This is a genomic window from Pelomonas sp. Root405, from assembly GCF_001425165.1.
Taxonomy (GTDB): domain Bacteria; phylum Pseudomonadota; class Gammaproteobacteria; order Burkholderiales; family Burkholderiaceae_C; genus Pelomonas.
The window spans coordinates 336029-562497 of the sequence record NZ_LMDU01000001.1; the positions used below are offsets into that span (position 1 = coordinate 336029).

Annotated in this window: 196 protein-coding genes (2 of these 196 running past the window's edge); 86 read left to right on the plus strand and 110 right to left on the minus strand. The window is 69.0% G+C overall.

Going from position 1 to position 226469, the window contains the following annotated elements:
• Together ASC81_RS01545 and ASC81_RS01550 are read left to right on the plus strand one after the other, a co-directional pair.
• Window positions 1-373, plus strand: the 3' portion of a protein-coding gene (locus ASC81_RS01545; RefSeq protein ID WP_056261816.1) for an RNA polymerase sigma factor. Its footprint begins 128 nt before the window's first position; the window shows 373 of its 501 coding nt (coding positions 129-501); its start codon lies off the left edge, out of view; its stop codon occupies window positions 371-373.
• A gap of 110 nt (window positions 374-483) precedes the next feature.
• The gene (locus tag ASC81_RS01550; protein WP_056261819.1) at window positions 484-1125 is read left to right on the plus strand and encodes a PEP-CTERM sorting domain-containing protein; all 642 of its coding nucleotides are present in this window, start codon (window positions 484-486) and stop codon (window positions 1123-1125) included.
• Here the strand turns inward: ASC81_RS01550 and ASC81_RS01555 are convergent.
• The 4 genes from ASC81_RS01555 to ASC81_RS01565 form a co-directional block, all read right to left on the minus strand.
• Complete coding sequence (locus ASC81_RS01555) at window positions 1110-1952, minus strand: HDOD domain-containing protein (protein WP_056261821.1); 843 nt, start codon at window positions 1950-1952, stop codon at window positions 1110-1112. The genes ASC81_RS01550 and ASC81_RS01555 overlap by 16 nt on opposite strands.
• A 66-nt stretch (window positions 1953-2018) precedes the next feature.
• Entirely contained in the window at window positions 2019-2255 is a 237-nt protein-coding gene (locus ASC81_RS01560; protein ID WP_156391650.1) for a hypothetical protein, read from the minus strand.
• A gap of 70 nt (window positions 2256-2325) precedes the next feature.
• A complete protein-coding gene (locus ASC81_RS26845) occupies window positions 2326-2517 on the minus strand; it encodes a hypothetical protein (protein WP_156391652.1) in 192 nt (63 codons plus the stop codon).
• Window positions 2518-2805: 288 nt separating this feature from the next.
• Window positions 2806-3384, minus strand: coding sequence for a hypothetical protein (locus ASC81_RS01565; protein ID WP_082536174.1), 579 nt, complete (start codon window positions 3382-3384; stop codon window positions 2806-2808).
• Window positions 3385-3520: 136 nt separating this feature from the next.
• On the opposite strand from ASC81_RS01565, the gene ASC81_RS01570 reads away from it, so the two are divergent.
• A complete protein-coding gene (locus ASC81_RS01570; RefSeq protein WP_056261826.1) occupies window positions 3521-3937 on the plus strand; it encodes a nuclear transport factor 2 family protein in 417 nt (138 codons plus the stop codon).
• A gap of 4 nt (window positions 3938-3941) precedes the next feature.
• Here the strand turns inward: ASC81_RS01570 and fusA are convergent, their stop codons facing one another.
• On the minus strand, window positions 3942-5990 hold the full coding sequence (fusA, locus tag ASC81_RS01575) for an elongation factor G (RefSeq protein ID WP_056261829.1): 2049 nt from the start codon (window positions 5988-5990) through the stop codon (window positions 3942-3944).
• A 69-nt stretch (window positions 5991-6059) separates the two neighbouring features.
• Between fusA and ASC81_RS01580 the strand changes: the two genes are divergently transcribed.
• Together ASC81_RS01580 and ASC81_RS01585 are read left to right on the plus strand one after the other, a co-directional pair.
• Window positions 6060-7463: a M28 family metallopeptidase gene (locus ASC81_RS01580; RefSeq protein WP_056261832.1), complete on the plus strand. Its 1404-nt coding sequence runs from the start codon at window positions 6060-6062 to the stop codon at window positions 7461-7463.
• A 55-nt stretch (window positions 7464-7518) separates the two neighbouring features.
• Window positions 7519-8709 (plus strand): PQQ-dependent sugar dehydrogenase, encoded by a 1191-nt coding sequence (locus tag ASC81_RS01585; RefSeq protein ID WP_056261835.1) that lies wholly within the window; start codon window positions 7519-7521, stop codon window positions 8707-8709.
• Window positions 8710-8714: 5 nt separating this feature from the next.
• Here ASC81_RS01585 and ASC81_RS01590 read toward each other — a convergent pair whose 3' ends face one another.
• The gene (locus tag ASC81_RS01590) at window positions 8715-10481 is read right to left on the minus strand and encodes a hypothetical protein (RefSeq protein ID WP_056261836.1); all 1767 of its coding nucleotides are present in this window, start codon (window positions 10479-10481) and stop codon (window positions 8715-8717) included.
• 593 nt (window positions 10482-11074) lie between these two features.
• Window positions 11075-11563 (minus strand): hypothetical protein, encoded by a 489-nt coding sequence (locus tag ASC81_RS26850; RefSeq protein WP_056261839.1) that lies wholly within the window; start codon window positions 11561-11563, stop codon window positions 11075-11077.
• Window positions 11564-11781: 218 nt separating this feature from the next.
• On the opposite strand from ASC81_RS26850, the gene ASC81_RS28135 reads away from it, so the two are divergent.
• Window positions 11782-14325 (plus strand): EAL domain-containing protein, encoded by a 2544-nt coding sequence (locus tag ASC81_RS28135; protein ID WP_056261842.1) that lies wholly within the window; start codon window positions 11782-11784, stop codon window positions 14323-14325.
• Window positions 14326-14333: 8 nt separating this feature from the next.
• On the opposite strand, the gene ASC81_RS01605 is transcribed toward ASC81_RS28135, so the two are convergent.
• The 4 genes from ASC81_RS01605 to ASC81_RS01620 all read right to left on the minus strand — a co-directional run bounded on the left by ASC81_RS01605 (window position 14334) and on the right by ASC81_RS01620 (window position 17113).
• Window positions 14334-14702 (minus strand): hypothetical protein, encoded by a 369-nt coding sequence (locus ASC81_RS01605; RefSeq protein ID WP_056261845.1) that lies wholly within the window; start codon window positions 14700-14702, stop codon window positions 14334-14336.
• 110 nt (window positions 14703-14812) lie between these two features.
• A complete protein-coding gene (locus ASC81_RS01610) occupies window positions 14813-16297 on the minus strand; it encodes a CHASE3 domain-containing protein (RefSeq protein ID WP_056261847.1) in 1485 nt (494 codons plus the stop codon).
• Window positions 16263-16673, minus strand: a complete 411-nt coding sequence (locus tag ASC81_RS01615) for a response regulator transcription factor (RefSeq protein WP_056261850.1) — start codon at window positions 16671-16673, stop codon at window positions 16263-16265. The genes ASC81_RS01610 and ASC81_RS01615 overlap by 35 nt, the downstream gene beginning before the upstream one ends.
• A gap of 110 nt (window positions 16674-16783) precedes the next feature.
• Window positions 16784-17113: a BON domain-containing protein gene (locus ASC81_RS01620; RefSeq protein ID WP_056261853.1), complete on the minus strand. Its 330-nt coding sequence runs from the start codon at window positions 17111-17113 to the stop codon at window positions 16784-16786.
• Between the two features lie 195 nt (window positions 17114-17308).
• Here ASC81_RS01620 and ASC81_RS01625 point away from each other — a divergent pair, with 195 nt between their 5' ends.
• The gene (locus ASC81_RS01625) at window positions 17309-17956 is read left to right on the plus strand and encodes a response regulator transcription factor (RefSeq protein WP_056261856.1); all 648 of its coding nucleotides are present in this window, start codon (window positions 17309-17311) and stop codon (window positions 17954-17956) included.
• On the opposite strand, the gene ASC81_RS01630 is transcribed toward ASC81_RS01625, so the two are convergent.
• Complete coding sequence (locus ASC81_RS01630; RefSeq protein ID WP_056261860.1) at window positions 17950-18141, minus strand: hypothetical protein; 192 nt, start codon at window positions 18139-18141, stop codon at window positions 17950-17952. The genes ASC81_RS01625 and ASC81_RS01630 overlap by 7 nt on opposite strands.
• A gap of 116 nt (window positions 18142-18257) precedes the next feature.
• Here ASC81_RS01630 and ASC81_RS01635 point away from each other — a divergent pair, with 116 nt between their 5' ends.
• The gene (locus ASC81_RS01635; protein ID WP_156391654.1) at window positions 18258-19031 is read left to right on the plus strand and encodes an ABC transporter substrate-binding protein; all 774 of its coding nucleotides are present in this window, start codon (window positions 18258-18260) and stop codon (window positions 19029-19031) included.
• Here the strand turns inward: ASC81_RS01635 and ASC81_RS01640 are convergent.
• From ASC81_RS01640 to ASC81_RS01670, 7 genes are all read right to left on the minus strand, one after another.
• Complete coding sequence (locus ASC81_RS01640) at window positions 19028-20620, minus strand: acyl-CoA dehydrogenase family protein (RefSeq protein WP_056261865.1); 1593 nt, start codon at window positions 20618-20620, stop codon at window positions 19028-19030. The genes ASC81_RS01635 and ASC81_RS01640 overlap by 4 nt on opposite strands.
• Complete coding sequence (locus ASC81_RS01645) at window positions 20617-21774, minus strand: GGDEF domain-containing protein (RefSeq protein WP_056261868.1); 1158 nt, start codon at window positions 21772-21774, stop codon at window positions 20617-20619. The genes ASC81_RS01640 and ASC81_RS01645 overlap by 4 nt, the downstream gene beginning before the upstream one ends.
• Window positions 21771-22247 carry a CreA family protein gene (locus ASC81_RS01650; protein ID WP_056261871.1) on the minus strand — a complete coding sequence of 159 codons (477 nt, stop codon included), beginning with the start codon at window positions 22245-22247 and terminating at the stop codon, window positions 21771-21773. The genes ASC81_RS01645 and ASC81_RS01650 overlap by 4 nt, the downstream gene beginning before the upstream one ends.
• A gap of 9 nt (window positions 22248-22256) precedes the next feature.
• Window positions 22257-23372 carry a beta-propeller fold lactonase family protein gene (locus ASC81_RS01655; protein ID WP_056261873.1) on the minus strand — a complete coding sequence of 372 codons (1116 nt, stop codon included), beginning with the start codon at window positions 23370-23372 and terminating at the stop codon, window positions 22257-22259.
• Window positions 23373-23382: 10 nt separating this feature from the next.
• A complete protein-coding gene (locus tag ASC81_RS01660) occupies window positions 23383-24513 on the minus strand; it encodes a DUF5009 domain-containing protein (RefSeq protein ID WP_056261876.1) in 1131 nt (376 codons plus the stop codon).
• Between the two features lie 121 nt (window positions 24514-24634).
• On the minus strand, window positions 24635-27433 hold the full coding sequence (locus tag ASC81_RS01665; RefSeq protein WP_056264143.1) for a TonB-dependent receptor: 2799 nt from the start codon (window positions 27431-27433) through the stop codon (window positions 24635-24637).
• Window positions 27434-27456: 23 nt separating this feature from the next.
• Entirely contained in the window at window positions 27457-28167 is a 711-nt protein-coding gene (locus ASC81_RS01670) for a chitinase (protein ID WP_162245844.1), read from the minus strand.
• A 111-nt stretch (window positions 28168-28278) separates the two neighbouring features.
• Here ASC81_RS01670 and ASC81_RS01675 point away from each other — a divergent pair, with 111 nt between their 5' ends.
• From ASC81_RS01675 to ASC81_RS01685, 3 genes are read left to right on the plus strand one after another with little or no spacing between them, the layout of a single operon-like run.
• Window positions 28279-28941 carry a response regulator transcription factor gene (locus ASC81_RS01675; protein ID WP_056261878.1) on the plus strand — a complete coding sequence of 221 codons (663 nt, stop codon included), beginning with the start codon at window positions 28279-28281 and terminating at the stop codon, window positions 28939-28941.
• Between the two features lie 10 nt (window positions 28942-28951).
• Window positions 28952-30328, plus strand: coding sequence for a HAMP domain-containing sensor histidine kinase (locus tag ASC81_RS01680; protein ID WP_056261881.1), 1377 nt, complete (start codon window positions 28952-28954; stop codon window positions 30326-30328).
• A 49-nt stretch (window positions 30329-30377) separates the two neighbouring features.
• Window positions 30378-34262, plus strand: a complete 3885-nt coding sequence (locus tag ASC81_RS01685; RefSeq protein WP_056261883.1) for a hypothetical protein — start codon at window positions 30378-30380, stop codon at window positions 34260-34262.
• 361 nt (window positions 34263-34623) lie between these two features.
• On the opposite strand, the gene ASC81_RS01695 is transcribed toward ASC81_RS01685, so the two are convergent.
• The 3 genes from ASC81_RS01695 to ASC81_RS01705 all read right to left on the minus strand — a co-directional run bounded on the left by ASC81_RS01695 (window position 34624) and on the right by ASC81_RS01705 (window position 37962).
• Window positions 34624-35133: a DUF1993 family protein gene (locus ASC81_RS01695; protein WP_056261889.1), complete on the minus strand. Its 510-nt coding sequence runs from the start codon at window positions 35131-35133 to the stop codon at window positions 34624-34626.
• Between the two features lie 130 nt (window positions 35134-35263).
• Complete coding sequence (locus tag ASC81_RS01700; protein WP_056261892.1) at window positions 35264-36688, minus strand: amidohydrolase family protein; 1425 nt, start codon at window positions 36686-36688, stop codon at window positions 35264-35266.
• Window positions 36688-37962 carry an alanine racemase gene (locus tag ASC81_RS01705; protein ID WP_056261895.1) on the minus strand — a complete coding sequence of 425 codons (1275 nt, stop codon included), beginning with the start codon at window positions 37960-37962 and terminating at the stop codon, window positions 36688-36690. The genes ASC81_RS01700 and ASC81_RS01705 overlap by 1 nt, the downstream gene beginning before the upstream one ends.
• 83 nt (window positions 37963-38045) lie before the next feature.
• On the opposite strand from ASC81_RS01705, the gene ASC81_RS01710 reads away from it, so the two are divergent.
• Complete coding sequence (locus tag ASC81_RS01710) at window positions 38046-38438, plus strand: RidA family protein (RefSeq protein WP_056261897.1); 393 nt, start codon at window positions 38046-38048, stop codon at window positions 38436-38438.
• On the opposite strand, the gene ASC81_RS01715 is transcribed toward ASC81_RS01710, so the two are convergent.
• Entirely contained in the window at window positions 38435-38947 is a 513-nt protein-coding gene (locus ASC81_RS01715) for a DUF1579 domain-containing protein (protein ID WP_056261899.1), read from the minus strand. The two genes, ASC81_RS01710 and ASC81_RS01715, sit on opposite strands and share 4 nt — an antisense overlap.
• Before the next feature lie 134 nt (window positions 38948-39081).
• Between ASC81_RS01715 and ASC81_RS01720 the strand changes: the two genes are divergently transcribed.
• Both ASC81_RS01720 and ASC81_RS01725 read left to right on the plus strand, forming a co-directional pair.
• Complete coding sequence (locus ASC81_RS01720) at window positions 39082-39459, plus strand: VOC family protein (RefSeq protein ID WP_056261901.1); 378 nt, start codon at window positions 39082-39084, stop codon at window positions 39457-39459.
• Between the two features lie 2 nt (window positions 39460-39461).
• On the plus strand, window positions 39462-39812 hold the full coding sequence (locus ASC81_RS01725; protein ID WP_056261904.1) for a DUF2200 domain-containing protein: 351 nt from the start codon (window positions 39462-39464) through the stop codon (window positions 39810-39812).
• Here the strand turns inward: ASC81_RS01725 and ASC81_RS01730 are convergent.
• On the minus strand, window positions 39809-40717 hold the full coding sequence (locus ASC81_RS01730; protein ID WP_056261907.1) for a LysR family transcriptional regulator: 909 nt from the start codon (window positions 40715-40717) through the stop codon (window positions 39809-39811). The two genes, ASC81_RS01725 and ASC81_RS01730, sit on opposite strands and share 4 nt — an antisense overlap.
• Window positions 40718-40835: 118 nt before the next feature.
• Here ASC81_RS01730 and ASC81_RS01735 point away from each other — a divergent pair, with 118 nt between their 5' ends.
• Entirely contained in the window at window positions 40836-41246 is a 411-nt protein-coding gene (locus ASC81_RS01735; RefSeq protein ID WP_056261910.1) for a RidA family protein, read from the plus strand.
• Between the two features lie 18 nt (window positions 41247-41264).
• Here ASC81_RS01735 and ASC81_RS01740 read toward each other — a convergent pair whose 3' ends face one another.
• A complete protein-coding gene (locus ASC81_RS01740; protein ID WP_056261913.1) occupies window positions 41265-41675 on the minus strand; it encodes a DUF1801 domain-containing protein in 411 nt (136 codons plus the stop codon).
• A gap of 77 nt (window positions 41676-41752) precedes the next feature.
• On the opposite strand from ASC81_RS01740, the gene ASC81_RS01745 reads away from it, so the two are divergent.
• The 8 genes from ASC81_RS01745 (at window position 41753) to ASC81_RS01780 (ending at window position 51699) form a co-directional block, all read left to right on the plus strand.
• Window positions 41753-43900: a family 20 glycosylhydrolase gene (locus tag ASC81_RS01745; protein WP_162245845.1), complete on the plus strand. Its 2148-nt coding sequence runs from the start codon at window positions 41753-41755 to the stop codon at window positions 43898-43900.
• Complete coding sequence (locus tag ASC81_RS01750) at window positions 43897-45108, plus strand: ABC transporter substrate-binding protein (protein WP_056261920.1); 1212 nt, start codon at window positions 43897-43899, stop codon at window positions 45106-45108. The genes ASC81_RS01745 and ASC81_RS01750 overlap by 4 nt, the downstream gene beginning before the upstream one ends.
• Window positions 45108-45971, plus strand: coding sequence for a carbohydrate ABC transporter permease (locus ASC81_RS01755; RefSeq protein WP_082536178.1), 864 nt, complete (start codon window positions 45108-45110; stop codon window positions 45969-45971). Before ASC81_RS01750 ends, ASC81_RS01755 begins: the two co-directional genes overlap by 1 nt.
• Window positions 45968-46777, plus strand: a complete 810-nt coding sequence (locus ASC81_RS01760) for a carbohydrate ABC transporter permease (protein WP_056261927.1) — start codon at window positions 45968-45970, stop codon at window positions 46775-46777. The genes ASC81_RS01755 and ASC81_RS01760 overlap by 4 nt, the downstream gene beginning before the upstream one ends.
• Before the next feature lie 80 nt (window positions 46778-46857).
• A complete protein-coding gene (locus tag ASC81_RS01765; protein ID WP_056261929.1) occupies window positions 46858-47955 on the plus strand; it encodes an ABC transporter ATP-binding protein in 1098 nt (365 codons plus the stop codon).
• Window positions 47956-48029: 74 nt separating this feature from the next.
• Window positions 48030-49028, plus strand: coding sequence for a lytic transglycosylase domain-containing protein (locus tag ASC81_RS01770; RefSeq protein WP_235533540.1), 999 nt, complete (start codon window positions 48030-48032; stop codon window positions 49026-49028).
• 16 nt (window positions 49029-49044) lie between these two features.
• Complete coding sequence (locus tag ASC81_RS01775; RefSeq protein WP_056261932.1) at window positions 49045-50448, plus strand: serine hydrolase; 1404 nt, start codon at window positions 49045-49047, stop codon at window positions 50446-50448.
• Between the two features lie 99 nt (window positions 50449-50547).
• Window positions 50548-51699, plus strand: coding sequence for a GGDEF domain-containing protein (locus ASC81_RS01780; protein ID WP_056261935.1), 1152 nt, complete (start codon window positions 50548-50550; stop codon window positions 51697-51699).
• 12 nt (window positions 51700-51711) lie between these two features.
• Here ASC81_RS01780 and ASC81_RS01785 read toward each other — a convergent pair whose 3' ends face one another.
• The 3 genes from ASC81_RS01785 to ASC81_RS01795 all read right to left on the minus strand — a co-directional run bounded on the left by ASC81_RS01785 (window position 51712) and on the right by ASC81_RS01795 (window position 57029).
• Complete coding sequence (locus tag ASC81_RS01785; protein WP_056261938.1) at window positions 51712-52872, minus strand: ATP-binding protein; 1161 nt, start codon at window positions 52870-52872, stop codon at window positions 51712-51714.
• 62 nt (window positions 52873-52934) lie between these two features.
• Window positions 52935-56225 carry a fused isobutyryl-CoA mutase/GTPase IcmF gene (gene icmF, locus ASC81_RS01790; RefSeq protein WP_056261941.1) on the minus strand — a complete coding sequence of 1097 codons (3291 nt, stop codon included), beginning with the start codon at window positions 56223-56225 and terminating at the stop codon, window positions 52935-52937.
• Window positions 56226-56345: 120 nt separating this feature from the next.
• On the minus strand, window positions 56346-57029 hold the full coding sequence (locus ASC81_RS01795) for a Bax inhibitor-1/YccA family protein (RefSeq protein ID WP_056264150.1): 684 nt from the start codon (window positions 57027-57029) through the stop codon (window positions 56346-56348).
• Window positions 57030-57135: 106 nt separating this feature from the next.
• Between ASC81_RS01795 and ASC81_RS01800 the strand changes: the two genes are divergently transcribed.
• The 6 genes from ASC81_RS01800 (at window position 57136) to ASC81_RS01825 (ending at window position 62790) form a co-directional block, all read left to right on the plus strand.
• Window positions 57136-58032 (plus strand): LysR family transcriptional regulator, encoded by an 897-nt coding sequence (locus ASC81_RS01800; RefSeq protein ID WP_056261943.1) that lies wholly within the window; start codon window positions 57136-57138, stop codon window positions 58030-58032.
• A gap of 98 nt (window positions 58033-58130) precedes the next feature.
• On the plus strand, window positions 58131-59309 hold the full coding sequence (locus tag ASC81_RS01805) for an isovaleryl-CoA dehydrogenase (protein WP_056261946.1): 1179 nt from the start codon (window positions 58131-58133) through the stop codon (window positions 59307-59309).
• 23 nt (window positions 59310-59332) lie between these two features.
• Window positions 59333-60007, plus strand: coding sequence for a carbonate dehydratase (gene can / locus ASC81_RS01810; protein ID WP_056261949.1), 675 nt, complete (start codon window positions 59333-59335; stop codon window positions 60005-60007).
• A gap of 24 nt (window positions 60008-60031) precedes the next feature.
• Window positions 60032-61783 (plus strand): bifunctional isocitrate dehydrogenase kinase/phosphatase, encoded by a 1752-nt coding sequence (gene aceK, locus ASC81_RS01815; protein ID WP_056261952.1) that lies wholly within the window; start codon window positions 60032-60034, stop codon window positions 61781-61783.
• 85 nt (window positions 61784-61868) lie between these two features.
• Window positions 61869-62453: a hemerythrin domain-containing protein gene (locus ASC81_RS01820; protein WP_082536179.1), complete on the plus strand. Its 585-nt coding sequence runs from the start codon at window positions 61869-61871 to the stop codon at window positions 62451-62453.
• Window positions 62454-62541: 88 nt separating this feature from the next.
• Window positions 62542-62790 carry a hypothetical protein gene (locus ASC81_RS01825; RefSeq protein WP_056914107.1) on the plus strand — a complete coding sequence of 83 codons (249 nt, stop codon included), beginning with the start codon at window positions 62542-62544 and terminating at the stop codon, window positions 62788-62790.
• Window positions 62791-62840: 50 nt separating this feature from the next.
• Here the strand turns inward: ASC81_RS01825 and ASC81_RS01830 are convergent, their stop codons facing one another.
• The 3 genes from ASC81_RS01830 to ASC81_RS01840 form a co-directional block, all read right to left on the minus strand.
• Window positions 62841-64265 carry a pitrilysin family protein gene (locus ASC81_RS01830; RefSeq protein WP_056261959.1) on the minus strand — a complete coding sequence of 475 codons (1425 nt, stop codon included), beginning with the start codon at window positions 64263-64265 and terminating at the stop codon, window positions 62841-62843.
• Between the two features lie 13 nt (window positions 64266-64278).
• The gene (locus ASC81_RS01835; protein WP_082536180.1) at window positions 64279-65730 is read right to left on the minus strand and encodes a pitrilysin family protein; all 1452 of its coding nucleotides are present in this window, start codon (window positions 65728-65730) and stop codon (window positions 64279-64281) included.
• Between the two features lie 82 nt (window positions 65731-65812).
• Complete coding sequence (locus tag ASC81_RS01840; RefSeq protein ID WP_056261961.1) at window positions 65813-66169, minus strand: hypothetical protein; 357 nt, start codon at window positions 66167-66169, stop codon at window positions 65813-65815.
• A 147-nt stretch (window positions 66170-66316) separates the two neighbouring features.
• On the opposite strand from ASC81_RS01840, the gene ASC81_RS01845 reads away from it, so the two are divergent.
• Together ASC81_RS01845 and ASC81_RS28075 are read left to right on the plus strand one after the other, a co-directional pair.
• Entirely contained in the window at window positions 66317-66940 is a 624-nt protein-coding gene (locus tag ASC81_RS01845) for a hypothetical protein (RefSeq protein WP_056261964.1), read from the plus strand.
• 94 nt (window positions 66941-67034) lie between these two features.
• The gene (locus ASC81_RS28075; protein ID WP_255354394.1) at window positions 67035-67166 is read left to right on the plus strand and encodes a hypothetical protein; all 132 of its coding nucleotides are present in this window, start codon (window positions 67035-67037) and stop codon (window positions 67164-67166) included.
• Here ASC81_RS28075 and ASC81_RS01850 read toward each other — a convergent pair whose 3' ends face one another.
• Genes ASC81_RS01850 through ASC81_RS01860 form a run of 3 tightly spaced genes read right to left on the minus strand, consistent with a single transcriptional unit; the run spans window position 67167 to window position 71619 of the window.
• On the minus strand, window positions 67167-69131 hold the full coding sequence (locus ASC81_RS01850; RefSeq protein ID WP_056264157.1) for an ATP-binding protein: 1965 nt from the start codon (window positions 69129-69131) through the stop codon (window positions 67167-67169).
• Window positions 69132-69136: 5 nt separating this feature from the next.
• A complete protein-coding gene (locus ASC81_RS01855; protein WP_056261967.1) occupies window positions 69137-69691 on the minus strand; it encodes a YfiR family protein in 555 nt (184 codons plus the stop codon).
• Window positions 69691-71619: a TonB-dependent siderophore receptor gene (locus ASC81_RS01860; protein ID WP_082536181.1), complete on the minus strand. Its 1929-nt coding sequence runs from the start codon at window positions 71617-71619 to the stop codon at window positions 69691-69693. The genes ASC81_RS01855 and ASC81_RS01860 overlap by 1 nt, the downstream gene beginning before the upstream one ends.
• Before the next feature lie 200 nt (window positions 71620-71819).
• On the opposite strand from ASC81_RS01860, the gene ASC81_RS01865 reads away from it, so the two are divergent.
• Window positions 71820-72278 carry a hypothetical protein gene (locus ASC81_RS01865; protein WP_156391656.1) on the plus strand — a complete coding sequence of 153 codons (459 nt, stop codon included), beginning with the start codon at window positions 71820-71822 and terminating at the stop codon, window positions 72276-72278.
• Window positions 72279-72347: 69 nt separating this feature from the next.
• Here ASC81_RS01865 and ASC81_RS26385 read toward each other — a convergent pair whose 3' ends face one another.
• Together ASC81_RS26385 and ASC81_RS01870 are read right to left on the minus strand one after the other, a co-directional pair.
• Complete coding sequence (locus tag ASC81_RS26385; protein WP_082536182.1) at window positions 72348-72509, minus strand: DUF1328 domain-containing protein; 162 nt, start codon at window positions 72507-72509, stop codon at window positions 72348-72350.
• Between the two features lie 37 nt (window positions 72510-72546).
• A complete protein-coding gene (locus tag ASC81_RS01870; protein ID WP_056261975.1) occupies window positions 72547-74514 on the minus strand; it encodes an AsmA family protein in 1968 nt (655 codons plus the stop codon).
• A gap of 222 nt (window positions 74515-74736) precedes the next feature.
• Between ASC81_RS01870 and ASC81_RS01875 the strand changes: the two genes are divergently transcribed.
• The 5 genes from ASC81_RS01875 to ASC81_RS01895 all read left to right on the plus strand — a co-directional run bounded on the left by ASC81_RS01875 (window position 74737) and on the right by ASC81_RS01895 (window position 80595).
• Entirely contained in the window at window positions 74737-75138 is a 402-nt protein-coding gene (locus tag ASC81_RS01875; RefSeq protein WP_056261978.1) for a BON domain-containing protein, read from the plus strand.
• Between the two features lie 131 nt (window positions 75139-75269).
• Complete coding sequence (locus ASC81_RS01880; protein WP_082536185.1) at window positions 75270-76964, plus strand: ABC transporter ATP-binding protein/permease; 1695 nt, start codon at window positions 75270-75272, stop codon at window positions 76962-76964.
• Between the two features lie 87 nt (window positions 76965-77051).
• On the plus strand, window positions 77052-78089 hold the full coding sequence (locus ASC81_RS01885) for a branched-chain amino acid ABC transporter permease (RefSeq protein ID WP_056261981.1): 1038 nt from the start codon (window positions 77052-77054) through the stop codon (window positions 78087-78089).
• A gap of 2 nt (window positions 78090-78091) precedes the next feature.
• Complete coding sequence (locus tag ASC81_RS01890; RefSeq protein ID WP_056261983.1) at window positions 78092-79867, plus strand: ATP-binding cassette domain-containing protein; 1776 nt, start codon at window positions 78092-78094, stop codon at window positions 79865-79867.
• Window positions 79864-80595 carry an ABC transporter ATP-binding protein gene (locus ASC81_RS01895; RefSeq protein WP_056261984.1) on the plus strand — a complete coding sequence of 244 codons (732 nt, stop codon included), beginning with the start codon at window positions 79864-79866 and terminating at the stop codon, window positions 80593-80595. Before ASC81_RS01890 ends, ASC81_RS01895 begins: the two co-directional genes overlap by 4 nt.
• 1089 nt (window positions 80596-81684) lie before the next feature.
• On the opposite strand, the gene ASC81_RS01900 is transcribed toward ASC81_RS01895, so the two are convergent.
• Window positions 81685-83058 carry a hypothetical protein gene (locus ASC81_RS01900; protein WP_056261987.1) on the minus strand — a complete coding sequence of 458 codons (1374 nt, stop codon included), beginning with the start codon at window positions 83056-83058 and terminating at the stop codon, window positions 81685-81687.
• Between the two features lie 132 nt (window positions 83059-83190).
• Window positions 83191-83943, minus strand: coding sequence for an SDR family NAD(P)-dependent oxidoreductase (locus ASC81_RS01905; RefSeq protein ID WP_056261990.1), 753 nt, complete (start codon window positions 83941-83943; stop codon window positions 83191-83193).
• Between the two features lie 115 nt (window positions 83944-84058).
• Between ASC81_RS01905 and ASC81_RS01910 the strand changes: the two genes are divergently transcribed.
• Complete coding sequence (locus ASC81_RS01910; RefSeq protein WP_056261992.1) at window positions 84059-84970, plus strand: LysR family transcriptional regulator; 912 nt, start codon at window positions 84059-84061, stop codon at window positions 84968-84970.
• Here the strand turns inward: ASC81_RS01910 and ASC81_RS01915 are convergent.
• The gene (locus tag ASC81_RS01915) at window positions 84959-85564 is read right to left on the minus strand and encodes a DUF938 domain-containing protein (protein WP_056261995.1); all 606 of its coding nucleotides are present in this window, start codon (window positions 85562-85564) and stop codon (window positions 84959-84961) included. The genes ASC81_RS01910 and ASC81_RS01915 overlap by 12 nt on opposite strands.
• Window positions 85565-85687: 123 nt before the next feature.
• Here ASC81_RS01915 and ASC81_RS01920 point away from each other — a divergent pair, with 123 nt between their 5' ends.
• Complete coding sequence (locus ASC81_RS01920; protein WP_056261999.1) at window positions 85688-86314, plus strand: glutathione S-transferase family protein; 627 nt, start codon at window positions 85688-85690, stop codon at window positions 86312-86314.
• Window positions 86315-86322: 8 nt separating this feature from the next.
• Window positions 86323-87240 carry a pyridoxamine 5'-phosphate oxidase family protein gene (locus ASC81_RS01925; RefSeq protein WP_056262001.1) on the plus strand — a complete coding sequence of 306 codons (918 nt, stop codon included), beginning with the start codon at window positions 86323-86325 and terminating at the stop codon, window positions 87238-87240.
• Here the strand turns inward: ASC81_RS01925 and ASC81_RS01930 are convergent.
• The 3 genes from ASC81_RS01930 to ASC81_RS01940 are packed head-to-tail and all read right to left on the minus strand — an operon-like array spanning window position 87237 to window position 89625.
• The gene (locus ASC81_RS01930) at window positions 87237-88136 is read right to left on the minus strand and encodes a LysR family transcriptional regulator (protein WP_056262003.1); all 900 of its coding nucleotides are present in this window, start codon (window positions 88134-88136) and stop codon (window positions 87237-87239) included. The two genes, ASC81_RS01925 and ASC81_RS01930, sit on opposite strands and share 4 nt — an antisense overlap.
• 4 nt (window positions 88137-88140) lie before the next feature.
• Window positions 88141-89010 (minus strand): pirin family protein, encoded by an 870-nt coding sequence (locus tag ASC81_RS01935; RefSeq protein ID WP_056262006.1) that lies wholly within the window; start codon window positions 89008-89010, stop codon window positions 88141-88143.
• Between the two features lie 9 nt (window positions 89011-89019).
• Entirely contained in the window at window positions 89020-89625 is a 606-nt protein-coding gene (locus tag ASC81_RS01940) for an FMN-dependent NADH-azoreductase (protein WP_056262011.1), read from the minus strand.
• Window positions 89626-89738: 113 nt separating this feature from the next.
• Between ASC81_RS01940 and ASC81_RS01945 the strand changes: the two genes are divergently transcribed.
• Window positions 89739-90653, plus strand: coding sequence for a LysR family transcriptional regulator (locus ASC81_RS01945; protein ID WP_056262014.1), 915 nt, complete (start codon window positions 89739-89741; stop codon window positions 90651-90653).
• On the opposite strand, the gene ASC81_RS01950 is transcribed toward ASC81_RS01945, so the two are convergent.
• From ASC81_RS01950 to ASC81_RS01960, 3 genes are all read right to left on the minus strand, one after another.
• The gene (locus ASC81_RS01950) at window positions 90615-91649 is read right to left on the minus strand and encodes an SGNH/GDSL hydrolase family protein (RefSeq protein ID WP_056262017.1); all 1035 of its coding nucleotides are present in this window, start codon (window positions 91647-91649) and stop codon (window positions 90615-90617) included. The two genes, ASC81_RS01945 and ASC81_RS01950, sit on opposite strands and share 39 nt — an antisense overlap.
• A gap of 125 nt (window positions 91650-91774) precedes the next feature.
• Window positions 91775-92530, minus strand: a complete 756-nt coding sequence (locus tag ASC81_RS01955) for an energy transducer TonB (RefSeq protein WP_156391658.1) — start codon at window positions 92528-92530, stop codon at window positions 91775-91777.
• A 134-nt stretch (window positions 92531-92664) separates the two neighbouring features.
• Window positions 92665-93081: a MerR family DNA-binding transcriptional regulator gene (locus ASC81_RS01960; RefSeq protein WP_056262023.1), complete on the minus strand. Its 417-nt coding sequence runs from the start codon at window positions 93079-93081 to the stop codon at window positions 92665-92667.
• 51 nt (window positions 93082-93132) lie between these two features.
• Between ASC81_RS01960 and ASC81_RS01965 the strand changes: the two genes are divergently transcribed.
• Window positions 93133-94191: an MBL fold metallo-hydrolase gene (locus ASC81_RS01965; protein ID WP_056262024.1), complete on the plus strand. Its 1059-nt coding sequence runs from the start codon at window positions 93133-93135 to the stop codon at window positions 94189-94191.
• 419 nt (window positions 94192-94610) lie between these two features.
• On the opposite strand, the gene ASC81_RS01970 is transcribed toward ASC81_RS01965, so the two are convergent.
• The 7 genes from ASC81_RS01970 to ASC81_RS02000 are packed head-to-tail and all read right to left on the minus strand — an operon-like array spanning window position 94611 to window position 102298.
• Window positions 94611-95420: a M48 family metallopeptidase gene (locus tag ASC81_RS01970; RefSeq protein WP_056262027.1), complete on the minus strand. Its 810-nt coding sequence runs from the start codon at window positions 95418-95420 to the stop codon at window positions 94611-94613.
• Between the two features lie 5 nt (window positions 95421-95425).
• On the minus strand, window positions 95426-96235 hold the full coding sequence (locus tag ASC81_RS01975) for a 1-acyl-sn-glycerol-3-phosphate acyltransferase (RefSeq protein WP_235533541.1): 810 nt from the start codon (window positions 96233-96235) through the stop codon (window positions 95426-95428).
• Complete coding sequence (gmhB, locus tag ASC81_RS01980) at window positions 96235-96879, minus strand: D-glycero-beta-D-manno-heptose 1,7-bisphosphate 7-phosphatase (protein WP_235533542.1); 645 nt, start codon at window positions 96877-96879, stop codon at window positions 96235-96237. Before gmhB ends, ASC81_RS01975 begins: the two co-directional genes overlap by 1 nt.
• A gap of 4 nt (window positions 96880-96883) precedes the next feature.
• Window positions 96884-99016, minus strand: a complete 2133-nt coding sequence (gene glyS, locus ASC81_RS01985) for a glycine--tRNA ligase subunit beta (protein WP_056262029.1) — start codon at window positions 99014-99016, stop codon at window positions 96884-96886.
• A complete protein-coding gene (gene glyQ, locus ASC81_RS01990) occupies window positions 99016-99948 on the minus strand; it encodes a glycine--tRNA ligase subunit alpha (protein ID WP_056262032.1) in 933 nt (310 codons plus the stop codon). The genes glyS and glyQ overlap by 1 nt, the downstream gene beginning before the upstream one ends.
• Window positions 99949-99977: 29 nt before the next feature.
• Window positions 99978-101408 (minus strand): apolipoprotein N-acyltransferase, encoded by a 1431-nt coding sequence (gene lnt, locus ASC81_RS01995; RefSeq protein ID WP_235533543.1) that lies wholly within the window; start codon window positions 101406-101408, stop codon window positions 99978-99980.
• Window positions 101409-101416: 8 nt separating this feature from the next.
• Complete coding sequence (locus tag ASC81_RS02000) at window positions 101417-102298, minus strand: HlyC/CorC family transporter (RefSeq protein ID WP_056262037.1); 882 nt, start codon at window positions 102296-102298, stop codon at window positions 101417-101419.
• Window positions 102299-102413: 115 nt separating this feature from the next.
• Between ASC81_RS02000 and ASC81_RS02005 the strand changes: the two genes are divergently transcribed.
• From ASC81_RS02005 to hslU, 5 genes are all read left to right on the plus strand, one after another.
• Window positions 102414-103469 carry a GTP-binding protein gene (locus tag ASC81_RS02005; protein ID WP_056262041.1) on the plus strand — a complete coding sequence of 352 codons (1056 nt, stop codon included), beginning with the start codon at window positions 102414-102416 and terminating at the stop codon, window positions 103467-103469.
• A 156-nt stretch (window positions 103470-103625) separates the two neighbouring features.
• Complete coding sequence (gene dksA, locus ASC81_RS02010) at window positions 103626-104264, plus strand: RNA polymerase-binding protein DksA (RefSeq protein WP_235533544.1); 639 nt, start codon at window positions 103626-103628, stop codon at window positions 104262-104264.
• Window positions 104265-104272: 8 nt separating this feature from the next.
• The gene (locus ASC81_RS02015; protein WP_056262045.1) at window positions 104273-106036 is read left to right on the plus strand and encodes a hypothetical protein; all 1764 of its coding nucleotides are present in this window, start codon (window positions 104273-104275) and stop codon (window positions 106034-106036) included.
• Window positions 106037-106076: 40 nt separating this feature from the next.
• Window positions 106077-106646: an ATP-dependent protease subunit HslV gene (gene hslV / locus ASC81_RS02020; protein ID WP_056262048.1), complete on the plus strand. Its 570-nt coding sequence runs from the start codon at window positions 106077-106079 to the stop codon at window positions 106644-106646.
• Window positions 106643-107956: an ATP-dependent protease ATPase subunit HslU gene (hslU, locus tag ASC81_RS02025; RefSeq protein WP_056262050.1), complete on the plus strand. Its 1314-nt coding sequence runs from the start codon at window positions 106643-106645 to the stop codon at window positions 107954-107956. Before hslV ends, hslU begins: the two co-directional genes overlap by 4 nt.
• Window positions 107957-107962: 6 nt before the next feature.
• Here the strand turns inward: hslU and ASC81_RS02030 are convergent, their stop codons facing one another.
• Entirely contained in the window at window positions 107963-108607 is a 645-nt protein-coding gene (locus tag ASC81_RS02030; RefSeq protein WP_056262053.1) for a helix-turn-helix transcriptional regulator, read from the minus strand.
• A 288-nt stretch (window positions 108608-108895) separates the two neighbouring features.
• On the opposite strand from ASC81_RS02030, the gene ASC81_RS02035 reads away from it, so the two are divergent.
• The gene (locus tag ASC81_RS02035) at window positions 108896-109675 is read left to right on the plus strand and encodes a response regulator transcription factor (protein ID WP_056262056.1); all 780 of its coding nucleotides are present in this window, start codon (window positions 108896-108898) and stop codon (window positions 109673-109675) included.
• On the opposite strand, the gene ASC81_RS02040 is transcribed toward ASC81_RS02035, so the two are convergent.
• Both ASC81_RS02040 and ASC81_RS02045 read right to left on the minus strand, forming a co-directional pair.
• Window positions 109627-111951: a hybrid sensor histidine kinase/response regulator gene (locus ASC81_RS02040; protein WP_082536188.1), complete on the minus strand. Its 2325-nt coding sequence runs from the start codon at window positions 111949-111951 to the stop codon at window positions 109627-109629. The genes ASC81_RS02035 and ASC81_RS02040 overlap by 49 nt on opposite strands.
• Complete coding sequence (locus tag ASC81_RS02045) at window positions 111929-112879, minus strand: ABC transporter substrate binding protein (RefSeq protein ID WP_162245847.1); 951 nt, start codon at window positions 112877-112879, stop codon at window positions 111929-111931. Before ASC81_RS02045 ends, ASC81_RS02040 begins: the two co-directional genes overlap by 23 nt.
• 72 nt (window positions 112880-112951) lie before the next feature.
• Here ASC81_RS02045 and ASC81_RS02050 point away from each other — a divergent pair, with 72 nt between their 5' ends.
• Entirely contained in the window at window positions 112952-113416 is a 465-nt protein-coding gene (locus ASC81_RS02050; RefSeq protein ID WP_056262064.1) for a hypothetical protein, read from the plus strand.
• Window positions 113417-113451: 35 nt separating this feature from the next.
• On the opposite strand, the gene ASC81_RS02055 is transcribed toward ASC81_RS02050, so the two are convergent.
• From ASC81_RS02055 to ASC81_RS02070, 3 genes are all read right to left on the minus strand, one after another.
• Window positions 113452-114489: a hypothetical protein gene (locus ASC81_RS02055; RefSeq protein WP_156391664.1), complete on the minus strand. Its 1038-nt coding sequence runs from the start codon at window positions 114487-114489 to the stop codon at window positions 113452-113454.
• Between the two features lie 321 nt (window positions 114490-114810).
• Window positions 114811-119415 (minus strand): PEP-CTERM sorting domain-containing protein, encoded by a 4605-nt coding sequence (locus ASC81_RS02060; protein ID WP_056262068.1) that lies wholly within the window; start codon window positions 119413-119415, stop codon window positions 114811-114813.
• 179 nt (window positions 119416-119594) lie between these two features.
• A complete protein-coding gene (locus tag ASC81_RS02070; protein ID WP_056262074.1) occupies window positions 119595-120359 on the minus strand; it encodes a type III pantothenate kinase in 765 nt (254 codons plus the stop codon).
• Window positions 120360-120494: 135 nt separating this feature from the next.
• On the opposite strand from ASC81_RS02070, the gene ASC81_RS02075 reads away from it, so the two are divergent.
• Window positions 120495-122045, plus strand: coding sequence for a methyl-accepting chemotaxis protein (locus ASC81_RS02075; protein WP_056262076.1), 1551 nt, complete (start codon window positions 120495-120497; stop codon window positions 122043-122045).
• A gap of 30 nt (window positions 122046-122075) precedes the next feature.
• On the opposite strand, the gene ASC81_RS02080 is transcribed toward ASC81_RS02075, so the two are convergent.
• From ASC81_RS02080 to nirB, 6 genes are all read right to left on the minus strand, one after another.
• The gene (locus tag ASC81_RS02080; RefSeq protein WP_156391666.1) at window positions 122076-123020 is read right to left on the minus strand and encodes a hypothetical protein; all 945 of its coding nucleotides are present in this window, start codon (window positions 123018-123020) and stop codon (window positions 122076-122078) included.
• 83 nt (window positions 123021-123103) lie between these two features.
• Window positions 123104-123955: a uroporphyrinogen-III C-methyltransferase gene (gene cobA / locus ASC81_RS02085; protein WP_082536190.1), complete on the minus strand. Its 852-nt coding sequence runs from the start codon at window positions 123953-123955 to the stop codon at window positions 123104-123106.
• A complete protein-coding gene (locus tag ASC81_RS02090) occupies window positions 123952-126693 on the minus strand; it encodes a nitrate reductase (protein ID WP_056262082.1) in 2742 nt (913 codons plus the stop codon). The genes cobA and ASC81_RS02090 overlap by 4 nt, the downstream gene beginning before the upstream one ends.
• A gap of 174 nt (window positions 126694-126867) precedes the next feature.
• Entirely contained in the window at window positions 126868-127251 is a 384-nt protein-coding gene (gene nirD / locus ASC81_RS02095) for a nitrite reductase small subunit NirD (RefSeq protein WP_056262086.1), read from the minus strand.
• 5 nt (window positions 127252-127256) lie between these two features.
• Window positions 127257-128039 (minus strand): type IV pili methyl-accepting chemotaxis transducer N-terminal domain-containing protein, encoded by a 783-nt coding sequence (locus tag ASC81_RS02100; protein ID WP_056262089.1) that lies wholly within the window; start codon window positions 128037-128039, stop codon window positions 127257-127259.
• Window positions 128039-130489, minus strand: coding sequence for a nitrite reductase large subunit NirB (nirB, locus tag ASC81_RS02105; RefSeq protein WP_056262091.1), 2451 nt, complete (start codon window positions 130487-130489; stop codon window positions 128039-128041). The genes ASC81_RS02100 and nirB overlap by 1 nt, the downstream gene beginning before the upstream one ends.
• 204 nt (window positions 130490-130693) lie before the next feature.
• On the opposite strand from nirB, the gene ASC81_RS02110 reads away from it, so the two are divergent.
• Entirely contained in the window at window positions 130694-132442 is a 1749-nt protein-coding gene (locus ASC81_RS02110) for a bifunctional protein-serine/threonine kinase/phosphatase (protein ID WP_056262095.1), read from the plus strand.
• On the opposite strand, the gene ASC81_RS02115 is transcribed toward ASC81_RS02110, so the two are convergent.
• On the minus strand, window positions 132443-132907 hold the full coding sequence (locus tag ASC81_RS02115; protein WP_056262096.1) for a hypothetical protein: 465 nt from the start codon (window positions 132905-132907) through the stop codon (window positions 132443-132445).
• A 61-nt stretch (window positions 132908-132968) separates the two neighbouring features.
• Entirely contained in the window at window positions 132969-134225 is a 1257-nt protein-coding gene (locus ASC81_RS02120; protein WP_056264168.1) for a nitrate/nitrite transporter, read from the minus strand.
• 296 nt (window positions 134226-134521) lie between these two features.
• On the opposite strand from ASC81_RS02120, the gene ASC81_RS02125 reads away from it, so the two are divergent.
• Entirely contained in the window at window positions 134522-135673 is a 1152-nt protein-coding gene (locus ASC81_RS02125) for an ANTAR domain-containing response regulator (protein WP_162245848.1), read from the plus strand.
• Between the two features lie 99 nt (window positions 135674-135772).
• Here the strand turns inward: ASC81_RS02125 and ASC81_RS26855 are convergent, their stop codons facing one another.
• On the minus strand, window positions 135773-136279 hold the full coding sequence (locus ASC81_RS26855; RefSeq protein ID WP_156391668.1) for a hypothetical protein: 507 nt from the start codon (window positions 136277-136279) through the stop codon (window positions 135773-135775).
• On the opposite strand from ASC81_RS26855, the gene ASC81_RS02130 reads away from it, so the two are divergent.
• The 5 genes from ASC81_RS02130 to ASC81_RS02150 all read left to right on the plus strand — a co-directional run bounded on the left by ASC81_RS02130 (window position 136278) and on the right by ASC81_RS02150 (window position 143990).
• Complete coding sequence (locus ASC81_RS02130) at window positions 136278-137360, plus strand: alpha/beta hydrolase (protein WP_235533545.1); 1083 nt, start codon at window positions 136278-136280, stop codon at window positions 137358-137360. The genes ASC81_RS26855 and ASC81_RS02130 overlap by 2 nt on opposite strands.
• Window positions 137351-138229 (plus strand): alpha/beta hydrolase, encoded by an 879-nt coding sequence (locus tag ASC81_RS02135; protein ID WP_200946669.1) that lies wholly within the window; start codon window positions 137351-137353, stop codon window positions 138227-138229. Before ASC81_RS02130 ends, ASC81_RS02135 begins: the two co-directional genes overlap by 10 nt.
• A 67-nt stretch (window positions 138230-138296) precedes the next feature.
• The gene (locus ASC81_RS02140) at window positions 138297-139358 is read left to right on the plus strand and encodes a cupin-like domain-containing protein (RefSeq protein ID WP_056914108.1); all 1062 of its coding nucleotides are present in this window, start codon (window positions 138297-138299) and stop codon (window positions 139356-139358) included.
• 209 nt (window positions 139359-139567) lie between these two features.
• Complete coding sequence (locus ASC81_RS02145) at window positions 139568-141655, plus strand: GGDEF domain-containing protein (protein ID WP_056262108.1); 2088 nt, start codon at window positions 139568-139570, stop codon at window positions 141653-141655.
• Window positions 141656-141785: 130 nt separating this feature from the next.
• Window positions 141786-143990: a molybdopterin-dependent oxidoreductase gene (locus ASC81_RS02150; RefSeq protein ID WP_056262111.1), complete on the plus strand. Its 2205-nt coding sequence runs from the start codon at window positions 141786-141788 to the stop codon at window positions 143988-143990.
• Between the two features lie 72 nt (window positions 143991-144062).
• Here the strand turns inward: ASC81_RS02150 and ASC81_RS02155 are convergent, their stop codons facing one another.
• Window positions 144063-144413: a hypothetical protein gene (locus ASC81_RS02155; protein ID WP_056262113.1), complete on the minus strand. Its 351-nt coding sequence runs from the start codon at window positions 144411-144413 to the stop codon at window positions 144063-144065.
• A 224-nt stretch (window positions 144414-144637) separates the two neighbouring features.
• On the opposite strand from ASC81_RS02155, the gene ASC81_RS02160 reads away from it, so the two are divergent.
• Window positions 144638-145420, plus strand: coding sequence for a hypothetical protein (locus ASC81_RS02160; protein ID WP_056262115.1), 783 nt, complete (start codon window positions 144638-144640; stop codon window positions 145418-145420).
• 12 nt (window positions 145421-145432) lie between these two features.
• On the opposite strand, the gene ASC81_RS02165 is transcribed toward ASC81_RS02160, so the two are convergent.
• From ASC81_RS02165 to ASC81_RS02180, 4 genes are all read right to left on the minus strand, one after another.
• Window positions 145433-145855 carry a GNAT family N-acetyltransferase gene (locus tag ASC81_RS02165; RefSeq protein WP_082536307.1) on the minus strand — a complete coding sequence of 141 codons (423 nt, stop codon included), beginning with the start codon at window positions 145853-145855 and terminating at the stop codon, window positions 145433-145435.
• A 19-nt stretch (window positions 145856-145874) separates the two neighbouring features.
• Entirely contained in the window at window positions 145875-146501 is a 627-nt protein-coding gene (locus ASC81_RS02170; protein WP_200946671.1) for a response regulator transcription factor, read from the minus strand.
• Window positions 146494-148419, minus strand: coding sequence for a sensor histidine kinase (locus tag ASC81_RS02175; protein WP_056262121.1), 1926 nt, complete (start codon window positions 148417-148419; stop codon window positions 146494-146496). The genes ASC81_RS02170 and ASC81_RS02175 overlap by 8 nt, the downstream gene beginning before the upstream one ends.
• A gap of 76 nt (window positions 148420-148495) precedes the next feature.
• Window positions 148496-149758 (minus strand): SMP-30/gluconolactonase/LRE family protein, encoded by a 1263-nt coding sequence (locus ASC81_RS02180; RefSeq protein ID WP_056262123.1) that lies wholly within the window; start codon window positions 149756-149758, stop codon window positions 148496-148498.
• A 71-nt stretch (window positions 149759-149829) separates the two neighbouring features.
• On the opposite strand from ASC81_RS02180, the gene ASC81_RS02185 reads away from it, so the two are divergent.
• Window positions 149830-150849, plus strand: coding sequence for a TRAP transporter substrate-binding protein (locus ASC81_RS02185; RefSeq protein ID WP_082536308.1), 1020 nt, complete (start codon window positions 149830-149832; stop codon window positions 150847-150849).
• A 40-nt stretch (window positions 150850-150889) separates the two neighbouring features.
• On the plus strand, window positions 150890-151510 hold the full coding sequence (locus ASC81_RS02190) for an ANTAR domain-containing response regulator (protein ID WP_056262127.1): 621 nt from the start codon (window positions 150890-150892) through the stop codon (window positions 151508-151510).
• Window positions 151511-151558: 48 nt separating this feature from the next.
• Here ASC81_RS02190 and ASC81_RS02195 read toward each other — a convergent pair whose 3' ends face one another.
• The 6 genes from ASC81_RS02195 to ASC81_RS02220 form a co-directional block, all read right to left on the minus strand.
• Entirely contained in the window at window positions 151559-152284 is a 726-nt protein-coding gene (locus ASC81_RS02195; RefSeq protein WP_056262130.1) for a hypothetical protein, read from the minus strand.
• Window positions 152285-152448: 164 nt separating this feature from the next.
• Window positions 152449-153333, minus strand: coding sequence for a PoNi-like cognate immunity protein (locus ASC81_RS02200; protein ID WP_200946673.1), 885 nt, complete (start codon window positions 153331-153333; stop codon window positions 152449-152451).
• A gap of 20 nt (window positions 153334-153353) precedes the next feature.
• The gene (locus ASC81_RS02205) at window positions 153354-153650 is read right to left on the minus strand and encodes a hypothetical protein (protein ID WP_056262135.1); all 297 of its coding nucleotides are present in this window, start codon (window positions 153648-153650) and stop codon (window positions 153354-153356) included.
• Entirely contained in the window at window positions 153637-153885 is a 249-nt protein-coding gene (locus ASC81_RS02210) for a hypothetical protein (RefSeq protein ID WP_056262138.1), read from the minus strand. The genes ASC81_RS02205 and ASC81_RS02210 overlap by 14 nt, the downstream gene beginning before the upstream one ends.
• Window positions 153886-154051: 166 nt before the next feature.
• Window positions 154052-154381 carry a hypothetical protein gene (locus ASC81_RS02215; protein WP_056262140.1) on the minus strand — a complete coding sequence of 110 codons (330 nt, stop codon included), beginning with the start codon at window positions 154379-154381 and terminating at the stop codon, window positions 154052-154054.
• Window positions 154381-157881: a hypothetical protein gene (locus tag ASC81_RS02220; RefSeq protein ID WP_056262142.1), complete on the minus strand. Its 3501-nt coding sequence runs from the start codon at window positions 157879-157881 to the stop codon at window positions 154381-154383. Before ASC81_RS02220 ends, ASC81_RS02215 begins: the two co-directional genes overlap by 1 nt.
• A gap of 436 nt (window positions 157882-158317) precedes the next feature.
• Between ASC81_RS02220 and ASC81_RS02225 the strand changes: the two genes are divergently transcribed.
• The 3 genes from ASC81_RS02225 to ASC81_RS02235 are packed head-to-tail and all read left to right on the plus strand — an operon-like array spanning window position 158318 to window position 161285.
• Window positions 158318-159565, plus strand: a complete 1248-nt coding sequence (locus ASC81_RS02225) for a CmpA/NrtA family ABC transporter substrate-binding protein (RefSeq protein ID WP_156391670.1) — start codon at window positions 158318-158320, stop codon at window positions 159563-159565.
• 3 nt (window positions 159566-159568) lie between these two features.
• Window positions 159569-160483 (plus strand): nitrate ABC transporter permease, encoded by a 915-nt coding sequence (gene ntrB / locus ASC81_RS02230; RefSeq protein WP_056262144.1) that lies wholly within the window; start codon window positions 159569-159571, stop codon window positions 160481-160483.
• A 4-nt stretch (window positions 160484-160487) separates the two neighbouring features.
• On the plus strand, window positions 160488-161285 hold the full coding sequence (locus ASC81_RS02235; RefSeq protein ID WP_056262149.1) for an ABC transporter ATP-binding protein: 798 nt from the start codon (window positions 160488-160490) through the stop codon (window positions 161283-161285).
• Window positions 161286-161358: 73 nt separating this feature from the next.
• Here the strand turns inward: ASC81_RS02235 and ASC81_RS02240 are convergent, their stop codons facing one another.
• Both ASC81_RS02240 and ASC81_RS02245 read right to left on the minus strand, forming a co-directional pair.
• Window positions 161359-162153 (minus strand): hypothetical protein, encoded by a 795-nt coding sequence (locus tag ASC81_RS02240; RefSeq protein ID WP_056262151.1) that lies wholly within the window; start codon window positions 162151-162153, stop codon window positions 161359-161361.
• 73 nt (window positions 162154-162226) lie between these two features.
• Complete coding sequence (locus ASC81_RS02245; protein ID WP_056262154.1) at window positions 162227-163675, minus strand: PLP-dependent aminotransferase family protein; 1449 nt, start codon at window positions 163673-163675, stop codon at window positions 162227-162229.
• Between the two features lie 82 nt (window positions 163676-163757).
• Here ASC81_RS02245 and ASC81_RS02250 point away from each other — a divergent pair, with 82 nt between their 5' ends.
• Window positions 163758-164249, plus strand: a complete 492-nt coding sequence (locus ASC81_RS02250; protein ID WP_056262157.1) for a cupin domain-containing protein — start codon at window positions 163758-163760, stop codon at window positions 164247-164249.
• Window positions 164250-164269: 20 nt separating this feature from the next.
• On the opposite strand, the gene ASC81_RS02255 is transcribed toward ASC81_RS02250, so the two are convergent.
• The 9 genes from ASC81_RS02255 to ASC81_RS02295 all read right to left on the minus strand — a co-directional run bounded on the left by ASC81_RS02255 (window position 164270) and on the right by ASC81_RS02295 (window position 171728).
• Complete coding sequence (locus tag ASC81_RS02255; RefSeq protein WP_056262160.1) at window positions 164270-165394, minus strand: ATP-binding protein; 1125 nt, start codon at window positions 165392-165394, stop codon at window positions 164270-164272.
• Window positions 165388-166104 carry a response regulator gene (locus tag ASC81_RS02260; protein ID WP_056262162.1) on the minus strand — a complete coding sequence of 239 codons (717 nt, stop codon included), beginning with the start codon at window positions 166102-166104 and terminating at the stop codon, window positions 165388-165390. Before ASC81_RS02260 ends, ASC81_RS02255 begins: the two co-directional genes overlap by 7 nt.
• Complete coding sequence (locus ASC81_RS02265) at window positions 166101-166967, minus strand: hypothetical protein (RefSeq protein WP_056262165.1); 867 nt, start codon at window positions 166965-166967, stop codon at window positions 166101-166103. The genes ASC81_RS02260 and ASC81_RS02265 overlap by 4 nt, the downstream gene beginning before the upstream one ends.
• 94 nt (window positions 166968-167061) lie before the next feature.
• Window positions 167062-167769, minus strand: coding sequence for an ankyrin repeat domain-containing protein (locus ASC81_RS02270; protein WP_056262168.1), 708 nt, complete (start codon window positions 167767-167769; stop codon window positions 167062-167064).
• A gap of 108 nt (window positions 167770-167877) precedes the next feature.
• The gene (locus ASC81_RS02275) at window positions 167878-168663 is read right to left on the minus strand and encodes a LytR/AlgR family response regulator transcription factor (RefSeq protein WP_369820835.1); all 786 of its coding nucleotides are present in this window, start codon (window positions 168661-168663) and stop codon (window positions 167878-167880) included.
• Window positions 168660-169706 (minus strand): sensor histidine kinase, encoded by a 1047-nt coding sequence (locus ASC81_RS02280; protein ID WP_056262173.1) that lies wholly within the window; start codon window positions 169704-169706, stop codon window positions 168660-168662. Before ASC81_RS02280 ends, ASC81_RS02275 begins: the two co-directional genes overlap by 4 nt.
• A complete protein-coding gene (locus ASC81_RS02285) occupies window positions 169703-170800 on the minus strand; it encodes a sensor histidine kinase (RefSeq protein ID WP_056262175.1) in 1098 nt (365 codons plus the stop codon). The genes ASC81_RS02280 and ASC81_RS02285 overlap by 4 nt, the downstream gene beginning before the upstream one ends.
• Before the next feature lie 55 nt (window positions 170801-170855).
• On the minus strand, window positions 170856-171248 hold the full coding sequence (locus tag ASC81_RS02290) for a PilZ domain-containing protein (protein WP_369820839.1): 393 nt from the start codon (window positions 171246-171248) through the stop codon (window positions 170856-170858).
• Between the two features lie 45 nt (window positions 171249-171293).
• Window positions 171294-171728: a hypothetical protein gene (locus ASC81_RS02295; protein ID WP_056262180.1), complete on the minus strand. Its 435-nt coding sequence runs from the start codon at window positions 171726-171728 to the stop codon at window positions 171294-171296.
• Between the two features lie 99 nt (window positions 171729-171827).
• On the opposite strand from ASC81_RS02295, the gene ASC81_RS02300 reads away from it, so the two are divergent.
• Together ASC81_RS02300 and ASC81_RS02305 are read left to right on the plus strand one after the other, a co-directional pair.
• Window positions 171828-172397, plus strand: a complete 570-nt coding sequence (locus tag ASC81_RS02300) for a DUF1134 domain-containing protein (RefSeq protein WP_235533546.1) — start codon at window positions 171828-171830, stop codon at window positions 172395-172397.
• Window positions 172398-172455: 58 nt separating this feature from the next.
• Complete coding sequence (locus ASC81_RS02305) at window positions 172456-176493, plus strand: LAGLIDADG family homing endonuclease (protein WP_200946675.1); 4038 nt, start codon at window positions 172456-172458, stop codon at window positions 176491-176493.
• Window positions 176494-176532: 39 nt separating this feature from the next.
• Here ASC81_RS02305 and ASC81_RS02310 read toward each other — a convergent pair whose 3' ends face one another.
• Genes ASC81_RS02310 through ASC81_RS02325 form a run of 4 tightly spaced genes read right to left on the minus strand, consistent with a single transcriptional unit; the run spans window position 176533 to window position 179884 of the window.
• Window positions 176533-177183: a response regulator gene (locus tag ASC81_RS02310; RefSeq protein WP_162253751.1), complete on the minus strand. Its 651-nt coding sequence runs from the start codon at window positions 177181-177183 to the stop codon at window positions 176533-176535.
• 21 nt (window positions 177184-177204) lie between these two features.
• Entirely contained in the window at window positions 177205-178449 is a 1245-nt protein-coding gene (locus ASC81_RS02315) for an EAL domain-containing protein (protein ID WP_056262185.1), read from the minus strand.
• The gene (locus tag ASC81_RS02320) at window positions 178449-179492 is read right to left on the minus strand and encodes a chemotaxis response regulator protein-glutamate methylesterase (RefSeq protein ID WP_056262188.1); all 1044 of its coding nucleotides are present in this window, start codon (window positions 179490-179492) and stop codon (window positions 178449-178451) included. Before ASC81_RS02320 ends, ASC81_RS02315 begins: the two co-directional genes overlap by 1 nt.
• A complete protein-coding gene (locus tag ASC81_RS02325) occupies window positions 179489-179884 on the minus strand; it encodes a hypothetical protein (protein WP_056262190.1) in 396 nt (131 codons plus the stop codon). The genes ASC81_RS02320 and ASC81_RS02325 overlap by 4 nt, the downstream gene beginning before the upstream one ends.
• A 39-nt stretch (window positions 179885-179923) precedes the next feature.
• Between ASC81_RS02325 and ASC81_RS02330 the strand changes: the two genes are divergently transcribed.
• Window positions 179924-180883, plus strand: coding sequence for a response regulator (locus tag ASC81_RS02330; protein ID WP_056262192.1), 960 nt, complete (start codon window positions 179924-179926; stop codon window positions 180881-180883).
• A 36-nt stretch (window positions 180884-180919) separates the two neighbouring features.
• On the opposite strand, the gene ASC81_RS02335 is transcribed toward ASC81_RS02330, so the two are convergent.
• Window positions 180920-182041 (minus strand): substrate-binding domain-containing protein, encoded by a 1122-nt coding sequence (locus ASC81_RS02335; protein WP_162245849.1) that lies wholly within the window; start codon window positions 182039-182041, stop codon window positions 180920-180922.
• Between the two features lie 103 nt (window positions 182042-182144).
• On the opposite strand from ASC81_RS02335, the gene ASC81_RS02340 reads away from it, so the two are divergent.
• Both ASC81_RS02340 and ASC81_RS02345 read left to right on the plus strand, forming a co-directional pair.
• Window positions 182145-185330 (plus strand): carboxyl transferase domain-containing protein, encoded by a 3186-nt coding sequence (locus tag ASC81_RS02340; protein ID WP_056262196.1) that lies wholly within the window; start codon window positions 182145-182147, stop codon window positions 185328-185330.
• A complete protein-coding gene (locus ASC81_RS02345; protein WP_056262200.1) occupies window positions 185330-185686 on the plus strand; it encodes a nuclear transport factor 2 family protein in 357 nt (118 codons plus the stop codon). Before ASC81_RS02340 ends, ASC81_RS02345 begins: the two co-directional genes overlap by 1 nt.
• Window positions 185687-185693: 7 nt before the next feature.
• On the opposite strand, the gene ASC81_RS02350 is transcribed toward ASC81_RS02345, so the two are convergent.
• The gene (locus ASC81_RS02350) at window positions 185694-185876 is read right to left on the minus strand and encodes a ribbon-helix-helix protein, CopG family (RefSeq protein WP_056262203.1); all 183 of its coding nucleotides are present in this window, start codon (window positions 185874-185876) and stop codon (window positions 185694-185696) included.
• 65 nt (window positions 185877-185941) lie between these two features.
• On the opposite strand from ASC81_RS02350, the gene ASC81_RS02355 reads away from it, so the two are divergent.
• Window positions 185942-186685: a YoaK family protein gene (locus ASC81_RS02355; protein ID WP_056262205.1), complete on the plus strand. Its 744-nt coding sequence runs from the start codon at window positions 185942-185944 to the stop codon at window positions 186683-186685.
• A 29-nt stretch (window positions 186686-186714) separates the two neighbouring features.
• Window positions 186715-187488: a hypothetical protein gene (locus ASC81_RS02360; protein WP_056262208.1), complete on the plus strand. Its 774-nt coding sequence runs from the start codon at window positions 186715-186717 to the stop codon at window positions 187486-187488.
• Here ASC81_RS02360 and ASC81_RS02365 read toward each other — a convergent pair.
• The 3 genes from ASC81_RS02365 to ASC81_RS28140 form a co-directional block, all read right to left on the minus strand.
• The gene (locus tag ASC81_RS02365; protein ID WP_056262210.1) at window positions 187485-188426 is read right to left on the minus strand and encodes a 4-hydroxyproline epimerase; all 942 of its coding nucleotides are present in this window, start codon (window positions 188424-188426) and stop codon (window positions 187485-187487) included. The two genes, ASC81_RS02360 and ASC81_RS02365, sit on opposite strands and share 4 nt — an antisense overlap.
• Window positions 188423-189346, minus strand: a complete 924-nt coding sequence (locus tag ASC81_RS02370; protein WP_056262214.1) for a dihydrodipicolinate synthase family protein — start codon at window positions 189344-189346, stop codon at window positions 188423-188425. The genes ASC81_RS02365 and ASC81_RS02370 overlap by 4 nt, the downstream gene beginning before the upstream one ends.
• Before the next feature lie 66 nt (window positions 189347-189412).
• Window positions 189413-191032 (minus strand): methyl-accepting chemotaxis protein, encoded by a 1620-nt coding sequence (locus ASC81_RS28140; protein WP_082536198.1) that lies wholly within the window; start codon window positions 191030-191032, stop codon window positions 189413-189415.
• Window positions 191033-191180: 148 nt separating this feature from the next.
• Between ASC81_RS28140 and ASC81_RS02380 the strand changes: the two genes are divergently transcribed.
• Window positions 191181-191759 carry a hypothetical protein gene (locus ASC81_RS02380; RefSeq protein ID WP_056262217.1) on the plus strand — a complete coding sequence of 193 codons (579 nt, stop codon included), beginning with the start codon at window positions 191181-191183 and terminating at the stop codon, window positions 191757-191759.
• Between the two features lie 55 nt (window positions 191760-191814).
• A complete protein-coding gene (locus ASC81_RS02385) occupies window positions 191815-192309 on the plus strand; it encodes a hypothetical protein (protein ID WP_056262220.1) in 495 nt (164 codons plus the stop codon).
• A 3-nt stretch (window positions 192310-192312) separates the two neighbouring features.
• Here ASC81_RS02385 and ASC81_RS02390 read toward each other — a convergent pair whose 3' ends face one another.
• The 6 genes from ASC81_RS02390 to ASC81_RS02415 all read right to left on the minus strand — a co-directional run bounded on the left by ASC81_RS02390 (window position 192313) and on the right by ASC81_RS02415 (window position 200322).
• Window positions 192313-194955: a diguanylate cyclase domain-containing protein gene (locus ASC81_RS02390; protein ID WP_056262223.1), complete on the minus strand. Its 2643-nt coding sequence runs from the start codon at window positions 194953-194955 to the stop codon at window positions 192313-192315.
• Between the two features lie 52 nt (window positions 194956-195007).
• The gene (locus ASC81_RS02395; protein WP_056262226.1) at window positions 195008-196519 is read right to left on the minus strand and encodes a malonyl-CoA synthase; all 1512 of its coding nucleotides are present in this window, start codon (window positions 196517-196519) and stop codon (window positions 195008-195010) included.
• A 114-nt stretch (window positions 196520-196633) separates the two neighbouring features.
• Window positions 196634-197602, minus strand: a complete 969-nt coding sequence (locus ASC81_RS02400; RefSeq protein WP_056262229.1) for a tripartite tricarboxylate transporter substrate binding protein — start codon at window positions 197600-197602, stop codon at window positions 196634-196636.
• Between the two features lie 44 nt (window positions 197603-197646).
• Window positions 197647-199647 (minus strand): PAS domain S-box protein, encoded by a 2001-nt coding sequence (locus ASC81_RS02405; protein ID WP_056262233.1) that lies wholly within the window; start codon window positions 199645-199647, stop codon window positions 197647-197649.
• Window positions 199648-199686: 39 nt separating this feature from the next.
• The gene (locus ASC81_RS02410) at window positions 199687-200112 is read right to left on the minus strand and encodes a globin family protein (protein ID WP_056262238.1); all 426 of its coding nucleotides are present in this window, start codon (window positions 200110-200112) and stop codon (window positions 199687-199689) included.
• Between the two features lie 9 nt (window positions 200113-200121).
• Window positions 200122-200322 (minus strand): hypothetical protein, encoded by a 201-nt coding sequence (locus tag ASC81_RS02415; protein ID WP_156391672.1) that lies wholly within the window; start codon window positions 200320-200322, stop codon window positions 200122-200124.
• A gap of 134 nt (window positions 200323-200456) precedes the next feature.
• Here ASC81_RS02415 and ASC81_RS02420 point away from each other — a divergent pair, with 134 nt between their 5' ends.
• The gene (locus ASC81_RS02420; protein ID WP_056262244.1) at window positions 200457-201182 is read left to right on the plus strand and encodes a response regulator; all 726 of its coding nucleotides are present in this window, start codon (window positions 200457-200459) and stop codon (window positions 201180-201182) included.
• Between the two features lie 169 nt (window positions 201183-201351).
• Here ASC81_RS02420 and ASC81_RS02425 read toward each other — a convergent pair whose 3' ends face one another.
• Entirely contained in the window at window positions 201352-201864 is a 513-nt protein-coding gene (locus ASC81_RS02425) for a response regulator (protein ID WP_056262245.1), read from the minus strand.
• A 226-nt stretch (window positions 201865-202090) separates the two neighbouring features.
• Between ASC81_RS02425 and uvrA the strand changes: the two genes are divergently transcribed.
• The 3 genes from uvrA to ASC81_RS02440 all read left to right on the plus strand — a co-directional run bounded on the left by uvrA (window position 202091) and on the right by ASC81_RS02440 (window position 210976).
• Window positions 202091-207718, plus strand: coding sequence for an excinuclease ABC subunit UvrA (gene uvrA, locus ASC81_RS02430; protein WP_056262248.1), 5628 nt, complete (start codon window positions 202091-202093; stop codon window positions 207716-207718).
• Between the two features lie 129 nt (window positions 207719-207847).
• A complete protein-coding gene (locus tag ASC81_RS02435) occupies window positions 207848-208243 on the plus strand; it encodes a hypothetical protein (protein WP_056262251.1) in 396 nt (131 codons plus the stop codon).
• 93 nt (window positions 208244-208336) lie between these two features.
• Window positions 208337-210976 (plus strand): prolyl oligopeptidase family serine peptidase, encoded by a 2640-nt coding sequence (locus ASC81_RS02440; RefSeq protein WP_235533581.1) that lies wholly within the window; start codon window positions 208337-208339, stop codon window positions 210974-210976.
• On the opposite strand, the gene ASC81_RS02445 is transcribed toward ASC81_RS02440, so the two are convergent.
• Window positions 210973-212184, minus strand: a complete 1212-nt coding sequence (locus ASC81_RS02445; RefSeq protein ID WP_056262258.1) for a vanadium-dependent haloperoxidase — start codon at window positions 212182-212184, stop codon at window positions 210973-210975. The genes ASC81_RS02440 and ASC81_RS02445 overlap by 4 nt on opposite strands.
• A gap of 99 nt (window positions 212185-212283) precedes the next feature.
• Complete coding sequence (locus ASC81_RS02450) at window positions 212284-213825, minus strand: choice-of-anchor I family protein (protein ID WP_056262260.1); 1542 nt, start codon at window positions 213823-213825, stop codon at window positions 212284-212286.
• A gap of 106 nt (window positions 213826-213931) precedes the next feature.
• On the opposite strand from ASC81_RS02450, the gene ASC81_RS02455 reads away from it, so the two are divergent.
• Together ASC81_RS02455 and ASC81_RS02460 are read left to right on the plus strand one after the other, a co-directional pair.
• On the plus strand, window positions 213932-216304 hold the full coding sequence (locus ASC81_RS02455) for a PAS domain S-box protein (RefSeq protein ID WP_056262263.1): 2373 nt from the start codon (window positions 213932-213934) through the stop codon (window positions 216302-216304).
• 61 nt (window positions 216305-216365) lie between these two features.
• Window positions 216366-218129 (plus strand): sensor domain-containing diguanylate cyclase, encoded by a 1764-nt coding sequence (locus tag ASC81_RS02460; protein ID WP_082536200.1) that lies wholly within the window; start codon window positions 216366-216368, stop codon window positions 218127-218129.
• Window positions 218130-218144: 15 nt separating this feature from the next.
• Here the strand turns inward: ASC81_RS02460 and ASC81_RS02465 are convergent, their stop codons facing one another.
• On the minus strand, window positions 218145-218837 hold the full coding sequence (locus ASC81_RS02465; protein WP_056262264.1) for a response regulator transcription factor: 693 nt from the start codon (window positions 218835-218837) through the stop codon (window positions 218145-218147).
• A 179-nt stretch (window positions 218838-219016) separates the two neighbouring features.
• Between ASC81_RS02465 and ASC81_RS02470 the strand changes: the two genes are divergently transcribed.
• Complete coding sequence (locus ASC81_RS02470) at window positions 219017-219382, plus strand: hypothetical protein (RefSeq protein WP_056262266.1); 366 nt, start codon at window positions 219017-219019, stop codon at window positions 219380-219382.
• 15 nt (window positions 219383-219397) lie between these two features.
• Here the strand turns inward: ASC81_RS02470 and ASC81_RS02475 are convergent, their stop codons facing one another.
• Window positions 219398-219940: a DUF1415 domain-containing protein gene (locus ASC81_RS02475; protein ID WP_056262268.1), complete on the minus strand. Its 543-nt coding sequence runs from the start codon at window positions 219938-219940 to the stop codon at window positions 219398-219400.
• Window positions 219941-220039: 99 nt separating this feature from the next.
• Window positions 220040-221230: a M20 aminoacylase family protein gene (locus tag ASC81_RS02480; protein WP_056262272.1), complete on the minus strand. Its 1191-nt coding sequence runs from the start codon at window positions 221228-221230 to the stop codon at window positions 220040-220042.
• Window positions 221231-221279: 49 nt separating this feature from the next.
• Here ASC81_RS02480 and ASC81_RS02485 point away from each other — a divergent pair, with 49 nt between their 5' ends.
• The 6 genes from ASC81_RS02485 to ASC81_RS02505 all read left to right on the plus strand — a co-directional run.
• Complete coding sequence (locus ASC81_RS02485; protein ID WP_056262275.1) at window positions 221280-221591, plus strand: hypothetical protein; 312 nt, start codon at window positions 221280-221282, stop codon at window positions 221589-221591.
• A gap of 74 nt (window positions 221592-221665) precedes the next feature.
• Window positions 221666-223663 (plus strand): TonB-dependent receptor, encoded by a 1998-nt coding sequence (locus ASC81_RS02490; protein ID WP_056262276.1) that lies wholly within the window; start codon window positions 221666-221668, stop codon window positions 223661-223663.
• Window positions 223664-223821: 158 nt separating this feature from the next.
• A complete protein-coding gene (locus ASC81_RS02495; protein ID WP_082536201.1) occupies window positions 223822-225318 on the plus strand; it encodes a circularly permuted type 2 ATP-grasp protein in 1497 nt (498 codons plus the stop codon).
• Window positions 225319-225331: 13 nt separating this feature from the next.
• The gene (locus ASC81_RS26390) at window positions 225332-225490 is read left to right on the plus strand and encodes an alpha-E domain-containing protein (RefSeq protein WP_082536202.1); all 159 of its coding nucleotides are present in this window, start codon (window positions 225332-225334) and stop codon (window positions 225488-225490) included.
• Window positions 225480-226424 carry an alpha-E domain-containing protein gene (locus ASC81_RS02500; protein WP_056262279.1) on the plus strand — a complete coding sequence of 315 codons (945 nt, stop codon included), beginning with the start codon at window positions 225480-225482 and terminating at the stop codon, window positions 226422-226424. Before ASC81_RS26390 ends, ASC81_RS02500 begins: the two co-directional genes overlap by 11 nt.
• A gap of 14 nt (window positions 226425-226438) precedes the next feature.
• Window positions 226439-226469, plus strand: the 5' end (the start) of a protein-coding gene (locus tag ASC81_RS02505; RefSeq protein ID WP_056262282.1) for a DUF2126 domain-containing protein. Its footprint extends 3413 nt past the window's final position; only the first 31 of its 3444 coding nucleotides appear in the window; it begins with the start codon at window positions 226439-226441; the stop codon falls past the right edge of the window.

Sequence of the window (226469 nt, forward strand, 5' to 3'; positions counted from 1 at the left end):
GGTGCAGGACACGCTGGAGCGCGCCTGGTCGCGCGCCGGCCAGTGGCGCGGTGTGGGCGACATGCGCACCTGGCTGTTCAGCATCATGCACAACCTGCACGTCGACGCGCTGCGCCGCGGCCGGCTGGACACGGTCGACCTCGATGACCGTACGCCCGAGGTGCCAGTCGCCGCCACCCAGGACCAGATCCTTGTCGTGCGCGATCTGGGCGTGGCGCTCGCCGTGCTGCCTGTCGAACAGCGCGAGGTGCTGCTGCTGACCGCGCTCGACGGCCTGGCCTATGCCGAGATTGCGCAGACGCTGGCCATTCCCATCGGCACCGTCATGTCGCGCCTGTCGCGCGGCCGCGAGCGGTTGAGGAGCCTGATGTGAGCCGCGTTTCTAGGGGGTGCCGGAATAGCCCGCCGCCCCAGCCGTCCATGCAAGGCGGGGCGACAGCAGCCGCCAGCCCGCTGACCATTTTTCAACCCCCGGAGTTCCGCATGCGCCTTTTCGCCTCCCTGTCCGCCGCCACGCTGCTCGCGCTGCCGCTGGCCAGCCACGCTCTCACCAGCATTGACGATGCCCAGGGCGACTTCCTCGCCACCTTCGGCGGCAGCAGCGCCAGCACCGACCTCGACGTGCTCAGCGCCAGCGTGACCTACGCCCCTGGCACGGACCTCTTCACGCTGACGGCCACCATGGATGGCGTCATCGGCAGCACGGCCACCGGCCTGTATGTGTGGGGCGTGAACCGCGGCGCCGGCACGGCGGGCTTTGCTGGCATCGGCATCAACGGCGTGCGCTTCGACCGCGTCATCATCCTGCGCCCCGACGGCACTGGCACCATCGGCGGTGTTGGCGCATTGCCCGCAGGCTCGGTCACGCTCAGCGGCAAGACCATCACCGCCACGGTCAGCGGCAGCCTGCTGCCCAGCACCGGCTTTGCCAACAAGTTCGACTACACCTGGAACCTGTGGCCGCGAGACAGCGCCTTTGCCGGCACGGCGGCCATCTCCGACTTCGCGCCCAACAACGCCAACTTCACGACCTCGCCGGTGCCCGAGCCCGCGACGTTCGCCACGCTGCTGGGCGGGCTGGGGCTCGTGGCCTTCCTGGGCCGCCGCCGTCAATCAAATTCGTGAAGTAGCTTGAGCGCGTGGGCTTCGCTGAGGTTGAGCAGCTCGGCGATGTCGTGCAGGTCATCCGGCACGCCGGCGTCGTCCCAGCCCCGGGCCGTGTGCCGTGCCAGGCGCACGGCCAATTGCACGCAGCGCACCTGTGGGTCGCGCTCATGCTTGTCGCCGGTGATGCGCATCAGCAACTCCGGCAGATGCCAGCGCCGCATCAGCGCCTGTTCCAGCTCGGCCAGCTCGATGCCCAGCACCTGACGCTGGGCGGCCGCGCTGCGCAGATGACGGTCGGCCTCCTGCAAGGCCGCGATCTTCAGCGCCAGTTCCGGCGCATGCACCCACAGCAGCATTTCGGCAAAGTCGTGCAGCAACGCGGCGCTGTGGATGACCGCGGCGTCCGGGTCGGCACGGTGGGCCGCAAAACCCAGCGCGAAGCGCGACGCTCGCTCGGCGCGCTGCATCACGCGTGACAGGCCGAGCAGGGCGTCGTCGTTGTCGGCGAGGACTTCTTCCATCGTCGGCTGCGGGCCGAAGTCGCGGAAGAAGGGCGTGATGCCCATCAGCACCAGGGCCGCGGTGACCGTCTCGGCGTCGGCCCTGAGCCCCTCACTGCGGCCACGGCGCTGCTCGCTGGCGTGGGCCAGCACCTTCAGCGTCATCAGGGGGTCGGCCTCGATCATTTCGCCGATGCCGTGGGCATCGACATCGTCCTCCGTCGCCCGCATGTGTTCCAGCGCTTCGGCCGTTTCGGTCAGCACCGGGATCTCGGCACGGGCGAAGGCGTCGACCCAGGCGTCGAGGCTGGGCAGCGGGGCGGTCAAGCGCAGGCGGTCGGACATGCTCCGAATGCTAGGCCTGGGCGGGGCCACCTGCTCGTCGGAGGCGACCCCGTTTTGCGCTGCAGTTCACAGCCTGCGCACCCCCTCCAGCTGCGCTGTCAGTTGGCCGTCGATGTAGAGCGCCCCTTCGGGCGCGCCGGCTTCGGCGTAGAACTCAAGGTGGCTGCGGGCCCGGCGCCGGCGGTAGGCCGGCGAGAACACCAGGCGGATGGCGCGGGCCGCGCGCTTGATGCGCTTCCAGCGCTGGGCCCAGGCGGCGTGGGTTTCGGCGGCATCGGGGCCGCGCAATTCGATCAATCTCATGAGGGTCTCCTTCGGCGCCTGGCCGGCGGCCCTCATCACATGGATCGAGGGGCGGGTCGGCGCGCTTGATTCAGGGGCTGTCGTCGGGAAAGCGGTCGCGCAGCAGGCGGCGCAGTTCGAGGCGTGCCTGTTGGCGCTGCGCATGCGCTTCATGCGCGCTGCGGTGGGCGCCGGCCTGGCGCTGCATGGCCGGGGCGACAAGCGGATTGCGCGGTTTGCGTGCCTTGATCTGCATCGGGCGCGGGGAGGTGAACTGGGGCATGGAAAAGGCTCCGGTTGGCCGCACGGGGCGGCGGGCAATGCAGCGGCTCGACCCGGGTGGGCCAGCGTTTGCGAGGATGGAACGAGGATGCCCGGGGCCAGCGCTCGAGGCAGGCGGGCCGGGCGGTCAGAGGGGTTCAGGTGTGCGACCTCGCCGTGATGCCAGAGAACTGCATGCATCACGACTTGCGCAAATGATAAACAAACGTTTCTCTTGCGCAAGCGGTTTTTATCCAACACCCCTAACGTGCGGGAGCGTGCCCCGTGCGACGACGGGTGCCGCTGACTGTCAGCGCTTCTTGGGCTTGAGCGGCTCGATGCGGGCCTGCAACTTCCGCCATTCATCCAGCTCCGCCTGCGGGCTGGGGGCGGCAGGCTTGGCGACCGGCGGCGGTGCCGCAGCGCTGGGCGTGAGCACTTCGCCGAGCAGGTCCAGCAAACGCGTGCGGGCACGCTGTGGATGGCGGCGGTAATAGGTCAGCACCAGGCCGACGATGAAGCGCTCGTCGTCGTCCTGCGGCAGGCTTTCGTTGCTGCCCCCCGCGTTGAGCGACTCATTCGGCTTGGTCGCTGCGAAGCCGGCGGCAACCGGTGCAGCGGCGCTGCCATGCTCGATGTCCATCCAGCCCGGCGGCTTGTGGCACAGCTGCTCGAACTGCCGCGCCAGGCGTTCGCCGATCTGGCGCGAGCGGCCCTTGATCTGGCTCCAGTAGCTGGGCTGGATCTGCAGCCGCTCGGCAAAGCGCCGCTCCAGGCCACGCAGGGTGGCGGCATCGGCATTCTTGACAGTGGCGCTGACGAACTCTTCGAACAGCCGCATCGCGTTGTCCAGTCGGATCTGCGCGACGTCGCGGGGGGCGCTGGGCATGGGGCGCAATGATAAATGGAGCTTCACCTCGGCTCTGCCCGTAGGAAGCGTCTGACCGAGGGCGTCTGGCGACTCCTACCGCAGGCATGCCAACGGCTGCCCATATTTTGGTTTTGGGCCGCTAAAGGAGATTGGCATGCAGGCAGCAGAAAGAACCCTCATCGCGCTGGAAAACAAGTTCTGGCAGTCCATGGTGGACGAAGACACGGACACCGCGCTCTCGATGTTGGACGAACCCGCGCTGATGGTGAGTGCTCAGGGCGCCATACAGTTCGACCACGCCCAGTACCGCGAGATGGCCGAGAAGGGCAACATGGTCATCAAGTCGTTCGAGCTGAGCGACATGAACGTCATGTTCCCCAACGACGACACCGCGGTGCTGACCTACCGCGTCAGGCAGGCGATGGCCGAGCGAGGCGAGGATGAATCAGAGGCCGTCGAGCAGCTGATGGCCGATTCCTCGGTTTGGACGCGCAAGGACGGCGAGTGGCGGTGCGTGATGCACACCGAGACGGAAGTCGAGGACGACGACGCTGACGACGAGGAGGACTGAGGGCTCAGTCGCCTTCGTCCCCTGCCTTGTAGGCGCCGACCAGTGCCGCCTGCGTGTTCGGCGGCACGGCCTCGTAGTGCGACAGCAGCAGCGTGTAGCGCCCCTCGCCGGCCGTGATGGCGTTGAGGCGCGACTGGTAGCTGGCGAGCTCGGCCAACGGTGCCAGCCCCTGCACGGCCAGGCTGCCCGGCACAGCGGCGCGCGTGCCGTTGACCTGGCCGCGGCGTGAGGCCAGGTCGCCGGTGATGTCGCCGATGCTGTGCTCGGGCGCCGTGATCTCGACCTGCACGATGGGCTCCAGCACCAGCGGCCTGGCTTCGCGCACGGCCTCCATCAGTGCGCGGCGGCCGGCGGTGACGAAGGCGATTTCCTTGCTGTCCACCGAATGGTGCTTGCCGTCGTAGACGATGACGCGCAGGTCGACGAGCGGATAGCCCGCGATGACGCCGCTGGCCAACGCCGAGCGCACGCCCTTCTCGACGGCGGGCATGAACTGGCCCGGGATGGTGCCGCCCTTGACCGCGTCGACGAACTCGAAACCGGCGCCGCGCGCCAGCGGCTCCACGCGCAGGTAGACCTCGCCGAACTGGCCGGCACCCCCGCTCTGCTTCTTGTGGCGGTAGTGGCCTTCGGCCGGCGCGGAGATCGTCTCGCGGTAGGCAATGCGCGGTGGCTCGGTCAGGATCTCCCCCTTGTAGAGCTCGCGCACCCGGTCCAGCAGCAGCCGCAGGTGCAGTTCGCCCAGGCCGTAGACCAGGGTCTGGTGTGTCTCGCCCGCCTGCTCGATGCGCAAGCAGGGGTCTTCGTCGACAAGGCGGGCCAGCACCTCCCAGAGCTTTTGCTCATCGCCGCGCCGCGCCGGGCTGATGGCCAGGCCATGCACCGGCGTCGGGAAGTCCAGCGGCTTCAGGTAGATGTGTTCGTCCTCCTGGGCGTCGTGCAGCACCGCGTCGAAAGCCAGGTCGTCGACCTTGGCAATGGCGCAGAGGTCGCCCGGCAGCGCCTCGTCGATGTCCACATGCTTGGCGCCCTGCAGCATGAAGAGGTGGCCGACGCGGATGGGCTTGCGCGCATGGCCGACGAAGAGCTGGCCGCCCTTGGCGACGCGGCCCTGGTGCACGCGCATGACGCCCATCTTGCCCAGGTAAGGGTCGGCCACGATCTTGAAGACATGCGCCAGCACATGGCCGGCCGGGTCCGGCTTGGCCGGGTAGGGCGCGGGCTCGGTGCCCTTGCCTTCCAGAAAAGGGGGCGGGTTGCCTTCGGCCGGGTTGGGCATCAGCGCCTCGATGGCGCTCAGCAGTTCGCCGATGCCCGCGCCCGTCTTGGCCGAGCAGAAGCACACCGGGATCAGGTGGCCTTCGCGCAGCGCCTGCTCCAGCGGCGCGTGCAGCTCGCGCGGGTCGATGTCGCCCTCGGTCAGGTAGCGGTCGACGAAGGCGGCGTCCACCTCGACGACCTGCTCGACGAGTGCCCGGTGGGCATCAGCCACCGACGAAAAATCGGCGTCTCCTGACGCCGCGAAAAAGCAGTCGGCGACGCGCTTGGCGCCGTCGGCCGGCAGGTTCAGCGGCAAGCACTCCTTGCCGAAGACCTCGCGGATCTGGGCCAGCAGGCTGGCCAAGTCGGTGTCGGCGCAGTCGATCTTGTTGATGACGATCAGCCGCGCCAGGCCGCGCTCGCCGGCAGCCGTCAGCAGGCGCTGGGCCATCAGCTCGATGCCGTTGAGCGCGTTGATGACGACGATAGCCGTGTCGGCCGCCTCCAGCGCCGGCAGCGCCTGGCCGACAAAGTCGGCCGCGCCGGGCGTGTCGATGGCATGCACACGGATGCCGCCGTGCGTGAAGTGGGCCAGGCTGGATTGCAGGGAATGACCGAGGCGCTTCTCCAGCGCGTCGTGGTCGCTCACCGTGCTGCCGCGCTCGATGCTGCCCGCCTGGGCGATGGCGCCGGCGTGCGCCAGCAGCGCGTCCAGCAGCAGCGTCTTGCCGGCGCTGGCGGGCCCCACCAGCGCCACCGTGCGGATCGTGCTTACTCGTGAATCCAGGTCCATCGAACGCTCCTCGGTGCCGGGCCAGCGTAGAACAACGCCGCGGCGACGGCAAGCGCCAGAATCCGTCCCATGCGCTTTCAACCCGCCGCCCTTGTGCTCACCCTGCTGGCCGCCACGGCCCAGGCCCAATCCCCCGCCGACGACCTCAAGGCCATGCTGGCCGAGGTCAGTCCTGCGCGCATCGAGGCGCGCATCCGCAAGCTGGCGGCTTTCGGCACGCGCCACACGCTGTCGGACATCGCCTCCGAGACGCGCGGCATCGGGGCTGCGCGGCGCTGGATCACGGCCGAGCTGTCGGCCTGCGCCAAGGCGGCGGGCGGGCGGCTGCAGGTGGAAGAGCAAAGCTTCATCGAACCCGCCGGCACGCGCATGCCGCAGCCGACGGAGCTGGTCAACATCGTCGCGACGCTGCCCGGTCGCGGCGCCAGCAAGGCGCGTGTGCTGGTTGTCAGCGGCCACTATGACTCGCGCAACAGCGATGTGATGGACTCGCTTGGCGAGGCGCCCGGCGCCAACGACGACGCCTCGGGCACGGCGGCGGTCATGGAGCTGGCCTGCGTGATGGCCAAGCGACAGTTCGACGCCACCCTCGTCTTCATGGCCGTGCCGGGCGAGGAGCAGGGCCTGCTCGGCGCCGCGCAATGGGCACGCGAGGCGCGCGCCTCCGGCGTCAACGTCGAGGCCATGATCACCAACGACATCATCGGCAGCGCCACCGGCGACGCCGGCCAGCGCGACCCCAAGCGCATGCGCCTGTTCGCCGACGGCCTCGATCCGCTCGTGCGCCTGCTGACCGCTGCCAGCGCCAACCGCCCGCCCAGCGAGGCCGATGCCCGGTCCGCCGCCGCGATGCAGGCCGAGCTGCTGCCGCTGTTGCAGGCCGGCGGCAGCGAGGACCTGCCCACCCACCAGCTCGGCCGCCATCTGAAGGCTGCCGCCGAGGGCGCCATGCCCGGTTTCACCGTGCAGCTCATCCAGCGCCGCGACCGCTATCTGCGCGGTGGCGATCACCTGCCCTTCCTGGAACGCGGCTATGCCGCCGTGCGCTTTTCCGAGCCCTTTGAGAACTTCGCTCACCAGCACCAGAACCCGCGCACCGAGAACGGCGTCGTCTACGGCGACCTGCCGGAGTTCGTCGACTTCGCCTATGTGGCCGACGTGACGCGCGCCAATCTCGCCGGCCTGGCGACGTTGGCCTGGGCACCCGCGCCGCTCAGGGGCGTGCGGCTGGACGCGCGCGAGCTGACCAACGACTCCACGCTGGAATGGCAGGCCAGCGACGACCCCGAGGTGGCCGGCTACCGCGTGGTCTGGCGCGACACCGACGCGGCCACCTGGCAGCAGTTCAAGGACGTCGGCCGCACCACCCGCGTGACGCTGCCGGTGTCCAAGGACAACGTGGTCTTCGGTGTACAGGCGGTGTCGAAGAAGGGCTTCGCCGGTCTGGCGAGTTATACGCTGCCCAGGCGCTGACGCGGCAATACTTGCTTACGACGTGTGGCGCGGCTTTGAACCATCATCCAGCGCCATGCCCATGCTGCCCTACGCCCGGCTCGCTGCACTCGCCCTGCTGGCCGGGCTCACAGCCTGTGGTGGTGGCGGCGGGGGTGCCGATGCGCCGCCCGTGCCGACACCGGCGCCGCCCGCGTCTACCCCCGTTCCTCCCGCGCCCAGCGCGCCGCGCGCCACGGTGCAGGCGGCCACGCTGTCCAACCCCTGGGGCCTGGTCCAGCTGCCCGACGGCAGCTGGCTGGTCACGCAGCGCAGCGGCAGCCTGGTGCGCGTGGCGGCCAACCTGGGCAGCAGCCAGCCGGTCAGCGGCGCGCCCGCCGTCAGCAGCGTCGGCCAGGGCGGCCTGCTCGACGTCGCGCTGGACCCCGACTTCGCCACCACGCCCTGGGTCTACCTCAACTATGCCGAGCCGGGCACCGGCGCCGACGCGGGCCGGGCCGGCACGGCGGTCGCGCGCGCCCAGCTGGTGGGCAACGCGCTGCAGGGGCTGATGGTGATCTTCCGCCAGGCGCCCAAGGTGAGCGGCAGCGGGCATTACGGATCGCGCCTCGTCTTTGCGCGTGACAAGACGCTGTTCATCACGCTGGGTGAACGTCAGCTCGCGAGCCCGTCGCAAGACCTGCAGCAGACGCTTGGCAAGGTCGCGCGCATCAACCGTGACGGCAGCGTGCCGGCCGACAACCCCGTCTTCGCCGGCGGTGCGCGCGCCGGCATCTGGAGCCTGGGCCACCGCAACCCTCAGGGTGCAGCCCTGCATCCGGCCACGGGCGAACTCTGGGTCTGCGAGCACGGCCCTCAAGGCGGCGACGAGATCAACATCGCCCGCGCCGGCGCCAACTACGGTTGGCCCACCGTCACCTATGGCTGCAATTACGGTGAGCCGGTGGGCGACGGCTGCCGCCTCGGCAACGGCACACACGCGCCGCGCTTTGTCGAGCCGCTCACCTTCTGGGTGCCCACCTCCATCGCGCCGGCCGGCATGGCCTTCTACAGCGGCGCGATGTTCCCGGAGTGGCAGGGCAACCTTTTCGTCGCGGCGCTGGCCGGCCAGGCGCTATGGCGGCTGACGCTGTCGGGCGACACGGTGGCCAGCCGCGAGCGCCTGTTTGCGGAGCTGGGCGAACGCATCCGCGACGTCAAGCCGGCAGCCGACGGGTCACTGCTGATGATCACGGACAGCGGCAAGCTGATCCGCGTTTCACGCTAACCGCGCTAGCAGGGCAGGCTGGCGACCTGCCCCGCGCAGGACTGACTGTCCAGCTGCAGCACCAGGCCATCGGGCATGCGCCCGGTGATGCGCAGCAGCTTGTAGTCGGAGGTGGCCAGCGCTGTGGTGCCCAGGGTGGGGGTGAACGCTGCAGTGGTTGCGCCGGCGGTCAGCTCCAGTTCGGCCAGCTTGCCGTTGCAGGCGGTGTCGGTGCAGAGCTGGGCACGGTTTACCGCCAGGTCGCGACGCGGGAAGGTCCAGCTCGGGCCATAGCTGACCTTGGCGTTGGCGGTGCCCTTCAAACTGGCCAGTGCGGTGGCCGATGCGGTCGCCAGCGCCGGCCAGGGCTGGCCGCTGTGGCTGGATGCCGCGATCGGCAGCAGGCCGGGCAGCTCCACGCTGATGGCCGGCCCGTCCGCGCCGGTGAGCGGCGTGGCGCAGGCGGCGTCGCCATAGAGCTCGATCTTCAGCGCGCGCCCGGCGCGCGCGAAGTTCCGCACCGTCGTGTCTCCCGCCGCGCCGGTGGGCACCTGCAGGGCGATGACATTGGCGCCGCGCGTCGCGCCCGTGGCGGGGTCGAGGCTGGGGGTTGCGTCGTTGCTGCTGACGCTCCACAGGCTGAGCATGCCGCCGCCGCCACGCTTGAACAGGGCCAGCGCGACGTCGGCGCCGCCGCTGTCCTTCTGGCTGACACGGGCACATTGCAGGGTGTCGCCGCCACTGACGCCGACGGCCGGAATGCTGATGTCCAGGTAGCGCGCATAACTGTCTGGCGCCGCGGCATCCACACGCCTGACCAGCACCAGGCGGGCGCTGGCGCTGGCCTGCACCTCCAAGCGGTTGCCCAGGAAGGCCCAGCCCGTGGGCCGCTTGACGGCGACCTGCTCCTGGCCCAGGCGACGCTGGTACCCCTTGCTGTTCTGGAAGACGAAGTTGACGCGGCAGACCGGATCGCCGGCGTCGAAGTCGCAGCGTCCCAGCGTCGTCGGCAGCAGCTTGCCGCCGAACAGCACTTCGCCGTCGCCGAGCACGCCGCCCAGGCGCAGGCAGATGACCTGGGCGGCCTGGCCGCCACTGAAGGTCGTGCTCGGGTCGAGGCTGGCCCGCACGTTGGCGTCGAACACCGCGGTCAGGCCGGGCTGGCAGCTGGCATTGCTGGCCATGGCCGTGTTCATGCTGGCAAACAAGGCATCCAGGCCGATCAGGTCCACGGGCCCGGCGGCGGCATCGATGCTGAAGCTGCCCTGGGTGGTGCCGGGCTCCAGGTAGGCGGTGCCCGCCCCCAGTCGCGAACTCAGTGTGACGAAGGCCTTGGTGTCGAAGCCCAGGGCTACGGCAACGGCGTCCAGCACGCGGTCGTGACCGGTATGCAAGCCGGGCGTCAGTGCGCCGGCCAGCAGGTCGAAATCACTGGCCAGGCCGGCGTCGGCCAGGGCCGGCGCTAGGGCGGTGCGCAGCTGGGCGTGGGCGCTTGCCACGGCCTCGTTGGTCAGGCCCTGCGCCGCGCCGGTCATCAGCGTCTCGGGTGACTGACCGCTGGCAAGCACCGTGATGGCACTGGTCAGCGGTGTCAGGTTCAGCGTGCCGCCGTCGTTCGTCGCGCCCCAGACGCACAACGGCTTGTCGCCCACGCTGCCGCAGGCTTCCACGCGGAAGGGCCCCTGGCCGACCAGCGGCACGGGGCCGTAGGCACCCGTCGTGGCTGACACCGGGCGGCCGGTCGCGATCACCTTGCCGGTCGGATCCAGCACGCGCACCGTGGCGCCGCTCAAGCCCAGGCCGGCCGCGACGACGCCGGAGACCGGCGGTGGAGGAGGAGGCGGGGGCGGCGGGGGCGGCGGGGGCGTCGGCGTCGGCGCTGGCGCTGGCGCTGGCGCTGGCGCTGGCGCTGGCGCTGGTGACGGGCTGGGAGCGGGACTCGGCGCAGGGCTGGGGCTTGGTGCGGGGCTGGGGCTTGGCGCCGGAGAAGGGCTCGGGCTCGGGCTCGGAGCCGGGCTCGGCGATGGAGATGGACTGGGGGATGGGCTGGGCGAAGGACTGGGTGTCGGCACCGGGACCGGCATGGGCAGCGGGCTGGGCGTGGCCACCGGGGGCGGCGGTGGCGGCACGTCGGGCGCGCCGCTGTCGCCGCCGCCGCCGCAGGCAGCGAGCGCCAGCGCCATGGGCCAGGCATAGGCCGACAGCCGGCGCGGCGCCGGCGGCAGGGTCAATGGGGGCAGGGCGGGGGAGTGGTCAGCGTCGGGCATCCGGCCAGCCGCGGGCGCGGCACATCGGTCAGGGTCTGCTCGACTTTAGGCCGCCCTGCCCGCCGGTAATGGCCGGAACTGAGCCGCACCACCGGCCAGTTGAGGCCTTCTACGGTCAATCAGTGATGACCGTGCCCATTGCCGTGCCCGTGCCCGTGCCCGTGCCCGTGCCCGTGCCGGTGCCCGCGGCGGTGATGATCGTGCCGGTCGTCGCGGTGATGGCGGTCGTGGCCATGCCCGCGCCGATCCCGCTCGCGGTGGACGATGACGTTCTGGCGGTACCAGCCGTCATCGACGAAGTAGACCGGCGCGCCGCAGGCACCGTAGCGACCGCAGTGCCGGCGCCAGTCGCGGCGGTGATCGTTCGGCACCCACAGGTAGACCGGGTCGACGCGATAGCTGGGCCGGCTGATGATGACCGGTTGGGGTGCGACCAGCATCGGCGCCGGATAGCGGCCGACGTCCACGCGGCCATGCAGGCCGGGTTGGCTGAAACCGATGGAGACGCTGACATCAGCAGCGCGCGCCGCCGGCAACGCGGCCAGCGTGAGAAGGCCGACGAGGGCAGGGGCCAGCCAGCGGGTAAGGAGATGGAATCGGTTGATCATGCTTGCTCCTGATGCGGGCCGCGCGGAAACGCTGTGGCCTGGCTCTGTGAACGCCCCGCCCGCCGCAGTGGTTGTCCGTCGAACCGGCTGTGCCGTGTAAACCTGCGTGGCTCGCTGTCAACGCGGTGTTGTCCTACGTTCTGACATGCGCCGTGCCGACGTTTTGACTACGCCGCCGGGCGTGATGCTTCTCAGTTGTCAAGTCGGAGTGAGCATCGATGAGCGAAACGCTGCTGACGGGTGCGCCCGCAGGCGCCGCAGCGGCGTCCGCCGCGCAATTGGCGCTGGCGCAGAACGCACGTTTCCTGGCGCGCTGCAGCCGGTTGGCCGGCGTGGGCGCCTGGGAATGGCAACCTGACACCGCCAAGCTGACGCTGTCCGACTCGGCTTGTGAACTGCTGGGCCTGCCACACGGACAGGTGCCGACGCTGGCGGCGCTGCTGCAGCGCTTTGGCCCCGATGGCGCGGCCATGCTGGACGCCGCGCTGCAGCGTGCGGCGGCTGAGGGCCAGGGCTGGGATGTCGAACTGTTCTGCGACGGCGCTGGCGCTGGCGGGAGACGGGCTTTGCGTGTCGTAGGCCGGCTCGACGACGACCGCGAGACGGAGACCGGAGGACGACGCATCGGCGTGGTCATGCTGGACGTGACCGAGCCGGCCGAGGTCCGCGCCGAGCTGGAGCGCGCCCTGGAGCGCCTGGCCTTGGCCACGCACAGCGGTGGCATCGGTGTGTGGGACCTCGACTTGCGGGTCGGCCATGTGGCGTGGGACGACGCGATGTGGAAGCTGCATGGCGAACCGCGGCGCGGCACGCGCGTCAGCCTGGCGCGCTGGCGCAGGTGCCTGCACCCGCAGGACCGCCGCGCCGCTGCGCAGGCGGTGCGCGATGCGCTGCGCGGCGGCCCGCAGCTGGAAGGCGAGTGGCGGGTTCGCTGGCCCGATGGCAGCGTGCACGTGTTGCGCAGCTCAGGCCGGGTGCTGCGTGATGGCGCGGGCCGGGCGCTGCGGCTGTCGGGCGTGTGCTGGGACGTCAGCGATGCACGCCGGCTGCAGCAGCAACTGGAGGAGCAGCGTGAGCTGCTTGAAGTGACGCTGCAGTCCATCGCCGACGCGGTGCTGACGACTGATGCGCTCGGCCGCGTCACCTGGCTCAACCCCGTGGCGCAGCGCTTGACGGGCTGGGCGGCCAGCGAGGCGCGTGGGCAGCCGTCCAGCCTGGTCTTTCAGCCGCAGCGCGAAGAGAACAATGAGCCGCTGGACGACCCGGTGCAGCGCTGCCTGGACACGGGCCGGCCGACGCGGTTGCCCACGGGCGCCGTGCTGCTCAGCCGCAGCGGCGAGCTGCATGCCGTGGAAGATTCGGTCGCGCCCATCCGCGACGCGGAGGGCCAGGTGCTGGGCGCGGTGCTGGTATTCCGCGACGTGACGCAGCAGCGTCGCCAGTTCGACGAGATCCGCTGGCGCGCCAGCCATGACGGGCTGACCGGCCTGGTCAACCGCGCGGAATTCGGCCAGCGCCTGGCGCGCACGCTGGAACGGGCCAAGCGTGATGGCAGCCAGCACGCGCTGCTGGCCCTGGACCTGGACCGCTTCAAGCTCGTCAACGATCACTGCGGCCACGCCGCTGGCGACGAGGTGCTGCGCGAAGTGGCCCGGCGCCTGGAAGCCGGTGTGCGCGGCCGCGACACGGTCGCCCGCCTGGGCGGCGACGAGTTCGCGGCCATCCTTGAAAACTGCTCGCAGGACGAAGCCGTCCACGTGGCGCAGAAGCTTTGCGATGCGATGGACCAGTACCGCTATGTGCACGGCGAGCAGCGCTTTCGCATCGGCGCCAGCATCGGCGTGGCGCCGCTGGACGGGCGCTGGCCCGATGCCGACGTGGCGATGCGCGAAGCCGATGCCTGCTGCATGCTGGCCAAGGAGCAGGGCCGCAACCGCGTCCAGCTGTGGGCACTGGACGACGTCACGCTGCGCGCTCACCAGAACGAGCACCGCTGGGCAACCCGGCTGCAACAGGCGCTGGACGAGGACCGCTTCGAACTCGACCTGCAGCGTGTGCTGCCGGCCCAGGGCGAGGATGACGGCCGCCTGCGCGGCGAGCTGCTGCTGCGCCTGCGCGAGCGCGATGGCAGCCGGGTGATGCCCGGCGCCTTCATGCCCGCGGCCGAGCGCTTCCATCTGGCGCCGCGGCTGGACCGCTGGGTGCTCTGCCAGGCCGTCGAGCTGCTGCAGCGCGACGGCGGGCCCGACATCGCCTCGCTGTCGATCAATGTGTCGGCGCTGACCTTGCAGGACGCGGCGTACCACGAGGAGGCGCGCACCTTGTTGACCGCGCTGGGGCCGCAACGCGCCAAGGCACTCTGCATGGAGATCACCGAGACGGCGGTCATCACCCAGCTCGGCGAAGCTGCGCGCTTCATCAAGCAGATGCAGGCGCTGGGCGCGCGGGTCGCACTGGACGACTTCGGCGCCGGCTCGGCGTCATACGGTCACCTGAAGGCGCTGCCGGTGGATGTGCTCAAGATCGACGGCCAGTTCGTGCGCGGCGTGACCACCGACCCGCTGGACCAGGTCGCCGTGCGGAGCTTTGTGGACGTCGCCCGCACCCTGGGCCTGACCACCGTCGCCGAGTCCGTCGAGACGCCCGAGGCGCTGCTGGAGCTGGTGTGCCTGGGGGTGGGCGAGGTGCAGGGCTTCTTGCTGCACCGGCCGCAGCCGCTGGCCGAAGTTCTGGCCGGTGCCGAAGCGGCGGCGCCGGCGTGAAGCCGCTTCTAGCGGCCTTGGCGCTGCGGTGCCTGGTCGACGACCCGCACCGGTTGATTGCGGTGGTCGGCGTCGACTGCCAGCGCGACCGCAGCGGGTGCAACATCACGGCCATCGGCCACGGCAAGCAATGACACCTGCAGGCCGCGTGACAGATGGCCGTGCAAGGCCTGCAGACTGTCACCGGCCTTGTGCATGGCAGCGGTCATCTGCACGTCCAGCGGTCGCGCGTCCTGGACGGCCTTGAGGCCCGCGGTGGCTGCCAGCGCTGCAAATGCCACGACCAGAGCCGCAGCATGAAAGCGGCGGCTGTACAGAGACGGTGACATCGCGTCGGCATCGCGCGACGCGGCGTGCATGGAATCGGGAAGCTGCATGGCCCCTCCTGGGTGATGTGCGGGCCACGCATCGCGCAGTTCCCTGACGCCAGTTTGGATGCGGGGCTCGTGCCGGCCTGTCGGCCCCGGCAAGCTCGCGCTGTAGGACTTCAGGCAGGCGGTTGAGGCAGCGGCGTCGCCGCGCCCAGTTCACCGGGCGCGGTGACCGGCGGCGTGTCCTGAGGCTCTGGCTCGACCAGCAGGGGCAGGCGCGCCAGCACCAGCGTGCCGCGGCCCGGTGCCGACAGCAACTGTAGCGTGCCGCCGAGGCTTTCGATGCGGTAGCGCATGCCGAGCAGGCCATGGTGCCCGGCACCGACGGCCTCGGGATTGAAGCCCTGTCCGTCGTCGCGGATGTGCATCTGCAGCCAGCCGTCGGCCTCGCCGAGGTTGACGCGCACATGCTTGGCCTTGGCATGGCGCATCACATTCGTCAGCGCCTCCTGCACCAGGCGGTACAGCGCCAGACGGCCGGCCTCCTCGGTGGGCACGTCGGCCAGCTCCAGGCTGAGCTGCAGGCCCGAGCGCTGGGCGAACTCCTGGGTCAGGATCTCCAGCGCCGGGATCAGCCCGAGGTTGGACAGTGCCGAGGGCCGCAGGTCTTCGATGATGCGGCGCTTGAGCGCAATGCCCTGGTCGAGCAGCTCGCTCATGTGCTTGAGGCGTTCGTCGATCTCGGGCGCCGCCGTCTTGGTCATGCGGCGGATGCGGGCGACATCGAGCTTGGCGGCCGTCAGCAGCGCGCCGAGTTCGTCGTGCAGCTCGCGCGCCAGGTGGGCGCGCTCGTCCTCTCGCACCGTTTGCAAATGGCGGGCCAGCTCGGTCAGCTCGGCGGTGCGGCGCGCCACCTCGCGGTCGAGCCGGTCGCGCTCCTGCGCGAGCTCCTGGGCATGTTCGCGGCGCGCGGCATGCAGGGCCTCGTTGCGGCGCAGGAAAACGGCCAGGCCGAACAGGCTGAGGAGCGTCAGCCCATGCACGCCGATGCGGCCGTAGTTGAGGGAGCGGAAGACCGCATCGCGTTCGCTGGCGATCTGCGTCAGCTCATGCTCGTCGAGCTGGGCGACCGCCTCGCGCACGGCCTGCATCTTTTCGCGGCCGATGTCGGACTCGACCAGCCCGCGCCATGCCGAGTCGGTGCCGTCACGGTAGAGCTGGACGACCAGTTGCAGCTCCGAGAGCTTCTCGCCGGCACGCCGGCTGGCGTCGGCGACCAGCGCCTCCCATTCGGAGCTTGCGTACTGGCCACGCAGCCGCGAGAGCACGGCGGGCAGCTCGCGCTCGGCAAGTTTCAGTGGCACCAGATAGTCGTCGCGCCCGGTCAGCAGGTAGCCGCGCTGGCCGGTCTCGGCGTCGGTCAGCAGCTCGCGCAGGCGCAGGCCGTCGTTGCGCGCCTGGTGGCGGGCCTGGGCCTGGCTCAACGCTGCGTCGGCACCCCAGAAAGCGGCTTCACTGACGCCCATGACGGCCGCGGCAGCCAGCGCCGCAAAACCCACAGCCAACCCCCGATTGCGGCTGGCGCCCTCCAACCAGGGATCGAGATGACGCAGCACGGGAAGCCGCTCAGGTGGCTGCGGCGGCAGGACGCGCTGATGCATGTTCGGCCAGTTCGGCGCAATAGCTGATCAGGTCATCCAGTTCGCGGCTCTTGTCGAAGACGCGCTCGGCACCGAGGCTCGCGCAGCGGCGGCGCATCTCCTCGGTGGCGTAGTTGGTGAGAACGACGCGACGCGCCCGCAAGCCGAGTTGCTGGGCAGCTTGCAGCACGCCCAGCCCAGTGCCGGACCGCAGGAAGACATCGACGATGAAAAGGTCGGCGTTGGCGTCGGGGTCGCGGCTCATCCAGCGCACCGCGCCGGCCTCGTCCGCGACAGACCCGACAACCTCCACCTGGGCCAGCTCCTCCAGCGTCGCGATGAGGTTCTCAAGGATCACCGGACTGTCTTCGACGATGAAGGCTTTGAGTGCTGGCATGGCCCGACGGCGCGGTGGGGAGGATGAGGCTGAAGTATGAACCGCTTCAGCGTCGGCCCGGCATTGCCGGGAACGCGTCGCGCTGTAGGACTTCTCCTAGGGAAAGGCCCTTAGGAGCCTTGTCGCACGACGATGTCGTTGCGCACCGCGACGACGCCGGAGGTCTCGCGAGCCAGCTTTTCGGCCATCGCGCGTTCCTCTTGCGACTTGGCAAAGCCCGACAACTGGACCGTGCCCTTCAGGGTCTCGACGCTGATGGCCATGGCGCTGACCGTCGTGTCGGCCGCGAACTTGGACTTGACCCGCGTGGTCAGCGCCGCATCGTCGATGTAGGCACCGACCGTCTCCTGATTGCGCGAAACGGCGCAGCCGCTGGTGGTGACCAGCGTGGCAGCAAGGGCGGTGGCGAAGGCGACGGTCAGGATGGATTTGTTGAGCATTTGATTCTCCTGTTGTGAGGGCGCGACTCCTGAGGAGCCGCTGGAGGCGACTATCAGGCTCGCCCGCACTTTTCGGCATAGTCCCGGAGCGCTGTGCCCTGTCGGACGGCACTGGCGCCCGTGTAGGACTGAAACCCTCGCGGCGGCTGCACCAGCCTGCTACGCTGCCGGCAAACTCTGACAAGCTGCTCAGCCATGATTCGCATCGGCATCGTCGACGACCACGCCATTGTTCGCACCGGCCTGCGCCAATACCTGTCGGACCACGTCGACTTGCGTGTCACCGGCGAAGGCTCCAGCGGGCATGACGCGCTGGAGATGGCGCGCGCCGGTGACGTCGATGTGCTGCTGCTCGACATCTCCATGCCCGACCAGAGCGGCGTCGACGCGCTGGCCGCCATCAAGGCGCGCTTCCCCGAGCTGCCCGTGCTCATCCTCAGCGGTTTCCCTGAGGCGCATTACGCGACGACGCTGCTGCGCCAGGGCGCCAGTGGCTACTTGAACAAGGAATGCGACCCCGAGGAGATCGCCAACGCGATCCGCCAGGTGTCGCGCGGCCGCCGCTACATCAGCGCGGCCGTGGCCGAGCAGCTGGCCGACAACGTGGCCGGCGGCCCCGGCGGCGCGGCTTCGGACAAACCGCTGCACGAGGCGCTGTCCGAGCGCGAGTTCCAGGTCTTCCTGCGCCTGGCCCAGGGCGAGACCGTGGGGCATATCGCCGAGGCGCTGTTTCTCAGCGTCAAGACGGTCAGCACCTATCGCACGCGCGTGCTTGAGAAGCTCAAGCTGCAGACCAACAGCGATCTGACTTATTACGCGCTGAAGAACGGGCTGATTCAGTAAGGCGGTTGCACACCGTCGGCCGGCCCGTCGACCCCCAGCGTCCAGGGCAGGGCGGACTCGTAACCCAATGCCGCCTCGGTGCTGGCAGCGGTCGTCGACAACCAGCGTGCCAGCGGGGCCCATGGCGGGCGCTGCGGGCTGGTTTCGAGGGCGTGGCTCAGCGGCAGTTGGGCGTCAATGGGCATGTGCGGCTCCGGACTAAATTTCGCTGCCAGCATCGTCGTCAGTCGGTCGTCCACGTATCGGCGGGCGGCGCGGCGGTTTGTCGGACCTGGCTGACAAACCGGCTCAGAATGCCGGCGTGACCGTCTTCTTGCTTTCGCTTCGCATCGGCCTTTTCTGGTTGGCTCTGATTGCGCTGCCAGCGTGGGCCTGTGAAATGCGGGTGCGCTGGAACCCCGACCCGCCCTACAGCATGCGTGACGGCAGCGACCGCGTCGTCGGCCTGCAGGCCGAGCTTGTCGAGGAGGCGCTGGAGCGCATCGGCTGCCGCGCCGTCTGGGTGCAGCTGCCGTGGGCACGCGCCCTGGTCGAACTGCAGGCCGGCCGGCTTGACGTGCTGCCCGGCGCGCTGCGCCGACCAGAGCGCGAGGCCTATGCGCACTGGGCCGAACAGCATGTCGTGGTGCCCAACCGTCTGTACGTGCGGGCCAGCCAGCGTGCCGGCTTTGGCAACGCGACCCGCCTGCGCGACGTGCTCAAGCCGGGGCTCAAGCTCGGCGTGCAGATTGGCGTCGTCTACGGTCCGGAGTACGCCGCCCTGCTGGCCGAGCCCGACTTCCGCGCGCGGCTGACCCAGGCGGCGGCGCGCGGCAGCCTTTGGCAGATGCTGGAACTGGGCCGCGTCGACGGCGTGCTGGCCAGTGAAGCCAGCGCGCGGTGGGAGCTGGCCCGGCTGGGCCTGGTCGCGCAGATCGTGCCGACCGACGTGCTGCTGTCCGACGAGGCGGCCCAGATCATGTTCAGCAAGCGGTCGGTCGACGCCGCGCTGGTGCAGCGTTATCGACAAGCGGGCGCTGCGATGGAGAAGGACGGCACGCTGGCGCGCGTGGTGCGCAAGTACTTGGTTGACTAGTCAGCCAATGCGGCGTCCAGCACCCGTGCCGCCTGCGGCAAAGCCAGTGTGCCGACCAGGCGCCCGTCGCTGCCAAAGCGGGTGGCGACAAAGGCATCCGCCGTGGTGGTGGACGATTGCTCGCGCATCAGCACACCTTGCGCGCACAGCACCAGGCCCTGCGCGATGCGGCGGGCCTGGGCCTCCAGCGCGGAGGGATCGCCCTTCAGCAGGTGGCGCAGGGTTGCGGCCTCGGCACGCACCGGCGCATCGGCGCTGGCCTCAAAGTCATCCAGCAAGGCCATGGCCACATCGGGCTCGCGGGCCACGGCGCGCAGCACGTCCAAGGCCATCACATTGCCCGAACCTTCCCAGATGGAGTTGACCGGCGCCTCGCGGTAGAGCCGCGCCAGCACACCGTCTTCCACATAGCCATTGCCGCCCAGCAGCTCCATGGCCTCGCCGGTGCACTCGATGGCGCGCTTGCAAACCCAGAGCTTGGTGGCCGGCGTCAGCAGCCGTTGCCAAGCCGGCTCGCCGTGCTCGAAGCCGTGCGCCAGCCGCAGCATCAGGCGCATGGCGGCCTCGCTTTCCAGTGCGAGGTCGGCCAGCACGGTCTGCATCAGCGGCTGCTCGGCCAGGCGCTTGCCGAATGCGAAACGCTCGCGGGCATTGTGCAAGGCCTGCACGAAGCCGGCGCGCAAGAGTGCTGCGCTGCCGATCACGCAGTTCAGCCGTGTGTAGCCGGCCATCTCGATCAGCGTCGGGATGCCGCGGCCCTCGTCACCCAGGCGCCGGGCCCATGCGCCATGGAACTCGACTTCGCTGCTGGCATTACTGCGGTTGCCCAGCTTGTCCTTGAGCCGCATCACCCGCACCGCGTTGCGTGCGCCGTCGGGCGTGTAGCGCGGCAGCCAAAAGCAGGTCGGGCCAGCGGCGGTCCTGGCCAGCACGAGGTGGGCGTCGCTGGTGGGCGCTGAGAAGAACCATTTGTGGCCGGTGATCGCGTAACTGCCATCCGCCTGTTCGACGGCCTCGGTCGTCACGCGGCGCAGGTCGGAGCCGCCCTGCTTCTCGGTCATGCCCATGCCGACCCAGATCGACGGCTTCTCGGTCAGCGGACGGTCCAACGGGTCGTGCTCGCGGCTGAAGAACTTGTCGCGCAGCGGCGCGAACAGCTCGGGCTGCTTTTGCAACACCGGGATGGCCGCCTGCGTCATCGTCGCGGGGCAGAGCGATCCAGCCTCGACCTGCCCGTGCAGGTAGCAGCCGGCCGCGAATTGCGCCCAGCGGCCGGGCGTGTCGGTCGCGAACACATCGGCCACCAGCCCTTGACGCCGGTACATCGCCAGCAGCGCTTGCCAGGCGGGGTGGAAGTCGACCGCGTCGATGCGGCGGCCGCGGGCGTCCAGCTGGCGCAGGACCGGACCGTGGCGGTTGGCGTCGCGGGCGAGCTGGGCGGTCTCGGCGCTGCCCAGCTCGGCGCCGTAGCGGGACAGCGGCTCGATGGCCTGCGGTGCGGCTTCGCGCAGGGCGGCCAGCAGCGCCGGGTCGGTGGTCAGCAGGTTCTGGCCGACCCATTCATCAACCAGGTTGTCTGCCGCAGTCAATCGGCCACCCCGGGTTCGGCCATCAGCTGGCCGCGGCCGGCGCGCTGGGCCTCATAAAGCGCTGTCTCGGCGCGGCGCTGCAGATCCGCCAGGCCACGGTCACCGGGCCGCAGCTTGGCCCAGCCGGCACTGAACGACAGGTTCATGCCCAGCTCGCCCGGCGTGCGCGCGGCCAGCGCCGTGCGCAGGCGCGCATCCAGCGCCTGCGGCCCTTCGGGCAGGCAGCGCGCCATCAGCACGCCGAACTGCTCGTTGCCGATGCGACCGGCCAGGTCGCCCAGCCGCATCTGGGCCTGCACGCAGCTGCCGAACAGGGCCAGCGCGCGCTCGGCCATGTCCTCGCCCTGCTCGCCCTGCAGCGTCGCGAAATCGTCCAGGTCGAGCACGACCAGGGCCAGCGGCTCGTCGTAGCGCCGGGCCATTGAGATGAGGTCGACGGAGCGCTTGGTGAAGGCGCTGCGGTCGCACAGGCCGGTCAGGCCGTCGGTCTGCGTGAGGCTCGCCAGCTCGGCCTCGATCTGGCCGCGCCAGGCCAGCAGCAGCATCGGCAGGGCCAGCAGCAGTGCGAGCTGGCCAGTCAGTGCCAGCAGCAGATCGGGCCCGGGGCCGTGGGCATCCAGCAGTGTGGTGGTAGCGCGGTAGAGCATCGCTGCCAGCAGCGGCAGCACGGCCGCCAGGCCCAGCAGCCGCCAGCGCCGGCTGTTCAGGCCCTGCAGCACGGCGCTGCGGCCGGGCAGCAACAGCGCGATACCCAGCCAGCCGAGCTGCGAGCCCAGCACGACGTCGGCCAGCGTCTGCGCGGCCATGCGGTCACTTCCCAGCAGCGCGTGGCCGGCGCCCAGGGCCAGCGGCGCCGCCGTCATGGCCCAGCGCCCGGGCCGCGGCGTCAGCCACAGGCCGAGCGCCCACCACAGCGCCGACAGGCCCAGGCTGACCCCCACGACGCCGACGCTCAGCAGGCCCTGCGGCGCGCTGAAGCGGTTGCCCAGCGCCGGGCTCAGCAGGGCCAGGCCGACCGCCACGGCGAGCATGCCGACCTGGGCCCAGCGCCCACCGGCATTGGCGCCGCGCCAGCCGACGAGGGTGATCAGCACCAGCGCCGCCGCCAGTGCCTGCATCGGCATCAGCGCGAAGAGGGCCTCGACAAAGCTCATCTCTTCACCGGGATCGCGGTCTCGCGGCCCACCGGCACGGCGGTGATGCTGTTCTGCGGCGAGCCGTCGATGAGGCGGTCCGAGTAGGTCAGGTAGACCAGCGTGTTGCGCGGCACGTCCACCATGCGCACGATGCGCAGCCGCTTGAAGACCAGCGAGATGCGCTCGCTGAACACTTCTTCCTGGGCGGGCAAGGGCTGCTTGATGACGATGGGGCCGACCTGGCGACAGGCGATGGAGGCCTCGGCCTTGTCCTCGGCCAGCCCGATGGCGCCCTTGATGCCGCCGGTCTTGGCGCGCGACACATAGCAGGCCACGCCGCCCACCTTGGGGTCGTCATAGGCGTCGACGACGATCTTGTGATCGGGGCCGATCAGCTTGAAAGCGGTGTCGACGGAGCCGATGGGCTCGGCCTGGGCGAGTGCCGTGGCGGCGAGCAGGGGGAGAAGGGCAAGGTGGGTCGCTGGCTTCATCGGCCCAGTCTAAAGCGCGCAGGCGCCCGCCGGGCTGGGCACCGGCGTCTGGCGCGGCATGAAGCGCGGCGCCTCGGGCCGGCTGACGTCGAAATGGCTGAGCTGGTCGCTGCGCTGGTTGCAGACATACATATGCGAGCCCGCGAGGCAGGCGCTGCGCGGGTAGCTGCCGTGTACCCAGTGGTGGTCCAGCAGCGTCGGGCTGCGTGCTTCGGCCAGCGAGATGACGGCGAGGCTGTCGTGCAGCCGGTTGAAGGCGTACAGGTGTTGGCCGCCGGGCGCGACGATCAGGTCGGACGCGTAGTTGGTGCCGGCGAAGCCGCCAGGCAGCACCGAAATTTCATCGAGCAGGCGCGGCCCGTCCGCCGTCAGCTCGACGGTCGACAGCGTGGACGACTCTTCCTGCAGCACGTAGACGATGCGCGGGTCAGCGGGGTGGAAGGCGAAGTGGCGCGGGCCGGACCCGGGGCTGAGGACGAGCTCCCGCGCCGCAACGGTGGGCGCGCCCGGCGCGAGCGGCCAGACGAGCACGCGGTCGCGGCCGAGGTCGGTGCCGACCAGCCATCGGGCATCGGGGCTGACTTGGATCATGTGGGCGTGCGGCGCCTCGTGGCCGCTGTTGGCTTGGCTGCCGGGCGGCGCCTTCGCCGCGCGTTGCGGGCCGGACCGGCAATCGGGCCCGGCGCAGCTGGGCCAGCTTTTGGCAGCCCCCAGGCGGCCATCGGCCTGCAGCGGCAGTGCGGCGAAGCGGGCATCGCCGTAATGCGCGACCCAGGCGTGGCCTGCGCTCAAGGACAGGTGGCAGGGCGAGCTGCCGCCGCTGGGTTCGCGATGTAGCAGGCTCAGGCCGCCCGTCGTGTCCTGCGTGTAGACGGCGATGTGGTGGGCGCCTTCCTCGGCGGCGTAGATGCGCTGACCGGCGCTCGCCAGCCAGCTCGGGTTGCCCGCATTGGGCGTGACGCCGAGCGGCCTCAATGCGCCGTCGGCGCCGATGGCGAAGCTGTACAGCCCCAAGCCCTGCGGCGCATAGGTGCCGACGTGCAGGAAGCGGTGCGATGGCGGGGCGGCGGCAAGTGCGGGCATGAGGTGCAAGGCAGGCAGGGTGAGCAGGTGGCGGCGGCGCATCGGCGCTTCTCTAGAGTTTGAGCCGCACGCCCGCGCGCAGCAGCAGGCGCAGCAGCACGAGGACGGCGGCGAGGAAGACGACGCCACGCGCGATGCCGGCCCAGCCCGCGCCCAGCGCAGCGGGCCACTGCGCCTGCAGCAGCGCCAGCACGGCGCCGATGACGGAGGGCAGCAGATAGGCCAGCAACGGGTGGCGGGCGGCGTCGCCGAGCACGCGCATCGCGGCACGGCCGGGGGCGGCATCGGCCAGCGGGCGCAGTGCCAGGTAGACCAGCAGCGTGGCGCCCGCGCAGGCCAGGCCCCAGCTCGGCGTCGCGTTGATCTTGGAGAGCGGGAAGTGGTTGCGCAGGCTCAAGCCCACCGCCAGCAGCAGGAAGCCCAGCAGCAGCGCGGCGCGCGTGGCGCGGTCGGGCGCAAGCATGTGGTCGGGGTCGTGCAACAGCACGGCGGCGGCCAGGCCGGCCAGCACCAGCGCCGTGTGCGTGGCGTGCCCGCCGCCGCCGACGTACGGCGCGCCCCAGGCGAACCAGGCCACGCACGCCGCCATGCCCGCCAGCGCCAGCGGCACCCGCCCGCCGGGTGAGGCGAAGATGAACAGCAGCGCCGCCAGCCCGTAGGCCCAGCCGATGAGGCCGAGGATGCCCCACCAGTGCACGCCCATGCCGCCGGGGTAGACGGCAGCCAGCGCGATCAGCAAGACGCCGCCCGCGCCGCGCCAGGGCCAGGCCAGCGGTGGCCCGCCGCGCACGCTGCCCCACACCAGGAAGATGCCGAGGAAGGCGCCCAGCAGCCAGGCCGGGGCGTTGAAGCCGGCCCGCGCCATTTCCGCGTTGACCATGAAGAGCCCGGTGACGATGAGCGCTGCGGTGCGCTCACCCACCGCAAGCAGCGCGCCCCGCCGGCCGGCCTGCGCCAGCCGGGCCTGCAGCGCGAACGGCAGCGACATGCCGACGATGAACAGGAAGGCCGGGAACACCATGTCCACGAAGGTCATCGCGTCGGCGTCCGCCGGCACGTGCTTCATCCATGCCGGCAGACCCGCCACGCCGGCCCATTCGTTGACGAGGATCATCACGGCGACAGTGAGGCCGCGCAGCAGGTCGATGCCCGGCTGGCGTGGCGCGTTGTGGGTTGCATTCATGGCCGCAGATTGCACAACAAAAAAGGGCGACCCCCGTGAGGGTCGCCCAACGTGCGGCAGAAGCAGCTGCCACAACGAGGAACGTTGTCGACCCCGTATTGCGGGCCGAGAGCCGGAGGGGTCAATAGTTGTACCGCAGCACGGCTTGGTAACGCTTGCCGGTGCGGTAGATGCCGCGGGTCAGCAACTCGGTCTTGGCGACGCCGGCCACGTCCGCGTAGTTGCGGTACTCGCTGTCCAGCAGATTCATCGCGTCCACGCCCAGGCTGAGCTGATCGGTCAGCTTCACGCTGGCGCTGGCTGCCAGATCCTTGCTGCCGTCGGTGATCAGGAAGTTGCCGCGATCGGCCTGCGTGTAGTACTTGGAGCGGTAGGTGTACGTCACGCGGGCGCTGAAGCGGTCGCTTTCATAGAACGGGCTGACGCTGTACTGGTGCTTGGAGTTGAACGGCAGGTGCGAGCCGGCTTGGGCTGCCTTGGCGTCCGAGAAGGTGTAGTTGGTCAGCGCGCCGAAGCCCCAGCCGATGTTGGCCTGCAAGGCCAGGCTCGCGCCCTTGATGGTGGCGCTGCCGGCGTTGTTCGGGCGCGAGACGGCGTAGGTGGCGTTCCTGCGTTCGAACTGGTTGTAGTGAACTTCCGGCGTCGTCGTCACGAGCACGTAGTCGGTGACCTTCTTGTTGAAGATGGTGCCGGCCAGGATGGCGTTCCTGGCGAAGTACCACTCGGCCGAGAAGTCCAGGTTGGTGGATTTGTAAGGCTTGAGGTTGGGGTTGCCGCCGCCGCCGGAGAGCGTCTGGTCGCCGATCCACAGGTAGCTGGACATGTCGCCGTAGTTCGGGCGTGACATGACCTTGGCCGCCGACGCGCGCAGCACCAGGTCGTTGCGCAGTTCGTAGACCACGTTCAGGTTGGGCAGGATGTTGAGGTAGTTCTTCACCACATTGGTCTGCACATACTTGTCCGCCGGGCAGGCCTGCCCTGTGGACACGGTGCAGGCCCAGCCGCCGCTGTTGGAGGTGGTGTCCACGATGCGCACGCCGAAGTTGCCGCGCAGCGCGTCAAGGGCGTAGTCGGCCTGCACGTAGGCGGCGTCGACGACTTCCTTGACCGACCAGGTGTTGGCGACGAAGGAGGGATCGTTGAACGTGGCGGGCTGCGGCATGGTCTGCCACGGGGCGAGCCATTTGCCACTGGTGATGAAGCCGGCCAGCGCTTCACCGTCGATGGTGTAGCGGTTGTTCAGGTCGCCGACGTTGCCGAAGCCGCTGAGATAGTTGCCCGGCAGTTGCTTCGGAGAGAACTGGCTGGCCTTGGCATCGCCATAGCCCCTCACCGCAGCCAGCGACACGCCGCCCATCGTCTGCGTGGTGTTGTGCTCGCGGTGCTTGGCGCCGAAGCGCAGCTGGTAGATGGGCCCGTCGAACTTCAGGCCGCCGTCCACCTGCATGAACTCTTCCTTGTCCACCGTCGGCTTGAAGACGATGTTGCCGCCCCAGCCGGTGTTCCAGGTGGGCAGGGCCGGGTCCGCGCCCCAGCCGCCGTCGATCTGGAAGGCGGTCGGGTCCTTCAGCGGGTTCGCGCCGGTGATGTTCAGCTTGGGCGTGCCGCTGCTGATGTCGTAGCTGTAGTCGGTCCAGTTCAGGAACTCGCCGAAGACCTGCAGCTTGGTGCCGCCGGTGGCCTTGGAGGCGCCGACGTGGAAGGAGGCGAACCAGCGGTCGTCCTTGTAGTTGCCCTTGAGGTCGTAGGACTTGGTGTCCACCGTGGCCTTGCGGTCGATCAGGTCGTACACCATCAGCGCGTTCTTGAACGTGCCCTTGGTGATGACGCCGCCATCCACGGCCAGGTCGGTCATCTTCATAAGGCCGTTGTAGGCGTTGCCCGGGAAGGCGAACATCGAGTGGCTGCGGTTGTCGTAGCCGGCCTTCACATTCAGGGCGTTGAACTCGAAGTCGAGCTTGTCGTTGGCGCGGGCCTGCAGCGACAGCGACAGCGTGTCGCGCTTGCGCATCTGCTCGAAGTAGTGCGCGCTGATGGAGTTGGGGCCGACGGCGTTCGGGTTGGCCAGCAGCGTGGTGGCGCAGCTGCCCACGCAGGTGGCCGGCTTCGTCGGTTGGCTGCCGTCCGGGTTGGGGGGGACGGACCAGTCGGTCGGCAGGTTGTTGATGGAGCCACCACCGCCGCTGCCGTTGATGTAGTTGCTGCCCTTCACGGTGCCGTACGCCTCAAGGCCGTCGCGGCGGATGCCCTCTTCCGAGCGCTGGGCCGAGAAGATGACCCCGAAGGTCTTGGCCTCGTTGCGCCAGCCCACCAGGCCGGCCAAGGTGGGCTCGCCCTTGCCGATGCGATCGTTGTAGAGAAAGCCGACCGAAGCCGCCAGCGTGAACGCCTTTTGATCCAGCGGCTTGCGGGTGGAGATGTTCACCGTGCCGCCGATGGAGCCTTCGTCGAGCCAGGCTTCGGGCGACTTGTAGACCTCGACCTTGTTGATCAGCTGCGGTGCCAGCAGCGAGTAGTTGAAGGTGCGGCCGGGCTGGTCGGCGATGAACCAGTCGGCCGAGGCGATCGTCTGGCCATTGATCAGCGTGCGGTTGAGGGCGGGGTCGGTGCCCAGGATGGACACCTTCTCGCCCTGACCGAAGGCCTTGTCGATGGTGACGCCGGGGATCGTGGTCAGTGCCTCGGCGACGTTGGTGGCGGGCAGCTTGCCCACGTCTTCTGCGGTGATGACGTCGACGATGGCGTCGGCATTGCGCTTGGTCTGCAGGGACTTCTCCATGCTGGCGCGGATGCCGGTGACGACGACGGCCTCCAGGGTTTCCTTCTTCGGGGCCTCCTGTGCCAGCGCCGGCAGCGCCAGGCTCAACAGCACGGCGGCCGCGATGGCGGTCTGGGGGTGGATGGACTTCTTCTCTCGCATGGTCGTTTTCTCCGGGTGGGTTTTCAGCACCCCAGCGGGTGCATGAGCGGGACGCCGAACAGCTCACTGGCGTGTTTGTAGAAGTCGCTGCGGCGGGCGTTCTTGCGCAGCGCGTCGGGATCGGTGGGCTTGTCGCATTCCAGCGGGCCGTTGATGGCGCGCGTGGTGGCGCCAAAACCGGCGCCGCTGCGCAGCGCGGCATGCGCGGTCTGGGTCGATTCGCCGGGCTGCGTCATCCAGTACCACAGCGCCGTGCGCCAGGCGACGGTGGAGTCGCGCGCGACGCGGTCGGGGTCGCTCCACAGGTCGATGCCGAGGAAATCACCCGCGGCCTTGTACTGGTAGTTCCAGCTCAGCTGGATGGGGCCGCGGCCGTAGTACTGCTGGCCGGGCGCGCAGGACAGGCGGGCGTCGTTGCGGCAGTACTTGTCCCAGTTGGCGCGCTTGTATTCACGCTGGGCGCGCAGCTGGTCGGACTCGTGCGCGATCTGGCCCAGGAAGGCCGCCATCTCCTGGCGGCGCTGCGTCTCGTTGCCCCAGCTGGTAAAGCCGGGCGTCTGGCGCACCGCCTCGACAAAACCCTCGTAGCTGTAGAAGGCGATGCGCTCCGGGAACAGCTGGTCGAACTGAGCGCGGCTGGGCACGAAGGCCAGGTCAGCGGCCGCGGCGGACGGCGCCGACAGCGCCAACAGCAGTGACAAGGACAGGCAGAGTCGGGCGAGAACGGAAGTCATGCGCAGGAGCAGGTGCATCAAGAATGGAGCGACTGTCTGCCGGGCCGCCTACACGCTGCTTCAACGACTTGTTAAGGCCGCCTTAACGCGGATGTCACTAAAGTCGGCCTCATGCGAATCTGCCTGCTTGAGGACGATCTGGAACTGGGGCGCTCGCTGCAGGCCCTGCTGCAGAACGCCGACCATGAAGTGATGTGGCTGCGCCGCATCGCCGATGCCAAGCTGTGGGTGGGCGAGGGCGGTTTCGACGCCGTCGTCATGGACCTGGGCCTGCCCGATGGCGACGGCATGGAACTGCTGCGCCAGCTGCGCCGCCAGCAGCGCAAGCTGCCGCTGATCGTCATCACCGCGCGCGACGCCATCGAGGACCGGCTGGACGGCCTGGACGGCGGCGCCGACGACTACCTCGTCAAGCCCTTTGCCGGCTCCGAGCTGCTGGCGCGGCTGCGCGCCGTGGTGCGGCGCAGCCAGGGCGACGCCGCCGAGGCCGGCGCCGCCGAATGGCAGCTGCGCGACCTGGTGCTGGACGAGCCGCGCATGGAAGTGCGCCGCGGGCTGGAGCGCGTGCCGCTGTCGCGCACCGAATTCAGCATCCTGCTGACGCTGATCAAGCTGCCCGACCGCGTCGTCACCCGCCGCCAGCTGGAGAACCGTGCGCCCTGCCAGATGGACGGCCGCAGCCTCGACGTGCACATCTCCAACCTGCGCCGCAAGATCGGCGAGGGCTATATCCGCACGGTGCGCGGCGTGGGCTACCTGGTCGAACGCGAGTGAGCGTGGTCCGGTGAGCCCTACACCGCAGCGCTCGCTGTTCAAGCGCAGCCTGGGCGCCATGTTCGCCGTGCTCTTCATGATCTGGCTGTTCCTGGTCGCACGCGAGCTCATCGACATCCGCGTGCTGCAGGTCAGGAACGGCCAGGCCGAGAACATGCTGTGGGCCGAGCTGGCGCTGGAGCGCTCGCGCGACACGCATGCCGATGCGGCGCAGCTGCAGGAGGCGTTGCTGCACCTCGAGGGCATGCGCGCCCGCGAGTGGCGCCTCAAGGGCCACCGCACGCCGTTCCGCCTGCTGCAGGTGCTCAGGCGCGACGAGCTGCTGGCCGAGCTGACCCCTGACCTGACCGGCCGCGACCGCGTGCTGCCGCAGGAATCGGTGCCGGGCCAGGACGACCGCTGGCTCTACACCGAGGTGCGCGACGACGCGCGCGAACTGGTCGTGCGCCGCTGGCAGGAGCGGCCCGGCGACTGGCACTTCAGCCTCGCCGGCCTCAGCTACTACGCCCGCCCGCTGCTGTACGGCCTGCCGCTGCTGGCGCTGCCGCTGTGGCTGCTGTTCCGCCTCGGCTTTGCGCCGCTGCAGCGCATCGGCGCGCAGATCTCCCAGCGCTCGGCGCAAGACCTGACACCGCTGCCCGCCACGCGCTACGTGGAGCTGGCGCCGCTCGTCAACGCCGTCAACTCGCTGATGGCGCGGCTGCAGCAGCGCCTGGACCGCGAGCACGAGTTCCTGGCCGACGCGGCGCATGAGCTTAAGACGCCGCTGGCCGTCATCCAGCTCAACTCCGAGGAGCTGGACCAGGCCGACCCGCGCGCCCGCGACGAGGCCCGCGAGCGTCTGCGGCTGGGCGTGCAGCGCGCCACGCACACGGTGCACCAGCTGCTGGCGCTGGCTCGCTCGGGCGCCGACGCGCTGGACCTCAGCAAGGGCCGCCATGACCTCGTCGACCTCGTGCGCGAACGTGTCGCGCTGGCCGTGGGCCTGGCCATGCAGCGGCGCATCGAGCTGGAACTGGTGGCGCCCGAGGAGCTGCCCATGTGGCTGAACCGCGAGTCGCTGTGCAGCCTGGTCGACAACCTCGTCGACAACGCCATCAAGTACTCGCCGCTGGGTGGCCATGTGACGGTGGCGCTGGTGGAAGCTGGCGACACGGTCGAGCTGACCGTCAGCGACGCCGGCCCGGGCATCCCGCCCGAGTTGCGCGAGCGCGTCTTCGAGCGCTTCGTGCGCCTGGCCGGCGACCAGCAATGCCATGGCAGCGGACTGGGCCTGACCATCGTCGAGCGGGCGGCGGCTCAGCATGGGGCAACCGTCGAGCTACTGGACGGGTCCAGTGGCCGCGGGCTGACGGTGAAGGTCTGCTTTCCGCGGGCGGAGGCTTGAGGGGCGCTGCTACTGCCCGAGTCGACGAATATCGGCCTAAAGTGCCGCCATGCTTCTCGATGCAGCATCTTTCATTGCCGCGGCGGCCAGCCTATCTACGCGGCAGATCAAGCAAGCCGGGCAACGATACACACCCGGCATCGAACCAGGTGCACCAAACCTCAAAATTGAGGCGCTGTCGACAGCCCTCGACAACGTAGCCTGCGGAGCCGCCGCACGAGCCAGATTCGACGCCGTCCTTGAGCAGGTTTCAGAGGGATGGAAGCGCGCCAAGGGCAGTAGTCAGCGAGCTGCGGAGATCGAGTCGCTGACGGCGGCTGCGACCGCGTTCATCCCAGCAATGATGAGCAGGATGCTCTCGCAGGACGCCGCCGTGGGCGATGTTTGGTCGACGCACCTGTCCGGGATCGAATCGCTGCTGCTCGAGGATGGCGCCTACTGGCGGGCGGAGGAAGCAAAGCTAGGTCCCGATGATGGGAACTACTCGTCGGCGCGCAACACCATTCGCGGCCACATTCATTCGATTGGCACGTGTTTGAGCGTGGTGCGCGACGAACTCGAATATGCAGGCAGTTCTTCGTTCAAGCTGCTGTACGGTCCGAACCTACTCATCGCTGGGGAATGGGGCACTGGCAAGACGCACCTGCTTTGCGATGTCACCACTGAGCGCCTTGGACGCGCGGCACCCACGATCCTGGTGCTCGCTAAGAACTTCCAGGGCGACGTGTTGGCAGATATTGGCGCCCAGATGGCCGCCGGCATCTCGTTGGAAGATCAGTTCGCATGTCTGAACGAGGTGGCGGGCAACGCGGTGGAACGTGCGCTTGTGATCGTTGACGGCATCAATGAAGGGCGGCGCCGCGAGTGGCGTCAGGCTGTTGCCGCACTGCTGTCCCTCGCGGCCGCACACCCGAACGTTGGGTTGGTCGTGTCATGCCGCACGCCGTTTGAGCCGATTGCAATTGACAAGGCGGACCTTCCCAAGTTTTACCGGCTGCAGCACTACGGCTTCGATGACCAGGAGTTCGACGCACAGGCGGCCTTCTTCCAGCACTACCAGTTGCCGCTTCCGGAGGTCCCGCTGCTGGATCGGGAGTTTTCTCGCCCGCTCACGCTGAAGCTCATCTGTCAGTCGCTTCAAGAGCTGACAGATTCAAAGAAGGCGAAAGGATTTGTCGGCATCGCTTCAGGGCAGCGTGGGATGACGTTCGTCCTGGAGGCGTTTGTCAAACGGATCGGCGCGTCGGTCGAGAGCGAGTTCGGGTTGAAGAGCAAGGGGTGCTGGCTCTTACTGAAGGGTGACGACCAGTTCGCCGATCAACATACTGCCGGCTTCGCTCCGTGCATGGCCGCGAAACTGCGCGGCTATTTACTTCCATCCGAGGTAGATGGGATCGTGGCCGCGAGCTACCCCGCAATGTCGCCCTCCAAGCGCCGGCAGCTCATTGAGGCCATGCGCACGAACGGCCTGATCGAAGAAGACGCCATTTGGTACTCAACCAAGACCGGCGCGCACAAGACAAGGGTGGTCTTCAGGCTCCCTTACCAGCGCTTCAGCGACCACCTCGTCGCGAGACATTTGCTGAGCGCCTACCTCGATGCGACGTCCGCCGACACCATCAAGCAGAGCTTCGTCGGCGAGTCGCCTCTCGCCCGGATATTCCGCCTGTCCAAGGGGCACTACCGCCAGTACGAGGAGCCGGGCTGGGCTCAGGCGCTCATCACAGAGTTCGCTGAAAGGGCTGGCAAGCTGCCGCCCAAGGAGCGGGAGTTGTTTTTCGCGCTGCCAAAGTCGGCGCAGGACTGGACCGCCTATTTCGAACCGTTCATCGAGGGACTCTTCTGGCGCAATCCCAAGGCGTTCACAGAAGGAACCGTCGCGGCCCTGAACAAGTACCTGGGCGCCAGCGGAGGATCGTGGGACCGGGTCATGGATGCCTTGGCCGCCGTCTCAACAAAGCCTAACCACCCATTCCACGCCAGCCGCCTCTATAAGTACCTCGCACAGTATCCGATGGCCAACCGCGATCTGCGGTGGTCCGAGTACCTGCGGAGGAGGTATGCGTCACCGACCATCCACCGACTGCTGACTTGGGCGGAGAAGCTCGAAGGTGTGAGCATGAGCCGCGCCTCAGCTGCGGAGCTGGTCGCCCTCCTCTCCTTGGTCCTCACGACCGTTGTCCGCAGGGACCGCGACTTGGCCACCAAAGCGCTTGTCCTGATTGGCGAGCGCTTCCCGGACGTACTGTTCGCGCACGCCCTGGTGACTTTGGACTTCAACGATCCGTACGTCCCAGAACGCATGCTGGCAGCAGCGTATGGCACGACACTGTCGCTGGTTGACTCGGACAAGGTGCCGGACTTCAAGGACCATCTCGGCGGCCTCGCCGAGATGCTCTACCGCCAGTTGTTCGCGCCCCGTGCGAGGCACAGCACGCACCACACCCTCATGCGGGACTACGCGCTGGGCATCATCGAAGTCGCCCAGCGCGCTGGCTGCGTAAAACTGCCGAAGACATCAGCGCGTCATCTCAGCCGACCATTTCCCAGCATCCGGTCGTCCTTTGCGGGAAATGGCGTGCCCGATGCTGCGGTTACTGATGCCATCGGGCACGCCATACAGATGGACTTCGGCAACTACACCATCGGCAGGCTCATCCCCAAGCGGGCGAACTACGATCACAAGCACCCCGAGTACCTCCGCGTGCGCTCAATGATCGAACGGCGCATGTTCGACCTCGGCTACAGAGAAAAGCTGTTCAAGGACGTCGAGCACGACCTCGGCAGGAACTCTTGGAACTCAAAGGACGAGCACAAGGTTGATCGGTACGGAAAGAAGTATTCGTGGATCGCCTACTTCGAGATGTGGGGCGAGCGGGCTGCGCATCGGAAGCTGCCCGACTGGAAACAAGACCATCGGACTTCAGACTGCGGTATCGACCCGACATTCCCAAAGCGTCCGCCTGACTGGTCGCCGCCTATGCCTGACCTGTGTGGCGAACCAAGAGCCTCTACCGAGGAATGGGTGGCCAGTGGCTATACGCCAGACTGGCGATCGCTGCTTGTAGTCCCTGAGATCAACGGCTACCGGGGCGATTGGGTGCTCGTCGAGGGCTATGTCAACGGCGATGACCACGCTCACGACCGGCAGATGTGGGGCTTCCTACGCGGAGTGTTTGCGAGCCGTAAGGATGTCGAGACTCTACGACGCAAGTACGACGCAGTTGCCTTTCAGGGCAGTGATCGGATTCCGGAATCAGCGTCCGAGTACTACGTCTATGGCGCAGAGCCCGGCCATAGAAACAACTATGGGCACAACCTGTATCAAGCCAATGGCAAGTACCGTCGGCAGACGCAACGCGCCTTCGACGAGTACGTGGAGGACCCCGGGCCGCCGCGGAGGCGCTCATTCACGATAAAGATCGCCTCAATGGCCAAGACTGGCATCGCGCTGGACAAGGAGATCCTGCACGAATTCGACATCCCGATTAGGCGCCTTGTGCCGGGCGTGCGGCTTGAGTTGCCATCTATGAAGTTTGCCTGGGAGTCCTATCACTCCGTGCACAACGCCTTCTCAAGCTTCAGCCTGCCCGCGCCAAGCCTCATACAGCGCCTCGGCCTCTTTTGCCGCGACCGCCAGATCGACTTTTTCGATGCGACCAGGCAGCCCGCCACGCTCTTCCGTGAGGCCGGCGATGGCTGGAAGGGAGACCGGCACGCGCTGCTGTACGTCCGGGCAGATTTGCTACGGCGATACCTTGCCGAGACTCGCCAGGTGCTTGTTTGGTGCAACTGGGGGGAGCGTGACTGGCTGGAAAAGATGGACGGGGTCGATGTGCGTGCCAATCCGGCGAGGCAGCGTGTTTACCAGGATCAATCACATATCCACAGATCGTTCATGCAGTGGTCGGCCAAAGACTCAACGATCGTGTAGCAACGGGGCCCATGGATGCGTCCGATATCCGGCCGCTCGATGAGCGAAAAAGGGACCGGCAGCGGTGGGTGGCTGCTTCACCCGTAACCGCGGTCAGCGGGTGGATCAGGATGCGGTCCACGTCGTCGGCGTGCATCTGGAAGTGGGAGGCGCCGCCCGGCTGCAGCCGCGTGACGGCCCCGGGTTCGCTGACGCCCCAGTCGCGCGCAATGTCGGCCAGCCTGCGGCTAGCCAGGTCGGGGGGCGCCTCGCTCCACGTCAGGCGGATGGGCGTGAGGCCATCGACCAAGTCCTCGCGCCGCACCGTGGAGCCGGCCGGGTCGAGGTCGTGCGGTAGGTCGGGGCGAACGCAGTTGCCTGCTCAGTACGCGCCCATGTAGTCCTTCTTGCCGATCTGGATGCCGTTGTGGCGCAGGATGGCGTAGACGGTGGTGATGTGGAAGAAAAACTGCGGCAGTCCGTAGTGGGCCAGGTAAGCGCGGCCGCTGAACTTCCTCTCCTTGGGCGTGCCAGGGCGCAAGACGATCTCGCGCTCTTCGGCGGCTTCGAACTGTGCGGGCTGCAGGCTGTCCAGGAACAGCAGGCTTTCCTCCAGCATGGCGGTCAGGTCGGCGAAGGTCTTCTCCTGTCCGTCATTGGCGGGAACGGCCACCCCCGCAAGACGGGCGCTGACGCCACGCGCAAAGTCAGCCGCGATCTGCACCTGCTTTAGCAAGGGAAACATGTCGGGGAAGAGCCGCGCCTGCAAGTAGGCCGCAGGCTCGATGGCGTGAGCGGTGGCATGGGTGTCAGCCTTTGCCAGCACGGCCTTCATGGCAGTCAGCATCTGCTTGAAGACGGGAACCGATTGCGTGTACATGGTCGAGGTCATGTCTGTTGTCCTGTTAGGGCGTTGAACTTGGCGCGGATGAGGCGGCCGTGAGCAGCCAGTCCGCGCAGCTTGAATCGTGGAGAAGGGCCACGTTCGCAAGCGCGCATCATCGCCGCCCGTTGCGGGGGCGCTATTGGGCCGACTTGGCAAGCACCCGCCCGGCGCGCGCGAGTGGCGTGTGGCCGTCCAGTGCCAGTTCGCCGTTCACCCACACGGCCGCGATGCCGGCGGCCGGCGTCGTCGGTTCGCCGTAGTCGGCTCGGTCTGCCAGTCGCTCGGCGTCGAACAAGACCAGGTCCGCCGCCGCCCCTTCGCGCAGCACGCCGCGGTCTAGCAGTCCGAAGCGCTGCGCCGTCAGCCCCGTCATCTTGTGCACCGCCTGCGCCAGCGTCAGCAGGCCGCGCTCGCGGCCGTAGTGCGCCCAGACGCGCGGGAACGCGCCCCACAGGCGCGGGTGGGGGAAGCGGTCGTGCGGCAGGCCGTCGGAGCCGATCATGGCCAGCGGGTGGGTGAGGATGCGGTCGACATCGTCGGCGTGCATCTGGAAATAGCAGGCGCCGCCCGGCTGCAGCCGCGCCACGGCCTCGGGTTCGCTACACGCCCAGTCGAGCGCAATATCGGCCAGCCAGCGGCCGGCCAGTTCGGGGTGGGCCTCGCTCCACGTCAGGCGGATGGGCGTGAGGCCATCGGCCAGGTCCTCGCGCAGCACCGTGGAGCCGGCGACGTAGGGGTAGACGTCCAGCCCCAGCGACTGGCGTTCGGCCAGCCGCTCGATCAGCGCCAGCGTCTGCAGGCTGCGGCCCCATTGCGCGCGGCCGGCGCATTTGTGGTGGGAGATGACCAGGGGCAGGCCGGCGGCGTGCGCGCAGTCGGCGGCCTCGGTGATGGCGTCGAGCACATCGGCCATCTCGTTGCGCAGGTGCACGGCATACACGCCGCCGTGGCGGGCGGCGATGCGGGCCAGAGCCAGCAGCTCCGTGGCGTCGGCCGCGGCGGCGGGGGCGTAGAAGGTGCCCGAAGACAGGCCGGCTGCGCCCTGCTCCATGGCCTCGTCGAGCAGGGCGCACATGGCGTCGCGCTCGGCATCGGTCGCCGGGCGGTTGAGGTCGCGCATGCAGCGCAGCCGCAGCGCCGTGTGGCCGACCAGGCCGACCGCATTGACGGCCGGCCGCGCGGCGTCAGCGGCCGCGCGCCAGTCGGCAAACGACGCATGCCGGAACTGCTCGCGCGCGAGCAGGTTCATCGGCGGCGGCGGGTCGGCCGTTACCAGCGGCGCCAGCGAGATGCCGCAGTTGCCGGTGACGACGGTGGTCACGCCCTGCGTCAGCTTCGGCAGCATGCCGGGCGACGTGATCAGCGCCGCGTCGTCGTGACTGTGGGCGTCGATGAAGCCGGGCGCCAGCACGAGGCCGCTGCAGTCGCGCCGCGGCACGGCCGGGTCAACCTGCAGTGCCGTGCCGAGGGCCGCGATGCGCTCGCCGGCTATCAGCAGATCACCGACCCAACCCGGCGCGCCACTGCCATCGACGATCAGCGCGCCCTGCAGCAACAGCATCAGCTGAACTGCGTCGTGATCGCGTCGACGACGCGGTCATCCTCGTCCACGACGGCCATCCACGCCCATTTGTCGAAGGTCGTGCACGGGTGGGACGGCCCCAGCGCGACGCGCTCACCAACGGCCGGGCCATCGGTCTCGGCCGGGTCCCAGCGCAGGTAGGCGTGTTGGTCGTTCAGCCCCGTCACCTGCCACCCCTTGGGCACTTTCCGCCTGCCACCAACAAGATGCCACACGGGCACCGGCCAGCCCTGGTCGAAGGACACGTCGCGTCGGCCCGCGTTCAGCAGCGCCAGCCCGGGCTCAGGCGCGGACAGCACCTGTGTCCACACCTCCAGCGCCGGCTGCAGGCTGGGCGCGCCGAGTGGCGTCCCCATGCGCTCGTCCATGGCCTGCATGTAGCGGCCGTAGTGCGCGTGGTCGTGGCAGATGTAGCAGCCCGAGCGCAGCAGGCCGATGCGATTCGGCCGGCTCTGCAGCACCGGCGCGACAAGGTCGAACAGCGCCGAGCCGCCACCGCTCAGCCACAGCGGCTGCACGTCAATCAGCCCCTCGGCCTCGATGTCGGCCAGCAGCGCCTCGACGCGCGCCTGCCATTGCTGCATCAGCGCCCGGTCGGGCGCGGTCTCGCCGACCACTTGGAGGCCCTCGTAGAAGCCGATGCCGCGCAGCCGCAGCGCGGGGTGGGCTTTTAGCGCGCGAGCGAGCGCCAGCGCCGGGCCGTGCTCGCGCAGGCCGCAGCGCTTGTCGCCCAGCTCGATCAGCACGTCCAGCTTGGCCTCGCCCGCACCCAGCTGCGTCCAGTGCGCGGCCAGCAGGTCCAGCTGCGCCTGCGAGTCGACAAAGAAGGCCAGCTCTAGGCCGGCGTGGCGGCGCCGCAGGTCCAGCAGCTCGGCCAGGTCCGCCGCGCTGATGACCTGGTTGGCAATCAGCGCCCGCCGCGCACCGGCGGCCAGGCCCAGGCGCAGCTGGTGCACGTTGGCAAACGTCAGCCCCCAGGCGCCGGCGTCGAGCTGGCGGCGGAACAGCTGCGGGCTCATCGTCGTCTTGCCATGCGGCGCCAGCTGCACGCCGCGCTCGGCGGCGAAGTCCTGCATCCACTGGATGTTGTGCGCGAGCGCTGCCTGCCGCACGACGGCCAGCGGCGTCGGCAGCTCATCGAGCCGCCAGCCGCGCTGCGCCACATCGGCCAGCGCCACGGGCGGCTGCAGTGCCGGAAAGCCCTTCAGCCAGGGGCCCAGCCAGCCAGGGCGCGGCGTGTCGTCGTCTTGCATGCGGCCATCATCGCGCCGCTGTCTGAAGACCGTCTAAAGGCGGCCCTTGCGCGCGGCGGCCGAGCCCACCAGACTGCCGCGCCATGACCCAACTGACCTTCCTCGGCGCCGAGCCCACCGCCAGCGACCGCCAGCCCCGCCCGCTGTCCCCCGCCGTGCGGGCCGGCGACTTTGTCTATGTCTCCGGCCAGGTGCCGGTCGACGCCAGCGGCCAGATCGTCGACGGCGGCATCGAGGCGCAGACGCGCCAGGTGTTCGCCAACCTCGAAGCGGCGCTGGCCCTGGCCGGGGCCACGCTGGCCGATGTGTGCAAGACGACGGTCTGGCTGGAAGACGCGCGTGACTTCGGCGCCTTCAACCGCGTCTACATGGGCTACTTCCCGGATGGCAAACCGGCACGCTCCACCGTCGAGTCGCGGCTGATGATCCCGGCGAAGGTGGAGATCGACGTGGTGGCCTACCGGCCATTGGCTTAGGCAGCAGCCAGGCCGGCGCGGCGGTAGTTGACCTCGACGGCGAGGGCTTCCTCGCCGGCCGGCGTGATGTTGAACATGCGGATGTCCAGGTGCTCGGCGTCGGGCTGCGTCAGCTCGGTGCGCCAGCCCCAGCGCGGGCCGCCGGCCCCATCGCCATAACTGCCCAGTGCGCCAAAGCGGCCGTCTTCCACCTTGCCGGTGCTGAACATGATGGACGTGCCGGTGCCGAAGCTCTCGCCCCAGGCGCATTCAAAGGCCTGGTCGTCGAGGTGGTAGGCCCACAGCGCGACGCCCTCGAAGAGCTCGCCGCTGCAGCGGCCCTCGTACTCGTGCAGCAGGAAACGGCCGCCGGCGAGGAGCCGGATGCGGCCACGCTGCACCGACTCGTCGGCCAGCTTGCCCGGCTCGAACCAGAGGCGGAACCGGCCCTCCCACTCGCCGGCCATTGCGGCCAGCCGATGATGCGTGCCGCCGGGTGCGGCGGAACGCAGGAATGCTTCTTTGCTCATGACGCTTCCTCTGGTGACAAACGCCGCCGGCCGGTGTGCCGACGGCGAGGCTGTGTCATCGTAGTGGGGCGCTGCGGTGCGGGCCAGATGCGCTCGGTTGTGCCGTCAGCAGATCAGGTTCTTCAGGAGTTCTCATGTTCGACCATGTCAAGTTTGGCGTCAGCGACTACGCGGCCAGCAAGGCCTTCTTCCAGCAGGCGCTCCAACCGCTCGGCGTGGGGGTGGCGTCTGAAGGGCCGCCGAGCTACGGCGTCGAGCTGGCCAAGGGTGAGGCGTCGGTGTGCCTGTTCCAGACGGCCGAGGCGCCGGCTCATCTGCACCTGGCGTTCAAGGCCGAGAGCCGCCAGCAGGTCGACGCCTTCTACCGCGCCGCATTGGCTGCGGGCGGCAAGGACCACGGCGCGCCTGGGCTGCGGCCCAAGTACCACGCCAACTACTACGCTGCTTTTGTCATCGGCCCCGACGGGCACAACATCGAAGCCGTCTGCCACGAACCCGAGGCGGGGGCCTGACCATGGTTGCCCACCGGATCTTCTCGACGCCCTTCGCCAAGGTCTACCCGATGTACGTGCAGAAGGCCGAGCGCAAGGGCCGCACGCAGGCCGAGGTCGACCAGGCGATCTGCTGGCTGACCGGCTACGACGCTGCGGGGCTGCAGCGCCAGATCGAGCGGCAGGTCAACTTCGAGACCTTCTTCGCCGAAGCACCCGCCCTGCATCCCCATGCGGCCCTGATCAAGGGCGTGATCTGCGGCATTCGCGTGGAGGACATCGAGGAGCCGCTGATGCAGAAGCTGCGCTGGCTGGACAAGCTGGTCGACGAGATCGCCAAGGGCAAGGCGATGGAGAAGGTGCTGCGCGGCTAGCGCCCAGGCAGCGTCGCCATCAACTCGTCGACCCAGCCGATGAAGGCGCGCAGCCGCGGGCTGACATGGCGGGTGGGTGGATAGGCCAGGTGCATGGCCATCGGCTCGATCTGCCAGTCGTCGAACAGCCGCACCAGCTCCCCGCGCGCCGCATGCGGCTCGGCCATGTAGCGCGGCAGCCAGAGCACGCCCATGCCGGCCAGGCCGGCGGCGAGATAGGCATTGCCATCATCGGCCGAGACGACGTGGCGGCCCTCGACAGTCAACATCTCGTCACCCCGCCGCATCGGCATGGCTGCGACCTTGCCGCTGCTGGAGCGCAGGAAGCCGACGATGCGGTGGTGCGTGCCCGCCAGCTCGCGCGGATGTGCCGGCGTGCCCGCGTGCTGCAGATAGCCGGGCGCGGCATAGACGCCCAGCGGCAGCTCACCCACACGCCGCGCGATGAGCGACGGCACCGTGACCTCGCCGCCGCGCAGCACGCAATCCACGTTGTCACCGATGACGTCCACCACGCGGTCGCTGACGCCCATGTCGAGCTGGATGTCGGGGTAGCGGCGGTGGAAGTCGGGCAGCGCGGGCATCAGAACCAGCCGCGCGAAGGGGCTGGGCACGTCCACGCGGAGGCGGCCCGCCGGCGCGCCCGCATCACCGCTCAGATCGCTGTCCGCCTCGGCCAGGTCGGACAGCACGCGCACGATGCGCTCGTAGTAGGTCGCGCCCTCGGTGGTCACCGTCACCTGGCGTGTCGTGCGGTGCAGCAGCTTCACCCGCAGCCGCGCTTCCAGCTGCTGCACCAGCTGCGTCACGGTCGTCTTGCTCATGTGCAGCGTCAGAGCGGCCTTGGTGAAGCTGCCGGCCTCCACCACGCGGACGAAGGCCTGCAGCGCGTCGAATCGGTCCATCGGGGTTCCTGTTGTTTGGCCCGGCCAAACAGTGTTTGTGCGCCTTGGCTGTTTATCGACCGGCGCGGCGTCCCTAGAGTTTGCGTCCTCGACACCCCATGCTTTCAAGGAGCACCCCATGACTCAACGCGACGTCGTCTTTCCCCCCGGCCGCCAGGCCCTCTACGAGCTTCATCGCTACTCGCCGGCGGTGCGCGCCAACGGCCTGCTGTTCGTGTCGGGCCAGGTTGGCAGCCGCGAGGACGGTTCGCCCGAGCCGGATTTCGAGGCCCAGGTGCGGCTGGCATTCGCCAACCTCAAGGCCGTGCTGGCCGCGGCCGGCTGCAGCCTGGATGACCTGGTCGACGTGACCACCTTCCATACCGATCCCGAGCGCCAGTTCGAGACCGTGCTCAAGGTGAAGGACGAGATGTTCACGCAGGCGCCGTATCCGAACTGGACGGCGGTTGGGGTCAACTGGCTTGCAGGGTTTGATTTCGAGATCAAGGTGGTTGCGAGACTGCCCGATGCGCTTGGCGCGGTTGCCTGACCCGGCATGCTGGTGACGTTAGCGGGCCTTGGCTTGGTTGTGGGTCACCGCCGCCTTGATCAACGCCTTAAACGCTGGCGCATCCACCTCATCCGTCGGCCCGAAGTCGATGGCCCGCCGGACCTTGCCGTCCAGGCTCGAATTGAACAGCCCCTTCGGGTCGTCCAGCGCCGCCCCATGCGCCAAGGTCAGCTTGACCTTGGCCTTGTAGGTCTCGCCGGTGCACAGGATGCCGGCGCACTCCCACACAGGGCCGTCCCATTTCCAACTCTCGACGACGCCCTCATCGGCCGCGAGGATGAGCTCGCGCAGGCGCTTCAGCGTGTCGGCGCGCCAGTCGCCCAGGCCGGCGATCTTGGCGGTGATGAGTTGGGCGGGGGAGTCGGCGGCCATGGCATCTCCGGTGCATGAAAGTGATGACCGTCGCATTCTGGCGTTCTCGTTCTTGAGACAACCTTCAGATGGGCTTGAGATAGCCCCTAGCCATGCCGGCAGAAGATCGCCGCATGCCGACTGCCCCGCTCGCCGACGCTCTGCTGCCCACGCCGCAAGCCCTGACCCTGCTGCCCGGCATGGGGCCTGCGGTGGCCGGCTTGCGGGGCGTGCCGTTGGGGTGGCGGGCGCTGCTGCCGACGGACGAATCGGCCGGCGCGGCGCGGCTGGTGTTGCCCCATCTGGCGCCGCGGCTGCCGCACCTCGGGGATGACGAGTCCTTCCAGCTGCGCCTGGCGGCCGATGCTGTCCATGTACAGGCGGCCACGCCGGCCGGCGTGCAGCATGGCCTGCATGCCCTATCGCAGCTTTGGCATGCGGCCCGCACGGCCGGTGCCGCGACGCTGCCCGCACTGCAGATCGACGACGAACCCTGCCACCCCTGGCGCGGCCTGCTGGTGGATGTGGCGCGCCGACCGCTGCCCTTAGCCGCGCTGCAGCGCCTGCTCGACGGCATGGCCGCGGCGCGGCTCAACGTGCTGCACTGGCATCTGACGGACGATCAGGCCTGGCGGCTCGAATCGGCGCGCTACCCGCTGCTGCAACAGCGCGCCAGCGGCGGCTTCTTCTACACGCTGGACCAGGCGCGCCGACTGGTGGACGAAGCGGCCGTGCGCGGCATCCGCGTCGTGCCGGAGCTGGACCTGCCCGGCCACTGCTGGGCGCTGGGGCTGGCCTACCCAGAGCTGCTGTGTGCGCCGGCGCCGACCGAGGCGCAGCGCGGCTTCGGCGTCTTTGGCGCCGCGGTGAACCCCGACAGCGACGCGCTTTACGAGGTCCTCGACGGCGTGCTGGGCGAGTGGGCCGAGGTCTTCCCCGACCCTTTCATCCATCTCGGTGGCGACGAGCTGGAGCCTGCTGCCTGGACGCGGCTGGCCGAGCAGCGTGGCGGCAGCCTTGCGGCGCTGCAGGCTGCCTATCTAGCCCGCGTCGGCGCGCTGCTGCAGCGGCATGGTCGCAAGCTGGTCGCCTGGGACGAGATGGGCCAGTCGACCGCGCTGCCACCGGGCACGCTGCTGCAATGCTGGCGCGGCGAAGAGGCGCTGCGTCTGGCGCCATCGGGCCTGTCCGGGCGGCTGCGCAGCGCAGGCTTCTATTTGGACCAGATCCACCCCGCGGCCTACCACTGGCGCCGCACGATGCAGCCGCCGGCCAGACCGAGTGCGCCTGCGGCGGGCGCCCAGGCCTGGGCGCTGCAGGCGACCGTCGGCACCTGGCAAGTCGAAGGCCAGCTGTGGCTGAGCGGCGCTGAGGCGCGGCTGCACCTGCGCAGCAGCGGCACGCTGGACGAATGGCTGGCGCCGCGCGTCATGCCAGGCGCGGTGCCGTGGCGGCTGCAAGTCGACAGCGACCTGGGCGAGCTGGAGTTTTGGGGGCCGCTTGGCGACAGCGGCGGCGGCTGGCTGCGCGTGGGTGCGCTGCGCCAGCCCTGCGACTGGCAGCCGCTGGTGGACGAGGCCCCGGCCTGGCCGGCAGCCCCCGCCGCCGGGGCGCCGGTGTCCATGTTGGGTGGCGAGGCCGCGCTGTGGGCGGAACTGGTGGAAGAACCGCAGCTGGCACTGCGCTGCTGGCCGCGCGCGCTGGCTGTGGCCGAGCGGCTGTGGAGCGACCCGGCGGACGACAGGGCCCTGACGCAACGGCTCGCGGCCACGCAGCGCTGGCTGGTCGACACCGGCCGCATCGATGCCGACCCTGCCGCGCCGCTGTTCGCCGCGCTGTGCCCCGACCCCGCCGACCGCGCGCTGCTGCGGTCGCTGGCGCTGTGGCTGGAGCCCGGCGCCGGCTATGCGCGCCAGCATGCCAAGAAGCGCGCCCAGGCCTACACGCAGGACGAAGCGCTCAACCGGCTGGCCGACGCGCTGCCGGCCGAGAGCCCGCTGATGGCCGCGCTGCGCGATGCCCCATCGTGGCTGGCGGTGTTGACCGAAGCCCGCCAGCAGCTGCCCGCCTGGCGCGCGATGCTCGCCGCATCGCCCATGCTGGCACCGGCGCTGCCGCTGCTGGACGTGCTGGCCGATCTGTTCGCGTTGGGCGACTCACTGTGGACGGGCCACAAGCCCGCCGACGCGCAGCGGCGCCTGCATCACGCCGCCGCCCTCGTCGACGAGATGCTGCCCGCCCTGGTGCAGCCGCTGCAGCGACAGCTGGACGCGCTCGCATGAAGCGCTTTGCGCTCATCGCGCTGCTGCTCGCCGGCAGCGCGCGCGCCGCCGACCTGGAGCTGCTGCACGGCTGGACCTCGGGCAGCGAGGCGGCCATGGTGGCCGAGCTGAACGCTGCGGCCAAACGCGGCGGTGTCGACCTGAAGACGACCGCCGTGGCCGGCGCGTCCAACGCCAACACGCTGCTGAAGGCGCGCTTCCTGTCCGGCCACCCGCCGACGCTGGCGCAGACCGACAAGCCGCTGCGCATCTGGGCCGAGGCCGTGCCGCTGGCCGACCTCGGGCCGGGTGTGAATGCGCAGTTCGCGGCCCTGCCGCATGCGGTGGCCGCCGAGCTGCGCGACGGCGGCAAGAAGCCCGCCGCCATCCCGCTGAACGTGCACCGCCTGAACACGCTGTGGAGCAACCTGCGCCTGCTGCGCGCGCACGGGCTGGCCGTGCCGCAGGGCTGGGACGAGTTCCACCGCACTGCCGAGGCCTTACGCCGCGCCGGCGTGCTGCCGCTGGCCATCGGCAGCTCGGCCGGGCAGAAGCTCAGCCTCTTCGTCGCCGTGGTGCTGGGCCGCGAGGGGCGCGACTTCTTCGAGCGCGCGCTGGTGCAGGCCGACCCGGCGCTGCTGGCCAGCGCACGCATGGCCGCGCTGTTGCAGGAGTTCCGCCGGCTCAAAAGCTACACCGACGCGGGCCAGGTCAGCCGCGACTGGGCGGGCGCCACGGCCTTGCTGCTGCAGGGCCGCGCCGCCTTCCAGTTCACCGGCGACTGGGCCAATGGCGAATTCCTGAAAGCCGGCTGGCAGGCCGGGCAGGACTACGACTGCACGGCCGCGCCCGGCCACGCCGGCCTGCATTACTTCGAGTTCGACCGGCTGGTGTTCTTCGCGCAGCCCGCGCGACTGGGCGCGCAGCGGCGCCTGGCGGCGCTGCTGCTGCAGCCGCAGACGTCGGCCCGGCTGGCGCAGATCAAGGGCGGTATCCCGGTGCGGTCCGACGCGGACCTGGCCGGCTTCAATGCCTGCGCGCAGCGTTCGGCCGCTGACTTCCGCGCCGGCGAGACGCGCGGAGAGCTGGTGCTGGCGCTGAGCGCGCGCCTGGGCGAGAGCGCCTATGGCGGCCTGCGCGACGTGTTGTCGGCCTACTGGGCCAGCGAGCGCATGACGGTGCAGCAGGCGCAGACGCGGCTTGCGCAAGCCCTGCGGCAGGTGGACTGATGTCGGAGCGCCGTACCGCACTCGCCTGCCTGATCCCGCTGCTGCTGATCGGCGCGGTCTTCTTCTACGGCTTCCTGCTGTGGACGGGCTGGCTGTCGCTGACGCGCTCCAACCTGCTGCCCAGCGCCGAGTTCATCGGCCTCAAGCAGTACGAGCGCCTGCTGCTGGACCCGCGCTGGCAGGCGGCGCTGTGGAATCTGCTGCGCTTCGGGATCGGCTTCGTCGCGCTGCCGCTGCTGATCGGCCTCGGTCTGGCGCTGCTACTGGACCAGAAGCTGCGCGGCGAGGGCGCGCTGCGCTGGGTGTGGCTGCACCCGATGGCGCTGTCGATGGTCGTGACCGGCAGCGCCTGGCGCTGGCTGATGGACCCGGAGCAGGGCGTCGCCGAGGCCGTGCGCGGCTGGGGCTGGACAAGCTTTCGCTGGGACTGGCTGGCGCAGGAGGAGATGGCGGTCTATGCGCTGGTCGTGGCCGCCGTGTGGCAGATCAGCGGCTTCGTCATGGCCATCTTCCTGGCGGGGCTGCGTGGCATCGACGAGTCCATGCTGCAGGCCGCGCGGCTGGATGGCGCACAGGGCTGGAAGCTGCTGCGACGCGTCATCCTGCCGCAGCTCGGGCCCAGCCTGTTCTCGGCGCTGCTGGTGCTGCTGCCGGCGGCGATCAAGACTTTCGACCTGGTCGTCGTGCTGACGGAGGGCGGGCCCGGCCAGGCCAGCGAGCTGCCGGCCTTCTACATGTTCCAGATGGCCTTCGAGCGCAGCCGCCTGGGCCTGGGCGCGGCCAGCGCGATGGTGCTGGTGATGATGGTGCTGAGCATTGCCTTGCCTTACGCGGTGGTGCGCTCGCGAAAGAGCACCGCATGAAAAGACTGACGCTCTATCTGCTGGCCATGCTGGCGGCCCTGGTGATCGCCCTGCCGCTGTTGCTGATGCTGATGAACAGCTTCAAGGGCGCGGCCGAGGCGCAGCAGGGCTTCCTGGCATTGCCGAGTGATCCGAGCTTCGCCGCATGGCGCCTGGCCTGGGAGAAGCTGCACGGCAGCTTTGGCATTAGTCTGATGCTGGCTGTGCCGGCGGTGGGGCTGTCGGCGCTGCTGGCGGCCGTCAACGGCTTCGTGCTGTGCAAGTACCGCTTCCGCGGCGAGCGCTGGGTGGGGCTGCTGCTGGTGCTGGCCTTCTTCCTGCCGATCAAGGTCTATCTGCTGCCGCTGGCCATCACGATGGCACGGCTGGGGCTGGATCGGTCGCTGGGGTTGCTCATCGCCATCCACGTCATCTACAGCCTGCCGCTGGCGCTGTTCTTCCGCAACCACTTCCTGGCCTTCCCTGACGAACTGCTGCAGGCCGCGCGGCTGGACGGCGCGGGCTTCTGGCGGCTGCTGTGGCGCGTCGTGCTGCCGCTGTCCCGGCCCATCTTCGTCGTCGTGCTGATCCTGCAGTTCACGACGATCTGGAATGAATACCTGTTCGGGCTGGTGTTCGGGCCCGAGGACGCGCGGCCCATCACGGCGGCGCTGGCGCAGCTGAGCGCCCAGACGGAGACCGGCGCGCGCGCCTACCCGCTGGAGATGGCCGCGGCGCTGCTGGCGGCGGCGCCGACGCTGGTGGTCTACCTGCTGGCCGGGCGGCACTTCACGCGCGGCCTGGTGGCGGGCGCTGTCAAAGGCTAAGAACTCAATGCAACCACAGAGACACAGAGGCACAGAGGAAATGCAAGGGGCTGCTTCTCCGTGGCATTCACTCAACTGATATGACCGAAGAAGAAGCTGGCCTGCGCATCAGCGGCCTGACCCGACGCGTCGGCGCACACACCATCCTGGACGACATCACGCTGAACCTCGATGCTGGCGAGATGCTCATCCTGGTCGGCCCGTCGGGCTGCGGCAAGTCGTCGCTGCTCGGTGTCGTCGCGGGCCTGCAGCCGCATTGCAGCGGCGAGATCCAGCTCGACGGCCGGCGCATCGAGGGCTTGAGCCCGCGCGAGCGGGACATCGCGATGGTGTTCCAGAACTACGCCCTCTACCCGCACATGAGCGTGGCCGAGAACATCGGCTTCGGCCTGGAAATGCAGGGCTGGTCGCGCGCGCGGCGGGAGGCGCGGGTGCTTGAAGTGGCCAAGCTGCTGCAGCTGCAGGCGCTGCTGGCGCGCAAGCCCGCGCAGCTGTCCGGCGGCCAGCGCCAGCGCGTCGCGATGGGCCGGGCGCTGGCGCGCCAGCCGCGGCTTTTCTTGTTCGACGAGCCGCTGTCCAACCTCGACGCGCAGCTGCGTGCCGAGATGCGCAGCGAGATCAAGCTGCTGCACCAGCGCCTGGGCCGCAGCGCCATCTATGTGACGCACGACCAGACCGAGGCGATGACGCTGGGCCAGCGCATCGCCGTGATGAAGGACGGGCGCGTGCAGCAGTTGGGTACGCCGCAGACGGTCTACCAGCGGCCGGCCAATCTCTTTGTCGCGCAGTTCCTGGCCAGCCCGCCGATGAACCTGCTGCCGGCGCGGCTGGAGCCGGAGGGCGAGTTCACGCTGATGCTGCGGGGCGCGGGCTCAATGAGCTGGCGGCCCGACGCCCTGCCTCGTCGCGAGCGCCTGCTGGGCCGGCCGCTGCTGCTGGGCTGGCGGGCGGAGTCGGTCGGCGTGGCGAGCAATGGCCCGGCGCTGTCGCTGCGCGCGCCGGTGCTGCTGGTCGAACCCACCGGGGTGGACAGCCTGGTGCAGCTGCAACTCGGAGAGCATCGCCTGCACTGGCGCTGCGCCGGCTGGCCGACGCTGCGGCCGGGCGACGTGGTGACGCTGTCGCTGCCGCTGGCGGAGCTGCTGGTGTTCGACGCCGAGACCGGCGAGCGGCTCTAGGCGCCAAGGCGGGGCGGGCCGAGCGGGCAAGCCGTCTAGACTCGCAGCCCGCTTCCGCTCCTCGCCCACCGTCCGTGAGAACCCCGTTTCTGGCGCTGCTGTTCGCGCTGTCGTTAGAGCCAGTGACCGCCCTGGCCCAGTTGCCCTCGTTGACGCTGGAGCAACTGCCCCGGCCCACCATGCCGCCCGGCGAACGCGGCCCCGTCGTGCCCGCGCAGGTGGAGCGTTGGCGCCAGGAGGCCAAGGCGCTGGAGTACGGCGACGGCGTCAAGCGCGACGAGGTCGCCGCGGCCAAGCTGTATTGCCGCGCGGCGCGTTATGGCGATGCGGAGGCGCAATTCAGCCTGGGCTGGATGCTGACGAATGCACGCGGCATCCAGCGCAACGACGCCGAGGCCGCCCACATGTTTGCCGCCGCCGCCGAGCAGGGTATGGACCAGGCGCAGAACATGCTGGCGCGCATGGGCGGCACGCCGCTGGGCGACCCGCCGCCCTGCCTGCGTCCGCCGGAGACCGACCCGCCCGTGGCCGTGGCGCCGCCGCCGGTTCGTGGCGCCAAGCCGCCTGTGTCGTTGTGGGCCTCGTTGCCGCTGCCCGACCGTGCGCCGGCCGCCATCGTCAACTACGTCAAGCTGCTGGCACCCGAGTACCAGCTGGCCCCCGCGCTGGTGCTGGCGGTGATGGCACAGGAGTCCAACTTCGACCCGCTGGCCGAGTCGCCCAAGAAGGCCATGGGGCTGATGCAGCTGATCCCCGAGACGGCCGCGCGCTTTCGCGTCACGCGCATCACCGACCCGTCGCAGAACATCCGCGGCGGCATGGCCTATCTGCGCTGGCTGCTGGCCTATTTCGAGGGCGACGTCATGCTGGCCCTGGCCGCCTACAACGCCGGCGAGGGCGCGGTGGACCGCTACCTGGGCGTGCCGCCCTATGCCGAGACGCGCCTGTATGTGCGCAAGATCATGGCGGCTACCGGCGGCCAGCGCCTGCATCCCTTCGACCCGAAGGTGACGGGCGCGTCGCCCATGCTGCTGCGGGTCAAGGCCGCGATGCAGGCCATCCAAGCACGTTGAAGCCATCGGACACCGCATGCTCAAGCCCATCGCCCTTGCCGCAGTCGGCCTCTTTGGCCAGGCTCAGGCCGGCCCCGAACAACAGGCCCAGGCCCTGCTGGATGCGCTGCGCGAGGTGAGCGGCGTGGCGGGCATGTCCGCCGCGGTCTGGCAGGACGGCAAACTGCGCTGGCAGGGCGGCAGTGGCTGGCGCGACGCCGAGCAGCGCCTGCCGGTGCAGAGCGACACGCGCTTTCGCCTGGCCAGTGTCTCCAAGCTTTTTGCGGCGGTTGCCGTGGCCCAGCTGAAGGCCGAGGGCAAGCTTGATGTCGACAAGCCGGTGGGCGCGCTGCTGCCGGGCCTGGAGCCGGCGCTGGCCGCGCTGACGCCGCGTTTGCTGGCCGCCCATCTGAGCGGCATGCCGCACTACGAATGGCGCGACGCTGGCCGCGGCAGCGTGCACCACGCGACGGCGCGTGACTCGCTCGGCCATCTGAAGGATCGGCAGTTGCAGACGCCGCCGGGCAGCCGCTACCTGTACTCATCCTGGGGCTACACCCTGCTGGCTGCCGCGGCCGAGGCGGCGGCGGGCCAGTCATATCTGCAGTTGTTGGCCGAGAAGGTCGCGCCGGGCCTGGCTATCGGGCCGGATCAGACGGGCCAGGCGCCGGGCATGTCCAAGGCCTATGACTTTGCGGCCACCGGCTGGCAGCTAGCGCCGGCGCACGACTTCAGCTACAGCTGGGGCGGCGCCGGGCTGTCCGCCAGCGCGCCGGCCCTGGCCGAATGGGCCGGGCGGCTGCTGCAGGGCCGCATTGTCGATGCCGCGACGCGTGACTGGCTATGGCAGCCGGTGCTAGACGATGCCGGCAAGCCGGTCGGTGAGCGCAGTTTCAAGATGGGCTTCGGCTGGCGGCTCGACACCGACCTGCAGGGGCAGAAAGTCGTCCACCACGCCGGTTCCACGCTGGGCGCGCGCAGCGTGCTGCTGCTTTGGCCCCAGGGCGACGACGCTGGCACCAGCGTCAGCCTGCTGTCCAACGTGATGTGGACTTCGTCCATCGAGCGCAGCGCCGAGCTGCTGAGCGCGCCGCTGCGCCGACCCGTGCCGGGTCTTGTGCCGCAGGCCTGCCCGCTCAAGGCCAGCCGCTTCGAGGGCGAGTTGAACGGCGCCGCGCTGGAGGGCAAGGCCAGCTTCAGGCGTGATGCCAACGGCCTGTGCCGCGGTGAGCTGAGCTTGCCACCGGCGCTGGCCAAGGTCGTCAACCTGGGGCCGCAGCCGGCGGCCGAGCGCCTGCTGGTCGTCGGCCTGCAGGGCGACATGGCGCGGGCCGCGGTGGTCACGCCCATCGGGCTTGCCGACTGGCGGTCCCAGGCCGACGGCAGCATCAGCGTCGACGGCGTGGCCGGGCGCCGCCTGGTGCTCAGGCTCAAGGAATAGGTGGCCCGGCGTGAGAAAAGTCATGGCGCGGTGCCGGCTACCTACGGCAGTAGCCTCGGGTTGCACCCATCGTGCGGACTTCGCCCGAACTGACTGACGATGGAGCCCCTTCACGCCGACACCCTGCTGCGCGTCTTCCAGCTGGTCACGACCATGCTGGCCCTGGCGACGCTGGGCGGCGCCTGGCACGTCAAGGGCGAGCGTGCGCTGTGGTTCTGGGCCGGTGCCTTTGCCGCGGCGGCGCTGACACAGGCGGCCCGGGCCCTGGCCATCGCGGTGGAACTGCCGCGCGTTTTCTGGGTCGTCGGCCACAACGGCGGACTGATCTCGGCCTTGCTGCTGCTGCTTGGCCTGCGCGTCTACCTCGGCCGGCCGCTGGACTGGCGCTGGCCGGTCGCCTTCACCGGCCTGACCTGCATCGGCTCGTTCACGCTGACGGCCTGGCTCGGCCAATTCTGGCCCTCGCTGACGCTGACGCTGCTGGCCACTGCGGCGCTGACCATTCCGGCCGCCCATGCCGCGCTGCAAGCCTGGCGAGAGCAGCGCGGCTTCCCGATGCTGCTGCTGGCTGCGGACCTGATCATCTGCGCGATGGTCGAGGTGGCGCGCGGCCTGGCTGTCAGCCCATTGATCGCGGAGACCCGCGTGCAGCTGATGCAGTACAACGCCATCGGCCTGCTCGCCACCATCGGGCTTGTCATCGGCCAGGCCCTGGCCATGCTGCTGCTCTTGCAGGACCGAGCGCTGCGCCAGATTGAGCGCCTCATCGAAGTCGACGTGCTGACCGGCCTGCTGAACCGGCGCGGTTTTGACGAGCGCCTGCGCCGCCTGCTGCAGCGCGATGACGCGCACCCGCCGGTGCTGGCTCTGCTGGACGTGGACCACTTCAAACGCATCAACGACACACACGGCCATGCGGTGGGCGACGCCGTGCTCAGCGGCATCGGCGAGCGCCTGCGCGACACGCTGCGGCCGCTGGACCTGGCCGTGCGCCTGGGCGGCGAAGAGTTCGCGGTGATCTGGGCCCAGCCCGAGGCGGGCGGTGACATGCGCCTGGGCGAACGCGTGCGCACCGCCATCGCCTGCCAACCCTTCATGACCACGGCGGGCCCGCTCGCCGTGACGGTCAGCGTCGGCGTGGCGCGGGCGCACGGCGTGCAGGAAGCACCCGAGGCGCTGTTCAGCCGCGCGGATGCGGCGCTTTACGAAGCCAAGCGCAAGGGGCGGGATCGGGTGTTGCTGGCGGCGTGAGGGCTGGTGCAGCTACAGGTCGGCCAGCGCCTGCGCGATGCCATCCACACCAATCACCTCCACGCCATTCTTCAGCGGGAAGGGCCGCGCAATCGGCGCCACGACAAAGGCGGCGTCCAGCTTCAGGTCGTCGATGGCGACCCAGAAGCCTTTGCTGACGGCGGGTGCAGAAGAGAACTTGATCTCGAAGCCGATGGTGCGTTGGCCCGTGCTGACAACGACATCCATCTCGGTGCCGGCCGCCGTGCGATAGAAGCCCAACTGCGCGCCCTGCGGCAGCGCTGCGGCGATCTGTTCGATGACGAAGCCTTCCCACGATGCGCCGACGATGGGGTTGCCCTGCAGCATGTCGAGGTTCTGGATGCCCAGCAGCGCATGCAGCAGGCCGCTGTCACGCACATAGACCTTGGGTGATTTGACGAGGCGCTTGCCAATGTTGACGAGGTGGGGCTCCAGGCGGCGCAGCATCAGCGCATCGGCCAGGGTGTCGAGGTATCGCTTGACCGTCGTGTGCGCCACGCCCCCGAGCGACTCGCCAAGCATGGACGCATTGAACTGCTGGCCCTGCAGGTGTGCCAGCATGCGCCAGAAGCGGTGCATGCTCTCGGAAGCCACCCGCACGCCCATCTGCGCGAGGTCCCGCAGCAGAAAGCTGGCGATGAAATCCCGCCGCCACTCAAATGAAGCCGCCTCGTCCGGCGCCAGCAGGCTCAGCGGAAAGCCACCGCGCAGCCACAGCTGCTGCAGCGTGGCCAGGTCGTTGGGCATCTCGGCCGCCAGCACCGGCGGCAGCTCCAGATAGCTGATGCGGCCGGCCAGGCTCTCGCTCTTTTGGCGCAGCAGCGCGCCCGAGGCGGAGCCGAGCAGCAGGAAACGCCCCGGGCGACGTTCGGCATCGATCTCGGGGCGCAGCGCGAGGAACAGCTCGGGCATGAGCTGCACCTCATCCAGGACGACGAGACTGTCGCGGTAACGCCGGAAGAAGAGTTCGGGTTCCGCGAGCTGGGCTTGGTCGGAGGCGCGCTCCAGGTCCAGCACCACGGTGCCGGGTTGCCCGCCCGCAACGGCGCGGGCCAGTGTGCTCTTGCCGACCTGCCGCGGGCCAAGCAGTAATACGGCGGGGGCACGGGTCAGGCGGTCGGCCAGGCGAGCTTGTGCCCTGCGATCAATCATCCTTGAATTTTGAGCGTAGACCGATCAATTTGCAAGGATGACTTATGGGTAGCTGGACTGCCTCACATGCTGCGCCGGTACTGCCCTCCGACCTCGAACAGCGCGCCGGTGATCTGGCCCAGTGAGCAGACCCGAACGGCCTCCATCAGCACATCGAACACATTCCTGTTCTCGATGACCGCCTGCTGCAGTCGCGCCAGCATCGCGGGCGACTCGGCTGCATGGCGGGCCTGGAACTCGGCCAGGCGCGTCAGCTGAGACTGCTTCTCCTCGTCGGTCGAGCGCGCCAGCTCGATGTGCTCCGGCACTGTCTCGCCATTCGGGTTGCGGAAGGTGTTGACGCCGATGATGGGGTACTCGCCGGTGTGCTTCAGCATTTCGTAGTGCATGGACTCTTCCTGGATGCGGCCACGCTGGTAGCCGGTCTCCATCGCGCCGAGCACGCCGCCGCGTTCGCTGATGCGCTCGAACTCGGACAGCACCGCCTCTTCGACCAGCTCGGTCAGCTCGTCGATGATGAAGGCGCCCTGTGACGGGTTCTCGTTCTTGGCCAGGCCCCACTCGCGATTGATGACGAGCTGGATGGCCATCGCGCGGCGCACGCTCTCGTCAGTGGGTGTCGTGATCGCCTCGTCGTAGGCGTTGGTGTGCAGCGAGTTGCAGTTGTCGTAGACGGCGATCAGCGCCTGTAGCGTGGTGCGGATGTCGTTGAAGGCGATCTCCTGCGCATGCAGGCTGCGGCCGGAGGTCTGCACGTGGTACTTCAACTTCTGAGAGCGCTCGTTGGCGCCATAGCGGTCGCGCATCGCGATGGCCCAGATGCGGCGGGCGACGCGGCCTAGCACGGTGTACTCGGGGTCCATGCCGTTGCTGAAGAAGAAGCTCAGGTTGGGCGCGAAGTCGTCGATGTGCATGCCGCGCGCCAGATAAGCCTCCACGAAGGTGAAGCCATTCGACAGCGTCAGCGCGAGCTGGCTGATCGGGTTCGCGCCGGCTTCGGCAATGTGATAACCGGAGATCGACACCGAGTAGAAGTTGCGCACGTTGTGATGCACGAAATACTCGGCGATGTCGCCCATCACCTTCAGCGAGAACTCGGTCGAGAAGATGCAGGTGTTCTGGCCCTGGTCTTCCTTCAGGATGTCGGCCTGCACGGTGCCGCGCACATTGGCCAGCACCCAGTCCTTGATCTTGGCGGCCTCGTCGGCGGTCGGTTCGCGGCCGTTGTCGGCGCGGAACTTCGCGAGGTTTTGGTCGATGGCCGTGTTCATGAACATGGCCAGGATCGACGGTGCCGGGCCGTTGATCGTCATCGACACCGAGGTGGTCGGGCTGCACAGGTCGAAGCCGTCGTACAGCACCTTCATGTCGTCCAGCGTCGCGATGCTCACGCCGCTGTTGCCGACCTTGCCGTAAATATCCGGCCGCGGCGCGGGGTCGGCGCCGTAGAGCGTGACCGAGTCGAAGGCCGTGGACAGGCGCTTGGCCGGCATGCCCTCGCTGACCAGCTTGAAGCGGCGGTTGGTGCGGAAGGCGTCGCCTTCGCCGGCGAACATGCGCGTCGGGTCCTCGCCCTCGCGCTTGAAGGCGAACACGCCCGCCGCGTACGGGAAGCTGCCGGGCACGTTCTCCAGCATCAGCCACTTCAGCAGCTCGCCGTGGCACTCGTAGGTCGGCAGCACGACCTTGCGGATCTTGGTGCCGGACAGGCTCTGCGTGACCAGTGCGGTGCGGATCTCCTTGTCGCGGATCTTCACGACGTATTCGTCGCCGGCGTAGGCCTTGACCATATCGGGCCACTGCTGCAGCAGCTGGCGGGCGTCGCCGTCGAGCTTGGTGCGGCGCTGCTCGGCCAGGTCGCCCAATGCCGTGCGGGCGCCTTGCTTGTCCGGGTTGGCGGCTTCCAGCATCGCGCGGCTGGCTTCCAGTTGCTGGATCTCGCGGGCCAGTGCCGCCTGCTTGCGGGCGCGGGCCTTGTAGCTGCGCACGGTGTCGCTGTTGTCGGCCAGGTAGCGCACGCGCGCGGCGGGGACGATGGGGGTCTGGTGGGTGCTGTGGCGCGTGTCGACGCGTGGCAGGCGCCCTTCGCTGAAAGGGATGCCGAGGTCGGCGAGGCGGACCTTCAACGCCTGGTACAGCGCCGTCACGCCGTCGTCGTTGAAGCGGCTGGCCATGGTGCCAAACACCGGCATCGTGTCCGGCATCACCGTGAACGCCTCGCGATTGCGCTGCACCTGCTTGGAGACATCGCGCAGCGCGTCCAGCGAACCCTTGCGGTCGAACTTGTTGATAGCCACGAACTCGGCGAAGTCCAGCATGTCGATCTTCTCGAGCTGGCTGGCGGCGCCGAACTCGGGCGTCATGACGTACATGGGCACGTTGACCAGCGGCACGATGGCCGCGTCGCCCTGGCCGATGCCCGAGGTCTCGACGATGACGAGGTCGAAGCCCGCCACCTTGGCGGCGGCGATGACGTCGGGAAGCGCAGGGGAGATCTCCGAGCCGAAGTCGCGCGTCGCCAGCGAGCGCATGAAGACGCGTGCACCGCCGCCCCAGGGGCTGATCGCGTTCATGCGGATGCGGTCGCCCAGCAGCGCGCCGCCGCTCTTGCGGCGCGAGGGGTCGATGGAAATCAGTGCCACGCGCAGCGCATCGCCCTGGTCCAGGCGCAGTCGGCGGATCAGCTCGTCGGTCAGGCTGGACTTGCCGGCGCCGCCGGTGCCGGTGATGCCCAGCACGGGCGTCTTGATGCGCTTGGCTTGGTCGCGCAGCGCGTCGACGATGCCGGCATCAGCCTTGCCGTTCTCCAGCGCGGTCAGCAACTGGGCGAGGGACCGCCAGGCCGATTCGGAATGGCCGGTGATGGCGGACAAGGACTTGGGCGCATGCACGCTGAAGTCCTGGTCAGCCTTCATGACCATCTCGCCGATCATGCCTGCCAAGCCCATGCGCTGGCCGTCCTCGGGGCTGAAGATGCGCACGCCGTGCTCGGCCAGCTCGCGGATCTCGGCCGGCACGATGACGCCGCCGCCGCCGCCGAACACCTGGATGTGCTCGCCGCCGCGCTCCTTCAGCAGCTGCACCATGTACTTGAAGTACTCGACATGACCGCCCTGGTAGGAGCTGATGGCAATGCCTTGTGCATCCTCCTGCAGCGCCGCGGTGACGACCTCGTCCACCGAGCGGTTGTGCCCAAGGTGGATGACCTCGGCACCCATGCCCTGCAGGATGCGCCGCATGATGTTGATGGCGGCGTCATGCCCGTCGAACAGGCTGGCGGCGGTGACGAAACGGACCTTGTGGGTCGGGCGGTACTCGGCCAGCGCCTTGTAGTCGCTAGAGAGGTCGGTCATGGCGTGTCTCCTTGATCGGAGCAGATTCTAGGTCGCCAATTGACGTTAACGTCAACCAGATGCCGGGCGAAAAAAAGGCCGCCCACAGTGGGCGGCCTTCGGCAGCGACCGACTGGTGCTTCAGTCGGTCGAGCTGCCGTAGCCAAACAGGCTCAGCAGGCTCGTGAACAGGTTGAAGATGGACACGAATAGGCTGACGGTGGCCAGCACATAGTTGGTCTCGCCGCCGTTCACGATCTGCTGGGTCTCGTACATGATCAGGCCAGCCGACAGCAAGGCGACGACGGCCGAGACCGTCAGCGCCAGCGCCGGGATCTGGAAGAAGATGGCCGCTAGGCCAGCCAGCAATGCGACGATCATGCCGGCGAACAGGAAACCGCCCATCCATGACAGGTCACGCTTGGTCGTCGTTGCATACGCCGACAGCGCCAGGAATACCGCGCCCGTCGCGCCCAGGGCGAGCATGACGGCCTGGCCGCCGGACGGCAGCGACAGCGTGCGGGTCAACAGGGGGCCGAGCGTCCAGCCCATGAAGCCTGTCAGCGCGAACACCAGGCCTACCGCAGCGCCGCTGTTCTTGAGCTTGTGGATGCCGAACAGCAGGCCGAAGTAGGCGACCAGCGTCAGGACGATGCCGGGCGCCGGCAGGCTGAAAGCGACGGCGGCCCAGGCAACGGCGGCACTGAACAGCAGCGTTAGCGACAACAAGGCATAGGTGTTGCGCAGCACGCGGTGGGCGGTGCTGCGGTCGACCGCGCCGCCGTAAGGCGTCGCAATCGCAAGGGTACGGGTCTGGTTTTGCATGCGGGCCTCCTGAGCCATCAACAAGGCCGTCACAGTAGTCGGCCAAGCCCGCAAGAAAAAGCAGAAAATCGAGAAGCGTTACTTCTCAATAACTTGGTGTTAGTCCATGAGCCTGAGCTTCAGTTATCGCCATCTCTACTACTTCTGGGCCGTGGCCAAGGAGGGCGGCCTGACGCGCGCCGCGGAGCGCCTGGGCCTGTCGGTACAGACCGTGTCGACGCAGGTGCGTGAGCTGGAGCAGTCGCTGGGCGCCGCGCTGTTGAAGCCGGCCGGCCGCGGCCTGACCTTGACCGACGCGGGCCAGGCCGCGCTGCAGATGGCCGAGCAGATCTTCGCCCTGGGCGAGGCCCTGCCCGAGCGCGTGCGCGACGCCGCGAGCGCGCCGGCGGTGCGGCTGGCCGTCGGCATCTCGGACGGCCTGCCCAAGCTGGTGGTGCAACGCCTGCTTGAACCCATCATCGACACCCCGCACCTGCGCCTGCTCTGCCACGAGGACGAGTTCGACGACCTGCTCGGCGACCTGGCATTGCACCGCCTGGACGTCGTGCTGGCCGACCGGCCCGCCCCGCCCAACCCCAACCTGCGGGTCTACAGCCACGCGCTGGGCAGCTCGCCCATGGCTTGGTTCGCCAGCGCGCGCTGGGCGCCGGCGGCGGCGCGCGACTTTCCCGCGTCACTGGCGGACGTGCCGCTGCTGCTGCCCACCGCGCATGCGGCCGTGCGACCACGGCTGGACCATTGGCTGGAGCGCCACGGCGTGCGCGCGCGCATCGCCGGCGAATTCGAGGACAGCGCGCTGCTGGCCACGTTTGGCGCGGCGGGCATGGGTGTCTTCCCCGCCGCGGCGCTGATGAGCGACAAGCTGGTGGACCGCGACGGCCTGGTGCGCGTGGGCGACTGCCTCGGTGTCGAGGAGGCCTTCTACGCCGTCGGCACCGACAAGAAGATCGCCCATCCGCTGGTGCGCCGCCTGCTGCCCCAGCCGGCCTACGCCGCCGGTTGAATCGCCCTCCGCTTGCTACAGTTGACGTTTACGTCAACCAAAACGCGCCCGCCGCCTGGCTACCCGCCGGGCCGACCGGGCGGAAAGGAGACTTGCCCATGAATCTGCCCGGCCTCAACTTCCAGCTCGGCGAAGACATCGACGCGCTGCGTGACGCGGTGCGCGCGTTTGCCGATGAAGAGATCGCCCCGCGTGCCGCCGAGATCGACCGCAGCGATCAGTTCCCCATGGACCTGTGGCGCAAGATGGGCGAGCTGGGCGTGTTGGGCATCACTGTGCCGGAGCAGTACGGCGGCGCGGACATGGGTTACCTGGCGCACATGATCGCGATGGAAGAGATCAGCCGCGCGAGTGCGTCGGTGGGTCTGTCCTACGGCGCGCACAGCAACCTGTGCGTGAACCAGATCAAGCGCAACGGCAATGACGCGCAGCGCGCCAAATACCTGCCCAAGCTGATCAGCGGCGAGCATGTCGGTGCGCTGGCGATGAGCGAGCCCGGCGCAGGCTCCGACGTGCTGTCGATGAAGCTGCGCGCTGAGGACAAGGGCGGCTATTTCGTCCTCAACGGCAGCAAGATGTGGATCACCAACGGCCCCGATGCCGACACGCTGGTCGTCTATGCCAAGAGCGAGCCGGAGCTGGGCGCGCGCGGCGTGACGGCTTTCCTGATCGAGAAGGGCATGAAAGGCTTCAGCATTGCGCAGAAGCTCGACAAGCTCGGCATGCGCGGCTCGCACACCGGAGAGCTGGTGTTCCAGGACGTCGAGGTGCCGGCCGAGAACGTGCTGGGCGCCGTGAATGGTGGCGCCAAGGTGCTGATGTCGGGCCTGGACTACGAGCGCGCCGTGCTGACCGGCGGGCCGCTCGGCATCATGCAGAGCGTGATGGACAACGTCGTGCCCTATATCCACGACCGCAAGCAGTTTGGCCAGAGCATCGGCGAGTTCCAGCTCATCCAGGGCAAGGTGGCAGACATGTACACCGTGCTGCAGGCCGCGCGCAGCTTTGCGTACACGGTGGCCAAGAACCTCGACATGTTGGGCGCCGAGCATGTGCGCCAGGTGCGCAAGGACTGTGCCTCGGTCATCCTGTGGACGGCCGAGAAGGCGACGTGGATGGCCGGCGAGGGCGTGCAGATCTTTGGCGGCAACGGCTATATCAACGAGTACCCGCTCGGGCGGTTGTGGCGCGATGCCAAGCTCTACGAGATCGGCGCAGGTACGTCGGAGATCCGCCGCATGCTGATCGGCCGCGAGCTCTTTGCAGAGACGATGTAACTCCCCGCAGAGACAATGCCGGCATGACGATCACCAACCACGAACTGCAGGATCTCCTCGACAACAACAAGCGCTGGGCGGCCGAGACCGAGGCCCGTGAACCGGGCTTCTTCTCGCGCCTGCTCAAGCAGCAGACACCCCAATACCTGTGGATCGGCTGCGCGGACAGCCGCGTGCCCGCCAACGAGCTGGTCGACCTGCTGCCGGGCGAGCTGTTCGTGCATCGCAACGTTGCCAACGTGGTGGTGCATTCGGACCTGAACTGCCTGTCCGTCATGCAGTTCGCGGTTGACCACCTGAAGGTCAAGCACGTCATCGTCGTTGGCCACAGCAACTGCGGCGGCGTGCGCGCGGCGCTGTACGACCTGCGCGTCGGCCTGGTGGAGAACTGGATTCGCCACGTGCAGGATGTGCGCCGCATGCACCAGGACTGGCTGGACGGCGTGCTCGAATCCCAGCGCGTCGATGCGCTGTGCGAGCTGAACGTGCTGGAGCAAGCCCGCAACGCCTGCCACACCACCGTCGTGCAAGACGCCTGGGCACGCGGCCAGGAGATCGTCGTGCATGGCTGGGTCTATGGCCTGCACAACGGACTGCTGGAGGACCTGGCGCTGACGGCAGCGTGTGCCGAGGATGTCGAGCCGTCTTATCGCCGCGCGCTGGCCAACGTCAAGTCCCGCTACGCCACGGCCGCTTGAACCCTGGCCGCTAGAGTCGGGGGCATGTTCCCGACGCAGCTGACCGACTCACGCGCATTCGAGATCGCCCAGGCCCTGCTGGGCGGCTTTGACCGCCACTACCGGCTCTTCCGCGCCACGTCGGCCGAGGCCAAGGCCCGCTTCGAGCGCGGCGACTGGCATGGCCAGCAGCGCGCGCAGGCGCTGCGCATCGAGTTCTACGACGCCCGCGTGGCCGAGGCCATCGCGCTGCTGGAGAGCCGCTTCAACGCCGCCGCGCTGCCGATGGACGTTTGGCAGCAGGTCAAGCTGCACTACATCGGCCTGCTGACCAACCATCGCCAGCCCGAGCTCGCCGAGACCTTCTTCAACTCGGTGTGCACGCGCATCCTGCACCACGCTTACTTCCACAACGCCTTTATCTTCGTGCGCCCGGCCATCTCGACCGAGTACATCGAGAACGACGAACCCGCCGCGCTGCCCACCTACCGGGCCTACTACCCAGCGCCAGGCAAACTGCGCGAGACCTTGCAGCGCGTCATCACCAACTTCCAGCTGAACGGCGAGTTCGTCGACCTCGGCGGCGATGTCGACCGCGTGCTCACTGCCGTGAGTCAGCGGCTCGGCGAATTCCGGCGGCGCGCCAACTTCCAGCTGCAGGTGCTGTCCAGCCTGTTCTACCGCAACAAGGGTGCCTACGTCGTCGGCAGGATCATCAACGGCTTCACCGAGACGCCGTTCGCACTGCCCATCCTGCGCAAGGAAGGCGACGGCCGCTTCTTCATCGACGCGGCCCTGTTCGGCGAGGACGACCTGCTGGCCCTTTTCAGCTTTGCGCGCGCCTACTTCCTCGTCGACATGGAGGTGCCCAGCGCCTACGTGCAGTTCCTGCGTTCGATGATGCCGCGCAAGCCCCGCTCCGAGATTTACTCGGCGCTGGGCCTGCAGAAGCAAGGCAAGAACCTCTACTACCGCGACTTCCTCTATCACCTGCGCCATTCGAGCGACAGGTTCCGCATCGCGCCCGGCATCAAGGGCATGGTGATGCTGGTGTTCGACCTGCCGAGCTGGCCCTTTGTCTTCAAGGTCATCAAGGACTTCTATCCGCCCCAAAAGGACACCACGCGCGAGCTGATCAAGGCGAAGTACCTGCTCGTGAAAGCACACGACCGCGTCGGCCGCATGGCCGACACGCTGGAGTACACGCGCGTGGCCTTCCCGCGCCACCGCTTCGACGATGAGCTGATCGCCGAGTTGAAGCATTTCTGCCCCAGCCTGCTGGAGGAGAACGGCGACGACCTCGTCATTAGGCATGTCTACATCGAGCGCCGCATGGTGCCGCTCAACATCTATCTGCAGGACGCCACGCCCGAGCAGTTGGAGCGCGTCGTCGTCGAATACGGCAATGCGATCAAGGACCTGGTGGCCGCCAACATCTTCCCCGGCGACATGCTGTGGAAGAACTTTGGCGTCACCCGCCACGGCAAGGTCGTCTTCTACGACTACGACGAGATCGAGTACCTGACCGACTGCAACTTCCGCCGTGTGCCCGAGCCGCGCAACGAGGAGGAGGAGATGTCGGGCGAGGTCTGGTACACGGTCGGCCCGCGCGATGTTTTTCCCGAGACTTTCGCGCCCTTCCTGCTCGGCAACCCCCAGGTGCGCGAAGCCTTCATGCGCCATCACGCCGATCTGTTGGATGCCAGCTTTTGGCAAGGGCACAAGGCCCGCATCCAGGCGGGGCATGTGCACGACGTGTTCCCGTACGACCCGGCGCGGCGCTTTGCCGTGGCTTGAGCGGCGCGGCCCTGTCCGACAAGCGCCGAGTCATCTGGCGCCCACAATCCCGCGGCCGCAGCCCTTTGTCCCTGGAGACAGCCGCATGATCTTCGACGCCATCCGCGAAAGCCACGACCTGCAACGCGACCTGTGCCGCAAGCTCACCGCGTCGCGCGGCGACATGGCGGTGCGCCAGTTGCTGTTCCTGCAGCTCAAGGTCGAACTGATGGCGCATGCCGCGGCCGAGGAGCGCTACCTCTATGTGCCCTTGCTGATGGAGGACGGCGGCCTGGATGCGTCCCGGCATGCGCTGCACGAGCATCACCAGGTCGACGAACTGCTTGAAGACCTGTCGGTGCGCGACAAGCAGCAGGACGGCTGGATCGCGACCGCCAAGCAGCTCAGCTTCAAGGTGCGCCACCACCTCAAGGAAGAAGAAGCCAAGTTCTTCCACGTCGCTGGCCGCCTGCTGTCAGACACCAAGAAGCAACAGCTCGCCGGCAAGTACACGAGGGAGATCGTGCGCATGCGCAAGCACTACGCGGCCGAGTACCAGTCCGTGGCGGTGTCTGCGGCGACGGGGCTGGTCAAGCCCGCCAAGCCCGCAGCCGACCGGCCGGCAACGCGCGGCAATGCCAGCGCTGGCGCGCTGCTGCGCGGCAAGGCCAAGCCCCGCCGCACGCGCTGAGGCCGGCGCATGACGTATTCCCCAATGACGTCAGCCACGGGTCCTTCGTTAAGGTTCGGCGGCGCGCGTTTGCGCGAGGGAGCAGAACATGTCCAACGGATCCGGCGGTGGAAACGGTGCGGTGTGGATCGCGTTGATCGGTCTTGTCACGACGGTATCGGGCGGTGTGTTCGCCAACTGGGACCGCTTGTTCCCGCAGCAGCAGGAGCAGATCCTGGAAGAGTATCCGCCTGGAGCCGGCGCCGCCGAGGCTGAAGTGGCGGCGCCGGAGGACGCGGCGTCCGCGTCCGATGAAGCGGAGAGCGAAGAAGCGGCCGCCTCCGCTTCAAGCGCTTGAATCCACAGCGGCAGACGATCAAGACCGGGCCCGAAGGCCCGGCGTAGCTCTTACGGCTTGACCGTCGCGAACTCGCCAAACGCCTTCAACTGCTCGGCAATCTTGGCCGCGTCACCGACCACGACCCAGCTCTGCTCGTCCGGGTTGAAGTACTTCTTGCCCACGGCCTGGACTTCGGCCGCCGTGACCTTCTGAATGGCCGGCACGAAGTTGCCGAGGAACTCGGCCGGCAGGCCCACCAGCCAGTTGCTGGCCAGCTGCCGCGCCACGGAGCCTTGCAGCTGCGTGCTGACCAGGTAGCTGCCCGCCATGTAGCGCTTGTTCATGCCCAGCTCGGCCTCGGGCACGGGCTCGGTGCCGATGCGGCGGTACTCGTTGATGTACTCGGTCATCGAGGCGGCCGTCACCTCGTTGCGCACGTCGGCGCCGCCGGTGATGGCGCCACCGACCCGCCAGGACACGCCGCCAGCGCGGGCGCCATAGGTGTAGCCCTTCTCCTCGCGCAAGTTTTGGTTGATGCGGCTGGAGAAGCCCTGGCCGAGGATGGTGCTGGCCAGGCGCAGGGCGACCTGCTCGTCGCCGCTGGCCGCCATGCCGGGGCGGCCCAGGCGCAGCGTGGCCTGCACGCTGCCGGGGCGTTCCAGCAGCAGGCGCTGCACGGGGGCGGTGGCTGGCGGCGGGGTCAGCTCGGGGACAGCCTCGCCGCTGGTCTTCCAGTCGCCGAAGGCGTCGCGCGCCAGCTTCAGCGCCGCGGCCGAATCGATGCGGCCGGTGATGACGAGCAACGCGCGGTCGGGGCGGAAGCGCCGTGCATGCTCGGCGCGCAGACCTGCGGCCGTGACGGCATTGATGGCCGCTTCGGTCTCCTGCGTGCGGCCATAGGCGTGGCCGCCGTAGATGGCGCCGTCCAGCGCCTTGGCGGCGCGGAAGGCCGGCTGCGTGCTGGCGGCCTTCAGGCCCTGCAGCGCATTGGTCTTGGCGAGCTGTACCTCGCCGTCCGGGAAAGCGGGCTGACGCGCCACTTCGGCCAACAGCTTGGCCATGGCACCGGCGTGCGAGGCCAACGCATTGCCGGCGACGCTGATGCCGTCGTTGCTGGCTGACGCACCGACCGCGCCGCCCATGGCCTGGGCGGCTTCGGCGATCTGCTTGGAACTGCGTTGCGTCGTGCCCTCGGACAGCAGGCCGGCCAGCAGCTTGGCGCGGCCGGGCGCGTCGGGCGCATCGGCGCCGAAGCCCGCGCCGCGCACGGCCAGCACGTAGTCGACGCGCGGAATTCCATTGCGCGGCACCACCCAGACCTGCAGGCCGTTGGGCAGCGTCTGCTGGGTGATCTTGGGCACGGCCAGCGGTTTGTCCTTGCCGAACGGCGGCAACTCGGCGGGCGTTTTCACGGTGGCGGCCTGCACGGCGCCGGCGATGGCGACAGCGGCGGCAAGGAGGCCGAGGCGGAAAGCGGGAGTGATGTTTTTCATGACAGCTCCGACATCAAGGTTGGGAAGCCGGCTTGGTCGGCGCGGGCGCTGACGCGGCCGAAGCCGCGGCGGCAGGCGCGGCCAGCATCCCGGCGGGCTTGCGGTCGATGACCGAGCGATTGGCCTGGGTCAGGTAGGTGGCGGCCACCCGCTGCACGTCGGCCGACGTGACGCCCTCGATCCAGCCCGGCACCTTGTTGACGACGTTCGCGTCGCCCCACAGCGCCTGCAGCTTGGCCAGGCGGTCGGCACGCAGCAGGAACATCTCCAGGCTGTTGTACCAGTCGGCCAGCAGGGCAGTCTTGAGGTTCTTCAGCGTCGCGTCGTCCACGCCGTCCTTGACGACGCGGGCCACCTCCTCGTCGATGCCGGCCAGCAGCGCGTCGGCATTGGTCGTCGGCTTGTAGAGTGCGAACACGGTGAACAGGCTGGGGCCGTCGTACTCCCAGATGCTGGTCAGGCCGTAGAGCGAGTTGACGTTCAGCGCCAGCTCGCGGCCCTTGACCAAGCCCTGGTAGAGGCGCGAGGCGTCGCCGCCCGCCAGCAGCTGACCCAAGACGGCGAAAGGCGCCTGGTCCTTGCTGGCGCGGTCCGGCAGCTTCCAGGCGGCGGCAATGGCCGGTACCTGGGCCAGCTTGTCGGGCTGCGTCAGGCGGCGTTCCTTGGTGTTGAGGCCTTCGCTGAAATCGGTGGGTTTGGGCGTCGGCCGTGCAGCGATCTTGCCGAAATACTTCTCGGCCAGCGCGAAACCCTGGGCCGGCGTCACGTCGCCGGCAATGGACAGCACCGCGTTGTTCGGGCCATAGAAATCGCGGTGGAAGGCGCGCACGTCGTCCAGGTTGGCGTTCTCCAGGTCGACGAAGCTGCCGTAGCCGTCGTGGGCGTTCTCCCACTTGTCGAAGGCCAGGGCCGAGATGTCCAGCCACATGAAGCCGCCATAGGGCTGGTTCTGCACGTTGACGCGGATCTCCTCCTTCACGACGTCCTGCTGGTTCTTCAGCGTCGTGGGGTTGAAGTCCAGCGTCGTCATGCGGTCGGCCTCCAGCCACAGCATGGTCTCCAGCGCCGACGACGGCGCGGTCTCGATGTAGTTGGTGAAGTCGGGCCGCGTCGAGCCGTTGTTGTTGCCGCCGCCGGAGGTGATGACCTGGTCGAACACGCCCTTGGGTGCCTTGGGCGTCCCCTGGAACATCAGGTGCTCGAACAGGTGGGCGAAGCCGGTGCGGTTCTTCGGCTCCAGCCGCATGCCGACCTTGTAGACGACGCTGATGCCCACGGTCGGGCTGCTGGCGTCGGGCGAGATGACGACGGTCAGGCCGTTGGCCAGTTTCTTGGTGTGGACGGGAATCTGCCAACGGTCAGTCTGGGCGGCATCCTTGGGCGCAGCGGCGGTGGGGCCGGCGGCGAACGCGAGCGTTGCGGCGCTGATCGCGCCCAGCACTGCGCGGCGGGTGGTCTTCAACATGGGGTCTCCTGTGCGGGAACGGGCCGCAGTTTCCACTCTTTCTAATGGTGTGCCGCTCGGCACACAGGGAAATCCCCGGGCCCTAACTCACCCCCGACGAGGCCGGCGCGGCCTTGTCAACGGTTGAGCGCGAGTCGAAGTCGAAGCGCTGCGTGAAAACGTGCTCCCCCGGCTGGCAGCTTGCCTGGCGCAGTGCCTGCTCGATGGCCATGACCATCGCCCGCTGTGGACGCCGTTCGACGACGCCCTTCAGCCCGCTGATCTGCACCGCGACGACGCGCCCCCCCTTGACCTGGGCCGTGGCGAGGTAGGCCGCCTGGCCTTGCCATTCCAGCCCGGGCACCTTGGGTGGCGGCACCTCGCAAATCGGCGCAGCTTGCTGGGCCTGAACGCAGGTGGCCAGCAGCATCGCCGCCAGGCCGGTCAGGAAGGTGTTCATGGCTACTCCTCGCCGACAGCCGGCGTGCGCAGCAGCCTAACCGCCCTGTCGCGGTGAATAGTCACCCCGCTGATCCCTGCTCCGGGGTCTTTTGCGTCCTTGTTGGGGAGCCGGCATGTCGCCGCGCTTCAACCACCGGAGACCATCATGGCCGCATTGCCCGTCACCATCGCCCTGACCAAGATCAAGTGCCTCATCGAGACCGACGAGATCGGTGCCGATGAGCCCTATGTGCTCGTCACCGCCGTTGACCTCAGCAACCCGCTGCTGCCCAACGCCGAGGTCACGCTCTACGGCCCCTGGGGCGATGTCGACGCGGGCGAGACCCGCACGACCCAGCCGCTGCAGCCCGGCATCAACCCCAGCGACATGCCCTTCATCATCTGGCGCCGCAATGCCTGGGGCCCGTCCGGCAGCGCCAAGGTCATCGCCAACCCGGCCCACGCCATCATTCTCGTGTCGATGATGGAGCACGACGACGGCAAGCCCGGCACCGCACGCGAACTGACCAAGGGCGCCTTCGTCAGCTCGCTGGCCGCCTCGGTCGGCATGACGCGGGCGCAGCGTGTCGACAAGCTCAAGGCCGACATCAACGGCGCGCTCGGCATCCCGACAGGCTTTCCCAACTTCGATGACCGCGTCGGCTCCACCAAGGAGTTCGCGCTCAGCGCCAACCTGCTCAACGTCGCCGCCGGCCCGAAGAACAAGACGCTGACCATCGTCGGCGATGGCGGCAAGTACGCGGTGACCTTGCAGGTCAAGAAGGGCTGACCTGGCGACGGCTGCGGCGGCCCTCTAGGCCACGAGGCTAAGGCTGTGCTAAGCCTGCGGCATCAGCATCGGCCGATCACTTCGGAGCCCCTCGATGCCCACACCAGCCCCGTCACCGCCGCTGCCGGCGCCGCGCCCGGTCGTCTCCTTCGCCCGCATGCTGGTGCTGGCGCAGCGGCGCTTTCGCCAGCAGCAGCAGGGTCACGCTGCCGCGCTGCCCGCCTAGCTATCGGCGCGACCGCCTGGTGGCGAGCGCGCTGTCCAGCGCTTCCATCAGCCGCCTGGGTTCCAACGGTTTGGTCAGGTAGCGGAAGTAGCCGGCGGCCAGCCCCGCGGCTGCGGCTTCGGGCATGGCGTTGGCGGTCAGCGCAATGATGGGGATCTGGGCCGTGCGCGGGTCCAGCCGCAGGATGGACTGAGCCTCGCGGCCGCTCATGCGCGGCATGTTGTTGTCCATCAGGATGACGTCGGGCAGATGCTGCCGCGCCATCTCGACGCCGCGCTGGCCGTCGTGGGCCGACAGCAGCCGGATGCCGCCGCGCGCCATCAGCAGCTCCTCGACGAGCTGGCGGCTGGCGGGGTTGTCCTCCACATACAGCACCGTGGCCTCGGCCTGGCCCGCGCGCGGCGCCGCGGTCAGGCCCGACAGGTCGCCCCAGTCGGTCTCGGCGTGCGGCAGCGCCGGCAGCTCGCTGGCCAGCAGGTCGACCCAGAAGACGCTGCCTTCGCCCGGCTGGCTCTGCACGCCGATGCTGCCGCCCATCAGCTCGACGAGGCGCTGCGTGACGACCAGGCCGATGCCCGTGCCCTGCTCCGGCCCGCCTTCCTGGCCCAGCCGGTTGAAGGGCTGGAACAGCGCCTGCACCTGCTCGGGCGCCAGGCCGGCGCCGGTGTCCTTGACGGAGATGCGTACCTGCTGCGGCCCCAGGTGGATGCAGTCCACCCACACCGAACCGTTGGGGCGGTTGTACTTGATGGCATTGCTGACCAGGTTGAGCAGCACCTGCTTGAGCCGCATGCGGTCGGCCAGCGCGACGCAGCCGCTGCTGCTGGCGAAATGCGTGGCGATGCCGCGCTGGCTGGCCAGCGGGTCGATCATCGTGCGGCAGTCGTCCAGCACGTCGTCGAGCCGCACCGGCTCGACCGACAGCTCGACATGCCCGCTCTCGATGCGGGCGAGGTTGAGGATCTCGTTGATCAGCGTCAGCAGGTGCTTGCCCGCGCCGACGATGTGATCGACGAACTCCTGGCGCCGCTCGGGCTTGGCCTCGACGATGTTGGTGCCCAGCAGCTGGCCAAAGCCGATGATGGCGTTCAGCGGCGTGCGCAGCTCGTGGCTCATGCTCGACAGGAACTCCGACTTGGCTCGGTTGGCTTTCTCGGCCGTGGCGGTGGCCAGCTTGAGTTCATCGTTGGAGGCTTCGAGCTGGGCGGTGCGCTCGCGCACCCGCGCCTCCAGCTGCTCGTTCAGGCGCAGCACTTCGCGCGAATGGCGTTCGATCTCGGCCAGCATGCCGTTGAAGGAATCGGCCAGCACGCCGACCTCGTCCTGGGTGACCTTCGGCGCGCGGCGCGAATAGTCCTGGCGCTGCATGACGTCGCGCGCCACGTCGCTGATGGCCAGGATGGGCTGCACGACGGCGCGTTGCAGCCGCGACGACAGCAGCAGCGCGATGCCCAGGGCCACGGCGGCGACGATGGCCGCAATGCCCAGATAGCTCAGCACGCGGTCATAAAGCGCGTATTCGGCGCGCAGGTAGACGCTGCCGATGGTGCGCCCGTCCTGCACGATGGGCAGGGCCACGGCGATGTCGCGCTCGACCCGCTCCACGCGCTCCCCGCGCTGCACGGCGCGCACGTCGGCCCGGGCCGGCAGGGCCGCCGCGGAGCCTTCTGCGGCGTAGGACGCGAACATCTCGCCCTTGCTGCCATACACCGCCGCGGCACGCACGCGCGGCTGGGTGCGCAACAGCGCCAGGTTCTCGCGGGCCACCTTGACATCGTCGAACTCCAGCGCCGGCGCGGTTGAATGGCCGAGCAACTCGGCCTGGGCCTTCAGGTCCGCCGTCCAGCCCGCGTGATAGGCGTGCAGGTCATAGGCCACCATCGCGCTCAGCGCGACCAGCAAGGCCACCAGCGACGTCAGCATCGTGACGCCGAGCAGTCGGCGTTGAAGGGACAGCTTGAACATCCGCATCACCTACCTTCGACCCGCCGAGCCACGCCCAGCAGGCGTGCGCTGATCTTCAGGCCGCTTTGCGATGCCGCCGGCAACAAGATGTCAAAGCGCACCTTGTCGTTGACAACGATGAAATTGACCATGCCGGTGCTCGGGGTCGCATCGAGCTCGGTGATGGTCAGCACCGGCCGGCCGCGTGCCGCGGCGACGATAGCCGCGGCGTGCGCCGACATCGCCCGTGTGACGAAGACGGCATGCAGCCCATCGGGCAGCTCGGGGCGGTGCAGCGGGTGAACCTCGATGGGCCGGCCGCCGACGGAACTCGCCGCGGCGGTGCGGCGGAACTCTTCCAGCACCGCCTCGCTGCCCAGCAGGCCGATACGGAAGGGATCGCCGGCTCCACCCATGACCTGCGCGGGCCATTCGACGTAGTTGCCGAACTTGCAGACAAAGGCGGCCTTGACCTGGTACTCCACCAGGTTCTCCTCGGCAGCCGGGGCCGGTGTGGGCGCAGCCAGGGCTGCCAGCGGCGCCAGCAGCAGCTTTCGACGAGCGAGCAGGGCCGGCGCCATCAGTCGAAGCGCAGGCGCACTTGCAGCGCCAGGCTGCGGCGGAACTCGCTGCGCGTCTCGACGGGCGTGAACTCGCCATGGCCACCAAGCAGGTTGCTGGCGGTCAGCGCGATGTCGGCGTCGGCGCCGAGGCGCGCGCCCAGGCGCAGGTCGACGGCTGTGTAGGCCGGGACCTCGGGCGTGCGCAGCGCCGAGACATGGCGCAGCGTGAGGTCGAACTCGGCGTCGCGCGGCAGGTTGAAGGCGGCGCGCAGCCGCCACATCCGCCGCGGCATCGCGCCCTCGGCGGCCGACACGGACGACGCGTTGTCAGCGCTGCCGGGCTTGAGCGCCAGCCGCGGGCGCAACAGCGTCACGCCGCCGTGCAGCCGCAGCCAGGTGGCGGTCTGCACGCTGCCCCAGGCCTCCAGGCCACTGACGCGGCCCTGCATGCCATTGCCGAAGAAGACGGCGGTACCACTCGGCGCCAGCTCGGTGGTGCGCAACCTGTCGTAGTCCCCGTGGAAAGCCGTGGCCGACAGCGTCAAAGGCGACAGCGGCTGGCCGCGGTAGCCCAGCTCCAGCACCTTGGCCACCTCGGCGCGGAAGCCCGGGCCGCCGTTGAGGATGAAGGGCGGCTTGTCGGGCACGTAGGCGTCGCGGTCCAGCCGCGAGGGCGCACGCACGGTGCGCGCGGCCGAGGCCCACCACAGATGGGCCGGCGAGGGTTTCCAGGCCAGCCGCAGGTTGGGCAGGATTTCGTTGCCGGTGTAGTCGTTGCGGTCGATACGGGCGCCCAGCGTCAGCCGCAGCGCGTCGCTCAGGGCCATCTCGTCCTGCGCATACAGGCTGGTCCAGCTCTGGCTGAGCTTCTCAGGCAGGAAGGCGAACTCCGGCGCGTCGTGGCCCACGCGGTCGTTCGATCGGCGGTGGCTCGCACCCAGCACCAGCGTGTGGGCGGTGGCGGGCCGCAGCGTGTATTGCACCTCCAGGTCGGCGATGTTCAGGGTCTCGTCGAAGGTGGGCGGGTTGACGCGCACGCTGCGGTCCAGATAGCCCTGCACGCTGAGCTCGCCACCGCGCAGCGGCGTCTCCCAGCGCGCCAGCAGGTTGGCGCCCGACACGCTGATGTTGTCGAGCGCGAAATTGATGCCTGTCAACGCGATGCTGCCCGGATCCGGCTGGCCGTGGTTGCCGCGGTAGGCATTGCCCAGCAGCGTGACGCGCTGGCCGCCGTGACGGCCCCAGTCGGCGCGAAAGCCGCCGCGGATCAGGTGGCCGGCGTCGTCCACAGGCGTGCCGGCGGCCGTCTCGGAGGCACGCACGTCGGTACGCTTGATGTGCAGGCGCATGGCGCCATCATTGCCCAGCGACCAGCCATGGCGCAGCAGCGCCATGCGCTCGCGGTTGCCAATGGCTGCCGAGGCCAGCGTGCCGCGCGTTTCCGAAGCCCGGCGCATGATGACGTTGATGACGCCGTTGACCGCGTTGACGCCCCACAGCGTGCTGCCAGGGCCGCTGCTGACCTCGATGCGCTCGACGTCGTCGAGCACCACATCCTGCACGTCCCAGAACACGCCGGCGAACAGCGGCGTGTAGACCGAGCGCCCGTCGATCAGGACGAGCAGCTTGTTGGCCGAGTTGGCATTGAAGCCGCGCGCGGTGATCGCATAGCCGCCGTTGTAGACCTGGGCGACGTGCAGGTTCGGCGCCAGCCGCAGCGCTTCGGGCAGGCGCGTCACGCCGGCACGGCGGATGTCGTCGGCCGTGATGACGAACAGCGACGTCGGCACGTCGGCCAGGCGCTGCTCGCGCTTGGCGGCCGACGTGATGGTCACATTGCCGAGTTCTTCCAGGCTGAGGTCAACCAGGGGCGCCAGCGCATGGCCCGGCGGCGCGCACAGCGCGGCTGCTGCAAAGCAGCAAATCCGGCTCCGTGACATTGCCATGCACCCTCCCGGCGGTGTCCTTGGTCAGCTGCACGATAACGCAGCGGTCGATGGGCGGCAACGCGACGGCGCCGGGCAACGTCGCGCCCGCATGGCAGCGCAGTCCTACGCAGACTTGCGCTGAAGGATCACGCGCATGAGTCGCCCGCGGCGCCAGAGTCGGAGCATTCTTCCGACTGGAGCCGACGATGGATGCGACCATGGATTGCCCGCCTGAGACCCTGCCGGCGCAAGCGCAACAGGCCACGGTTCTGATCTGCGTGATCGGCACGACCGAGGTCATGCAGAGCTGCGAGAAGGAACTGGCCGTGCTGGCGACCGACGCCCGTGTCAGCCGCCTGAACTGGCGCCTGGATGATGAGTTCGGTGAGCCGCCCGTCGAGGCGGACTGGGCCGATGGCCTGATCGTCTTGAACGCTGACGCCTGGGCAGCGCCGACGGGCTGCGCCAAGCTGCAGGCGCTGCTGAAGATGGGCTGGCGCTGCGGCCGCACCATTGCCCTGTGCGGCGATGCAGTGAATTCGCTGATCACGCTTGGCTTTGCCGCCGATGTGCCGGCCGAGGCCGAGGGCCTCTTCCTTTGCCCCGAGGGGCCGTGCGTCGGCACCCTGCGCGAGTTCCTCGACGCCATCCAGGAGCAGCCGCATCGAGGTCGATGATCGTCGTTGTACCCAAATAGCCAAGCGGCCCTGAGTGATCAGGGCCGCTTGGCTTCGGAGTTGCCGGCGCTATCTGCGGATCAGACCCACGACCAGGCTGATGACGGCCAGGATGATGAAGCCATAGAACAGCAGCTGGGCGATGCCCGCTGCGCTGGCGGCAATGCCACCGAAGCCGAACACGGCGGCGACGAGGGCGACGACGAAAAAGATGATCGCGTAACGGAGCATGAAGGGTTCTCCTTGTTGGGGTACTGACAGCGCTAATTTAGGACCGCCGCGGCTCCGCCAGTGACGGCCCCGGCCGCGAGGCCGGGTAGGAGGGCGCCGACGCCGCGCGTGCGGGCCGGCCCTGCTCGGCGCGCGGCGCATCGGCCGGCCCGTCGCAACTGACCGGCGGCAGGTCTTCGCCCGGGTCGACGAAGGCCAGCAGCGCAGCGGGCGGCGAGAGCGCGCCGAGCGCGATGGCTGCAATGGCCTTGCCACCCAGGGACTTGCCCTCCAGCGCCACCCGCGGGTCGGCCAGCGTGCCCTGCACGCGCACCGGCGAGCGCAGCGAGAACAGCGACAAGTCCTTGGGTTTGGCAACGACGCGCAGATCCATCGTCTCGTCGGACAGGTTGACGCGGCCGTCGATGTCGATGCGGGTGTCGCGGTTGTCGACGACGGCCGAGCGTGGCCGCAGCACGCCGGCCTTGAAGCGGCCGTCCAAGCGGGCGCAGTTCAGCTCCAGCTTTTTGTCGCCACGCAGCCAGACCATCAGGCCCTGGGCCACGTCCAGGCCGCTCGCCTCGGTCAGCAGGTGGGAGATGCTGCCCCGGTCGATCTGCAGGCTGACCGGCCCGTCCATCGTCGCCAGCAGCTCGGCCGTGCTGCGCCCGCGGCCCTGCACGTCGACGTCGGCGCGCAGCCGGCCGGTCACCGGGTCGGCGCCCATGCTCTTGGTCTCGAACTTGAGCCAGCGTTCGATGGCCATGCCGCGCACGTCCAGGCCGATCTGCCACAGCGGCGGCGTCTGGACGGTGTCCAGCCGCGCGTGGCCCGAGGCCTCGCCGCCTGCGATGCCGGCGTTGAAGCTGTCCAGCCGCAGCACGCCGTTCTCCAGCACCAGGCTGGCGTTCACCGGTGCGAGCGGTGCCAGGTTGGCGGTGCCGAGGTCGAGCTGGCTCAAGGCGATGGCAACGCGCGCGTCCATGGCCTTGAGCGACGGCAGGTCGAGCGGCCGGTCGGGAAGCACCCGGCCGGGGCGGCTGGGCGCCTTGTCTGCGCCGACCGCGGGGCCGAGGTCGGCCAGGCGCAGCGGGCCGCCGCGCAGCAGGCCGCTGAGCTGAGAGCGCGCCGGGCGGGTGTCGAAGGCGAAGTCCCCGCCGAGATGGCTCTGGCCGATGCGCGCCTTTGCGCCGCCAAGCTGCCAGACGCCTGCGGCATGGCGCAACCGTCCGCTGAGGTCCACCGAGGGCGTGTTGGGCAGGGTGATGCCGAAGGGCTTGCCGATGTCGGCCAGCGAGCGGCCCCGGACCTGCAACTGGCCGTCGAGCGCGCGGGCGTCCAGCAGCGACGCGGCCGTGCCGTCGAAGGCGATGCGGCCGTCGCGCTGGGTCAGCTCGGCGCGCAGCCGCACCGGTGGCAAGCCGGCCTCGGGTGGCGCCAGCAGCGCCAGGCCAGCGCCGGCTTCGGCTTTCAGCGCCAGTTGCTGATCGCGCAGCTGGCCCTGCATCTGCGCGGACCAGCGGCCGTCGGCAGCCGTGGCGAAACGCGCGTCCGCCTTCAGGCGCAGCGGCGCATCGTCCAGCTTCGCTTGGCCGCGGCGGATGACGAGATGGTCGACTTGGGGCAGCTTGGCCGGTTCGTCGCGTGTGCCGCTGGGCTGTACCGGCCAGGCGGTGCGGCCGTTTGCATCGCGCTGCCAGTTGAGCGACAGGGCGTCCGCCTCCACCAGGCGCAGCCTCAGCGGTTCACCGCGGCGCCAGGCCCGGACGTCGCCCCACCGCCAGTTCAGGCGGACCGCCTGCGCCTGTGCCAGCGGCTCGCCGCCCTGACCGACGACGTTCAGGCGTGCGGCTTCCAGCCGGGGGTTCCACAACAGATGAAGCCGGGCGCCATCGTCCATGTCCAGGCCTCGGTCGGCTTTGGCAGCCAACCAGGGCGCTAGGCCAGGCCAGCCGGCCAGATCCAGGCCCACCAGGGCAACCACTGCGGCCAGCGCGACGCCGGCAAGTTTGACGGCGACTTTCATGGCCGAATGCTGGCGGCCGGCCGGCCTGCTTCGCGTGGGACGGGCGCGCCGGCGGTTGTAGGACAGCGCCCGGCGGCCGCCTTGTCGGCGTGGTCCCACAAGCATTCGGCGCGCTGACTTAAACAGTTAGGCCGTCGGCGCGTCCAAAGTCACCGCACCGGCCACCAGTGGCCTTTGTTGTCGAAAGGACGCCCGATGAAACAGCCGAACCTCTCCACTCGCATGCCTCTGATTGCCGCCCTGATGCTGGCTGCTGGCCTGACCGCCTGCGGTCGCCAGGCCGAGGATGCCAGCACGATGCCGCGCTCCGACGCACCGGTTGCCGACGCCAGCCAGCAAACCCGAGACGCCGCTGCTGACATGCAGCGCTCGGCCAGCCAGGCTGCCGACAACGCCGGCGGTGCGGCAACCGACATGACCATCACCGCCAAGGTCAATGCCGCCCTTGCCGTGGACGACCGCCTGAAGGCGACGCAGATCAATGTCGACACGCGTGACGGCCAGGTCACGCTGTCAGGCCAGGCGCCCGACGCGCAGTCGCGTGAACGCGCCACGACGCTGGTGGCGGCCATCGAAGGCGTGAAGCAGGTCAACAACCAGCTCGTCGTCGGCCAGAACGGCTGATCGTCGCAGCTGATTGGGGGCGCCCTTCGGGGCGCCTTTTTTGTTGCCGGACCGCAGCGCTTCGGCGTGCCGTCCGACAACCCGCGTCAGGGGCCCCGGCTAGCCTTATCTCAACAACATCCGCTCACACCATGGCCGACGCTCCTGCTTCCGCGCTGAAACGCTTCATGACCGTCGCCAGGCCGTACTGGGTGGGCGACCGGCGCGTCTGGGCCTGGTGCTTTCTCGGCGGAATCATCCTGCTGATGCTGGCCGAGACGCAGTTCGCCGTCTGGCTGAACAAGCAGACCGGTGAGCTGACCTCGGCGCTGGCGGCGCGCGACGAGGCGCGCTTCTGGGACGCGGTACGGGCGATGTTGTGGATCCTGGCGTTCGCGGTGCCGATCTTCGCCATCTACTACTACGCCCGCGACGCCTATGCCAATGACTGGCGGCGCTGGCTGACGCAGCGCTACCTCGACGGCTATCTGCGCGAGCGGCGCTATTTCCATATCGCCGCGGACGAGATCGACAACCCCGACCAGCGCATCGCCGACGACATCAACACCTTCACCGGCCGCTCGCTGCACTTCCTGCTGATCATGCTGGGCTCGCTCATGCAGCTGGTGGCCTTCAGTGCGGTGCTGTGGTCGTTGTCGCACACGCTGGTGGGCTTTCTGGTCGTCTATGCGCTGGCCGGCACGCTGCTGTCGCTGGGCTTGTTCGGTCGGCCGCTGATCCGGCTGAACCACTGGCAGCTCAAGCGCGAGGCGGACTTCCGATTCCGGCTGATGCGGGTGCGCGAGAACGCGGAGTCCATCGCCTTCTACGGCGGCGAGGAGCAGGAACGCCACCAGCTGCAGCAGCGCCTTCGCGCCACGCTGCTGAACACGCGCAAGCTGATCCGCGCGCAGTTCTGGCTCAACCTCTTCCAGCGCGGCTTCAGCCAGCTCAGCCTGCTGGTGCCCTGCGTGGTGCTGGCCGGCGACGTGCTCGGCGGTCGGCTGGAGGTGGGCCAGGCGGTGCAGGCCGGCGGCGCCTTCGCGGCGGTGCTGGGCGCGGTGTCGCTGATCATCGACAACTTCGAGAGCCTGTCTCGCTTCGTCGCCGGCATCGACCGCCTGCATGTGATGGCCGAGGTGCTGGAGACCCCACCGCCCGAGGCGGGCATCGCCCGCGAGGAAGGCCGCGAGCTGCACATCAAGGACCTGACGGTGCACGCCCCCGGCAGCGACCGCGTGCTGGTCGAGAAGCTGTCGCTGAAGGTGCCCGAAGGCGGCTCGCTGCTGATCACCGGCGCCAGCGGCTGCGGCAAGAGTTCGCTGCTGCGCGCCATTGCCGGCTTGTGGACGCAGGGCAGCGGCCAGGTCGCGCACCCGCCGCGCGAGGACGTCTTCTTCCTGCCGCAGCGGCCCTATCTGCAGACCGGCACGCTGCGCAGCCAGCTCATCTACCCGAGCAAACAGTCCGAGCTGGACGACGACGCCCTGTTGAAGATCCTCGACGAAGTGCAACTGCGCCATCTGGCAGAAGGCGAGGGCGGCCTGGACCGCACGGCGGACTGGGAGAAGCAGCTCAGCGGCGGCGAACAGCAGCGCCTGGCCTTCGGCCGCCTGCTGGTGCATGCGCCGCGCCTGGCCATCCTGGACGAGGCCACCAGCGCGTTGGACGATGCCAACCAGAAGCGCCTCTACGAACGCCTGCGCGAGCGTGGCACGACGCTGATCAGCATCGCCCACCGGGCGGCCGTGGCGGGCTTCCACCGCCGCGTGCTGAAGCTGACCGGCGGCGGTCGCTGGACGCTGGCCAAGACGCCTCGCCCGAGCGCCGAGAAACCTGCCGACTGACCGCACTGCGCTGTCTCTGGGTGATATCCCGACCGTGCGGTCGGCAAATCGCCGATACCATCGGCGGGCCACCACGAACGCGCCGCCATGGACCTCACGATTGCCGCCATCCTCGGCCTCGACGGCCTGACCAACGGGGCCATCTACGCCCTGGTCGCCCTGGCCCTGGTGCTGGTGTTTTCGGTCACCCGCATCATCTTCATCCCGCAGGGCGAGTTCGTCGCCTTCGGTGCGCTGACGCTGGCGGCGATGCAGATGGGCAAGGTGCCGGGCACGGTGTGGCTGCTGTTGCTGATGGCGATCGCCGTCGCGGTGCTGGACCTGGTGCAGGGGCTGCGTGAACGCTGGCCGCCGATGCGAATCTCGCGCAGCCTGGTGTCGACGCTGATATTTCCTTGCATCGTTGCCGTGGTGGCGCCGCAGTTCGTGCAGCGGCAGCACAGCTTGATCGTGCAGGTGCTCGCCACGCTGGCCATCGTCACCTGCATGGGCCCGCTGCTCTACCGCCTGGCCTACCGCGCGCTGTCCGGCGCCAGCGTGCTGACGCTGCTGATCGTCTCGGTCGGCGTGCATTTCGCGCTGACCGGCGTCGGCCTGGTCTTCTTCGGCGCCGAGGGCTACCGCACGCCAGCTTTCTGGGAGGCGCGCTTCGACGTCGGGCCGCTGAGCTTCACCGGCCAGACGCTGATCATCTTCGGCGCGTCCATCGTGCTGCTGCTGGCGATGTTCATCTTCTTCGAGCGCACGCTGATGGGCAAGGCGCTGCGCGCCACCTCGGTCAACCGCACCGGCGCGCGGCTGATGGGCATCTCGGGCGACGCGGCCGGCAGCTTGAGCTTCACGATGGCCGCCTTCATCGGCGCGCTGTCGGGCCTGCTGATCTCGCCGTCAACGACCATCTATTACGACACCGGCTTCCTGATTGGCCTGAAGGGCTTCGTCGCGGCGGTGTTTGCCGGCCTGGCCAGCTTCCCCATGGCCCTGGCCGGCGCCATCGGCGTGGGGCTCATCGAGAGCTTCGGTTCCTTCTGGGCCAGCGCCTTCAAGGAGGTCATCGTGTTCACGGTGATCCTGCCCATCCTCCTGTGGCGGTCGTTCGTCGACCCGCACCACGAGGAGCACTGAACATGACCCGCAACCGCCTGACAGCGGCCGCCGCCGTCCTGCTCGTCGTCCTGCCGTTCGCCCCGGTGCCGGACTTCTGGATCACCCAGCTCAACTACATCGGCCTGTTCTCCCTTGTCGTGCTTGGGCTGGTGCTGCTGACCGGTGTGGGCGGCCTGACGTCCTTCGGCCAGGCGGCGTTCGCCGGTGTCGGCGCGTATGCCACGGCCTATCTGTCGGCGACCCTGGCAATGTCGCCGTGGCTGGGCCTGCTGGCGGGCCTGGTCGTCACGCTGCTGCTGGCATTGGCCATCGGCGCGATGACGCTGCGCATGTCGGGCCACTATCTGCCGCTGGCCACCATCTGCTGGTGCCTGGCGCTGTACTACCTGGTTGGCAACCTGGAGGCGCTCGGTAAATACGACGGCCTGCTGGGCCTGCCGGCGCTGACCATCGGCGACTTCAGCTTTCAGAGCGAGCGCCGCATCTACCTGTTGATCTGGCTGGCCGCGTTGCTGGCGGCGCTGGCGGTGACGCGGCTGCTGGACTCGCGGCCGGGCCGCATCATGCGCGCGCTCAACACCAACCGCGGCGGCGGCGCGACCATGCCCGAGGCGATGGGCGCGTCGACCTTCCGCTACAAGCTCATCATGTTCGTGATCGCGGCGCTGCTGGCCTCGGTGTCGGGCTGGCTGTATGCGCACATGCAGCGCAGCGTGAACCCCTCGCCCTTCGGCATCAAGTTCGGCATCGAATACCTCTTCATGGCCGTCGTCGGCGGCATCGGCACGGTGGGCGGCGCCTTCGCCGGCGCGGCGCTCGTCAAGCTGGCCGAGGACCAGCTCAAGGTCGTGCTACCGCTGGTCTTTGGCGGCTCGGGCAACTACGAAATCATCGTCTTCGGCGTCGTGCTGGTGCTGGTGCTGCGCTTTGCGCCAGATGGCCTGTGGCCCTTGATCTCGCGCTGGCTGCCGGCAACGCGCGCCCGCCCGGTGGACGACGCGGCGCCGCCCTTGAGTTCGCGCGCCCACCCGGCGCGCGGCGCGCCGCTGCTGAACGTGCGCGCCGTGCGCAAGGAGTTCGGTGGGCTGGTGGCCGTCAACGACATCAGCTTTGCCGTGGCCACCGGCGACATCGTCGGCCTCATCGGCCCCAACGGCGCTGGCAAGAGCACCACCTTCAACCTCGTCTCCGGTGTGCTGCCGCTGACGCGCGGTGAGGTCGAGCTGCTGGGCCAGCGCGTCGACGGTCGCGAGAGCCGCGACATTGCCCGCGCCGGCCTCAGCCGCACCTTCCAGCACGTCAAGCTGGTGCCCGACATGACGGTGCTGGAGAACGTGGCGCTGGGTACCTACTTGCGCACCCGCAGCGGCACGCTGAGCGCCATGCTGCGCACCGACCGTGCCGAGGAGGCGCAAGCCCGCGCCGAAGCGATGCGCCAGCTGCGCCGCATCGGCCTCGAAGGGCAGGCGCATGAGCTGGCCGGCAACCTGGCCCTGGGTCCGCAGCGCCTGGTCGAGATCGCGCGTGCGTTGGCCAGCGACCCTTCCCTGCTGCTGTTGGACGAACCCGCCGCCGGCCTGCGCCACCAGGAGAAGGAAGCGCTCGCCGAGGTCCTGCGGCAGCTCAAGGCCGAAGGCCTGTCGCTGCTGCTGGTCGAGCACGACATGGACTTCGTCATGAAGCTCACCGACCGCATCGTCGTCATGGAGTTCGGCCGCTGGCTGATGGAAGGCACACCGGCCGAGGTGCAGGCCAGCCCGGCGGTGCGTGCGGCTTATCTGGGGGCGGAGGAATGAGCGCGCTGCTTGAGGTGGCTGACCTGCACGCCGGTTATGGCCGTGCGGAGGTGCTGCATGGGCTGAGCTTTTCGGCGCAGGAGAAGAGCGTCGTCACCGTCATCGGCCCCAACGGTGCCGGCAAGTCCACGCTGCTCGGTGCGCTGATGGGCCTGATCCCGTCGCGCAGTTCGGCGCTGCGATTTGCGGGCGAGGACATCGCCCGGCTGACGCTCGAAGAACGCGTCATGGCCGGCCTGGCCCTGGTGCCTGAGAAGCGCGAGCTGTTCGGCACGATGACGGTGGAAGACAACCTGCTGCTCGGCGGCTGGCGGCCGAAGAAGCTGGGCGACAAGCGCTGGCGCGACGGGCTGGACAGCGTCTACGCGCGCTTTCCGCGGTTGAAGGAGCGCAGCGAGCAAGCGGCTGGCACGCTGTCGGGCGGTGAACGTCAAATGCTGGCACTGGGCCGCGCGCTGATGGGCCAGCCGAAGCTGCTGATGCTGGATGAGCCCAGCCTGGGCCTGGCGCCGCTGATCGTGCGCGAGATCTTTGCCATCGTCGACGACCTGCGCGCGAGCGGTGTCAGCATCCTGCTCGTCGAGCAGAACGCCCGCGCCGCGCTGCGCGTGGCCGACCACGGGCATGTGCTGGAGACGGGGGAGTTCGGGCTCAGCGGGCCGGCGGATCAGTTGGCGGCGGACCCGAGGGTCATCGAGACGTATCTCGGTGCGGGACGCAAGGACTAGTCGCTTCGGCGATGCAGATATTCAAGGGCACCATGCATATTCCCCCCTTCTGCATCCATTGCTTGGCTTGTTCACCATGGATGTTGCACCGGGTGTGTGGTGGATGATCGTTGATGAGTACGCAGAAGCCACGTCGCCAGCGGAGTTGGAAGTAGTCGTGGATCACCTTGGACGCCTTGCCGCCGCGGGCCTCACCGACACTGAACTTTCAGCGGCACTGATTGAAGCTGGGTGCTTCTACTGGCCGGGGGAGGAGGCGAGTTACGCGTATTGGTTGGGAGCTGTGGCGTCTCGACTTGGAGCCTGTAGGTTGAGGTGAGCGTAGTGAACCCCAACAAGAGCGACGCGAAACACTACGGTTGAGGGTGTGTCTGCGATGAGCCTTCTGACTCGGTGCCGTGATGCCGGGAGTCCGCCCCGGCGGGCGGGTAACTTTCTTCTGCGGCGCCAGAAGAAAGTCACCAAAGAAGAGGCGCTGAACCGCACACGAGCATCGCGGCGCCAGGAGCGGCGCGCGAAAACAAGCGCCTCCATGCCGGGAAGACGCGACCCGCTGCGCTCTCGCTGCTGTCCCTATCACCAGCAGCATCCATCGCACCACCTGCCCGCTTAACGCGCGGCTGCACGCCGTGCTCACGAGAAAGCCCAAGAGCGTCGCTCGGGCGACGTGTCGCTGTGCAGCATCCACCGGGGCGTCGCCCCAGCGACGCTGTATTCCTGGTGAGCCCGGCGTGCAGCCGCGCGTTGAGCGACCTGAAGCGGGCACCATGGCCCTCGTCATAAGGTCAGCAGCGAGAGCGAAGCGGTTCGCGTCTTCCCGCTCAACGAGCGGCTGTTGCACGGCGCAGCGCGTGCATGTGGTGATGGTGTGCGGTTCAGGGCCTCTTCTTTGGTGACTTTCTTCTGGCCCCGCAGAAGAAAGTTACCCCGCCGCCGGGCGGGACTCCCGGCAATGCAGCGATGAGGCGCGTTCTCTGCCAAAGCATCCATGCAACGCAGACACCGCAGCCCGGTAGGTTGGGTTGCCAACCCCAACGCTGTGCGGCGGCCTCATGTTGGGGTTCGCAAGCTCGCTCCAACCTACTGCTTTCACAGCCGTTGCTCACGCAGATACCCGTCCGCCGTCAGCAGCGCCGTGTTCGCATCGGCCGAATGCGTGCCCGGCCCGTTGTCCATGCCGCCGAGCAGCCAGCTCCCATCGGCGCGCGATGCCAGCGCCCGCAGCTGGTTGTGGCGCGGGCCGGCCACCAGCGTGATGCGTTGCTGCCATTGCCCGTCTGCCGACAACAGGCCCAGCAGCGGCTTGGCGTCTTCCGAGATGCTGGCGCCCGCGGGGTTCTGGGTGTATCCGGTGCTGCCGGCCACCAGCAGGCGGCCGTCGCTGCGCAGGGCGACATCGAAGACCACGTCGCCGGCATCGGCGTGCAGCACGCGATAGGCCGAGGCCGCCGTGGCGCCGGCTGGCACCAGCGCCAGGAAGCCATCCCAGCCTTCCGGGGTCTGCAAAGTGCGCACGCGGCCAGCAACAGCCACCTGGTCGCCCACCCAGCGCAGCGCATGCAGCTCCGAGCGCTGGCGGGTGTCGATGAGGGCCGTGCCGAGGCGCTGCCCGCTGCCGTTGAACTGGCTCAGCAGCAGGCCGTTGGCGACGGCCGGGTCCAGGGCCTCACCGAAATGCTGGCGGTGGCCATCGAGCAGGTCGGTGTCGTGCAGGCTCACCGCCACGGCGATGCGGCCCTGCGCATCGGCATCCAGCGCGACGCGCCACTGCTGGTCCAGGCTCTTGAAGGGGTCGAATGTGCCGGAGGTGATGAAGCGCGCGCCGATGAAGACGCCCGGTTCGACCAGGCGGCGCCATTGCTTGGCGAAACCATCCGTCGCCGTGTAGGCGAGGCGGTGCAGCACGACGGCGTGGCGCCCCGAGCGGAAGGCCAGCGCCACGTCCTCGCCGATGGCTGCCAGGCGGGCGGCGTCGCGCGTGTAGTGGGGCAGCAGCGACTGGTGGTCGCGCCCAGACAGCGGGTCGCCGACGAAGGCGTCGGTGGCCACCTGCAGGTCGACGAAGGGCTGGTCGCGCAGCGGCTGACCGATGGCCGACAGCCGCTGCAGGCGCAGCTCGCGGTCGCTGGCCAGCAGCAGGCTGATCTCGCCCGAGGCATGCAGCGCGAAGTCCAGCAGCGACCAGCCATCGGGCGGCAGGTGGCTCAGCCGCAGGCTGCGTCCGTCGGCCTGCGAGATGAGCAACTGCCGTTGCGGCTTGGTCGGGATCTCCGGTGACCGCGCCTTCTCGGCCAGCGCCACCCAGCTGGTCGCGCCGCTGCGCAGCTTGATCACTGACACGCCCGGCGTGGCCAGCTGCAGTGGTGGCGGCGGGTCACCACCTCCGCCAGCGCTGCCGCCACCCCCGCCGCAGGCCGCCAACATGGCCAGCAGCACCGCCGCCGCGCCACGCCGACGGATCATCCTCGCCAAACGCCATTCCATCTTTTGTCACTCCCCGGGCTTGAACTTGCGCGTCGTTGCCAGGTTAGGGCGGGGAGCGTCGGATGGCAAAAGTTTGCCGGCGGTGGCGTTGTGCCGAGCGCTGCAGGCCGCTCAACCGGCCGAATGCCCGCCGTCGATCGCCACGGTCTCCCCCGTCAGGAACCGCGAGCGGTTGCCCGCCAGGAAGACGATGGCCTGGGCGATCTCGTCGGGTGCGGCCGCGCGCTTGCCGACCATGCCAGCCAGCATCTGCGCCTTGGCGTCCTCGTCGTTGCCAGTGAGGCGATTGAGCATGGGCGTGTCGACCGGGCCCGGCGCCACGCCGTTGACGCGCACGCCGTGGGCCGCGCCTTCCAGCGCCGCGGTGCGCGTGAGGCCGTCCACCGCGTGCTTGCTGGCCGTGTAGACGCCGAAGCCGGCGTAGCCGACGCGACCGAGCACGGACGACACGTTGACGATGCTGCCGCCACCCTGGGCCTGCATCACGCGCAGTTCGTGCTTCAGCGAGTTCACGACGCCGCGCACATTGGTGTCGAAGACGGCCACGTAGTTCGCGTCGGTGGTCTCGCTGATAGGGCCGTAGTCGCCCTCGATACCGGCGTTGTTGACGGCCACGTCCAGCCGGCCGAAGCGCTCGACGGTCTGCTCGACGAGAGAGCGCACTTCGGCTTCATGGCGCACGTCGGCGCGGATGAAGGCCGCAGCGGGCGCGCCGGCCGCGCGCAGTTCGGCCACCAGCGCCTGGCCTTCGGCTTCGCGCCTCCCGCTGGCGACGACGGTGGCACCTTCCTTGGCAAACGCAAGCGCGGTGGCGCGGCCGATGCCGGACAGGGCGCCGGTGATGAGAACGATGGGTGAAGTCATGCAGAAAGCTCCGTGGAGTGGTTGAGTGACTTCACTGTGATTGCCGCTCAGGCAAAGCGGTAGCCGGCCGGATTGCCTAAGATTTATTCCAATCAGGCATGGAAGGCGAAGAGAGATGGACCGTTTGCAGGCAATGCAGACCCTCGTGCGGGTGGTCGAGCTGGGCAGCTTCTCGGCCGCGGGGCGCGAGCTCGGCAGCACGCAGAGCGCCGTCAGCAAGCAGGTGGCGGCGCTGGAGAAGCAGCTGGGCGCGCAGCTGCTGTCGCGCAGCACGCGGGCGCTCAAGCTGACCGACGCGGGCGAGCGCTATGTGGAGCAGGCGCGGCGGCTGGTGGCCGAGATTGCCGAGGCCGAGAGCGAGCTGCGCGCGGGCGAGCACCGGCTGCAGGGCTGGCTGCGCGTGGCGGCGTCGGCCAGCTTCGGCCGCATGAAGCTGATGCCGCTGGTGCACAGCTTCCTGGCTGCGCATCCCGACGTGAAGGTGGACCTGCGGCTGGACGATGGCTACATCGACCTGGTCGAGCATGGCATTGATGTCGCGGTGCGCATCGGCGAGCTGGCGGACTCGGGCCTGGTGGCGCGGCGCATCGGCACCGTGCGCCGTGCCGTGGTGGCGCGGCGGGGCTACTTCGAGGAACGGGGCATCGCACCGCCGGCCGAGCCGGCCGACCTGCAGCAGCATGACTGCATCGTCTTCACCGAGCTGCGCGCCGGCCCGGTGTGGGCCTTCGAGGCGGAGCCGGGCGCGTCCGCACCCGTCGGCAGCCCGGCCAGCGTGCGCGTGGCCGGGCGCCTGCGCAGCAACAGCGGCGAGGCGGTGCGCGAGGCCGTGCTGGCGGGCATGGGCCTGGCCTATTCGCCGGGCTGGCTGCTGCAGGACGAACTGGCGAGCGGCAAGGTGCAGGTGGCGCTGCCGCATTGGCGCGGGCGGGCCCTGCCCATGCACCTCGTCAGCCCGCCGCAGCGGCGGCTGTCGGGCAAGGCCAAGGCGTTCGGCGACCACGTGGCCGCGGGTCTAGCGAGTTAGGCGAGCCCAGACCAGCAGCTTGTTGTTGGCCGGCATGTCGATGCGCTCGCGCAGCCGCAGGCCCGCCGTGGCCGCTTCTGCGGCAACGTCTGCCAGCCGGCGGATGCCCCAGCTGGCGTTGCGAGCGCGCAGGTCCTCATCGAAGGCGAGGTTGCTGGGCGCCGTCGGCTCGTCGTCGAGCAGGTAGGGCCCGTAGGTGATGAGCAGGCCCTCGGCCGCCAGGTGGCGCGCTGCGCCCCGCATCAGCCCGGCCGTGCAGGCCCAGGGCGCGATGTGGATCATGTTGGCGCAGTAGATGGCGTCGACCTGCGCGGGCACGCCGGGCCAGGCGGCGTCGAGCACGTTCAGCGTGATCGGTGGGCGCACGCGGGCCAGGCCGTCGCACCACGCCGAGATGGAGGGCAGCGATGCGGTATCGAAGTCGCTCGGCTGCCATTGCCAGTCGGCCAATCCTTCGCTGAGAAAGGCCGCATGCTGGCCGGTGCCGCTGGCGATTTCCAGCATCACGCCCGTGGGCGGCAGCAGGCGGTGCAACGCGGCCAGGATGGGCGGGCCGTTGCGTTCGGCGGCGGGGCTGTGGCGGCGTGGGTCCATGGACTGGGATTGTGCGGCGCGGCGATTGCCGTCAGGCGCCGAAAGAGTGGCTTGCGGCGCGCGCCCTTTCGCGATGGCAGGCGGCTCGGCACAGTGAGCCTTGTTGCTTTCCAAGGAGCCCTCATGACCCTCAAGCTGTACCGCCATGCCCTGTCAGGGCATGCCCACCGCGCGGAACTGGCGTTGTCCCTGCTGGGCCTGCCGCATGAACTCGTCGACATCGACTTCGCCACCCGCGCGCACAAGACACCCGAGTTCATCGCCCGCCATCCGTTCGGCCAGCTGCCGCTGCTGGAGGACGACGGCCACTTTGTCTGGGACAGCACGGCCATCCTCGTCTACCTGGCCAGCAAGTACGACGCCGCCGGCCGCTGGCTGCCGCAGGACGCCGCCGGCCGGGCGGCGGTGCAGGCCTGGCTGTCGGTGGCTTCCGGCCCCATCGCCTTCGGCCCGGCGGCGGCTCGCCTGGTCACCGTGTTCGGCGCGCGCCTCGATGCCGACGAGGTCATCGGCCGTGCCCATGGCTTGTTCAAGGTGATGGAGGGCGAGCTGTCGAAGCGGTCCTTCCTTGTCGGCGATCACGCGACGCTGGCCGACATCGCCGGCTACAGCTACATCGTCAATGCGCCCGAGGGCAATGTCGATCTGGCGCCGTACCCCGCGCTGCGTTCCTGGCTGGCCCGCATCGAGGCGCTACCGGGCTTCGTGCCTTTCAAGACCACTGCCGCCGGCCTGCGCGCCGCAGCCTGAGGTCTGCCATGAATGCACAGACCTTCCATGCCGGCGAGGTCGCCGTGCAGGCGCGCCTGGGCGTCGCCGAGCGCATGGCCGAGATCGGTCCGCGGGTCGTGCGCGACCACATGCCCGAGCAGCACCAGCGCTTCTACGAGCAACTGCCCTTCATGCTGGCCGGCAGCGTGGACCCCGCAGGCCGGCCCTGGGCCACGCTGCTGGTCGGGCCGCCGGGCTTTGTGCAGGCGCCGGATGCCTCACATCTGACTTTCGCTGCCATGCCCATCCCTGGTGATCCGGCCGCGGCCGGCATGACGCCGGGCGCGTCGCTCGGGCTGCTGGGCATCGAGCTGCACACGCGCCGACGCAACCGCGTCAACGGCAAGCTGGTGGCGGTCGAGGCTTCAGGCTTGCGGCTGCAGGTCGAGCAGACGGTGGGCAATTGCCCGCAATACATCCAGGGCCGCGAGGTCGACTGGGTGCGCGATGCGGCCGACACGCGGCCGCGTGCCATCGAGCGCATGACGGAACTGGGCGACGACGCGGCCTGGCTGATCGCCGCCGCCGACACGGTGTTCGTCGCCACGCATGCGGGCGGCGCCGGCGCGGATGTGTCTCACCGGGGCGGCCCCGCCGGCTTCGTCATGCAGGAGGACGAACGGACGCTGCTGGTGCCCGACTACTCGGGCAACCGCATGTTCATGACGTTAGGCAACCTGCAGATCGATGGGCGCGCCGGCCTGCTCTTCATCGACTTCGAGCGCGGCGACCTGCTGACGCTGACGGGGCGGGCGGAGATCGTCTGGGATGGCCCGGAGCTGGCAGCACTCGACGACGCGGAGCGAGCCTGGCGCTTCCAGCTCGACGAGGGGTATTGGTTGCGCGATGTCCTGCCGCTGCGCTGGCGTTTCCGCGACTGGGCGCGGGAGAACCTGCCGGCTTAACGCAAGGCCGGATTCGCGCGCAAGCTGTCCACCGCCAGGTCGATGAAGGCGCGCAGCTTCTGCGTCATGTGCCGCCCCTCGTGGTGCACGATGTGGACGGGGACAGGCGGCAACTCGAAGCTCTCCAGCACCGGCAGCAGCTCGCCACGCGCCAGTGCATCGGCGGCCTGGTAGCTGAGCAGGCGCACGATGCCAAGCCCCGCCAGCGCGAACGAGCGGGCGGCATCGTTGGTCGTCGTGCGCAGCCGTGGCCGGATGCGCTGCACCAGCGGCCGGCCGCCTTCGGCAAAGCGCCATTCCGGGTAGGGCGCCACCTGGGTGGGATGGATCAGCGTGTGCCCGGACAGATCCTCGGGCCGCTGCGGTCGGCCATGCTGGGCGATGTAGCTGGGCGAGGCCAGCAGCATGCGCCGCACCTGGCCAACGCCGATGGCACGCAGCGCGGAGTCGGGCAGCTCGCCGATGCGCACGGCCACGTCCAGGCCCTCGTCGACCAGGTTGACGACGCGGTCGACGAAGACGCATTGCGCGTCGACGTCCGGGTAGCGCTGCAGATAGTCCGTGACGATGGGCGTCACATGCAGGTTGCCGAACAGCACCGGCGCCGTCACGCTGAGCAAGCCCTTGAACTGGCTGCGGCTGCCACTGGTGGCGGCCTCCGAGTCGCCCACGTCGGCCAGGATGCGCCGGCAGTCCTCGGCATAGCGGGCGCCGGCCTCGGTCAGGCGCACCGCGCGGGTCGTGCGCGTCAGCAGCCGCACGCCGAGGCGCGCCTCCAGCTCGGCCACGGCGCGCGTGACGACCGGGGCGGACAGGTCCAGCTTGCGCGCCGCCGCCGCGAAGCCGCCGCTGTCGACGACGGCGACGAAGACCTCCATGGCCTGCAGGCGGTCCATTCGATCAGGCCAGCCTGCCAGCCTGGAAGTCGCGCACCGCCTGCACCAGCTCGGCCTCGGTGTTCATGACGAAGGGCCCGTACTGCGCGATGGGCTCGCCCAGCGGCTTACCGGCGATCAGCAGTGCGCGGGTCGGCTTGTCGCTGGCCTGCAGGCGCACGCCGTCGCTGCCGGGTGTGTTGGCAAGGATGGCCATGCGTCCCTCGGGCTGCTGGCAACCGCTGTCGAACTTCAACGCGCCTTCGTACACGTAGACGAAGGCGTTGAACTCGGGCGGCAGCGGCTGCTCGAAGCGGGCACCGGGCGCGAAGTGCAGGTCGAGGTAAAGCGGCTCGGTGCTGTCGCGCTGCACGGCGCCGGTCACACCATGGCTGGTGCCGGCAATGACACGCGTCTTCACGCCATCGCGCTCGAACTCCGGCACCTCGTGGCTGGCCACGTCGCGGTACCACGGGTCGCGCAGCTTGTCCTTGGCCGGCAGGTTGAGCCAGAGCTGGAAGCCGGCCATGCGGCCTTCGTTCTGCTCGGGCGTCTCGCTGTGGATGACGCCGCGACCGGCGGTCATCCACTGCACGCCGCCGTCGCTGATCAGGCCTTCGTTACCGGCCGAGTCGCGGTGGCGCATGCGGCCGGCGAGCATGTAGGTGATGGTCTCGAAGCCGCGGTGCGGATGGTCGGGAAAGCCGGCGATGTAGTCGTCGGGGTTGTCCGTGCCGAAGGCGTCGAGCATGAGGAAGGGGTCCAGCCGGCGCTGCAGGTTGTTCGTCAGCACGCGGTTGAGCTTGACGCCGGCACCGTCGCTGGTCGGCTGACCGGCGACCAGGCGCTCGACTTCGCGAGGCTGGTTCAACAGGGTGGGGGCGACGGTGCTCATGGCGATTCCTTAAGCGGCGAGCAGTTGAGTAATTTGCGAACGGGCGTTGGCCAAGCCTTGTTCGGCCGCGAAGGCCATGCCTTCAGCGTAGACGAACTCGACGTCGGTCATGCCCAGGAAGGCCAGCACGGTGCGCAGATAGGGCGTCATCTGGTCGCTGGGCTGGTCACGGTGGATGCCGCCGCGGCTGGTGACGATGAACACCTTCTTGCCGGTCACCAGGCCGACCGGCCCCTTCTCGGTGTACTTGAAGGTGACGCCGGCGCGGGCCACCGCGTCGATCCAGTTCTTGAACTGCGCCGTGACGTTGAAGTTGTACATCGGTACGCCGATGACGACGGTGTCGGCGGCCTGCAGCTCGGCGATCAGCGCATCGTCCAGCGCCACGCGGGCGGCCTGTTCGGGGCTGCGCTGGTCGGCCGGCGTGAAGAGGGCGCCGAGCGCCACTTCGTCGAGCACGGGCTGCGGCGTCAGCGTCAGGTCGCGCACGGTGACGGTGGCGGCTGGGTTGCCAGCGCGCAGGCCGGCGGTCAGTTCATTGGCCAGCCGGGTAGAGACCGAACCTTGGTCGTCGGTGGCACGGCGGGCGCTGGCGTTGATTTGCAGGATGTTCATTCGGGGCTCCGGGTAGCGGGTTGCGATGGAATGAACTCTAGGCAGTGGCAATCAACTGCAGAAGTCGTCGATTTGCATAAGATTGTTCCGTCAATGGATCAATGGGGCCAAAAGTGGAATCCGACGCCGACGACCTGCTGCTGTTTGCCCGTGTGATGGACGCCGGCAGCTTCAGCCGCGCCGCTGAGCGCGTGCACTGGCCCAAGAGCACCGTGTCACGGCGCATTGCGGCGCTGGAAACCCGGCTGGGCGAGAAGCTGTTGCAGCGCACGACGCGCAAGTTGACGCTGACGGACTTCGGCGCCGGCGTGCTGGAACATGCGCGGGCCGTGGCGGCCGAAGTGGACGGCGCGCTGGCGCTGGCGTTGCATCGGCAGCAAAAGCCGAGCGGGCGGCTGCGCGTGAGCATGCCGGCGGACTTTGCCGAGCGCGTGGCCGCGGGCATGCTGGCCGAGTTCGCGCTGAACTATCCGGAAGTGCAGCTGGAGCTGGACCTGACGCCACGGCGCGTGGACCTGATCGGCGAGGGTTTCGACCTCGCCATCCGAATGGGCCAGCTCGGCGAGGACAGCCAGCTCGCCGCGCGCCGGCTGGCGACGACGCATTGGGGCCTGTACGCCTCGCCTGGCTACCTGGAACGGGTCGGCGAGCCGCTGCTGCCCCAGGCGCTCGACAACATGCATGCGCTGATGCTGCTGACGCGCACCGGCGAGCCGGTGCCCTGGCAGCTGCAGCGCGATGGCGCCGAGCCGCACCTGGCCCGACCGGCGCAGCGCACGCTGGCCAACTCGCCCAGCCTGCTGGCGCAACTGGCACTCAGCGGCGTGGGCATTGCCGGCGTGGACCGCCTGCTGGTGCGCCATTCGGTCGAGCTGGGCACGCTGCAGCGCTTGCTGCCGGACTGGCACCTGCCCGGCTCGATCTGCTGGGCCGTGTTCCCGGAGCGGCGGCTGATGCCGCTGCGCACCCGGGTGTTTCTGGAGGCGATGTCAGCCTTGCTGGACGCGTGCCCGGCGCCGGGCGCCTAGGACGATGACGGCCAGGCCGAGAGCCAGCATCGCGGCCGCACCGGGCTCGGGGACGGCCACGGCCAGCACGGCGTTGGCGAGCTGCTGGTGGGCCAGCGTCGTCGGATGGATGGCGTCCCAGAACAGCGCGGTGTCGAGGTCGCAGTTGTTGATCCCAGCTGCGCAGGCGTTGGTCCAGTTGCTGAAGGCAGGCGGATTGCCGAGTGCCACGGCCGCTTCGTTGGCCGCCACCGTGGCAGTCAGGAAGCTGAACATGTCGAAGCTCTTCACCCCGCTGCCGGCCAGCGCGCCTGCGAGGGCGGCATCCATGGCGAAGCTGAGTGCCGTGGCCTCGGCGCCGATGCCCATCGCATTGGCGAGCGGCGTGAGGCCGAAGTTGGGCGTGTTCATCACCAGCACATGCTGGGCGCCGGCCAGCTTCAGGCTGGCCACGAGGCCGGCCATGTCGGCGGCGTAGTTGGCCACCGTGGCGCCGACGGTCGCGTTGGCGTCCGCCCCGGCAGCGATGGCCTCCAGCGCCACGCGCACGTTGTTGCCGCCACCAGCGACCACGTAGAGCGCATTCGGGTCGGCGATGTTGCCGGCGCCGTTGAGATAGATGTCGAGCTGCGTGCGCATGCTGAACGGGAAGCCCGGGATCTGCGGCACGTCACCGCCGTTCATGCCGGTCTGCGCGCCACCGAAGGCGAAGTTGGTGCCGCCGGCCACCGAGGGCAACAACGTGAGGCCCAGCGACTGCGCCAGGTACTGCGTCCAGACGGGCCCGTTGGAGTAGGTGCCGGCGCTGGAGGGCAGCTGGCTGTAGAAGGCATCGTTCGCCACGACGACGGTCGGCAGCGTGCCGCCGTAGGCGGGTGTCAGCAACAGCGCGTTGTTGCCGCTGTCCGAGAGGCTGTCGCCAAAGACGAACAGGCCGGAATAGGGGCCGGCCGAGGCCGACAAGGCGGCACAAAGACCAAAGCCCGCGAGCATGCGGGCGAGCAGACGGTAGGACATGGGAACTCCCTGGTTTTGCCGCAGGACTTCTGGCGGCTCAGCAGAGCATCGATGGCCGCCATCGCGGCGTCAACCCGTGTACGCCCGAGCCTGAAACAGGGCGCTTGCCGCCGCGTCCGCAGGCCTTATTCGGTGTCGTTCTTGAAGGCGACTTCGACGGCCGCCTCGCGGGACTTGCGCAGCGGCGCGAAACGCCATTGGCGCACGGCGTCGACGGCGGCATTGCCCAGGCGGGAATGGGTGGCCTTGATGACCGAGGCCTGCTGCACCGAGCCGTCGGTGCCGACCGTGAACTGCACCTGCGCGAAGCCGTTGCGGAACGTGCCCTGCTGCAACTGGCGCGGCAACGTCGGGTCGACCTTGGAGACGAGTTTCAGCGGCTCCTCGCGTTCCTCCGGCGCCTGCGGCTCAGGTTGGGCGGGCGGCTGCGCCACCTGTGCGGCGGCGGCCATCGGTGCGGCCGGTGCGGGCGTGGGCGCGGCGGCGGCGAGCACCACGGGCGTGCGATCAAGTTCGGGTTCAGGTGCCGGCTGGGCGGCCAATGTGACCGGCGCCGGCGCAGCGGCGACCGTGGCTGCCACAGGAGGGGCACTCGGTTCGGATGCCGGCGCAGGCCGCGGCGCGGCAGCCACCGGTGCGGCAGCTTTCTTGGGCGCAGGAGCAGGTGCAGGTGCTGCTGCAGGGGCCGGCGGCTTGCGGTTGGCGCCCTTGTCCGCGTTCAGCTTGATCCAGTGGAAAACCGCGTCGGCGGCCTTCTGCGCGCGCTCAAGATCCGGCTTGGGCGGGTCTTGTTGGGCGCGGGCCGGTTGGGCCAGCAACAGCAGTGCTCCCGCAATGGCGGGCAGGGCAAGCGCCAAAGAGGGGCGCGGTCCAAGTGTCATGACAGCTCCACGAAGACGATTCGGCCGGCGGCAGGAGACTGCAGCCAGCGCCGGACTCTAGTGAGGGTTACAAATGGCCGCAGCACGGTTTGTGCCGCTTCAGACGAAAAATTGCCGGTTCTGCCGACCAGGCGTCACGCTTTGCCGGCCAGGAGGGCGCGGCAGCGCTTCTCGTGCTGCTGGATCTCGGCCAGCGTCACCTCGATGTCGTGGCGCTGCTGCTCCAGCTGGTTGCGGTGCTGCGCCAGGATGGCCAGGAACGCCCGCAGTTGGGGCGCGGCGCTGGCTTGGCTGTCGTACATGTCGACCAGCTGCTTGATCTCCTGCAGCGGCAGCCCCAGGCGCTTGCCGCGTAGGGTCAGCTTCAGACGCGTGCGGTCGCGCGGCGTGTAGACGCGGTTGCGGCCCTTGCGGCCGGGCTCCAGCAGGCCCATGTCCTCGTAGAAGCGGATGGCGCGCGGGGTGATGTCGAACTCGGCCGCGAGCTCGGTGATGGTGAAGGTCGGCTGGGCGGCCTCGGTCGCGGCGGAGACAGACTTGCGGGAGGGCATGGCTACACTCAATTGACGTAAACGTCAGTCTAAATCGAGCCGAGCAGCACCATGGCCAACGCACGCGAATCCGAACTGCATTACCCCCTGGGTGACACCCTGCCCGGCCCCGGCGAGGCGCTGGACCTCGCGCCCGGCGTGCGATGGGTGCGCATGGGCCTGCCTTTTGCGCTGGATCACATCAACCTGTGGCTGCTGCGTGACCGCATCGACGGGCGAGAGGGCTGGACCATCGTCGACTGCGGCATCGCCAGTGACGAGACGCGCGCCAACTGGGAGACCGTGTTTGCCGAGCGCCTGGACGGCCTGCCGGTGCTGCGCGTCATCGCAACCCACTTCCACCCTGACCACCTCGGCCTTGGCCACTGGCTGACCGAGAAGTGGAATTGCCGCTTGTGGATGAGCGCGACAGATTACAACCTCGCGCGCCTGGCCAGCGGTTCGACGGTAGGCATGGGCGGCGCCTCGGCGGCGGCCTTCTTCGGCAGCCATGGACTGACCGATCCCGATTCCCTGGAGAAGATCCGCGCCCGCGCCGACTACTACCCCAAGATGGTGCCGGCCGTGCCGTCCAGCTACCGGCGCCTGATGGACGGCAGCCAGATCGACATCGGTGGCAAGACCTGGCGCTGCATCGCCGGCTACGGCCATGCGCCCGAGCACATCAGCCTGTTCTGCGCGGAAGCCAAGCTGCTGATCAGCGGCGACATGGTGCTGCCACGCATCTCGACCAATGTGTCGGTCGTCGACGTCGAGCCCGAGGCCGATCCGCTGACGCTCTATCTGAGCTCACTCGAGCGCTACCTCGACCTGCCCGACGACACGCTGGTGCTGCCCTCGCACGGCAAGCCCTTCACGGGTTTGCATGCGCGCATCGACCAGTTGCAGGAGCACCACGTCGACCGCCTGGCCGAAGTCGTGGCAGCCTGCCGCGCAGCGCCGACCCATGCGGCCGGCCTGCTGTCGGTGCTGTTCAAGCGCAAGCTCGACCTGCACCAGACCACCTTCGCCATGGGTGAGGCGATTGCCCACCTGCATGCGCTGTGGCTGAAGGGAGAACTCCGGCGCGAGCTGGGCGCAGACGGCATCTACCGCTTCGCGCCGTCCTGAACCAATGCCAGAAAAGGAAAAGCCGCCGCGGGATCAGCCCGGCGGCGGCGTTTCGGCCTTCTATCGGTACCCTTCTCTCCCTCTGTCCACCAGCTTCAAGCCGGCTTGGGGTACCTGTGGTGACAGCGTCGGAGCGAAGTGTTGCTGAACGTGTCTGCGTGCGGATGACACCGGCCGGGGAATATTCACACGCCATCGTCTTTCGGGCCGAGCGCCGGGCCGCTCCGAAGCCGGCCCACTTGGCGATGTGCTTGCGGCTCAATGCCGCAAGCATCGCCGTCCCCTCGGGGGCTGAGGCCGGACACATCGCGCCCAGTGGGCGGGATGTGCCTGCCGAAGAGCTGCGGCACTGCCGCAGCGCGGTCTGCAAGACCGACTGGGATGGCCCGCGTTCAGCGCGGCCAGACCAGGCGAGGGGCTCACTGAACCACGATGGATTCCTCACGCAGCGCCTCGCGCGAGCGCTCGAAGTCTGGCAGCACGGAGCGCACCGTGTCCCAGAAGGCCGGGCTGTGGTTCATCTCGCGCAGGTGGGCCAGCTCGTGGGCGACGACGTAGTCAATGATGGCTGGCGTGAAGTGGATGAGGCGCCAGTTCAGGCGGATGGAGCCGTCCGCACTCGCGCTGCCCCAACGCGTTTGCGCGGACGACAACCGCAGCCCCTTCATCGTCACGCCGAGTGCCTCGGCAAAGCGCTGACAGCGCGGCAGGAAATCCTCGCGGGCGCGGGCCTGCAGCCAGGCCTGGGTCAGGTCGCGGATCTGCTCGGCCGACGCCCCCAGGGGCAGCGGCAGACGCAGCTGGCGCACGGCGGCGTCCCAGACGATCTCGCGTTCCGCGGGTGCCAGCACCAGCGTCAGCGCATCGCCAAAAAAGGGCAGGCGGCCGCCGTCCAGCCATTCGATGCGCGAGGCCTGCACGCGCTGCTGACGCTCGCGCTGCTCGACGAGCTTGCGCAAGATCCACTCGCCCTTGTGATGCAGGGCACGCTCGATGTCGTCGATCGGCACCCAGCGCGGCGCGCTGACCCGCAGGCCCTGCGGCCCGACGACAAAGCCGATGCTGCGCCGGCGCGCGCGCTTGAGTTCGTAGCCGACGCGGTGCTGCCCCAGCCACAGCTCCCGCCGCGAGCGCGGCGCGCCGGGCTCGGCGGGCGTGATTTCCGGCGTCACATCGAACAGCGACAGCTGGCTGTCCTGCAGGAGTGGAGCCGGGCGCTTGGCGGGCATGCTGTTCAGCGTTGATTGGCGGCCGGCGCTGCCGGAGCGGCGGCGACGCCGGCGGGCAGAGGGTTTTGGTAGGCCTCCGGGTCGAGGCGGCGCATCTCGCTCTCGATCCAGTCCTTGACCTCAGCCATCAGCTCGCCCGGCGCGCGGCCGACCGAGGGGATCTGCTTGCCGATGGAGACGTCCACCACGCCCGGGCGCAGCAGGAAGCTCTTGCGCGGCCAGCAGCGCGCCGCGGTGGCCGCGATGGGCACGACGGGCAGGCCGGCCTCGATGGCCAGGCGCGTGCCGCCGGTCTTGTAGTCACCCACCTCGCCGCGGGCGATGCGCGTGCCCTCGGGGAACATGATCACCCAGTTGCCCTGGCCGCCCAGGCGCTTGCCCTGGGTCAGCACCTTGTTCCAGGCCTCGGTGCGGCGGCCGCGGTCAATGTGGATCATGTCCATGCGCGCCATCGCCCAGCCGAAGAACGGCACATAGAGCAGCTCGCGCTTGAAGACATAGGCCAGCGGGTGGCTGAACAGCGCCGGGTAGGCAAAGGTCTCCCAGGTGCTCTGGTGCTTGGACAGCAGCACGACGCCGGCGCGGCGGTCGGACGCCGGCGGCAGGTTCTCCATGCCGTGGATGCGCCAGCGGATGCCGCAGATGAAGCGGGCGCTCCAGACGGCGACCTTCAGCCAGCCGGCGCAAGCCCAGTAGACCGGGTCGCCGCGGCGGAAGATGGACAGGATGAGGACGCCGGTGGCCCAGGGGATCACGGTGACGATCAGCACCAGGACAAAAATCAGCGAGCGAATCGCGCTCAGCAGGTTGGACATCAGTTCAGGTCTCCGGCCTGGGTGTCGGGGGCGAGGATCTTGCCGCGCTGCTCGGCAACGCGGCGGCGCTCAGCCTGGATGATGACTTCCGCGCAACTGGCGAGGTCGTCGTGCACGCGGGCGCTCGGTACCTGCACAAGCAGGTTGGCGAGTTCCTCGGTGCCAAGGTTGCCGAAGGGGCCGGTCAGCACGAGGTGGGGAATGCAGCCGGCGTTCTGGGCCGTCAGCAGGTCGGTCAGCGACGCGCCGACCATGTGCACCGCCGGCAGCTCGACATCGAAGCGCTCGCCGATCTGCTGGATCAGGCCCGGCAGCGGCTTGCGGCAGTCGCAGCCTTCCTCGGGCGTGTGCGGGCAGAAGAAGGCCGCGTCCAGGCGCCCGCCCTTCTCGGCCAGCAACTGGTTCAGGCGCAGGTGCACCGCGTTCAGCGAGGCCATGTCGAGCAGGCCGCGGCCGATGCCGGCCTGGTTGGTCGCCAGCACCGTGTGCCAGCCGGCGTGGTTCAGGCGCGCCACGGCCTCCATCGCGCCGGGCAGCGGGTCGAGCTCCTCCGGCGCCTTGACGTGGTCGTCGCGGTAGCGGTTGAGCGTGCCGTCCCGGCCAAGGATGACCAGCTTCATGCCGTGGGCGTGGTCGGCGCGCATGGGCTTAGGTTGCGAGGCGCGACAGGTCGGCCACGCGGTTCATCGCGGCGTGCAGCCGACCCAGCAGCGCCAGGCGGTTGGCGCGCAGCGCGGGGTCCTCGGCATTGACCATGACGCCGTCGAAGAAGGCATCGACCGGCGCCTTCAGCGCAGCCAGTGCTTTCAGCGAGCCGGTGTAGTCGTGCTGCTCGAACAGGCGGTCAGCGGCGGGCTGGACGTCGGTGATGGCAGCGGCCAGCGCCTGCTCGGCGGCTTCCTGCAACAGCTCGGGCTTGATCTCGGTCGGCAGCTCGCCGTCGACTTTCTTCAGGATGTTGCCGACGCGCTTGTTGGCGGCAGCCAGCGAGGCCGCTTCCGCCAGGGCGGCAAAGGCGCGCACGGCCTCCAGGCGGCGCGGCACATCGCCCAGGCGAGCGGGGTTCAGCGCCAGCACGGCATCGACTTCCTGGGCGCTGTAGCCCTGGTCGCGTAGGCTGACGGCCAGGCGGTCGGAGAAGAAGCTCCGCAGCGCCTCGCTTGGGTTGGTAATCAGCTCACCGAACGGCGGTACGGCCGCGTCGATCAAAGCCGGCAGGTCCAGCGGTAGATTCTTCTCGACCAGGATGCGGATGACGCCGAGTGCATGGCGGCGCAGCGCGAACGGGTCCTTGTCGCCAGTGGGCAGCTGGCCGATGCCGAACAGGCCCACCAGCGTCTCCAGCTTGTCAGCCAGCGCCACGACGGTGCCGGTGTGGTTGCGCGGCAGCGCATCGCCGGCGAAGCGGGGCTTGTAGTGGTCCTCGATGGCGATGGCGACACCGTCGCGCAAGCCCTCGTGGCGGGCGTAGTAGCCGCCCATGATGCCCTGCAGCTCGGGGAACTCGCCGACCATGTCGGTCAGCAGGTCGCACTTGGCGAGCTGGCTGGCTTGCTGGGCCTTGCTGTCCAGCACGTCGAACTCGTCCTTGGCTTCGACCGTGTAAGGCACGGTGGCCATGCGCATCTGGTTGACGATGGCGTGCGCGATGGCGCGGACGCGTTCGGCGCGCTCGCCCTGGCTGCCCAGCTTGCCGTGATAAACCACCTTGGCGAGGCCGGGCAGGCGGTCGGCCAGCTTCTTCTTGCGGTCCTGGTCGAAGAAGAACTTGGCGTCGGCCAGGCGCGGGCGCACGACGCGCTCGTTGCCCTGCACGACGGCACTGGCGTCGGCCGGCGCGATGTTGCTGACCACCAGGAAGTGGCGAGTCAGCTTGCCCTGCGAGTCCAGCAGCGGGAAGTACTTCTGGTTGGCCTTCATCGTCAGGATGAGGCACTCCTGCGGCACGGCCAGGAACTCGGCCTCGAAGGCGCAGGTCAGCACATTCGGGCGCTCGACGAGGGCGGTCACTTCATCCAGCAGCGCTTCGTCGTCGATGGGTGTCAGGCTCAGCGCATCGGCCGCGCCTTTCAGCTGGCGCGAGATCTCGGCGCGGCGCTCGGCGAAGCTGGCGATGACGGCGCCCTGGTCGCTCAACTGAGCGGCATAGCTGTCGGCGGACTCGATGCTGACGGTGGGCTGGGCGGCTTCGAAGCGGTGGCCGCTGGTGGTGCGGCCGGCCACCAGTCCCAGTGCCTGGACCGGCACGATCTCACTGCCATGCAGCGCGACCAGGCCATGCGCCGGGCGCACGAACTTCACATCGGTCCAGCCATCGGCGAGCTGGTAGCTCATGACCTTGGGGATGGGCAGCTTGGCCAGCGTCTCGTCCAGTGCCTTCTGAAGGCCTTGAGCCAGCGTGGCGCCAGCCACCATGCTGTCCCAGAACAGCGCCTCGGCCTTGCCATCGGGCGCGCGTTTCAATTGAGGCACGACTTCGGGGCCGGCGCCGATGGACGCCAGCTTCTTCAGAAGCGCGGGCGTCGGCTGTCCGTCGGCGGTCAACGCGACGGCGACAGGCATCAGCTTTTGCTGGACGGCCTTGTCGGCGGCCTTGGCGGCAACGCCGGCGACGTGCACGCCCAGGCGGCGTGGCGACGCGAACGACATGACGGCCGCATCCGCAGCGGCCAGGCCCTGAGCCTTGAGGCTGTCCGCCAGCACGCCCGCGAATGACTCACCCAGCTTCTTCAGCGCCTTGGGCGGCAGCTCTTCGACAAACAGTTCAACGAGCAAATTCATCAAGCGGCCGCCTTCTTGCTGTTCTTCAGTTCGATCTGCGCGACGACTTCATCGGCCCAGGCCTTGGGCGCCATCGGGAAGCCCAACCGCGCGCGGCTGTCGAGATAGCTCTGCGCCACGGCGCGCGCCAGATTGCGAATGCGGCCGATGTAGGCGGCGCGCTCGGTCACGCTGATGGCGCCACGGGCGTCCAGCAGGTTGAAGCTGTGGCCGGCCTTGAGCAGCTGCTCGTAGGCGGGCAGGGCGAGCTTCTCGGCCATCAGCTCCTGGCTCTTCTTCTCATGCGCGGCAAAGGCGCTGAGCAGGAAGTCGACGTCGCTGTGCTCGAAGTTGTAGGTGCTTTGCTCGACCTCGTTCTGGTGGAACACGTCGCCGTAGGTCAGGCCGTCGGTATAGACCAGGTCGTAGACCGATTCCTTGCCCTGCAGATACATGGCCAGGCGCTCCAGCCCGTAGGTGATCTCGCCGGTGATGGGCTTGCAGTCGATGCCGCCGACCTGCTGGAAGTAGGTGAACTGCGTCACCTCCATGCCGTTCAGCCAGACCTCCCAGCCCAGGCCCCAGCAGCCGAGCGTCGGGTTCTCCCAGTCGTCCTCGACGAAGCGCACGTCGTTCTTCTTCAGGTCGAAGCCGAGGGCCTCCAGCGAGCCGAGATACAGCTCCAGGATGTTGGCCGGGGCGGGCTTGAGCACGACCTGGTACTGGTAGTAGTGCTGCAGGCGGTTGGGGTTGTCGCCGTAGCGGCCGTCCTTGGGGCGGCGGCTGGGCTGCACATAGCCGGCCTTCCAGGGTTCGGGGCCGAGGGCGCGCAGGAAGGTGGCGGTGTGGCTGGTGCCGGCGCCGACTTCCATGTCGTAGGGCTGGAGCAATGCGCAGCCTTGTTGGGACCAATAGTCCTGAAGCGTCAGGATGATTTGCTGGAAGGTCAGCATGGGGCTAGCGGAAACGGGGGTGGCCGATTCTATTGGCCGGCCTTCCTCAGTCCGATCAGGGTCAACAGCCCCAGCCCCCAGAGCGGCCACAGGCCCAGCGCGGCCAGCCAGCGGGCGTAAGGCGTCGAGCCGCTGCGGCCGTCGACATCGGCCTCCAGCACACCGCGTTGCAGTGGCGGCAGACGAGCCGTGATGCGGCCCTGGTGGTCGACGACGGCCGTGGAGCCGGTGTTGGTCGAGCGCACGACGGGGCGCTGGAATTCCAGCGCGCGCATCTGCGAGAACTGCAGATGCTGGTCCTGGACCATGACGGTGCCGAACCACGCCAGGTTGCTGACGTTGACGAAGACGGTCGCTGCGTCGGGGCCCACCGCGCTTTGCACGAAGTCCTCGCCAAACAGGTCCTCGTAGCAGATCAGGGGCCGCAGGCGCTGGCCGGCCACGGCCCAGGCGCGCTGGTGGCTGCCGCGGGCCTGGTCGTCCAGGGGGATGTTCATGGCCCGCACGAACCAGCCGAAGCCGGGCGGGATGAATTCGCCGAAGGGCAGCAGGTGGTGCTTGCCGTAGAAGTAGTCGCTGCCGAGGCCGACGACCGAGTTGACATAGCCCTCGTCGGCATTGCCGAGGAAGCTGCCGAGCAGGGCCGGGCGCTCGGGGTTGGACAGGCGCACGAGCGTGGCGCGGTCCAGCTCAGCCAGCGGCAGCGGCACGACGGATTCGGGCGTGATGACGACCTGGCCGCGGGCCGACTCGATGAGCCGGGCCAGCAGTTCCATGTTGGCGGCAAAGCGGGCAGGATCGAACTTCTGATCCTGCGGGATGCTGGGCTGCACCAGGGACAAGGTGACGCGCCCGGCCGACGTCGTGAAGTCCTGCGGCAGCAGCAGGCCGGCCAGAGGCAGCAGCACCGCGGGCGCAGCCAGGCGCCAAGCCTTCTCGCGCATCAAAACGAGGCCGGCTGCGGCGAGTGCGGCCAGCGCCGTGATGCCGTAGACACCGATCCACGCCGCCCAGCCGGCCAGTGGCCCGACGCTGTGCGCATAGCCCGACGCGATCCACGGAAAGCCGGTGAACCAGGTCGCCCGCGCCAGTTCGGCCAGCAGCCAGGCCGGCACCAGGGCCAGCAGTCGGATGCGGCCGGGCGCGATCCAGCGCGCTGTCAGCCCGAGCGCCAGCGCGTAATAGCTGCACAGGAATGCCGCCAGCAAGGCGACCGCCAGCGCGGCCAGCAGCCAGGGAATACCGCCGAACTGGTGCATGCTGATGTGCAACCACCACAGGCCAGATGCCAGCCAGCCCCAGCCGAACAAGGCACCGCACAGCGCGGCGACTCGCGGCGTGGCATGCGACACCAGGCCGAACAGGATGGCCAGCGCGGCGATCTGAGCCCACCAGGCGTCAGTGGGGGCAAATGAGGCCGTGTGCAGCAGCCCGGCGGCCAGCGCCACCGCTGCTTTCACCGCAGTCTTCACGCCGCGGACTCGCCGTCGGGTGCGCGCGTGACCTTGAACCAGCGCACTGCGCCGCCGCGGGTCAGCATGACGGCGAAGTTAAGGCCGGCGACCTGCACGGCTTCGCCACGGCGCGGCACTCGGCCATGCTGGTGCGCGACGAGGCCGCCGATGGTGTCGAAGTCCTGCTCAGACAGGTCCAGGCCGAAGGCAGCATTGACGGCTGCGATGGTCGCGTCGCCGGCCACGCGCTGGCTGCCGTCGGCCAGTGTGTAGATGCCGGTGTCCGAGCTCTCTTCATCGAACTCGTCCTCGATCTCGCCGACGATCTCTTCCAGCACGTCCTCGATGGTGATGAGGCCGGCGGTGTTGCCGAACTCGTCGATGACGATGGCGAGGTGGTTGCGGTTGGAGCGAAAGTCGCGCAGCAGCTCGTTGAGCCCCTTGCTCTCGGGCACGAAGACGGTCGGGCGCAGCAGGGCGCGCAAATTGAGCTCCGGCGCGCGCTGCATCTTCAGCAGGTCCTTGGCGAGCAGGATGCCGATGATGTTGTCCCGCGTACCTTCATAGACGGGGAAGCGCGAGTGGCCGGTGTCGATCACGATGCCCAGCAATTCGTCGTAGGGCGCATCGATGTCCAGCAGGTCCATGCGCGGCGCGGCCACCATCGCGTCGCCGGCCGACAGCTCGGCCATGCGCAACACGCCTTCCAGCATCTGGCGCGACTCGGGCTCGATCAGCTCACGTTGTTCGGCGTCGGCCAGGGTGTCGATCAGTTCAGACTTGGAGTCAGGGCCGGGGTGCAGGAACTCCAGCATGCGCTCCAGCAGGCCACGCGCCTCGGGCTGGTGTTTGGCGGCCCCGCGAACTGGGGGCCTGCCTGAATGTGGTTCGCTCAAGGGGAGCATCAAGGGATTGCGACAGGGGACAGAATAGCCGATCAGCTTGCCAAGCCCTTGTAGTCCGGCGGGCAGTCCCTATCTGTGTCGCCTTCATTCGAAACGGTCCCCCGCCATGTCCTCTTCCGCCAAAGGCCTCATCCCCGCCACCATCCTCACGGGCTTCCTCGGCGCCGGTAAAACCACGCTGCTCAAGCGCGTGCTGACCGAAGCCCACGGCCAGAAGATCGCCATCATCGAGAACGAGTTCGGCGAGGAGAACATCGACAACGACATCCTGGTGTCGGACACCAACGAGCAGATCATCCAGATGAGCAACGGCTGCGTCTGCTGCACCATTCGCGAGGACCTGCGCACGACGCTGAGCGACCTGGCCGCCAAGCGCCGCAAGGGTGAATTGACCTTCGACCGCGTCATCATCGAGACCACCGGCCTGGCCGACCCCGGCCCGGTCGCTCAGACCTTCTTCATGGACGATGAGATCGCCGAGAGCTACCTGCTGGACTCGGTGCTGACGCTGGTGGACGCCAAGCACGCCGACGACCAGCTCAACGGCCGGCAGGAAGCGCGCATGCAGGTGGGCTTTGCCGACCAGATCTTCATCAGCAAGAGCGACCTGGTCGAGCCGGCGGTGGTTGAAGCGCTGGTGCACCGCATCAAGCACATGAACCCGCGCGCGCCCATCCAGACGGCGCATTTCGGCGAGGTGGCGCTCAGCAAGGTGTTCGATCTGCGCGGCTTCAATCTGAACGCCAAGCTGGAGATCGATCCCGACTTTCTGAAGGCCGACGGCCATGACCATCATCACGGCCATGACCACCATGACCATGAGCACGGTGAACATTGCGACCACCCGCACCACCACGCCCATGACGACGACGTGAAGAGCTTCGTCTTCAAATCAGACAAGCCCTTCAATCCCGCCAAGCTGGAGGACTTCCTCGGGGCCATCGTGCAGGTCTACGGCCCGAAGATGCTGAGATACAAAGGTGTCCTACACATGAAAGGCACGGACAAGAAGGTCATTTTCCAGGGTGTTCATCAGATGATGGGCTCCGATCTCGGCCCGAAATGGATGCCCGGAGAGAAAAAGCAGAGCAAGATGGTGTTCATTGGTATCGACCTTCCCAAAGAGATCCTGATGCAGGGCTTGGAAGGTTGTTTGGCTTGATGTTCCCGGCCCTCCGGAGCCCTGTTTCCGGGGGGGTGCAGATGGATGAATCCTCATGGCTACAATCCGCCGCGCTCAAAAATGGGCCGCCGGCTAACAGCAGTGGGATCAAGGTCTGACACCGCGCCGATGCAAGCCCTGAGCGAGGAGATGACTGTGAGCAAGACCCCGGCCCCAAAAACCGCCGCATCCAAAGGTGCGAAGAAGACCGATATCGGTGCTGACGTCGCCATGTTGGAAGCGCCCGCACCGGCGAATCGGTTTGCCGACCGCTTTGCGCCGCCCAAGCCACCTGCGCGCGGTGCCAACCACACCGACGAAACGCCACGCGTGGCCGCCAAGGGTGACCCCAAGCTCGTCAATGCCTGGAAGAGCAAACCGGGTGCCGAGCTGACCGACGCCGAAGTCCTGGCCATGCCGGACTCGGAGTACATGAATGCCAAGCAGATCGAGTTCTTCCGCGCCAAGCTCACCGAACTGAAGAACGGCGTGCTGTCCAACGCGGGCGAGACGACCGAGCATCTGCGCGAGGACACGACCATCGTGCCCGACCCCGCCGACCGGGCGACCATCGAGGAAGAGCATGCGCTGGAACTGCGAACGCGCGACCGCGAGCGCAAGCTGCTCAAGAAGATCGTGCAGTCCATTGCCCGCCTCGACACGGGCGAATACGGCTACTGCGACGAGACCGGCGAGCCCATCGGCCTGGGTCGCCTGATCGCCCGCCCGACGGCGACGCTGTCGCTCGAAGCGCAGCAGCGCCGCGAGTTGAAGCAAAAAATGTTCGGCGACTGACCCGCAGCATGTCCGACTCCAAGCCCGCAGACCCCAAGGAAGGCGACAGCTTCTTCCGCAAGGTTGCGCGCTTCGTCGCCAACCCGACGACGGACTGGTCGGAAATCAACTCGCGCCAGGACGACCCCGAAGGTGACCTGGCCAAGGCCGAACTGCGCGCCATGGTGGAGCGCAAGCGCCGCAACGACTTCGTGCGCAAGCGCGAGCTCGACATGCTGCGCCGCATCCGCCGCGAAGGGCTGACGCCGGAGCAACTGGCCGCCCTCGCCGCGTCGCCGTCCAGATTGGGCGATGACGACCGCATCAGCGAGCCCAGCTCCAAGATCGACCTGGGTGTGAAGGCCAAGATCGACGAGATCGAGCAGCAGATGGTGGGCGAAAGCTTTGCGACGACGCAGGCCGTGCCCAAGCATCAGCCAGGCTTCTTCGAGACCAGCACGCGGCCTGCGGCGTTTGCGTCCACCGTCGCGGCCACGCCGGCCACCGACGCTGCCAACGGCCGTGTCAGCGAGTTCTCTACCCCCCGCGAGGTCCAGCGCCTGCAGGCGCCGACGCCGCCTGCCGCCGTGACCATGGGCGCGGCCATTCCGCCGCTGTCCGATTCGCCGGCCAGCCGTCTGCCCGACCTGCCGCCGCTGGACATGCCGCTGTCGTTCACGCTGGCCGAGTCCACGCCCGACGTCGAAGTACAGGAGTTGGTGCACGACCCCGATCTGGACGAGGCCGTCATCGCCTTCGCCAATGCCGACTACGAGAACAGCGAGCGCGCGCTGACCGAGCTGGTGCGTCCGGGCGGCAGCCGCAATCTGCACGGCGAGACCTGGCTGGTGCTGTTCGACCACTACCGCGCCACCGGCGCCCAAGGCAAGTTCGAGGCGCTGGCTGTCGAGTACGCCCAGCAGTTCGGTCTGTCGGCGCCGCAGTGGTTCTCCATGCCCAAGCTGGTGGCCGAATCGACGCGCCAGTCCAACCGCTCACCGATGGCCAAGGCCAGCCAGGTCAGCTGGACGGCGCCGCCGATGCTGACGGCCGACGACGTGTCGGTGCTGCAAAGGCGCAGCGAGACCCTCCCCATGCCCTGGGTCTTCGATTGGGGCGCGCTCGATTCCATCGAGATCGAGGCGGCGATCCAGATGCGCCAGTTGTTCCGCCAGTGGGCGCAGCAGCAGGTCGACCAGCGCTGGGTCGGCGGCGACCGCTTCCTGGCCCAGCTCAAGGAAGTCGCGCCGGTCGGCGAGCGCGACACCGACCCGGCGTTGTGGATGCTGCGCCTGGAGGCGCTGCGCCTGGCCAACCGGCCCGATCAGTTCGACGAGGCCGCCATTGACTACTGCGTGACCTACGAGGTCTCGCCGCCGTCGTGGGAGCGCGCCAAGTGCCGCGTGCGCATCGGCAGCGACGGCGGGTCGACCAACAGCCCCGCCACCAGCACGATGCAGAGCGAGGCCCAGTCCACCTTCCTCGACACCGGGCTGCCTGATGGCGCGATGGCAGCCGCACAGCTCGAACTGATGGGCCAGCTCAACGGTGACATTTCCGACACCTTGCGCGCCTTGTCCGCCGAGGTCGGCGAGGCCAGCCTCATCAATATTTCCTGCACCAAGCTCATCCGGCTGGACTTCATGGCTGCCGGTGACCTGCTGAACTGGGTGCTGCAGCGCCGCAGCGAGAACCGCGGCGTCGTCTTCACCGACACGCACCGCCTTGTCGCGCTGTTCTTTGGCGCCATGGGCATCAACGAGCACGCGAAAGTCAAAGTCCGCATCAACTGAGGGCTTGCTTTGGGCGCTGTCGGGCTCATCTGGAGGCCCTATGTCTTCTTCTGATTCCTCCTCAGCCGTCTACCACGGCACCACCATCATCTCGGTGCGCCGCCAGACGGCAACCGGCTGGCAGGTCGCCATCGGCGGCGATGGCCAGGTGACGCTGGGCAACACGGTCGTCAAGTCCAGCGCGCGCAAGGTGCGCAAGCTCTACCGGGACCAGGTTCTGGCGGGCTTTGCCGGCGCCACGGCCGACGCCTTCACGCTGTTCGAACGCTTCGAGGCCAAGCTCGAAAAGCACCAGGGCCACCTTGTGCGCGCCGCCGTCGAGCTGACGCGTGACTGGCGCACCGACCGCGTGCTGCGCCGCCTGGAGGCCATGCTGGCCGTGGCCGACCGCACGGCGTCGCTGATCATCACCGGCAACGGCGACGTGCTGGAGCCCGAGCAGGGCATCGTCGCCATCGGCTCCGGCGGCGCCTATGCCCAGGCGGCGGCCAAGGCGCTGCTGGCGCATACCGAGCTGGGCGCGGCGGACATCGTCAAAAAGTCGTTGGAGATTGCGGGCGAAATCTGCATCTACACCAACCAGAACCACACGCTGGAGGTGCTTGAATGAGCTCGATGACCCCGGCGGAAATCGTCTCGGAGCTGGACCGTCACATCGTCGGCCAGCAGGCCGCCAAGCGCGCCGTCGCCATTGCCATGCGCAACCGCTGGCGCCGCCAGCAGGTCGACGAGAAATTGCGCGGCGAGATCACGCCCAAGAACATCCTGATGATCGGCCCCACCGGCGTCGGCAAGACCGAGATCGCACGCCGCCTGGCCAAGCTGGCCGGCGCGCCCTTCGTCAAGGTCGAGGCGACCAAGTTCACCGAGGTCGGCTACGTCGGCAAGGATGTGGACTCCATCGTGCGCGACCTCGTCGAGGTGGCCGTCAAGCTGGAGCGCGAGGTGGCCATGCGCCGCTGCCAGACGCGCGCCGAAGACGCGGCCGAAGAGCGCATCCTCGGCGTGCTGCTGCCCGGTGTCGAGCCGGACAACGCCACCCGCCAGACCATGCGCAAACGGCTGCGCGAGGGCCAGCTCGACGACAAGGACATCGAGCTCGACCTGCTCGCACCCAAGCCAAGCCTGGAGGTGCTGACACCCTTTGGCAACCAGCCCGGCATGGAGGACATGGCCGAGCAACTCAAGGGCATGTTCAGCCAGTTCGGCGGCAACCAGAAGAAGACGCGCAAGCTCAAGATTGCCGAAGCGATGAAGCTGCTTGTTGACGAAGAGGCGGCCAAACTCGTCAATGAGGAAGAGATCCGCGCCACGGCGCTGACCAACGCCCAGGAGATGGGCATCGTCTTCATCGACGAGATCGACAAGGTCGCCTCGCGCAACGAGCATGGCGGCGCCGAAGTCTCGCGCCAGGGCGTGCAGCGCGACCTGCTGCCCCTGGTCGAGGGCACGACGGTGTCAACCAAATACGGCATGGTGAGGACCGACCACATCCTCTTCATCGCCAGCGGCGCCTTCCACCTCGCCAAGCCGAGCGACCTCATTCCCGAACTGCAGGGCCGGCTGCCCATCCGCGTCGAGCTCGACTCGCTGTCGGTGGCCGACTTCGAGGCCATCCTGACCAGCACGCATGCCAGCCTCGTCAAGCAATACCAGGCCCTGCTCGCGACCGAAGGCGTCACGCTCGACCTGCAGCCCGAGGCCATCCGGCGCCTGGCCCAGATCGCCTTCGAGGTCAACGAGCGCACCGAGAACATCGGCGCGCGACGCCTGGCCACGGTGATGGAGCGACTGCTCGACGAGATCAGTTTCGACGCACCGCGCAACTCGGGTCAGACGGTGTCGCTGGACGCGGCGGCGGTCGATGCCAAGCTGGCGGCGCTGGCGGCGAATGAGGATTTGAGTCGGTTCATTCTCTGAGCAGGACTAATGCGGCAGCGCCTGGCCGCTGCCCACCCAGCGCAGCAGTTGCATCAGCGAAGAAGCCTGCGTCTTGCCGAGCAGATTGCGCACATGGCTGCGTAGCGTCGACAGGCACACACCGAGATGAGCCGCGGCAATCTCCACGGTCATGCCGTCGCCCAGGAGCATCAGGACATGGCGCTCGGTGGCGCTGAGCCGGCTGTGGCGGGCCAGGGCATCGATGCGCGCCGCCTGGGTCAGCGTGGGCTGGTCCAGGTGAATGACCAGCAGCACGGCGTCCGCGGGCCAGCCGGCGCCGGCTGCGAGGTCTTCGGGCAACGGCATGCTGTGCAGCCAGCCGGTGCTGATCTGCGGTGTGAACCACAGCCCGACATAGGACGTCGAGCCGGCCTGCGCCAGACGCAGCGGTGGCTCCAGCCGCGCTGCGTCGAGCTGGCCGATCTGCATCAGATGGTCGGCGCTCACCTCCGCGCGCCGGTCGCGCAGCAGGCTCTCGGCACTGCGGTTGCGGAACAGCAGGCGCCGGTCAGGCCGTACCACGAGCATGGGCTGGGGCAGGGCTGCCAGGACCTGGCAAGTCGAATCTGCCGGTGTGAAACCTGCCTGTGAGCGGTGGTCCGCCGAGTGGGTCTGGAAGGCGGTCAGCATGAAAGTTCTCCCTGAGCAGTGGCGATGACAGCGTTTGATTTGCTGACAAGTTTGATGGGTGCACCCCTTTCCCGCATTGCCCTGACGGCCGGCCCAGATGGTCGAGCGACCGGCTTGGCGCAAGCCGGCACTGCCGCGCCGACAGGCCCCGGCAACAGGCCGCGCATCGCCTGCGTCGGGAGGATGTGTGAGGGCGTCTTGGCCTTCAGGCCTATCCATAAGGCCAATGCGGCAGCGGCGCTGGCGCCTTGATTGCTCGCTAATATCGGTTCGCACCCATCGCGCCCCATGAGAGTCCTGCTCGTCGACGACCACACCTTGTTCAGAGAGGGCATCGCCCTGTTGCTGCGGCCCCTCGTTCAGCCGCTTGAAACCTGGGAGGCGGGCAGTTGCGAAGAAGCCTTCGCGCTGATCGAGGAGAGGGGTGCTGCGGAACTCGTCCTCATCGACCTCGGCCTGCCTGGTGCCTCGGGCCTGGAAGGCGTGCAGCGTCTGCGCGAAGCGCACCCCGAGATGCCGGTCGTGGTCATGTCCTCGGCGGACGACAAGGAGACCGTCCTGGCTGCCCTGGATGCTGGCGCGATGGGCTTCATTCCCAAGAGCGCGACGTCGGCCGTCATGATCGGCGCGCTCAAGCTCATCCTGGCCAAGGGCATTTATCTGCCGCCCAGCGTCTTCCTGGCGGCGCGCAACCCGGCGCCGGCTGCGGCTCCATCAGCCTCACCCGCGGCCGCCGTCACGCCCATGCGCGCTGCGGCGCCAGCGGTAGGGCCCGAGTCGGCTGGTGTGCCGGCGCGCCGGCCGTCCGACCTCGGCCTCACGCCCCGCCAGGCCGAGGTGCTGCACCTGCTGCTGCAGGGCAAGCCGGCCAAGCTGATCGGCCGCGAGCTCGACCTTTCCCTCAGCACCGTGAAGGCCCACACCTCCGCCGTGCTGCGGGCCTTGAACGTCACCACCCGCACCCAGGCCATCGTGGCGGCGGGCCGCATCGGCCTGCGCTTCGACCACCGCCAGCCGCCTCAGGCGGCGGTCTCCAGCGACTCCTTGAGCGCCAGCAACAGGCGTTGAAGGCCAACGGGCTTGTGCAGCAGGCTGGCACCCAGCGCCGCAGCCTCGGCGGGCAGCCGCGTGTCGGTATTGGCGGTCACGACCAGTGCGCGAATCGGCTCGTCGTAATGAGCGCGCAGCCGGCGGATCACATCCAGGCCATCACCTGCGGTCCCCAGCTGGTAGTCGGTCAGGATCAGATCAGGCGTGCGCAGGTGTGCCGCCAGCTGCGCCAGCGCGTCGTCGCCGTTGGCCGCGATCACCACGTGGCAGCCGGCGGCAAGCAGTGCATCCCGCACCGCTTCGCGATTGGTGGCCTCGTCGTCCACGACGACAACGAAGTTGCCGTCCAGCGCCTGCAGCGGCGCGTTGACCGCGCCTGCAGCCGCGGGTGACGCCGCAGTGCCTGCTGCCAGCGGCAACAAGACCTTGAACACCGACCCCCGTCCTTCGCGGCTCTGCACGGCGATTGAATAGCCCAGGATGTGAGCGCAGCGCCGCACGATGGACAGCCCGAGCCCCAGCCCCTTCTCCTGCCCGGTGCCGGGCGCGCCGATGCGGAAGAACTCCTCGAAGATCGCTTCGAGATGCTCCGGCGCGATGCCCGGCCCCGTGTCCCAGATCTGCAGTTCGCACTGCTTGCCGCGCCGCCTGCAGCCCACCAGCACGCCGCCGCTGCGCGTATAGCGGATGGCATTGGCGAGTAGGTTGCCGACGATGCGCTCCAGCAAAGTCGCGTCGCCCCGCACCACCCAGCGGCCGGGGCGCACGCGCAGGCTCAAGCCCTTTTCCTGGGCCTGCGGCAGCCAGGTCTGCGCCGCGCGCTCTAGCAGCCAACCCAGGTCCACGTCCTCGACATGAGGGTGCACGGCGCCGGCGTCGAGCTTGGAGATGTCGAGCAGGTTGCCGAACAGGTTCTCCATCGTGGTGACGGAGGACTGCACCTTGTCGGCAAGGTCGATCTGCGCTGGGTCGACCAGGCGGGTGCGCAGCACGCCGATCAGCAGGCTGATGGAGTGCATGGGCTGGCGCAGGTCGTGGCTGGCCGCGGCGAGGAAGCGGGTCTTGGCGGCGTTGGTGCGTTCGGCTTCGTCCTTGAGTTGTACGAGTTGATCTGCCCGCGCAGTCAACACATCCCGCGCCACGGACAGTTCGTTGGTGCGCTCTGCGACCTTGGCTTCCAAGTTGGCGTACAGGTCGCGCAACTTCATGGCCATCTGGTTGAAGTCGTTCGCGAGCCCGTCGATCTCATCGTGGCTGCTCGACTGCAAATGCGTCTCCAGATCCCCACTGGCGATGCGGGCCGTGGCTCGCCGCAAGGCGACGATGGGTGCAGCCATTCGACGGGCGAAAGCAACGCCTGCTGCGAGTGCCAGCACCATGCCAAGTGCCATCAGCAGCGCCGTCCGAGTGAGAGTGGACCAGGCTGGCGCCAGTGCCTGGCTGCGCTTTTGCTCCATGACGACCAGCCATCCCGGGCCTGCCACCGACGCGGAGGTGGCAATCACGGGTTGACCTGTGAAGTCCCGGGTGTGCAGCGTCGGCATGGCGGCCGGTGCGGTCAACTTGGATGCATTGGCTTGTTGCACGACTTCGGCGCGGGACAGATCCATGCGTCTCAGTACGTGCGTGCGCTGCGGGTGCACGATCAGCAGCCCCTGTTCATCGACGATGTAGGCCAGCCCACCGTCTCCGACCGCAAGCCGGTCGACGACCTCGCCGAACATGCGAAGGTCGACGGTGGCGATGACGGCGCCGACTCCACTCGATGCGGCCAGCCGTACCGTCGGTAACTCGCCATCGCGAAAGAAGGTTCGGCCATAGCGCACGCCGTCCTTGAGTTTCAGGTCGGTCACCACGGCATCGTCCTCACGGCGCAAGCTGTCTATCCGGTCGGGCAGGACCCTGGAGATGAACAGCCGCTCCTGCCGTTCGGTGTCCACGACCTGGAGGTCGATGACGGCCGGAACGGATCGCAGCAGTTTGTAGCACTCGTCGCGGCGCTGCGTGGTGTCCAGTGCGTCATCGCTGCACGAGAACATTGCAGCTTCGCGTAGTCGATCCTCAACCCTCTCAAGATAGCTGCCAATTTCCCGTGCTGCGCCGAGCGCCTGGGCCTGCTGCAGCTCGCCGATATGCCTCACGGACGTCTGATAGCCAACATAGCTGTCGGATGCTCCAAGCAGCAGTAGCGTGCCTGCCAGCGAGCCACCCAGCCAAACCGCGAAGCGATGGGCCATTGGGCGGTGCCGCGTCGGATTGGACATCTGCGAATCAGCGGTAGACCACGTCAGCATGCCGTGTCACAGGGCTCGCTGGGGGAGGAAAGCCTTCGGCAGGTTTGGGGCGCACGGCCAACACGGCACGCTCGGTGCGTTGCACCGGAATGGCGGCAGCCGATTCGCCGTTCAGTACCCGGCCCAGTAGGTCGATCATCGCCGGCCAGGTGAAGCTGTAATCCAGTGCCAGGGAAAGCGGCGCACCCTGCTCGACGGCCGCTGTGTTCCCGACGACGACAGGCCGCCGCCAACTGCGCAGCCTTTCCATGATTGCTGACAAGTGCAGGAAGGCCAGACCGGTTGGGGGCAGGCACCAGGCATCGAAGTGGTTTGACGCAGTCTCGTCAAGGAGCCTGTTCGCCTCCACCAGCGTTTCTGCTGACAGCACCGACACTTCGAGTCCAAGTCGCTGGCCGGCCTCGATCAACCGTGTGTCTGCCTTCGTGTTCGCGCGCCAGTCGGCGTCCATCAGAACGGCAACCTTCTTCACCGCCGGGTAGGCATCACGCAGGACCTCAAGTCGCTTGGCATCCAGGTCGTCGTCTATCCAGACTCCCGTGAACGGCTCGCTGCGCGCGGAGGTCGATGACACCACGGCGTAGCGCACGGGGTCGAGGAAGCTGGCGAAGATGACCGGGATATCGCGGTTTCTCCTGCGCACGGCCGCTGCGGTAAACGTCGACGGTGCCACGATCACCGTCGGGTCACCCGCCAGCGCGGCATCCACCGCCTTTTCAATGTCCTCGACCGCCCCCAGCTTGGTCGAGGCGAACTGGATGTTGACGCGGTTTCGCAGTGATGCGGGCAGGCGCTCGAAGGCCTTGGAGAAACGATGGAAGCCCGCGTCTTCCTCCTGCGTTAGGCGCCCGAGGAAGGCCAATCGGATGCTGTCGCCGGCCTGCCGAGAATCCGACCGCATCGCCAGTGTCAAGGTGATGGCAAACACAGCACCGACCAAGGTACGGGACCTTCTGCCAATGTTCACCATGCCTTCCGTCCCATATCCTATGTTGGCGTCTTGGACGCATTTTTCGGCAAGTTTAGTAAGGAGGGCTTCATGACATCTCAATCCGCACCTGAATCCACGGCACAAGTCGAATCCATCAACGAGCACGAGATCCAGGCACTGTGGTCATTCCGCACGATGGTTGAAGGCACGCCGGCCTATGGCATCGCTCAACCGGCGAGGGTCCGCTACCCGACCGTCCCAGTCGTGCCCTGTACAGGCACCGTGCATCCCGACAGCATGCCGAGCACCGATCTGCAGGCGTTGGTTGCTGCGGACATCCGCGTCATCCTCCAGGCTACGAGCGAGCCGCCTGACGACCGCTTCCTTGCCATCGACTCCGTCATCTTTGCGGCCGATGACGACACGCCGCTTACTGGAACCAAGCCGGCCTCTGCATTGACCAATCAGGCACTCGCGCAGCTCTCCGTGGCAGCCGTGCTTGAACTGGAGCGGCGGCTGATCGGCGGCAATTGACGACCCGCGCGGTAACGCGCAGGCCGGCCAGCCCCTTAAAACAGCCCGTCCGTGACCTTGCTGGCCTGGGTCGAAGCACCCGGGCTCCCGGCGGCGACGAGCCTGCCGTCGGCGTCGAACAGGACCCATGTCGCCGCCGTGTGACTTGCGACCGCCACTTTCAGTCCGCTGAAGAAGCCGTTCTTGGCGATGACATCAGCCTTGGAGCCGGCCAAGGTCAGGTTCAAGCTGTAGAGCCTGGCCTTGTCCGCCGGCAGCAGTGCGCGCAGCCTGCTACCGCGCAGCGCTTCGTCCAACGGGCTGTCGCCCTGTGCGTCCGGCGTGGCAAGTTCGAGCAAGGCCTTGGCGACGGCGTCCGCATTGCCGTTGTGCTTGGTGGCGGCCACCGTCAGCGCATCGGCGGCATCCAGCCAGGCTTGGCGGAGCTTTGACGCGGGCGACTTTTCGTCATTCGTGCCCTGCGGAGCGTTCTTGCGCAGTTCAGCGGCTTTCAACAGGGCTCGCTCCACCGCCTTGAATGCGTCGGCGACGGAGGCCGACAGCCGCTGCTCACGGTCGAACAGCGGCGACCGAGCGTCGAGCGAGCTACTGAGCATCGCGTCGACATGCAGCACTCGGCAGCCGGTGCCGTGCTTCATCGACAACTGCCCCTGCACCATGTTGCCGAACACAGTGGTGATCAAGTCCTTGTTGTCCACGCCATCGAACTTGTAGCTGCTGCGCATCGCAGACGCCAAGGCCACACCGACTTCCCCGATGGCCCCAATCGCGGGCAGCAAGGCGATACCGGCGAAGAGGGCCTTCGCGCCGCCTTTGCCCGCCTGTTGTTGTTGCTGTTGTTGTTGTTGTTGGGTCACTCGCTCGATCAACTTGGCCTTTTCGATCTCGTTGCTCAGCGCGCCCGTGAGGTTGTCCAGGCTGGTTTGCGAGTTGAGCATGTTGCGCTCCAGGGCTTCAGCCCGCATCAGCAATGCGCGCGGTCGTGCGGACGACAGCAAAAGCGTCACTGGCGCGCCGCCATTGACTGCGCAGCCCGTGACCCTTTCGATATCGTCGGCTACCTGTCGCGCCAAGCCGCCCGCCTCGGCGAGGGCCAGACGGGCCGCGGTCGCGTCGAGCTTGACCTCGGGCGCGTCAAGCTTGTACTTGCTCAGGTCGCCAACCTGCGGCAGCCTGGCGGCGTTGATCGCAGCCTGGGCGTCGGCAACCGCCTTGTCCTCGCGAGCCTTGAGTTCGACCGCCGACAGCGGCGCCTGCGGCGCGTCCTCGGCCTGTGCCAGGGATAGCGAGGTCAGCAATATGGTGGCGATGACGCAGCGAGAGGATTGGCGTTGGTTCACGATGTTGTCCTGGGTCGGGTGTTGAGAGCGTTGGGTGAGATGGGCGTGGACTGGCTAGCTGCGGCGACTCGCGACGGATGAATGTCGACGCCGGGCAACCCTCCCCACCGCCATCAGCCCGGCGAGCAGTAAGGCCCAGCTTCCCGGCTCCGGCACCGCCTGCGCCTGAAACACCGCCCCGCCATCTGCCGAGAAGCTGAAGCTCGTGAACTGATACGCCGCGCTGCTGGCCGAATAGCTCGCGCCGTCCAGCAGCTCATGGTCCAGTCCCGAACTGCCTTGGCGCAGGAAGCTGTCGATCTGGAAGGCGCCGCTGGCCTGGAAGGCACTGGGGTCGCTCGCACCGAGGAAGCGGAACTCGATCTGCACCTGTCCCAGGCTGAGCGCTGCGCCGGCGTCGAAGACCAGTTGGTCGGTGACAAAGCCGCCCTGGCCATCCCCCTCGACTTCCAGCACCAGCCGCCCGCCCGCCGCATTGGCAAAGCTGCCCTGCACATGCAGCGTGCCGGGCGAGTTGCCGGGACTGAAGACGCCGCGGTTGACGATGTTGCCGATCAGGGTGCCGGTGCCGCCGACAAAGCCCTTGGCGCCGATCTCGATCTGGTCGGCTGTCACGGTGCTGCTGTCCTGCACGAGCAGAGTGCCGACGCCGGCGTCGCTGCCGTTGAGGGCACCGACGCCGATGTAGTTGGCGCTCATCTGGCTGCCGCCCACCAGCCTGGTGACGCCGACACCGCCAGCCGTTGCGCCGATGACGATCTGGCCGCCGCCGCCGCCAATGCCCGAGACGCTGACCATCGAGCCACCGGCCAGGCTCATGGTGCCGCTGCCGCCAGAAAGGAAGCCGACGATGCCGCCCAAGGACAGGTTGGTGCGCTCGTTGCCGCTGGCGTTGCCGACCAGCAGTTGGGCGCCGTTGTTCAGCGTCAGGTGGGCCGAGCTGCCCACGCCCGCGCCGACGGACAGACTGGCGCCGATGCAGCAGCCGGTGCGCCAGGCGCCTTCAAGCTGCAGCGTCGCGTTGTCGATCTGCGTCGAGCCGGTGGCGCCGAAGTCGGCGATGCCCATCAGCGTCGTTCGCACGACCGCACCGTCGCGAATGCTCAGGCGGCCGTTGCCCAGTGCGCCGTCGCCGACGGTGATGAAGGGGTTGGTGCCCATCACCTCCAGCCGTGCGCCGGCCCCGCTCACTTCGACGCTGCCGTTGGACGCAGCGCCCCAGCCGTTGCCGACGATGACGCCCGCGCCTTCGTAGAAGAGGGCTGCGTCGGTGGGCGCCAGGCCCTCCAGGCGCAGCACCGCGCCATCGCGGATGGCAAGTGCGCCGTTGGCGCTGCGGCCGATGTAGACGGTCGGGCTGAAGGTGTTGGCGTCGCCGGCCACGCCGCTTTTCATCGACACCAGCGTGCCGGCGCCGCGCAACGTCAGGGCGCCCTGGCCGGCAGCCGTGGCCGTCGTGAAGCCGAAGTTGTCGCCGACGCTGATGCGGCTGAAGTAGTCGCCATGCATCTGCACCTGGGCGCCGCCGGAGATGTCGGCCGTGCCGACCGACCCGGAGCGGCCGACGTAGAGATCGGCGAAGAGCTGGCCGTAGGTGACGCTGCTGGCAGGCCCATTGACGCTGAAGCTGGCGAGCGCGCCGGTGTTGCCAACCTGGATGCGGTTGACGCCCTCGATGGCGCCACCGTTGCCGACGCTGAGGCTGGCTGTTGCGCCATTGCGGCCCAGCCACAGGCCGGCGTTGCTGGTCGAGCCATAGACGAGCTTGGCGCCGGCGCCGGTGATGCTCATGCGGCTGACGCCGCCGTCAAAGCCGAGCTGCACATAAGCCGCCGTGTTCGCGTCGGCCGTCAGCAGCAACTGGCCGCCGTCGGCGATCTGGATGTCGCTCAGGGTGTTGGCGGCGTTGCCCATGCCGCTCATGAAGCTTGCCGCACGGCCGTTGGCGCCGCTGACCTGCCAGACCGAGCCGGCGCCTCTGATGCGGACCTGGGCGAAGACGCTCTCGTTGCCGTTGGCAGCCGGGCCGCTGGAACCCTCGGCGATGTAGACCTGCTCGGTCTCAAGCCGTCCGCCGCCCAGCACATGGACCTGGGCGGTGCTGGTGGCGCCAGCCTCGCCTGAGGACCAGGGCGTGGTCGGAGGTGCCGTCACATGGGCCTGACCGACGTTGAAGTTGCTCAGGAAGCGGGCTGTTGAACCGCTGTCGGTGACGGTCAGCACGCCGGCGTTGCCGGCGTCATTGGCGATGAACACGCCGCACCAGACGCCGCCGCTACAGGCCGCGCTGCCGACCGTGCCGTCCAGCAGCGCACCGCCTGAGACGCGGACACCGCCGTTTCTGATCGCCATGCGGTGCCAGCTCACGGCATCCAGTTCGACCCGGGTGCCGATTCCGTCGATTAGCACTTCGCCGCGGCTCTGCGTCGGGTCGCTGCCCGCACCCACCTGCAGGGAGAAGGCCGACAGCCGGCCGCCGTCCCAGACATCGAGCCAGCCATGGCCTTGCTGGCCGACGTTGACCTGGCCGACGAAGCTGCCGCTGCGATCCGTCGTGAGCAGGCTGCCGGCGCCGCTGATCAGCAGGCTGCCGGCGCCGCCGCTGCCGACGTTGACCTGGCGCGCGCCGCTGACTTGGCCGCCGCTGGAGATCTCCACGAGGCCGGTGCTGTGGGTCTCGCCGATATTGACGTAGCTCCAGCTTGCGCCGTTCTGCGCCACGGCGCCCCCGTCCTTCACGGTCAGGGCCGCGGTGCCGCCCTGCGTGTTGCCGACGACGAAGCGGGAGGTGTCCCCCTGGATTTCAAGGCGCGACCCGGCGCCCTGGATCGTCGTCAAGCTGGTGCCGCCAGACGCGAGATCGACCCCGGCCTGCCGACCCGGCTGCGATTGGACCCGCAACAGGCCGCCGTCGCTGACGACGAGCGTCGTGTGCGCCAGGCGGTCGCGGTTCTCGCTGAGCGTGAACTGCGCGTCGCTCGATGGGCTGCCCGTGACAAGCCAGCTGGAGCCGGCGCCGTCGACGGCCAGGTCGACGAAGCTGCGCTCGCCACCGCCCTGCGAGGCGGTGACCGAGCCGCCCGTGTGGACGCTCTGCGTGACCAGCTTGCCGCCGGCCAGCACGTCGACGCGAGCCCGCGTGGCGCCGTTGAGCTCGCCGCCCGTCCAGCCTTCGCTGGCCGGGCGGGCGACGAAGAGTTCGCCGATGTTGAAGCGGTCCAGGAAGCGCGCCTCGCTGCCGGCGCCTGTGACGGTGAAGCGAGCGGAGGCGCCCGCAAGCTGGCCGACAAAGGTGCCGCACCAGCGGCCGGCGCAGGCACTGGCGTCGATGCTGGCATCCAGCAGTGCACCGCCGCTGACGGTCAGGCTGCCGGTGCCCGCGCTGCCGATCGCGAGGCGGCGCATATCGACGCCGCCAAGCTCGACCACAGTGCCCGCACCGTGGACGGTGGCCGTGCCTGCGTTGTTGGTATCGGCGCCCGAGCCGAGGTTGAGCTGGCGCGCCGTCAGGCGTCCGCCGTTGCTCAGGTTAAGAGCACCGGTGGCCGCATAACCGACGTGGACGTCGCCTGCCGAGAACTCCGCCGAGCCGCCGTCGACGTTGAGCGTGGCGTTGCCGCCGTTCAAGCCGACCTGCAACCAGCGCCCGCCGCCGATCTTGCCGCCGTGGGTCACGTCGAGCTGCGCCGTGCCACCGCCTTCGGCCAGGTGGAAATAGCCCTTGTCGGCATCGCCGCTGAGCCACAGCGCCGAGTTCGCGCCGGTGATGCTGCCGCTGAAGCTGCCGCCTTCGCCCAGGCGCACGCCAAAGCCGCGGCCCGCGCCGCCGGTCACGAGGATCTGGCCGCCGCCGTCCACCTGCAGCAGCGCCTCGCTGCGTGCGCCCTGGGCGAGGTGAACATGGCTGCCCACCGGGCTCGCCATGTCGGTCACCTGCCAGCGCGAGCCCGCGCCTGTGACGCGCAGCTCGGCGAACGCTCGTTCATGGCCCAGCAGCGGCCCGCCGCTGGCGCTGGCTCCGGCCACGACATGGCCGGTGTCCAGCGTCGCGCCGTCGGCCACGAGCAGGCGGCCCATCACGTCCTGCCCCGCCTGGCCGGATTGCAGGTTGATGCCGAGATGGCCGATGTAGGTTGTGTGGATCAGCGTGGCCGACGATCCCGCACCGGTCACTGTCAGGCTGCCCTGGGCGCCCGCGGCGACGCCGACAAAGTTGTTGCACCAGCCATTGCCCAGGGCGCAGGCGGCGCTGTCGGAGCCGGCGTCGAGCCGGGCGCCATTGCTGACGACGAAGCTGCTGACGCCGGTGTTGCCGACCGAGAAGCGGTTGCTGTTGGCATCGGCCTTCAGCAGCATCTGCGTGCCGGCGCCGTCCAGCAGGCCCGTGGTCGGGCCATTTCCATGGCCGGCCATCATCAGGTAGGCCAGCGTGACCTTTGATCCGGCCGTGGCGGCAAAGCTGCCTGGCGCGCCCCAGCCCACCTGCAGCGTCGCGCCGGGCTGGTCCACGTCGCCCGGGCCGATGGCTTGGCCGTTGCCGTTGCTCAGGAAATACGAACCGGTCACCGTGACGGCGGCGCGGCCGTTCGGCGTGGCGAGCGTCAGCAACAGCGTGGCAACGGCCAGCGCGATGCGCTGGCGGGAATGGAGATGCTTCATGGTGGCCCCCTGGCTGGCTGTTGTTGGCGTCTCCGGGAACGGAGCGCAGCCGGAGGGCGCGAGGCCTCCCGGCGACAGCACGATGCCGGGTCAGGCCTTGCGCGGCATCCTCAACACTGCGGACCCGGGGTCCCAGGCGGGTTGGGACATTCCCAGGGCGCGGTGGCGCAGCATGCGCGTCAGCCGCGCGCCGCGTTGATCGCCAGCAGCCCGTCGAAGATCAGGCCATCGATCAGCTCGTGCGGCGTGTCCAGCGCCGGCGCCACCTTCCAGCCTGCGCCGCCCGTCATCAGCAGCAGCGGCTCACGGCCTTCGCGCTTGGCCAGCAGCCGCGCCATGCGTTCGATGGCGCCGGTGATGGCGAAGGTGCCGCCCGTCGTCAGCGCGTCGCTGGTGTTGGTGGGAAAGTCGCGCACCTCGCCGGTCGGCACGCGCAGCCCGGCGGTGCCGCCTTCGAGTGCGCGCAGCATGATGCCGTGGCCGGGCAGGATGAGGCCGCCCAGGAACTCGGCGGCGCTGGACAGCGCCTCGACGGTCACCGCCGTGCCCACCATGACGACCAGCACGGGCCCGTCGAAGCCGCGCTTGAGCGCGTGCGCGTGCGCACCGATGACGGCCACCCAGCGGTCGGCGCCCAGGCGTGTCGGGTGGTCGTAGCCGTTCTTCACGCCAGCGGCCTCGGGTGCCGGCACCACCCAGCGCGTGGCCAGGTCCCAGTGCTCCATCTGTTCCTCGACGCGGCGGCGCACCGCGTCGCCGGCCACATTGCTGCCCAGCATGCGCGTCGGCGGGGGCAGGTCTTGCCAGTCCTCATCGGCCAGGCGGTCGATGTTCTCCAGGAAGACGGCGCCGTGCTGTTGCGGCGGGCTGCCGGGTTCGGCGCCGTCTGCGTAGACGGCCCACTTGAGCCGGGTGTTGCCGATGTCGATGGCCAGAAAGCTCATGGTGGGGACCGTGGCGCGGACAAAGCCGTGAAGAATGGCGCGAGCCTACCAGCAGGCTTCCACGTTTTCCCGCTGGTTTCTGCTTCAATCAGCTGGCTAAGCCCGGGCCGTCCTGCGCCCCTTCAAGGAGAACCCATGCTGCGTCGTCTGCGTATCCAAGCCCGCCTCTGGCTGGCTTTCGGCATCATCCTCGTGATGACGGCGCTGCTGGTGGGCTTGGGCGGCTTTGGACTGAAGGTATCGCAGCGGGCCATCCAGGGCATCACGCAGAAGCTGATCCCGGCCTCCAACATCACCATGGCCGCGCGCAGCCAGCTGCTGCAGAGCAAGGCCGCGACGTCGACACTGGTGGCCTCCATCTTCAACAAGGAAGGCACCGCGCGCGCCCGCAAGGAGTGGGACGCCGCCCAGGCCGGGCTGGACAAGGCGATGGACGATTTCGGCGCCATCTCGACCGAGGAGAAGGGCAAGGTGGCGCTGGCCAAGTTCCGCGTGCTGATGGCCGACTACCGCAAGGCCGTGCTGCCCGTGGCCGACAAGCTCGGCGCCGATGGCTTTGCCGATGCCCAGAGTGCCTTCGAGGAGATGAAGGCCGCCGACGCCGCCTATGAGCCGGCGATCACCATGCTCAACAACATCGAGGGCGACCTGAAGAAGCGGGGCGACGACGTCTTCGCCCAGGTCGACAGTTTGGTCAGCAACGTTTTCCTCGGCTTCATCGTCGCCTTCGTCGTCTGCGTCGTCGTCGGTGGCGCGTTGGCGATGCTCATCTCACGCTCCATCATCGGCCCGCTGATGGCGGCCAAGCGCTTTGCAGAGCGCATGGCGGGCGGCGACCTGTCGCGCGCGCCCGAAGTGCGCGGCAACGATGAGTCCGCCGAGATGATGCAGGCCCTGGCTGCCATGCAGGAGTCGCTGTCCGGCATCGTTGGGCAGGTGCGCGAATCGGCCGAGAGCATCCAGGTCGCCTCCAGCGAAGTGGCCAGCGGCAACATGGACCTGTCGCAGCGCACCGAGCAGACGGCATCCAACCTGCAGCAGGCCTCCAGCGCCATGACGCAGCTGACCGGCACCGTCAGCCAGAGCGCCGACTCGGCGATGACGGCCAAGCAGCTCGCCGGCGCCGCTGCCGAGACCGCAGGCCGCGGCGGTGCGGTCGTGTCGCGCGTCGTCAGCACCATGGGCGAGATCAACGCGGCCAGCCGCAAGATCAGCGACATCATCGGCACCATCGACGGCATCGCCTTCCAGACCAACATCTTGGCGTTGAACGCTGCCGTGGAAGCGGCGCGTGCCGGCGAACAGGGCCGCGGCTTCGCGGTGGTCGCCGGCGAGGTGCGTTCGTTGGCGCAGCGCTCGGCCGAAGCCGCACGTGAGATCAAGGGCCTCATCGGGGCCAGCGTCGAGCGCGTCGAGGCTGGCACCCAGCTCGTCAACGACGCCGGCACGACGATGACCGACATCGTCGGCTCGGTGCAGCGCGTGACCGACATCATTGGCGAGATCAGCGCCGCGGCCGTCGAGCAGAGCCAGGGCCTGCGCCAGGTCAACGGCACTGTGACCGAGCTGGACCAGATGACGCAGCAGAACGCTGCGCTGGTCGAGGAATCTGCCGCGGCGGCTCAGTCGCTGAAGGAGCAGGCGGTGCGGCTGGCGGGGCTGGTGAGTAGCTTCAAGTTGAGCTGAGCCGCTGCCCGGTCTCCGTCAGTCCGCGGCTCAGGCTTTCAGCTGCCTCCGATAGGTGGCACCGGCCACGCATGCAAGCAGGCCCGCCAGCCACAGCGCGGCGGCTTGCGGCTCGGGCACGCTGCTGACATAGGCCTGCGTGTAGTCGAAGCCGGTGGCTGTGCTGACGGCGCTGAAGTGGGTCAGCGCCTGCTGGTTGGCATCGACGGCTGAGACGATGCCGCCCCAGGACAGCGTGCTGCCGAACTGCGCCTGGCCCGCGCCTGACACGGAACCGGATGCACCGGCGAGGATCTGGGCACCGCTGCCCGCGTCCACGGTGCCGGATATGCCGAGGTAAAGCCGCTCTCCCACGCGCGCGTTGAAGCTGAACAATCGATCACCTGGCGTGGCGTTGCCATCGCGCGTGGCATCGCCCCCGCCGCGGCTTTCGGTCTCGTAGCCCTCCCAGCGCACGGCGTCGTCCTGCCCAAGCAGTGAAAAGCTTGCACGCCATCCGGCCGTGCCGCCGCCGCCCAGCCCCTCGGCGCCCACGCCCACTGTCTCGGTAGCGATGGCGCCGGACACGTTGAAGCGCACGGTGAGGGTGACCAGGCTGCCCAGTGGTGCCAGCGTGCTGCCGAACACGAAATCGTCCGTGAACCCGCCCGTCGCGTAGCCGCTGCTGTAAATGAGCGCCGGGCCCGGTGAGGCGATGGATGAACTCGTCGCGACCAAGTGCACACCCGCCGTCTCGACCCTGGCGGCGGCGACGGCACTCGTGCCTACCAGGGCCGTACCGCCGCGGTTGGAAGCGACGACGCTGACAGGCTGTGAATCGGCTGCGCTCTGCGCGGTTGGCGAATCGACGATGCGCACTTCGGCAAAACCGCCATAGCTGGCGGCGCTGGCCGGCGCGCTGAAGGCGGCACTGGTGGCGATGACCATCGCCACCCGGCGAAGTGTGCCGGGGCGACCCGGGAGTTCGAGCTTCATACGTTTCCCCTGGAATCCAGCATCGCAATGTCTGCGCCGCGAACTGGCGGGCGTATCCCTGGAGTAGGCGTTGACGCGAGCGGCTAACCGTGCCGCACAGCGAGCGCGTGGGTGCTGACGAGCGCGTTCATGTTTGCCAGTGCGACCACCTCGCCGATCACCAGCAGGGCCGGGCTGGCGAGCTGCTCGCGCTCGATCGTGGCGGCCAGGTGAGCGAGGGTAGTGAGCGCGTGCCGCTGCCGCGAGGTGTGAGCGGCGGAGACGACCGCGGCCGGCATGTCGCCGCGCATGCCGCCCTCGCGCAGCGCCGCCACGATGGCTTCGCAGCGCGCCACGCCCATGTAGATCACCAACGTCAGCCGGCTCTTCGCTAGCGCCGCCCAGTCAGGCGCCACGCCCGCTTCGCCGTTGTGGCCGGTGACCAGGGCGACACCAGGCGAGCACCGCCGGTCCGTGACCGGGATGCCGACGGCGGCCGGGCCGGCGATGCCGCTGGTGAGACCTGACACCACTTCCACTTGCAGGCCCGCTTCGCGCAGTGCGTCGACCTCCTCGCCGCCGCGGCCGAAGACGAACGGGTCGCCGCCCTTGAGCCGCACGACGCGGTGGCCGGCGCGGGCCTCCTTGATCATCAGCGCGTGGATGAAGTGCTGGTCTGTCGAGACGCAGCCACCACGCTTGCCGACGCGCAGCAGCCGGCCCTTGACGAGCGCCAGCACGCGCGGGTCGATAAGGTCATCGGCCAGCACCACATCGGCGCCTTCGATGCGCTTGAGGGCGCGAACGGTCAGCAGCTCCGGGTCGCCGGGACCGGCGCCCACGAGCGCAACTGGCGCCCCTCGGCCGCCGAGTACGTCGACCGATCCCCCGAGGGGATGAGGGCCGGCTTGGGAGCGGCCCGGCGCTCGGCCCTCCGAATCAACTTGGGTGCTCATGCGGGAACCTCTTCAGGGGTGGTGGCGACGAGGCGGCGCAGTGCCGGCAGGCAGGAGCCGCATTGCGTGCCGCAGCGCTTCTCGGCCTGCAGCTGCGCCAGGCGCTCGGCCGGGCTGCCAACGCAGCGCGCGAGCGTCAGGCGGATGACGTCTTCGCGCACGTCGAAGCAGTTGCAGACCTGCGGGCTGGCGGCGACGGTGTTGGTGGGTGGCGCGCCGGGCGACAGCAGCCAGCGGCCGACGGTGCTTGCTGCCGTGCGCTCGCGCCACAGGTCGACGAGCCAGGCGCCTTCCTCATGCTGGCCGACGCGCAGCAGAGCCTGCAGCGGCGCGGCCTGCAGGTCGTCGCCATCCAGATTGAGCAGGCGCAGCCGGCCGCGCTGCGCATCGGCATAGCGCAGCACGTGGGCGCCAGACAGGCCGAGTGCCTCAGCCAGTTGGTCGACCAGCTCGGCGGCGGGCGCCTCGGCGCAGGCGGCCTCGAAGGCCCAGCCGACCAGGCCGGTCTTGGTCGGCTCGGGCAGGCATTGCGCGTAGCCAAAGCGCGGCATCAATGCGCGCAGTTGCTCGCGCAGCGCAGCGCCTTGGCCCGGCGCCACCCAGGCGCAGCCGCTGAGGCGCCAGGGCAGGGTGGCCGACTCAATCGCGACGGCGCTGAACTTCAGCTCCGGTTGCTTGGAGTCGGGGCAGAAGGCGCCTTGCGTGACGGCATTGACGCCGTGTTGCGCGCCGATGAACTCGTCGCCCCAGTGCATCGCGATGTCGGCGCCGGCCAAGGGCACGTTCTCGTCGAGCTTGAGCGGCAGCACGACCTCGCCGCGGCGCGAACGCACATGCACGAGTTCGCCCTCGGCCAGCTTGCGGCGCGCGGCGTCGCTGGGGTGCAGGCGCACCAGCGGCCGGCCTTCGTGGGCGAACAGGTTGGGCACACTGCCGCTGCGGCTCATGCCATGCCACTGGTCGCGCATGCGGCCGGTGGTCAGCGCGAACGGGCGCTTTGGGGATGCGACCTCCGCCGTCGGCTGGTAGGCCTTGGTGATGAAGCGGGCGCGGCCGTTGGCAGTGGCGAAGCGGCCGTCGGTATACAGGCGCGCGGTGGGCCCGCTGACAAAGGGCCACTGCTGCGGGCCTTCGGTCTCCAGCGTGACCCAGGACAGGCCGGTGATATCCAGGTCGCGGCCGCGGGTGGCCGCGCGGTGCTCGTTCCACAAGTCTTCGGGGCCGTTGGCGACGATGCGTGGCGCGCGGGCCAGGCCGGCGTCGATCAGCGCGGCGATGTCGCGCACGATGCGCCAGTCGGCACGCGACTCGGCGGCGGCAGGCACGGCCGCGCGCACGCGGCTGATGCGGCGCTCGCTGTTGGTGACGGTGCCTTCCTTCTCGCCCCAGGTGGCGGCCGGCAACAGGTAGTCGGCGTACCTGGCGGTGGCCGTGTGGGCAAAGGCCTCCTGCAGGATGACCAGCTCGCAGCGCTCCAACGCTTGGCGCACGGTGGCTTGGTCGGGCATGGACTGGGCGGGGTTGGTGCAGGCAATCCACAGCGCCTTGATCTCGCCCCGCGCAGCGGCTTCGAACATCTCGACGGCGGTATGCCCGCGCTTGGCTGGCAGACCGGGTACGCCCCACAGCGCCTCGATCTCGGCCCAGTGCTCGGCCTTGCCCGGGTCACGGTGGCCGGGCAACAGCGTCGCCATGCCGCCGCTCTCGCGGCCGCCCATGGCGTTGGGCTGGCCCGTCAGCGAGAAGGGGCCGGCGCCGGGCTTGCCGATCTGGCCGGTGGCCAGGTGCAGGTTGATCAGCGCCGTGTTCTTGGCGGTGCCGCGGCTGCTCTGGTTCAGCCCCTGGCAGTAGAGGCTGAGCGAGGAGGGCGAGGTGGCGAACCACTCGGCAGCCTGCCAGATGTCGGCTTCCTGCACGCCGCAGACCTGCGCCGCGCGCGACGGTGCCCAGTCGCGCACCAGCTCTTTCAGCGCGTCGAAGCCTTCGGTGGACGCGGCGATGAAGTCGCCCGCCGTCCAGCCCTGCCAGATGACGGCGTGCAGCAGGCCGTGGCACAGGGCCACATCGGTGCCGGCGCGGATCTGCAGATGCAGGTCGGCGAGTTCGGCCGTCTCGGTGCGGCGCGGGTCGATGACGATCAGCTTGTGGCCCGGCTTGTTCGCGCGCGCCGCTTCGAGGCGGCGGAACAGGATCGGGTGGGCCCAGGCCGGGTTGGCGCCGCTGATCAGCACGCAGTCGGCCAGCTCGATGTCCTCGTAGCTGCAGGGCGGCGCATCGGCGCCCAGCGCCTGCTTGTAGCCGACGACGGCCGAGCTCATGCACAGCCGCGAGTTGGAGTCGATGTGGGGCGTGCCGATGACGGCGCGGGCCAGCTTGTTGAAGGCGTGATAGTCCTCGGTCAGCAACTGGCCGGAGATGTAGACGCCAATCGATTCCGGCCCGTGTTCGGCGCGGATGGCCAGCAGCTTGTCGGCAATCTCGCGGTTGGCCTGGTCCCAGCTGACGACCTCAGGCTGAGCGCCGAGCTCGGCGCGCCGCTGCGGCTCACGCAGGCGCTGGTGCTGTATGACGACCGGCGTGGCGGTCAGGTGCAGGTTGGTGCCCTTGGTGCAGAGCCGGCCGAAGTTGGCCGGGTGATCAGGGTCGCCGCGCACGCCGGTGATCTGGGTGTCATCGTGTTCGATCACAACACCACAGCCGACGCCGCAGTACGGACATGTGGATTTCGTTTCGCGCATGGTCATACCCGCCCTCGGCTGTGGAGCCCCTCGCTTGGCGAGGGGATGAGAGGGGAGTGCTGCATGTCACCGCAACGCGGATCGCGCTTCAGCGCGTATCCGCGGCCGACGCCACAGTAGGGGCGGGTGGACTTTGTCTCGTTCATGTTCTTTTAAGGCGGGCTGTCTCCAGCGTCAAGCCACCGCAATCGGAATCTTTGGGCCGGCTACCGGGGCGACCAAGTCCAGCGCCAGTGTGTCCAGCTCGACCTGAAGCAGGAAAACCTCCCCGCCATCGAGCTTCACGCGGAAGCTTGGCGTGCAGCCCTCGTCGGGCTCGCGGGCACAGCCGTCGGTCAGGCCGATGGTCCAGTTATGCAGCGGGCAGGCCACGCTCTTGCCGAAGACGATGCCCTGGCTCAGCGGGCCGCCCTTGTGCGGGCAGCGGTCCAGCAGCGCGAAGACCTCGTCGTCGGCGTTGCGGAACACGGCCACGTCGACGCCGGCAGGGCGCTGCACCCGGCGGGAGCCCAGCACCGGGATGTCCTGCAGTGCACAGATGCGGGTCCAGTCGTCCATGCTCGTCACCCCACTTGGCGGGCGAACTGCCCGGTCACGGTTTCCATCACGGCGAGCAGGTTCTCGCTCGCCACGAACACGTCGCTGGCCGCCTTCGGGCCCTGGCTTTCGCCGGCCAGCGCGGCCTGCAGGAAGACCCACTGGCTCTGGGCCAGCGCCAAGTTGGACAGGATGGCCGGCGAGCCTTCGGCCGCCGTCTTCAGCACACCCATGGCGGCCACGAATTCGGTGCGGGCCTTGGCGGCCTCGCGGCGCACCAGGTCGGGCCGCGCGCCTTGCTGGTCGGCCAGATAGAACAGGGCCAGGCGCTGGGACAGCATGCGCTGGCGGCCCGACACGTTGACCAGCCTTGCCGTGGCGCCATCCGAGCGTTCCTGCAATTGGCCGGTGGCGACATGGGCCAGGTTCAGCACCGCGCCGGAGGTCCGCAGCAGCTCGTCGACGCGCTCACGGCTCGGCGGGCTCTGCAGCAGCGCGCGGTAGTCGCCAAAGCGATGCTGCAGCGCGCGGTAGCTGCCGGCGATCTCGGGCGTGGGTGCATAGGCCAGCAGCTCGCCGAGCTGTCGCTCGAATCGGGCCTCGCTGGCCTTCAGCACGGTGCGGGCGCGCTCCGCCAGCTCGGGGCGCGACAAGCCCAGCCAAGCCTTGCCCATGCGCTGGCTCAACATGCGCTGGGCGCCGGCCTTGTCGATGGCTTCGCCGAGTTGGTGGATGCGGCCTTGCGCGATGGCCGGACCTTCTGTGAGGCTGGCCAGGCCGGCAAGCAGGATGACGCGCCGGTTCAGCATCAGGCGCTCACCTTGTCGAACTGGCGCAGGTCCACATGGGCCTTGTCGAAGTCGAACCAGGGATCGGGCTCGCCGTCCAGGCTGAACTGCAACTGCGCCCACAGCGCGCGGCGGTTGTCGGCGTCTTCGAGGATCTTCTTCTTGACGTGATCGAGGCCGACACGCGCGACGTAATGCACGGTGCGCTCCAGATACCAGCCCTCCAGGCGATACAGCTGCAGGAAGGCGCCGCTGTACTCCAGCACCTCCTCGGGGGTCTTGAGCTTGCAGAAGAACTCCGCCACCTCGGTCTTGATGCCGCCGTTGCCAGCGACATAGATCTCCCAGCCCGAGTCAACGCCGATGACGCCGACGTCCTTGATGCCGGCCTCCGCGCAGTTCCGCGGGCAGCCCGACACGGCGATCTTGACCTTGTGCGGCGCGTACATGCGCCACAACGCGCGCTCCAGGTCCTTGCCCATCTGCGTGCTGTCCTGCGTGCCGAAGCGGCACCACTCACTGCCCACGCAGGTCTTCACCGTTCGCAGCGCCTTGGCATAGGCATGGCCCGAGGGCATGCCGATGTCTTTCCAGACGTTGACGAGGTCTTCCTTCTTGACGCCCAGCAGGTCGATGCGCTGGCCACCGGTGACCTTGACGGTGGGGATCTGGTACTTGTCGACCGCGTCGGCGATGCGGCGCAGTTCACTCGACGTCGTCTCGCCGCCCCACATGCGCGGGATGACCGAGTAGCGGCCGTCCTTCTGGATGTTGGCGTGCGAGCGCTCGTTGATGTAGCGGCTCTGCGGGTCGTCGATGGCCTCCTTGGGCCAGGTGCTGATCAGGTAGTAGTTGACGGCCGGGCGGCAGGTGGCGCAGCCGTTGGGCGTCTTCCAGTCCAGCGCGCGGAAGACCTCTTCCTTGGTCAGCAGATGGGCCTTGGCGATGACGTCGCGGGCGTCCTGGTGGCTGGCGTCGGTGCAGCCACAGATCGCCTTCTTCTTCGGGCTGGCCGAGTAGTCGCCACCGGCCGTGAACATGATCAGCTGCTCGACCAGGCCGGTGCAGCTGCCGCAGCTTGCACTCGCCTTGGTGTGCTTGCGTACCTCGTCCAGCGTGAACAGGCCCTTGTCGCGGATGGCCTTGCAGATGCTGCCCTTGCTGACGCCGTTGCAGCCGCAGACCTCGTCGGTGTCGGCCATGCTCGCTGCGCGGCTGACGCCCTGGTGGCCGACGTCGCCGATGTTGGCGCCCGCCTCGCCGAACATCAGCTTGTCGCGGATATCGGCGATCTTGCGGCCCTCGCGCAGCAGCTTGAAGTACCAGCCGCCGTCCACCGTGTCGCCATACAGGCAGGCGCCGACGAGCTGGTCGTCCTGGATGACGAGCTTCTTGTAGACGCCAGCGAAGGGGTCGCTCATGACGATCTCTTCGGTGCCCGCGCCGCCGGTGAAGTTGCCGGCGCTGAAGAGGTCGATGCCCGTCACCTTGAGCTTGGTGCTGACCGACGAGCCCAGGTAGCGGCCGATGCCGAACTGGGCCAGGTGCGTGGCGCAGACCTTGCCCTGCTCGAACAGCGGCGCGACCAGGCCATAGGCGATGCCGCGGTGGGCGGCGCATTCGCCGACCGAGTAGATGCGCGGGTCGGTCACGGTCTGCATCGTGTCGGTGACGACGATGCCGCGGCTGCAGTGCAGGCCGGCCTTCTCTGCCAACGCCGTGTTCGGGCGGATGCCGGCGGCCATGACGACCAGGTCGGCCGGCACTTCGATGGACTGGCCGTTCTTGTCCTTCAGCTGGATGGCCCGCACGCGACCGGCTTCGTTGCCCAGCAGCGCCTGCGTCTGCGCGCCGAGCATGAAGCTCAGGCCGCGGTCGACCAGCGACTTGCGCAGCAGGTCGCCGGCAACGCCGTCGAGCTGGCGCTCCATCAGCGTGTCGACCAGGTGGACGACGGTCACCTGCATGCCGCGCAGCATCAGGCCGTTAGCAGCCTCCAGGCCGAGCAGGCCGCCGCCGATGACGACGGCGTGCTTGTACTTGGTGGCCGCGTCGATCATCGCGTTGGTGTCGGCGATGTCGCGGTAGGCGATGACGCCATCCAGGTCCTTGCCCGGCACCGGCAGCACGAAGGGATTCGAGCCGGTGGCGATCAGCAGGCGGTCGTACTCGGCCACGGTGCCATCGGCCGCGATGACGCGGCGGCGCACGCGGTCGATCTCGGTGACCGTCTTGCCCAGGTGCAGCGTGATGCCGTTCTCCTCATACCAGGAGAGCGGGTTGAGGATGATCTCGTCGACGGTCTGCTCGCCGGCCAGCACCGGCGACAGCAGGATGCGGTTGTAGTTCGGGTGCGGCTCGGCGCCGAACACCGTGATGTCGTAGAGATCCGGCGTGATCTTCAGCAGCTCTTCGAGCGTGCGGACACCGGCCATGCCGTTGCCCACCATCACGAGCTTCATCTTCTTCATGCCGAACCTCTCAACTGCAAAGCTGGTCTGCCCTTTGCTTTGCAAGGCATGTGCCAGCGATGAAGCTGGCCCTCAGCCCTGCCGCAGCGTGCAAAACGACAAGCGGCGCCCCACGCCGAAGCGATTGCGAGCCCGGTGCGGGTGCACTCACCCTCAAATTGCACCAACACCGGGCGACTGCCCGTTGGTGATCCACTCACGCCCATGCGCTTCGAACTCGACACCGGCCTGTCCAGCCTGCAGGGCAAGCGCCCTCGCAATGAAGACTTCGCCGGCGTGCAGGCGCCCGCCGCGCACGAGGCTGAGCGTGGCTGGGTCGCGGCGCTGGCCGATGGCGTGAGTGGTGGAGAGAGCTCGGGCGGGGAAGGCTTGATGGCGGCGCAGACCTCGGTCATGAGCCTGCTGCGCGACTTCCATGCGGTACCGGCCGACTGGGACACCAGCGTGGCGTTGGACCGCCTGCTCGGCCACCAGAACGCCTGGCTGGCCGCGCACAACCGCCGGCCCGGCACCGACGGCCAGCCCCGCGAGGCGCTGACGACTTTGACGGCCGTTGCGCTGCGTGGCCGCCGCTATGCGCTAGCCCATGTCGGCGACAGCCGCGCCTGGCTGCTGCGCGATGGCCAATGCCTGCTGCTGACCCAGGACCACCGCATGGAGCGCCGCGATTTCGCCGGCCTGACGCGCGCCCTGGGCCTGGACGACGCGCTGCGCCTGGACCACAGCGCCGGTGAACTCAAGGTGGGCGACCGCCTGCTGCTGACCAGCGACGGCGTGCACGGTTCCCTGCGCAGCCGCCAGATCGGCGACCTGTTGCGCACGACGCCCGGCGCCCAGGCGGCGGCTGACGCGCTGACTGCCGCTGCGCTGGCCGCCGGCAGTCACGACAACGCGACCGCCCTGGTGCTGGACATCAAGGACCTGGCCGACCCCGGCCTGGCCGATCTCGCGGCGCTGGGCCGCACGTTGCCCAGCCCGGGGGCACTTGGTGTCGGCGCCACGCTGGACGGCTACCAGGTCACGGCCGTCGTGGCCGACAACGGCGTGCACCGCCTGCTGCAGGCGCGCGAACTGGCCAGTGGCCGCCTCGTTGCGCTGAAGATGCTGCGCCCCGGCCGCGCCGACGACCCGGAGGAGCGGGCCATGCTGGCGCATGAGATCTGGCTCGGCCTGCGCCTGGCCGAGGCGCCGCGCCACCGCCGCCGCGGTGGTGAAAGCGGCTTCGTGCGCGTCCATCCGCCGGCCGATGGTGCGACCCATTTCTATGCCGTGTTCGACTGGCATGCCGGCCACACGCTGGAGCAGCTGCTGGCCAGGGGGCTGCTGGACAGCTCCCAAGCCGCGGCCCTTGGCAGCGCGGTGGCGCGCTCATTGAGCCTGCTGCATGCGGCCGGTGTCGTGCACCGCGACATCAAGCCGGCCAACCTGCACTTCGGCGACGACGGCCAGTGGCGCGTGCTGGACCTCGGCGTGGCCCTGAGCGCGCGCGCGCCAGCGGCGTCGCGCGAGCTGCATGCCGGCACGCCCAGCTACATCAACCCCGAGCAATGGCAGGACCCGCCGGTGCACGCCGATGCCGGTTCCGACCTGTTCGCGCTGGGGGTGACGCTCTACCAGGCGCTGACCGGCCGCCTGCCCTTCGGCGAGATCGAGCCCTACCAGCTGGCCCGCTACAAGCGTGAGCCGGCCAGCGTCAGCCGGCTGCAGCCCAGCGTGCCGATGCCGCTCGACCGTCTCGTCATGCGGGCCGTCGCCCGCGAGGCCAGGGCCCGCTTCGAGACGGCGGATGAATTGCTGCTGGCGCTGGAGCGACTTGCGGCGCGCGACCAGCCGGCGTCGACCCGCCCGGCCCGGCCGCCGCGCGAGGTGTTGACAGGCTGGCAGATCGCGCTGGCGGTCTCGGTGCTCTTCAACCTGCTGCTGATGGGCTGGTTGATGTTCCTGCCCCGCTGATCAGCGCAACATCGGGCCGCGGTCGACGACCACCAGTTCGACGTCGAAGCGGCACGAGCCGTTCACCTTGGCCGTGCTGAATGTCACCGTGCCTGCGGCACGGCCCGTCGAGCCCCGCACTTCCAAACGGGTGATGTTGAATTCGCCGCCGGTTGTGGGCACGGTGTCGCCCTGAACGTCGATCTGCGAGCGCCAGCCGGCGTCCTTGGACAGCGCATACCTGCCGGGCTTGGTGACATCGATCGTCTTCAGCTCGACGCTGTTCGGGCCGCCATCGCTTTCGTCCATCGTCAGCAAACGGAACATCGACAGGTAGCCATTCACATCGCGCTTGCCGAGGCTGTTGGTATGGAAGTCGGCGAAGGACTCGCTGACGACGACGGGGCGGCCGTTGAACTGGCAATCGACGGCGGCCTGGGCGCCAGCGGCGAGGGTGAGGAAGGAAAAGGCGAGGGCGGTTCTCATGGCCGCAGTGTGCCGGCCCATCTTGCCGCCCCATGTCCCCCGCGCGAGGGGCAGGCACCGCTCAGACGCGCTGGTAGTTCACCGGCTCGGCGTCCTGCGCGCCGGCTGTCGCCGGGCGGGCGCGGCCACCCTTCTCGGCCCAGGTGCGGGTCCAGCGGATCTGCACGACGCGCAGCATCACCAGCATCACCAGCGCCAGCACGGCAAAGATCACGAAGCCCCAGAAATAGCTGCCGGTGTGCTGCAGGCTCTGGCCCATCGCATTGGGCAGGAAACCGCCGCCCAGCGCGCCGATCTCACCGATCATCGAACCGGCCACCGCGGTCGTCACCGGCCAGCGCAGCGGCACCAGCTGGAAGAGGGCGCCGTTGCCGGCGCCGAAGGCGGCAAAGCACAGCATGAAGAGCAGGGTAGTCAGCACCAGCGACTCGCCGGCCAGGCCGCAGGCCAGCAGCGAGCCCGCCACCAGCACCAGCACGCCGGTCAGCGTGTTGACGCCGCCGATGCGGTCGGACAGTGCACCCCCGGCGATGCGCACGGCCGAGCCCATCAGCGTGGCCAGCATGGTCAGCTGGCCGGCCTCGATCTTGGTGACCTTGAACTGGTCGTAGTAATAGGTGGGCAGGAAGCTGGCGAGGCCGATGAAGCCGCCGAAGCTGACGATGTAGATCAGGCTGAAGGCCCAGCCGTCCTTCTCGAACAGGCAGCTGACATGCTCGCGCAGGCTCTGGTGCTCGCGGTCAGGCGGCTCCTTGGCGGCGATCCACATCACCGCCATCGGCAGCAGCATGGTCAGCGCGGCCAGGCCGTAGACGGCCTGCCAGCCGAACTTGGCGGCCAGTGGTGGCGCGAACAGCACGGCCAGCACGGTGCCCGAGTTGCCGGCACCGGCGATGCCCATGGCCAGACCCTTGTAGCGCGGCGGGTACCAACCCGAACCCAGGCTCAGTGCCACGCCGAAGCTGGCGCCGGCAATGCCCAGCAGCACGCCCATGGCCAGCACCGAGTCATAGCTGTCGACGAAGACAAAGCCGAAGCCCAGCGCCGCGACGATCAGGCTCATCTCCACCATCGCCGCGTTCTTGCGGCCGATGTACTGGGCCAGCACGCCCAGCGGGAAGCGCATGAGTGCGCCGGCCAGGATGGGCACCGAGATCATGAAGCCCTTCTGCGCCGGGGTCAGCGCGAAGGTCTCGCTGATGAAGGGCGCCATCGCGCCGTTCAGCACCCAGATGGCGAAGCAGAAGTCGAAATACAGGAACGCTGCCAGCAAGGTGGGCCAGTGGCCGGCGCGTTTGAAGTTCTGGAAGGCGGACATCGTGGGCTCGATCATGCAACGGCAACTGCAAGCGCCCACGTCCACCCACCGGTCGCGTGCCAGGGCGGCAGGGCGGCGCAGCGGGTGTGTGCGCGCACCATTGCGCGCACCGTCCCCGATACTTGCAAGCCCCATGCCCACTCAACGGCGAGCTGGCTGGCCTGTTTCTTGCGCCTTTTTGGGGCGTGATGTCTGAGCCTATGTCCGATACCGCTTCCGCCTCTGCATTGCCACTGCTGTTATGCAGCCCCGAAACGCCCCCGCAGGCCGCCGCCTTGCAGGTCCAGGGCTGGTCCGTGCGCACCATTTCTGAGCTTGCCGCGCCCGCCGATGGGCCGGCGTTGGGCCTGCTGTCATGCCCGGACCGCACCGCCTTGGCGCAGTTCGCGCACTCCGAGCGGGCCTTTGGCCTGCCGGTGGTGCTGCTGTCGCCGCCGCCGTCGCAGGAAGAGCGCCGGGCGCTGCTGGCCCGCGGCGTCGTTCAATGGCTGCCGGCCGACATCGACGCCGCCGTGCTGGCCGAGGCTCTGCTTTGGGCCCGCGACCTGGCCGCCCAGCAGCAGCAGCGTGAAAGCGCCGCGCAGGCCAAGCTGGATGAACGCAAGTGGACCGAGCGCGCCAAGGGCCTGCTGATGCAGGCGCGCGGCATCGACGAAGCGGCCGCCTTCGCGCTGCTGCGCAACACCGCGATGCAGACCCAGTCCAAGCTGCCCGAGGTGGCGCGCGGTGTCGTGCACACGTCCGAACTCGCCGAAGCGCTGGAGCGCGCCGGCGCCCAGCGCATGCTGAGTCAGCGCCTCGTCAAGCTGCAGGCCCTGCGCCAGTGGCCCAAGCTGGCGCCGCCCGAGAAGCGCGAGGCTCAGGCGCTGCTGGACGCATCGGCCGAGCGCGTGGCAGGCAACCTGGCGCGGCTGGGCGAGCTGTTGCGCAATGACCTGGTCGAGGAATTGAATGCCGTGTCCGCCGCCTGGGCCCAGCTTGACGCAGCGCTCGCCACCCGCCAGCCCGACCTGGCCCGCAGCGACCGTGCCGCGCAGCGCCTGCTGGAGAGCAGCGAGACGCTGGTGGCCCGCCTGTCCGAGCGCGCCGGGCAGCGGCCGGTCGCCCTGCTGGCGCAGGTCACCCGCTTGCGGCTGCTGAGCCAGCGGCTGGCCAAGGAAGGTTTGCTCGCCCAGGTCATGCCTGGTCATGACGCGAGCGGCCTCGCAGCGGGTCTGGATGAGTTCATCAAGGCCTATGGCGAAGTGCGCGCCGCACCGCTCGCCGGGCCTGCGCTGCAACCGGCGTTTGCGGCGGTGGACGAGGCCTGGCTGGTGCTGCTGCGCGGGCTGCGCGTGGAGCAGGGTGACGCGGTGCAGCGCATGCATCAGGGCAGCGAGCGGCTGCTGCAAGCGTTGGAGGCGTTGATCCAGGCGTTGCAGGGGTCGTTGCAGTTGATCTTGGGGTGATCTTTGGTCGTGCGTTGGCGAACCGCGTGCCTGCTCGGTGCATTGCCGGGGGTCCGTCCCGGCGGCCGGGTAACTTTCTTCTGCGGGGCCAGAAGAAAGTCACCAAAGAAGAGGCCCTGAACCGCACACCAGCACCACATGCACGAGCTTGACCTTGTCACCAGCGCCATTCACCACATCACATGCCCGCTCAACGCGCGGCTGCACGCCGTGCTCACGAGGAAAGCAAAAGCAGCGTCGCTCGGGCGACGCGACCAACGCGCAACCCCAGTGGCGTCGCCCCAGCGACGCGGTATTCCCTGAATAGCCCGGCGTGCAGCCGGCGTTAACCGGCGTGAAGGGGCGATGCGTGGTGCTCGCCATAGGGACAGCAGCGAGAGCGCAGCGGGTCGCGTCTGCCCGCAATGCCAGTGACTGTTTTCGCGCGCCGCTGACGGCGGCGCCGCGGTCGCGTGCGGTTGAGCGCCTCTTCTTTGGTGACTTTCTTCTGGCGCCGCAGAAGAAAGTTACCCGCCCGCCGGGGCGGATTCCCGGCAACTCGGCACCGAGTCGAAAGGACAACCGCAAAAGCATCCAGCCGACCAACAACGGCATGATGCGCTCCATGCCCAACCCTCAACAGCTCCGCGGCACCGGTCGCCTCGCGACGGAAGCCGTCACCGGCGTGACCAACCTGGTCGAGGCCATGCATGCCGAGATCACGCGCCTGCCGCTGACCAGGCACCGTGAACGCACGGCCGGCATCACCGGCCTCGTCTACCGCAGCGTGCGCGGCGTGACCCGGTTGGTGGGCGGCGGGCTGGACATCGCGCTGAATGCCTTGACGCCGCTGCTCGGGCAGGCCAAGCCCCCAAGCGCCAACGCCACGCTGGCCGCGCTGAACGGTGTGCTGGGCGACTACCTTGAACAAACGGCGAACCCGCTGGCCACGTCGATGAGCCTGCATCCTCTGGTCGACGGCGCCACCGGCCCGCCCCTCGTCATGCTGCACGGCCTGTGCATGAACGAGGCGCAATGGCGGCGTGACGGTGCCGACTTCCCCGCTGCCCTGGCGCGACTCGGCTACCAGCCGCTGGGCCTGCGCTACAACAGCGGCCGATCGATCTGGAAGAACGGCGCCGAACTGGCCAGGTGGCTGGACGAGGTGCCCGGCCCGTTGACGCTGCTTGGCCACAGCATGGGCGGCCTGGTCATTCGCAGCGCCATCGCGCAGGCGGGCCGGCGGCGCTGGCGCAAGCGTCTGCAATGCCTGGTCACGCTGGGCACGCCCCACCAGGGCGCGCCGCTGGAGCGCGGCGGTCAGCAGGTGCAGCAGTTGCTGGCCTTCAGTGCCTATTCGCGCCCGCTGGCCGGCCTGGCCGCCAGGCGCAGTGCCGGCATCCGCGACCTGCGCCACGCCAGCCTGCTCGAAGAGGATGCCGGCAAGGCCAGCCCCTTGCCGCTGCCCGAGGGCGTCGCCTGCTATGCCATCGCGGCCACCACGTCGAAGAAGGCCAGCGGCTCACCAGCGCGCTGGCTGGGCGATGGCCTCGTGCCGGTGGCCAGTGCGCTGGGCCAGCACCGCTCGCCGGCGCGCCGCCTGGCTTTCACCGACACGGCTCTGTTCACCGGTCTCGGCCACATGGGCCTGCAGACCGATGCAGCCGTGCTGCAGCAACTGCAAGACTGGTTGAGCCTATGCGACTGATCCCGCGCCTGTTGATGAGCCTGGCGCTGCCACTGGCCCTGTCCGTGCCCGCGCAGACGTTGACCTTCCTCGAAGTGCTCGACCGGCCCGACCGGCCGCAGCCGGACCAGCGATTGGCCTACGGCGACGCGCCGCAGCAGTTCGGCGAGCTGTGGTTGCCCAAGGGCGAGGGCCCGCATCCGGTGGTGCTGATGATCCATGGCGGCTGCTGGCAGGCCAGCCTGCCGGGGCCGGAGCTGCTGGCCTTTCAGGCCGATGCGCTGCGCGCCGCGGGTGTGGCCGTGTGGAGCATCAGCTACCGCCGCGTGGGCCACCCGGGTGGCGGCTATCCCGGCACCTTCGACGACGTGGCACGCGGTGCGGACCGGTTGCACACCCTCGCTCGCCGCTATCCGCTGGACCTGAAGCGCCTCGTCGCCACCGGCCACTCCGCGGGCGGCCACTTGGCGCTGTGGGCTGCCGCCCGGCCGCGCATCGCCGCAGCCAGCCCGCTGAAGGCCGCGGCGCCGCTGCCCATCCCCGCGGTGGTGGCCGTCGCCGGCATCCCGGACCTGGCCCAGGCGTCGCAACGCAAGCTTTGCGGCACCTCCGTGGATCAACTGCTGGGCAGCGCGCCGACGCCCGCGCTGCTGCAGGACACCTCGCCACTGGCCCTGCTGCCGCTGCGGTTGCCGCAGACGCTGATGCAGGGAACGCAGGACCGCATCGTGCCGCCTGCTGCCAGCGACGACTACCGCGCCCGCGCCACCGCGCTGGGCGACACGGTGGAGGTCGTCAACCTCGAAGGAGCAGGCCACTTCGAACTCATCGCGCCCTGGACGCCGGCCGGTCAGGAGGTGGTGGCGCGCATCGTCAGGGCGGTGCGCTGACGGCCCTGTCAATACCAGTTGCGGCGCCTTCACAATGCCGCTCGCTGGCCATCAACACCTTGCCGCCATGACGCTCTCTCCGATTAAGCCTCCGCCCCGCCCTCGGCCGGCCGCCCTGCTGGACCTGACGCCCGACTGGCTGCTGTGGGTCGCCGACAACCGGCTCTGGGAATGCGCGCCGGCCTCCATGCTCGACACCATGATCGCCGCCGGCCAGGACCCGGAGCGCAGCGCAGCGGCCATTGCCCACATCGAGCAGGACCCGGTCTTCCAGGCCGCCCGCCGCCACCAGCAGATGCTGCGCAAGCTGGAGTCGGTCTGCAACAACCTGCAGCAGGTGTGGCAGGCGGCGCCCGGTTATGCCGTGGTCGAGAAGCGCCGCGGTGTCGGGCGCGACGAGTTCCTGGAGCGCTATGTCTGGGGCTGCCGGCCGGTCGTGCTGACCGACGTGGCCGAGGACTGGCCGGCCATGGGCCGCTGGTCGCCCGCCGACCTGCGCGAGCGCTTCGGCCACCTCGACGTCGATGTGCAGGTCGGCCGCAACACCGACGCGCTGTTCGAGCAGAACAAGGAAAAGCTGCGCCAGCGCATGAAGGTGGCCGAGTTCGTCGACCTCGTCGTCAGCGGCGGCGCCACCAACGACCATTACCTGACGGCCAACGACGAGATGCTGCGCCGGCCCGAGTTCATGCCGCTGCTGGCCGACATCGGCCGCATGCCGCCCATCTGCGACCCGGCCCTGCTGCACACCGCCGCATCGTTCTGGTTCGGCCCGGCCGGCACGCGCACGCCGCTGCATCACGACACGCTGATGCTGTTCCACACGCAGGTCGTCGGCCGCAAGCGCTGGCGCTTCGTGTCGCCGCTGCAGACGCCGCTGCTCTACAACCGCATGGGCGTCTACAGCCCCATCGACCTGGATGCACCGGACTTTGACCGCTACCCGCGGCTGCGCGAGGCCGTCGTGCTGGAGACCGTGCTGGAGCCCGGCGACACGCTGTTCCTGCCGCTGGGCTGGTGGCACCAGGTGTCGTCGCTGGAGATGAGCATGTCCTTCTCGTACACCAACTTCGACGCCGGCGTGCCCAACGAGTTCAGCTACGTGAACCCGACCATCGGCAACTGGTAGCGCGGCGGCGCGCGGGGCTCAGGGGCGCCCCGAGCGAGGAAAGTTGCACGCATCCTTTTCGTTCCAATGGCAACGGTAGTGCTGCGAGGCACCGGCGGCCAACCTAGACTCGGCCAGCGCAGCTGCCCACCGCATCGGGGGCGCGCAACAGACGGGTTATGGCGCAAGGAAACATTCGAACGGGCCGGTCTCGCATAGCAAGCAGGGCGATGCGATCCGCCGTGCGGCTGGCGGCTGCCCTGTTGGCCGGATGCGCGGCCTTTGGCACGCCGGCCGTCGCCCGGGCCCAGTCGGTCGCGGCAGCAAGTGCGGCCTCGGCTCCCGGGGCCCAGGCGAGCGCCCCGGACATCGACGAACTGAAGGCCAGGATCGCCGCCGACGACCGCAGGCGGCCCCTCGCTTCGATCACGCTGGCCCAACAGGCGCTCGCCGCAGCGGGGCTCACGCCCGCGGATCGCCATTGGCTGCGTACGCGCCTGGTGCGCGACCTGAGCCGCCTGGAACAGACCGACGAGGCCGTTGCCCAGGCCGGCATCGGCCGGCAGCAGGCGCGCGACGAGTCGGAGCGCTTGCATTTCGACCGGCTGGCAATGGCAGCGCTGCTGGACGCGCGCCGGCATGACGAACTGCTCAAACGCTACCAGGGCGTCGCGCTCCGGCTGCCGGCACTGGCTGGGGACGAGGCGAATGCCGACGCGCGCCTGCTCGCGGCGGACATCTGGCGGCTTGCCGGCATGGCAGCCTTGGGCCTAGGCCGGTTGCCCGAAGCGACGGAACTGTCGACGCGGGCGCTGCGCATCCTCGACGAGCGCCCCGACGCCGTCTTCGAGTTCTCCCAGACGCTGACCGCCATCGCCCTGGTGCATTCGCGTTCGGGTCGCGTCGACGAAGCGTTGCGCACGGTGCAACGCGCGATCGACGCATCAGAGGCCGCGGGAGAGCGCTCCGTCCTGTCCGGCTACTACCTGCGCAAGGGCCATTTTCTCGGCCTGCTCGGACGCACCGACGAACAGCGCGAGGCGCTGCTCAAGGCCCGGGCCGCGGCGCAGGACGAGCTGAGGCCCTACAACCTCGCCGTCGCAGCGACCAATCTGGCCGATGTCGCGCTTCAGAAGAAGGACTACCGCGCCGCGCTGGGCCATGCCGAGGAAGCCATTCCGCTCGTTGAACGCAGCGGCGACAAGGAGTCGCTATGGGTGTGCTGGGTCAACAAGGGCATTGCCCTGAACCGGCTTGGGCAGCCCGGCGGCATCGAATGGATCAGCAATGCCATCGCCGCCTTTGCGGCAACACCGGGCATGGCCGCGAACGCGGCGGACATCCAGGGCCTGCTGGCCGAGGAACTCGCCTTCGCCCACGACTACCCGCGGGCCTACGAGGCGGCGTTGCAGTTCAAACGCCTGAGCGACGAGGTTCGCAAGGCGGCCGACCACAAGCGCATTGCCGAGGCGCAGGCCGCCTACGAGGCCGACAAGCAGCAGCGCCAGATCGAAGCGTTGGAGCACGAGCGGCAGTACCGGCAGCGCTTCCACTGGGTGCTGGTCCTGGCCGCCGTGATGGGGCTGGCGGCGGCCGTTGTCGCGGCCATCAGCCGCCATCACGTCAAGCGCGCCTACCGGGCGATGCGCGACATGGCGTTCTCAGACCCGCTGACCGGCTTGCGCAACCGTCGCCACCTGGTCAGCAGCGTGCAGGACGACCTGGCGCAAGCGCGGCGCCTGCTCGCCAACGCGGGTGGCGCGCCTGCCAACGCCGACGTCGTCTTCCTGATGATCGACGTCGACCACTTCAAGGCCGTCAACGACATGCACGGACACGCGGCCGGCGATGCTGTGCTCAGGCAGTGCGCCACCGTGCTGCAACGACAGCTGCGCGAGTCGGACACCCTCGTGCGCTGGGGTGGCGAGGAGTTCCTCGTTTTCGCCCGCCAGACCAACGCCGGCGAGATCCACGTGCTGGCCGAGCGGCTGCGCGCCAGCATCGCCGCCCACGGCTTCGTGCTGGACGACGGCCAGGTGCTGCGCAAGACCTGCTCCATCGGCTACGCCTGCCACCCCCTGCAACAGCACGCTGAGGGCAGCGCGCCGGTGGACTGGAACGACACCGTGGCGCTTGCCGACCAATGTCTGTACGTCGCCAAGGCCAGCGGCCGCGACGTCTGGGTCGGCGTCACCGCCTCGGAGGCGCGTAAAGCCCCCGAGCACGTCGAAACCCGGGAATTGCGGGCTGGCGTCGAGGCCGGCATCTGGACGCTGCGCTGCAGTGACGGGCGCGAGATCGTTTGGCCCGCATCCTGAAGCGCGGGTTGGCGCAGTTCTAGGAGCTGGCGCGCGCGGTCAACGACCTCCCGGCTCATGTCGCCCGCTTGACGCGGCCCCTCGGCTCGGCGCCGCACAATCGTTTGACAGACCGACCAGGAGACCTGCCATGCCCGAGACCCACTACCGCATCTGCCCGCTGTGCGAGGCCTGCTGCGGGCTTGAGGTCAAGACCGAAGGCACCAAGGTCATCAGCATCCGCGGTGCGGACAACGACGTCTTCAGCCACGGCTATCTGTGCCCCAAGGGCGTGTCGCTGAAGGACCTCCACGAGGACCCCGACCGCTTGCGCACCCCGCTGATCAGGCGCGACGGCCAGTTCGTGCCGGCCAGCTGGGACGAGGCTTTTGCCGAGATCGAGAAACGGCTGTTGCCCATCTGGCGCGAGCAGGGGCCAGACTCGGTCGGGCTGACCATCGGCAACCCGGCCGCGCACAAGGTCAGCCTGCTGGCCTACACGCCCCGCCTCGTGCGCGCGCTCGGCACGCGCAATGCGTTCAGCGCGTCGACGCTGGACCAGATGCCCAAGCAGCTCAGCGCCGGCCTGATGTTCGGCCACTGGCTGAGCATCCCGCTGCCCGACATCGAGCGCTGCGACTACCTCTTCATGCTGGGCGCCAACCCCATGGTCAGCAACGGCAGCCTGTGGACGGTGCCCGACTACCGCGGCAAGGCCAAAGCCATGCGGGCGCGCGGCGGGCGCATCGTCGTCGTCGACCCGCGCCGCAGCGAGACGGCCGCGCAGGCCGACGAGCACCTGGCCATCCGCCCCGGTGGTGATGCGCTGCTGCTGGCCGGCATTGCGCACACGCTGTTCGACGAAGGCCTGGTCAAGCTCGGCCGCCTGGCCGACCATGTCAACGGCCTGGACGAGGCGCGCGCCGCGCTGGCGGCCTTCGCGCCCGAGGTGACGGCCGCCGGCTGCGGCATCCCGGCTGACACCCAGCGCCGCATCGCCCGCGAGATCGCGGCCGCGCCGCGCGCCGCCGTCTATGGCCGCATCGGCACCTGCACGACGCGCTTCGGCACGGTCAACTCCTGGCTGGTCGACCTCATCAATGCGCTGACCGGCAACCTCGACCGCGAAGGCGGCGCGATGTTCGCCAAGGCCGCCGCCTTCGCGCCCAACACCCAGGGCAAGCCGGGCAGCGGCAAGGGCGTCACGACGGGGCGCCGGCACAGCCGCGTGTCCAACGCCCCCGAGGTCTTCGGCGAGCTGCCCATCACCGTGATGGCCGAGGAGATGGAAACGCCGGGCGCGGGCCAGATCAAGGCGCTGATCACGATCGCCAGCAACCCGGTGCTGTCCGCGCCCAACGGCCCGCGCATCGCCCAGGCGCTGGAAGGCCTGGACTTCATGCTCAGCATGGACATCTATGTCAACGAGACCAGCCGCCATGCCGACGTCATCCTGCCGGGGCTGTCGCCGCTGCAGGACCTGCATTTCGACGTCGCCTTCCCGCAGCTCAGCCACCGCAACCATGCGCGCTTCAGCGGCCCGGTGTTCGACGCACCGGCCGGCACGCCGCAGGAATGGCAAACCATCCTGCGGCTGTGCGCGCTGCTTGAAGGCCGCGGCCTCGGCGTGGACGTGCAGCAGCTCGATGACGACGCCATCGAGTCCGACGTGAGGCGCTTTGCGGGCGACAACACGCCGGCCTTGCTGGCTGCGCTGCAACCCTGGCGCGGCCCCGAGCGCCTCATCGACCTGCAACTGCGCGTCGGCCCGTATGGCGACCAGTTCGGCGCCAAGCCCACGGGCCTCAACCTCGCCAAGGTCAAGGCGGCGAGCACGGTGGAGGGCGGCGGCATCGATCTCGGCGCGCTGGCCGCACGCATCCCTGAGGTGCTGCGCACGCCCAGCGGCAAGATCGAGCTGGCGCCGCCCGCCGTGCTGGCGGACCTGGCCCAGGTGAAGACTGCGGCCGCACCCGCGTTCAGCCTGATCGGCCGGCGCGATGTGCGCTCGGGCAACAGCTGGATGCACAACCTGCCCATCCTGGCCAAGGGACCGGACCGCTGCACGCTCCTGGTCCACCCCGAGGACGCCGAGCGTCTGGGCCTGACGGAGTTCGCGCGGGTGAAGAGTGCGGTGGGCGAGCTGGTCGCACGCGTCGAGCGCAGCGCCGACATGAGCCTCGGCGTGGTGAGCCTGCCGCATGGCTGGGGGCATGACCTGGACGGCGTGCTCCTCGGCGTGGCGCGCGAGCGGCCCGGCGTCAACATGAACGCGCTGCTGGATGACGCGGCGCGCGATCCGTTGAGCGGCAACGCGGTGCTGAGCGGCGTGGCCGTGGAGATCGCGCCGGCCTGACGCCGGTAGAGGGCCGGGCGCCGCGGTGCGGCACCGATGTCCGCTCGCAGACGACCCGGCTAACGCACCAGCTCAACGCATCCGGTCGGTCTCCAGCGCGATGCGGTCCACCGAGCCGTCGACATTGCGATACAGGCGCAGACGGCGCAGGCCATCGGGGCTGATCAGCAGCTCGGCGTTCTCGGCACGCCAGGTTTCCAGCGGGCTTTCGTCGACGCTGACGCCCAGCCGGCGCACGCCGACATGGACCTTGAGCGTGCGGCCGTCGTCGAGCAGGTATTCGCCTTGTGCGCCGCGCAGCATGACGCGGTCGGCCACGGCGGGCACGGTGGGTTCCTGGGCACTCGCGGGCGCGGTGAGCGTCAGGGTTGCGAGCAGAGCGGCCGTCAGGGTGAGGGGTCGCAGATTCGTCCAGGCATTCATGGTGAGGTACTCCTTAGGTTCCCCGAGGCCAGTCGCCTCGGCATTTCCACTAGTGCAAACCCCATGCCAGCTTGAAATCCTCGCCAAACGGCCTCTTTGAGCTGTGGGCTGCCCCACCCGAGGGCCTGGACGCCCCGCGTCGCGCCGAATTTGGGAACCCGTGCCTCGCAATGGCGCGGCTGCCACAACAATGGCCCCAGGGCACAACCGCCCCAAGGTTCACCATGCAGCCACGACCCAAGTTCGCCATCGACGCCACCGCCCCCCGTTTCGGCGCCCGCGTCGGGAAGATCGTGCTGTTCATCGTCGTGGCGCCGCTGCTCGTCGCCTGTGCCGGCAAATCGCGGCTGCTACACCCGCCCGCCGACACCGGGCCGATGCTGGACTGGCGCGCCGAAGCGACCGACGGCGTCAGGCTCGGCGTGCAGCGCGTGATCGTGCGCAACGATGCGGCCAGCTGGGTGCGCGAGGCCGATTGGGACGAGTACGCGCTGACGGTCCGCAACGACGGCGGCGCGCCGGTCGAGCTGCGCGGCATCGAACTCGTCAACGACGTCCTCGGGCCTGTGAGCCACACCACGGCCGTGGATCAGCTCAAGAGCGAGACCACCCGCAACGTCGAGACCATGAAGACCGCCGGACGCATCGTCATGATCGGCTCGACCGGCGTCGTGGCCGGCGTGGTGGTGCTGGCCACCGCGGCGGGCTACACCTTGATGGCGCCCCTGCTGCCCCTCGCCTTGATCGTCGGCGGGGTTTCGGCCTACCGCAGCCAGAGTCTCGCCAACGCCGAGGCGCAGGTGATCGACTATGAAATCAAGCGCCGCGGCTTCCAGCTGCCGGCGCGGGTTGAGGCCGGCAGCGAACTGCGGCGCAGCGCCTTCTTCCCGGTCACGCCGGCGCCACAGCGCCTGCGCCTGCGCTACGCCGTGGGTGCCGAGCAGCGCGAACTCCAACTCGTGCTGCCGGCGCTGGCGGGCCTGCATATGGCGCCGGCCCAGAAGTAGCGCCTGGGGCGCTCAGGCGTCCTTGACCATCAGGTACTTCACGATGCCATGCGGGAACACCGCATGCTCGTGCGCGACCCGGTAGCCCAGCGACTGGTAGAGCCACGGCGCCTGGAAGCTCAAGGTCTCGAGATAGAAGTAGGAGCACCCGTGGCTTCTCCCGTGGGCCTCGAAGGCCCGCACCAGCCCGGCACCGATGCCCTGGCGGCGGCTCGACGGCGCGACCCAGAGCTGCTGCAGCTCGCAGCAGCCACCCCAGCGGCGGCCGATGGCGCCACCGACGACCTGGCCCGCTGCATCTCGTGCGAAGCATGACAAGGGCCTCACCTCGTGAAGCGGCGCCGCGGCTTCATTGGCTTCGCCGAGTCCCTTGTCGACCAGCGCTGCTTCCGCCGGGGGAAGGCTGTCGTGGAGACTGATGGAGACAGGGGCCATGCGCATTCCTCTGCCGCCGTTACCGCCCCGCCAGCAAGGTCGCCACCTCCGCTGCCGACCGCACGCCTAGCTTGGCGAACACGCGGGCGCGGTGGACTTCGACGGTGCGGATGGACACGTTGAGTTCGTCGGCAATGATCTTGTTGAGCTTGCCCGCCGCCACGCGGGTCATGACGTCGCGTTCGCGCTCCGTGAGGCTGGCCAGGCGCGCGCTGCGCTCGGCGGACTGGGCGCCCTCGGCCTGCATGGCCGCATCCACGGCCAGGGCCTGCTCGATGCGGTCGGCCAGCGCGTTGTCGCTGTAGGGCTTCTCCAGGAAGTCGAAGGCCCCTTTCTTCAGCGCCTCGACAACCATGGGGATGTCGCCATGGCCGGTCAAAAAGAGCACCGGGTTGCGCAGCTGGCGCGCCAGCAGTTCGTCGTGCAGGCGCGTGCCGCTCATGGGCTCCATGCGCACGTCGAGCAGGAAGATGCCCCGCGGCGGCCCGCCGCGCGGGCTCTCGACATCGAGCATGTCGAGCAGCGCCTGGCCGCTGGCAAAGGCGCGCACGTCCAGGCCGCGTGAGCGCAGCAGGAAGGCGAGTGCGTCGCGCACGCCGGGGTCGTCGTCGACGAGGTGGACGGTGCCCATCCGAGGTTCAGCCATGCACGGTCTCCGGGGTCAGGTCTCGACTGGGCTCGCGGGTCAGCGGCAAGCTGAACGAGAACAGGGCGCCGCCGGTCGACGTGTCGCTGGCGTCGAGCACGCCCTGGTGGGCCTCGACGATGGAGCGGCAGATGGCCAGGCCCATGCCCATGCCGTCGGCCTTGGTGGAATAGAAGGGCGCGCAGAGCTGCTCGATGCGCCGCCCGCCCAGGCCGGGGCCGTTGTCGCTGACGTCGATGCGCACGAAATCGCCGGCCACGCGGCTGCTGACGGTAACGCGCCGGCCGGCCTCCCGTGCCTGCAACGCATCGGCGGCATTGCGGACCAGGTTGATGACGACCTGCTCGATGAGAACGGCATCGGCCAGCACGGCCGGCACCGCCGCAGTGAGGGAGAGTTCCAGCGCGACGCCACGGCGTTGGCAGTCGCGCTTGAGCAGGTCCAGCGCGGCGCTGATGACCTCGTTGAGGTCGCAGCGCTCATGGCGCGGCTCACGCCGGGTCAGGAACTCGCGGATGCGCGCGACGATGCGACCGGCATGCGCGGCCTGCTGGCCCAGGCGCTGCAGCGCGCCCAGCACCAGCTCGTCGTGCACGCCGAGCTTGGTCAGCGAGTTGGTCACGCCGGCGCCATAGCTGGCAATCGCTGTCAGCGGCTGGTTCAGCTCGTGGGCCAGCGTGGAGGCGACTTCGCCCAGCATGGTCAGGCGCGCGTTGTGGGCCAGGGTCTCGACCTGGCGGCGTTCGCGCTCCTCCAGCTGCTTGCGCTCGGTGATGTCGATGATGCTGCCCATCCAGCCGATCTGACTGCCGCCGGCGTCGACCAGCGGCGACTCGAACACCATCACGTCCACCATGCGGCCGCTGCTGTGCCGCCAGCGCGCCTCGAAGCCCTCGCGCGGCGCCTGGCCGGCAAGGCTGCGGCGGTTGCGCTCGGTCAACTCCTCGAAGGCATCCGGCGGCCAGTAAGGCATCGGCGGCAGCAGACCGACCAGCTGTTCCTGGGCCAGGCCCACCATGTCGCAGAAGGTGCGGTTGACATAAAGCAGGCGGCCGTCGAAGTCGCGCGCGCGCAGCGCGACCAGGGCCGAGTCCTCCATCGCGCGGCGCCACGCGGCCTCGGTGCGGCCGGCCACTTCGGCGCGCTGCACGTGGCGCATCTGGCGCCGCAGCAGCCAGCTGGCCACGGCGATGGCGGGCAGGAAGCCGGCCACCAGCACCCAGGCCAGCGGGCGCACACCGTCGGGGATGGGATCGCGTAGCGTCAGCTCCAGCGCCGCGTCGGCCAGCGTGGCCTCGGTCAGCGGGCTGGCGCGCAACGGGCCGGTGAGCGCGACGCGGTAGCTGGGCCGCGCGCCCTGGGCGACGCGCAGCGGCGACTCGGTGCTGGAGGCAATGACCTGGTCGGCGCTGTCCACCAGCTGCAGGTCGTACTTGCGCGCCAGCCACCAGGGCACGCCGCGCTTGAGCAGCAGGGCCGGTGCATAACGCACCACCAGCACGCCGTCAGGCGCGACGCGCGCGGTCAGGTGCAGGGACAGGCCGTCTTCATACCGGTTGGCCGCGGCCTGGCTGGGTACCTCGGCCAGCACGCGGTTCTGGGCGTCCAGCCAGGTGACCGACAGCCACAGCCGCCGCAGCCCGGCGTTGACCTCCGGGTCGGCTGCCAGCGCCGCCTGGCTGGGCGCCTCGCCCGCCAGGCCGGCGGCCAGCTTGCGCAGATGGGTGATCTCCTCGTCGATGCGGCCGCGCAGCTGCACCTCGGTGCTGAGGGCGTCGGAGATCAGCGTCTGGCGCTGCAGCTCCTGCTCCTCGATGCCATTGGCCCGCACCCACGCCAGCACGCCGCCCACGAAGACGAGGGACAGCAGCAGCGGCGCCAGCCACAGGCTTCGGGACAGGAGCTCGCGCGGCTTCATGGGCGGAGTCTAGGCATCGGCGAGGCGGCACCCGCTGTGGAATTCCACAACTGTGCCGCTGCCGACACGTGGGCGCTCAACCGCGCAGCGGCACAGCGACGATGACCGGCGGTCGCGGGGTCAAGCGGCTGTTGTCGATGCGCCCGGCGGGCAGCCAGAGCTTGACGTAGGAGTTGGCCAGCACATGCAGCCGGCCGTCGACAACGACGCCGGTGGTTGGCTCGGCGAAATCGGGGTGGTGGTGCGACTGCAGCACCGTGGCTGCGGTGATGCGGGTGCCGTCCTCGGCCAGGTCGAAGCGCAGCACGCGGCCCGGGTTGACGGCGTTCTGCACGCCGACCAGGGCGCCGTCCGCCCAGTAGAGCCCGTCGATGCCGCCGCTGACGATGTCGTCGGGTTGCTGCAGGAGGGCGACGGCGCCATCGGCCAGGCTGGCGCGCAGGATGCCGGTGCTGCCCGTCACATAGGCCACCAGGCCGCCCGGCGCGATGGCGATGCCGTTGGCGCCGCGGAAGGCGCCGTCCGCGCCGACGCGCTGCGGCGCACCGTTGCCACCAATGCGCCAGAGGCTGCCGGCCATCGAGTCGGTGACCAGCAGGCCGCCGTCGGGCGCAATGGCGAGGTCGTTGAGCTGCAGCGCCTCCGGCACGGCCACGCGCAGCGTGCGCCGCCTATTGGCCAGCGACCAGCAAACGACGGCATTGCGGCGCTGCTGCTGCGCGCTGTCTTCAAAGCCGTTGCTGCTGACAGCGCAGAGCCGGTCGCGCGCGGTGTCGACGGCCAGGCCAAGCACCGCGTCGAGGGCGTCCGCCGGGGTGGACAGCGCGCGCGTGCGGCCCTTCGCGTCCACCGCCAGCACGCGCCGCTCGGCAATGCTGCCCAGGTAATGCGTGCGGCGCCTGGCGTCGTAGGCGATGCCTTCGGGAATCAGCCGCGCGGCGTTGGCCGGCAGCCGCAGCAGCACGGGCGCATCGGGCGTGCGCGGCGCCTCGGCCAGCAGCTGCGCCTGTACTTCGCGAAAGCCCGGCGCGGTTGCCAGGCTGTCGAAGCCCATGTCTTCCATCGGCACCAGGCCCAGGCCACGGCCGGCCAGCTTGCGCAAACTCGCGACGGCGCCGGCAGCGTCGCCGGCCTGCCCCTGCGTCATCGCTTCGTAGTGGATGAGCAGGGCGTCACCGGGGCGCTGCTGCTGCAGCGCGCGAATGCGGGCGAGTTGCGCCTCCAGCCCGGCGGCCGCCTGCGCGGCGACGGTGGCCGGCCACAACGACGCCAGCGCGGCGAGCAGAGCGGCGGTACGGGTCAGGTGCCGAAGGCGACGGGTGGGCAGCGCGAGGGTCATGCACAAAGTCTAGCCAGACCGGTGTGGAACTCCACATGGCAGCCCGCGCGCGGGCACGCGAAGATGTGCGCATGAGCACCGCCCGCCGCCGCCTGCTGACCGCCGCACTCGCCCTGCCGCTGGCCGTGCATGGCCTGGCCCAGGCGCAAGCCCAGGCGCCCATCGTCATCCGGTTCAGCCATGTCGTGGCGCCCGAAACGCCCAAGGGCAAGGGCGCGCAGCGCTTCAAGGAGCTGGCCGAGGCCCGCACCGGCGGCCGCGTCAAGGTGGAGGTGTATCCGAACAGCCAGCTCTACAAGGACAAGGAGGAGATGGAGGCGCTGCAGCTGGGCAGCGTGCAGATGCTGGCGCCGTCGCTGGCCAAGTTTGGCCCGCTGGGCGTGAAGGCTTTCGAGGTTTTCGACCTGCCCTTCCTGTTCAAGGACACGGCCGCCTTCCGCGCCATCACCGACGGGCCGCTGGGCGCCGAGCTGTTCCGGCAGCTGGAGCCCAAGGGCATCCGCGGCCTGGCCTATTGGGACAACGGCTTCCAGATCATGAGCGCCAACCGGCCGCTGCGCGAGGTGGCCGATTTCAGGGGGCTGAAGATGCGCATCCAGTCCAGCAAGGTGCTGGACGCGCAGATGCGCGCGCTCGGCGCCGTGCCACAGGTGATGGCCTTCAGTGAGCTCTACCAGGCGCTGCAGTCCGGCCTCGTCGACGGCACCGAGGGCACGCCGAGCAACTTCTACACGCAGCAGATCCACGAAGTGCAGAAGCACATGACGCTGTCCAACCATGGCCACCTGGCCTATGCGGTCATCGTCAACAAGAAGTTCTGGGACGGCCTGCCGGGCGACATCCGCGGCGCGCTGGAAGCGGCACTCAAGGAGGCCACCGACCACGCCAACGCCATCGCCAGCACCGAGAACAACACCGCCCTGCAGGCCATCAGGGCCAGCGGGCGCACGCGCATCCACGCGCTGACGCCGGCCGAGACGCAGGCTTGGAAAAAGGCGCTGATGCCCGTGCACCGCGAGATGGAGGCGCGCGTCGGCAAGGCGACCATCGCGGCCGCCTACCGGGCCGCCGGGTTCGTCGTCCCGAAGTAGGGCGCACCGACAAGGCACGGTTTTTGCGCTGCCCTGGGGCATGACCTCGTCCCAGCCGTTCACCCTTCCCGGCCTGCGCGTGCTGCTGGCCGACGCCGGCCAGCGCCGCAGCCCCGTCATCCGCCTGGAGCTGATCCGCCTGCGCTGCCAGCTGGTCGACGTCATCGACCTCGTGGCCCAGTCCGATGCGCTGCCGATGGCCCTGGAGCGTCTGGCGCCCGAGCTGCTGTTGATCGACTGCGACCAGCCCACCCCCGAGCTTCTGACCCAGCTCGGCGAAGCCCTGCAGCGCCAGCCGCGCCCGGTGCTGCTGTTTGCCGAGCAGATGAGCGCCGAGCAGATGCGCGCCGCCCTGCAGGCCGGCATCAGCACCTTGCAGCTGGCCGGCCTACCGCCGCAGCGCCTGGGCGCGCTGCTGCAGCTGGCGCTGGCCCGTTTCGAGCACGACCAGAGCCTGCAGCGCGACCTGCGCCAGACGCAGACCCAGCTGGCCGAACGCAAGCTGGTGGAGCGCGCGCGCGGCATCCTGATGCGCGAGCAGGCCCTCGACGAGGAAGCCGCCTTCCAGCGCCTGCGTCAGCTCGCCATGGACGGCGGGCAGACGCTGGCCTCGGTGGCGACGCGGCTGATTGATGCGGATCAGCTGCTGCGCGCGCGCTGAATACCGGTCTTGGGGCGCCGTGCACCAACAAGTGAACCGCGCAGCCGCCTAGCGCTGCAGATCCTGCGCCACCCGCTCGGCCAGCAGGCTGGCGGCGCGCTGCAGCGATTCGGCGGTGGCGGCCGGGTCGGACATCAAGGTTTCGAAATTGCCGAACTCTCGCCCGCGCGTGGCCGTCGCCTTGAGCTGCTGCTGCTCCGGCGCCCAGCCGGTCGCGTAGGTGGCTTGCAACAAGGGCGTGCCACCGGCGCGCCCGTACAGGCGCACGTCAGCATGCAAGGTCGGCAGGTAGTCGTGCCCCGGCGCCGCGACGAAGCCGGCGATGCGGGGAGCCAGCACCAGCAGCGCATCGGCACCACTGCCTGCCGCGACCGGATCGAACCCCGGTTTGTCCTGTGCCTGCGGTTGCCATGGCCCGGCGGCCGGACGGACCTCATAGCCGAGCCGCTTGAGGTGCTCGACCACCTGTTGGCCGAACTGGGTCGCCGGCGCGGGTGCCAGCGGCTGCATTGCCTGCGCCAGCCGTGCCTGCTTGTCGTTCCAGTCTGCAGCGACGATGGCGCCGCCGATCGCACCGAATGCGAACCCAGGATGCTTGAGATTGCGCACCTCCAGCGGCACGGGCTCGGGCGTCGTGGCGACCGCGATGGAGCGGATGGCCTGCAGCTGCTCGGCCTTGGGTTCAATGGTCTTGATGCCGGCGCAGCCGGTCAGGACGGCGGCGGAAACAAGAAGCGCGCCCCAACGGGCAGCGCTGCGGTAGATCGGCCTCATCGGGCACTCCCTGTGTGTCTTCAGCAGGCTGACATTGCAACGGCATTCCGCACGGCGGGCAACTGCGGGCACTCCTAGAGGTGCGCGGAATACCAGGTGCGCCGCTCCGACCGATGAAGCTGCATGGCGGACGTGAAGCTGCCGAGGGCCTGTGTGCAGTGCCTTCAGAACGTGCGGCGCAACCGTTGGAGCAGGCCGGGCTTGGCGGCCGGCACCGCCGCATGGACCTTGGGCGCCTCGCCGGCCGGGTGCGTGCTGGGTCCGTCGGGGCGCAGCAGGTCGCCGGGGTAATGGGGATGCCCGAGGCACAGCGAGTCGTCGATGTCGAACGCCTTGGCCACCGCCACGGCCTCGACACACCAGTAGCCGAAGTAGCTGCTGACGCCCTCGTGGTTGTCATACCAGTCGGGGCGCTCCTCCAGGTTGGTCAGCCGCGACATGCCCTTGCGGGGCGCACGGTCCAGCTCGGCATACCAATGGGAGACGAAGTCCCGCAACAGCGCGGCCTGGCGATCCTTGGCACCGTCGAGCACGGCGAGCAGCCGCGCATAGGGCTTGGGGTGGCAGAGCACCGTGCCGACTGGCCGCCCGGGCTGGCGGGTCGCAATGACGCGGTCCAGCAAGGCGTCCTGGCCTTCGTTGCCGATGAGCTTGAGCAGGCGCTGCCAGGGCGCGTCCTCCAGTTCCAACGCCAAGGCCAGACCCACCAGCCAGAAGCAGCGGTTGTAGAAGCTGATATTGCCCGCCCACCTTCGGCGGGGCTCGCGTTCGGCCTCGCTCCAGAGGGCAGCAGCTTTCTCCTCGGAGCGCTCCCAAAGGTCAAGCAACCGCAGCAAGTGAGGCTTCAGCCCCGCAACCAGGTGCCCGGTGCTGTAACGCAACAAGAGCAAGTCGAGCTGCTCCCAAGCGCAACGCCAGACAAACGTTGGTTCGTAGCGCTTGTTGACCGCAGGCACTTCGAGTGCCTTCTCGGACTTGGCGACGACTTCACTGAAGATGGAAAGCAACGCTTGAAGTCGCTCTTCGGAGAAAAGTTGGTCTCGTTTCACGGCTCCACCAACCGCGACGGTCATGAAATCTTGGTCGGCTGAGTCAGAAGAACGTAGATCTTCACCATCAGCCCACGCCCCGGCTGCCGCTCGCCGCGATCAAAGGATGCGAGTGCTTGATCCAGCAGCGCATCAATCTGAGGAACTTTGTCGAGGTCCCGCTTGATGCCATCCCTGGCGATGCGCCAGTGTTCCAGCAGATCGTTTCGATGGCCTGCGTAGCCAATGGAGTTCCACTCCTGATACTCGTCTGGCGGCTGGGAGGTACCTCCGGCGACATCCTCAACAAACAGCTGGAGGGCTTCACGCTTGTTCATCCGGGCACTCCGGGCTTGGCGAGGTGACCAGCACCACGCACTCCTGGATGGCACGCTCCACCGTTTCGGCCATGCCCAACTTGACAAGGTCGCCCTTGGCCCGCCGGTCGAGCTCTTGTAGATATGGATAGCCCTCATCGTGGAAGTGCAGCTTGTCCTCGCCGTCCGCTCTGGGAAGCATCAATGCGGCGGAACCGATGATGTTTTCAAGGTCGCGAATCTCTTTCTTGCCCACTACGGTCCCTTCCTGCCAACCCTGGGTGGATTGAATTTGATGCCGGCGCAGCCGGTCAGTGCGATGGCGGCGGCAGCAAGCCAGACCGTTCGAAGGGCCTGGCCGGCGTGGGCGGTGTTGGTGAATGGACGTGGGCGAGTGAGTGCGTTGATCTGGCTGTCCGTCGTCAATGTCGAGTCGGCGCTTCGTACATCTTGCGCATCTCGGCGAAGGTGCCTGACTTCTCGCGGAGTTCGCCACAGGCCGCGAACAGCAGGTCCCGGGCCGCCTCACGCTCTCCCTGCTTCACCAAGACCATGCACTCCCGAATCGCATGCTCCACCGCCTCGGTCATGCCGAGCTTGGCGATGTCGGCTTTTGCCTTCTCATAGAACCACAACAGTCCCGGATAGCCTTCGCTATGAAAGTGCAGTTTGTCCTCGCCGTCGGGCATGGGCAGCATGCCGGCGACAGCGGCAAGCGTGTCTTCCAAATCGCGGACTTCCTTCTTGCCCATCACGGCCCCTTCCTCCCACCCTGGGGCGGTTTGATGTTGATGATGTTGCCCTGGCCCGTGACCACAGTGCCCGCCTGACTGCCGGTGAACTGAAAGAAGTCGAACAGCTGCCGAGGCATCACGCCATTGTTGAGGTAAGTCGATTTGCCGTCGATCCAAGAGCGATCCCGGCTGCCTAGATCAATAAGCACGTCGGGTCGCACATAGGTGGTGCTGCTGCCGGTTTGGTCATAGGCCCAGCGGTTCAGCGCCACAGGCTGGCCAGGGCCTTCCGGCACGCCGGCGTTGACCAGATATAGCGCGACCGCCCTCTTCGCCGCGTTGTCCGCAAACAACCCCTCCTGAAGTTGCCGAGGCATCAGCACCGGGTAACCCAGGGACTTGCCGGCATCCAACCGAGCCTGCGCGTCAGCAAAACCCGCCTTGAAGGCTTCGCGGTAGCGATCCTGCACGGTCTGCACGAACTCCTGCGTCGGTACGCGCGCCGTGCCGACCGACTTGACGCTGAAGTCCCGCGTATCGAGCTCGATCACGCCCTGCCTGCGCAGCTCCAACAGCCGTACTGCATCGGCGTAGCGGTTGACCATGTCCACGGCGTCATAGCGCACCGAGCCGTCGCCATAGATGTTCTTGACGACCCCGAGCTTCTCGGGCGTCACGTCCAAACCCGATTGCCCGAGTTGTGCGCGCATGCGCTCGGCTTCTGTGAGCAGGCGCTGTTCCTGCAGCAGCGGCCCAATGAACTTGATGTCGCGGTAGGCCTCGGGGATCAGCCCGAAGGCATCGGACGCGGGCGCGTTGCCCAGCGCTTCAAACAGCGTGTTGGCCCGCCCGTTGACATTCAGCTGCAGGCCGTTGCCAGCGGCCGGTGCCCCGGGCCGCATCCCGCCCGGCCCGGCGACCAGCTCGGGCTCCCCGATCTCGCCATAGGCCAGCGGCGAGTGCTCTTCAGCGAGCAGCTGCTCGTAACGCCGCGCGGCGTAGCTCGGCGTGTCGAAATCCGGCTGTGCCGCTGCCTGCTCGATGCCGGCCTGCACGCGTTGGGCGAACTCCTCCTGGGCGCGCGCGGATGCGAAGAGGCCCGGTGGACGTGCCACCCCACCGAGGAGATCGAAAGGCGCGCCTTCCGGCCCTGGCAGGGGCACCACCTCCACCGGTCCCGGACCCGGCACCGGGAAGGTTTGCACAGCGTCCGGGTCCGGGGCCGGTACGGGCGCCGCCACCGGCGCCGGCAGATGCTCCTGCATCACCGACCCCAGCCAATCCTGCGCGAACGCATGTGCCGGGTCGTCTGGCGAGCCCGCCGCGCGGATGGCGCTGGTCAGCACGGTGTTGAAGGTGCGCGCCGCGAGTGCCTCTGTCGCGCTCATCGTGCCGGCTGCGACGGCTTTGTTGATGTTCTCGCCGATGTTGACCTTGGTCAGATCGGCCAGGCCGCTGGCGAAGCCGGCGAGCGCGCCGTCCTTGAACTTGCCGCCTAGCAGCGCCTGGATACCGCCCTGCACCGTCATGCGTGCGGCCACGCCGGCGGCCGCGCCGAAGCCCGCGTCCTTCAGCGTGCTGGTGAGCCCGGGCGTCAGGCCCGCCGTCAGCGCGCCGCTGACGGCGCCAATGAGCACGCCCTTCAGGCTGAGGTTGCCGTTGATGACGCCGCCGGCGAAAGACGCTGCGGCACCCGCAGCCGCCGCCGAGCCAACGGCGCCCCACCCGGCGGCCATGCCCGCGCCAGCGGTCGCCCAGCCAACGAAGGCCACCATGACCATAGGCAGGGCCTTGTCGAGCCAGCTGCGGTGCTCGTAGATGTTCTCGCTCGACGTGACCCAGCCGAGCTGCGGGTCGAAGCCGATGGCTGCGTCGTTGTTCAGGCGCGGCGCGTGGTTGAGGTTCAGCGCGATGAGGTCGCCGTCATGGACGCCGCCCTCGCCGAGACCGACATGCGGGTTGTCCAGGCTCGGCTGGCTGACCCAGCGCGACGGTCCGCCGCTCTCGCTCTGATCGTGCTGCACCGTGATGTGGCTGTGGGCGCCGCCATAGAAGCGCGCAAAGGCTTCCTGGGCCAGGCCGCCCGACCTCGCGCCTTCAGCCAGCCATGCGTTGGTGAACACCGCCTCGTCGAAGACGCGCTGCGTCGCCAGCACCGGCACGCCGTGGGCGTCGCGCACGATCTCGGCGCTGTCGCCGTTGCTGACGGTCTGGTAGACGCCGGTGGGCCAGCCGGTCTCGGGGTCGGTGCCGGTCTGCATCGGCACCTCGATCCAGCCGGTGCCACCGCCGTCGCGGGCGGCCTGCATCGCGGCGGCATGGGTCTGGCGCACGGCCGTCATGGCCTGGCTGAGCTGGGTCAGCTCGGCATGGCGCTCGGCACCGTACAGGCGCTGCTGCTCCCGCGCGAGGCCGCTGGTGGGCGCGGCCGGCGTGCCGCCGAGCTGATCGCGCAGCTGGGTGATGAAGGGGTCGGCCAGGTAGAGGTCGAGCTGGCCGAGGCTGGCGGCATCGCCCATGGCCACGCCCGGCTGGGGCGGCGCGCCGGCGTTGATGGCGTGGTCCTGCGTGGCCAGCGTCCACAGCCCGGGCTGAGCGACGAGCAGGTTCTGCACGGGCTGGCCATACAGCCCGGCCAACTTGGTCAGCGGCGCCGAGGCTTCGGGGTGGGCGGCGAGACGTTCACGGTAGGCCTGCTCGTAGGCGGCGTCGTCGAAGGTGAGCCACTGGCCCAGCGGTGCGGGCGGGCCGCTGTCACGCAGCACCCAGAATTGCGCAGGGTCCGCCGCTGCCGCCGCCGTCCCGGCCGCATCGGGCACGAAGACGGCGCCGTTGATGACGTTGCCATCATGGTCGGTGGGCGCCGGCATCCAGCCGCTGCCCGCCACGTTGGCCACATCGGCGGGCGGCGCGTGGCGGGCGGCCTCGCGCGCGGCCTCGAATTCGGCGCGCACGCCGTTCAGCGCCGCTTCACGCTGCTGCAGCCAGGCGGGGTTGACCGCGTCGCCCAGCGGCAGCGCGACGGTGGCGGCAGTAGGCGCCGCTGCGGGTACGGGCGCGGCAGCCGGCGCTGCTGCGGGGGGCGGCGCCTCAACCGGCGCTGCGGCTTCGACCGGCGCCGGTGCGGGCTCCACGGGGGCCGGCGCGACAGGCGCTGGTGGCGGTGCCGGCGCAGGCACCTCGTTGACCCAGGGCGGCGGCGAATGGCTGGGCAACTCGCCATCCTGCCCGCTCTCGCGCTCGAATCGCTCGAAGCGGCCTTCGGGCTCGCGCTGCCTCAGCGCCCAGCGGTCACCATCGTCCAGCCGCGGCAGCCGGCGCCGCGGGCCGGGCGGCGGCAACAGCACGATGGCCGGCGGCTGCTGGGCCATCTCGCTGAGCAACTGGCTCGGCACCTCCTCGGCCACGACGGGCTCGGGCGGCGGCGCTTCAGGCGCGCCATGCCAGGGCGCGTCGGCGTCACGATGCACGGGCTCGAAAGTTTCAAACGCCGCGACGTTGTAGTTGTCCAGCCGCATGGGCACTCCCTGTACTTGTATTCAGACAGGGCGCATTGAAGCGGTCGAGCCAGCGGGCAGGCAATTGCGGCCGCTCCGAAAACCGGCCCTGTGCGCGCTGCGGCTGACCCTAACGGGGCGCCATGCGCCCCGATGCACCAACACGCGTCGCGCCTGCACGCACCGCGCCGGCGCAAATCGCCCGCTGCGACGCCCATCGTGCGCCAAGCGCGTGCAGATCCGGGCGGCCGAGCCCCGGCGAAAGCTGGCACGCAACCTGCGTTAACCCCGTCGAGGCCTGCAATGGCGCAGGCCTCTCGGGCCGGCCGGCTGATGAATCGGCCGGCACTTCGGGACAACGGCGTCCGACCTCTCCTATTGCGTCTTCGCTGCTGAAGTGGCGCAGGCGGAGCGTGGCTGCGACGCCGTTGCGCCCTGCATGACTCAGGAGCCCGTGATGACCGCCAGCGACAACTCGAACGCCACGCCCCACCTGCAGCGCCGCAGCCTGCTTGCTGCCGCTGCCGCCCTGCCCACCCTCGGCCTTGCCGGCGGGGCCTGGGCGCAAGGATCGGACAAGCCCGAGAAGGAAGAAGTCAAGATCGGCTTCATCCCGCTGACCGACTGCGCGTCGGTCGTCATGGCCGCCGTGCTCGGCTTCGACAAGAAGTACGGCATCAAGATCATCCCGACCAAGGAAGCCTCCTGGGCCGGCGTGCGCGACAAGCTCGTCAACGGCGAGCTCGACATGGCCCATGTGCTCTACGGCCTGGTCTATGGCGTGCACCTCGGCACCGCCGGTCCCAAGAAGGACATGGCCGTGCTGATGAACCTGAATCACAACGGCCAGGCCTTCACGCTGTCCAAGGCGCTGGCCGACAAGGGCGCCGTCGACGGTCCCTCGCTGGCCAAGGTGATGGCCGCCAACCCGCGCGAATACACCTTCGCCGGCACCTTCCCCACCGGCACCCATGCGATGTGGATGCACTACTGGCTGGCTGCTGCGGGCATCAACCCGATGTCGGGCGCCAAGCTGATCACCGTGCCGCCGCCGCAGATGGTGGCCAACATGCGCGTGGGCAACATGGACGGCTTCTGCGTCGGCGAGCCCTGGAACCACCGCGCCATCATGGACGGCATCGGCATCACGGCCAACACGACGCAGGACCTCTGGAAGGACCACCCCGAGAAGGTGCTGGGTACCAGCGCGGAGTTCGTCAGCAAGTACCCCAACACCGCCCGCGCCGTCATCATGGCCGTGCTGGAGGCCAGCCGCTGGATCGACGCCAGCCTGTCCAACAAGCTCAAGATGGCCGAGACGGTCGCGCAGAAGGCCTACATCAACACCGGCGTCGATGCCATCAACCAGCGCATCCTGGGCCGCTACCAGAACGGCCTCGGCAAGACCTGGGACGACCCCAACCACATGAAGTTCTTCAACGACGGCGCGGTCAACTACCCGTACCTGAGCGACGGCATGTGGTTCCTGACCCAGCACAAGCGCTGGGGCCTGCTCAAGGCCCACCCCGACTACCTCGCGGTGGCCAAGCAGGTCAACCAGACGGCGCTCTACAAGCAGGCGGCCGGCGCCCTGGGCGTCAGCATCCCCAAGAGTGACTTCCGCACCAGCAAGCTGATGGACGGCGTTGTCTGGGATGGCAAGGACCCGGCGAAGTACGCCGACGGCTTCAAGATCAAGGCGTAAATCATGGTCTCCGCAGTCTTCCACTCGCCCGGCGAAGCATCCACCGCTGGCTCACCCACCCCGCCCGCCGGCATCAGCCGCCCCACGGTCGCCGCCGTGGCCGAAGCGCCGGAGAAGCCCAAGGCGGCGCCCAAGCGCACGCCGTTCGACTGGCGCGCCCTGGCACTGCGCGTGCTGCCGCCGGTGCTCGGCCTGGCCCTGCTCATCGGCCTGTGGGGGCTGGCCACGATGAAGGGCGGCGCCTTCCCCACCCCGGCGGCCACCTTCGACGCCGCCGTCAAGCTCTTCGCCGACCCGTTCTACAGCAACGGGCCCAACGACCAGGGCATCGGCTGGAACATCCTCTACTCGCTGCAGCGCGTGGGCCTGGGCTTCGGCCTGGCGGCGCTGGTCGGCATTCCGCTGGGCTTCATCATCGGCCGCTTCGAGTTCGCCAACCGCATGGTCTCGCCGCTGATTTCGCTGCTCAAGCCGGTGTCGCCGCTGGCCTGGCTGCCCATCGGCCTGCTGGTCTTCAAGAGCGCCAACCCGGCCGCGATCTGGACCATCTTCATCTGCTCGATCTGGCCGATGGTCGTCAACACGGCCGTCGGCGTGCAGCGCGTGCCGGTGGACTATCTCAACGTGGCCCGCGTGCTCAAGCTCAGCGAGTGGAAGGTCATCACGCGCATCCTGCTGCCCGCGGTGCTGCCCTATGTGCTGACCGGCGTGCGCCTGTCGGTGGGCACGGCCTGGCTGGTCATCGTCGCGGCCGAGATGCTGACGGGCGGCGTGGGCATCGGCTTCTGGGTCTGGGACGAGTGGAACAACCTCAACGTCGCCCACATCATCATCGCCATCTTCGTCATCGGCACGGTCGGGCTGCTGCTCGAATGGGCGCTGATGTCCCTTGCCAAGCACTTCACTTTCGAGGACTGATGCCATGAAGCCTTTCATCCAGGTTCAGAACGCCGAGATGGTCTTCACCACCCGCAAGGGGCGCTTCCATGCGCTGCAGGACATCAACCTCGACGTGCAGCGTGGCGAGTTCATCACGCTGATCGGTCACTCGGGCTGCGGCAAGTCCACCCTGCTCAACCTCATCGCCGGCCTGCTGACGCCGACGTCGGGCGTGCTGATCTGCGATGGCCGCGAGATCGCGGCGCCCGGCCCCGAGCGCGGCGTGGTGTTCCAGAACCACTCGCTGCTGCCCTGGCTGTCCTGCCTGGACAACGTGCTGCTGGCCGTCGAGTCGGTCTTCGGCGGCAAGGAAAGCCCCGCCCAACTCAAGGTGCGCGCCCGCGCCGCACTGGAGCTGGTGGGCATGAGCCATGCGCTGCACAAGCGCCCGCACGAGATCTCGGGCGGCATGAAGCAGCGCGTCGGCATTGCCCGCGCGCTGGCGATGGAACCGAAGGTGCTGCTGATGGACGAGCCCTTCGGCGCGCTCGACGCGTTGACGCGGGCCAAGCTGCAGGACGAGCTGTTGAAGATCGTGGCGCGCACGCACAGCACGGTGATCATGGTCACGCACGATGTGGATGAGGCCGTGCTGCTGTCGGACCGCATCGTCATGATGACCAATGGACCGGCGGCGACGATCGGCGAGATTCTTCACGTCGACATCCCCCGCCCGCGCCTGCGTGTGGAGCTGGCCGAAGACCCGAGCTATGTGCATGCGCGCAAGGAGGTCATCGACTTCCTGTACACGCGGCATGCGCATGTGGAGCAGGCGGCTTGAATGGAGCCCCTCGCCCAGCCCCCCGCTGAACGCGGGCATGGTTGACCGGTCTTGCAGACGGCCGCGACGTGGATTAAGCCGCCACCATGTCGAAGTACCGCTCAAACGAGGCATCCACCGCCTCACGCCCGCCGCCGATGATGTTCAACCCCCACGTGAACCCATACACGTCGTCGAACTGAACACCACGCAGCCTTGCCTGCGCCTCCCTCACCAACGCCGGTCTTGCCGGCACGTGGTTGGGCACGCTGTACATGAAGCTGACGTGCCGCCGGTCTTGCGCCACATGCAAGGCATCGCCGGCCAGCAGCAGCGACCGCGAATTACCTGACCAGTGCAGCACCGTGCTGCCGGGGAAATGTCCCGGGCAGCGCAGCAGCGTCGCGCCGCGCCCCAGGTCCAGCGTGTCGCCGCGCCAGAACTCCAGCCAGCGCGAGCGGCGCGCCACCCATTGCCGGTCGTTCTCGTGCACGAAGATCGGCACGCCGCCCAGCGCCTCGCTCCAGCGCACCATGGCCGAATAGAAATGCGGGTGCGAGATGGCGATGCGCTCCACGCCGCCGCGCCGCTTCAGTTCAGCCACGGCCTCATCGGTCACCAGCGCCGTGCTCTCCCACAGCACACCAGCCTCGGCCAGGTGCAAGGCGCGCTGCGGAATGGCAAAGCCGGGCGTGACGCCGATGCCCCAGAGTGCGTGGTCCATCTCCAGCCGGTTGCGGTGCGTCGCGGCCAGTTCGTCATGCGTCGTCCAGGCCTGGCCCTGCCAGCCGACGTACTGGCGCTCATCGCTGCAGATGGGGCAGAGTCCCGGTGGCTGCGGGCTGTCGTCGTGCTCGGTGCCGCAGGTGCGGCACATGAAATGGGGCATGGTGGTCTCCGTGGCTTCCGTGCCCTCAGCGTAGGCAGGGCGGCGTACCGCTCACAGAGCCAAGCGCGGCGATTCAAAGGGTGCCAAGCACCTTGGCCAGCCGCCTCACCGCCTCGGGAATGCGCGCCGCCGTGATGCTGCCGTAGCCCAGTACCAGCCCCTGCACGCCGCCTCCCGCGCCCAGCCAGTAGCGGCTCAGCGGCTCCACACTTACGCCGGCCGCCCAGGCGCGACGCGTCAACTCGTCCGCGTCGACCCCGGGCAGCGCCACGGCCAGGTGAAGGCCGGCGATGGCGGGCAGCACCTGCGCCCGCTCGCCGAGGTGGCGCTTGAGCATCTGCTCCAGCACGCGTCGCCGCTCGGCGTACTCGGTGCGCATGCGGCGCACATGCCGCAGCAGGTGGCCCTCGCTGATGAAGTCCGCCACGGCCGCCTGCGTCAGCGCCGGCGTGCCAAAGCCCGCCGCATGCTTGGCCGCCACCAGCGCCGGGCGCGCCCAGGCCGGTGCGACGACATAGCCCAGGCGCAGCGCCGGCAGCATGCTCTTGGACAGCGTGCCGACGTAGAACACGCGGCCGTCGCGGTCCAGCGTCTTCAGCGCATCCAGCGGCCGCGACGTGAAGCGGAACTCGCCGTCGTAGTCGTCCTCGATGACGACCGCCTGGTGCGCCGCGGCCCAGTTCAGCAGGTCGCGGCGGCGTGGCAGCGACATTGGCATGCCCAGGGGCGACTGGTGCGACGGCGTCACGCAGACGATGCGCGCGTCGGCCGGCAGTGCGCTGACGACCAGGCCCTCGCCGTCCACGGGCATCGGCGCCAGTGTGGCGCCCGCGCCCAACAGCGCCGCACGCAGCGGCGGGTAGCCGGGGTTCTCGACCGCTGCGAGCGTGCGGCCCGGCGTGACCAGCACGCGTGCGATCAGGTCGAAGGCCTGCTGCGCGCCTGCCGTGATGACGATGTCGTCCGCCGTGCAGGCCACGGCCCGCGACGACGACACATGGCCGGCGATCGCGGCCCGCAGCGCCGACAGGCCCTGCGCTTCCGGATAGCGCGCCGGCTCGCGTGCGGCCACCTGCAGTGCACGGGTGTGCAGACGGCGCAGCACGTCGAACGGAAAGCTCGCCACGTCCGGCAAGCCGGTCTTGAACTGATAGGCCGGCGCCGGCCCGCTGACGAGCGGCGCCGGCCAGCCACCGCCCTCGCCGCGCAGCCAGCGGCTGTCGGCCCAGGGTGCCACGCTGGCCCGGTCAGACACCTGCACGCCCGCTCGCGGCAGCTCGGCCACGAAGCTGCCGCCGGCGCCCCGCGACTCCAGCCAACCCTCCGACGCCAGCAACTCATAGGCTGCCACCGCCGTGTTGCGCGACACGCCGACCTGCGCCGCCAGCTCGCGCGAAGACGGCAGGCGCAGGCCCGGCGCAAGGCGCCCGCTGGCAATGGCGTCACGCAGCGCGGCATGAAGGCTGGCCAGGCGCGAGCCGCGTTCGGCGAGTTGCAGATCGAGTTCGAGGCTTGGCTCCATGGCTTCTCTTCGATTTGGCCCTTTTGTGGAGCCATTCCGACAGGCACTCTAAGGCCTGTCAACCACTGCATGGAGACCCGACATGAACACGATGAGCCACCCGCTCGAAGGCCTGCAGCCCCATGTCCGCAGCCACATCAGCGCTGCCCTGGAGCGCGCCGGCCTGGATGCCTGGATACCCGAAGGGCCTGGCAAGTGGTCGCTGCCGCTGCAGTTCTTGTCGGAAGAAAACGGCCAGGGTGGCTGGGTGGAGCTGATGCGGCTCGAACCCGGCACGCGGCTCACGCGGCACCGGCACCACGGCGAGGTGCACGGCCTGAACCTGCAGGGCCAGCGCCGGCTCGACAACGGCCGCATCGTCGGTATGGGCGACTATGTCTACGAGCCGGTGGGCAACGTCGACAGCTGGGAGGCCGTCGGCGACGAGGTGCTGGTGCTGCATGTCGTCGTGCGCGGCGACGTGGACTACGTGGCCACCGATGGCCGCGTGCAGCGCCACATCACGACGGCGGACGTCAAGGCCGGCTACCACGCCTTCTGTGCCGAGCGCGGCCTGCAGCCGCGGCTCGATTGAAGCTGCGAGATCTTGGCCGGCTAGAACACCACCTCGGCCCGCAAGCCGCCCTCCGGCCGGTTGCTCAAGACCAGCACGGCCCCCTGGCGCCGCGCCAGCTGCTGCGCGATGTACAGCCCCAGACCGGTGCCGCCCGTCTCGCGGTTGCGCGAGCCCTCAACGCGACGGAAGGGCTGGCGCACGCGTTCCAGTTGGGCCTCGGGGATGCCAGGGCCGTCGTCCTCGACGACGAGCCGGGTCACGCCGGCAGCGAGGTCGACGCGAACGCGCGCCTGACCCGCATAGCGCAGCGCATTGCCCACGAGGTTGTCGACGACGCGGCGCAGCGCCAGCGGGTCGGCTGCGACGACGGCGGGCGGTCCCTCGAAGCTGACCGCGGCGCCGGTCTCGGCCAGGTCGTCGACGGCCGACTGCGCCAGCGCCGACAGGTCGACACGTTGGGCCTCGGCCACCGTGGCCGGGCGGAAGACCTCGATGACGCTTTCGACCAGCTGGTCCATCTCGCGCAGGTCGTCGATGCAGCGTTCGCGCACCCTGGCCTCGACCTCGCCCGTCTCCAGCCGCAGCCGCATGCGCGTCAACGGCGTGCGCAGGTCATGCGAGATGGCCGCAATCATCAGGCCGCGTTCCTCGAACTGACCGCTCAGTTCCGACGCCATGCGGTTGAACACGGCCGCCGCGTCGCGCACCTCGCGCGTGCCGCCGTCCTCGTTCAACTCGGGCGCCGGGCGGCCCTGCGCCAGCGCCGGCGTCAGCTGCTGCGCGGCGCGCACGAGGCGGCGCACCGGCCGGGCCAGCCAGCGCGAGCCCCACCAGGCCGCCAGCGCGATGACGAACAAGCGCACACCGTAGTCGACGAGGGTGGCGCTCCACGGCAGGCTGGGCGGCAGCGACGGGAAGGTGGGCATGCGCCCCACCGCCTCGGGGCGCGGCGGCGGCCCATCGCCAAACCCGTCAGGTGGCGGCGTGGGGCGGCCGCCTTCAGCATGCATCGGCGGCGGCCCAGGGCGGTCCATCGCCCCGCCGGCTGACAGCGTCTGCGACACCAGGCTCCAGGCGGCCAGATGGCTCAGCGCCAGCGCGGCCCACATCAACAGAAACAGGCGCAGGCCCAGGCTGTCCCAGGACTTCCAACGCGTCAGCACGGGCTCACCTTGGCGTCAAGCAGATAACCCTCGCCGCGCACGGTGCGGATCAGCGCCGGCTCGCGCGCCGTGTCGCCGAGCTTGGCGCGCAGGCGCGACACCGCCAGGTCGATGCTGCGGTCGTTGACCTCGACGCCGGGCGCGCGGGTCAGTTCGATGAGCTGGTCACGATTGAGCACGCGGCCCGGGCGCTGCACGAAGGCTGCCAGCAGGCGGAACTCGGCGCTGGACAGCGCAATGCCGACGTTGTCGGGACTGATGAGCTGGCGTGTCATGCGGTCAAAGCGCCAGCGGCCGAAGCGCAGCAGCCGTGTGTCCTCGTCCACCGCCACGCCCGGGCCCTTGTTCGCACGCCGCACCAGCGCCTGCAGCCGCGCCACCAGTTCGCGCGGCTCGAAGGGTTTGGCCAGGTAGTCGTCGGCGCCCAGCTCCAGGCCGACGACGCGGCTCATCGTGTCGCCTCGTGCGGTCAGCATCAGCACCGGCGGCGCGTCAGCCTGCATGCCGAGCCAGCGCAACAGCGCCAGGCCGTCCTCGCCCGGCAGCATCAAGTCCAGGACGATGACCTCGGGCCGCGACGCGGCCATCTGCCGGCGCATCGCCTGGCCGTCCGCCGCCGCGCTGACCTGCCAGCCGAACCCCTGCAGATAGGCGGTCAGGCTCGCGCGGATCTCGGCGTCGTCGTCGACGACCAGGCAATGTCCATTCATCCGGCGACACCTACCCTCAATGTCGCCACATAGCCGGCACTGACCGAGCCCGTGACGGTGCACAACTGCGTCGTGTAGCCGTCGCTGAAGATGCCGTCGCTCGTCAGGCTGATGGCGTTGTCGTTGGCGGCGCTGTTGCCATAACCGCTGGTTGCGTAGACGGCCGTGTTGACGTCTGCGGGAAAGCACAGCTGCGAGGTGCGCAGCTTGTTGTTCCCGTGGGTCGCCGTCGTCGTGCTGCGGTAGACCTCGAAGTGCATGTGCGGCACGCGCCCGGCGTAGCAGCCCGGGTAGATGGTCTGGAAGGTCGCCGTGCCGTCGCTGCCGGTGGCCTGCACGCCGCGCAGGTAGTTCTCGCCGGTCACGCCGCTGGAGTACATCGAGTAGCGGCCCAGCGCGTCGCAATGCCACAGGTAAATGGCGTAGCCGGACAGGTCGGCGCAGGAGGCGTTGGTGTTCACGAGCTCGATGATGACCTGAAGCGGCACGCCGGTGGCGATGCCGCTGGCACCGGCAATGCTGGCGCGGATGTCGCTGCGCACGACGCCGGACAGGGCCAGCACGTTGGCGATGCTGCCATTGGCGCTGTTGGAGCCGTCGCCCGGGTAAGGGCCTTCGGTTTCGGAAGGGATGACGGAGCAGCTGCTCGGGGATGGCGCCGGGGACGGCGACGGGGCCGGGCTGGGCGCAGGCGACGCCGTGGCCGCCTCGCTGCTGCCGCCGCCACCGCAGCCAGCAATCGTCGCTGCGCCGGCGCCGAGCAGCCAGCGCAGCGCGGTGCGGCGCTCGAAAGCCTGCTGGTGCAGTCGGCTCAGGTCATGGGCCAGGCCGAGGTCGTGGTCGTGGTCGTGGTCGTGGTGCATTGCGGTCTCCTTCGGGTGGGAATGGAGGCATTGCATCGCCGCGATGTGTCGGGCGGATCGGCAGATTGTGTCAAGGTGGACACGCAGCGCGTGATCAGACGTGAGGCCGCCCCACGCCCATCACTTCCCAGCCCTCGCCGTGGTCGTAGGTCGAGTGGCGTGACGGCGAGATGGAGAAGCGGCCGTGGCAAAGTCGCCTGAGCAGCGCATCGGGGCGCAGGTGCCAGCTGGCCCAGCTGAGCGGCGAGTCGCCGTGGGCGTCCTGGGCGTCGATGCGGGCGCCGTGCGCGATCAGGCGCTCGATGGTTTCTGCGCTGCAGAAGGCAGCGGCGCGGTGCAGCGGCGTCTCACCGCGGGTGCGTGTGTCGCGCATGAAGCAGCTGGTTTCCACGCCGGGCGTCGTCGCGCGGTTCGGATCGGCGCCATGGGCCAGCAGCACCTCGACGACGTGGTCGTAGTCGGGCCGGTTGGCCTTGCACACGGCCATGTGCAGCGGCGTCTCGCCGGTGTCGGCCTGCGCTTGATTGACGTCGGCGCCCTGCTCGGTGAGGAACTGGCACAGGCGCCAGTGGCCGTGGAAGGCCGCGACGCCGAGGCCCAGGTCGTCGCCGAGCGCGGTGAGCGTCTCGCCCCCCGTCAGGAGGTGGCGCAGGCCGCTGACGTCGCCGTAGTAAGCACACCAGGTGATCAGACTCACGCCGTCGCGGTCGGTCGCGCTGGCGGGATGGCCGGCGGCCATCAGTTCGAAGACCAGGTCGGTGCGGCCGTCGGCGATGCGGGCGAAGCGTTCGTCATCGGTCATGGCGGGCCTCCGGATTGATCGGCAGATTGTGTTGGCAGGGCCCTGTGGCTCTGGGTGATTTTGTGGAGAACCTGTTTGACTCGGCAACGAGTCAAAAGGACAACCGCATCACATCTGGCGGAACAAGTGCGCGCAGCTTTCGGCAACAAGCAGCATCTCGCTGCCATGCTTCAGCTTGATCTGCATCCGCCCCCGGAAGTCCCGGCTCACGCTGGCAATCGAGTTCACGTTGACCAGCGTGGAGCGGTGGATCTGCCAGAACTGCTGCGGGTCGAGTTCGTCGATCAACTCTTTCAGCGGCTTGCGGATCAGCGCCTCGCCGTCCTTCAACCCGAGCCGGGTGTACTTGTTGTCGCTCTGGAAGAACATGACCTCGTCGACGGTGATGAGGCGCAGCGTCTGGCCCACCGAGGCGTTGATCCAGCGCAGCGGTGCCCGTGCTGCTGACGGCGTGACCTCGGCGGGCCGGGCGCCGAGCTGGTCCAGCACGCCACCGATCTGCGCCGGCGGCTGACCCTGGCCGAGGCGGGCCTTCAGCCGCGAGATGGCGGTGAACAGGCGGGCACCGGCCAGCGGCTTGAGCAGGTAGTCGACGGCGCCCTGGTCGAAGGCGGCAATCGCGTACTGGTCGTAGGCGGTGACGAAGACGACATGGGCGCGACCGCCGACCTGGCGGGCCACGTCGATGCCGGTGGCGCCGGGCATCTCGATGTCGAGAAAAAGAATGTCGGGCTGGTGCTGGTCCAGCAGGCGCAGCGCCTCCAGGCCATCGGCGGCCTCGCCGACGATGCTGAGATCGGGCCAGAGCTTGCCGAGTTGTTCGACCAGTTCGCCGCGCAGGGCGGCTTCGTCTTCGGCGACCACGGCGGTAGGTGCGATCAGACTCATGCTCATGCGGGAAGTTCCAACGTGAATTCCGTGCGGCCTTCGCCGCTGCGGCAGACGAGTTGCGCGCCCAGCACCGCCAGCCGTTCGCGCAGCGAAGCGAGGTCGGCATCGTCGCTGCACAGGCCTTCCTCGTCGAAGCCCAGCGTGATGCGGCCATTGACGTTCAGCCAGCAGTGGCCAGGGTGGCCCAGGCGCACGGCGCGCTGTACCAGCGGCAGCAGCAGCATCGGCGGCAACTGCGCCGCGCCGCGCTTGCCGAGCTCGCAGTCGAAGGTGGGCGGGTCGCCGCCCAGGTCGCGCAGCAAATCGAGGTAGCTGGCGATCAGCTCGGCCTCGCTGCCCAGCGTAGCGCCGGCATCGCGCAAGCGCGGCAGCGCCACGCGCAAGTGGCGGATCAGCCGCTCCAGCCGGGCGCTGGCGCTCGCGTCGCGACGGTCATAGGCCTGTTCGACGGCGACGAGGGCGTCGAACAGCAGGGCCGGGTCGACCTGGGCCTGCAGTGCGGCCAGGCGCGAGGCCAGCGCATGGCGGCGCAGCTGGCTGTGTTCGCGCAGCAGGTCCTGGGCGGCCTGGTCCTGGCGGCGGCGCAGTGTCAGGAACTCCAGCACGCCGACGATCATCAGCGCGGGCATGAAGACCCACAGCGTGTTGCCGATGACGGCGGTGAAGCGAAACACGTTGCACTTGGGCTTGCCGCGCGTCATCGAGTACACGTCGCACAGCGAGGGCCAGGGCAGGGCGGCGGCCAGCGGGTAGACGACGGCGATGGTCAGCACCGAGCCGATCAGGGTTGCGGCGACCAGGCGCTGGCGTCGCGCGGGGTGCACGGGATTGCTGCGCGCCGCCGGCAACCAGCACAGCAGCAGCACGACGCAGCTGACCAGCGGCACGACGAGGTGGCGCGCTACCACCTGGGGCAGCTGGTCGCCGACGGGCAGCTCCAGCAGCAAGGTCAGGTCGATGGCACCGAACAGCAGCCCGGCGCTGATGAAGGCCAGGGCCTCCTTGGGGCGCAGCGAGCGCCAGGACTGCAGCACGTGGCGGATCATGCCAACGCCTCTGCCGGGATGCGCACGCGGGCGACGACGCCGCGCGGCTGCACGGCCTCCAGCTCCAACGCGGCTTCGTCGCCGAAGCGGGCCGCCAACCGCGCCCGCGTGTTGGCCAGGCCCACGCCCGCGCCGCCGGTCGCCGTGCCGAAGCCCTGGCCGTTGTCGGCCACTTCGACGGTCATGCCACCGCCCGCCGCATGCGCGGCGCGGATCTCGATGCGGCCGCCTTCGGGCAGCGGCGACAGGCCATGCTTGATGGCGTTTTCCACCAGCGTCGGCAGGACCAGCGTGGGTAGATGCGCCCCCAGCAGCTCGGGCGGCGCGCTGATGCCGAAGGACAGGCGCTCGCCCATGCGCATCTGCAGGATGGCCAGGTAGTGGCGCACCAGCTCAAGCTCGTCGGCCAGCGTCGACTCGTGCCGGCGCATGCCGGGCAGGGCGGCGCGCAGGTAGGCGATCAGCGCCACCAGCATGTCGCGGCCGCGCTCGGGCTGGGTCTCGTACAGGCGCTTGACGTTGGCCAGCGTGTTGAACAGGAAGTGGGGCTCGATCTGCGCATTCAGCGCCGACAGCTGGGCCTCGGTCTGCTGGGCCTTGAGGGCCTCGCGTTCACGGAACAGGCGTGTCAGCTCGTCGCGCCCCTGCCGCTGGGCGTGGCTGACGCGCAGCAGCGCATAGGCCATGCCGCCCAGCAGCGTCCACAGCGCGATGGTCGACACAACCCAGCCGGGCTTGACCCGCATGCTGGCGTCGTCCATGGCCGCAACGACATAGCGCAGATAGGTGCCGAGCGCGGCGCCCAGGCCGACGGCCAGGGCCTGCACCGTCAGTGCGGCCGGCAGCCTCCAGCGCCGGCCGGCCAGCAGGGCCTCGGCCAGCGCGACCAGCAGCAGCAGCGAGACGCCGGTCAGCAGGGACTGGCGGCTGAAGCGGATCAGGTCGAAAAGCGCATCGCCAACGTTCTTGTCGCTCTCGCCGAACCAGACCAGCGCGCGCGAGATGGCATGCAGCAGGCAGAAGTAGTAGACGCCTGCCAGCATGCGCAGATTGCAGACACGGCGAAAGGCTTGCAGGGGGCTGAGGGGCTCCATTCGGCCCATTCTCGGCGGGCCGCTGCGGTGCGGGGCGGGAAGCGACGAACTCGCGTCAGGCCGGCTTGGCCGCGGCAATCAGCGCCTTGAGTTCCCGTTCCGAGGCCGCCGGGTCGCCGAGGTTGAACTCGATGAGGCGGCGCAGGTGGGTGATGGACTCGATGTCGATGCTGCGGCAGATCACGCCCGCATGGGCGCCCTCGACATGCGCCAGCTCGCCGGCCATGGCGATGACCACGTCGCTGCTGTCGCTGTGGTGGTTGCCCAGCGGCATCTTGACCAAGCAGGGCATGCCCACCTGGGCTGTCTTGCCGGCGGGCAGCTCCAGCAGCACGCCCTTGAGCGAGATGTCCAGCACCTGACAGGTCAGGTGCTCCTGGGTCGTGATCAGCTCGGCGCCGGCGGCAAAGGCGACGCGGGTGAATTGGCGGCGTTCGGTGCTGATGATGGTCTCCCGGGGCGGGCGTGCACAGGCGGCTGGGCGCGGCCCATCCTAGACGAAAGGTTCCAGCGCGGCGCCGCTGCTGAAGACGGTGCTGTGCTCCACGGCCTGCTGCAGGCGCTCGGGCGCCAGCGACGCCAGGCCCATGGCTTCGAGCATGAACCAGGACGCGCGCAGATAGGCCACGATCTCGTCCCGCGTGGCATCGGGCGCGACTGGCTCATCTTCCCAGTCAGACCCGGCGGCCGGTCGCGGTGCGACGACGGCCGGCCGGTGCGCCCGCGCGATGCGCGCCAGCAGCTCCCGCATGTCGACCGTTGCGCTGGGGGCGTCGATGAGGCGCACCAGGTCGCCGAGCTGCTGCTCGGCGGCGGCGGCCAGCAGGCGCGCTGCCTGGTCCGCGCCGCCCGCCAAGTAGAGGCCGGCGGCGAGGTCCACGTATTCGAGCGCGGCGGAAAGCCTCTGGAGGTCGGGGTTGGACGACATGGGGGCTCAGTCTAGGTTGTGTGCAGCGGCAAGAGGTGGCCAAACTTCACACTGGCTTGTTTATGCTGCCCCCTCACCCAAGGCATCAGGAGAGCCGCCGTGATCGACCGCCGCCAGCATCTGCAACACCTCGCCGCCCTGGCCACCGCCGCGGCCCTGCCCGCTCTTGCTGCGGACGACCAGGACGCCACCTATGACCAGGATTCCATCCTGAAGGCGGCCACCGACTTCTTCGGCCAGACCACCGAAGGGCTGGCCAAGGTGGTCGAGAAGGCTTTCAAGGAGCAAGGCAGGCCCAATGCCTACATCAAGGGCGAGGAAGCCTCGGCGGCCATCACCGTGGGGCTGCGCTATGGCGAGGGCGAGTTGCTGATGAAGGGCGGCGCCGCGTCCAAGGTGTTCTGGGCCGGGCCGTCCATCGGTTTCGACCTGGGCGCCAATGCGTCCAAGGTCTTCACGCTCGTCTACAAGCTGCCCAAGGCCAGCGCCATCTACCAGCGCTTCCCCGGCGTGGACGGCAGCCTCTACTACATCGGCGGCGCCGGCATCAATTACCAGCGCCTGAACGGCATCACGCTGGCGCCCATCCGCCTGGGCGTGGGCCTGCGCGCGGGTGCCAGCGTCGGCTATTTGCACTACCGACGCGAGAAGAGCCTCAACCCCTTCTGAGCGTCGTCGCCGGCAGGCGTAGACTGTATTTTCATACAGCATTTATCCGGGGCGAACCGTGACCACCACCCACGACCTGCCGGTGCAGGACATCTCCAGCGAAGTCCTCATCGAGAAATACGCCAAGGGCGGCGAACAGACACCCGACGAGCTGCGCGAACGCGTCGCCCGGGCGTTGGCCCAGGCCGAGAAACCGGCCGACCGCGCGCGCTGGGCGGCCGCCTTCCTCGATGCGCAGAAGCGCGGCTTCGTGCCCGCCGGCCGCATCATGTCGGCCGCCGGCACCGAGCTGTCGGCCACGCTGATCAACTGCTTCGTGCAGCCGGTGGGCGACTCCATCGCCACCCCCGAGGACGGCGTGCCGGGCATCTACACGGCGCTGACCGAAGCCGCCGAGACCATGCGTCGCGGCGGCGGCGTCGGCTACGACTTCAGCCGCATCCGCCCGGCCGGCGCCTGGGTCGGCTCGACGCGCAGCCATGCCTCCGGCCCCATCAGCTACATGCGCGTGTTCGACCGCAGCTGCGAGACGGTCGAGAGCGCCGGCAGCCGCCGTGGCGCGCAGATGGGCGTGCTGCGCTGCGACCACCCCGACATCGAGGCCTTCATCCACGCCAAGGACCAGGGCGACCTGCGCAACTTCAACATCTCCATCGGCGTGACCGACACCTTCATGGAGGCCGTCCAGGCCGACGGTGTCGTCGAGCTGGCACACCGGGCGCAGCCGAGCGCCGAGCAGATCGAGGCGGGCGCCTACCAGCGCGGCGACGGGCAATGGGTCTACCGCAAGGTGCGCGCCCGTGACCTCTGGGACCAGGTCATGCGCTCCACCTACGACCACGCCGAGCCCGGCGTGCTGTTCCTGGACCGCATCAATGCCGACAACAACCTGCATTACTGCGAGACGATTGCGGCGACGAATCCGTGCGTGACGGCGGACACCTGGACGCTGACCAGCGAAGGCCCGCGCCAGGTGGGCGAGCTGATCGGCAAGCCCTTCCATGCCATCGTCGACGGCAAGGCATATGCGACCGAATCGGCTGGCTTCTTCGCCACCGGCGTGAAACCGGTGTTGAAGCTGTCCACCCGCGAAGGCCGGGCGCTGCGCCTGACCGGCGACCACCCGGTGCGCCGCGTCACGCGCAAGACGCGCTATCTCGTCGAAGCCGAATGGGCGCCCGCTGCCGATGTGCGCCCGGGCGATGAGCTGATGCTGCACGATCACCGCGCGCTGCAAGGCTGGGACGGCCCGCGCAGCGAGGCCGAGGGCTATCTGCTGGGCCTGCTGATCGGTGACGGCACGCTAAAGGCCGACAAGGCCGTGCTGTCGGTCTGGGCGCCCGAACTGAAAGCAGTCGGCAGTGACGTGAGCCACCGGCCGGCCAGCGTCGACAGCGTCATGCGCGCTGCCGAGGCGGCGATGAAGGCCACCATCGTCAGTCGCTCGGATTTCAAAGGTTGGCAGCGTCCGATTGCCGGCCGTGGTGAGTTCCGGCTTGCGTCCACCGGCCTGCGCGATCTGGCCGCAGCGCTGGGTGCGACGCCGGGCGACAAGCGCATCACGCCAGCCATGGAGGCCACCTCGTCGGACTTTCACCGAGGTCTGCTGCGCGGCCTGTTCGATGCCGACGGTTCCGTGCAGGGTGCCCAGGACAAGGGCGTCAGCGTTCGCCTGACGCAGGCCGATATGGCCCAACTGCAAGCCGTTCAACGCATGTTGGCTCGGTTGGGAATCGCATCGACCATCTATCGTGACCGACATCCCGCTGGCCTGCACCGGATGCCCGACGGTCGCGGCGGTGCGGCCGACTACAAGCGCCGCGCCGTGCATGAGTTGGTCATCAGCGGTGACAACCTGCGGCGCTATGCCGAGCAGGTTGGTTTCGAGGATAGCGCCAAGCAGTCGCGCCTGAATGAACTGCTCGGCGCCTATCGCCGAGAGCTGAATCGCGAGCGCTTCACGGCCACGGTCGAGACTATCGAGCCCGACGGCGTTGATGCGGTCTACGACGTGACTGTCGAGCACGTGCATGCCTTCGATGCGAACGGGCTCTATGTTCACAACTGCGCGGAGCAGCCACTTCCGCCCTACGGCTGCTGCTGCCTCGGCTCCATCGACCTGACGCGCTTCGTGCGCGACCCGTTCAGCGCCAAGCCGGCCTTCGACGAAGCCGGCTTTGCCGAGGTCGTGGCCGTGGCCACGCGCATGCTGGACAACGTGCTTGACGTGACGCCCTGGCCGCTGCCGGCACAGCAGCAGGAAGCCGCCAACAAGCGCCGCGTCGGCCTGGGCTTTACCGGCCTGGGCGATGCCCTCGTCATGCTGAACCTGCGCTACGACACGCAGGCGGCGCGCGACATGGCCGGCCGCATCAGCGAGGTCATGCGCGATGCAGCCTATGCGGCGTCCAGCGACATCGCCGCTGAGCGCGGCAGCTTCCCGCTGTTCAATGCCGACCTGTATCTCTCCGGCGGCAGCTTTGCGTCGCGCCTGCCGCAGGGGCTGAAGGACAAGATTCGCGCCCAGGGCCTGCGCAACTCGCACCTGCTGTCCATCGCGCCCACCGGCACCATCAGCCTGGCCTTTGCCGACAACGCGAGCAACGGCATCGAGCCGGCGTTCTCGTGGACCTACACGCGCAAGAAGCGCCTCGGCCAGGCCGAGGGCGGCGGCTTCAAGGAGTACGCCGTCGAGGACCATGCCTGGCGGCTGTATAGACATCTCTTCGGCGCCGACGCGCCGCTCAGCGACGCCTTCGTCACCGCGCTGGAATTGAGCGCGGCCGACCACGCGTCCATGGTGGCGGCCGTGGCGCCTTACATCGACACGTCGATCAGCAAGACCGTCAACGTGCCGGCCGACTACCCGTACGAGGACTTCCAGAACCTCTACATCCAGGCCTGGCAGACCAAGCTCAAGGGCCTGGCCACTTACCGGCCGAACAGCGTGCTGGGCTCGGTGTTGTCGGTCACCCCGGAGGTCAAGCAGCCCGAACCGTTGCGAGCAGATATCGACGGTGCCAACCAGCGCCTGCGTGTCGAGCGCCTGCCCAACGCCGTCGTCGCGTCGCTGCGCTGGCCCAGCCGCCCCGACATGCCCGGCGGCAACCCGGCCTGGAGCTACCTGATCCAGCATCCGCATGGCGACTTCGCCCTCTTCATCGGCGAGCTGCCGCTGGACGGCCCCGACGGCGGCCTGTTCGGCCGCAACCTGCCCTTCGAGGTCTGGGTCAACGGCGCCGAGCAGCCGCGTGGCCTGGCGGCACTCGCCAAGACCTTGTCGACCGACCTGCGCACCAACGACGCCGCCTGGCTGCGCCTCAAGCTGGATGCGCTGGCCACCGTGGCCGAGGAGCGCGCCTTCGAGATGCCCATGCCGCCGAGCGGCGAGAAGCGCCTCTTCCCCGGTGTCGTTGCAGCGACGGCCGCTGTCATCCGCTGGCGCTGCGAGCAGCTGGGCGCGCTGGCCGAAGGCGGGCCGACGCCGGTCGTCGACGCGATGTTCAGCCGCAGCGAGCCGCGCACGGGGGTGTCGGGCACGCTGGCCTGGGCCGTGGACGTGGACAACCCGGCCACCAACGAGCAGTTCACGCTGACGCTCAAGGAGGTGGTGCTGCCCACCCCCGATGGCGGCAGCGTCATGCGCCCCTGCGCGATGGGCTTCTCGGGCAACTATCCCAAGGCGCTTGACGGCCTGGCGCGGCTGCTGTCGCTGGACATGCGTGTGATGGACCCGGGCTGGATCGCGATGAAGCTGCGCAAGCTGCTCAACGTCGGCGAGCCGCTGGGCCACTTCTTGGCACCGGTGCCGACGCTGAACGGTGAGCGTCGCCAGCAGGTCTGGCCGTCGACCGTGGCCTATGTCGCCCGTCTCGTCATCCACCGCTACGCGATGCTCGGCATCCTCGACGAAGCCGGCCAGCCGCTGACCGACATGGGCTTGCTGCAGACGCCGGCGCCCAAGCTCGCGGCGGCGGCCGGCACCTTGCAGGTCCAGGCCGGCAAGCCCTGCCCGGAGTGCGGCAACGCGACCATGATCCACAAGGACGGCTGCGATTTCTGCACAGCCTGCGGCTATGTGGGGCAATGCGGCTGAGGGTCGGCCCGCCGTCGGCTAAGGCTTGACGCTCGCCGCCTACGAAACCGCAGCGGGCAGCAGGCCCGCGGCCATCGCGGCGGCTCTGAGTGCTTGGATGAAGTGCTGCGGCTCGATCGGCTTGGCGATGAACTGCACATCCCGCGGCAGTGTGCCCAGCCGTGCCAAGTCTTCGCTGGACCGCGAGGACACCGCCAGGATGACTGCTGGCCGGTGTCGCTGTGCCATCGACAGTTGCTTGAGCATTTCGATCCCGTCCATGTGCGGCATCATCACGTCGGTGATCACGACCTGCGGGGCGATGTTGCCGATGAGCAGCAGGGCTTCGAAGCCGTTCTCGGCGAGGTTGAGCACGGCGCCCGGCAAGGCTTCTTCGACAAGGGCACCGAGAACGTCACGGTCATCGGGGTTGTCGTCGACCACCACGACGTTCAGCGACGAGGCCGACACCGTGCCGACCTTCTTGGCCGGTTCCATGGCCAGTGGTGCGGCTTCATCACGCAAGGGCTGAGCGCGGCTTTCGCTGAAGATGCGCACGCTTTCAGCATCGATGCGCCGGTGGCCGCCGATGGTTTTCCAGGCTTTCAGATGGCCAAGGTCGACCCAGCGTTGAACGGTCGGGGTCGAGACGCCAAGGCGTCTGGCCACTTCGGCGGTGGAGTAAGAAGGCGACGCGGCGTTGGAGGGCATGTCTGACATCTGCTGCAGAGTCTAAGCAACGCTGCCGTGTATCGGCGCGGCCAAGGCCCGCAGTCGGGCGCGATGCGTGGGGATCCAGCTGAGCAGTTCAGCGGCCGGCATGGGTTTGGCGATGAGGTAGCCCTGAGCCATCTCGCAGCCCAGTTCCGCCAGCAACCGCCAGTCTTCGGTGGTCTCCACGCCCTCGGCGACGGTGCAGACGCCCAGGCGCCGGCCGATGTCGAGAGAACCCATCAGGATGGCGCGCCGATTGCTTCGCTCACTGGCGCCGGTGACGAAGGCGCGGTCGATCTTCAGTTCGGTGAACGGGCTGCGCGACAAGGTCTGCATGGACGAGTAGCCGATGCCGTAGTCGTCCATGGACAGCCCGAAGCCCTTGAGCCCGAGGCGAGCCAGATTGGCCATGGATCGTCCGTTCATCAGCATGGTTTCGGTCACTTCCCAGGTGACCGATGCCGGCTTGGCCCCGTGGCGCGCCACGAGTTCGGTCAGCTGGTCCACGAAGCGCTGGTCGGCCAAGTCGTCCGCCGCCAGATTGAGCGACAGCGTCAGCAGGGGAAGAACTTCGGTCCAGGCGTTCAGCTGCCGCAGGCCCTGCTCGACGATGGACAAGGTGAAGCGCCCCATCAGCGGCGTGCCCTCCATGAGGGGAATGAAGGCTTGAGGCCCAAGCAGACCGTGCTCGGGATGGCGCCACCGTGCCAGCGCTTCGACGCCTGTCACCAGCCCGGTGGCAAAGCTGACCTTGGGCTGGAAGAAGGGGATGAATTCGCTGGCGCTCAGGCCCCGGCAGATGTCGTCGTGGTCAGGCTCGAACGGTGGCCGGCCGCTGGTGCCGGTACGGCTGCGAGCGTCGTTCAGCAGTCGCGCCAGCCCTGCTGCGGTAACCGGCTTGGGCAGCGTTCCCAGCAGGTGCAGTCGTTCATCGCCAGCGCCCATGCTCTCCACCGTCTCCAGCAGGCGTGGGTCGCAGGCACTGGTGACGATCAGGTTCTCGACCTGATTGCCCTCGGCGAGGTGGCCGATCAGCTCGATGCCGTCCATGCCGGGCATGTCGACATCGGTGATGACGAGGAAGATGCGGCGCTGGGCCTGCTGCTTCAGCAGTCGCAGGGCTTCTAGGCCATCGTCCGCCTCCAGCACCGTGCCGATCTTGAGGTCGCGCACCAGGGACACCAGCTGATTGCGCTGCACGGCGCTGTCCTCGACGACGAGGGCGACGAGCTGGGCGATCTCGTCCGGGCCCATGCTGGACATCATGATTCACCTCGGATGGCGCCGCCACGCGACATCTGCTGCACGATCTCGGCCGCGATGGTGGAGAGCGCCACGCTGCGCTCGACGGCGCCGCGCTTGACCGCCTCCTTGGGCATGCCGTAGACGACGCAGCTGCGCTCGTCCTGGCCCAGCGTGCGCGCGCCGGCCTGGCGCATCTCCAGCAGGCCCGCCGCGCCGTCGTCGCCCATGCCCGTCATGATGATGCCCAGGGCATTCGCGCCTGCGCAGCGGCTGACCGAGCGGAACAGCACGTCCACCGACGGACGGTGGCGGTTCACCAGCGGCCCGTCGGTGACCTCGACGAAGTACTGGGCGCCGTTGCGGCGCAGCAGCATGTGCCTGCCACCCGGCGCGATCAGCGCCCGGCCCGGCAGCACGCGGTCGTTGTTGGCGGCCTCCTTGACCTCGATGTCGGACAGGCTGTTCAACCGCGCGGCGACCGCGGCCGTGAACTTCTCGGGCATGTGCTGCACGATGACGATGCCCGGGCAGACGCGCGGCAGCGCGGTCAGCACCTCCTCCAGCGCCTGCGTGCCGCCGGTGGACGTGCCGATGGCGACGACCTGCTCGGTCGTCTGCGACAGGGCGCGGCCTTCGCCTTGCGGCAGCCCAGGCAGGACGGCATCGGCGGTCAGCTTGGCGCGCACGGCGCCTATCAACTCACTGGCGTTGGACTGCAGGAAGTTTTTCAAGTCGAGCTTGGGCTTGGTGACGATGGCGACCGCGCCGGCCGACAGCGCGTCCAGCGACGTCTGCGCGCCCTTCTCGGTCAGCGTGGAGCAAATGACGACCGGCGTCGGCCGCTGCGCCATGATCTGGCGCAGGAAGGTGATGCCGTCCATGCGCGGCATCTCGACGTCCAGCACGATGACATCGGGCCAGACCGTCTTGATGCGGTCCATGGCCAGCAGCGGGTCGGACACGGCGTGCAGCACCTCGATGCCCGATGCGGCGTTCAGCAGGCCAGAGAGCACCTGGCGCACGACGGCCGAGTCGTCGACAACCATGACCTTGATGCTCATGTATCCCCCCAGACGCTGGTCGGGGCCTGCGTGACGTGGCGCATCCAGACCTCGCCGGTGCGGATGCTGAAGATGATCTGCCGGTGTCCGTCGCCGAACAGGCTCTCCGAAACGATGGGAATGCCGTGCTGCTGTAGCAGCTCGCGCGCGGCCTCGCCGTTCTTGCGGCCGACGTCGGGCAGCTGAGCCGCGGGCCGGTCTCGAACATCGCGCCGCCGCCGAACACCTTGGCCACGCAGTCGGCCGGCGCCACGCCCAGGGCCTGCAGGTCGTCCGCCTCCCTTGATGAGGCCTGGCCAGAACTGTCGGAGGCGCAGCCGCCCATCAACCTGGTGTTGGCGGGCAGCCGCCAGCGCGATACGGCGGGCCTGGAACTGGCGGCGCGCATCCATGCGCGGTTCGCCGGCGATTCAAGGCCGCGAATCGTGCTGATGACCGACGACGACGACCCGCTGCGCAGCGCGCCGGGTGCGACCGAACAGATCGACGGCTGGCTGACAACGCCCGTGACGGCTTCATCCCTGCTGGACACGCTGACCTTGCTGATGGCGCCCGAAGCGCCTGCGGTTTCGTCGCCCGGCAGCTACGCCGTCGAATCCCTGCGCGGGCGGCGGGTGCTGCTGGTCGAGGACAACGAGCTCAACCGCATCGTTGCGGGCGAGTTGCTCACCACGGTCGCCGGCATGCAGGTGGATTTGGCCCACAGCGACCGGGAGGCCCTGCAGATGCTGGAACGTGAGCCATTCGATGTGGTGCTGATGGATGTGCAGATGCCGGATCTCGACGGCTACGAGGCGACGCGCGAGATCCGCCAGCGTCTCGCGCTGGCCGACCTGCCCGTGATCGCCATGACCGCCCATGCCACCCAGCGCGACCGCGCGCTTTGCCTGGCCGCCGGCATGAACGACTTCATCACCAAGCCCTTCGATCCCCATGTGCTGTTCGCTGCCTTGCAGCGGTGGCTGCCTGAGCCGCAGACCAGCGAAGCGTCGACTGCCGAACTGAGCGAACCGTCCGGCGTGTCGTTCGCGCTGGGGCTGCACCGCTGCCTGGGCAGGCGGGATCTCTACCGGCGCATTGCGGCGCGCTTTGCCAGCGGCGGCCCAAGCGCGGTCCAGGAGATCGTCAGCGCCATCGACAGCGGCGAGCCGCTGCGGGCCTCGCAGCTTGCGCATTCGCTGATCTCTACGGCTGGCACGCTGGGCGCTTCCCGGCTTTCGGAGATCGCCAGGCGCCTGCAGGCCGCTCTGGAAAGCAACCAGCAGGCCGATATCGGGCCTCTGCTGGCCGAGGCGCGCCGCGAGCAGGTTGAAGTCGTGACGGCGTTGAAGGCCTTCCTTGATGCCGCCTCACCGCCCGAAACTGCCAGCGGCCCCATCGCGCTGGCATGAGGCGCTTTCGGCAGTGTCAAGACGTTCAGGCGCCCATCAATCGCGCGGGCGGCCCGAACGTTCGGCGGTCTCGGCAGGGGCCGGCGGCTGCCGCAAGACGCTTCGGGACGCTGGGTCGGCATTCGCGCCGCCAAACCACTGCTGCCGGTACTCCGCCCGATAAGGCAGCCCGTCGTCCACCTCCTGCTTGCCCAGCTGGCGCAGCAACTCGGTCGTGACCGCGATCGGGCGGGCCACGCGGCCGCTGGGTGGCTGCCTGGCGAAGGCCCGGCGCAGTTCGTCGGCCAGCTGCCAGCCGTGCAGGCCGGTCGGCTCGGCAATGGTCGCGAGCTGCTGTGACCGGCCCGAGCGGATGCGGCTCAACGCGGTGCCCGAGCCGTCGCCGGCGGCGATGCCGACGATGTCGCGGCGGCCCAGGGCCGACAGCGGGAAATGCATGGAGTCCATATAGACATCGTTGATCGCCAGCACATGGGTCCAGCGCGCACCGAAGCGGCGGTGCAGGCTCTCCAGCGCGGCGGGCATCTCCTTGGCGGCCCTGGAGATGGGGACGTCTTCGACGGCCAGCAGCTCGCAGCGCGCGCACCGTGACAGGGCCTCGCGCATGCGCAGTGTCTTGACGTTCGCGATGTCGAAGCGGCCGTCGTTGAAGATGACGACACCGGCGTGTGCGCTGCTCGACTGGGTCACGAAGGCTGCGGCCATCTCGGCCACCGCGCCGGGGTCGGTGCTGACATTGGTGAACAGGCTGGGCGTGGGACCGATGCGCGAGGACGCATGCCAGCCCACCAGCACGGGTGCCGGCCGCGGGGTGGCGACAAGCCGGTCGGTGATGTCGTCTTCGTCGAAGCCGCCGAGCACGATGCCGTCCACCCCGCTCGCGGCGGCCTGGTCGAACAGCCGCCGGATTGTTTCCCGGTCGCCCGCACCGTTGACGATGCTCAGCGTCCAGCCGAGTTCACGACAGGCCTGCTCGAAGCCGCGATAGACGGCGGTGATGCCGCCGTTGCGGAAGTCCTGCGCCAGGAAGACGACACGCCTGGCACCCTTGGTCGGGAGCTCGCCCTGCGCCAGGGCCGCGGTCGTCAGCCAGCTCGCCAGTGCCGCAAGCATCACGCGGCGCAACCAACGCGGCGGTGTGTGGAACGCTGTGGACATGAAGGCCATGCCCGCAGCCTAACCCGGCCCGGCCGCGACTGGCGGTTTCTGGTGACGGGCGCGCGACATTCCGGCGCGTCGGTGAAGACTAGGATGCCGCGCGATGGCCGCCACCTCCTTCCCCAAAGTCCTTGTCGCCAACCGCGGCGAAGTCGCCCTGCGCGTGCTGCGCGCCTTGCATGACCTCGGTATCCGCAGCGTCGCCGCCCACGCCGCCGACGACACCGCGTCGGCCCACATCGGCGCGGCCGATGAAGTGGTCGCGCTGCCGGCCAGCGGGTCGGCGGCCTACCTCGACATGGCCGGCCTCGTCGGCATCGCCACGCGTACCGGCTGCGCCGCCGTTCACCCGGGCTATGGTTTCGTCAGCGAGCGGGCCGACTTCGCCCGTGCCTGCGCGCAGGCCGGCCTGGTCTTCATCGGCGCCACGCCTGACCAACTCGAACGCTTCGGTGACAAGGCCCGCGCCCGCGCGCTGGCGCAGCAATGCGGCGTGCCCGTGCTGACCGGCAGCGTCGGCGAGGTGACGCTGGCCGAGGCGCAAGCCTTCTTCGCCGAACAAGGCGGTCAGGGCGTGATGCTCAAGGCCATCGGCGGCGGTGGCGGCCGTGGCATGCGCGCGGTGCTGAGCGCCGATGAACTGCCCGCGGCCTTCGAGCGCTGCCGCTCCGAGGCGCGCGCGGCCTTCGGTGTCGATGGTGTCTACGTCGAGCGGCTGATGCATGGCGCCCGCCATGTCGAGGTGCAGGTGATCGGCGATGGCCGCGAAGTCATCGCCCTCGGCGAGCGCGACTGCAGCCTGCAGCGCCGCTTCCAGAAGCTCGTCGAGATCGCGCCCTGCCCGGCGCTGGGCGAAGGGCTGCGTACGCAGCTGGCCGATGCTGCGCTGCGCATGTCGCGCGAGGTCGGCTACCTGGGCCTGGGCACCTTCGAGTTTCTGGTCGACCTCGCACGTGGCGAGTTCGTCTTCATCGAAACCAATGCGCGCCTGCAGGTCGAGCACACGGTCACCGAGGCGGTCACGGGGCTGGACCTGGTGCAGCTGCAGATCGAGGTGGCCGCGGGCGCGCGGCTGGCCGACCTCGGCCTGACCGAGCCGCCACGGCCGCAGGGCCATGCCATCCAGTGGCGCATCAACGCCGAGGCCACGACCGGGCGGCTGGACCGTTTCGACCTGCCCAGCGGGCCGGGTGTGCGGGTGGACACGCATGGCGTGGCGGGCAGCACGCCCGCGCCGCATTACGACGGCCTGCTCGCCAAGCTCATCGTGTCCTCGCGCAGCGGTCGTTTCGAGGACGTGCTGCGGCGCTCGCAACGCGCGCTGGCCGAATGCCGCATCGAAGGCCTGGCGACCAATCTCGGCCTGCTGCGCCAGCTCGCTGCGCGGCCCGAACTCGGCGGGGCGGCGCTGCACACCGACTGGCTGGCGCAGCACCTGGCCGAGCTGCTGCCGGCCGAGGGCACCGGCAGCGCCGACCCGTGCCAGCTGCGCGCGCCGGTGGCGGGCCGGCTGCTGCAGTTCAGCGCTGCTGTCGGTGACCACGTCGCTGCCGGCGCCGAGCTGGCGGTCATCGAGGCGATGAAGATGGAGCATGTGATCGCCGCGCCGCGGCCCGGGCGGCTCGTCTCGCTGGCCGTCGAACCCGGCGGCCTCGTCGACGGCGGGCAATTGCTGCTGACGCTGGAACCCCTGAGCAACGCAGCCGCGACTGTCGCGCCGCCGGCAAGCCCTGACCCCGACGACATCCGCGCTGACCTGCGGCGCCTCGTCGACCGCTGCGCCTTCACGCTCGATGCTGCTCGCCCCGAGTCTGTAGCGAGGCGCCACGCCCAAGGCCAGCGCACTGCGCGCGAAAACATCGCCGATCTCTGCGATGAAGGCAGCTTCATCGAGTACGGCGCGCTGGCCGTCGCCGCGCAGTCGCGCCGCCGCACGCCCGAGGACCTGATCGCCAACACGCCCGCCGATGGCATCGTTACCGGCATCGGTTCGATCAATCGTTCTGACTTCGGCGAGGAGAAGGCCCGTACCGTCGTCATGGCCTATGACGCGACCGTGCTGGCCGGCACGCAGGGCGCGCGCAACCACGCCAAGACCGACCGCCTGCTGGGCATCGCGGCCGAGCAGCAGTTGCCGGTGGTGCTGTTTGCCGAAGGCGGCGGTGGCCGGCCGGGCGACACCGACATGCCCGTGGTCGCCGGTCTGCATGTGCCGACCTTCGCCAGCCATGCCGCGCTGTCGGGCCGCGTGCCGGTCGTCGGCATCGCGGCGGGGCGCTGCTTTGCCGGCAATGCAGCGCTGCTGGGTTGCAGCGACGTCATCATCGCCACGCGCCGCAGCAACATCGGCATGGGCGGCCCGGCCATGGTGGAGGGCGGCGGCCTCGGCGTCTTCCGCCCCGAGCAGATCGGCCCGGCCGACGTGCAGCATCGCAATGGCGTCATCGACGTGCTGGTGGACGACGAGGCGGCTGCGGTCATCGAAGCCAGGCGCTACCTCGCCTTCTTCCAGGGCCGCACCAGCGGCTGGACGGCGCCTGACGTGCGCGCACTGCGCGCCGTCGTGCCCGAGAACCGCCTGCGCGCCTACGACAGCCGGGCCATGTTGTCGGCGCTGTTCGACGAAGCCAGCGTGCTTTTCCTGCGAACCGGTTTCGGCGCCGGCATCCACACCGCGCTGGCCCGGCTGGAAGGCCGGCCGGTGGGCGTGCTGGCCAGCAACCCGCTGCATCTGGGCGGCGCCATCGACGCCGACGCGGCCGACAAGGCAGCGCGCTTCATGCAGCTCTGCAATGCGCACGGCCTGCCGCTGGTCAGCCTCATCGACACGCCGGGCTTCATGGTCGGCCCCGACGCCGAGGCGCAGGCGCAGGTCCGCCATGTCAGCCGGCTCTTCGTCACGGCGGGCGCCTTGCGCGTGCCCTTCTTCGCCGTCGTGCTGCGCAAGAGCTATGGCTTGGGCGCCATGGCCCTGGCTGCGGGTGGCCTGCACCGGCCGGTCTTCACCATTGCGTGGCCGACCGGCGAGTTCGGCGCGATGGGGCTGGAAGGCGCGGTGCGGCTGGGCTATCGCAAGGAGCTGGAAGCGCTGCCTGCCGGCCCCGAGCGCGAGGCCCTGTTCCAGCGCCTGGTCGCCCGGCAGTACGTCGACGGCGAGGCCCTCAACCTGGCGGCCACGCTGGAGATCGACGCCGTCATCGACCCCGCCGACACGCGCGCCTGGCTGGCGCGCGGCCTGGCTTCGGCGCGTGTGCGGCCGCTTGAAACCCGTTTTGTGGACACCTGGTGATGAGCAACTCCCTGGACCTCGTGCGCGCCTACCTGGCCGCCTACGCGGCGCGCGACCTCGCGGCCATCGAGCCAATGTTTGCCGACGCGGTCACGCTGCGCGACTGGAAGATCCGCGTCGTCGGCAAGGCCGCGGCGCTGGCCGAGACGCGCAAGAACTTCGAGGCCGTTCAACACTTGCAGATCGACGTGCTGGCGGCCTACGAGCGACCGGGTGGCGCGGCAGCCGAGCTGACGATCGTTGTCGATGGCCGGGACAGGCTCCACGTCGTTGACGTGTTCGACTTCGACGCCGAAGGCCGCATTGCCGCCATCCGCGCCTACATCGGCCGCGGCGACGAACCGACTGACGGTTGAGGCCGGCTCACTGCGGCGCGGGCGTGTCCGCGCCGGGCGTGTACGCCACGCCATGGGCGGCCAGGTAGTCGCGGATCAGCCGCCGCACCACCTGTGAGGGCGTCACGTCCTGCTGCGCGCACAAGCTCTCAAAGGCCTTTTTCTTGTCCGGGTCGATCAGCACCGTCAAGCGGGCGGTCTTTTGTTCCACGTTGGCTCCTTATACGCTTCAAATGATAATTGCAATTTAATGCGATTAACATTAAATTAGCTGCGGTGACCCTGGCCTTCTTGCACCGCCTCACCGGTACGCACCGCACGCGGTCCGCCAATCGGCAACTCGGTGCGGTGCTGGCTTTCGTGGCCGGGGCGGTCAATGCGGGCGGCTTACTGGCTGTGCAGCGCTACACCTCGCACATGACCGGTGTGGTCTCCGGCGTGGCCGACGATCTGGCCACCGGCGGCTTTGCGCTCGCGCTCGCGGGCTTGGCCTCGCTGTTGGCGTTTGTGGCGGGCGCGGCCTGCACCGCCTTGCTCGTCAACTGGGCGCGCCAGCGCGAGATGCACAGCAAGTACGCGCTCGCGCTGCTGATGGAGGCCGCGCTGCTGCTGCTGTTCGGCCTGGTGGGCGCCCATCTCGATCATCTTGCCCATCTGCTGGTGCCGACCGCCGTGCTGCTGCTGTGTTTCATCATGGGCTTGCAGAACGCCACCGTCACCAAGATCTCGCAGGCCGAGATCCGCACCACCCACATGACCGGTGTCGTCACCGACCTGGGGCTGGAACTCGGCCGGCTGCTGTACTGGAACGGCGCCACCGCGCCTGACTCGGCCCACTTCGTGCGCGCCAACCGAGACAAGCTCTTCATCCACAGCCTGGTGCTCGGCCTGTTCTTCGTCGGTGGACTGGTCGGTGCGCTGGCCTTCAAGCACTTCGGCTTCTCGGCCACCTTGCCCATCGCACTGCTGCTGACGCTGATGGCCGCGCCGCCGCTCCTCCATGACCTGCGGCGCCATTGAACGCCGCCTTGCCCTTTCCCGCGCCCTCCATGCCCGACACCGCCGACCTGAACGCCTTCGTCAAGCCCTTCGTCTACGAGACGCTGGATACCCGTGCGCTGCACTTCTCGATCTGCGAGATCCAGAGCCGCATGCGGGTGCAGCAGCCGCACGCGCTGGACCTGGCCTACACGCGAACGATGATGGCCCTTTTGCTCTTCGTGCCGCGGCCGCAGGCCCTGGCCATGATCGGCTTGGGTGGCGGCTCGCTGGCCAAGTTCTGCCACCGCGAACTGCCCGACACGCGCATCGAGGTCGTCGAGATCAACCCCCACGTCATCGCGCTGCGCGAGCAGTTCCAGGTGCCGCCGGACGATGCACGCTTCCGGGTCCGGCGCGGCGACGGGGCGCATTTCGTGCGCGACGCCCATGAGCCGCTGGACGTGCTGCTCGTGGACGGCTTCGACCACGAAGGCCAGCCGCCGGCGCTGTGCTCGCAGGCGTTCTACGACGACTGTTGCAACGCACTGCGCCCCGACGGCGTGCTGGTGGTCAACCTGCACACCGCCCACCCCGAGTTCAAGCGGCACGCGTCACGCCTGCGCCGCGCCTTTGACGGCGACGTGCTGCTCGTGGGCGACCAGGACTGCAGCAACACCATCGCCTTCGCCGGTCGGCGCGCACTGCGAGCGCTTGCCGAGCCGGGCTTGCTGCGCAAGCCGCGGCTGCTCACGCCCCAGGCCTGGGATGAACTCCGGCCCGCCTTCGCCCATGTTGCGGCCATGCAGCAGCAGCAGCGCCACGGCGACGGAGCCCGCGGCTAGGGGTGCAGGCCCCAGCCGAAGGGGTCGGCGGGGTCGATCATCAATGTCGCCTCGGCGCTGATGAAGGCCTGGCCGCGGATGGTGGGCACGATGCTGGCACCGTCCTTCTCGTACCAGCCCTCGAAGACGCTGCCGATGACGCTGGCCTGGCGCCATACATGGCCCGGCGCCAGCTTGCCCGCCGCGGCCAGGCAGGCCAGCTTGGCACTGGTGCCGGTGCCGCAGGGCGAGCGGTCGTACTGGCGGCCGGGGCAGAGCACGAAACTGCGCGAGTCGGCCAGCGCCGGGTCGACCTCGGCAAACAGCTCGATGTGGTCGATGACGGCGCCGTCCGCGCCACGGTGGCCCTGGGCGTGCAGCGCCTGGCCCAGCGCATCGGCGTAGGCGGTCAGTGCAGACACGTGTGCAGGCGCGATGGGCTGGCCATGGTCGGCGCACAGGAAGAACCAGTTGCCGCCCCAGGCGATGTCGCCCGTGACCGTCTGGCCGGTGTCAAGCTCGACGGCGACGCCGGCGGCCAGGCGGTAGGCCGGCACATTGCGCACGCTGACGCGGCCGTCCTCGTGCAGCGTGGCGAGCACGTTGCCCACGGGCGTCTCGATGACATGTTCGCCCGGCCTGATGCGCCCCAGGTGCGCCAGCGTGGCGACCAGCCCGATGGTGCCGTGGCCGCACATGCCGAGGTAGCCGGTGTTGTTGAAGAAGATGACGCCGGCCGTGTGCGCCGGGTCCTGCGGCGGGCACAGCAGCGCGCCGACGAGGACCTCGCTGCCGCGCGGCTCCAGCAGCGTGGCGCGGCGGTAGCGGTCGTGCTCGCGGGACAGGCGCTCGCGCCGCTCGGCCATCGTGCCGGAGCCGAGATCGGGGAAGCCGGCGATGACGACGCGCGTCGGCTCGCCGCCGGTGTGCGAGTCGACGATCTGGATGCGCTCGGTCATGGCCGGGACTGGCAATCGGCTGGCCGGTTGGCCAGCGCCGTGGCGACCAGCGCCTGCACGCGTTCCCGCTCGGCGCCCACCAGCGGCAGCCGCGGCCGGCGCGTGTGCTCGCTGCCCACGCCCACCAGCGCGTCGATGAGCTTGAGGTTCTGCACCAGCTTGGTCGACACGTCCAGGTGCAGCAGCGGCGTCATCCAGCGGTAGATGGCGCGCGCCTCGGCCCAGCGGCCGGCCTGCATCAGGTCGAACAGCGCCACCGTCTCGCGCGGGAAGGCGCAGCCCACACCGGCCAGCAGGCCGTCGCAGCCCAGCGCCAGTCCCTCGAAAGCCAGGTCGTCCACGCCCATGAAAAGCTGGTAGCGGTCGCCCAGCAGGTTGCGCAGGTCGGTGATGCGCGTCACGTCGCCGCTGCTTTCCTTGATGGCCGCCATGTGCTCGCTGTGCGGTCCCTGAGCCAGTTCGGCGAAGTGCTCGGGCCGCAGGTCCACCCGGTAGGCCACCGGGTTGTTGTAGACCATCAGCGGGCGCTGGGCTGCCGCCGCATAGGCGCGCACATTGGCCATCGCCTCGCGGGCATCGGCCACGTAGATGACCGAGGGCATGACCATGTAGCCGGCCACGCCCAGTGCGTTGGCGCCCTCGATGAAGCGCAAGGCTTCGCGCGTGCTGGTTTCGGACACGGTCGCCAGCACCGGCACGCGGCCGTTGGCCGCGTCGAGCGCACAGCGCGCCACTGCCAGCTTCTCGTCCAGCGTCAGCGTGCTCGCTTCGCCGAGTGACCCGCAGCAGACGACGCCGTGGATGCCGTTGCGGATCTGGAAGTCGATGTGCCGCGCCGTGCCGGCGAAGTCGAGGCTTTCATCGGCATGGAACTTGGTCGTGACGGCGGGGAAGACGCCGCGCCAGGGAAGGGTCTGCATCGTTGGGGCTCCTGCACTGAGGGCCCCATGTTCGCTCAACCAGCACACCCGTTCCTGGCGCCGTTTTCACGACGCCGCCTTGGCCACCGCCGCAGCCTTGGGCTTGCCGACCTTGGGCCTGGCGGCAGGCGCGGCGGCGGCGTCGAGCTTGAAGGCGGCGACCGTTTCGGCCAGCTGCGTGGCCTGCATGCGCAGGCTCTCTGCGGCGGCAGCGCTCTCCTCGACGAGGGCGGCGTTCTGTTGCGTGACCTGGTCGAGCTGGTTGACGGCGTCGCCGATCTGGCCGATGCCCTTGCTCTGCTCACTGCTGGCGGCGCTGATTTCGCTGATCAGGTCGGACACTCGCTTGACCTGGCCCACCACCTCGTCCATGGTGCGGCCGGCTTCGCCCACCAGCGTGTTGCCGGCCTCGACGCGTTCGACGCTGGCGCCGATGAGCGCCTTGATCTCCCGGGCGGCCTGGGCGCTGCGCTGGGCCAGTGCCCGCACCTCGCCGGCCACCACGGCAAAGCCGCGCCCCTGTTCGCCAGCGCGCGCTGCCTCGACGGCGGCATTCAGCGCCAGGATGTTGGTCTGGAAGGCGATGCCGTCGATGACACCGATGATGTCGGCGATCTTCTTGGAGCTGGCCGTGATCTCGTCCATGGTGTGGACCATCTGGCCCATCACCTGGCCGCCGCTCTCGGCCACGCGGGCCGCACTGCCGGCCAGTTGCGCGGCCTGGCGGGCCGTGTCGTTGTTGTGCCTGACCGTCGCGCCCAGTTCTTCCATGGACGCGGCGGTCTCCTGCAGGTTGCTGGCCTGCTGCTCGGTGCGCTGGCTGAGGTCGGCATTGCCCTGGGCGATCTGCCCGCTGGCCGTGGCGACGCTGTCGGCATTGCCGCGCACGGTGCCCACGATGCCCACCAGCGAGTCGTTCATGCGTTGCAGCGCGTTGAGCAGCTGGCCCGCCTCGTCCTTGCGGTCGGTGGTCAACTGCAGCCGCAGGTCGCCCGCCGCGACCGTCTCGGCGGCTGTCACGGCCTGGCGGATCGGGCCCACCACCGAGCGCGTGATCAGCAGCGCCATCGCTGCGCCGAGGGCCAGCGCAACACCCGCAGCGACGACGACCGCGATGGCGGCGAAGTCCACCGTCGCGTCGACCGTGCTGCCCGCGCGATGCATCAGGTCGGTCTGCAAGGCGACCAGTGCATCCAGCTTCTCGAAGTACCTGACCTGCAGATCATGGGTCTCGCTGAGCAGCACGTTGCGGGCGTTCTCGGTCTCGTCCTTCATGCCCAGGTCGATCACCTTGCGGACCGACGCCACGAACAGCCCGCGCGCCTGCACGACGCCGGTCAACAGCTCGCGGCCCGGTCCCGGGGCCATGGTGGCATCGAGCTTGTCGAACAGCGCAGCCGTGCGCTTGGCGGCGGCGTCGACGTCCTCCAGCTGCTTGCGCTTGGCCGCGGCATCGGCCAGCAGCAGCACGTTGCGCACGGCCTGGGCGTTGATGTTGACGTTGTCCTTGATCTCTTCGAGCTGCTGGACCTTGACGATGCGGTCCTCCACCATCAGGTGGAGCTCGGCGTTGATGTCGACCAGCGACATCCGGGCATAGGCGGCCAGCAACGCCGTGAAGCTGATGGAGATGGCGAAGGCCAGGCCGAGGCGTCGGCCGATTGGCATGCTTGTCAGCAGGTTCATGGTGGGTCTCCGTGAGGCGACACTCCCTGCGAGGCCCCTGACGTCCTTGGCGTGGCGGGATACTCAGTTGCAAGTCTGGTTCATGGCGCTGACACAAGGCAAGGCGCTTTGTGCGCCAATGCGGCCGTGAAGGCCAAGGAATACCGACATGGGAAGCGATGCGAGGCTGAGCGACAAGGTGTTGGCGCTGGTGACGCAGCCGCCGGAGCCCGGCTGCGTGCAGAGCCCGCGCGCAGGTGATGCGGCGGCGCGCGCCATCGACAGTGCGGCGAAGAAGGCCGGGCTGGCCGCCGGCGCCCTGGCGCTGCCGCCCGGGCCGCTGGGCTGGGCGACCATCCTGCCGGAGATGACGGCCGTATGGCATATCCAGCGCCAGCTGGTGGCGGACATCGCGGCGCTGTACGGCCGCAGCGCCGAACTGGGCCCCGCGCAGATGATGTGGTGCCTGTTCCGCCACACGGCGGCGCAGGCGCTGCGCGACCTCGGCGTGCGCGTGGGCGAGCGCGTCGTCGTGCGGCCGGCTGCGCAGGCGCTGTTGCAGAAGGCCGCCTCGGCCGTGGGTGTGCACCTCGGCAAGAAGGCGGCCGGGCGGGTGGTCTCGCGCTGGGTGCCGCTGGTCGGCGCGGCTGGCGTGGGCGCCTATGCCTACTGGGACACACGCCAGGTCGGCCGTGCGGCGCAGCAGTTGTTCGAGCGGGAACAGGTGGTCGATAACGAGGCGCGCTAGGCTGTCGGCGACAACCCTGTGTAAAGCTGCTTCGAGGCGCTTCATACTCAGGCGGATGCAACTGCCGGCCATCCTCGACATCGAAGCCTCGGGCTTCGGACGCGGCAGCTATCCCATCGAGATCGGCCTGGTGGCGGCCGATGGCGCGCTGTTCTGCGGCCTGATCTACCCGGAGCCGGACTGGCTTCACTGGGATGCCGCCGCCGAGGCCCTGCACGGCATCCGCCGCGAGACCCTGCTCACCCATGGCCGGCCGGCGCAGTGGATGGCCGAGCAGATGAATGCGCGGCTGCGCGGGCAGACGGTCTATTGCGACGGCTGGGGGCATGACTACCCCTGGCTCGCCCGGCTCTACGACGCCGCGGGCTTGCAACCCAGCTTCAGGCTGGACGACCTGCGCCGCTTGCTCGACGAGCAGGAGGCGCAGCGCTGGCGCGGCGTGACCGAGGCCGTGCGCCAGCGACAGCAGATCAACCGGCACCGCGCCAGCAGCGATGCGCGCGTGCTGCAGCTGGCGCTCGACGAAATCAAGAACGGCATCGCCGTCTAGCCATCACCCTTGCGGCTTCAGTTCCCCGCCATGGCTTCGGCCGCGGCCCGCGCGCTTGGCTTCGTAGAGGCTGGCGTCGGCGCTGGCGATGAGGGCCTCCAGGTCGGCGGCGCCTGTCACTGCGACGCAGTAGCCGATGCTGACACCGATCTCCAGCTCGAGCTCGCCGATGTGATACGGCGTGCTCAGCGCATGCAGCAACTTGGCGGCCACGGTCGCGGCGTCGCCGACCTCATGCAGCGCCGGCAGCAGCACGGCGAACTCGTCGCCGCCCAGGCGCGCCACCAGGTCCGCCGGTCGCAGGGCATGGCGCAGGCGCAGCGCCACGGCCTTCAGCAGCGCGTCGCCGGTGGGGTGGCCGTGCTGGTCGTTGACGGGCTTGAAGCGGTCCAGGTCCAGGTAGAGCAGGGCCAGGTGTTGTCCCGGCGGCGCGGCCAGCAGGCGCCGCGCACCTTCCTCGAAGCCGGCGCGGTTCAGCGCCTGCGTCAGCGCGTCGGTCTGCGATGCCAGGCGCAGCCGCGCTTCTTCGCGGCGCGCCTCGGTCACGTCGACCTCGATGGCGATCAGGCCCTCGATCTGGCCGCTCTGCACGCGCAGCGGTGCGTACTGCGCGTCGAAGCTGCGCCTGTCGCGCTCGTTGCCGTCGGCGATGTCGAGCCGGCGCGTGTCCCCGGCCAGTGCCGCGGCGATCAGCGGCGCGCGCACCGCGTACTCCTGCGGCCCGAACAGCTCGGCCAGCGGCCGGCCGACCCAGTCCTTGAGCGCGACGCGGCGCTGTTCCTCGAAGGCGGCGTTGAAGAAGACCACGCGGCCCTCGGTGTCGCCGACGAGGAACTGCGCCCGCGCCGTGTGAGCCACGGCCAGCAGCATGGCCTCGCTGCGCTCGCGTTCGCGCTGCGCGCGCAGTTGCTCGGACATGTCGCGCAGGATGACCGAGACGGTCTCGACGCGGCCACGCAGGTCGCGGTGCATGATGACCAGGCAGTCCATGGGCACGCGCGCGTCGCCGTCCCGCATGCCGATGCGACCGCGCCAGTGGCCCTGGCGCATCGCCTCGGGCAGCACGAACTTCTCGTAGAGGTCGCGCTGCTCCTCGGAGATGTAGTCGGACATGTGAGCGTCGCCCAGCGGCGCATCCATCGCCAGGCCCAGGCGGGCGCGTGCCGCCGGGTTCAGGTAGGTGACCTGGCCCTGCTCGCGCGCCTGGCAGACGAAGTCGGGCGTCATGTCGAAGATGGCGGTCAGCGTCTGCAGCGCCTTCTCCTGCTCGCCGCGCTCGGTCACGTCCTCGACGGTGCCCGCCTGGCCGGCGACCTCGCCGTCGAAGAACAGCGGCGCCGTGCGCACCGCAATCCAGCGGATGCGGCCGTCGTCGCCGCGCTTCATCTTGCGCATCATCTCGATGGGCTCGCCGGTGGCCATGTGGTGCTTCCAGCGCTGGATCAGCATGTCGCGCTGGTCGGGGTGCACCAGCGTGGTCCAGCCCCAGGCGATGTCTTCGCGCCGCAGGCCGTGCACGCGCAGATAGCTGTCGTTCACATAGACGATGCGGCCGGTCGGGTCGGCGCGAAACAGGCCCAGCGGCATGGCGTTGCTGGTGGCCTGCAGCGTCGCCGCGCGCAACCGGGCGGCGCGTTGCAGCAGGCCGAGCCAGCGGCCCAGCAGGAACAGCCCCAGCGTGGCGGCTACGGCGGCCGCCAGCACGATGCTGCGCTGCCGCCAGTGCGGCACCAGCACCGCGTCGGCGGTGCTCGACAGCAGCAGCTTGAGGCCGAAATCCGGCAGCGTGACGAAGGCGCCGGTGCGCGCCTGGCCGTCGGTGGTGGCGCCGCTGCTGGTGAAATAACCCTCGTCACCGTGGAGTTCGTGGCGGCGGGCAGGGAACTGCTCGAACAGGTTGCGGCCGGCAAAACCTGGCACCTCGGGCCGCCGCGACAGGGCCAGGCCGTCGTCGCGCAGCATGACCAGCGAGGCCGACGGCACGGGCACGAACAGGCTCTGGGCCTCGTGCAGGCGCTGCAGGTCCACCAGGGCCATGGCGATTTCATGGTCGTCCAGCGGCCGCGACAGCCGCATCAGCATCGGCAGGCGCAGCCGGTCGTCGTTGGTGCGGCCGCCCAGGCGCAACGGCAGGCCCAGCACGACGCCCTCGGGGACGATGCCGCTGAACTGGTCGAACGCGGCGGTGCCGGCAATGCTGGCGTCGTCGTTGTCGCTGCCCGCCTGCAGCCGCCTGACCTTGCCGGTCGACGACACCAGCACGATGTCGACGAACTGGCGCGAGCCGCTGCGCACGCTGTCGGCAAACTGCCGCAGCATGACGTCGGCCAGCGGCTGGTCACCGCGCCGCGTCAGCAGCCACAGGTCGACGACGCGCAGCGCGCTTTCGGCCTGGCGCAGCACAGGCTCGGTCTGCATGGCCGCGGCGCGCACGCCGGTGGCGAGGTCGCGGCGCTGCTCGGCGAGCAGTTCGCGTGGTTGCTCGACGACATACCAGGCCACCAGCGCCCAGATCGTCAGCGCAACCGAACCAAAGGCCAGTGCCGGTGCCAGCAGCAGCGCCCGGTCACGCCAGCGATGGCGCCGCGCCAGGCGCTGTTGTCGGGCCTCGGGCGCGGGATCGGGGGGCGGGGGGACGACGCTCATCGGCGGCTGCGGTGTGCGGCCATTGTGCGCCGCGGGCCGCCGCCGGCGACGCCTACTTTCCGGTAAACAGACCCGCCTGCTGTTCGCGCAGCAGCTTCTTCTGCACCTTGCCCATCGCGTTGCGCGGCAGCTCCGGTGCGACGAGGATGCGCTTGGGCACCTTGAAGCTGGCGATGCGGCTTTTCAGCGCCGCGATGAGGCCGTCGGGGTCGGGCAGGGCACCACCGCGCGGCGTGACGACGGCAACGACCGCCTCGCCGAAATCCGGGTGAGGCACGCCGATGACGGCCGATTCGCCGACGCCCGGCAGCTCGTTGAGGAAGCCCTCGATCTCGGCCGGGTAGACATTGAAGCCGCCGCTGATGATGAGGTCCTTGCTGCGGCCGATCAGCGTCAGGTAGCCACGCGCATCGACGCGGCCGACGTCGCCCGTCTTGAACCAGCCATCCGGCGTGAACTCCTCGGCGGTCTTCTCCGGCATCTGCCAGTAGCCGCTGAAGACATTGGGACCGCGCACCTGCACGTTGCCGATCTCGTCCACCGCGCAGGGCTGGCCGTCGTCGCCGACGATGCGCAGCGACACGCCCGGCAGCGCGCGGCCGACGGTGCCGCCGATGCGCTGGCCGTCTTCCGGCTTGCAGGGGTTGGAGGTCAGCATCAGCGTCTCGCTCATGCCGTAGCGCTCCAGGATGAGGTGCCCGGTGCGCGCCTGCCATGCCTGCCAGGTCTCGATCAACAACGGCGCGGAGCCGCTGATGAAGAGGCGGATGTTGCGCGTGTCCAGGGTGCGCTCCTGAAGCAGGCGCACATAGAGCGTCGGCACGCCCATGAAGACGGTGGCCTCGGGCAGGCGGCGCGCAACCGCGCCGGCGTCGAACTTGTTGAACCAGATCATCTTGCTGCCGTTCAGCAGCGCGCCATGCGAGGCGACGAAGAGGCCGTGCACGTGGAAGATGGGCAGCGCGTGCAGCAGCACGTCGTTCGGTTGCCAATCCCAGAATGTCTTCAGCGTCTGAGCGTTCGACAGCAGGTTGCCGTGGCTCAACATCGCGCCCTTGCTGCGCCCGGTCGTGCCGCTGGTGTACAGGATGGCCGCGAGGTCGCCCGCCGCGCGTGGCACCGGCTCGTGCTGGTCGCTCATCTGCACGGCGCGGTCCAGCAGCGTGCCGCTGCGGTCGTCGTTGAGCGTGAACACCCAGCGCACGCCTCGCTGGAAGGCCAGCTTGCTGACCCAGCCGAAGTTCTTGCCGGCGCAGACGACCACGCCCGGTGCCGCGTCGCTGATGAAGTGCTCCAGCTCGCTGGCCTGGTAGGCCGGGTTCAGTGGCAGATAGACCAGACCGGCGCGCAGCACGGCGAGATAGAGGATCAGGGCCTCGACGCTCTTGTCCGTGTGCACGGCGACGCGGCTGCCTGCGGGCAGGTCGAGCTTGGCCAGCCAGTTGGCCAGCATTGCGCTGCCGCGCTCAAGATCGCGCCATGAATAGAGTGCGCCATCGGCGTCGATGGCGGTCGCGTCCAGGTCTGCCGGGAAGCCGGCGCGCAGCGCTGTAAAAAGATTCATGTCAGTTGAAACAAATGCAGAAATGCAACCACGGAGGCACAGAGCCACAGAGAAGCAGGCGTCAGGTGCGTGCTCCGTGCCTCTGTGACTCTGTGGTTGCCTTTGGTTTTCACTTCAATCGAGCTTCGCTCCAGAGGCCTTGACGACGGCAGCCCAGCGCTTGACCTCGGCGCTCACGAACTGGCCGAAGGCATCGCCGTAGAGGTTGGGCGTCTCGGCGCCCAGGCCGTTCCAGATGTTGCGGATGTCGTCGGTGGCGAAGGCCTTGCGCAGTTCGGCCTGCATCGCGGCCACGGCCTCCTTGGACGTGCCCTTGGGCGCCCACAACCCGTACCAGGTCGACACTTCATAGCCCGGCACACCAGCCTCGGCGGCCGTCGGCACGTCGGGGAAGCCGACGGCGCGCTTAGGTCCTGCGACGGCCAGCGCCTTGACGCGCCCGCTCTTAATGTGGGTGGCCGAAGAACCGAGGCCGTCGAACATCAGGTCCACCTGGCCGGCGATCAGGTCCTGCAGCGCCGGGCCGGCGCCGCGGTAGGGGATGTGGGTGATGAAGGTCTTGGTCTGCAGCTTGAACAGCTCGCCCGCCAGATGGTGCGAGGTGCCGTTGCCGGCCGAGGCGTAGTTGAGCTTGCCTGGCTTGGCGCGCACGGTGGCCAGGAGGCCCTTGAGGTCGGCGACCGGCAACTGGCCGGTGTGCACGACGATGACCTGGGGCACGCTGGCGAGCAGCGCGACGGGGATGAAGTCTTCCTCCAGCTTGTAGTCCAGCCGCGGGTACATGGACGGTGCGATGGCATGGTGCACCGCCCCCATGAAGAAGTTGCTGCCGTCGGGCGCGAGCTTGGCCGCCACGCCGGCGCCCACGGTGCCGCCGGCACCGCCCTTGTTGTCGATCAGGACCTGACGCCCCATCTGCTTGGTCAGCAGTGCGGTCAGCGGGCGGGCGAAGGCGTCGGTGCCGCCGCCGGCAGGGAAGGGCACGATCCAGGTGTAGGGCTTGTTGCCCTGTGCTTGCACGAGCCACGGGCTCATCAGCGCAGTCAGGGCAGTCAGGGCAGGCAGCAGGGTTCGGCGCTTCATCGGTATGTCTCCGTCGATGTTGTGCGGGAGATTATGGGCAGGCCTCAGGGCTGCAGCAGCGCTGTTACGCGGGCCAGCAGCTCCTGCTTGGAGAAGGGCTTGTTGAGGCTGTCGCAGCGCGCTTCGCTGAGGAATTGCCGCGCGATGGGCGACAGCGTGTCGCCAGTGACGAACAGCATGCGCCGCGCCAGCGTCGGGTGCCGCGCCTTGACCTCGCGCCAGAGCTGGGCGCCGTCGATGTCGGGCATGTGCAGGTCGCTGACGATGGCGTCAAAGCGCGCCTCGGCCAGCATCGCCAGCGCCACCGCGCCGGACTCGGCCGTCATGACCTCGTAGCCGGCGCCCGACAGCATCTCGCCGATCAGCTCGGCGATCTCGGTCTCGTCGTCGACGACAAGCAGCCGGGCATTGCACTCGTCGGTCTCGGGCAGCGGCGCGGGTTCGGTCTCGGCCACCTCGCGCTCGCCGCTGACGGGCATCTGCAGGCAGAAGCAGGTGCCGCCGCCAAAGCCATCGTCATCCTGCAGCGTCAGCTCGCCGCCGTGGTCGCGGGCGATGGAACGCGACACGGCCAAGCCGAGCCCGGTGCCCACGCCTTCGCTCTTGGTCGTGAAGAAGGGCTCGAAGATGCGTTCGCGCAGTTCCGTCGCTATGCCTGGACCGTTGTCGCGCACACGCAGCCACACGCGCGGCGTGCGGCGGCGGTCGCCGTCGGTCATGGGCGCCACGCCAGTGGAGACGGTCAGGCGGCGGCCGTTGTCGCGCGCACCCAGGGCCTGCTGAGCATTGACGATGAGGTTGAGGACGATCTGGCCGATCTGGTCGGCGTCCGCCTTCACCGGCGGCAGCCCCGGCAGCAGGTCCAGCGTGACGGCGATGCCGTGGCTGCGCAGCACATAGCCCAGCATGTCGACGGCGGCGGTGGCCAGGTCGTTGAGCGCCACCTCGCTGCGGTTGGCCGGCCGGCTGCGCGCCATGTTCAGGAAGGTGCGCACGATGCGGCCGCAGCGCTCGGCGGCCTCGTGGATGCGCTGGGCGTCGGCCGCATGCGGGCTGCCGCTCATCTTCTCGGCCAGCAGCGAGGCCCGGCCCATGACGATGGACAGCGGGTTGTTCAGTTCGTGCGCCACGCCGGCCAGCAGGCTGCCCATGGCGGTCAGCTTCTCGCTCTGGCGCAGCGCCTCGCGCTGGCGCTCGATCTCGCCCTGCGCGGCCGCGCGCTCGGAGAGGTCGAACAGCGAGGCGGTGTAGAAAGTCTGGCTGCCGACACCGGTGCGCCACAGCAGCATCTCGACGGGGAACTCGCTGCCGTCGGCGCGCAGTGCCGGCATCTCGACGCGCCGGCCCATGACCCGCTGCTCGCCGCCGGCCGTCACGCGCGCCATGCCGGCGTCGTGGGCCGCGCGCAGCCGTGGCGGGATCATGACCTCAGAGACCGGGCGGCCCAGCGCCTGCTCGCGCGCCAGCCCGAACATCGCGGCGGCGGCCGGGTTGAACTCCACGATGTGGCCGGTCTCGTCCGTGGACACCAGGGCTGCCATCGCGTTGTCGAAGATGGAGGACTTGAGCGCCTCGCTCGCTTCCAGCTCGGCGACCTTGCCCGACAGCTCGGCATCGCGGCGCTTCAGCTCGGTCAGGTCCAGGCTCATGACGACGGTGGCCTGCGGCAAGCCGCCCTGCACGTCGACCGGCACGAGATGCTCGCGCATATAGCGCCGGCCGGTCCCGGCCAGCTCCGTCCAGCCCTCCCAGGCGACGGTCTGGCCGCTGCCCAGCCGGGCGCGCACGGCGCTGTAGCCCGCATAGGCAGCGTCGCCAATGATGCGGCCGATGGGCTGGCCGAGCACCTGCTTGGGATGCAGGCCGGTGAACTTGAAGAACTCGTGGTTGGCCCAGACGAAGCACTCGCGCGCGTCGAGGACGACGACGCGCGCCGGCACGGCTTCGAGGACCTGGCTCAGCAGTGGCAGCGTGGCCTTGAGCACGCTGCCGAGTTCGCCCACGCCGGCGTCGGGCGTGGGATGGAAATGAAAGTCGTCGGTCATCGCAGCGCTCTCCCTGGGCGCAGCGGATGATAAGGACGCTCAGGCGGCCATCGCCTCGCTGGCTGCACCTTCCTGCATGGTCCGGGCGACATGGCCGTACATCGCCACCCAGGCCTCGCGCACCTCGGCCGTGAAGGTGTCGCCAAGGCCGGCGGCCAGCGTGTCCAGCAGGGCCGCGCCGACGCTGGCGTAATGGGCCTCGGCCACGCCGTAGCCGGCATGGCGCTGGCCGAGCCTGAGCAGCACGGGCCGCAGCGATGCCGGGCGGTCCAGCAGGTCGATGGCGGCGGCCATCATCTGCATCAGCCGGGCGCCTTGCTCGCCCATGTCGCCGCCGCGGAACATCGCACGCAGTGCGGGATCGCGGGCGAACAGCTGGGCATAGAAGGCCTCGGCCACCGTGGCGGCCAGGGGCTTGAGCGGCGCGAAGCTGTCGCGGATGAGGTCGATCTGGTGCGGGGTCATGGGGGTCCTTCAGAGAAAGAAGTAGGCGTCCGCCACGGGGGCGAAGATGCAGAGCAGCGGCAGGGCCGCGACGAGGCGTTCGAGCGGGTGCCAGCCGAGGGCGGGCGCTTCGCCGGCGTCCTCGAGGTCTTCGGCGAAGGCCTCGCTGCGGTAGTTGACGAAGAAGGTGTCGGGCCAGTCGGTGGCGGGGTTGTCGCTGCGGTAGTTCATGGCGGTGTGCTCCGGTGTCGATGCCTGCACTGTCCGGCGCTTGCGTTTCAGCCCGGCTTCGCGCACCGGGCACTTGTGTTGCGTTTGTTTCAGCGCCACACCGCCCGGTTGGCGCCTGCCTATCATTCGCCGCCATGCCAGACACCCTGCCCACCGTATTGCTCGTCGACGACGAGCCCGAATTGCGCGCCCTGCTGGCGGAGTACTTCGGCCGCAATGGCTTCGAGGTCATGCAGGCGCCCGATGCCGCAGCGGCCCGTGCCAAGGTTGCCGAGCGCGTGCCCGACGTGGCCGTGCTCGACATCAACATGCCCGGCGAGAACGGCCTGTCGCTGGCCCGCGCGTTGCGCGAGGCCCACCCCCGCCTGGCCGTGCTGATGCTGACGACGGCCGGCGAGGCCATCGACCGCATCGTCGGGCTGGAGGTGGGCGCCGACGACTACATCGCCAAGCCCTTCGAGCTGCGCGAACTGCTGGCCCGGGTGCGTGCCGTGCTGCGCCGCCTGCAGGTCACGGCCGCGCCCGAACCCGCGGCCGCGCCGAGCGGCTCTGAGCGCATTGCCTTCGGCCTGTGCGAGCTGGACATGGCGCAGCGCAAGCTCTTCGGCACGGGCGGCGAGGAGATCGACATCACGGCCGCGGAGTTCGACCTGCTGGCGCTGTTCGCGCGCCACCCCAACCGGCCGCTGAACCGCGACCAGATCATGGAACAGGCCCACAACCGCGGCTGGGACGTCTTCGACCGCAGCATCGACCTGCGCGTCATGCGCCTGCGCCGCAAGGTGGAGCGCAACCCGGACAAGCCGGAGGTCATCAAGACGGTCAGGAACGTGGGCTACGTCTACGTGCCCGCGAGCTGACCAGCTCCTTTCGTCTCGGCCGTCGTGAATTGATGCGGGCGGAGCGCCGGGCCGCTCCCGAGCCGGCCCGTCTGGCGATGTGCGAGCGGGACACGCCCAGCGAGCATCGCCGTCCCCCCGGGGTACCGTCCAGAACGCCCGCGTTCAGCGCGGCGTTCTGGACGAGGGGTCAATTTGCCGGCGGCAATTTCAGCCAGCGCTGAAGGCGGGTGCGCAGCGCCACGAAGTCCAGCGGCTTGGTCAGGTGCTCGTCCATGCCGGCGTCCAGGCTGGCAGCCACATCGGCGTCCAGTGCATGCGCCGTCAGCGCCAGGATGGGAAACGGCGGCAGCTTGCCTTCGCGCTGCTGGGCGCGCAGGCGGCGCGCGCATTCCAGGCCGTCCATGCCGGGCATCTGGATGTCCATCAGCACCAAGTCTGGCGCCGCTTCGGCACAGGCGACCAGGGCTTCGAGGCCGTTCTTGGCAAGGCGGGCATGCACGCCCATCAGCGCCAGGAATTCCAGCGCGACGACCTGATTGATGTGGTTGTCCTCGACCAGCAGAACCTGGGCCTGGCGTTGGCTTGGCGAGGCGCCCTGGTGGTCGGGTTCCGGCGCGTCGACGCCCACGCCGCCGGTGGTGGCATTCAGCCAGTAGGGGTCCAGCGCTGGCTCCGCGCCGGGCAACGTCGACTTGTCCATCCCCATGTCCTTGTTCAGTTTTGTCTTTTTGTTATCGGCTCCGGAGGGAGCGCGAGCCATTGTTGCCGCAGCCAGCGCTGCCACGCAACCGCAAGACCCAGGAACGCGGTGTGGCTTGGCCGCCCGCGCGGCCTAAATCGACCGCTCGTCGGTCGCGCGTGCTGACAGTTTTGGCCTAAGCCCCTCCCTACACTGCTGGCCTTTGTCGTTTGGGACCCCTCCCGCAATGTCTGACGGTCTGATCCGCATCCGAGGTGCTCGCCAGCACAACCTCAAGAACCTCGACCTCGATCTGCGCACCGCCGAGCTGACCGTCGTGACCGGGCCCAGCGGCTCCGGCAAGTCCAGCCTGGTGTTCGACACCCTCTACGCCGAGGGTCAGCGGCGCTACGTAGAGACCTTCTCCGCCTATGCGCGCCAGTTCCTGGACCGCATGGACCGCCCGGCCGTCGACAAGGTCGACGGCGTGCCTCCGGCCATCGCCATCGACCAGACCAACCCGGTGCGCACCAGCCGCTCCACGGTCGGCACCATGACGGAGCTGAACGACCACCTGAAGCTGCTTTATGCGCGTGCGGCCGAGTTGTTCGACCGCAAGACGGCGCTGCCGGTGAGGCATGACACCGCGCAGAGCATTTATGCGGAGCTGATGGCGCGGACGGCCGGCGAGGACCCCAGGTTGGTGCTCAGCTTTCCGGTCGAACTGCCCGGCAACACCTCGGCGGAGCAGGTGCAGCAATGGCTGTCCGCCAGCGGCTTCACACGCGTGCAGGGGGAGCGCGAGGTTGAAGGTAAAAAAGTGTTGGATGTCGTCGCTGACCGCTTCCGCATCCAGGGCGCGGACAGGCAGCGCGCCATGGAAGCCATCGAGTTGTGTTTGAAGCGCGGCGCAGGCCGGGTGAATGTTCACGTGGGTGACGACGGCGCAACACTTTGGAAGTTCTCGACCGGTTTGCACTGTCCGGAGAGCGATGTCCGCTATGCCGACCCACAGCCGGCGCTGTTTTCTTTCAACTCTGCCTTTGGCGCCTGCGAGGCCTGCCGCGGCTTCGGTCGCGTCATCGGCGTCGACCTGGGTCTGGTCATCCCCGACGACCGCAAGACCCTGCGCAACGGCGCGATCAAGCCGATGCAGACGCCGGCCTGGAAAGACAGCCAGGACGACCTGCTGAAGTACGCGGGGGAGGCGGGCATCCCGCGCGACACGCCGTGGAAGGAACTCAGCCCCTCGCACCGCGAGTGGGTCATCAACGGCACGCCGAACTGGAACGGCAACTGGAACAAGCAGTGGTACGGGGTCAAGCGCTTCTTCGACTACCTGGAGAGCAAGGCCTACAAGATGCACATCCGCGTGCTCTTGTCCAAGTACCGCAGCTACACGGAATGCCCCGCCTGCCACGGCGCGCGGCTGAAGCTGGAGGCGCTGCTGTGGCGTGTCGGGTCCAAGCCGCTGGCGGACGCGGCGCTGCCAGCGGCCCAACGCTTCCTGCCGGTTGGCGTGGACTGGACCCGCGAGCAGCTGGAAGCGCTGCCGGGCCTGAGCCTGCACGACCTGATGCAGCTGCCCATCCAGCGCCTGCGCGACTTCGTCGACGGCTTGCAACTGCCCAGCACGATGCTAGACGAAGCGCTGAAGCTGCTGCTGGACGAGATCCGCCACCGCAGCCGCTACCTCTGCGACGTCGGCCTGGGCTACCTGACGCTGGACCGCCAGAGCCGCACGCTGTCCGGCGGCGAGGTGCAGCGCATCAACCTGACCACGGCGTTAGGCACCTCGCTGGTCAACACGCTGTTCGTGCTGGACGAGCCCAGCATCGGCCTGCATCCGCGCGACATGGGCCGCATCGTGCAGGCCATGCAGCGCCTGCGCGACGCCGGCAACACGCTGGTCGTCGTCGAACACGACCCGGCCGTCATGCTGGCCGCCGACCGCCTCATCGACATGGGCCCCGGGCCGGGCGAGCGCGGTGGCCAGATCGTCTACGACGGCACGCCCGACAGCATCCGCGCGGCCGACACGCTGACCGGTGCCTACCTGGGCGGCCGCAAGCATGTCGGCATGGGCCTGAAGCGGCTGGTGGAGGAATCGACGCCCAAGCTCATCCTCGAAGGCGTGCGCGAACACAACCTGCGCGATGTGACGGTCGAGTTCCCGCTGCAGCGCCTCGTCGTCGTGACCGGCGTGAGCGGCTCGGGCAAGAGCACGCTGATGCAGGACGTGCTTTACCCCGCGCTGGCTCGCACCTTCGGCAAGGCGACCGAGACGCCGGGCGCTCACGAGCGCTTGCTGGGCGCCGACTTCCTGGCCGATGCGGTCTTCGTCGACCAGTCGCCCATCGGCAAGACGGCGCGCTCCAACCCGGCCAGCTATGTCGGCGCCTTCGACGAGATCCGCAAGCTGTTCGCCGACGCGCCCATTGCGCGGGAGCGCAGCTACACGGCCGGCATGTTCAGCTTCAATGCCGGCGACGGCCGCTGCCCCACCTGCGGCGGCTCGGGCTTCGAGCATGTGGAGATGCAGTTCCTGAGCGACGTCTATTTGCGCTGCCCGGACTGCGACGGCAAGCGCTTCCGCGCCGAGATGCTGGACGCGAAGCTGACCTTGAAGGACCGCGACCTGAGCGTGGCCGACGTGCTGGAGCTGACGGTCGCGGAAGCCGTGCACCTGTTCAGCGAGCGCCGCGCCGTCATCGCCAAGCTGCAGCCCATCGTCGACGTGGGCCTGGAGTACGTGCGCCTGGGCCAGCCGGTGCCGACGCTGTCGGGCGGCGAGGCGCAGCGGCTGAAGCTCGCCGGCTTCCTGGCCGAGGCGGCGGCCTCGCCGCGTTTCGGTGTCGCGAAGAAGGGCACGCTGTTCCTGTTCGACGAGCCGACCACGGGCCTGCATTTCGACGACATCGCCAAGCTGATGCGCGCGCTGCGCAAGCTGCTGAGCGCCGGCCACTCGCTGATCGTCATCGAGCACAACCTCGACGTCATCCGCGCGGCCGACTGGCTCATCGACCTTGGCCCCGAAGGCGGCGAAACCGGTGGCGAGATCGTCTGCGTCGGCACGCCTGAGGAGATCACCAAGCACGCCACGTCTCACACCGCCGCTGCCTTGCGCGACTACGCGCTGCACATGGACCGGCCAGCGATGGCCGTGGAGGAGGGCCGGCCCCTGCAGTCCATCGTCAAGGCACGGCGCCAGGCCGACGAGGCGATCAAGATCGTCAACGCGCGCGAGCACAACCTCAAGGGCCTGAGCGTCGACATCCCGCGCGGCAAGTTCAACGTCGTCACCGGCGTGAGCGGCTCGGGCAAGTCGACGCTGGCCTTCGACATCCTGTTCAACGAGGGCCAGCGCCGTTACCTCGAATCGCTGAACGCCTATGCGCGCAGCATCGTGCAGCCGGCGGGTCGGCCGGAGGTCGATGCGGTGTGGGGCATTCCGCCGACGGTCGCCATCGAGCAGCGCCTGAGCCGTGGCGGCCGCAAGAGCACGGTCGCGACGACGACCGAGGTCTGGCATTTCCTGCGCCTGCTCTACGTGAAGCTGGGCGTGCAGCACTGCACCAAGGACGGTGCGCCGGTAAAGCCGCAAAGCGTCGAGTCGATTGCCGCGCAGCTGATGCGCGACTACCGCGGCCAGCATGTGGGCCTGCTGGCGCCACTGGTGGTGGCGCGCAAAGGCGTTTACACGGACCTGGCCAAATGGGCCAAGGGCCGTGGCCACACGCATCTGCGCGTGGACGGCGAATTCCTGCCGACGTCGCCGTGGCCGCGCATCGACCGCTTCAAGGAGCACACGCTGGAATTGCCGGTCGGCGACCTCGTCGTGTCGCCGGACAAGGAGGCCGAGCTGCGCGAGCTGCTGGCCAAGGCGCTGGACATCGGCAAGGGTGTGCTGCATGTGCTGTGTCCGCTCGATGGCCTCAGCGAGGCGCTGGCCGACGGTGAGACGGGCCGCGGCGTCGGCGAAGTCAAGGTGTTCTCCACCAAGCGCGCCTGCCCGGTCTGCGGGACCAGCTATCCCGAGCTGGACCCGCGCCTGTTTTCCTACAACTCCAAGCACGGCTGGTGCACCAGCTGTGTCGGCACCGGCCTGGCGCTGACACGCGAGCAGCGCAAGGAGCTCGACGACAGCGTGCAGAGCGACGACAACCGTGGCCGCGAACAGAGTTTCCCGTCCGAGGAAGTCGAGGTCGAAGGCCTGACCGACGCGGCCTGCCCGGATTGCCACGGCACGCGGCTGAACGCAACGGCGCGCTCCGTGGAGTTCGAGCACAAGGGCATCGGCGACGTGGCCGCGTGGAGCGTCGGCGAGGCGCACGAGTGGGTGAAAGGCCTGCACCTGCACGGCCGTGATGCCGACATTGCGCGCGATGTCGTCAGCGAAATCCTCGGCCGCCTGGAGTTCCTGCAGGAGGTCGGCCTCGGCTACCTGACGCTGGACCGCGCGGCGCCCACGCTGTCGGGCGGCGAGGCCCAGCGCATCCGCCTGGCGGCGCAGTTGGGCAGCAACCTGCAGGGCGTCTGCTACGTGCTGGACGAGCCCACCATCGGCCTGCATCCGCGCGACAACCAGATCTTGCTGAAGGCGCTGGCGACGTTGGGCGACAAGGGCAACACGCTGGTCGTCGTCGAGCATGACGAGGACACCATCCGCCGTGCCGACCACATCATCGACATCGGCCCTGGCGCCGGCAAGCGCGGTGGCCGCGTGGTGGCGCAGGGCACGGCGGCGCAGCTCGCGCTGGAGGCGGATTCAGTTACCGGCCGCATGCTGGCCCATCCACTGATCCACCCACTGCAGGCGCGCCGGCCGATTGAATCTGATGCGCCGAAGCTAACGGTGCTGAACGCTTCGCTTCACAACCTCAAGGGCGTGACGGTCGATGTGCCGCTGCACCGCCTGGTGGCCGTCACGGGCGTGTCGGGCTCGGGCAAGTCGACACTAGCGCGCGACGTGCTGCTGGCCGGCATGGCCGTCGCCGTACCGCTGCGCAAGGCGCCGGCGCAGTGGACAGGCTGCGACGGCATCACAGGCCACGAGCAGGTCGACCGCGTGCTGGAGGTCGACCAAACCCCCATCGGCAAGACGCCGCGCTCCTGCCCGGCGACCTACATCGGCTTCTGGGACGCCATCCGCAAGCTGTTTGCCGAGACGCTGGAGTCCAAGGCGCGCGGCTACGCGCCGGCGCGCTTCAGCTTCAACACCGGCGCGGGCCGCTGCCCGGGTTGCGAGGGGCAGGGCATGAAGACCATCGAGATGAGCTTCCTGCCGGACGTGAAGGTGCCCTGCGACCAGTGCCATGGCCAGCGCTTCAACCCGGAGACGCTGGGCGTTTCGTGGCGCGGCAAGAGCATCGGCGATGTGCTCGCGATGGAGGTGGACGAGGCCGTCGAATTCTTCGCGGCCATGCCGGCGATTGCGCATCCGCTGCAGTTGCTGAAGGACGTGGGGCTGGGCTACCTGACGTTGGGACAGCCATCACCGACGCTGTCGGGCGGCGAGGCGCAGCGGATCAAGCTGGTGTCGGAACTGGTCAAGGTGCGTGACGACGTGACCCGGCGCGGGCAGAAGGCGCCGCATACGCTGTACGTGTTGGACGAGCCTACCGTTGGCCTGCACATGGCGGATGTGGAGAAGCTGATCCGTGTGCTGCATCGGCTGGTGGCTGGCGGGCATTCGGTTGTCGTCATCGAGCATGACCTCGATGTCATTGCGGAGGCGGACTGGGTGCTGGACCTAGGGCCGGAGGGTGGCGATGCGGGTGGCCGGGTGGTCATCGAAGGCACACCGGAGGCTGTGGTGGCGAGTGGCAGTCATACCGGCGTGGCGTTGAAGCCGGTGTTGGCGCGGGTGGCATGAGGAACACAGCGGAACAAGCGGGGTAGCCGACTGCACAGGTTTTCCAGAAGCCTGGCTGCGGCCACGGCATCTTTTTCGATCTCCCCTGGCCGGCCACACTCGCCCGTTTCCATGAATCGGAGTTTTGCCATGTTGATCCTTGCCGCTTGGGTGCTGGTCTTGCTGCTGCTGGCCCTGTGGTCCGCCCTGGTGTGGTCGGGACAGGCGCTGCTGTCGGCCCTGCTGTCGGGTGCAGGCAGCATCGGTGCGGCCGACTGGAGCCTGCCGGAGGCGCTCACGGCCTGGCTGCCCGTGCCGGTGGCCGAATGGCTGGCGGGCACGCTGGAGACGCTGACGCCCCAACTGCAGTCACTCGCCGGCCTGCTGCCGTCGCTGTCTGGCGGCGTGACCTTCCTGGCCTGGGTGATCTGGATCGTTGGCGCGCTGCTGCTGCTGGGCATCGGCCTGGCGGTGCATGTGGCCATCGCGCTGTGGCGCAAGTCCAAGCAGAGCTCGATGCCGCAAACCGTGACGATCCTGCGCTGAAGCAAACCCGTGACGAATGGGGCGACTTAGGCGATTTCCTAAAATGCACCGCCCCTAACCCTAGGGGGCATTTCAGGAGACCCCTTGAAGCCCGTGACCTTCGCTGCCCTCGGCAGCCTGGCCCTCGCCCTGGCCCTTAGTCTGCCGCTGCAGGCGCAACCCGCCCCGGCCACCGTCCCAACCCTCGAACAGATCTTCCGCGCCGAGCCCTACCGGGGCGAGCCCGCCAAAGACGCTGCCTTCAGCCGCAGCGGCCGCTATCTGGCCTGGCTGTGGAGCCCGTTCGGCGAGCCCGGCGCCGACCTGTGGGTGCACGACACCCGCACTGGCAAGACGCAGCGCCTGACCACGCCGCAGCTGATGGCGGCCTTCGATGCGCCAGAGGACACTGAGCGCTTCGACAAGAAACTCAGGCAGCGCCAGACGGAATATGCCGAGCGTCAGGCTCGCGAGATGGCGCAGCAGGCCTATCTGCGCGGCGAGAAGGTCGACCTCGCGCAATGGGAGCGGGCGGCGCTGGACCTGGTGAAGCAGGAGCTGGCCGAGAAGAAGGCCAAGGACGATGCGCAAAAGGCGCTCGACAAGGCGGAGGCCGAGGCCGAGAAGAGGGCCGCTGCTGAACTGGCCGCCCGCCGCGCCGGCAAGCCCGTCGCCGCTGTCGCCGCTGCTGCGCCGGCGTCCGCTGCGTCGGCCGCCGACAAGGCCAGGGAAACCTGGGAACTGCGCGACGAGCTGAAGAAGAAGCTGGCGCGGGACAAGCTCAAGCCCACCGATCTCTACCCCGGCCCGACCCAGTTCGTCTGGGCGCGCAAGGCGGACGAGCTGATCTTCCAGTACCGCGGCGGCCTGTACCGCTGGCAGGTTGGCGACTCGGCACCGGTGGCGCTGGTGACGACACAGCGCGACCTGCGCATCGTGGCCTACACGCCGGATGACAGCGGCTTCATCTACACCGACGACGGCCGCGTGCTGCGCGCGCGCTTTGCGCAGGCCGCCGTGCAGGTGCTCAACCGCGAGCTCATCCATCCCGATGATGAGCAGAAGAAGTACCGCATCGTCGAGACCCAGATCAGCGAGGACGGCCGCTGGATGTCGCTGATGGCCCGGGCGCCGCTGAAGACGGCGGACGACAAGCCGGCGCCGCCGCCCAAGCAGGTCGAGATCATGAATTACAGCGAGCGCTGGGCCACGGCCAAGAAAGTCAACCGCGAGGTGTCCGACGACAAGCGCACGCTGCAGGCCATGGCCCTCTACATCCGCCAGGTGCCGGCCGGCGCCGAGCCGCCGCGCAAGCAGCCGGCGCCGGTGTTCACGCAGGCGGGCGGTGACGTGTGGTTCGAGATCAGCGATGTGGTCTGGGCCAAGGATGGCAGCCGTTACGCCTTCACAACCTGGGAGCGCGAAAAGGAACTGCTGCGCGTCTATCTCGGCACGGCTGATGAGAACGCCAAGCCCGAGTTGGTGCTGGAGCGCCGCGGTGATGTCGGCCATGAGGTGGTCAGCGTGCTCAAGCCGCGCTTCACGCCCGACGCCAGGACGCTGGTGCTGACGCTGGACGAGGCGGGCTGGCGCCAGCCCTATGCCATCGACGTGACCACGAAGGCGCTGCGCCCGCTCGTCAATGGGGAGTTCGAGGCTCACCAGGTCGTCGGCTTCACGCCCGACAGCAAGCGCATGTTCCTGCTGGCCAACCGCGGCGACGCAGCGGCGATGAATCTCTTCAGCGTCGACATGGCCAGCGGTGCCATGCAGGCGCTGGGCGCGGTGGGTGAGTTCCACCGCAGCGCGGCGGCGTCCGAGGACGGCCGCTGGGTCAGCGCCAATGCGGGCAACTGGGCGCAGCGCCCAGAACTGAAGCTCCTGGCCACCGACGGCAGGACGGCGACGCGCACGCTGACCGACAGCAACGACAAAGCCTGGGCGTCCCTCAAGCTGCTGCAGCCCGAGCGTTTTTCCTACACCAACCGTCATGGTGACCGCATCGAGGCCTATGTCTTCAAGCCCGCCGGGTGGCAGGCCAACGACAAGCGCCCCGGCATCGTTTATGTCTATGGCGGCCCGCTGAACGACCGCCACATCGTCGAGGTCGACAGCTTCCAGAACACCGCCTACCTGTTCGGCCAGTACATGGCGGCCAAGCACGGCTACGTGACGGTCGCCGTCGATCCGCGCGGGCACAGCAACTACGGCCGCAAGTTCTCGGGCGCCAACTGGGAGCGTGTCGGCGAGCCGCAGTCCGAGGACCTGGAAGACCTGGTCAAGCTGCTGCCGGCGCAATACGGCGTCGACGCCCGCCGCATCGGCCTGAACGGCTGGAGCTTCGGCGGCTTCCAGACCCAGTACACCATGTACACGCGGCCCGACCTGTTCGCCGCCGGCATCGCCGGCGCCGGCCCGACCGAATGGGAGAACTACAACAGCTGGTACAGCGGCCGCACCATCGGCAAGGTCGACCGGACCAAGCCGGTGCTGCGCAAGTATTCGCTGCTGCCGCTGGCCAAGGGCCTGAAGAAGCCGCTGATGCTGGTGCACGGCATGCAGGACCCCAACGTGCTCTACCAGGACACGGTCAATGTCTACCGCGAGCTGCTGGACTCGGGCAAGGAATCGCTCGTCGAGCTGTTCCTGGACCCGGACGGCGCGCATGCGATGGGCGGCGTCGTCAAGCCCGCCGGCTGGCACCGCAAGTACGAGGCCTTCTGGGTGCGCAACCTGGGGCGCGCCGCACCTTAAGGCAAAGGCCGCAGCTGCGTCGCCAGGATCTCCTCGGCCACCTTCTGACCGATGCGATAGCCGACATCGACGGAGTTGCGGAAGTGCACGCCGCTCCAGACGCGTGAGTCCGCCAGCTCGCGGCCCATGGCCTCGGCCGTGGGCCAGCTGCGCGTCATGGACAGCGCGATGTTGACCCAGACCAGCGGCGCGGCGCTGTCGCCGCGGAAGGCTGTGATCAGCGTGGCCAGCGTGCCGCCGCCGACGGCGCCGCCGGACGGGTAGTCGCTGTTGGGCGGGGTGTGGATCAGCGGCTCCCACGTCGCGTCGCGCAGCTTGGCATCGGCGAAGTCACCGCGCAGTGCGTTGTAGGGCCGCCAGTAGCGGTACTTGGTCTTGATGGCGGCGTAGACGATGCGCGAGTCCAGGTCGGCCATGTCCAGCAGCACCAGCATGCGCGCGAACTCCAGCGGCGTGGCCTTGTTGGCCTCAGCCACCTTCTTGAGCATGGCCACGGCATCCTCGCCCTCGCCGGAGTTCCAGAACAGCGCGATGACCGACTGCTCGCCGGTGCGCACCGTGCTGACGCGCCCGCCCACGGCCTTGACCTCGGCCAGATCGCGCTGCGCCAGCGCGCTGCCCACGGCCGGCGGCGGGCCGGGGTCATAGGCGGCCACGTCCTTGATGCCAAAGGGCTTCATGCGCGTCAGCCCCACACCGGACTCCTGCTTGTACTCGGGCGTCAGCACGTGAATGCCCGGCGCCGGTTCGACCTTGGGCGGCTCGACGCGGCCGAAGCTGTCATCGGACCGCAGGGTCAGCAGCGCCAGCGCGACGCGGCGGCCCAGGGCCACGCCCTTGGCACGGGCGGCGGCATCGGTCACGCCCTTCAGCGCGGCTTCGTAAGTCTTGTCGATCAGCGCATGGTCTGCGCCCGGCACGCTGCCGAGCACGACGCGCGCGGCGGACGCCACGGCGGCTTCGGGTGAGGCATCGGGCACCGGCGCGGGCGCCACGCCGTAGGCCTGGTAGCGCGGCGTGATCGCGTTCAGCGCGTTGAACATCGCCAGGTCGGTCAGCAGCGCCGTGTGGGTCCACTGCGAGCGCGGTGACTTGGCCAGCACCTTGGGCGTGGCGTCGGCCCAGTCACTGACGATGTCGGCGCGGGCCGGCAGCGCCGCCAGCAGGGCCAGCAGGACGGCGCCGAGGGCGCAGGGGATTCTGGACATGGCGTGTTCCCGAAGTGAAGCCGGAGACGCTAGCCATGCCGCTGCGCGCGCGCAACCTCAACCGGAAGGCGCGGGCCCGCCGAAGCGGGCGGTCGGACGTCAGCGGCGGCGGCGGCGGGCGACCAGGCCAACGCCAGCCAGGCCGGCCAACAGCATCGCGTAGGTACCGGGTTCCGGCACCGGCGCCAGTGCGAACAGGGCCGTGCCGGCGCCCACGCCGCCATCGCCGCCTTCGCTGGCGATGGCCAGGTAGTGCATGCCGTCCATCGCAAAGCCCTTCAGGCCCTCCGGGCGGATCTGGCCATTGACCGTCAGCATCCGCACGAAGCTGGTCTTGGTCGGGTCGAGCAGGTCGATCTCGAACACCGCCACGGCGCCGCTGGTGGTGCGCTCCAGGCCGATGAAGGCGAAGGTCTTGCCGCCGATCTGCATCAGCTCCAGGCCTTCGGGCTCCACGCCTTTGTCGCGGCTGCGGCCGTCGTCGTAGATGCCGGCGAGATTGGCCTGCACGTCCAGGATGTTGCCGCTGTCCCAGACCAGGTTGCCGTCGGCGTCGCGGATGGAGACGGAGCGGGCGCCCGCGGCAAACAGGTTGCCGGCCGAGGAGTCGGTGTTGGACACGCGCAGGTTGGCCAGGTTGCCGGTGGCGCCCAGGCTGCTGGCGGCCGAGCGGTCGGCGTCGTCCTCGCGGAAGTCGCCCTCGTTGGCCATCACGACATAGGTCTTGCCGCCGGACTGGAAGCTGGCCATGCCGTCGGGCATGTAGAGGCCCTTGGCGGCCACGTTGGCAAAGCTGACCGTGCCGTTGTTCAGGCTGTCGATGGCATTGCCGGCTTGCGAGAAGTCCTTGGCGCCCAGGCCGACGACCTTGGTGAACTGGCCGCTCTGCAGGTCCAGCACCCCCATGGCGTTGGCCTCCTGCAGGCTGACATAGGCCTGCGTGCCGGCCTTGTTGACGGCGATGTACTCGGGCTCGAAGTCCATGCCGGTGTTGCCGCGGATGTGGCTGCCGCTCTGGGCCACGCCGGCCAGCGTGGCGGTCGAGGTGACCGAGCGGCTGGCAACATCAATGATGCTGACGCTGCCGACCGGGTCATTCGCGCCCACGCCGTAGTTGCGCGGCACCGTCGTGCCGATGCGGGTGCCGTAGTCGCCGGCATTGGGCGTGGCCTCGTTGGCGACCAGGATGCGGCTGCCGTCGGGCGTGAAGGTCAGCATGTCGGGCAGCGAGCCGACGGCGATGGTGCTGACGCCGGCCAGCAGGCTGCGGCTCGTGGTGTCGTAGAGCTGCACGACGCCGGGCAGTTTGCGGTCGCTGGCCTCGATGGCGAAGGCCGCGACGCCGTTGTGGATGGCCACGCTGTTGATGGCGCCCCAGGCGCTGACGTCGATGAAGCTCAGCGACGCGCCGGTCCTGGCGTCCAGCACGTTGACGCCTTTGACGCCCGCGACCCACAGCGTCTTGTTCGTGGCGTCGAAGGCAACGATCTCGGACAGGAAGCCGCTCGGTGTGCCGGCATGGCTGGTGGCCCAGAGCTGGCTGGCGCCGTCCAGCTCACCGGCGGCGCGGGCTGCGCTCATAGTCACCAGGGTCAGGGCGAAGGTGGCGGCAAGGGCCTGGATCAGTCGGGTGGGCTTCATGGGGCGGGCGGCGGTTGATCAAAACCGAGCATGCTGTGCCGGCTGCATGACAGGAGCGTGACGACGCCGCCTTCGCCCCGCGAACGAGGCCCTAAGCTTCGCGTCCATGGTGATCCCCGACCTGCCGCCCGACGAAGACCAGCGCCTGGCCCGCCTGATTGCGCTGGCCGTCATGGACACCGAGCCCGAACCGCTGTTCGACCACCTGACCGCCCTGGCCGCGCAGATCTGCGGCACGCCCGTCGCCCTGCTCGGCCTGCTGGACGAGAGGCGCCAGTGGTTCAAGTCGGCGGTCGGCTTCGGCCGCAGCGAGACACCGCGTGCCCAGACCTTCTGCGCCCACACGCTGCTGGCGGACGGCTTGTTCGAGGTGGGCGATGCGCGCCTGGACGAGCGCTTTGTCGATCATCCCGACGTACTGGCCGACCCGCCGCTGCGCTTCTACGCCGGCATGCCCATCCGGCTCGACGATGGCAGCCACCCGGGCACGCTCTGCGTCGTGGACTTCAAGCCGCGCCAGCTGACCGACGCGCAACGCGAGGCGCTGATGCGCCTGGCCGATGCGGCTGCCGAGGCGCTGATGATGCGCGAGCGGGCGCTGGCGCGGGCCGATGTGGGCGACGCCGAACAGCCCTTCCGCGTGCTGGCGGAGACGGCGCCGCTAGGCGTCTTCCGCACCGACGCCGCGGGCCACTTCATCTTCACCAACGCCACCTGGCAGTGCATTTGCGGCCTGCCGGCGGGCGCCAGTCTGGGCGACGGCTGGACTGCGACGCTGGCGCCCGAGGACAGCGCCTCGGTGCTGGACCACTGGCGGCGCAGCGTCACGCAGCGACAGCCCTTCGAAATGCGCTACCGGCTCCACGCCGGCACAGGCCTGCGCCAGGTCTGGGCGCGCGCCCGGCCGCTGTTGATGCCGGACGGGGCCTTGAGCGGCTATGTCGGCATCGTCGAGGACGTGACCGACCGCATCACCGCCGAGCGCGAGCTGCGCGAAAGCAAGGCCTTGCTCGACCGCACCGGCCGTGTCGCCGGCATTGGCGGCTGGACGCTGGATCTGCAGACCGAAGCCCTGGTCTGGAGCGACCAGACCTGCCGCATCCATGACCTCGAACCGGGCTACCAGCCGACGCTGCAAGACGCCATCGGCTTCTACAAACCCGAGGCGCGCGACGTCATCGAGGCCGCCGTGCGCCGCGGCCTCAGCCATGGTGAGCCCTGGAGCCTTGAGCTGCCGCTCGTCACCGCCAAGGGCCGCGAGATCTGGGTGCTGGCCCAGGGCCAGGTCGACTGGCAGGACGGCGTGCCGGTACGGCTGGTGGGCGCCCTGCAGGACGTCACCGAGCATCACCGCGCGGCCGTCGAGCTGGAGCACAACCGCCAGCGGCTGCGCGCGCTCTACGAGTCCACGCCGGCGCTCATGCATTCGGTCGACACGGCGGGGCGGGTGCTCAGCGTGTCGGACCGCTGGCTGCAGCGCCTGGGCTACAAACGCCAGCAGGTCGTCGGCCGGGCGCTGGACGACTTCCTGACGCCGGAGTCCGCCCGACTGGTGCGCGAGGTCTACCGCCCGGCGATGTGGCGCGACGGCCATGTCAGCGACTGCCCCGTGCAGATGATCTGCGCCGACGGCACGCTGCGCGACGTGCTGGTGTCGGCGGTGTCCGAGTACAGCGCCTCGGGTCAGCCGCTGCGCGCGCTGGCACTGGTGGACGACATCACCGAGGCGCTCAAGCACCGCGCCGAACTGGCCCACGAGCAGCAGATGCGCCGCCAGACCGAGCGCCATGTGCAGGAGCTCGACCAGCTGCTGCGCGAACGCTCCGAGATGCTCGACGTGCTGGCGCACGAGGTGCGCCAACCCCTCAACAACGCCAGCGCCGCGCTGCAGAGCGCCGCCGCCAGCCTGGCCGGCCGCGGCGAGCGCCAGGCCCAGGAGCGGCTGACGCGCGCCCAGGCCGTGCTGGGCACCGTGCTGGCCGGCGTCGACAACACGCTGGCGGCGGCCAGCCTGCTGGCCGGCGGCGGGCGCATCGCGCGCGGCGACACCGACATCGACACGCTGATCGCGGTGACCATTGCCGACCTGCCGCGCGAGCAGCGTGATCGCGTCGTCGTGCACCGCCACACCGCCACGCGCACGGCGTTGATGGACATGAGCCTGTTGCGGCTGGCGCTGCGCAACCTGCTGTCCAACGCGTTGAAGTACGCGCCCGGCCTCAGCCCGGTGACCCTGCATGTGATGGACTTCGACGAGCCGGCGGCCCTGCAGTTCGAAGTGGCCGACGCCGGCCCCGGCATCCCGCGCGAGTTGCTGCCGCGGCTGTTCACGCGCGGCGCGCGCGGCAGTGGTGGCGCCCACGGCCTGGGCCTGTACATCGTGCGCCGGGTGATGGACATGCATGGCGGCAGCGCGGAGCTGCTGCGCACCGGACCGCTGGGAACCGTGATGCGTTTGACATTGCCGCAGGCCGGCTGAGCGGGCGTCGTAGGCGCCGCCGCCGGGCCGGCCTAGACTGGCTGGCCCTCCCGCACCCCCGATGCCCGACAACCCAACCCCTGCCTCGCCCGATTCCATCGCGGCGACATCTGCCGCGCCGCGCCGCCTGCCCGGCCTGCGCGGCCAGATCAGTCTGTGGATCGGCGGCCTGGCGCTGGCCATCCTGACCCTGGTCGGCGGCTATATGGGCAAGCTGGCCGCCGACGAGATTTACCACGCCCAACAAGCCGCGGTGCATGCCACGGCGGAGTCGGCGGCCGAGCTGCTGGCCACCCAGCTGCGCGACCGCGAGCGCGAGATCGAGTTGCTCAGCGTCGCGCCTTATCTCATTGACGGACCGCTGGATTCCGTCCAGGTCCGCGCGGTGCTGGACCGTCGCCAGGTGCTGCAGGACGAGTTCGCCTGGCTGGGCGTCACGGATGCAGACGGCGCGGTGCTCCAGGCCACCGGCGGCATGCTGGTGGGGCGCTCGGTGGCGCAGCGGGACTGGTTCATTGCGGCGCGCGAGCGCATCTATGTCGGCGACGTGCACGAGGCCAAGCTGCTGGCCACGATGCTGCCAGCCCTGCCCAATGGCGAACCGACCCGCTTCATCGACTTTGCCGCGCCCATCCGCGATGCCGAGGGCCGGCTGCGCGGCGTCATCGGCACGCATGCGCATTGGCGCTGGGTGACCGGCCTGGTCGAGGGCGTGGTGCGCCGCCAGAGCCCGGGCAGTGGCATCGATGCCCTCATCATCGACCGCCAGGGCCGCGTGCTCTACCCCGAGGCCTTGAAGCTGGCTCAGGCCGGCGGCGCCAGCGTGTTGCCGTTGCTGCCGAACGGCCGCTTCGAGGGCGAACTGCAGTTCGCGGGCAAGGCCTATCTGGTCAGCGAGGCCAAGCTGCAGGCACGCACCAATACGGCCTTAGGCTGGCGCATCGTGGCCCGCCAGCCGCTGGAGCAGGCCATGCGCCCGGTGCGCGAGCTGATGCGCGAGTTGGTGCTGCTGGGCCTGCTGGCGGCCGCCGCGCTGGCGCTGGCCGCCCTGCTGCTGGCGCGCCGCATCAGTCTTCCGGTCGAGCAACTCGCGCGCCTCGCCGTTCGGGTGGAACGAGAGCGCATCGTTCCCGATTTCCCCGAGCGGCCGGCCGCGCGCGAACTGTCCCGGCTCAGCCAGGCCATGCAGTCCATGGCGGGCTCTCTGCTCGACACCGAGCGGCAGCTGCAGAAGACCAATGCCACGCTGGAGGCGCAGGTCGAGCAGCGCACCGCCGAGCTGCAGGCCGCCAACGCTGCGCTGGAACACCTGGCCACGCGCGACCCGCTGACCGGCCTGCACAACCGCCGCAGCCTCGACACGCGCCTCATCGAGGCTTATGCGCTGGACCGCCGCTATGGCGCGGGCAGCGGCCGCGTCCACGGGCTGCTGTTGATCGACGTGGATCATTTCAAGCGCATCAACGACGAGTTTGGCCATCCGGCCGGCGACGAAGTGCTGCGCCAGTTGGCCGCGCTGCTGCAGGCCTCGGTGCGCGTCAACGACGTGGCGGCGCGCTTTGGTGGCGAGGAGTTCGCGGTGCTGCTGCCGGAGCTGGCCGGTCCGCTAGAGGCCGTCATGGCGGCCGAGAAGATCCGCATGGCGGTCGAGGCGGCGGTCTTTCCCGCCGTTGGCAAGTTGACGGTCAGCATCGGCGTCAGCCTGGCCTCGCTGGAGGACCTGGAACTGCGACCGCTGATCGCACGCACCGACGCGGCGCTCTATGAAGCCAAGCGCGGCGGCCGCAATGCGGTGGTGCTGAAGGAAGCCGATGCGCCGGTTTGAGCGCGCCCGGCGCGTTCAGATCAGTTGCAGCGGCGCGCGGAACACATAGCCAACGCGCGACTTGCTTTGCAGCGGCACCAGCGTCGGGGTGGCGCGCTCAATGCGGCGGCGCAGCCGGTAGATGGTGGCCGACAGGCCGTCGTCGGCCTCGCCCTCGGCCACCTCACGGCCCAGCTTGTTGAGCAGCGCCTCACGCGTGACGGGCTCGCCGCCGGCTTGGGCAAAGCATTCCAGCAACTGACGGTCGGCCTCGCTCAACTGGATGCGAGTGCCGTCGGGCACGACGAGTTCGCCGCTGGCGCGGTCCAGCTTCCAGACGGCGTCCGCCGCCGAGGGCTTGGCCACGCGGCGCTGCACGGCCGCGATGGCCAGGGCCACCTGTTCGAACTGCACCGGCTTGACGAGGTACATGTCGGCCCCGGCGGTGATGACCTCACGGAAGACCTCGGGGCCGAGGCGCCCCGAGACCACGACGACCCCCGCATCGGTGCGGCGGCGCAGGATCTTGATCAGCTCCACGCCGTTGACGCCGGGCAGCATCAGGTCGACCAGGTAGAAGTCGAAGGCGAAGGCGTCGGGCGCGGCCAGCAGCGCATTGCTGTCGTCAAAACGGCTGACCGAGATGCCCTGCTGCTCCTGCAGGAACTGCGTCAGGAATTCCGAATACTCGGCGTCGTCGTCGATCAGTGCGAGTGTCTTGGGTTGCATGGCAGCGAGGGAGGCTCAGGGCAGGCAGCCGCGCAGTTTGCCGCATGACTGACGCGTCAGCATGCGCTTGTTGGCAGGGGCCGCGTGGTTTGCTGCACGTTTTCGGTCATAAATGACTGACACTAGCCCTGCACCGTGAGAAATCAAAGCTGCCTGCGAGCGGCAAGAGGAGACCCACGATGGCCGAAGAAGCGCAAGACGAAGTTGCCGGCGACAGCTCCGACGAATTGACCTGGCTGCAGCCGGGCCAGCGGGCCACGCCCCCCGAGGCGCTGCGGCGCATCCAGGCGCTGTGTGCCGGCCGGCCGGACCTGTTCGCCGCGATGTTCCTCGTGCTGGCGACCCACCAGGAACTGCCACGCGACATGCTGGCCGCGGCGATCAAGCAGTTCCGCGCCGACCTTGACGCCTACAGCCGCGACGACGTCGTGAGCCTGCTCACGGCGATCTGGAATGGCGGCAAGAGCGGCTTCGACGCGGTGCTGCGCACGCGGGTCAATTCGCCGAAGAAGGGCGCGGGCGGGTTTTCTTGGGTCAAGGAATAGCGCCGGCCTGTCGGCTCAGCGCTTGAGGCCGAGCGCCGCCCAGCCTTCGTGGCCGAGCTTCTCCAGCGTGTCGAGATTGCCCTCGAAGATGGCCGCCGTGTCGGGCATCGACTCGACGGCGCGCGTGATGCTCTCCTCGCGCAGCAGGTGCAGCGTGGGGTAGGGCGCGCGGTTGCTGTAGTTGGCGATGTCGTCGGGCTCGCTGCCCTCGAACTGGTAGCCGGGGTGGAAGTCGGCGATCTGCAGCACGCCGTCGAGCTTCAACTCGTCGACGAGCGCGTCGGCGGCGTCGAGGAAGTCGTTGAAGTCCAGGAAGTCGGTCAGCACGCCGGGGTGGATGAGCAGCGTCGTGTCGACGTCTTCCGGGTCGGCGCGGTTGAGCGCCAGCAGCTCGCGCGCCAGGTCCTTCAGCAGCGCTTCGGGCTCGGTGGCGTCGCTGACGACATAGCGGATGCGCTCGTTGACATGCACGGCCTTGGCAAAGGGGCACAGGTTCAGGCCGATAACGGCCTTGACGACCCAGTCGCGGGTGTCCTGGATGACTTGATTGTGGTTCATGGGGTGAGGAAGGAAATGCAACCACAGAGGCACTGAGGCACAGAGAAATTCAATGGCTGTTCCTCCGTGCCTCTGTGCCTCTGTGGTTGCCTTTGAGTTTCAAGTGCGATTGAGCCAAGCCTCAGCCATGCGCACCCACATCGATCCGCCCAGCGGGATCAGCTCGTCGTTGAAGTCATAGCTCGGGTTGTGCAGCATGCAGGGCCCCATGCCGTGGCCGCCGACGCGATGGCTGCCGTCGCCGTTGCCGATGAGGAAGTAGCAGCCGGGCTTGTCGAGCAGGTAGTAGCTGAAGTCCTCGGCGCCCATGGTGGGCTCGAACTCCTGCACGTTGTCGGAACCGACCATGTCCGTCAGCACGCGGCGCACGAACTCGGTCTCGGCGGCATGGTTGATGGTCGGCGGGTAGTTGCGGCGGAACTCGAACTCGGCGCTGAGCTCGAAGGCCCCGGTCAGCTGCTCGGTCATCTCCTTCATGCGGCGCTCGAACAGGTCCAGCAGCTCCAGCGTGAAGGTGCGCACGGTGCCTTCCATGACAACCGAGTCGGGCACGACGTTGGTCGCCTCGCCCGCGTGGATCATGGTCACGGAGATCACGCCCGGGTCGATGGGGCGCTTGTTGCGTGACACGATGGTCTGGAAGGCCGTCACCAGCTGGCAGGCGGCCGGCACCGGGTCGATGCCCAGATGCGGCATCGCGGCGTGCGAGCCCTTGCCCCTGAGCGTGATCTTGAATTCGTTGCTGGACGCAAACACCGGGCCGCTCTTCAACGCGAACTGGCCGGCCTGCATGCCGGGCCAGTTGTGAGCGCCGAACATGGCCTCCATCGGGAACTTGTCGAACAGGCCGTCCTTGATCATTTCGCGCGCGCCGCCGCCGCCTTCCTCGGCGGGCTGGAAGACCAGGTAGACCGTGCCGTCAAAGTTACGGTGCTGCGACAGGTGCTTGGCCGCTGCCAGCAGCATCGCGGTGTGGCCGTCGTGCCCGCAGGCATGCATGCGGCCCTGGTAGGTACTGGCGTGCGGGAACTGGTTGCGCTCGGTCATCGGCAGCGCGTCGATGTCGGCGCGCAGGCCGACGGCGCGATCCGAGGTGCCGTTCTTGACGATGCCGACCACGCCGGTCTTGCCCAGGCCGCGGTGGACGGGGATGCCCCAGTCGGTCAGCGCCTTGGCGATGACGTCGGCGGTGCGCTCCTCGTGGAAGCAGAGTTCGGGATGCTTGTGCAGATCACGGCGGATGGCGGTGATGGCCGGCGCGTCGGCCAGGATGGATTCGATGAGCTTCATGACAGGTGACTTCAGGGCTCCGTAAGAGGCCGAGTTTAGGATTGCGGCCGTGAACTTGCGTCGCAACCTCCGCGGCTGGCTGTTTTGGCTGGCCCTGCTCCTGCCCATCGCCCAGGCGATGGCGGGCGCGCATGCCTTGTCGCACATCGGCGAAGGCGCGGATGAGGGCCTCTCCCAGCTCCTCCATTGCGACCTCTGCCTGACCGCCGCCAACCTTGGCGCCGGTGCGCCCGCCACCGAGCCAGCCGCCGTCCCGGCCAGCCCGGCTGTGCATGCGGCGCCGCTGCTGGCGCGTGGCAGCGCGCCGCGGGCGGTCAGCCTCGGCCTGCCGCCGGCCCGGGCACCCCCGACTTCCGTCTGAATTCCAAGCCCTTGCTGCGCCCGCCGCCCGGCGGTGCGCGGTCTTGCGTTTTCTGATTTCGGAAGTCCTCTCCCATGCGTTCCTTTGCCCTGGCGCCCCTCGCGGCCGCCTGCATCTCCCTGGCCGCCCAGGCCCAAACTTCGTCCGGTGCGGCCACCGAATCCCTCGACAAGGTCGTCGTCACCGGCAACCCGTTGAAGAGTCAGGTGCTGGCCCAGCCCAGCGATTCGCTGTCCGGCGACCAGCTCACCCTGACGCGCGCCGCCACCCTCGGCGACACGCTGCAAGGGCTGCCCGGCGTGGCCGCCACCAACTTCGGCCCCAATGCCAGCCGGCCGAGCATCCGCGGCCTGGACGGCGACCGGGTGCGCATCCTCAACAACTCGGGCGCGTCGGTCGATGCGTCCAATCTCAGCTTCGACCATGGCGTGGCCATCGACCCACTGGTCATCGACAAGGTCGAGGTGTTGCGCGGTGCCGCGGCGCTGCTGTATGGCGGCAACGCGGTGGGCGGCGTCGTCAACACGCTGGACAACCGCATCCCGCGCGTCTTCACCTCGGGCCTGAGCGGCGCGGCCGAGGTGCGCCTGGGTGGCGCCAGCAACGACAGGAGCGGCGCCGTCGTGCTGGATGGCGGCAGCGGCCAGGCCCATTCGGGCGTCGGCTGGCACGTCGACCTGGCCGGCCGCGATGCCGACGACCAGCGCGCGCCGCGCTTCGACATTGATGGCGAAAGCCGCAGCCGCGTGCGCAACTCCGCCGCGCAGAGCCACGGCGGCGCCATCGGCGGCTCGGTGTTCTTCCAGGGCGGCTTTGCCGGCGTGTCGCTGGACGACTTCCACACCGACTACGGCACCACGGCCGAGGCCGACGTGACGATCCGCATGCAGCGCCAGCGCGTCGCCACGGCCGGCGAATGGGCGACGGCCAGCGGGCCGCTGCGCCGCATCGGCTGGCAGGTCAGCCGCAACCGCTACGAGCACACCGAATTCGAGGGCGACGAGGTCGGCACCGTCTTCAAGAGCCGCGGCACGGACGGCCGGCTGGAGCTGGAGCATGCCGCTTTGTCGACACCTTTCGGGCCGCTGAAGGGCGTCGTCGGCGTGCAGACCGAGTCGCTGGACTTCTCGGCATTGGGCGAGGAGGCCTTCGTGCCGGGCACGCGCACGCGCAACACCGGTGTCTTCCTGCTGGAGCAGGCCAGGCTGGCGGGCGTGGACTGGACGGCCGGCGCGCGCAGCGAAAAGGTGACCGTCGAGTCGGACGGCGGTGAGCGCTTCGGCGCCGCGCAGTCGCGCCGCTTCAGGCCCTTGAGCCTGGCGGTCGGCGGCGTGCTGCCGCTGAACAACGCGTGGAGCCTGAGCGCCAACCTCAACCGCACCCAGCGGGCGCCGGCCTATTACGAGCTGTTCGCCAATGGCCTGCATGTGGCCAGCGCGGCCTTCGAGCGCGGCGACCCGAACCTGGGCATGGAGCGCTCCAAGGGCGCGGACGTCGGCCTGAAGTGGGAAGGCGAGCAAAGCCATGTGCACCTGAACGTCTACGAGACGCGCTTTGCCAACTACATCGCGCTGCAGGCCACCGGCGAAAGCGTGGAGGACGAAGGCGAGAGCCTGCCGGTCTACGCCTTCCAGGCCGTGCCGGCGCGGCTGCGTGGCGTGGAGCTGGAAGGCCGCTGGCAGGCCCACCCGGCCGTGGCGTTGCTGGGCCAGATCGATGCGGTGCGCGGCAACAACCGCAGCACCGGTGAACCGCTGCCGCGCCTGTCGCCGCTGCGGGCGATGCTGGGGTTGGAGGGCAAGTGGGGCGAGTGGTCGGGCAAGCTGGAATGGCGCGGCGCGGCCCGCCAGACCCGCGTCGCGCAGTTCGACACGCCCACACCCGGTTACGGCACCGTGCGCATGAGCCTGGCCCGCCAGCTGCGCTGGGGCCAGCTTGATGCGCTCTGGTATCTGAAGCTGGACAACCTCGGCAACAAGCTGGCCTACAACGCGACGGCGGTGCCGACAATTCGGGCGCTGGCACCGCAGCCGGGGCGCTCGGCCAGCACGGGTCTGCAAGTGCGCTTCTGAGCCGAACGGGCGTCTTGGCGTCGAGCCCCGGTATAAACCTGGTGCCTCGACGTCTTCGTGGCGGGCATCCTGCACCCAAGCAGTGCCCGCGCGCACCACAAGCCGCCGCCCACCCGGGCGCGAAACTTGCATCGCCGGGGCTGGGAACAGGAGCGACGATGCAGACGCCTTTCGACGAGATGAACGCCCCGGTTGCGCCTAGCCAATCGCAAAGCCAATCACAGACCCAGGGCGCAGCGCCGCCGGTCAGCAACAACACCAGCATCCGCGCCCACTACGAAGCCTATGCCCGCTGGCTGGCGGCGCAGCCCGAGTCGCTGATGCGCGAACGACGCGAGCAGGCGGAGCTGATCTTCCGCCGCGTGGGCATCACGTTTGCCGTCTATGGCGACAAGGACACGGGCGAGGGCACCGAGCGGGTGATTCCCTTCGACCTGATCCCGCGCGTCATCCCGGCCGCCGAATGGACGTCCATGCAGGCGGGCCTGGCCCAGCGGGTGACAGCGCTGAACCGCTTCATCCACGACGTCTATCACGACCAGGAAATCCTCAAGGCCGGCATCGTGCCGGCCGACGAGATCCTCAACAACGCCCAGTTCCGCAAGGAGATGATGGGCGTGGACGTCGCCGGCGGCGTCTACAGCCACATCGCTGGCGTCGACATCGTGCGCGCCGGCAATGCGGGCGGCGGCGGCGACTACTTCGTGCTGGAAGACAACCTGCGCGTGCCCAGCGGCGTGAGCTACATGCTCGAGAACCGCAAGATGATGATGCGGCTCTTCCCCGAGCTGTTCGTGCAGCACCGCATTGCGCCGGTGGCCCATTACCCCGACCTGCTGCTGGACACCCTGCGCAGCGTGGCGCCGTCGGGCGTGTCCGACCCCACCGTCGTGGTGCTGACGCCGGGCATGTACAACTCGGCCTACTTCGAGCACGCCTTCCTGGCGCAGCAGATGGGAGTGGAGCTGGTCGAGGGCCAGGACTTGTTCGTCGACGGCGGCTTTGTGTACATGCGCACCACGCGCGGCCCCAAGCGCGTCGACGTGATCTACCGACGCCTCGACGACGACTTCCTCGACCCGACGGTCTTCCGCGCTGACTCACAGCTCGGCTGCGCCGGTCTGGTGGATGCCTACAAGGCCGGCAAGGTGACCTTGTCCAACGCCATCGGCACCGGCATTGCGGACGACAAGTCCATCTATCCCTACGTGCCGAAGATGATCGAGTTCTATCTCGGCGAGAAACCCATCCTGCAGAACGTGCCGACCCATGTGTGCCGCGAGAAGGAGGGCCTGGCCTACACGCTGGCCCACCTGGGCGAGCTGGTGGTCAAGGAGGTGCATGGCGCGGGCGGCTACGGCATGCTGGTCGGCCCGGCAGCCACCCAGGCCGAGATCGAAGCCTTCCGCGCGCGCATCGTCGCCAACCCCGGCAACTACATCGCCCAGCCGACCTTGTCGCTGTCCACTTGCCCGACCTTCGTCGACAGCGGCATCGCGCCCCGTCACATTGATCTGCGACCCTTCGTGCTGTCGGGGTCCAGCGTGCGCATGGTGCCCGGTGGCTTGACGCGTGTTGCCTTGAAGGAGGGCTCGCTGGTCGTCAACAGCAGCCAGGGCGGCGGCACAAAAGACACCTGGGTTCTGGAAGACTGAGGGAGACAACAAGATGCTTTCAAGAACCGCTGACCACCTGTTCTGGCTGAGCCGCTATATCGAAAGGGCCGGTAAAGCGCGCAGCGCTTGTGGCGAAGCCAAAACACCGCAGAGCGCGGCAGCGCGTGCGGTGTTCTCGGCCAACGAATGGGAGTCGAAGCATGCTGTCTAGGACTGCTGACCATCTTTTTTGGCTCAGCCGCTACATTGAGCGGGCCGAGAACACCGCCCGGATGCTCGACATCGCCTACCAGACCTCGCTGCAGCCGCAGTCGGCCGAGGAGTCCGAGCAGTCCTGGCGCAGCCTCGTCTCCATCTCGGAGCTGAACAGCCTCTACGGCACCAAGTATTCCGAGATCAACGGCCGCAGCGTCATGGCCTTCATGGTGGCGGACGAGGACAACCTCTCGTCCATCTACAACTGCCTTCGCGCCGCCCGCGAGAACGCGCGCGCGGTGCGCGGCGCGCTGACGACCGAAGTCTGGGAGACCATGAACCAGACCTGGCTGGAGTTCCGCCGGCTGCTGCGCGATGGCGCCCTGGCGCGTGACCCCTCGCAGCTGTTCGAATGGGTCAAGTACCGCAGCCATCTGTCGCGCGGCGTGACGGTGGGCACCATGCTGCAGGACGAAGCCTTCCACTTCATCCGCATCGGCTCCTTCCTGGAGCGCGCCGACAACACCGCCCGGCTGATCGACGTCAAGTTCTACCGCCAGGACGGCAATGGCACGGAGCGCGACACGGCGCGCGACTTCTACTACTGGTCGGCCGTGCTGCGCTCGGTGTCGGGCTTCGAGATCTACCGCAAGGTCTACAGCAATGTCATCCAGCCCGACAAAGTGGCCGAGCTGCTCATCCTGCGCCCCGACATGCCGCGTTCGCTGTCGCACTGCGTGACCCGACTGCTGGCCAACCTCAAGCGCGTGGCCAACCCGCAGTCGAGCGAGACGCTGCGGCGTGTCGGCCGGCTGGAGGCCGAACTGGCCTTCGGCCGCATCGACGAGATCCTGACCAAGGGGTTGCACCCCTTCCTCGACGACTTCCTCGCCGAGGTGGCGGATCTCGGCGCCGGCATCAGCCGCGACTTTCTCGTTCCCTCGAACTGACCCACGGGCCACGCATGTCAATCCACGTCGCCCTCAAACACGTCA

Excerpts from the sequence above, each read along its gene's own strand:
- hslU (WP_056262050.1), top strand. The coding sequence starts at position 106,643 with ATGAGCTCGATGACCCCGGCGGAAATCGTCTCGGAGCTGGACCGTCAC.
- ASC81_RS02245 (WP_056262154.1), bottom strand. The coding sequence starts at position 163,675 with ATGGAGCCAAGCCTCGAACTCGATCTGCAACTCGCCGAACGCGGCTCG.
- ASC81_RS02450 (WP_056262260.1), bottom strand. The coding sequence starts at position 213,825 with ATGAAGCCCACCCGACTGATCCAGGCCCTTGCCGCCACCTTCGCCCTG.
- ASC81_RS02420 (WP_056262244.1), top strand. The coding sequence starts at position 200,457 with ATGCCAGACACCCTGCCCACCGTATTGCTCGTCGACGACGAGCCCGAA.
- ASC81_RS01870 (WP_056261975.1), bottom strand. The coding sequence starts at position 74,514 with ATGAAAGTCGCCGTCAAACTTGCCGGCGTCGCGCTGGCCGCAGTGGTT.
- glyQ (WP_056262032.1), bottom strand. The coding sequence starts at position 99,948 with ATGCTGACCTTCCAGCAAATCATCCTGACGCTTCAGGACTATTGGTCC.
- ASC81_RS01850 (WP_056264157.1), bottom strand. The coding sequence starts at position 69,131 with ATGTTCAAGCTGTCCCTTCAACGCCGACTGCTCGGCGTCACGATGCTG.
- ASC81_RS01895 (WP_056261984.1), top strand. The coding sequence starts at position 79,864 with ATGAGCGCGCTGCTTGAGGTGGCTGACCTGCACGCCGGTTATGGCCGT.
- ntrB (WP_056262144.1), top strand. The coding sequence starts at position 159,569 with ATGGTCTCCGCAGTCTTCCACTCGCCCGGCGAAGCATCCACCGCTGGC.
- ASC81_RS02335 (WP_162245849.1), bottom strand. The coding sequence starts at position 182,041 with ATGTCCACAGCGTTCCACACACCGCCGCGTTGGTTGCGCCGCGTGATG.
- ASC81_RS02100 (WP_056262089.1), bottom strand. The coding sequence starts at position 128,039 with ATGCTGAACCGGCGCGTCATCCTGCTTGCCGGCCTGGCCAGCCTCACA.
- ASC81_RS01760 (WP_056261927.1), top strand. The coding sequence starts at position 45,968 with ATGAAAAGACTGACGCTCTATCTGCTGGCCATGCTGGCGGCCCTGGTG.
- ASC81_RS01740 (WP_056261913.1), bottom strand. The coding sequence starts at position 41,675 with ATGCGACGGTCATCACTTTCATGCACCGGAGATGCCATGGCCGCCGAC.
- ASC81_RS02325 (WP_056262190.1), bottom strand. The coding sequence starts at position 179,884 with ATGGATGCGCGCCGCCAGTTCCAGGCCCGCCGTATCGCGCTGGCGGCT.
- gmhB (WP_235533542.1), bottom strand. The coding sequence starts at position 96,879 with ATGCGCGCCGACCACGCCCACGGCATGAAGCTGGTCATCCTTGGCCGG.
- ASC81_RS02285 (WP_056262175.1), bottom strand. The coding sequence starts at position 170,800 with ATGGAGCCCCTCAGCCCCCTGCAAGCCTTTCGCCGTGTCTGCAATCTG.
- ASC81_RS01935 (WP_056262006.1), bottom strand. The coding sequence starts at position 89,010 with ATGAGCACCGTCGCCCCCACCCTGTTGAACCAGCCTCGCGAAGTCGAG.
- ASC81_RS02345 (WP_056262200.1), top strand. The coding sequence starts at position 185,330 with ATGAGCAACTCCCTGGACCTCGTGCGCGCCTACCTGGCCGCCTACGCG.
- ASC81_RS26845 (WP_156391652.1), bottom strand. The coding sequence starts at position 2,517 with ATGCCCCAGTTCACCTCCCCGCGCCCGATGCAGATCAAGGCACGCAAA.
- ASC81_RS02120 (WP_056264168.1), bottom strand. The coding sequence starts at position 134,225 with ATGTCCGCCTTCCAGAACTTCAAACGCGCCGGCCACTGGCCCACCTTG.
- ASC81_RS02075 (WP_056262076.1), top strand. The coding sequence starts at position 120,495 with ATGCTGCGTCGTCTGCGTATCCAAGCCCGCCTCTGGCTGGCTTTCGGC.
- ASC81_RS02415 (WP_156391672.1), bottom strand. The coding sequence starts at position 200,322 with ATGAACTACCGCAGCGACAACCCCGCCACCGACTGGCCCGACACCTTC.
- ASC81_RS02190 (WP_056262127.1), top strand. The coding sequence starts at position 150,890 with ATGACCTCGTCCCAGCCGTTCACCCTTCCCGGCCTGCGCGTGCTGCTG.
- ASC81_RS01620 (WP_056261853.1), bottom strand. The coding sequence starts at position 17,113 with ATGCTCAACAAATCCATCCTGACCGTCGCCTTCGCCACCGCCCTTGCT.
- aceK (WP_056261952.1), top strand. The coding sequence starts at position 60,032 with ATGTTCCCGACGCAGCTGACCGACTCACGCGCATTCGAGATCGCCCAG.
- ASC81_RS02295 (WP_056262180.1), bottom strand. The coding sequence starts at position 171,728 with ATGTCGTCCAACCCCGACCTCCAGAGGCTTTCCGCCGCGCTCGAATAC.
- ASC81_RS01730 (WP_056261907.1), bottom strand. The coding sequence starts at position 40,717 with ATGGACCGATTCGACGCGCTGCAGGCCTTCGTCCGCGTGGTGGAGGCC.
- ASC81_RS01710 (WP_056261897.1), top strand. The coding sequence starts at position 38,046 with ATGACCCAACTGACCTTCCTCGGCGCCGAGCCCACCGCCAGCGACCGC.
- ASC81_RS01655 (WP_056261873.1), bottom strand. The coding sequence starts at position 23,372 with ATGCGCCGCCGCCACCTGCTCACCCTGCCTGCCTTGCACCTCATGCCC.
- ASC81_RS01950 (WP_056262017.1), bottom strand. The coding sequence starts at position 91,649 with ATGTCCTACCGTCTGCTCGCCCGCATGCTCGCGGGCTTTGGTCTTTGT.
- ASC81_RS01570 (WP_056261826.1), top strand. The coding sequence starts at position 3,521 with ATGCAGGCAGCAGAAAGAACCCTCATCGCGCTGGAAAACAAGTTCTGG.
- ASC81_RS01885 (WP_056261981.1), top strand. The coding sequence starts at position 77,052 with ATGGACCTCACGATTGCCGCCATCCTCGGCCTCGACGGCCTGACCAAC.
- ASC81_RS01580 (WP_056261832.1), top strand. The coding sequence starts at position 6,060 with ATGCGCTTTCAACCCGCCGCCCTTGTGCTCACCCTGCTGGCCGCCACG.
- ASC81_RS02455 (WP_056262263.1), top strand. The coding sequence starts at position 213,932 with ATGGTGATCCCCGACCTGCCGCCCGACGAAGACCAGCGCCTGGCCCGC.
- ASC81_RS01865 (WP_156391656.1), top strand. The coding sequence starts at position 71,820 with ATGGATTGCCCGCCTGAGACCCTGCCGGCGCAAGCGCAACAGGCCACG.
- ASC81_RS01925 (WP_056262001.1), top strand. The coding sequence starts at position 86,323 with ATGAATGCACAGACCTTCCATGCCGGCGAGGTCGCCGTGCAGGCGCGC.
- ASC81_RS01665 (WP_056264143.1), bottom strand. The coding sequence starts at position 27,433 with ATGCGAGAGAAGAAGTCCATCCACCCCCAGACCGCCATCGCGGCCGCC.
- ASC81_RS02155 (WP_056262113.1), bottom strand. The coding sequence starts at position 144,413 with ATGAATGCCTGGACGAATCTGCGACCCCTCACCCTGACGGCCGCTCTG.
- ASC81_RS02235 (WP_056262149.1), top strand. The coding sequence starts at position 160,488 with ATGAAGCCTTTCATCCAGGTTCAGAACGCCGAGATGGTCTTCACCACC.
- ASC81_RS01800 (WP_056261943.1), top strand. The coding sequence starts at position 57,136 with ATGAGCCTGAGCTTCAGTTATCGCCATCTCTACTACTTCTGGGCCGTG.
- ASC81_RS01965 (WP_056262024.1), top strand. The coding sequence starts at position 93,133 with ATGGCCAACGCACGCGAATCCGAACTGCATTACCCCCTGGGTGACACC.
- ASC81_RS01920 (WP_056261999.1), top strand. The coding sequence starts at position 85,688 with ATGACCCTCAAGCTGTACCGCCATGCCCTGTCAGGGCATGCCCACCGC.
- ASC81_RS01975 (WP_235533541.1), bottom strand. The coding sequence starts at position 96,235 with ATGTCCAACCTGCTGAGCGCGATTCGCTCGCTGATTTTTGTCCTGGTG.
- ASC81_RS02205 (WP_056262135.1), bottom strand. The coding sequence starts at position 153,650 with ATGAACAAGCGTGAAGCCCTCCAGCTGTTTGTTGAGGATGTCGCCGGA.
- ASC81_RS02260 (WP_056262162.1), bottom strand. The coding sequence starts at position 166,104 with ATGAATGGACATTGCCTGGTCGTCGACGACGACGCCGAGATCCGCGCG.
- ASC81_RS28135 (WP_056261842.1), top strand. The coding sequence starts at position 11,782 with ATGAGCGAAACGCTGCTGACGGGTGCGCCCGCAGGCGCCGCAGCGGCG.
- ASC81_RS01910 (WP_056261992.1), top strand. The coding sequence starts at position 84,059 with ATGGACCGTTTGCAGGCAATGCAGACCCTCGTGCGGGTGGTCGAGCTG.
- ASC81_RS02250 (WP_056262157.1), top strand. The coding sequence starts at position 163,758 with ATGAACACGATGAGCCACCCGCTCGAAGGCCTGCAGCCCCATGTCCGC.
- ASC81_RS02185 (WP_082536308.1), top strand. The coding sequence starts at position 149,830 with ATGAGCACCGCCCGCCGCCGCCTGCTGACCGCCGCACTCGCCCTGCCG.
- ASC81_RS01670 (WP_162245844.1), bottom strand. The coding sequence starts at position 28,167 with ATGACTTCCGTTCTCGCCCGACTCTGCCTGTCCTTGTCACTGCTGTTG.
- ASC81_RS02425 (WP_056262245.1), bottom strand. The coding sequence starts at position 201,864 with ATGGACAAGTCGACGTTGCCCGGCGCGGAGCCAGCGCTGGACCCCTAC.
- ASC81_RS26855 (WP_156391668.1), bottom strand. The coding sequence starts at position 136,279 with ATGGAGCGCATCATGCCGTTGTTGGTCGGCTGGATGCTTTTGCGGTTG.
- ASC81_RS02110 (WP_056262095.1), top strand. The coding sequence starts at position 130,694 with ATGCGCTTCGAACTCGACACCGGCCTGTCCAGCCTGCAGGGCAAGCGC.
- ASC81_RS01565 (WP_082536174.1), bottom strand. The coding sequence starts at position 3,384 with ATGCCCAGCGCCCCCCGCGACGTCGCGCAGATCCGACTGGACAACGCG.
- ASC81_RS01745 (WP_162245845.1), top strand. The coding sequence starts at position 41,753 with ATGCCGACTGCCCCGCTCGCCGACGCTCTGCTGCCCACGCCGCAAGCC.
- ASC81_RS26850 (WP_056261839.1), bottom strand. The coding sequence starts at position 11,563 with ATGATCAACCGATTCCATCTCCTTACCCGCTGGCTGGCCCCTGCCCTC.
- ASC81_RS01940 (WP_056262011.1), bottom strand. The coding sequence starts at position 89,625 with ATGAACATCCTGCAAATCAACGCCAGCGCCCGCCGTGCCACCGACGAC.
- ASC81_RS02040 (WP_082536188.1), bottom strand. The coding sequence starts at position 111,951 with ATGCTGACGTGGTCTACCGCTGATTCGCAGATGTCCAATCCGACGCGG.
- can (WP_056261949.1), top strand. The coding sequence starts at position 59,333 with ATGACGATCACCAACCACGAACTGCAGGATCTCCTCGACAACAACAAG.
- ASC81_RS01630 (WP_056261860.1), bottom strand. The coding sequence starts at position 18,141 with ATGCCCATTGACGCCCAACTGCCGCTGAGCCACGCCCTCGAAACCAGC.
- ASC81_RS02500 (WP_056262279.1), top strand. The coding sequence starts at position 225,480 with ATGCTGTCTAGGACTGCTGACCATCTTTTTTGGCTCAGCCGCTACATT.
- ASC81_RS02320 (WP_056262188.1), bottom strand. The coding sequence starts at position 179,492 with ATGAGCATCAAGGTCATGGTTGTCGACGACTCGGCCGTCGTGCGCCAG.
- ASC81_RS02410 (WP_056262238.1), bottom strand. The coding sequence starts at position 200,112 with ATGACCCCGCACCAGATCGACCTCATCCGCGACAGCTTCGCGCCGCTC.
- ASC81_RS02030 (WP_056262053.1), bottom strand. The coding sequence starts at position 108,607 with ATGCTGACCGCCTTCCAGACCCACTCGGCGGACCACCGCTCACAGGCA.
- ASC81_RS28075 (WP_255354394.1), top strand. The coding sequence starts at position 67,035 with ATGCCCACACCAGCCCCGTCACCGCCGCTGCCGGCGCCGCGCCCGGTC.
- ASC81_RS02495 (WP_082536201.1), top strand. The coding sequence starts at position 223,822 with ATGCAGACGCCTTTCGACGAGATGAACGCCCCGGTTGCGCCTAGCCAA.
- ASC81_RS01735 (WP_056261910.1), top strand. The coding sequence starts at position 40,836 with ATGACTCAACGCGACGTCGTCTTTCCCCCCGGCCGCCAGGCCCTCTAC.
- ASC81_RS01615 (WP_056261850.1), bottom strand. The coding sequence starts at position 16,673 with ATGCCAGCACTCAAAGCCTTCATCGTCGAAGACAGTCCGGTGATCCTT.
- ASC81_RS02275 (WP_369820835.1), bottom strand. The coding sequence starts at position 168,663 with ATGAGCATGAGTCTGATCGCACCTACCGCCGTGGTCGCCGAAGACGAA.
- ASC81_RS02490 (WP_056262276.1), top strand. The coding sequence starts at position 221,666 with ATGCGTTCCTTTGCCCTGGCGCCCCTCGCGGCCGCCTGCATCTCCCTG.
- ASC81_RS01830 (WP_056261959.1), bottom strand. The coding sequence starts at position 64,265 with ATGAAAAACATCACTCCCGCTTTCCGCCTCGGCCTCCTTGCCGCCGCT.
- glyS (WP_056262029.1), bottom strand. The coding sequence starts at position 99,016 with ATGAATTTGCTCGTTGAACTGTTTGTCGAAGAGCTGCCGCCCAAGGCG.
- ASC81_RS01705 (WP_056261895.1), bottom strand. The coding sequence starts at position 37,962 with ATGCAAGACGACGACACGCCGCGCCCTGGCTGGCTGGGCCCCTGGCTG.
- ASC81_RS01550 (WP_056261819.1), top strand. The coding sequence starts at position 484 with ATGCGCCTTTTCGCCTCCCTGTCCGCCGCCACGCTGCTCGCGCTGCCG.
- ASC81_RS01610 (WP_056261847.1), bottom strand. The coding sequence starts at position 16,297 with ATGCATCAGCGCGTCCTGCCGCCGCAGCCACCTGAGCGGCTTCCCGTG.
- cobA (WP_082536190.1), bottom strand. The coding sequence starts at position 123,955 with ATGAGCACCCAAGTTGATTCGGAGGGCCGAGCGCCGGGCCGCTCCCAA.
- ASC81_RS01715 (WP_056261899.1), bottom strand. The coding sequence starts at position 38,947 with ATGAGCAAAGAAGCATTCCTGCGTTCCGCCGCACCCGGCGGCACGCAT.
- ASC81_RS02150 (WP_056262111.1), top strand. The coding sequence starts at position 141,786 with ATGCCCGAGACCCACTACCGCATCTGCCCGCTGTGCGAGGCCTGCTGC.
- nirD (WP_056262086.1), bottom strand. The coding sequence starts at position 127,251 with ATGGACGACTGGACCCGCATCTGTGCACTGCAGGACATCCCGGTGCTG.
- ASC81_RS01880 (WP_082536185.1), top strand. The coding sequence starts at position 75,270 with ATGGCCGACGCTCCTGCTTCCGCGCTGAAACGCTTCATGACCGTCGCC.
- ASC81_RS02270 (WP_056262168.1), bottom strand. The coding sequence starts at position 167,769 with ATGACCGATGACGAACGCTTCGCCCGCATCGCCGACGGCCGCACCGAC.
- ASC81_RS02360 (WP_056262208.1), top strand. The coding sequence starts at position 186,715 with ATGCCCGACACCGCCGACCTGAACGCCTTCGTCAAGCCCTTCGTCTAC.
- ASC81_RS01650 (WP_056261871.1), bottom strand. The coding sequence starts at position 22,247 with ATGAAGCCAGCGACCCACCTTGCCCTTCTCCCCCTGCTCGCCGCCACG.
- ASC81_RS01775 (WP_056261932.1), top strand. The coding sequence starts at position 49,045 with ATGCTCAAGCCCATCGCCCTTGCCGCAGTCGGCCTCTTTGGCCAGGCT.
- ASC81_RS02175 (WP_056262121.1), bottom strand. The coding sequence starts at position 148,419 with ATGAAGCCGCGCGAGCTCCTGTCCCGAAGCCTGTGGCTGGCGCCGCTG.
- ASC81_RS01695 (WP_056261889.1), bottom strand. The coding sequence starts at position 35,133 with ATGACCTCGACCATGTACACGCAATCGGTTCCCGTCTTCAAGCAGATG.
- ASC81_RS02380 (WP_056262217.1), top strand. The coding sequence starts at position 191,181 with ATGGGAAGCGATGCGAGGCTGAGCGACAAGGTGTTGGCGCTGGTGACG.
- ASC81_RS01560 (WP_156391650.1), bottom strand. The coding sequence starts at position 2,255 with ATGAGATTGATCGAATTGCGCGGCCCCGATGCCGCCGAAACCCACGCC.
- ASC81_RS01585 (WP_056261835.1), top strand. The coding sequence starts at position 7,519 with ATGCCCATGCTGCCCTACGCCCGGCTCGCTGCACTCGCCCTGCTGGCC.
- ASC81_RS02435 (WP_056262251.1), top strand. The coding sequence starts at position 207,848 with ATGTTGATCCTTGCCGCTTGGGTGCTGGTCTTGCTGCTGCTGGCCCTG.
- ASC81_RS01765 (WP_056261929.1), top strand. The coding sequence starts at position 46,858 with ATGACCGAAGAAGAAGCTGGCCTGCGCATCAGCGGCCTGACCCGACGC.
- ASC81_RS02035 (WP_056262056.1), top strand. The coding sequence starts at position 108,896 with ATGAGAGTCCTGCTCGTCGACGACCACACCTTGTTCAGAGAGGGCATC.
- ASC81_RS02390 (WP_056262223.1), bottom strand. The coding sequence starts at position 194,955 with ATGAGCGTCGTCCCCCCGCCCCCCGATCCCGCGCCCGAGGCCCGACAA.
- ASC81_RS01625 (WP_056261856.1), top strand. The coding sequence starts at position 17,309 with ATGATTCGCATCGGCATCGTCGACGACCACGCCATTGTTCGCACCGGC.
- ASC81_RS02015 (WP_056262045.1), top strand. The coding sequence starts at position 104,273 with ATGTCCGACTCCAAGCCCGCAGACCCCAAGGAAGGCGACAGCTTCTTC.
- ASC81_RS01720 (WP_056261901.1), top strand. The coding sequence starts at position 39,082 with ATGTTCGACCATGTCAAGTTTGGCGTCAGCGACTACGCGGCCAGCAAG.
- ASC81_RS02160 (WP_056262115.1), top strand. The coding sequence starts at position 144,638 with ATGCAGCCACGACCCAAGTTCGCCATCGACGCCACCGCCCCCCGTTTC.
- nirB (WP_056262091.1), bottom strand. The coding sequence starts at position 130,489 with ATGAAGAAGATGAAGCTCGTGATGGTGGGCAACGGCATGGCCGGTGTC.
- ASC81_RS01555 (WP_056261821.1), bottom strand. The coding sequence starts at position 1,952 with ATGTCCGACCGCCTGCGCTTGACCGCCCCGCTGCCCAGCCTCGACGCC.
- ASC81_RS02465 (WP_056262264.1), bottom strand. The coding sequence starts at position 218,837 with ATGCAACCCAAGACACTCGCACTGATCGACGACGACGCCGAGTATTCG.
- ASC81_RS02395 (WP_056262226.1), bottom strand. The coding sequence starts at position 196,519 with ATGAATCTTTTTACAGCGCTGCGCGCCGGCTTCCCGGCAGACCTGGAC.
- ASC81_RS26385 (WP_082536182.1), bottom strand. The coding sequence starts at position 72,509 with ATGCTCCGTTACGCGATCATCTTTTTCGTCGTCGCCCTCGTCGCCGCC.
- ASC81_RS02215 (WP_056262140.1), bottom strand. The coding sequence starts at position 154,381 with ATGGGCAAGAAGGAAGTCCGCGATTTGGAAGACACGCTTGCCGCTGTC.
- ASC81_RS02225 (WP_156391670.1), top strand. The coding sequence starts at position 158,318 with ATGACCGCCAGCGACAACTCGAACGCCACGCCCCACCTGCAGCGCCGC.
- ASC81_RS02060 (WP_056262068.1), bottom strand. The coding sequence starts at position 119,415 with ATGAAGCATCTCCATTCCCGCCAGCGCATCGCGCTGGCCGTTGCCACG.
- ASC81_RS02460 (WP_082536200.1), top strand. The coding sequence starts at position 216,366 with ATGCCCGACAACCCAACCCCTGCCTCGCCCGATTCCATCGCGGCGACA.
- ASC81_RS02165 (WP_082536307.1), bottom strand. The coding sequence starts at position 145,855 with ATGGCCCCTGTCTCCATCAGTCTCCACGACAGCCTTCCCCCGGCGGAA.
- ASC81_RS01955 (WP_156391658.1), bottom strand. The coding sequence starts at position 92,530 with ATGACACTTGGACCGCGCCCCTCTTTGGCGCTTGCCCTGCCCGCCATT.
- ASC81_RS02475 (WP_056262268.1), bottom strand. The coding sequence starts at position 219,940 with ATGAACCACAATCAAGTCATCCAGGACACCCGCGACTGGGTCGTCAAG.
- ASC81_RS02265 (WP_056262165.1), bottom strand. The coding sequence starts at position 166,967 with ATGCACCACGACCACGACCACGACCACGACCTCGGCCTGGCCCATGAC.
- ASC81_RS28140 (WP_082536198.1), bottom strand. The coding sequence starts at position 191,032 with ATGAACCTGCTGACAAGCATGCCAATCGGCCGACGCCTCGGCCTGGCC.
- ASC81_RS01675 (WP_056261878.1), top strand. The coding sequence starts at position 28,279 with ATGCGAATCTGCCTGCTTGAGGACGATCTGGAACTGGGGCGCTCGCTG.
- ASC81_RS02195 (WP_056262130.1), bottom strand. The coding sequence starts at position 152,284 with ATGAGGCCGATCTACCGCAGCGCTGCCCGTTGGGGCGCGCTTCTTGTT.
- ASC81_RS02115 (WP_056262096.1), bottom strand. The coding sequence starts at position 132,907 with ATGAGAACCGCCCTCGCCTTTTCCTTCCTCACCCTCGCCGCTGGCGCC.
- ASC81_RS01780 (WP_056261935.1), top strand. The coding sequence starts at position 50,548 with ATGGAGCCCCTTCACGCCGACACCCTGCTGCGCGTCTTCCAGCTGGTC.
- ASC81_RS01845 (WP_056261964.1), top strand. The coding sequence starts at position 66,317 with ATGGCCGCATTGCCCGTCACCATCGCCCTGACCAAGATCAAGTGCCTC.
- ASC81_RS02130 (WP_235533545.1), top strand. The coding sequence starts at position 136,278 with ATGCCCAACCCTCAACAGCTCCGCGGCACCGGTCGCCTCGCGACGGAA.
- ASC81_RS02080 (WP_156391666.1), bottom strand. The coding sequence starts at position 123,020 with ATGAAGCTCGAACTCCCGGGTCGCCCCGGCACACTTCGCCGGGTGGCG.
- ASC81_RS02145 (WP_056262108.1), top strand. The coding sequence starts at position 139,568 with ATGCGATCCGCCGTGCGGCTGGCGGCTGCCCTGTTGGCCGGATGCGCG.
- ASC81_RS01825 (WP_056914107.1), top strand. The coding sequence starts at position 62,542 with ATGTCCAACGGATCCGGCGGTGGAAACGGTGCGGTGTGGATCGCGTTG.
- icmF (WP_056261941.1), bottom strand. The coding sequence starts at position 56,225 with ATGACCGACCTCTCTAGCGACTACAAGGCGCTGGCCGAGTACCGCCCG.
- ASC81_RS02315 (WP_056262185.1), bottom strand. The coding sequence starts at position 178,449 with ATGTCCAGCATGGGCCCGGACGAGATCGCCCAGCTCGTCGCCCTCGTC.
- fusA (WP_056261829.1), bottom strand. The coding sequence starts at position 5,990 with ATGGACCTGGATTCACGAGTAAGCACGATCCGCACGGTGGCGCTGGTG.
- ASC81_RS01750 (WP_056261920.1), top strand. The coding sequence starts at position 43,897 with ATGAAGCGCTTTGCGCTCATCGCGCTGCTGCTCGCCGGCAGCGCGCGC.
- ASC81_RS02445 (WP_056262258.1), bottom strand. The coding sequence starts at position 212,184 with ATGTCCAGAATCCCCTGCGCCCTCGGCGCCGTCCTGCTGGCCCTGCTG.
- ASC81_RS01875 (WP_056261978.1), top strand. The coding sequence starts at position 74,737 with ATGCCTCTGATTGCCGCCCTGATGCTGGCTGCTGGCCTGACCGCCTGC.
- ASC81_RS01820 (WP_082536179.1), top strand. The coding sequence starts at position 61,869 with ATGATCTTCGACGCCATCCGCGAAAGCCACGACCTGCAACGCGACCTG.
- ASC81_RS02480 (WP_056262272.1), bottom strand. The coding sequence starts at position 221,230 with ATGAAGCTCATCGAATCCATCCTGGCCGACGCGCCGGCCATCACCGCC.
- ASC81_RS01660 (WP_056261876.1), bottom strand. The coding sequence starts at position 24,513 with ATGAATGCAACCCACAACGCGCCACGCCAGCCGGGCATCGACCTGCTG.
- hslV (WP_056262048.1), top strand. The coding sequence starts at position 106,077 with ATGTCTTCTTCTGATTCCTCCTCAGCCGTCTACCACGGCACCACCATC.
- ASC81_RS02280 (WP_056262173.1), bottom strand. The coding sequence starts at position 169,706 with ATGATCCGCCACGTGCTGCAGTCCTGGCGCTCGCTGCGCCCCAAGGAG.
- ASC81_RS01860 (WP_082536181.1), bottom strand. The coding sequence starts at position 71,619 with ATGGCAATGTCACGGAGCCGGATTTGCTGCTTTGCAGCAGCCGCGCTG.
- ASC81_RS01970 (WP_056262027.1), bottom strand. The coding sequence starts at position 95,420 with ATGCCCGCCAAGCGCCCGGCTCCACTCCTGCAGGACAGCCAGCTGTCG.
- ASC81_RS01905 (WP_056261990.1), bottom strand. The coding sequence starts at position 83,943 with ATGACTTCACCCATCGTTCTCATCACCGGCGCCCTGTCCGGCATCGGC.
- ASC81_RS01900 (WP_056261987.1), bottom strand. The coding sequence starts at position 83,058 with ATGATCCGTCGGCGTGGCGCGGCGGCGGTGCTGCTGGCCATGTTGGCG.
- ASC81_RS02470 (WP_056262266.1), top strand. The coding sequence starts at position 219,017 with ATGGCCGAAGAAGCGCAAGACGAAGTTGCCGGCGACAGCTCCGACGAA.
- ASC81_RS02140 (WP_056914108.1), top strand. The coding sequence starts at position 138,297 with ATGACGCTCTCTCCGATTAAGCCTCCGCCCCGCCCTCGGCCGGCCGCC.
- ASC81_RS02005 (WP_056262041.1), top strand. The coding sequence starts at position 102,414 with ATGTCCTCTTCCGCCAAAGGCCTCATCCCCGCCACCATCCTCACGGGC.
- ASC81_RS02330 (WP_056262192.1), top strand. The coding sequence starts at position 179,924 with ATGACCGACGACGACGACCCGCTGCGCAGCGCGCCGGGTGCGACCGAA.
- ASC81_RS02170 (WP_200946671.1), bottom strand. The coding sequence starts at position 146,501 with ATGGCTGAACCTCGGATGGGCACCGTCCACCTCGTCGACGACGACCCC.
- ASC81_RS01960 (WP_056262023.1), bottom strand. The coding sequence starts at position 93,081 with ATGCCCTCCCGCAAGTCTGTCTCCGCCGCGACCGAGGCCGCCCAGCCG.
- ASC81_RS01805 (WP_056261946.1), top strand. The coding sequence starts at position 58,131 with ATGAATCTGCCCGGCCTCAACTTCCAGCTCGGCGAAGACATCGACGCG.
- ASC81_RS01840 (WP_056261961.1), bottom strand. The coding sequence starts at position 66,169 with ATGAACACCTTCCTGACCGGCCTGGCGGCGATGCTGCTGGCCACCTGC.
- ASC81_RS02340 (WP_056262196.1), top strand. The coding sequence starts at position 182,145 with ATGGCCGCCACCTCCTTCCCCAAAGTCCTTGTCGCCAACCGCGGCGAA.
- ASC81_RS01645 (WP_056261868.1), bottom strand. The coding sequence starts at position 21,774 with ATGAGCTTTGTCGAGGCCCTCTTCGCGCTGATGCCGATGCAGGCACTG.
- ASC81_RS01890 (WP_056261983.1), top strand. The coding sequence starts at position 78,092 with ATGACCCGCAACCGCCTGACAGCGGCCGCCGCCGTCCTGCTCGTCGTC.
- ASC81_RS02240 (WP_056262151.1), bottom strand. The coding sequence starts at position 162,153 with ATGCCCCATTTCATGTGCCGCACCTGCGGCACCGAGCACGACGACAGC.
- ASC81_RS02405 (WP_056262233.1), bottom strand. The coding sequence starts at position 199,647 with ATGACCGACGACTTTCATTTCCATCCCACGCCCGACGCCGGCGTGGGC.
- ASC81_RS01785 (WP_056261938.1), bottom strand. The coding sequence starts at position 52,872 with ATGATTGATCGCAGGGCACAAGCTCGCCTGGCCGACCGCCTGACCCGT.
- ASC81_RS02400 (WP_056262229.1), bottom strand. The coding sequence starts at position 197,602 with ATGAAGCGCCGAACCCTGCTGCCTGCCCTGACTGCCCTGACTGCGCTG.
- ASC81_RS01725 (WP_056261904.1), top strand. The coding sequence starts at position 39,462 with ATGGTTGCCCACCGGATCTTCTCGACGCCCTTCGCCAAGGTCTACCCG.
- ASC81_RS02370 (WP_056262214.1), bottom strand. The coding sequence starts at position 189,346 with ATGCAGACCCTTCCCTGGCGCGGCGTCTTCCCCGCCGTCACGACCAAG.
- uvrA (WP_056262248.1), top strand. The coding sequence starts at position 202,091 with ATGTCTGACGGTCTGATCCGCATCCGAGGTGCTCGCCAGCACAACCTC.
- ASC81_RS02090 (WP_056262082.1), bottom strand. The coding sequence starts at position 126,693 with ATGCGCGAAACGAAATCCACATGTCCGTACTGCGGCGTCGGCTGTGGT.
- ASC81_RS01915 (WP_056261995.1), bottom strand. The coding sequence starts at position 85,564 with ATGGACCCACGCCGCCACAGCCCCGCCGCCGAACGCAACGGCCCGCCC.
- ASC81_RS26390 (WP_082536202.1), top strand. The coding sequence starts at position 225,332 with ATGCTTTCAAGAACCGCTGACCACCTGTTCTGGCTGAGCCGCTATATC.
- ASC81_RS02385 (WP_056262220.1), top strand. The coding sequence starts at position 191,815 with ATGCAACTGCCGGCCATCCTCGACATCGAAGCCTCGGGCTTCGGACGC.
- ASC81_RS01835 (WP_082536180.1), bottom strand. The coding sequence starts at position 65,730 with ATGTTGAAGACCACCCGCCGCGCAGTGCTGGGCGCGATCAGCGCCGCA.
- ASC81_RS01685 (WP_056261883.1), top strand. The coding sequence starts at position 30,378 with ATGCTTCTCGATGCAGCATCTTTCATTGCCGCGGCGGCCAGCCTATCT.
- ASC81_RS02135 (WP_200946669.1), top strand. The coding sequence starts at position 137,351 with ATGCGACTGATCCCGCGCCTGTTGATGAGCCTGGCGCTGCCACTGGCC.
- ASC81_RS02365 (WP_056262210.1), bottom strand. The coding sequence starts at position 188,426 with ATGACCGAGCGCATCCAGATCGTCGACTCGCACACCGGCGGCGAGCCG.
- ASC81_RS01700 (WP_056261892.1), bottom strand. The coding sequence starts at position 36,688 with ATGCTGTTGCTGCAGGGCGCGCTGATCGTCGATGGCAGTGGCGCGCCG.
- ASC81_RS01855 (WP_056261967.1), bottom strand. The coding sequence starts at position 69,691 with ATGGCGCCGGCCCTGCTCGCTCGTCGAAAGCTGCTGCTGGCGCCGCTG.
- ASC81_RS02310 (WP_162253751.1), bottom strand. The coding sequence starts at position 177,183 with ATGCCCTCCAACGCCGCGTCGCCTTCTTACTCCACCGCCGAAGTGGCC.
- ASC81_RS01795 (WP_056264150.1), bottom strand. The coding sequence starts at position 57,029 with ATGCAAAACCAGACCCGTACCCTTGCGATTGCGACGCCTTACGGCGGC.
- ASC81_RS02180 (WP_056262123.1), bottom strand. The coding sequence starts at position 149,758 with ATGACCCTCGCGCTGCCCACCCGTCGCCTTCGGCACCTGACCCGTACC.
- ASC81_RS02070 (WP_056262074.1), bottom strand. The coding sequence starts at position 120,359 with ATGAGCTTTCTGGCCATCGACATCGGCAACACCCGGCTCAAGTGGGCC.
- ASC81_RS01755 (WP_082536178.1), top strand. The coding sequence starts at position 45,108 with ATGTCGGAGCGCCGTACCGCACTCGCCTGCCTGATCCCGCTGCTGCTG.
- ASC81_RS01605 (WP_056261845.1), bottom strand. The coding sequence starts at position 14,702 with ATGCAGCTTCCCGATTCCATGCACGCCGCGTCGCGCGATGCCGACGCG.
- ASC81_RS02220 (WP_056262142.1), bottom strand. The coding sequence starts at position 157,881 with ATGCGGCTGGACAACTACAACGTCGCGGCGTTTGAAACTTTCGAGCCC.
- ASC81_RS01930 (WP_056262003.1), bottom strand. The coding sequence starts at position 88,136 with ATGGACCGCCTGCAGGCCATGGAGGTCTTCGTCGCCGTCGTCGACAGC.